The organism is Aeromicrobium choanae, from assembly GCF_900167475.1.
GTDB lineage: Bacteria > Actinomycetota > Actinomycetes > Propionibacteriales > Nocardioidaceae > Aeromicrobium > Aeromicrobium choanae.
In genome coordinates this window covers 904,733-1,129,295 of the sequence record NZ_LT796768.1, presented here as the reverse complement: position 1 = coordinate 1,129,295, position 224,563 = coordinate 904,733, and the positions used below count along the sequence as shown (strand labels likewise).

Below are 224,563 nucleotides of genomic sequence, written 5' to 3'. Positions count from 1 at the left end.
GACAACACGAAGCTCCTCCAGGGCGCGTGAGCCCTCTGGTGCGACGGTGGCGGCGCGGCCCGGGGGGCCGCGCCGCCGTCGTCGCGTCGAGCCCATGACCAGCGCCGCCGAGACCGACTCCGCGACCGTCGCCAACCGGGCGGCGGTCCTCGTGCTGTGCGGTGTCACGGCGGGCATGCTGCTGCTGGACCTGCACAAGGTCACGATCGCGATCCCTTCCATCGAGCGAGCGCTGGACGCCGGTCCCACCGGGATCCAGCTGGTCTCCGCCGCCTACGTCGTGTGCTTCGCCGTCACCCTCGTGCCCGCGGGCCGCATCGGCGACCAGGGCCGGCGGCTCGCGCTGACCTATGCCGGCCTGTGGCTGTCGCTCGTCGCGAGCATCGTGTGCGCCGTCGCCCCGGGCGTGGCGACCCTCGTCGTCGGCCGGGCCGCGCTCGGGGTGGCCGCCGGACTGCTGATGCCGCAGATGATGGGCATCGTCCAGCAGCTCTACGCCCCTCACGAACGCGGCAAGGCGTTCGGGACCTATGGCATCTGCGTGAGCCTGTCGACCGCCTTGGGGCCGAGCGTGGGCGGGCTGCTGATCTCGCTGCCGGTGCTGGGCTGGCGGGGCGTCTTCGTGATGAACCTGCCCGTGACGGTGGCGCTGCTGGTGGCCGCCCACCGTCTGCTGCCCGCCGTGGGCCGCGCGCAGTCCGGCGGCGGGCGCCGGCCCGACGTCGACGTCGTCGGGCTGCTCCTCGGTGCCGCCGCGCTGGTCCTCGTGCTGACGCCCTTCATCCTCACGACCGGCAGGCCCGGGGACGTGGGCGCCCGCTGGTGGGTGCTCCTTCCGGCCGGCCTGGCGGCCTGGGCGTTCGTGCGCCGGAGTCGTGGTCGCGTGGCGGCCGGCCGCTCGAGCGTGATCGACCCGTCCCTGCTGCGCATCACCTCCTTCCGCCACGGAGTGCTGGTCTCGCTGACCTGGTTCGCGAGCGGGCCGGCCGTCAACCTCGGCCTGATCATCTACCTGCAGGAGGCCCGAGGGCTCTCGCCGCTCGTCACGGGCCTGATCCTGCTGCCGTCGTCCGCCACCTCGATCCTGGGCGCCTATCTCGGCGGAAGGCTGGTGGACCGGTGGGGGCGGGTCCTGTCGGGCGTGGGCATGACCCTCGTGCTGGCGACGATCCTGGGCACGCTGGTGCTGCTCCACTCTGCCCCGTCGGATCCGGTGCTCCTCGTCGGCATCGCCCTGCTGCAGCTGGTCTCCGGGCTCGGCGGCGGGCTCGTGGTCTCGCCCAACCACACGATGACGCTCCACGACGTGCCCACCGGGCAGGGCAGTGCGGCCAGCTCGATCGGTCAGCTCGGCCAGCGAGTGGCCAACAGCCTGGGCGTCGCGGCGGCTTCGGTCGCGTACTACTCCTTGATCTACGGTGCGGGGGAGACACTCGCGTCCGCGCCCGCCGCGCTGCACCTGTCGTCGACCGACCGGACGATGGCCGTGGCGGTCTTCTTCCTGCTCCTGGCCCTGGCCGTGGTGGTGGCGGATCGGCGCCGTCAGGTGCGCGAGCTGCTGCCCGTGGGAGCCGGCCGCACGTGATCGGGTTCTGCCCACAGCGAACAGTGGAAGCCCCGCCGGTGGATGACGGTTGAGTTAAGCAACTGGACAGGGCGAGTCGGGTCACCGAGACCCGTCTATGCTGAAAAGACCAGTCCAGCAGAGGGGACCGACATGTTCGAAAGATTCACCGACCGGGCCCGACGAGTCGTGGTGCTTGCGCAGGAGGAAGCGCGCATGCTCAGCCACAACTACATCGGCACCGAACACATCCTGCTGGGCCTCATCCACGAGGGTGAGGGCGTCGCCGCGAAGGCGCTGGAAAGCCTTGACATCTCGCTCGAAGCCGTCCGCGGCCAGGTCGAGGACATCATCGGCCAGGGCCAGCAGGCACCCAGCGGGCACATCCCGTTCACCCCGCGCGCCAAGAAGGTGCTCGAGCTGAGCCTGCGCGAGGCGCTGCAGCTGGGACACACCTACATCGGCACCGAGCACATCCTGCTCGGCCTGATCCGCGAGGGCGAGGGCGTCGCCGCCCAGGTCCTCGTGAAGCTGGGCGCCGATCTCAACCGCGTCCGCCAGCAGGTCATCCAGTTGGTCAGCGGCTTCCAGGGCAAGGAGTCCGAGACCACGGGCGCCGGCACCGAGGCTCCGGCCGCCGCGTCCAGCGCCGTGCTGGACCAGTTCGGCCGCAACCTGACGCAGGCCGCCCGTGAGGGCAAGCTCGACCCGGTCATCGGCCGGGCCGACGAGGCCGAGCGCGTCATGCAGACGCTGAGCCGCCGCACGAAGAACAACCCTGTCCTCGTGGGCGAGCCGGGCGTCGGCAAGACCGCCGTCGTCGAGTCGCTGGCCCAGGACATCGTGCGCGGCGACGTGCCCGAGACGCTCAAGGACAAGCAGATCTACACGCTCGACCTCGGCGCGCTCGTGGCCGGCTCGCGCTACCGCGGCGACTTCGAGGAGCGGCTCAAGAAGGTCCTCAAGGAGATCCGCACGCGCGGCGACATCATCTTGTTCATCGACGAGATCCACACCCTGGTGGGTGCGGGTGCCGCCGAGGGCGCGATCGACGCCGCCAGCATCCTCAAGCCGATGCTGGCCCGCGGCGAGCTGCAGACCATCGGCGCCACGACGCTCGACGAGTACCGCAAGCACTTCGAGAAGGACGCGGCGCTCAACCGTCGCTTCCAGCCGGTGCTCGTCAACGAGCCGTCCGTCGCCGACTCGGTCGAGATCCTCAAGGGGCTCCGCGACCGGTACGAGGCGCACCACCGCGTCTCGATCACCGACGACGCCCTGGTGGCCGCCGCCACGATGGCCGACCGCTACGTCAGCGACCGGTTCCTGCCGGACAAGGCGATCGACCTGATCGACGAGGCCGGTGCGCGCCTGCGCATCCGTCGCGCCGCCGCGCCGCCGGAGTTCAAGGAGTTCGACGAGCAGATCGCCGACGTCCGCCGCCGCAAGGAGGGCGCGATCGACGCCCAGGACTTCGAGCTCGCCGCGAGCCTTCGCGACGAGGAGAAGAAGCTCATCGCCGCCAAGCACGAGCGTGAGCGCGCCTGGAAGGCCGGCGACCTCGACCAGGTCGCGGTCGTCGACGAGCACCTCATCGCCGAGGTCCTGGCCAAGGCGACCGGCATCCCGGTCGGCCAGCTCAGCGAGGAGGAGTCCAGCCGGCTCCTGCACATGGAGGACGAGCTGCACAAGCGCGTCATCGGCCAGGACGAGGCCATCAAGGCGCTGTCCCGGGCGATCCGCCGCGGCCGTGCCGGCCTGAAGGATCCCCGTCGTCCCGGTGGATCGTTCATCTTCGCCGGACCCTCGGGCGTCGGCAAGACGTGGCTGTCCAAGGCGCTGGCGAACTTCCTGTTCGGCGACGACGAGGCGCTGATCCAGCTCGACATGAGCGAGTACAGCGAGAAGCACACCGTCTCGCGCCTGTTCGGCTCGCCTCCGGGCTACGTCGGGTACGAGGAGGGTGGCCAGCTCACCGAGAAGGTGCGGCGCAAGCCGTTCAGCGTGGTCCTGTTCGACGAGATCGAGAAGGCCCACCCGGACATCTTCAACTCGCTCCTGCAGATCCTCGAGGAGGGTCACCTCACCGACGGTCAGGGTCGCGTCGTCAACTTCAAGAACGCCGTGATCATCATGACCACCAACCTCGGTGCGCGTGAGATCTCCAAGGGCGTCAACCTGGGCTTCTCCCAGGCCGGCGACGTCGCGGGGACCTACGAGAAGATGAAGGAGCGCGTCGGGACGGAGCTCAAGCAGCACTTCCGCCCGGAGTTCCTGAACCGCGTCGACGAGATCATCGTGTTCCCGCCGCTGACGCAGGAGGAGATCCTGCGGATGGTCGACATGATGGTTGGCTCCTTGGAGGCCCGCCTGGCCGAGAAGGACATCGACATCGAGCTCACCACCGCGGCGAAGATCAAGCTGTCGGCCGACGGCTTCGATCCCGTGCTCGGTGCGCGGCCGCTGCGTCGCACGGTGCAGCGTGAGGTCGAGGACGTCCTGGCCGAGAAGCTGCTCTACGGCGAGCTCCACGCCGGCCAGATCGTCGTGGTCGACGTCGTGGACGGTGAGTTCACCTTCACCGGCACGTCGAAGGCCGATCTCGAGCTGCCCGAGGTTCCGCCGGCCGTCGAGGCCGGTGCCAGCAGCGACGACTGAGCACCACCACCACGCAGGGCCCGGGTCATCGACCCGGGCCCTTCGTGCGTCCTCGCGACGGCGCTGCCCAGGAAGGCGCCACGCGCCTTGGCCAGACTGAAGCAGAGCTTCAGCTAAGCGGCGAACCTGACGCCGGGAGCCACGCTTCACCGGCTCCTGAGCCCCCGCCACCGACCCAGCCCCGAGCGACAAGGATTCGACCATGATTCGACTGCGGCAAGTGTGCATCGCCTCACCCCAGATCACGGACGCCGACGAGCTCGCCGAGATCTTCGGCGTCGACATCGCCTACCGTGACCCGCTGATCATCGAGTTCGGCCTGGAGAACGCCCTCCTGGGCTTCGGCGGGACCTTCGTCGAGTTCATCGCGCCGCTGAAGGACGGCACCACGGCGACCCGCTTCCTGGCGAAGCACCCCGGTGGCGGCGGCTACATGGTCATCCACGACACCGACGAGTACGAGAAGATCCGCGAGCGGGTCGACGCGCAGGGAGTGCGGGTCGCCTTCGAGAGCACGCCGGAACTGCGTGGGGCCGAGAACAACCAGGCCGACTACGGCCATGACTCGTTCCGGCACATGCAACTCGATCCTCGCTCCGTCGGCGGAACACTCATGGAGTTCAACCAGACCGACGGCAACGAGGACTACTTCGGCGCCTACGCCCCGGCCGGGATCCGCTGGCAGGAGGAGGTGCAGGGCGACGACCTGCCGCAGATCGTCGCGGCGGAGTGCACCAGCACCGATCCGGCCGCGATGGCGACGACGTGGGCGACCCTCATGGACAAGCCGGTCGAGAGCGACAGCGGTGAGGCGGTCATCAAGCTCGATGGCGGGGCCGTCGACCGCTTCGTGGCCGGGTCGACCAACGCCTTCACGCGGGTGTTCATCGAGGCGTCGGAACCGGAGCAGGTCCTCGAGCGTGCGCGCTCCGCCGGCCACGAGGTCACGGACGCGGAGTTCGAGTTCTGCGGCGTGCAGTTCGTGATCGTGCCCCGCGCCGCCACGTCGTCGGCCCGATGACGATCAACGCCTCGGTCGGCTTCGCGGACAGACCCGGGCACCAACGAGCCGTTCGCGGAGGCTCGCGACGCGTTCCCCGAGGGCGAGGGCTGGCTGCGCCACGACCTGCAGCGGGTGCGTACGTCGACTGCGTCCTGTTGGAGGCGTACGCGTCCGAGGAGTCCATCGAGGCCCATGGTGCGAAATCCGGCACTGCGCACGCTCGGGGCGTGCGCTCCACGGGACCGGTGGCGTCGCGAGACCTGGTCGGCCCCGCCTGGGGCCGACGGCCGCCGCTCGACTCGTAGGATATGGGGAGATTTCGCGCGCCAACCTGTGACGGGGAGGTCTCCATGGACGACGACGCCGGCGTCGTTGGGGACGGCTCCGCGGCCACCTTCGACGAGCCGCTGCTCAAGCACCCGTCGGTGGTCAAGGAGGTCCCCACGACCGAGCGTGGTCTCCGGACGCGCGCTTCCCTGATCGCCGCGGCCAAGGTGGTGTTCGCGCGCGACGGGTACATCGGGGCGCGGCTCACCGACATCACCGTCGAGGCCGGCTGCTCGACCGGCACGTTCTACACCTACTTCACCGGCAAGGAGGAGGTCATGGCGGCGGTCGTCAACGACGTCCTCGCCGACATGATGCGCCCGGGCGTCGGCCGGCTGCGGGACGTCGAGACCGACCCGATCAGCACCATCCGCGCCGCTCACCAGGCCTACTTCGAGTCCTACCAGCGCAACGCGGGCCTGATGGTCGCGTTCGAGCAGGCGTCCACGGTCGACCCGGGCTTCGCCGAGATGCGCGTCGTGCGAGGTGACCTCTTCGGCCGGCGCAACGCCCGCCGGATCCGGGAGTTCCAGGAGCGCGGACTCGTGAATCCCGACCTGGACCCGTGGCTCATCGCCCTGGCCCTGAATGCCATGGTCAGCCGGATGGCCCATCGCGCGATCGCCCTGAACTCGGACATCGATCTCGACCAGCTGCTCGACGTCGTCACCGAGCTGTGGGCCAATGCACTGGGTCTTGCTCGCTACAAAGGTCCCGCCTGACCCCGTCGCGCTACGGTCGACGACGTGGACCGCGCCCGCCTGCTGGACCTCACCGCGCCTGCCGTTCCCGAGGGCCTGAGCCCGTGGGTCGAGGGGTTCGGTCCGGGGCGTGACCTGACGATCGCGGAGCCCGACCCGCGATGGGTGGAGGACTTCGAACGGCTGCGGTCGCGGATCGTCGACGCGATCGGTGCAACGGCGCTCCTGGTCGAGCACGTCGGCTCGACCTCCGTGCCCGACCTGCCCGCCAAGCCGATCGTGGACGTCTCCGTGATCGTGCCGGACGCCGACGACGAGGCCGCCTACGTGCCGGCGCTGGAGTCGGCCGGGCTCGTGCTGGCGGTGCGCGAGCCGTGGTGGGAGGGGCACCGGATGCTGCGCTCGGCCGAGCCGCGCGCGAACGTGCACGTGTTCGGGCCCGCGGCACAGGAGCCGGCCCGGCAGCGGATCTTCCGCGACTGGCTCCGGGCGCATCCCGCGGACCGGCGACGCTACGCCGAGGCGAAGCGCGCGGCATCGGCGGCCGGTGGACACGTCATGGAGTACAACGCGCACAAGCAGCAGGTCCTGCGGGAGATCCTCGTCCGCGCGATCGAGGCCTCCGTGCCCTAGCCGGGCAGGGTGACGCGGCCGTCGTCGGTGAGGTCGAGCAGGCCGTCGTCGAGGAGCGAGTCGAGGCAGCGCTCCCGTTGGGCCGTGTCGGACCAGGCCGCGGCGACGAGCTCGGGCGCGACGGGTCCGTCGGCGTCGCGGACCACGGCCATCAGCGCGCCGCGGCACTGGCGGTCGGTGCCGTGCCACGCCTGGCCGCGCCGAGGTGGACCGTCGTGCGGGGGATGGCCGGCCGCGCGCCACCGGCACACGTCGGCGACGGGGCACGCCTCGCAGCGGGGCGCGCGGGCCGTGCAGACCACCGCCCCCAGCTCCATCGTCGCCGCCGCCCAGGCGGCGGCGACCGCGTCGTCCTCGGGCAGCAGGGAGGCCGCCAGGTCGCGCTCGGCCCTCAGCACGCCCTGGGACGGGTACTGCACCCCGGACACGACCCGGGCGAACACCCGCCGCACGTTGGTGTCGAGCACCACCGCCCGCCGCCCGTAGGCGAACGACGCGATGGCGGCGGCGGTGTAGTCGCCGACGCCCGGCAGCGTGAGCAGCTCGTCGTAGGTGCTCGGCACCGCGCCGTCGTGGCTCTCGACGATCGCCGTCGCGGCCGCGTGCAGGCGCAGCGCGCGGCGCGGGTAGCCGAGCCGGCCCCACGCGCGCACGGCCTCACCCGACGGAGCCGCCGCCAGGTCGGCCGGCGTGGGCCACCGCTCGAGCCACGCCTCGAAGACCGGAAGCACCCGCACCACGGGGGTCTGCTGCAGCATGAACTCCGAGACCATCACGCGCCAGGGACCAGGATCCTCGCGCCACGGCAGCGTGCGGCGATGCGTGTCGTACCAGTCGATGACGCGCCGGTGCAGCTCGGCGGGCGGGGGAGTGGTCGCAGGCATGGCGCGTCGATCCTTTCACGCCGCACCGTGCGGATAACGTGGAGCGGTGAGCAACGGGCGGGTCGGACGCGACGTCTACTGGCGGCGGAGGCTGCTCGTCCTCGCCGCGCTCCTGGCCATCGCGTGGGGCGTCGTCCAGGTCGTCGGCGGGACCCGTGGCGACGACGCGAAGGACACCGCCGCCACCGAGCCCACCCCCACCCCGACCGCCAGCACCGCCCCGGCCACGGCCGCACCCACCGACCAGGTGGCGGTGGCGATCGAGACCGACGCGAAGCCCTGCGAGCCCGACAACGTGAGGATCGTCCCCTCGGTTCCCGGCGGCCAGTTCGCCGGCGGCCCGGTCAGGATCGACCTGATGCTGACCGCGCTCGACGGCACCGCGTGCACCTTCCGGCCCAGCGCGAGCGAGCTGCTCGCCGTGGTCGACACCCAGCGCGCGCCGATCTACGACTCGTCGGTGTGCCGGGCCGCCTTCTTCGACGAGGCCGTCGCCGTGCCCGCCGGCTGGAGCACCGTCGCTCCCGTCGAGTGGAACGGTCGCGGATCGGGATCGGGCTGCGGCAGCAGCGAGGGCTTCGCGCCCCCGGGCACCTACACGCTCAAGATCGGCACCTACGGCGGCGAGCCGGGCGAGGCCACGTTCAAGCTCGCCCGCCGCGCACCGGAGACGCCCGAGACGAAGGCCACCGCGGCGCCCGCGAAGAAGCCGACGCCGAAGCCCACGCCGACGCGACCCAAGGCCAGCTCGACCGCCGGGACGGACTGACGTCAGGCGGCAGTCGGCTCAGACGTAGCGCTCGAGGATGCTGGACTCGGCGAGGCGGGACAGGCCGTCGCGCACGCCGCGGGCGCGCAGGTCGCCCACACCTTCGACGGCCTGGAGGTCGTCGAGGCTGGCGCCCAGCAGCCGCTGCAGGGTGCCGAAGTGCGTGATGAGCCGCTCCACCACCGAGCCGGGCAGGCGCGGGATGCGCGCGAGCAGCCGGTAGCCGTGCGGTGAGACGGAGGCGTCGAGCGAGTTGCCGTCGCCGATCTGCAGCGCTGAGGCGACGATGCCCAGGTCGAGCACCTCCTGCGACTCCAGCGCGGCCAGCTCGTCGAGGACCTTGATCACCTGGTCGTCGGCGCCGGCGGGCAGATAGTCGCGCACCACGAGGGTGCGCTCGGAGTCGACGCCGCCGACGAGCTCGTTGAGCTGCAGCGACAGCAGGCGACCGTCGGAGCCGAGCTCGAGGACGTACATCTCGATCTCGTCGGAGATGCGTCGCACCATCTCGAGACGCTGGGCCACGGCGGTGACGTCGCGGACGGTGACGAGGTCCTCGACCTCGAGCGCCGACAGTGCGTCGGACACCTCGTCGAGGCGGGTGCGGTACCGCTCGAGCGTCTGGAGGGCCTGGTTGGCGCGGCTGACGACGACCGTGGGCTCCTCGAGGACGTAGCGCTGGTCGTCCTGGTAGAGCGCGATCGTGTGCATCGACGCCGACACGGAGATCACCGGGACGCCGGTCTGGCGGGCCACGCGCTCGGCGGTGCGGTGGCGGGTGCCGGACTCGGTGGTGGGGATCGACGGGTCGGGCATGAGGTGCACGGCGGCCCGCATGATCCGGGTGGCGGAGGAGTCCAGGATGATCGCGCCGTCCATCTTCGCCAGCTCGCGCACGCCGGTGGCGGTGAAGGGCACGTCGAGGGCGAAGCCGCCCGTGGAGATCGAGTCGACGATCCGGTCCTGGCCGATCACGATCAGGGCGCCGGTGCGCCCGCGCATGATGCGCTCGAGTCCCTCACGCAGCGCCGTTCCGGGCGCGACGGAGGTGAGTGTGGCCCTGAGGTCCGGAACCGGCACGACATCCCCCGCTCTCGGTCATGGACGTGGTCGCCTCATCCTAGGGCAGCGCCCGGAGCGCGGCGGCCAGATCACCGGTTCGCAGCACCTTCAGGCCCACCCGGTCGAGGTTCTCGGTGCCGGTCGGGACGATCGCGTGGGTGAAGCCGATCCGCGCGGCCTCGCGCAGCCGGGCCTCGAGACCGCGCACCGGGCGGACCTCGCCGGCGAGCCCGACCTCGCCGATGGCGACGAGGCCGCCGGGCAGCGGCGATCCACCGGCAGCCGAGATCACGGCGAGCGCGACGGCCAGGTCGACCGACGGCTCGTGCAGGCGGGCGCCGCCGACCGAGGCGGTGTAGACGTCCTGGTTGCCCAGCGAGACGCCGGTCTTGCTCAGCACCGCCAGCAGCATCGCGACCCGGGACGAGTCCAGGCCGCTGGAGGAGCGCCGGGGCGACGGCGTGGTGGCGGCGACGGTGAGGGCCTGGACCTCGGCCAGCAGGGGCCGGCGGCCCTCCATCGTGACCGTGACGCACGTGCCCGGGACGGGCGACTCGTGGCGCGAGACGAACAGCCCCGTGGGGTCGGGCACCTCGACGATGCCGGCGTCGACGAGGTCGAAGCAGCCGATCTCGTCGACCGGACCGAACCGGTTCTTGGTGGCGCGCAGCAGGCGCAGCCGGCTGGTGCGGTCGCCCTCGAACTGGAGCACGACGTCGACGAGGTGCTCCAGGACACGGGGACCGGCGACGGAGCCGTCCTTGGTGACGTGGCCGACCAGGAGGGTGGCGATGCCCTCGGCCTTGGCGCGCCCGATCACCGTGGCGGCGACCTCGCGCACCTGGGTGACGCCGCCGGGGACGCCCTCGATCGAGGCCGAGCCGATGGTCTGGACCGAGTCGACGATCAGCAGGCTGGGCTTGACCGCGTCGATGTGGGTGAGCAGGCCGCCCAGATCGGTCTCGGCGGCGAGGAAGAGCTCGTCGGCGAGGGCACCGGTGCGCTCGGCGCGCAGCCGGACCTGGGCGGCGGACTCCTCGCCCGAGACGTAGAGCGTGCGGCGGCCGGCCCTGGCCCACCGGGCGGCCACCTCGAGCAGCAGCGTGGACTTGCCGACGCCGGGCTCGCCCGCCATCAGCATGACGGCGCCCGAGACCACCCCGCCGCCGAGGACGCGATCGAGCTCGGGGATCCCCGAGCCCACGGACGCCGCCTCGGTGGCGGTGACCTGGGCGATCGGGACGGCGGGGCTGGAGACCGGACCGGCGGCCGTGCGGCCGTTGCGCGAGCTGCCGCCGACGACGTCGACGGTGCCCCAGGCCTGGCACTCGCCGCAGCGGCCGACCCACTTGGCGGTGGTCCAGCCGCACTCGGAGCAGGCGAACGCGGAGGCGGTCTTCGGTGGCATGGAAGGAGCCTAGACGCGAGGTCCGACAGACCGCGGGGTCAGATGCGGACGATCCCGCCGGGCGTCTCGAACTCCGCCGCGAGGATGCCGGGAAGACCGTTCGGGGCGACCCACCGGACCTCGATCTGCTCGAGGGCGCCGACGGCCGGCTCGCCCAGCCAGTCGGCGAGGCGCTCGGGGCTGCCGGCGATCTCCAGCCCGACGAGCGCGATCTCGGACTCGGCCATCTGCGAGGGGTGCTCCTCGGCCGGGATGTCCCAGCAGGTGACGAAGGGCAGCTGCGGATCGGCGCGCATGCCGTGGACGCCGATCTGCTTCCACGTCAGGTTGTAGCCGTCGGGACGATGGCGGTTGCCCGGCACGGCGTGACGGCCGATGCGGTGCTCCACGGGCGCGATGTCGTCGACCGACACGCACCAGCCCATCCAGCCGCCACCGAGCTCGGAGCGCGCTTTGACGGCCTGGCCGAAGGGCGCCTTGTCGGAGGCGGGGTGCTCGAGCGCCTCGACGACCTCGAGGTACTGGCGGTTCTTGAGCGGCAGGATCATGTTGTTGGTGCCGAAGCGGGGGTGGATGCCGCCGGCCTGGAACACGGAGCCGAACTTCTCACTCAGCTCGGTCGTGGTCTCGATGAGACCGGCCGGTCCGACTGCGAACGACAGATGATCGAGGTGCATACGGCATTGTTGCCCGCCATGTGATCGGCGTCGCAGTCAGGGTCACCTTCGGTCCGCGGGGTGCGGCACGGGCCGCCCCGCCGCGACGAAGCGCTCGCAGTGCAGTACGAGCTCGGCGTAGCCCGCCTCGCCCATGAGCGCGGTCAGCTCGGCGCGATTGCCCACGTAGACCGGATCGGCGGCCACGTGGGCCTCGGTGTTCGACGAGCAGTACCAGTCGAGGTCGGCTCCGCCCGGGCCCCAGCCGGCGCGGGTGTACTCACCGATGCTGACCTCGGTGTAGGAGGAGCCGTCGCCCGGGTCGACCTCGCGGAACTGCCGTCGCAGGGGCAGCTGCCAGCACACGTCGGGCTTCGTCGTGTGGGGCTCGAGGCCGGTGGCCAGTGCGTGGGCGTGGAGCGCGCAGCCGTAGCCGCCGGGGAAGTCGCGGGAGTTGTGGAAGATGCAGGCGCCGTCCGCGACGCGCGTCTTGAGCTCGCCGTCCTCGTCGCGCTCGGTCCATCCGTCCCGGTGTCCCAGGTCGTGCAGCTCCCACTCGGTGGGGTCGAGGCGATCCACGAAGCCGGCGACCCGGGCGTGGTCGTCCTCGTCGCTGAAGTGCGCCCCCAGCGTGCAGCAGCCGGAGTCGGGGGCATTCGCGTAGATCCCGGGGCAGCCCGCGCCGAAGATGCAGGTCCACCGCGACGTGAGCCACGTGAGGTCGCAGCGGAAGACCTCGGTGGCGTCGTCAGGGTTCGCGAACTCCACGAAGGAGCGGGGGAATCCCAGGTCGACCTCGGGCACGGTCACACAGTAGGTCACCTGGCGGCGCCACGTAGGGTTGACGAACGTGACGACCGGGGGACGAGCCACCACTGCGTGGTGCACGATCGCGGGCGCCGCCTCGGCGCTGGTCGTGCTCGGCCTGTACTGGCCCGGTCGCCTGCCGGGTGCGGCAGCGGCCACCGAGATCCTGCTGGTCGCAGCCGGCGCCCTGCTGGGGCACGCGCTGCTCGTGGAGCGGCGGCGCCCGCTCGGGCCCGCCCTCGGCGCCGGCCTGCGCCTGCTCGTCCCTCCGTTGCTCGTCCTGGTGGCCACGGGCCTGGCCGTGCAGCGCTGGCTCGACCTCGGCGAGTGGGAGCCGGTGCTGCGCGACATCCGCGAGGCGGCCTTCGCGGCCACCAACATCCGCGGGGTCGACGCCGAGTCGCCCGTCGCCCTCTTCTGGATCGTCGCCCTGCTGGTGCAGTCGGCCGTGCTGGTCCTCGTGCTCCGATGGGTCGCGGGCCGGCTGGCGAGCGGGCTCGGCCTCATCGTGCTGGTCCTGTCGGTCGCCTCCTTCGCCTGGTGGGCCTTCGACCCGGCCGCCCACCTCGGGACGAGGTTCTGGCCGGTCGGACTCGGCGTGCTCGTCTCGCTCGCGATGGCAGGCCCGGCCGAGGCGGTCGAGCGGCGCGATCTCGCCCTCGTCGCCTGGCTCACGACCTTCGCCGTGCCGTGCATCGCCGTCCTCGGCTCGGGCGGGGTCCTGGCCACCGTCACGGGCGCCGTGGTCGGCCTCGTCCTGGTCCTGAGCGGCCCCGCCCCGGGTTCGCCCGCCGTGCTCCTCGGCCCGCGGGTGGCCGCGTGGTTCGGCGCCGTCGCGTGGGCCGGCCTGTGCTGGGCCGGACCCGCGCTGCGCCTCGCGCCTGAGGTGTTGGGCCGCGACCTCGGCCTGCGCGACCGTGGCGCTCTCCTGCTCGTGGTGGGCGCCGCCGCCGTCGCCACGGTGGGTCTGGTCGCCGCCGTCCGCGCCCTCGTCGATCGCGGGGGAGTCTGGGTCGCCGTGGCGGCCGCCTCGGTGCTCGCGGCGTTCCTGGTCACCGTGCCCGGCATCGACCGGGTGGAGGCCATCGAGAGCGACGTCGCGCGGGTCGAGAGCGTGATGACGGCCGACCTGCCCGCCTGCCTCGGCGCGATGACGATGGCCGCCGTGAGCGAGGGTCGCGACTGCGCCAACCCCGAGCTCGACGGCGTCATCCGTCCGCCGTTGAACCGGGCACGGTGGGACTTCGAGTCCTACCTCGACTGCTGGTCCGTCCCGGACGACGCCGACCTCGACGTCTGCCAGCTGGGCGAGGACGCGAGCCCGGATCCCGACGTGCCCCGCGTGCTCGTGCTGGGCGACTCCCACGCCCGCGTGCTGCTGGGGGCGTTCCGCCGGCTCGACGAGCGCGGCGTGGTCGAGGTGGACGCCGCGGCGAAGGCCAGCTGCGGGTGGAGCACCCTGCCGGTCCTGGACCGCAAGGACACCGAGCGCGGACCGAGGTGCGACGTGTGGCGCGCACGGCTGGCGGACTGGCTCGAGGACCATGTCCGTGACTACGACGTCGTCGTCACGACCGCGTACAACGGCCGGATGAAGGGCCCGAAGCCCCGCCAGGTGGCCAGTCACGTGGAGGCCTGGAAGCCGGTGGTCGAGGCGGGCGTGCCGGTCGTGGCCCTGCGCGACAACCCCCGGCTGCGGGAGGACACGCTGGACTGTCTGACCGAGCTCGACTCGCGCGACTGGTCGAAGTGCGACGTCCCGGTCGAGGACCTCGTGCCGGAGTTCGATCCCTTCGAGCCGGCGGCCGAGCAGCTCGAGGGTGCCCACTTCGTCGACACGATGCCCCTGTTCTGCGTGGACGGGCGGTGCCCGGCGGTGATCGGCGGGGTCAACGTCTACCGCGACTACAACCACGTCTCGGCGACGTACTCGGCCACCCTGGCGCCGGTCCTCTACCGCGAGATCGCGCGCACCGGCGTGTTCGAGCCGCGGCGGACCGCTGCGCAGGCCGTCGCCTCGATGTCAGACTGAGACCCATGCGCATCGGCGTCCTCGACATCGGCTCCAACACGGGGCACCTGCTCATCGTCGACGCGTTTCGCGGCGGACCCCCGGTGCCGGCCCACTCCTTCAGCGAGCCGCTGCGGCTCGCGGAGAACCTCGACGCCGAGGGCCACCTCACCGGCGAGGGCATCGACCGGCTCGCCAAGTACGTGGTCGAGGCGGGCTCCCAGGCCGAGGACAAGGGCGCCGAGCGCGTGCTGGCGTTCGCCACCTCCGCGGTGCGCGAGGCGGGCAACGCCGACGAGGTGATCGCCCGCGTCGCCGAGGCCAGCGGCACGCAGCTGCAGATCCTTCCCGGCGACGACGAGGCGCGGCTGACGTTCCTCGCGGTGCGTCGCTGGTTCGGCTGGTCGTCCGGCCGGTTGGGCGTGTTCGACATCGGCGGCGGCTCGCTCGAGCTGGCGGTCGGGTCGGACGAGACGCCCGACACCGCGACGTCGCTGCCGCTCGGCGCCGGCCGGCTGACCCGGGAGTGGCTCGACCAGGGCCTCGACCACGACGCCATGCGTCGCGAGGTGCGGCGCGAGATCGGTGCCGTCGCGGGCCCACTGCTGCGTGGCGGGCCGTTCGATCGCGCCGTCGCGACCAGCAAGACCTTCCGCTCGCTGGCGAGGATGTGCGGGGCGGCGCCGTCGGGCGAGGGACCCTACGTGCGCCGCACGCTCCGGCACCGTGACCTCGTCGACCTGGCCCAGGAGCTGCGGGTCGCGTCCGACGAGCAGATCGCCGCGATGCCGGGCGTCTCCGCCCTGCGTGCGCACCAGATGCGAGCGGGCGCGGTGGTGGCGGAGGCGACCATGGAGCTCTTCGGCCTCGAGGAGCTGCTCATCTGTCCGTGGGCGCTGCGCGAGGGTGTGCTGATCGAGTACTTGGACCACTTGTGACCAGGACCGCTCTAGGCTGGGAGGCGTGAGCATGCGCTCGAGCCAGCCGATGGTCTCGCTGTCCACGTCGTCGGTCTACCCCGAGGGCACGGCAGCCGGCTTCGCGACCGCGGCGCGGCTGGGCTACGACGGGGTCGAGGTGATGGTGGGCCTCGACGACGTCAGCGCCGACACCACCGCCATCAAGGCCCTGGCGTCGTCGCACGCCATCCCCGTGGTCTCGATCCACGCGCCCTGCCTGCTGGTGACCCAGCGCGTGTGGGGCACCGACCCGTGGGGCAAGCTGCACCGCAGCGCCGAGATGGCGCTCGACGTCGGCGCCGACACCGTGGTGGTGCACCCGCCGTTCCGCTGGCAGCGCGAGTACGCGCGCGGGTTCGTCGACGGGATCGCCCGGCTCGAGGACGAGTACGACGTGGCCTTCGCCGTGGAGAACATGTATCCGTGGCGCTCGGGCAAGCGCGAGTTCCAGGCCTACGCGCCGGGGTGGGACCCGGTGCCCTTCGAGTACGAGAACGTCACGGTCGACTTCTCGCACAGCGCCACCTCGCGGATCGACTCGATGCGGCTCATCGACGACCTGGGCGAGCGCCTGACGCACATCCACCTCGCCGACGGGTCGGGGTCGATGAAGGACGAGCACCTCATCCCCGGCCGGGGCACGCAGGGGTGCGACAAGCTGCTGGGCCACCTCGCGGACCGGGGCTTCACCGGTCACGTCGTGGTGGAGGTCAACACCCGCAAGGCCGCCGACCGCGACGCCGACCTGCTGGAGGCGCTGGCCTACGCGCGGCTGCACCTGGCGCCGACGCCCGTCTGAGCCGGATCAGGACCGCTGGGCGACGCAGAACTCGTTGCCGGCCGGATCGGTGAGCGTGACCCACCGGAAGTTCTCGTCGCCGCGCTCGGCGACCAGCCCGGCGCCCGCCTCGCGCAGCCGGGCGACCTCGGCGTCGAGGTCGTCGGTGAGCACGTCGAGGTGCAGGCGGTTCTTGCCCGGCGTGGGGTCCTCCACCTTCTGGAAGGCCAGCGTGGGGCTGTCGGGAACGGAGACGATGACGTACCAGCCGTCGTTCTCCTCGGTGATGGTGCCGCCGGTCTGCTCGGCCCACCAGGTGGCCAACGCCGTGGCGTCGGTCGTGTCGCACGTGATCATCGCTGGAGTGACAGTCATGGATTCACGCTACGACCGTGCCCCGACAGTCTGGTGGCGATGAGCGAGCCGACGATCAGCTGGAGCTGGTGATAGACCATGAGCGGCAGGATCATCAGCGGGAACGTGGTCGCGGAGAACAGCACGCTGGCCATCGGCAGGCCCGCCGCGAGCGACTTGTTCGTCCCGCAGAAGTAGATCGCGATCCGGGCGCCCCGCCCGAAGCGTCGCCCGGCCACCCAGCACAGCACCGACGAGACGGCCAACAGGCCGACGCACACCGCGCCCACGACGGCGCCGTCGCCCCAGTCGAGCACGCTCCACACGTCGGCGTTCGTTCCCCGGCTGAAGCCGGCGTAGACCACGAGCAGCACGGTCGAGCGGTCGAAGCGGCGCAACCCCATCTCGTGGCGCATCAGCCACGGCCGCAGCCACCGGCGCGCGACCTGCCCCGCGAGGAAGGGCACGAGCAGCAGGCCGACGATCCGCAGGACGGACTCCGCGTCCACCGTGACGTCGCCCCCGAGCACGAGCGCGACCAGCAGGGGCGTGAGGAAGACGCCGAGCAGGCTCGACGTCGATGCCGCGACCACGGCGATCGCGCGGTCGCCGCCGGCGATCGACGTGAACGCGACGGACGACTGCACCGTGGAGGGGACGAGGCACACGAACACGAGCGCGGCGAGCAGCTGCTGCGAGATCACCGAGGGCGCCAGCGGGGACAGGGCCAGTCCCATCAGGGGGAAGACCACGAACGTCACCGCCACGATCACGGCGTGCACCCGCCACGCGGTCAGGCCGTGCACCACCTCGGCGGTCGACAGGCGCGCCCCGTAGAGGAAGAACAGCGCGACGATGCCCACCTGCACCAGCACCGACACCACGTCGAGCACGACGCCCTGCGCGGGCAGGACGATCCCGAGGCCGGCCAGGCCCAGGATCATCAGCACGAAGGGATCGATGCGCACCGGGCCACGATAGGCCCGGTCGGCACGCCGTCGCCCGCCGGTTGCCGCCCGGTCACGTGCGGTTCGTCCCACACTGGCACCGTGACTTCCATGAGTGAGACCACCATCGGCGCCGTCTGCGTGTTCTGCGGAGCGCGCGACGGAGCCCGTCCCGAGTACCTCGCCGCGGCCGAGCAGCTCGGTGCCGCGCTGGCCGGCGCCGGCGTCGACCTGGTGTTCGGCGGCGGCGGGATCGGCATCATGGGCGCGGCATCGCGTGCCGCGCGCGAGGGCGGCGGCCGCGTCGTCGGCGTCATCCCCCAGTCGCTGCTCGAGCGCGAGGGCGGCCATCGCGGCGATCCCGACATGCACGTCGTGGAGACGATGCACGAGCGGAAGGCGCTGATGCACCAGCTGTCGGACGCGTTCGTCGTCCTGCCGGGTGGGCTCGGCACGTACGAGGAGTTCTTCGAGATCCTGACGTGGCGCCAGCTGGGCTTCCACGACAAGCCGATCGTCGTGGTCGACACCGAGGGCTACTACGGGCCACTGCGCGAGATCGTCTCGCACGGCGCGGCCGAGGGCTTCATCGGTCCGCGTGACGAGGAGCTGTTCACGATCGTCCGGTCCGTCGAGGAGGCGCTCGCGGTCCTGGGGATCGACGCGTGAGAGACGCGGGTCACGCCTGAGAGCAGGGTCGGGACCGGCGCCGGCCCGGGGGGAACTACCCTCGATCCCATGAGGATCGCGGTCGTCGGTGGCGGGGTCATGGGTGGCACGCTGGCCGAGGCGATGGCCCGCGCGGGCCACGACGACATCGTCGTGATCGAGCGCAGTGCCGAGCGCCGGGCCGAGCTGGAGGGCCAGGGGCATGCCAGCGCCGAGGACGTCGCCGCGGTCGCCGGTGCCGACGTGATCCTGCTCGTCGTGAAGCCCCAGGACGTCGCAACGGTGCTGCCGCAGCTCGCCGCCTCGGTCGACGCCGGTGCCACCGTGGTCTCGCTGGCGGCCGGCGTGCGCAACGCCACGATCGAGGCCGCGCTGCCCGAAACCGTCGGCGTCGTCCGCGCGATGCCGAACACGCCGGCCGTCATCGGGCGCGGGATGTTCGGCGTCTCGCCAGGGAGCCGGGTGCCCGCGGATCGGCTCGAGGCCGTGGTCGACCTGCTCGGCGCCGGCGGCGAGGTCGTCGTGGTCGACGAGTCCCACCAGGACGCGGTCACCGCGGTCTCCGGATCGGGACCGGCCTACCTGTTCCACCTCGCCGAGCACATGATCGCCGCCGGGGTCGAGGGCGGACTCGACCCCCAGGACGCCCGCACGCTGACCGTGCAGACGCTCGTCGGCGCGGCCGAGCTGCTGGCCGGCTCGGACGAGTCGCCCGAGGAGTTGCGCCGCCGGGTGACCTCGCCGAACGGCACCACGCACGCCGCGATCACCACCTTCGACCAGCACGGGGTGGGCGAGGGGATCCGGGCCGGCGTTCTCGCCGCGATCGCCCGTTCGGCGGAACTAGGGTGACGGGCATGGACGATCGCGCCGCGGTGGTGTTCGACGAGCACCTCACCGACTACGACTTCGGGCCCTCGCACCCGATGGCGCCGATCCGGGTCAAGCTGACCATGGCGCTCGCCGAGGAGCTGGGGGTCCTGGAGGACCTCGACGTCGTGGGCGCCCGGCCCGCCACCGAGCGCGAGCTGCTCAGCGTCCACACGCCCGACTACGTCGAGCGCGTGGTCAACCTGAGCAAGCACCCGACGCACACCGACGCCGCCCACGGGCTCGGCACCGAGGACAACCCGGTCTTCCGCGGGATGCACGACGCCAGCGCCCTCATCGCCGGAGCGAGCCTGGAGGCCGCGCGCCTGGTCTGGACGGGCGAGCGCAAGCGGGCGATCAACGTGAGCGGCGGCCTGCACCACGCGATGCCCGGCCGCGCGAGCGGCTTCTGCGTCTACAACGACGTCGCGATGGGCATCCAGTGGATGCTGGACCACGGCGCGCAGAAGATCGTCTACATCGACGTCGACGCCCACCACGGCGACGGGGTGCAGGCGATCTTCTACCACGACCCGCGGGTGCTCACGATCTCGTTGCACGAGTCGCCGCAGACCCTGTTCCCCGGCACGGGCTACTCCACCGAGGTTGGGGCCGAGGGCGCCGAGGGCTCGGCGGTCAACGTCCCGCTGCCGCCCGGTACCTCCGACGCCGGCTGGCTCCGCGCCTTCCATGCCGTGGTCCCGCCGATCGTCCGCGAGTTCGCGCCCGAGGTGATCGTCAGCCAGCACGGCTGCGACTCTCACATGGACGACCCGCTGACCAACCTGATGCTGAGCGTCGACGGCCAGCGCGCGTCCTACCTCGCGGTCCGCGACCTGGCCGAGGAGGTCACCGCGGGCAGGTGGCTCGCCACGGGCGGGGGCGGCTACGCCGTGGTCGACGTCGTGCCGCGCGCGTGGGGCCACCTGCTGTCGATCGTCAGCGGGCACCCGCTTCCCCCCGAGACCGAGACGCCCGAGGCGTGGCGGCGGGCCGTGGAGGAGCTGCGCGGTCAGCCCGCGCCCACGCGGATGACCGACGGCCGGCGAGCGCTCTACCGGCGCTGGGAGGACGGGTACGACCCCGCCTCGTGGCTCGACCGATCGATCCAGGCGACCCGCACCGAGACTTTTCCGCTGATCGGCCTCGACCCCTCGTACTGACCGAAACCCCCGGCGTAACTGCCGGTTTAGGGGTACGGTCGCGGTACACATGGAGCGGGTCGAGCGCGGACGGTACGCCAGACGGCCATGAGTTTCAAATTTTTCGTTCCCAGGTGACCCTTCTGCCACTACGCTTCACACCAAGCACGCGCGCTCACTCTCCGGTGGGGAAGCCGGAGAGCGCGCGTGCCCCTGGGAGGATGGTGTGAGATGTCTGAGGGAACCCGCTTCATGACCGTTGCCGAGGTCGCGGACCAGATCCGTGTCTCGAAGATGACGGTGTACCGGCTCGTGCATTCCGGCGAGCTCGAAGCCGTGCGTGTCGGCCGTTCCTTCCGTGTGCCTGAGCACGCGGTCGAGGAGCTGCTGCAGAAGTCGTTCTACCAAGCCGGCTGATCCGGCCCGAGGTCCGCGGGGGGCGGACCGACGGTCGCTGACGTTCCACTGCCCACCGCTGTGTGCATGCGGGGTGCGATCGCCTAGGGTTGGTCTGTCCTGTGTGAAAGATCAGATCGAGGTGAGTCGTGGGTTCTGTCATCAAGAAGCGCCGCAAGCGGATGTCGAAGAAGAAGCACCGCAAGATGCTGAAGCGCACACGCGTGCAGCGCCGCCGTCTGGGCAAGTGACCAATGACCGGGGTCGTCCTCGTCACGGGCGCGGCCACGCCGGGCGTGGCTCTCGCCGCGAGGCGCATCGCTGAAGCTGGTGATGCCAGGGTCGTCGCAGTCGACACGACCTTGCCCACCGACGATCTCGGGTCAGTCAAATTCGTGCGTGCGGACATCCGCACGCCGGTCATCTCCAAGGTTCTTGCCGTCGAGGACGTCGACACCGTGGTCCACATGGACCTGGCGCCGATGCGATCGCGCGGGGGCGGCAGTGCCACCAAGGAGATCAACGTCATCGGCACGATGCAGGTGCTCGCCGCGTGCCAGCGTTCCGACACCGTCCAGCGCGTCGTGCTCGCCAGCAGTGCTGCCGTGTACGGCGCGTCTCCGCGCGATCCCGCGGTGTTCACCGAGTCCGCCACGGCACGCGGCGGCACGAAGTCCGGCTTCGCCAAGGACATCGTCGAGGTCGAGGGCTACACGCGCGGCTTCGCGCGCCGTCGCCCCGACGTCACGGTCACCACGCTGCGCATGGCGCAGTGGCTCTCGCCGCACTTCCCCACCGTGCTGGGAATGTACTTCTCCAACCCCGTGCTGCCGGTCCCCATGGGCTTCGACGCCCGGTTGCAGCTGCTGCACCCCCAGGACGCACTCGAGGTCGTTGCCATGGCCGCGCTGTCCGACCGGCCGGGCACCTTCAACGTGGCGGGCGACGGCATCCTCATGCTCACCCAGGCGGCCCGGATCATGGGCAAGCCCACGATTCCGCTGCCGCCGCTGGGCTTCGGCTCGGTGCTGCGCCGGATGGTGCACTACATGGGCTCGGACGTGTCGCCGGGCGTCCACCGCCTGCTGACGTACGGCCGGGTGCTGGACACCACCGCCCTGCACGAGATCTTCGGCTACAGTCCCCGGCACACGACGCGCGAGACCTTCGAGTGGTACGCCGAGACGGCGCGCCCGGGCCTGCTGCACTCATGGGGGATCACGGGATGAAGGACGACCTCAAGGGCATCGGCACCTCGGGACGCGCGGGTCGCGGCAACGGCTCCACGTCGCCCTCGCGAGCCGCACGCACGCTCGCCGGGCCCGCCGCCAAGAAGGCCGCGGCGAAGAAGGCGACACCGGCCAGGAAGTCCGCTGCCAAGAAGGCGGGCTCGGGCACCAAGCCCACCTCGGCCGCCCAGGCCGAGGCGGCCACCTCCGCCGCCGCCAAGAGCGCCGCCACCAGCCCCGCCAAGAAGGCGGCGAAGAAGACGACGAAGAAGGCGCCGGCCGCGAAGAAGCCGGCGGATCCGCCGCGGCAGCCCACGGTCGAGCCCGAGGAGACCGCACCGGGTCCCCAGCGCGAGCGCCACCTGCACGCCGTGCCCGAGGACGAGGCTCCCCGTCAGGAGCCGCCCCGCGAGGCCACGGCCGACATCGACCCCGAGGACGTGGCCGCGGCCTTCGCCGAGGGAGCTCGCCGGCTGATGGGCACCGACTGGCAGGTGAAGATCGTCGACATCGTCGGCAACCTGCGCCGCCGGCTCTCGGGCGGCTACGAGGTGGACGAGTTCGGCCTCGACCCCGAGGTGCTCGACCTGCTGACCCACCTCGTCGAGCCGCTGGCCGAGAGCTGGTTCCGCCTCGAGGTGCGCGGTGTCGAGAACATCCCCACCGACGGTGGCGCCCTGCTGGTGGCGAACCACTCAGGCACCGTGCCGGTCGACGGACTGATCACCGGCTACGCCGTGCGCAAGCACACGGGCCGGCCGATCCGTCCGCTCGGCGCCGATCTCGTGTTCCGGCTGCCCTACGTCGGCCAGATCGCGCGCAAGATGGGCGCCACCCTCGCGTGCGCCGAGGACGCCGAGCGGCTGCTGACCTCCGGTGAGCTCGCCGCGGTGTGGCCCGAGGGCTTCAAGGGCGTGGGCAAGCCGTTCAGCGAGCGCTACAAGCTGCAGCGCTTCGGTCGCGGCGGGTTCGTCTCGTCCGCGATGCGCGCGCAGGTGCCGATCATCCCGGTGTCGATCGTCGGTGCCGAGGAGATCTACCCGCTGATCGGCAACATCCCCTCGCTCGCCCGGCTGCTGGGGCTGCCGTACATCCCCATCACGCCGTTCTTCCCGCTGCTCGGCCCGCTCGGGCTGATCCCGCTGCCGAGCAAGTGGATCATCGAGTTCGGTGAGCCGGTGCGCACCGACGCCTACCCACCCGAGTCGGCCGACGACCCGATGCTGCTGTTCAACGTCACCGACCAGGTCCGCGAGACGATCCAGCAGACGCTGTACTCCTTGCTGGTCGAGCGCGGCAATCCCTTCGTCTGACCTGTCCCGTCAGGAGCCCTGATGTCGTACGGACGCCCCGACCTCCGGCTAGACGCACCGACGCTCGAGCCGCCGGACCACCTCGTCCAGCAACTGGCCGAGGCGGCCCGCACGAGCAGCGTCACCGCCGCGGCCTCGCGACGCCGGCACCGCGTCGTCGTGGCTGTCGCGGCGTTCCTGGGCATCAGCGCCGTCTCCGTGGGTGGGGCCTGGGCGGTCGGCGCGATCGAGGTCCCCGGCCTGCCGTCGTCGCCTTTGCGCGAGTCCGTGGTGACGCCTGACCCGCCGGCTCCACGGGGTGAGCAGGGTGGTGCCCCCGCTGGCGACGCCGACGAGGGCGCGGGGTCCGACGGCGGCGCGGTCGAGCCCGCAGCGCCCCTCCGTCGCGAGACCGGCTCACCGGCCCGCGACGACGAGGCGGGTTCCGGTACCGGCTCCCCGGACGCCGACGCGCCCGCGAAGGGCAAGGACCAGGGCCAGGACCAGGCACCCGGCCAGCAGAAGGACCGGGGGCAGGGCGAGACGCGCAGCGAGGACAAGGGCGAGAACGGCCAGCACCTCGGGCAGGAGAAGCAGAAGGAGAAGCAGGACCGCGGCAACGGCGGCTCGTCGCAGGAGCAGGAGCAGGACCGGGAGCGCGGCCAGGGCGCCGAGCGTGCCGAGGGGAAGTCGGCACCCGAGGAGCCGCAGGGCCGGGGAGCGGGGGCCGACGATGACTGACGACGCCCTCGTCTCAGCGGCCAAGCGCGGCGAGCAGGAGGCGTGGCGCGCGCTCTACGTCGAGCACGCGGGCCGGCTGGTCGCGTGGCTGCGCACCCGGCCCACCGGCGACTCCGCGGCCGCGCCCGAGGACGTCGCGGCCGAGGCCTGGTTCGTCGCCGCCAGCAAGGTCGCGGAGTTCGAGGGCACGTCGTCCGACTTCGGCGGTTGGATCTTCGGCATCGCGCGCCGGATCAGCGCCACCTCGCGACGCACGTGGCAGCGTCGCAACACCCGTCCGACCGAGGGGGAGGAGCTGGCGCTCGAGCCGGTTCCCGACCACGGCCCTGACGTCGCCCACCAGGAGTGGCTCCGTGCCGTCCTGGCGGGCCTGCCGCCCCGCGAGCGCGCGGCCGTGGGCCTCGTGGACGGACTCGGCATGGATCCGCGCACGGCCGCGGAGGTGCTGGGCATCAGCGCGGTCGCGCTGCGCGTGGCACGGCACCGCGGCCTGCGCCGGCTCGCAGGAGGTTCGTCGGTGCGGGCCTCCCTCGAGGCGATCCCGGACGTGGCGCCCGGGATCTGAACCCGCACCGACGGATGAACCGGCCCGCCCCGGGGGATTGGGGCGGGCCGGCCTCCCACGCCCGCGCAGCAGATCCGCAGGCGAGTCCGGGGGGACGATCAGGTGGTGGGCTGGCTCGCCAGGCACTTGGCCAGGCGGGCCTTCGCCTTGGCGACGCGCTGCACCTGGGCCTTCTTGATCTTGACGACCTTGGTGCGACGCTCCTTGGCCACCTTCAGCTTCTTCACGGCCTGACGCTTCTCGGCGCGCGTGTCGGCCTGGACGACGGCCTTCTTGGCCTTCTTGACCTTCGCCTGCTTCTTGGCGAACACGGCGTTCACCTTCGCCAGCTGCGCCTCGGCGCGGGCGACCTGGGTGGTCTGGGTCGCGCAAGGCTCCTTGGTCGGAGCGTCGGCCTGCGCGGGAGCCGTGAGGGGGCCCAGCGAGAGGGCGAGGCCCGCGGCGAGCGCGCCGATGCGTGCGCTGTTCTTCATGTGATCTCCTCAGGTGTGGGGCAGTCCGTGGACTGCTGACACCTCTCACATGTCACGGGGGCGCCCCCGTGTTACATGCGCGCCGAGAAAAGTTCGCCCTCCGGCTCAGGAGTCCTTCGCGCCGAGGCGCTTGAGCAGCTGGTCGCCCTCGATGTCCAGGTCGGGGAGCAGGCGGTCGAGCCATGCCGGCAGGCGCCAGGCGCGGTCGCCGAACATCGCCATCAGCGCGGGCACGAGCGTCATGCGCACGAGGAACGCGTCGATCGCGATCGCGACCGCCAGGGCGAAGCCGATCTGCTTGATCATCGGGTCGCCGTTGAAGATGAAGCCGGCGAACACGGCCGTCATGATGACCGCGGCGGCGACGACCACACGGCTGGAGTGGGCGAATCCGTCGATCACCGACTCGCGGCCGCTGTGGCCGTGGACCCACGACTCGCGCATCGACGACACCAGGAACACCTGGTAGTCCATCGCCAGGCCGTAGGCGATGCCCGTGACCAGGATCGGGAGCATCGCCATCACCGGGCCGGTCGAGTCGAGCCCGAAGAGGCCGTTCAGCCAGCCCCACTGGAACACGGCGGTGGTGGCGCCGAGCGTGGCCAGGATCGTCAGCAGGAAGCCCGCCGTGGCCTTGAGCGGCACGATGATCGAGCGGAACACGATCGTCAGGACGATGAGCGACAGCAGCACGACGATGCCCAGGTAGATCGGCATGACCTCGCTCATCTTCTCGGCGATGTCGATGCCCATGGCGGTCTGGCCGGTCACGCCGAGGTCGATGGCGTATGTCGCCTCGAACTCGGTCGACGCGTCGCGCAGGGCGTGCACGAGCGTCTCGGTGGACGGATCGGTCGGGCCCTCACGAGGGATCAGCGAGACGAGCACCGTGCGGCCGTCCTCGCTCATGCCGGCGGCCGACGCCGAGGCGACGTCCTTCACCTGGCCGAGCTCGGCCAGGACGGCGCCCGCGGCCTCCTGGTCGACGGGCTGGTCGTCGCGTGACGACAGCACCACGAGCAGGGGACCGTTGAGTCCCTCGCCGAACGCCTCGCTGACCGTCTCGTAGCTCTCGCGCTGGTCGGTGCCGGAGTTGTAGTTCTCGCTCGAGGGCAGGCCCAGGCGCATGTCGAGCGCGGGGATCGCGATGACGAGGGTCGTCAGGATGACGGCGCCCGAGGCGATGAAGCGGTGCTTGGACAGGAAGGTCGCCCAGCGGCGTGCGGTGGCGTGGTCGACGCCGGCGGCCTCGCGCTCCTCGAACTTCTCGCGCGCCTTGGCCGACACGATCCGCTCGTTGACCAGGCCCAGCAGGGCCGGCAGGGCGGTGAGCGCCACGAGGACGGCCACGGCCACGGTCGCGGTGGCGATGATCGCCATCGTCGTCAGGAGGCTGATGCCGATGACCGTGAGCGCCGCGAGGGCGATGACGACGGTGGTGCCGGCGAAGAACACGGCACTGCCGGCGGTGCCGACCGCGCGACCGGTGGCCTCGTGGGCGCTCAGGCGCTCACGCATGATGAGGCGGCGCTGCCGGTTGACGATGAAGAGGGCGTAGTCGATGCCGACGGCCAGGCCCAGCATGAGACCGAGCACGACGCTCATCGAGCCGAGGTCGTAGAAGTGGCCCAGCGCGTAGGCGCCACCGACGCCCACGCCGACGCCGAGCAGTGCGGTCGCGAGCGGCAGGCCGGCGGCCACGACGGAGCCCAGGACGAGGAAGAGCACGATCGCCGCGACGACGATGCCGACGGCCTCGCCGGCTCCGGCCACTTCGGGCAGCTCCTGCAGCGAGGCCCCGGGCAGGACCTCCACGTCGGTGCCCTCCAGGGGCGCCTCTGCGCGGTCGAGGACCTCCTCGATGGCACCCGCGGGGAGGTCGATCGTCTGCTTGGCGAACTGGAACTGCGCCATGGCGACGGTGCCGTCCGGCGAGATCGTCACACCGGGCACCAGCTCGCCGCCGACGACGAGCGGCACGGGCTGGTCGAGCTCGCGGCCGGCCTGCGCGGCCGCGATGGCCTGCTGGGCGGCCCGGACCTGCCCGGCCATCTGCTCCTGCGCGGCGGCCTGCGCCTGCTCCGAGCCGGCGAGGTCGAGCGGGTTCACGACGTTGTCGTCCTCGTAGATCCCCTGCATCGACTGGGCCAGGGGAGCGGCGGACGCCTCGTCGAAGAAGGTGGTGCCCTCCGGCGCGCGGTAGACGATCTGGCCGGCGCCACCCGCGGCGGCCGGCATCTCGCGCTCGAGCTGCTCCAGCACCTCCTGCGCGGGGACGCCGTTGATGGTCACCTCACTGCTGAGCTTCGGCGCGTTGACCGCGATCGACCCGACGATGACGACGAGCAGCACGAGCCAGGCGCCGAGGAAGCGGAACGGGTGGGCGAAGGCGGACTTGCCCCAGCGGTACAGGAGAGTCGACACAAGCGTTCCTCACGAAGTGATAGATGACTCTCACATCGTAGGATGGGTGGTGCAACGAGGCCAGAGGAGGGGTGGAGACCTGTGTCACGACGTGACTCGCTCGCCAACGCCGAGCGCATCCTCGCCGCGGTCCAGCGCCTCTGGGCCGAGGACGCCGCGCCCTCGATGGAGCAGATCGCGGCCGAGGCGGGTGTCGGCGTCGCCACGGTCTACCGGCACTTCCCGAACCGCGCCGCCCTCGAGAGCGCCGTGTTCGCGCGGATCTTCGCCGAGGAGCTGCTGCCGCTCGTGGACGGTGCCGAGGCGGAGGACGCCGACCTGCTCGACGTGGCCGCCCACTTCGTCGAGGTGATCGGCCGCTACGCGCCCGTGCTGAGCGAGGTGGGCGCCAGCCAGGTCACCGACGAGGCGCTCGAGGTGCTCGCCGAGCCGTTCGTCGACCTGCTGCGACGCGGCCAGCTGAGGGGGGTCCTGCGACGCGACCTGGAGCCGGTCGACCTCTACTGGCTGCTGCGGATGATCGTGCTGGGCCTCAACTCGCCGGTCGCCACCGCGACGGTCCGCCGCCGCTACCTCGCGATGCTGCTGCCCGCGCTGTCGCCCGAGGCCGAGGGCGAGCTGCCGCCGCTCTCGGACGAGGACTACGAGAGCCTCGGCGCCCCGCCCGAACGTCGCCAGCCCCCGCTCGACGCCGACTAGGAGCGCCGCAGGCGCCGAACGAGCAGCCGGCCGAGCAGCCAGACGGTCGTCGCCAGGGCCGCCGCCGCGCCGGCCTTCGCGCTGGCAGCGACCACCTTCCGCCCGGTGCGGTAGTCGCGCACCAGCCAGCCGTTGGCCTTGGCGTGGGAGTGCAGCGCCCCGTCGGGGTTGACCGCGCACGGGTGCCCCACGAGCGACAGCATGGGAATGTCGTTGGAGGAGTCGGAGTAGGCGTAGCAGCGCTCGAGGTCGAGGCCCTCGGACTCGGCCAGGGCGCGGACGGCGATCGCCTTGCCCTCGCCGTGGAGCATGTCGCCGACGAGCCGTCCGGTGTAGACGCCGTCGACGTGCTCGGCCACGGTGCCCAGGCCGCCGGTCAGGCCGAGGCGGCGGGCGATGACCTGCGCGATCTCCACCGGCGCCGCGGTCATCAGCCAGACCCGCTGGCCACGGTCGAGGTGCCACTGGGCCATCGCGCGGGTGCCGGGCCAGATCTTGGCCGCCATGTACTCGTCGAAGACCTCCTCGCCGATCTCCTCCAATTCGCTGACCTCGTGGCCGGCGATGAACTGCAGGGCGGCGTTGCGGGCCTGCTCGATGTGCTGGGGGTCCTCGACGCCGACGTACTTGAAGTAGGCCTGCTGCCAGGCCGCGCGGGCGATGTCGCGGGTCGTGAAGAACTCGCGTCGGTGCAGGCCGCGCGCGAGCAGGAAGATCGAGGCCCCCTGCATGATCGTGTTGTCCACGTCGAAGAACGCGGCGGCGGTGGGGTCGGCGGGCTGCGCGAGTGCCTGCTCCACCTCGGCCGCGGCGGCCGCCGCCTGACCGGCCAGGATCGAGCGCGACTGCAGGTTGAGCGGGGCGTCGTGCGGTCGGCGCGGAGACATGGCGTCACTGTAACGGCGTTGCCGTGCCGCGAGGTGTGGTTGACTCGTCGCCATGACCGTCAACGTGAGTGACGATCTGCGCGAGACCGCGCGTCGTGACCCTGGGGGCATCGCCCTGATCGAGCCCCGGAGCGACCGCCGCGTGACGTGGGCAGAGTTCGACGAGTGGGCCGATCGCGTCGCCCGGACCCTGCTGGGCCGCAACGTCCTCGCCGGACAGCGAGTCGCCCTCGTCATGGCCAACGGCATCGACCTCGCCGTGGCCTACTACGGCGTGTTGCGCGGCGGCCTCGTCGCCGTGCCGATCAACCCGCGCGCCACCCCGCGCGAGATCTCGCGGATGGTCGAGGCCTGCTCTCCCAAGATCGTCGTCGGCGACGCCCAGTCGATCACGCAGGTGCGTCAGGCCGAGACGGGCGACTCGCTCATCGTCGTCCACCGCGCCGCCCCCGAGGCGGGTGAGCTGCGCTTCGGTGCGCTGCTCGAGCACGCAGCCGACCTGGAGCCGATCGCCCCGCGCGACCCCGAGTCGCTCGCGGTCGTCCTCTTCACGTCGGGGGCCACGGGCCTGCCGCGCGGCGTCATGCTCACGCATCGCGCGCTCGCGGCCGACCTCGACCAGCTGCTGCAGGTCGACTCGCCGCGGGTCGTCACGCCCGACGACGTCGTGCTCGGCCTGCTGCCGATGTTCCACATCTACGGGCTGAACTGCGTGCTGTCGCTCTCGGTCCGGGTCGGCGCCACCGCGGTACTGGTGGAGGAGTTCCATCCCGGCGCGCTGCTGGGCGACATCGTCGACCACGGCGTCACGAACCTGCCCGTCGCGCCGCAGGTGATCCAGGCCCTCGTCGGGCTGGAGGGGCTGGCGGAGGCGTTCGCCGGGGTCCGCCTCGTCGTCTCCGGAGCCTCGGCTCTCGACCCCGAGCTGGCCGAGGCGTTCCATGCCCTCTCCGGCCAGCCGGTCGAACAGGGCTACGGCCTCACCGAGACCTCGCCCGTGCTCACGATGACCATCGGCGACGGCCGCGAGCCCGGGCAGCTGCCGCCCGGGGGCTCGGTCGGGCGTCCGCTCCCGGGGGTCGAGATCGCGCTGCGCGACTTCCTGGGCCAGCCGGCCGCGACCGGCGACCCGGCGCAGATCTACGCCCGCGGTGCCAACCTCTTCTCCGGCTACTGGCCCGACGGCTCCGACGGCCCCGACGCCGACGGCTGGTGGGCCACGGGCGACATCGGGCTTCTCGACGACGCGGGCAACCTCGTCCTCGTCGACCGCCTGCGCGAGACCATCAACGTCTCGGGCTTCAACGTCTACCCCTCGGAGATCGAGGAGGCGATCGTCGACGCCCCGGGTGTCGAGTCGGTCGCCGTGATCGGCGTGCCCGACGACCGCACCGGCGAGGCGGTCGTGGCCTTCGTCGTCCCCGACGACCCCGAGGACGACTCGGCCCCGGTGGAGGCCGCGGTCCGTTCCATCGCGGCCGAGCGTCTGGCGCGCTTCAAGGTGCCCTCGCGCGTGATCGTGGTGGCCGCCCTCCCGCACTCGCCCACCGGCAAGGTCGCGAAGGGACGCCTGCGCGCCCTCGCGCGCTCGGAGCCGGCGTGAGCGAGCGCCAGCGAGCGAGCATGAGGATCGCGCACGCCGAGGACGCCCGGGTGGTGGTCTACTCCCGTGAGGGGTGCCACCTGTGCGAGGCCGCCGAGCAGATCGTCGCCCAGCTCGTCGCCGAGACCGGCGACGCCTGGACGCGCGTGGACATCGACACCGATCCCGACCTGCAGCAGCGGTTCACCGACCAGGTGCCCGTGACGTTCGTCGACGGTCGCCAGCACGACTTCTGGCGCGTCGATCCCGCGCGCCTGCGCGCCGCGCTCGCCCGCGGCTGAGCCGCCGGGAGGGCCGCTGCCCGGGGCGCATTCGCGTTCCTTGCCGCAGTCAGGGAAACTTCAAGGCGTGTCAGATCGCATCTACGTCCGCCGTTACGTCGACCCGATGAACCCTCCTTCGATGAAGAGGTTCCGTGTCGGCTGCGGCAAGAACTCCGGCAACCTCATCTTCGCCGCTTCCGCGCAGCGCTCGGTGATGGTGGACGGCGTCGACGTCGAGGCGAACAACCTGAACACCCTCATGGGCAGCGTGGACCGCCTCAACGAGGAGGAGCGCCACGTCGTGATCCCGCTGGCCAACGCCTTCCGCCGCGGCTACCTGCCGCAGCTCGGCGACCTCACGTCGGCGATCGAGCGGCTCACCGTCCCGGTCACGATCCTGGGCGTCGGCGGCCAGTTCCAGCTCGACGGCACGCCCGAGCGCTCCGACGAGGTCGACGCCGCCGCCCAGCGCTTCATGCGCGCGGTCCTGTCGCGTGGCCCGTCGATCGGCGTGCGCGGCGAGCGCACCGCCGCCTACCTCTCCGACCTGGGCTTCTCCGAGGTCGACGTCATCGGCTGCCCGTCGATGTTCCTGCGCGGCCCCGACCTGAGGATCCGCGACACCGCGCCGGCGTTCGACGCGCACACCAAGGTGAGCCTCAACCTCACGCCGCACGTCCCGATCCCCGGCGGCTGGGTCGAGGACGTCTTCTCCCGCCACCCCCGTGCCGAGTACGTCGCGCAGCAGGTCAACGACCTCGACGCGATGCTCGGCGGCCCGTCGGTGAAGGCGACGTCGCCGGGGTACCCCGGCTCGATCCGCCACCACGCGTTCCTGGAGAACAAGGCGGTCTTCCACTGCCACGCCCCCACGTGGATCGAGTCGATGGCCGACCGCGAGTTCACGGTGGGCCACCGCATCCACGGCAACATCGCCTCGCTGCTGTCGGGCACGCCGGCGCACGTCATCGTGCACGACAGCCGCACCCGCGAGCTGTGCGAGTACTTCGAGATCCCGCACACGCAGGTCACGCAGCACCGCCGCGAGGACACGCCCGAGCGCCTCTTCGAGAGGTCGGACTACACCCGCCTCGTGCAGGGTCACCCCGAGCGCCTGGCCCGCTTCGCCGGCTTCCTGGAGAAGCACGGCCTGCGCCACTCGCTGGACCTCCCGGCCGGCGAGGCGCCGTTCGACCTCGCGGTGGCGCAGGTCGAGGTGCGACCCGGCATCGTCGTCCGGCCCCGCTCCACCGAGCCCGAGCTGATGGACCTGCGCGTCTGGAACGCGGCGCGCTCGGCGCACCAGGGCATCGCCAAGGCCGAGGCGCGGGCGAAGAAGCTCGAGGCGCGTGTCGCCGAGCTCGAGTCGGGGAACCAGCGCCGCGGGCTGTTCCGCCGCAGCCGCTGACCTGATGCGTCCCGAGATCCAGGCCCTGCGGGCGGTCGCCGTCCTGGCGGTCGTCGGCTTCCACCTGTGGCCCGGCCGCCTGAGCGGCGGCTACATCGGCGTCGACGTCTTCTTCGTCATCTCCGGCTTCCTCATCACGAGCCACCTCATGCGCGAGGTCGAGCGCAAGGACCGCGTCGACCTCGCCCAGTTCTGGGCACGGCGCGCCCGGCGCCTGCTGCCGGCGGCGTACCTCGTGCTGTTCGTGACGACCATCGGCGTGCTGCTGTGGCTGCCGCCGGCCCAGTGGACGCAGAACTTCCGCGAGATCATCGGCTCGACCCTGTACGTCGAGAACTGGGTCCTGGCGATCGACTCGGTCGACTACCTCGCCGCCGACGGCGTCCCGTCGGCCGTCCAGCACTACTGGACCCTCTCGGTCGAGGAGCAGTTCTACCTCGTCTGGCCGCTGCTGATCATCGCCGCGCTCGCGCTCGCGCGCCGCTTCGGCGGGCTGTCCCGGAAGCGGGCCGTCGTGATCGTGCTGTCGGTCGTGACGCTCGCGAGCTTCCTCTACTCGCTGTGGCTCACCGCGCAGCACCCGCAGCTGGCCTACTTCGCCACACCGGCCCGTGCGTGGCAGTTCGGCGCGGGCGCGGTGTTCGCGGTCGCCCTCGTCGACCGCATCCGGCTGCCGCGCCGCACCGCGATCGCGGCCTCGTGGATCGGCTTCGGCGTGATCGCCGTGTGCTCCTTCGTCTACGACGAGGGCACGCCGTTCCCCGGCACCGCCGCCATCGCGCCGGTGCTGGCCACCCTGCTCGTGATCGCGGCCGGCACGCCCGCCGGGCGCCTCTCGCCCACGCCGCTGGTGGCGTGGCGGCCCGTGCAGACCACGGGCGACCTCTCGTACTCGATGTATCTGTGGCACTGGCCGCCGATCATCCTGCTGCCCGAGATCCTCGACGGCGAGATGGGCCTGTGGCCGCGCGTGGGCATCCTCGTCGCGACCTTCGTCCTGGCCTGGCTCACGATGCGGTTCGTCGAGAACCCGATCCGCTTCGGCACCAGGTTCGGCATGCGACGACCCGTCGTCACCGCGATCGGCTCGCTGACGGCCGCGGCCGTGGTGGTGGGAGTCGCCGCGTTCGGCCTGCAGGCAGGCCGCGCGCAGGAACAGCGCGCCGAGGAGCTCACCGCGCGCGTCAACGCCGACATGCCCGAGTGCTTCGGCGCCGCCTCGATGCCGCCGGCGGGGGAGTGCGAGAACCCCGAGCTCGCCACGATGCGCGTCCCCGCCGGACCCGACGTCGGACGCGACTGGGGCGGTCGCAGCGAGTGCTGGGGCAAGAACGAGCAGGTCGAGCTCAAGTCGTGCGAGTTCGGCGAGCGCTCGGCCGACCGGCCCCACGTCGTGCTCCTGGGCGACTCGCACGCGCGCGCCATGCTGCCGGGCTTCGTGCGCCTGGCCGAGATCGGCGAGCTCTCGCTGACCACCCACCTCAAGGGCGGCTGCGCGTGGTCGACCGACCTTCCGGGCCGCACCGCGGTTCCCGAGGTCCTCGACACGTGCCCCGCGTGGCGCGAGAACGTCGAGGAGTGGCTCGAGCAGAACCGCGACGACATCGACCTGATCGTCACCACCGGCTACGCGCGCAACCTCGCGGGCTCGCGCACGCAGCAGGCGAAGGCGCTCTCGGAGGCGTGGACCCGCGGGACGAAGCTCGGCATCCCGGTGGCCGCCCTCGTCGACAACCCCGACAACGGCACCCCGCCGGCGAAGTGCCTGGACCGCGTCGACTCGTGGGACGAGACCACCTGCTCGGTCCCGCGTGAGGACGCGTTCCCGTACGGCGACCCGTTCGGCGACGCGGCGCGGATGACCGACGGCGCGCACCGGATCGACATGACCGACTTCTACTGCCTCGAGGACGTCTGCCCCGCGATGATCGGCGGCGTGAACGTCTATCGCGACCGCCACCATTTCACCGCGACGTTCACCCGCTCGCTCGCTCCGTTCCTGTGGAACCGCATCACCGAGACCGTCGACGGCCTCCCCACCAGTGACCGCTGAACGGGCCGCGTCGTCGTCGCCGATTTTGTGAAAGGGTTCCCAAACTCTTAGACTGACGGCGCGCCACGGCCCAAAATTCCCGTCATTCCGCGGCGCAGGAGTACCGTGACCATTCTTCGCAGCCCCGCTGGGATCCCCGACGCCACCGTCGCCCGGCTCCCGCTGTACCTGCGTGCTCTCGATGAGCTCGCGGAGCGAGGGACCGACGTCTGCTCGTCCGAGCACCTGGCCACCGCGGCCGGCGTGAACTCCGCGATCGTCCGCAAGGACCTTTCGCACCTGGGCTCCTACGGCACCCGCGGCGTCGGCTACGACGTCCGCTTCCTGGCCGGTCACATCGCCACCGTCGTCGGCCAGACCCAGCCGTGGCCCGTCGTCATCGTCGGTGCCGGCCACCTCGGCACGGCCCTGGCCGCCTACCAGGGCTTCGGCGCCCGGGGCGTCAAGGTGGCCGCGGTCGTCGACGCCGACCCCGAGCTGATCGGCACCGTCGTCGGCGGTCACGAGGTCCTCTCGATCGACGACCTGGCCGCCATCGTCGTGCGCGACGAGGTCTCGCTGGGCATCATCGCCACCCCGCCCGCCGCCGCGCAGAGCGTCGCCGACGCCCTCGTCGCCGCGGGCATCAGCAGCATCCTGAACTTCGCGCCCACCGCGCTGCAGGTCCCCGCCGAGGTCGATATGCGCCAGGTCGACGTCGCCGCCGAGCTGCAGATCCTGGGCTACCACGCCCACCGCCGGCAGGCGGCTCCGAGCGAGGAGGCGGTTCTCTCATGAGCGTGCTCGTCGTCGGACTGTCCCACCGGTCCGCGCCCGTCGACCTGCTCGAGCAGGCCTCCCTCGACACCGATGCGGCCGTGAAGCTGTCGCACCTGGCGCTCGAGGTCCCGGCCGTCACCGAGTCGGCCGTCATCTCCACGTGCAACCGCGTCGAGGTCTACGTCGAGGCCGATCGATTCCACGGCTCGGTCGAGGAGGTCACGCAGCTGCTGGCCGACATGTCGGGCCTGCGGCGCGAGGCCCTGCTGCCGTACGTCTACGTGCACTACGACCAGGCCGCCGTGGCGCACCTGTTCCGCGTGGCCGCCGGCCTGGACTCGATGATCCTGGGCGAGAGCCAGATCCTCGGCCAGGTGCGCTCCACGCTGCACCAGTCCCAGGCCGAGGCCACCGCCGGGACAAGCCTCAACACGCTCTTCCAGCAGGCCCTGCGCATCGGCAAGCGCGGCCACGCCGAGACCGGCATCGACCGCCTGGCGCCGTCGCTGGTCACCGCCGCGCTGGGTGCCGCGGGCGACGCGGTCACCGGACCGCAGGCCCGCTTCCTGGTCGCCGGCGCCGGCACGATGAGCCTGCTCGCGGTGCGCACCCTGATCGAGCGCGGCGTCGATCCGTCGCGGATCTGGGTCGCCAATCGCACGTTCCAGCGCGCCTTCGAGCTGGTGGCCGGCCACGGCGTCAGCGCCGTCCGCTGGGAGTCCCTCGACGTCGAGCTCTCCGCCGCCGACGTGCTCATCACGTGCACCGGCGCCGCGGGCGTCGTCTTCGACACCGAGCGGATCGAGCGCGCCACCAGCGACGGCCGCCCCATGACCGTCATCGACCTGGCCCTGCCGCGCGACGTCTCGCACGAGGTGCGCGACCTGCCGAACGTCGACGTCATCGATATCGAGGTCCTGGCCGCGCACGCCACCGCCGACTCCGTCGCTGAGGACGTCGAGCAGGTCCGCGCGATCGTGCAGTCCGAGGTCGACTCGTTCCTGGCCGGCCGCCAGCAGGCCAAGGTCACGCCCACGGTCGTCGCGCTGCGCAGCATGGCCACCGAGGTCGTCAGCTCCGAGACCGCGCGCCTGCAGAGCCGGCTGTCCGGCCTCGATGACGCCCAGCTCGACGAGGTCCGCCGCGCGATGCGCCGCGTCGCCGAGAAGCTGATCCACCAGCCCACCGTGCGCGTCAAGGAGCTCGTCGAGGGCCCCGAGAACCTCACCTACGCCGACGCGCTGGCCCACCTGTTCCAGCTCGACCCGTCGGCGGTCAGCGCCGTCACCGACCCGGGAGGTGACCCCGCGTGATCCGTCTCGGAACCCGCGCCAGCAAGCTGGCCACCACCCAGTCCGGGTGGGTCGCCGACCGTCTCCGCGAGGCGCACGGCGTCGAGGTCGAGCTCGTCGAGATCTCCACCGAGGGCGACCGCTCCAGTGCTCCGCTGGCGCAGATCGGCGGCACCGGCGTCTTCGTCGCGGCCGTCCGTGAGGCCGTGCTCGACGGCACCGTCGACTTCGCCGTGCACTCGCTCAAGGACCTGCCCACGGCCGCCGCCGAGGGCCTCACGCTGGCCGCCGTGCCGCTGCGCGAGGACCCCCGCGACGTCCTGATCGCCCGCGACGGCCTCACCCTCGGCGAGCTGCCCCGCGGCGCCCGGGTCGGCACGGGCAGCCCTCGTCGGGTCAGCCAGCTGAACGCCCTCGGCCTCGGCATCGAGATCGCCGAGCTGCGCGGCAACGTCGACACCCGGATCGGCAAGGTCGCCGGAGGCCAGCTCGACGCGATCGTGCTCGCCCGCGCCGGCCTGCTGCGCCTGGGTCGTGCCGACGAGGCCACCGAGGTCCTCGACCCCCTCCAGATGCTGCCGGCTCCCGGACAGGGAGCCCTCGCGTGCGAGTGCCGCGCCGATGACGACGCGACCACCGCACTGCTCTCCGTGCTCGACGATCCCGACACCCGGGCCGCCGTCACGGCCGAGCGCACCCTCCTCGCCACCCTCGAGGCCGGGTGCAGCGCTCCCGTCGGAGCCCTCGCCGACGTCGTCTGGGGGGACGACGGGGACGAGCTCTGGCTGCGCGCCGTCGTCGGAGACCTCTCCGGCAACCCCGTCATCCGACGGTCCGCCTCCGGTGCTACCTCGGAAGCCGCCGCCCTCGGGCGTCGTCTCGCCGAGGAGCTGCTGGCCGAGGGCGCCGATCAACTCATGGGATCGGTGACCACCCCATGAGCAGCACTACGTCATGAGCAGCACTACGTCATGAGCAACAACATGCACGAGACTCCGCCACCGATCACAGCAAGGAAGAGCGTGTCCACCACCTCCGCGATGCCCACGTCCCCCGCCACGACCGCGCCGAAAGCTCAGCCTGCCGGCCGGGTGAGCTTCGTCGGTGCCGGTCCCGGCGACGCCAGCCTGTTGACCGTCCGCGCCACCGAGGTGCTCGCGCAGGCCGACGTCGTCATCGTCGAATCGCCTGAGCAGCACGCGCTCGTCACGAACGGCGCCGACGTGATCGACGGCGGCACCAACGCCGCCGGCGAGACCCTGACCCACGCCGCGCGCGGCAAGCTCGTCGTCAAGCACGCCAAGACCGGCGCGCACGTCGTGCGCCTGATGGTCGGCGACCCGTTCACCTACGCCACCGGCCCCGAGGAGGCCCAGGCCTGCGCCAAGGCGGGCATCTCCTTCGAGGTCGTCCCCGGCGTCTCCTCGGTCTCCGCGGTCCCGGCCTACGCCGGCGTTCCGCTGACCGACAAGCAGCACCGCGAGTTCAAGGTCGTCAGCGTCGGCGACTCGAACGTCGACTGGAGCGAGGCCGCGCGTCACGAGACGCTCGTCCTGCTCTCGGCCGTGAACCGGATCGGCGAGGTCGCCGCCGGCCTCGTGGCCGCGGGCCGCTCGCCCGAGACCCCCGTCGCGATGACGCGTCAGGGCACCACCACCGCCCAGGAGACGGTCGTCTCCACGCTGGCGGGCATCGCCGAGGCCGCCGCGGCATCGCACATGACGCCGCCGGCGATCGTGGTCGTGGGCGAGGTCGTCGCCCAGCGCGAGGTCCTGTCGTGGTTCGAGACCAAGCCGCTCTACGGCTGGCGCGTGCTCGTGCCCCGCACCAAGGAGCAGTCGCAGTCCCTCGCCGCCCGCCTGCGCATGTACGGCGCGGTGTCCGAGGAGGTCCCGACCATCTCGGTCGAGCCGCCGCGCAACCCGCAGCAGATGGACAAGGCCGTCCGCGGCCTGGTCGAGGGCCGCTACGAGTGGGTCGCCTTCACCAGCGTCAACGCCGTGAAGGCCGTCCGCGAGAAGTTCGAGGAGTACGGCCTCGACGCCCGCGCCTTCAGCGGCCTGAAGATCGCCGCCGTCGGCGAGAAGACCGCCCAGGCCATCGAGACCTGGGGCATCCGCCCCGACCTCGTGCCGTCGGGTGAGCAGTCCGGTCGCGGCCTGCTCGAGGACTGGCCGCCGTTCGACGAGCTGCTCGACCCGATCAACCGGGTCTTCCTGCCGCGCGCCGACATCGCCACCGAGACCCTCGCGGCCGGCCTGGTCGAGCTGGGCTGGGAGGTCGACGACGTCACCGCCTACCGCACCGTGCGCGCCTCGCCGCCGCCGGCGCCCACGCGTGAGGCGATCAAGTCGGGCAAGTTCGACGCCGTGCTGTTCACGTCGAGCTCGACCGTGCGCAACCTCGTCGGCATCGCCGGCAAGCCGCACGCGACGACGATCATCGCCTGCATCGGTCCGGCCACGGCCAAGACCGCCGAGGAGCACGGCCTGCGGGTCGACGTGATGGCCGAGAAGCCGTCTGCCGAGGATCTGGCCGACGCGCTCGCGCAGTTCGGCGAGCAGCGCCGCCTGCAGTTCATCGAGGCCGGCGACCCGGTCCTGCGCCCCTCGCAGAAGAAGCCGTCCTCGCGCCGCAAGGCCTGAGTCGGGCGAGATCTCGATACGCCCGCTCGTTCCTCGCGGAGCTACTCGATCACCGGGCCCGATCCGGTGATCGAGTGGCGGCGAGCGCAGCGAGACGCCGTATCGAGATCACGGAACGATCCCTCCAGGAGGCAAGCATGATCGAACGCCCACGCCGGCTGCGGTCCACCGCGGCCGTGCGACGCCTCGTGCGCGAGACGCACCTGGTGCCGTCGCAGCTCGTCCTGCCGATGTTCGTGGCCGAGGGACTCACCGAGCCCCGCCCGATCACGAGCATGCCGGGCGTCGTCCAGCACTCGCGCGAGTCCGCGCGCCGGGCGTACGCCGAGGCCGTGAGCCTGGGCCTGGGCGGGGTCATGCTGTTCGGCGTCCCCGAGCACAAGGACGCGCAGGGCTCGGGTGCGCTCGATCCCGAGGGCATCCTGAACCTCGCCATCGCCGACGCCCGGGCGGAGGTCGGCGACGACCTGCTCGTCATGAGCGACCTGTGCCTGGACGAGTTCACCGACCACGGCCACTGCGGCGTGCTCGACGCACAGGGCCGGGTCGACAACGACGCCACCGTCGAGATCTACGGCCGGATGGGCGTGGCGCAGGCTCAGGCGGGCGCCCACGTCGTCGGCCCCAGCGGCATGATGGACGGCCAGATCGACGTGATCCGCCGCGCGCTCGATGCCGCCGGCCACGAGGACGTCGTCGTGCTGGCCTACGCGGCCAAGTACGCCTCGGCCTTCTACGGTCCGTTCCGCGAGGCGGTCGACTCCTCGCTGCAGGGCGACCGCCGCACCTACCAGCAGGACCCCGGCAACCGGCGCGAGTCGCTGCGCGAGACGCTGCTGGACGTCGAGCAGGGCGCCGACATCGTCATGGTGAAGCCCGCGATGTCCTACCTCGACGTCGTGGCCGACGTGCGCGCCATCGTGGACGTGCCGGTCGCGGCCTACCAGGTCTCGGGCGAGTACGCGATGGTCGAGGCCGCCGCCGCCCAGGGCTGGATCGACCGCGACCGCGCGATCGACGAGTCCCTCCTGTCGATCCGGCGCGCCGGCGCCGACATCGTCCTGACCTACTGGGCGGCCGAGGTCGCCCGCCGTCTGCAGCGCTGAGCGTGACGTTCCAGGGGTCGCCACCGGCGTGTCGACCCCGCAAACGTCACCGCCAGCGCTTCCGAGAGGAGCACGCATGAGCACCACCGCATCCGAGGCGCTGTTCGCCCGGGCCCAGCAGGTCTCGCCGGGCGGGGTCAACTCGCCGGTACGGGCCTTCCGTGCCGTGGGCGGCACTCCCCGCTTCATGAAGTCCGGCGCGGGCGCCTGGCTCACCGACGCCGACGACAACCGCTACGTCGACCTCGTCGGCTCGTGGGGCCCGATGCTGCTGGGCCACGCGCACCCGGAGGTCATCGAGGCGGTCACCGCCGCCGCGGCCCGCGGCACCAGCTTCGGCACCCCGGCCGAGCCGGAGGTGCTGCTGGCCGAGGAGATCGTCGCCCGCACGCCCGTCGAGCGCGTCCGCATGGTCTCGTCGGGCACCGAGGCCACCATGTCGGCCATCCGGCTGGCGCGCGGCTTCACCGGCCGCGACCGCATCGTGAAGTTCAGCGGCTGCTACCACGGCCACGTGGACGCTCTGCTGGCCGAGGCCGGATCGGGCGTCGTCACGCTGGGCATCCCGGGCACGCCCGGCGTGCCCGCGCACGTCACGGCCGACACCATCGTGCTGCCGTACAACGACCCGGCCGCCGTCGACGCCGCGTTCGCCGAGTACGGCGATCAGATCGCCTGCGTCATCACCGAGGCCGCCGCCGGCAACATGGGCGTCGTCCCGCCCCACCCGGGCTTCAACGAGCACCTCTCCCGCACCTGCGCCGCGCACGGTGCCCTGTTCATCACCGACGAGGTGATGACCGGCTTCCGCGCAGCGCGCAGCGGCTACTGGGAGATCGACGGCCAGGTCGAGGGGTGGCAGCCCGACCTCATGACGTTCGGCAAGGTCATGGGCGGCGGGTTCCCCGCGGCCGCGTTCGGCGGTCGCGCCGACGTGATGGACCTGCTCGCGCCGGTCGGCCCGGTCTACCAGGCGGGCACGCTGTCGGGCAATCCCGTCGCGACCACCGCGGGCCTCACCACGCTGCGGCTGGCCACGCCCGAGGTCTACGAGCGGCTCTCCGCCACGTCGTCGCAGGTCCAGCACCTCGTCTCCGAGGCGCTCGCCGAGGCCGGCGTCGCGCACACCCTGCAGACCGCCGGGACGATGTTCAGCATCTTCTGGGGCGTCGCCGAGCCGGTGGCCGACTTCGCCGGCGCGCAGGCCCAGGACACCGCCGCCTACACGGCCTTCTTCCACGCCATGCTCGACGCCGGCGTCTACCTGCCGCCGTCGGCCTACGAGGCCTGGTTCCTCTCGGCCGCGCATGACCCCGACGTCGACTCCGAGCCCCTCTCTAGACTGGCCGAAGCCCTCCCCGGCGCGGCCCGCGCGGCAGCCGCTGCGGCCCGCTGACACGAAGGAACCCAGATGAGCACCCGCACGATCGTCCACCTGATGCGCCACGGCGAGGTCCACAACCCCGGCGGGGTCCTGTACGGCCGCCTGGCCGGCTACAACCTCTCTGACCTCGGCAACGAGATGGCCGCCACGGTCGCGGAGTCGTTGAAGACCCACGACATCACGCACTTGGTCGCCTCGCCGCTGGAGCGCGCGCAGCAGACCGCCCGCCCGGTCGCGGACATCCTCAAGCTCGACATCCAGACCGACGAGCGCGTCATCGAGGCCGGCAACAAGTTCGAGGGCCGCACCGTCGGCGTCGGCCCCAAGGCCTTCCTCAACCCGCGCTTCTGGCCGTGGCTGTGGAACCCGTTCCGCCCGTCCTGGGGCGAGGCGTACGCGCACATCGCCGCGCGCATGCTGCTGGCGATCGACGACGCCCGCGAGGCGGCGCGCGGTCACGAGGCGCTCATCGTGTCGCACCAGCTGCCCGTGTGGATCGCGCGCAAGTCCTACGAGAAGGGCCGCTTCGCGCATGACCCGCGGAACCGCCAGTGCTCGCTGGCCAGCCTGACCACGCTGACCTTCGAGGACGACGCCTTCAAGGGCCTCGTCTACAGCGAGCCCGCCGGTCACCTCATCCCCGACGCCCTGCGAGGCAAGTTCGTCGGCGGAGCATGACCCGCGCGCGGTTCGCGCGACTCGTCGTGGTCGCGCTCATGACGCTCGTCCTCTCGGCCTGCATCGAAGGTGTGAAGGACACCGGCGAGGACGGCTTCATCAACGGCAACGGCGAGATCACCGTCGTCGACCCCGGCAAGCGCAAGCCCGCTCCCGAGCTGACGGGCACCGACCTGGACGGCAACGAGCTGAGCAGCGCCGACTTCCAGGGCAAGGTCATGGTCGTCAACCTCTGGGGCTCGTGGTGTGCACCGTGCCGCAAGGAGGCCCCCGCGCTGGCGAAGGCCTCGAGTGAGCTGGCCGACCAGAACGTGCAGTTCCTCGGCCTGCTGACCAAGGACGACCCGGCCAGCGCCAAGGCGTTCAACGAGTCCTTCGACATCACGTACCCGAGCATCGACGACTCATCGGGCCGCAACCAGGCCGCCTTCGCCGACTCGCTGCCGTCCGTGGCGATCCCCACCACGTGGGTCATCGACAAGAACGGGATGGTCGCGGCGCGCGTGATGGGAGAGCTCACCGACGCCACGCTGCGCGGTCTGGTCGACCAGACCAAGAAGAGCACGCAGTGATCCCAGGCGACGTCAGCGATTGGTTCCTCGAGACCGCCGCGTCGGGCAACCTCGTCCTCACGGTCCCCGTCGCCCTGCTCGCCGGCCTCCTCTCGTTCTTCAGTCCCTGCGTCGTCCCGCTGCTGCCGGGCTACCTGTCCTACGTCTCGGGCGTGGCGGTCACGGAGCTGGAGACCGCGCGCCGCGGCCGGGTCGTCACGGGCTCGCTGCTGTTCGTGCTGGGCTTCAGCTCGGTGTTCGTCGCCGGGGGAGCGCTCTTCGGCGCGGCCGGCCAGCAGCTGCTGCCCTACCAGCGCGAGATCTCGATCATCGCGGGCGCGCTGCTGGTGCTCATGGGTGTGGTCTTCATGGGCTGGGTCCCCGTCCTGCAGCGCGACGTGCGCAAGCACGGCGTCCGCCGCGTCGGCCTGCTCGCCGCCCCTCTGCTCGGTGTCGTGTTCGGCGTCGGCTGGACCCCCTGCATCGGCCCCACGCTCACCGCGGTGCTGGCGCTCTCCGCCAACGAGGCCACCGCGGGACGTGGCGCGTTCCTCGCGCTGGTCTACTGTCTCGGGCTCGGCATCCCGTTCGTCCTCGCGGCCCTGTTCCTCACCCGGTTCCTGCGCGTCACCGGCTGGGTGCGGAGCCACCAGCGCGCCGTCTCGGCCATCGGTGCGAGCCTGCTCATCGCCACCGGCGTCCTGCTGATCACCGGCTGGTGGCAGGACATCGTCATCGCCCTGCAGCACTGGATCAGTGGATTCGAGGTTCTCCTGTGAGCCCCCGCGACAAGCGCAATGAGACCGCCTCCGAGCTGCGGCCGGTCGAGTTCGCGCGCTGGGCCTGGCGCCAGCTGACCTCGATGCGCACGGCCCTGCTGCTGCTCCTGCTGCTGGCCGTCGCCGCGGTGCCGGGATCGTTCATCCCGCAGCGCGGGGTCGACGCCCGCGCCGTGCAGGCCTACTACCTCGACCACCCGAAGCTGGCTCCCGTCCTGGAGAAGCTGGGCGGCTTCAGCGTCTTCTCCTCGGTGTGGTTCAGCGCGATCTACCTGCTGCTGATGATCTCGCTGATCGGCTGCATCCTGCCGCGCACCAAGGTCTACGCGCAGGCGCTGAAGGCCCGCCCGCCGAAGGCGCCCCGCAACTTCGCCCGGATGCCCGCCTCGGAGCGGTTCGAGACCGACGCCTCCGTCACCGAGGTGCTCGAGGCCGGTCGCCGCGCCCTCGGGCGCGCGCGCATCGATGTCGTCCAGGAGGGCGACGCCGGCGAGCTGCGCGCCGAGAAGGGCTACCTGCGCGAGGCGGGCAACCTGGTGTTCCACATCTGCGTCGTCGTGGCGCTCGTCGGCGTGGCCGCCGCCGCGCTCTGGGGCTACCGCGGCAACGTGATCGTGGTCGAGGGCGACGGCTTCAGCAACACCCTGTCGCAGTACGACGAGTTCTCCTCCGGCGCGATGTTCGACGCCCAGTCCGACCTCGAGCCGTGGTCGCTGCAGCTCGAGGACGTCCTGACGCGCTTCTACGTCGAGGGCACCCAGCGCGGTGCCCCCAAGCTGTTCCGCGCCACGGGCACCTACCGCGAGGCCCGGGCGGACGACGACGGCGACTTCAAGATCGAGGTCAACCACCCGCTCTCGGTGGGCGGCGAGGACGTCTTCCTCGTCGGCCAGGGCTACGCACCCGTCATCCGGGTCACCGACGCCTCCGGCAAGGTCGCGTTCGACGGACCCGTGCCGTTCCTGCCCGCCGACTCCACCTACACCTCCACCGGTGTCGTGAAGGTGCCCGACGCCGACGGCGACCAGCTGGGCTTCCAGGGCTTCTTCCTGCCGACGGCGTTCTCCTCCAGCCCGGACGAGCCCTCGGTGTCGGTGTTCCCCGGTGCGCTCAACCCGCGGATCGGCATGAACCTGTGGACCGGCGACCTGGGCCTGGACGAGGGCGTCTCGCAGTCGGTCTACTCGCTGGACACCAGCAACATGACCCAGGTGAAGGACGGCGACGGCAACTTCCGCGTCGACATCGGCCCCGGTGAGAGCCAGGAGCTGCCCGGCGGAGGCACGATCGAGTTCGTCGAGCTCAAGCAGTTCGCCCGGTTCCAGATCGGGCACACGCCCGTCCCGTGGCTCCCGCTGTTCGGCGTCGGCCTGGGCATCCTCGGCCTCACCGCCTCCCTGATCGTGCGGCCCCGGCGCACCTGGATCCGGGCCCGCGCCGAGGGATCACGTACCGTGGTGGAGGTGGCAGCGCTCGACCGCGTCCCGCGTGATGACCTGCCCGCAGAACTCGACGACCTGATGTCCCGGCTCCACGCTGAACTGGGTGAGCAGGAGAAGGAAAAGGCATGACACTCGACCAGTGGGCCCAGCTCTCCAACTACCTCACCGGCTCGGCCTTCGCCGTGCTGTGCGTGGCGTTCTTCTGCCACGTGGCCGAGTGGATCACGGCGCGCAGCAAGGCGCCCGTGGCCGTGGCGGCCGGAACCGGCGACGTCCTCGTCTCCGAGGACGGAGCGGACAGCGGAGACGCCGAGGTCGACACGCCCGACCGCCTCGTCGGCGTCGCCGTGTCGCTCACCGTGCTCGGCACGCTGCTGCTGATCGGGGCCTCGGTCACCCGCGGCCTGGCCACCCAGCGCGCCCCCTACGGCAACATGTACGAGTTCGGCGTCACCGGCACGGCGATCGCGCTGTCGGTCTACCTGCTGATGGTGTGGCGCTCGAAGATCCAGTGGATGGGCGGCGTCGTGCTGGCCGTCTGCCTGTTCATCCTCGCGATGTCGATCTCCAGCTACACCCCGGCCGGACCTCTCGTGCCCGCGCTGAACACGTTCTGGAAGTACATCCACGTCACCTCGATCATGACCGCCGCGGCGATGTTCATGGTCGGTGCCGCGGCCAGCGTGCTGTACCTCGTCAAGGCCCGCGCGGAGGAGCGCGGCAGCGTCGGCCCGGTCCTGGAGCGGTTCCCCGCCGCCGCGCGCATCGACCAGGTGGCGTTCCGCGTCAACGCGGTCGGCTTCCCGCTGTGGACCTTCGGTGCCCTCATCTCCGGCCCGATCTGGGCCCACCTCGCGTGGGGCCGCTACTGGGGCTGGGACCCGAAGGAGGTCTGGGCGCTCATCACCTGGATCGTCTACGCGGGCTACCTGCACGCCCGCGTGACCGCCGGCTGGAAGGGCAAGCGCGCCGCCTACCTCGCGCTCGCCGGTTTCGTGACGTTCATCATCAGCTACTACGTCGTGAACCTCTTCGTGTCGGGCCAGCACAGCTACGCCTGAGCGGTTCGCTAGCGTCACCCACATGGGTGCACGCATCGAGGTCGCGGGGCTGACGAAGTCCTACGGCGACCTCACCGCCGTCGACGACCTGACCTTCACGGTCGAACCGGGCGAGTTCTTCGGCCTCCTCGGCCCGAACGGAGCCGGCAAGACCACCGCGCTCGAGATGATCGAGGGACTGCGCCACCCCGACGGGGGATCGGTCTCGATCGACGGCCACGACCCCTGGAAGCGCGATCCCGCCCTGCAGCGGCGTCTCGGCGTGCAGCTGCAGTCCTCCGCGTTCTTCGAGCGGCTCACCGCCCGCGAGCAGCTGGCCACGTTCGGCGCGCTCTACGGCGTCGGGGGCGACCGGGTGGACGCCCTCCTCGAGCAGGTCGGGCTGCAGGACAAGGCCCGCTCGCGGGTGGAGGACCTGTCCGGCGGCCAGGCCCAGCGGCTCTCGATCGCCTGCGCGCTCGTTCACGACCCCGAGGTGGTCTTCCTCGACGAGCCGACCGCCGCCCTCGACCCCCAGGCGCGCCGTAACCTGTGGGACTTCCTCGAGGGACTCAACGACTCGGGTCGCACCGTCGTGCTGACCACGCACTACATGGAGGAGGCCGAGGTGCTCTGCGACCGGGTTGCGATCATCGACCACGGCCGCCTCCTCGAGCTCGACTCGCCGGCGGCCCTCGTGCGCGGGCTCGACGCCCCCACGCGGATCAGCCTCGCCCCCGGGGCCATCGACGAGACTCGCGCTCGGGGGATCGACGGGGTCGAGGCCGTCGAGGTCCACCCGGACCGCACGGTCCTGTCCACGCGCCGCCCCGCCGACGTCCTGACCGCGCTGGCCGGCCTCGACGCCCTCGACGGGCTCAGCGCCTCCGGAGCCTCCCTCGAGGACGTCTTCCTCAGCCTCACCGGACGGAAGTACCGCTCGTGACCGCACTGACCTCGCTCTCGCGCGCCATGCTCCTGGGGTTCGTCCGCGACCGGATGACCCTGTTCTGGGCCGTCCTGTTCCCGCTGATGTTCCTCGTCCTGTTCGGCGGCCTGCTCACCAATGACGGCGCCCCGAAGCTCGAGGTCGCCCAGGTCGGCGACGTCGCCGCACTCGACGACATGGCTCCCGAGGCGCGCGACGCGCTCGAGCAGAGCATCGAGATCACGCCGGCCACCGACGAGGCGAAGGCGTTGCGCGAGGTGCGCGACGGCGACCTCGCCGCCGTGATCACCGAGGAGGGCGACCGGCTCGTCGTGCACTACTCGCAGGCCGACCAGGTCACGGCGGCGCGGGTGCGCGGCACGTTCCAGGGCATCGTCGACTCGGCCAACCTCGCCGCCGCCGGCGGCACGCCCGCGTTCACGCTGGAGACGCAGCAGGTCGAGGACGAGTCGCTCGAGCCGATCCAGTACGTCACGCCCGGCCTGCTCGGCTGGGCGATCGCCATGAGCGCCACCTTCGGCGCCGCGGTCAACCTCGTCGCGTGGCGCCAGTCGGGCCTGCTGCGCCGCCTGCGCCTGGCACCCATCCGCACCTCGTCGGTGGTGCTCGCCCGTGTCGGCGTCAGCGTCCTGGTGGCGCTGGGCCAGACCGCGATCTTCCTGGGCCTGGCGGTCGGCGCGTTCGGTCTGGTGCTCAGCGGGTCGTGGCCGCTCGTGATCCCGCTCGTGCTGGCGGGCACGCTCGCGTTCCTGTCGATCGGGCTGCTGGCCGGCTCGATCAGCAAGACCGAGGAGGGTGCGGTCGGCCTCGCGAACTTCATCGTGCTGCCGATGGCGTTCCTGTCGGGCTCGTTCTTCTCGCTCGAGGGGGCACCCGACTGGCTCCAGGCCATCAGCAGGCTGCTGCCACTGCGCCACCTCAACGAGGCGATGCTCGACGTCATGGTGCGCGGTCAGGGCGTGGAGGCGATCTGGGCGCCGCTGGCGATCCTGCTGGGCTTCGCCGCCGTCTGCTCGCTCATCGCCTCGCGCGTGTTCCGCTGGGACGCCTGACGCGGGACTGGGTCAGAGGCCGCGCAGGAAGTCGGGGTCGTCGTCGGGGCCGAGCGGGCGCGGAGGACGCTTGCGGGGTCCGCCGGTGGAACGGCCCTTGGCGACGCCGAAGATCAGCCACAGCGCGGCGCCGGCGTAGGGCGCCAGGACGATCAGCAGGGCCCAGCCCCACTTGGGCAGGTGCTGCACACGGTCGCGCGGCGTCGCCACGAGGTCGTACAGGCTGTAGACCATGAGAACCACGGCCGCCAGTACGAGGAAGACCTTGCCCATGGCCAGAGCGTACCGACCCCGTTCCAGCGCTGCCCCGGGTTGGCGAGACCTCACCGGCCGTCCCGTGCTCGGCGACGACAACTAGAATCCGAGGCATGAAGGCCTTCTGGACGTACACGCTCGCCCGACTCGGGGTCTTCCTCGTCACGTGGGCGGTGCTGTGGGGGATCTCCCGCCTCGTCTTCGACCCGAGCGCCGTCGTGGACCTGTGGGTCCTGCTGCTCGCGCTCATCGTCTCGTCGATCATCGCGATCATCACCCTGCGAGGCCTGCGCGACCAGGTGGCGGTGAAGTTGCAGGAGCGGTCGAAGGCTCTCAACGACCGCATCGAGGAGTCGCGCCGTGCCGAAGACGTCGACTGAGGACCGCGACTGGCTGGCCGATGCGGTCCGCCGGGTCGAGGCCGACGCGAACCGCAGTGCCGACACCCACCTGCACGCGCTCGACCTGCCGTTCGACGGGGTGCAGATCTACCTCAAGGACGAGTCGGTCCACCCCACCGGCAGCCTGAAGCACCGGCTGGCGCGCTCGCTGTTCCTCTACGCGCTGTGCAACGGCTGGATCCACCGTGGCTCCACGATCGTCGAGGCCTCGAGCGGCTCCACCGCCGTCTCGGAGGCCTACTTCGCGCGACTGCTGGGCCTGCCGTTCGTGGCGGTCATGCCGCGCAGCACGAGCGCCGAGAAGATCTCGCTCATCCAGTGGTACGGCGGCCGCTGCCACTTCGTCGACGACGCCCGGCAGATGTACGCCGAGGCGCAGCGCCTGGCCGACGAGTGCGACGGCCACTACATGGACCAGTTCACCTACGCCGAGCGCGCCACCGACTGGCGCGGGAACAACAACATCGCGGAGTCGATCTTCGCCCAGCTCTCGGCCGAGCCGCACCCGATCCCGGCGTGGATCGTCGTCAGTGCGGGCACGGGCGGCACGTCGGCCACGATCGGCCGCTACGTCCGGTACCGGCGCTTCGACACCCGGCTGCTGGTCGCCGACCCCGAGGGCTCGGCGTTCTTCGAGGGCTGGGACCAGGACCGGTCCGACGTCACGACCGACGTCTCCTCGCGGATCGAGGGCATCGGCCGGCCGCGGGTCGAGCCGTCGTTCGTCGGCGGGGTCGTCGACGAGATGGTGCACGTCCCCGACGCCGCCTCGATCGCGGCGATGCGCTGGACGTCCGACCTCATCGGGCGGCCCGTCGGGGGCTCCACCGGCACGAACATGTGGGCCGCCCTCGGGCTCGCCGCGCAGATGGTGGCCGAGGGCCGGGAGGGCTCGATCGTCACGCTGCTGTGCGACGGGGGAGACCGCTACACGCACACGTACTTCGACGACCGGTGGGTGGCCGAGCACGGCCTCGACCCGACGCCCTACCTCCAGCAGCTGTCGGAGCTGACCAGCCGCGGCACGTTCACACCGGGCCGATGAACAGCCCGACCGTCAGCCCGATCGCGTAGACGAGCTCGGCGATGCCCGTGTCCTTCAGGACCGGGATCAGCGCGGGGCCGCTCGCGCCCGAGCGCACCGCGGCCACCGAGCGGGCGGCCAGCGGGATGCCGAGCCAGGCCAGCAGGACCCACGGGGTGGCGGTGGCGCACCACGCGACCACCAGGACGAAGGCCGTCATCACGAGCGCGGCGTAGAGCCAGCGCGTGCGCCTGTCGCCGAGGACGACCGCGAGCGTGCGCTTGCCGGTCTCGGTGTCGGTGGGGATGTCACGCAGGTTGTTGGCCACGAGGATCGCGCAGGCCAGCGCGCCGACGCCGATCGCGCCCGCCACGCTGACGTCGTTGATCGTGCCGAGCTGGACGTAGGTGGTGCCGAGCACCGCGACCAGGCCGAAGAACAGGAAGACGCTGACCTCGCCCAGCGCGCGGTAGCCGTAGGGCTTGGAGCCGCCCGTGTAGCCCCACGCCGCGAGGATCGCCAGTGCGCCGACGGCGATCAGCCACCAGCCGGACGTCGCGGCCAGCACGAGCCCGAGGGCGGCACCCAGGGCGAGGAACGCGAGCGCCACGGCCTTGACCTTCGCGGGAGCGACGAGCCCGGACCCGACGAGGCGCAGCGGGCCGACGCGGTTCTCGTCGGTGCCCTTGATCCCGTCGGAGTAGTCGTTGGCGTAGTTCACGCCGATCTGCAGCGCCAGCGAGACGCCGAGCGCGACGAAGGCCTTCCACCAGACGACGCCGTCGTCGAACGCGGCGGCACCCGTGCCGACGGCGACGGGGGCGATGGCGGCGGGCAGCGTGCGCAGCCGCGCGCCCTCGATCCACAGTTTCAGGCCGGTCGGGGAGGTCACCCCGAGAGTCTAGGAGGACGCATCCGGGCCGGTCCTACAGTGGTCGGGTGGTCGCCTCCCTGTCTCCCGTCGCCGGCTCCGCCCGCGAGGTGCTCGAGGCGCTGCGGCCGTGGGTCGCCGGTGGCGGGCCGCCGCTGGTGATGCGCACGTCGGGCAGCACGGGCGAGCCGAAGTCGATCCGGCTGTCCCACGCCGCGGTGCTCGCGTCGGCGCACGCCGCGCTGGAGCGACTGGGTGGCCCGGGCCAGTGGCTCTCGGCGCTGCCGCCCACGGGGGTCGGCGGCCTCCAGGTGCTGGTGCGGTCGATCGTGGCGGGCACCGAGCCGGTCTTCCTCGACGAGCACCCCGACGTGGCCGCCGCCGCGGCGGCGATGACGGGCTCGCGGCGCTACGCCTCGCTCGTGCCCACGCAGCTCTTCCGGCTCGTCGAGACCGGACGGGCGGGTGACCTCGCGTCGTTCGACGCCGTGCTGCTGGGCGGTGCCGCCGCTCCCCGGGCGGTGCTCGAGCGGGCGGCCGGGGCGGGCGTGCGGATCGTGCGGACCTACGGCATGACCGAGACCTGCGGCGGCTGCGTCTACGACGGGCTCCCGCTCGACGGGGTGCGGCTGCGCATCGAGGACGACGGTCGCGTGGCCATCGCCGGCCCCGTGCTGGCCGAGGGCCAGGGGGAGTGGCTGGTCACGAACGATCTCGGACGGCTCGATGCCGACGGCCGTCTCCGTGTGCTGGGCCGCGCCGACCAGGTGGCCGTGAGCGGCGGGGTCAACGTCCCGCTGGCCGCGGTCGAGTCGGTGCTGCGCGACGAGCCGGGCGTGCTCGACGTCGTGGTCGTGGCCCAGCCCGACCCCGAGTGGGGCCAGCGCGTCGTGGCGTTCGTGGTCGGTGACCTCGACCGCCCCCGCGCCGCCGCCGCCGTCGAGCGGGCCGGCCACCCGCGCACCTGGACCCCCCGCGCCGTCCACGTCCTCGACGCCCTGCCGCTGCTGCCTGGCGGCAAGCCAGACCGCGTCGCGCTGGCGGGTGGAAGTTTCCCCGGTTAACAGGGGAAACCACCACAGAGCGGGGGAAGTTTCCCCCGCACAGCGGTGGGAAACCCCGCACAGTGGGGAGTTGGCGCTCCGTTCACAGTCCGCGGAGCGCCTCGGCGACGGGGGTGTCGCCGCCGATGACCTCGAACTGTTTGCCGATGGTGCTGTCGTCGGCGAGGGCCGCGGCGATGACGGCGGCGACGTCGGCGCGGGAGATCTCCGCGCGGTCGACGGTCTCGCCCACGGTGACCGAGCCGGTGCCGGGGTCGTCGGTGAGGGCGCCGGGGCGCACGATCGTCCAGTCGAGGCCGCTGTCGCGCAGGGCGGCGTCGGCGTCGCGCTTGGCCTCGACGTAGGCCTTCCAGACGGGCTGGACGTCGGCGCCGAGGTCGTTGTCGACGCCGATCGCCGAGACCTGCACGAAGCGCCGGATGCCGAGCGCCTTGGCAGCCTCGATCGACTTCAGCGAGCCCTCGAGGTCGACGCTCTTCTTGCGCTCGATCTTGCCGTCGGGCCCGCCGCCGGCGGCGAACACGACGGCGTCGCAGTCGGTGAACGCCGTCGCGAAGTCCTCGGCCGTGGCCGCCTCGATGTCGAGCAGTCGGATGGCGGCCCCGGGCAGGTCGGCGGCATGGTCGGGGTTGCGGACGAGGGCGACCGGGAGGTCGCCGCGTTCGGTGAGCAGAGGGACGAGGAGGCGGGCCACCTGGCCGTGGCCTCCCACGATCGCGATGTCGGACATGACTCCACCGTAGGCAGGTCCTCCAGGGTTCGCCCGCCGCGAAGTTCGAGGCGCAGTGGAACCTGAGCGGTTCTCCGTGGATACTCTCGTGGGTGGAGTTCCGTACCTACTCGATCCCGATGCGCACGCGCTTCCGCGGCCTCGAGCACCGACAGGGGATGCTGGCCGAGGGCCCGGCCGGCTGGGCCGAGTTCAGCCCCTTCCCCGAGTACGACCACGTCGCCTCCCTGCCATGGCTCCAGGCCGCCATGGAGGCCGCCTGCAAGCCCTGGCCCGAGCCCGTGCGCGAGTGCGTGCCGATCAATGGAATCGTCCCGGCCGTCGGCGACGGCGCCACCGCCGCCCGTACCGCCGTCGAGAGCGGCTGCCACACGATCAAGATCAAGGTCGCCGAGGCCGGCGAGACCCTCGAGAACGACATCGAGCGCATCGCCGCGATCCGCGACGCGCTGCCCGGCGTGCTCATCCGCATCGACGCCAACGGCGCGTGGCAGGTGAAGGACGCGATCAAGGCCATCAAGAAGCTCGACCACGTCGCGCGCGGCCTCGAGTACGTCGAGCAGCCGTGCGCCACGGTCGAGGAGCTCGCGCAGGTGCGGCGCAAGGTCGACGTGCCGATCGCGGCCGACGAGTCGATCCGCCGGGCCGCCGACCCCTTCCGGGTCCGAGACCTCGATGCCGCCGACATCGCGGTGCTCAAGGTGCAGCCGCTGGGCGGCGTGCGGGCGTGCCTGCGGATCGCCGAGCAGATCGGCATGCCGGTGAGCGTCTCGAGCGCCGTGGAGACGTCGATCGGCCTGGCGGCCAGCATCGCGCTCGCCGCCGCGCTGCCGGACCTGCCCTACGCCTGCGGCATCGGCACCGCCCACCTGCTCACGAGCGACGTCGTCGCCGATTCGCTCGAGCCGGTCGACGGCAGCCTGTGGCCCACCCGGCCGGTGCTCGACGAGGAGGCGTACGCGAAGGTCGCCGCGCCGCCCGAGGTCGACGAGCGCTGGCAGGCCCGCCTGGCCCACGTGCAGGAGACGCTGTGACCGGCGAGAGCGCCGTCGAGACGGCGCGAAGACTCGTGGCGACCCTGCTCGCGCAGGAGGTCTCCGACGCGGTGCTCTCGCCCGGCTCCCGCTCCGGCCCGATCGCGCTGGCCCTGCACGCCGCCGACGACCAGGGCCTCATCCGCCTCCACGTCCGCGTCGACGAGCGCGAGGCCGGCTACCTCGCCCTGGGTCTGGCCAAGGCCTCGGGCCGGCTGACCCCCGTGATCACCACCTCGGGAACCGCCGTGGCCAACCTGCACCCGGCGCTGCTGGAGGCGCTGCACTCGCGGATTCCCGTGCTGGCCGTCACGGCCGACCGCCCGAGCCACCTGCGCGGCACCGGGGCCAACCAGACCACGGTGCAGCCGGGCCTCTTCCCCGGCATCACGTTCACCGATCGCATCACGGGGCTGGCCGGCGCCGTGCGCGGCGGCGGACCCGTGCACCTCAACGTCGAGCTCGACGAGCCGCTCGTCGAGTCGGTCTCGTGGAAGTTCCCGCAGAACTCGTGGTCGATGAACACCCCGGCCGCGGGACGCACCCAGACCCTGGAGACCGGCCCGCGCACACTCCTCGTGGCCGGTGACGGTGCCGACCCCGCGCTCGCCGCGGTCGCGCAGCAGGCCGGCTGGCCGATCCTCGCGGAGCCGTCGTCCGGCCTGCGCGGCGCGCCCACGGCGGTGGCGTGCGGGCGGGTCGTGCTGGGCGGCCGGCTGATCGAGCGCGTCGAGCGGATCGTCAGCGCCGGGCACCCCACGCTGTCGCGACCCGTCACGAACCTGCTGACCCGGACCAACCTGCCCACGGTCCACGTCGGCGACGCGAGCACGTTCCCGGGCGTCCCCGGTGCGAACGTCACCTTCGCCGACCGCATCTCGGTGCGCGGAGGCACGGGGGACGAGTCCTGGCTGCGCAGCTGGATCCAGGCCGGCGACCGGATCCAGAACGCCCTGCTGCAGGCCGAGCAGTTCACGGTGGCCGACGCGGTCTGGAAGGCCGCCACGCGGGGCCTGCTCGTGCTCGGCTCGTCCAACGTGGTCCGCGACGTCGACCTCGTGGCGCCGGTCCGTGCTCCGGGCCCGCGCGTCCTGGCGAACCGCGGCCTCGCGGGCATCGACGGCACCGTCTCCACCGCGATCGGCGCGGCTCTCGCCAGCTACGGCCGGGCGATCGCCCTGATGGGCGACCTCACCTTCCTGCACGGGGCCAACGGCCTGCTGATCGGTCCGATCGAGCCGCGGCCCGACCTGACGATCGTCGTGCTCAACGACGACGGCGGCGGCATCTTCCACACGCTCGAGCAGGGTTCGCCCGACTACTCGCTGGCGTTCGAGCGCGTCTTCGGCACGCCCACGCGCACGAAGATCGACGCGCTGTGCGCCGCGCACGGCGTCAAGCATCGCCTCGTCGAGGCCGGTCAGCTGGCCGCGTACCTCTCGCGGGCGCCGGTCGGGATCGAGGTGCTGGAAGTGCAGGTGACCCGCGCCGGGCGCCGTGCGCTGCAATCGGTTGTCTCGGGTCTCGCCGCCGTCTAGGTTTGTGGCCAGCGTCACACCGGGTTGCGCTGGGCAGGAGTGGACATGGTTGACGAGGCGTTCGACCACATCGTCATCGGTGCGGGAAGTGCCGGGGGTGTGATCGCCGCAAGGCTCACCGAGGATCGCGACCGTTCGGTCCTGCTGCTGGAGGCCGGTCCCGTCGACCAGGACGACATGATCAAGATCCCGGCCGGGTTCAGTCAGCTGTTCAAGACCCGCTGGGACTGGAACTACGAGACCAGCGCGCAGAAGCACCTCGGCGGCCGCCGGGCCTATTGGCCACGGGGCAAGGCACTCGGTGGCAGCTCCACGATCAACGCGATGATCTACATCCGCGGCAACGCCGCCGACTACGACGAGTGGCGCGACGCCTACGGGGCCACGGGGTGGGGCTACGACGACGTCCTGCCGTACTTCGTGAAGTCCGAGGCCAACCAGCGGCTCTCGGGTCCGTACCACGGCACGGAGGGCCCGCTGGTCGTCGAGGACCGCCGGTTCACCCACGAGCTGACCTCGGCGTTCGTCGAGTCGGCCGTGGCGGCCGGGCTCAAGCGGAACGACGACTTCAACGGCGCGCACCAGGAGGGTGCCGGTGTCTACCAGGTCACCCACCGACGCGGCGAGCGCTGGTCCGTCGCCGACGCCTACATCCGTCCGGCGATGGGCCGGCCCAACCTCACGGTGCGCACCGACGCGTTCGTCACGCGCATCCTGATCGAGGACGGACGCGCCACGGGCGTCGCCTACCGCAAGCACGGGGTGGAGCACGTCGTCCGCGCGAACGCCGAGGTTATCCTCAGCGGCGGCGCGATCAACAGCCCGCAGTTGCTGATGCTCTCGGGCGTCGGCCCCGGCGCGCACCTGCGCGAGATGGGCATCGACGTCCTCGTCGACTCCCCCGGGGTGGGGCAGGGTCTGCAGGACCATCCCGTCGCCGGGACCCTGGTCTACACGCGCAACACCACCGACCTGGCCGACGCGATCACGCTGGGCAACATCATGCGGTGGAAGGCCACCAAGACGGGTCCGCTGGTGTCCAACATCGGCGAGGGCGGGGCGTTCTACACCTCCCGCGACGATCTCGACCTGCCCGACATCCAGATCCACGTGGCACCGAGCGGCTTCTACGACAACGGCCTCCACGAGCCCGTCCGCCGGTCGGTCACGGTGGCGCCGACGCTCGTCAACGTGCAGAGCCGCGGCCGGATCCGGCTCCGCTCGGCCGACCCGTCGTGGCACCCCGAGATCGACCCGGCGTACTTCGACGACCCGGCCGATCTCGACGCCATGCTCGGCGGCTACCGACGCATGCTCGAGATGGTCTGGCAGGGCCCCATGGCGCGGATGCTCGACGAGCCGTGGGAGCCGGCCGTGCGCAACCCCACGGACGACCAGATCCTCGACGTCATCGCCCGGTTGGGCCAGACGCTCTACCACCCGACCTCGACGTGCGCGATGGGTACCGTGGAGGGCAGCGTCGTCGATCCCGAGCTGCGCGTGCACGGGGTCGAGGGCCTGCGCGTCGCCGATGCCTCCGTCATGCCGCGTGTCCCGCGCGGCAACACCAACGCACCCACCATCATGATCGGCGAGAAGGTCGCCGATCTCATTCGAGGAGCCTGACATGACCGCCACCATCGAATCCGACGTCGCCGCGGCCGAAGGTCCCCTGCCCACGTTCGACTCGCTCAACCCCGCCACCGGCGATGTCGTCGGCACCCATCCGATCGACGGCAGGGACGAGGTCGACGCCGCCGTCGCCGCCGCGCGCGAGGCCTCCACGTGGTGGCGCGACCTGGGCTTCGACGGCCGCAAGGAGTACCTGCTGCAGTGGCGCAGCGTCCTGACCCGCCGGCTCAACCAGCTCGCCGACCAGGTGCACCGCGAGGGTGGCAAGCCGCACGGCGATGCCCTGCTCGAGGCCGGACTCGCGATCGACCACATCGCGTGGGCGGCCAAGAGCGCGGGCAAGGTGCTCGGCCGCCACAAGGTGAGCACCGGCCTGCTGATGTCGAACCAGACGGCGTACGTCGAGTACAAGCCCCTCGGGGTCGTCGGCGTGATCGGACCGTGGAACTACCCGACGTTCACGCCCATGGGCTCGATCGCCTACGCGCTCGCGGCCGGCAACACCGTGGTCTTCAAGCCCAGCGAGTACACGCCCGGCGTCGGGCGCTTCCTCGTCGACACCTTCACCGAGGTCGTCCACGGCCGCCCCGTGCTGAACCTCGTCACGGGCCTGGGCGAGACCGGCAACCACCTGTGCACGGCCGCGGTCGACAAGATCGCGTTCACCGGGTCGGCCGCCACCGGCAAGAAGGTGATGGCGGCGTGCGCCGAGAACCTCACGCCGGTGGTGATCGAGGCCGGCGGCAAGGACTCGCTCATCGTCGACGAGGACGCCGACCTGCAGGCGGCCGCCGAGGCGGCGCTGTGGGCCGGGATGTCCAACGCGGGCCAGACCTGCATCGGCACCGAGCGCGTCTACGTGCACGAGAAGGTGTTCGACCCGTTCCTGGCCGAGCTGCTGAAGCAGGCCCAGGGCATCCGCCCGGGCTACGACGACGGTGGCGTCTACGGCCCCGCGACGATGCCCAAGCAGCTCGACGTGATCCGCAGCCACATCGACGACGCGCTCGCGCGCGGCGGCCGGGCGGTGCTGGGCGGCGCCGGAGCGGTGGGCGAGAAGTACGTGCAGCCCACGATCCTCACGCACGTCCCCGAGGACTCGCTGGCCGTCACGGAGGAGACGTTCGGCCCCACCCTCGTGGTGAATCCCGTCAAGGACATGGACGAGGCCGTCGAGCTGACCAACGCCACGAAGTACGGCCTGGCCGGTGCGGTGTTCGGCAAGAAGCGCGCGCTCGACGTCGCCTCGCGCATCCGCTCGGGCATGACGTCGGTGAACTCGGTGATCTCCTTCGCCGCCATCCCCGGCCTGCCGTTCGGCGGCGTCGGCGACTCGGGCTTCGGCCGCATCCACGGTCCCGACGGCCTGCGCGAGTTCACCTACCCGAAGGCGATCACGAAGCAGCGGATGAAGCCGTTGCTGATGCTGCAGTCGATGACCCGCGACGAGAAGACCGAGAGCCGCTTCCAGCAGCTCCTCACCGTGATGCACGGCGGATCCAGCACCCTGCCGAAGAAGCGCTGACGCAGCGCTGAGGCACCAGAGCGCCCCGGGCCCCTGAGGGACCCGGGGCGCTCTGCCGGTGGGTGTCCGTCACTTCCTCACGCGGAAGTTCTTCTTGGCCACGGGGCCGAGGCCCTTGCTGTTCTTCGCCTGGACGAAGACCGTGTTGACGCCATTGCGCAGCTTGGACCGCTTGATCACCAGCGCCCGCTTGGAGCCGCTCACGTTGCGCTTGAGCAGCGTCTTGCCGCCCTTCTTCACCACGATCCGGTACGAGGTGATCTTCGCGCCGCCGTTGGACGCCGGAGCCTTCCAGACGACCTTGCGCACCTTCGAGGTCTTCTTGCCACCGACCTTCAGCGACCGGACCTTGCCGGGCTTGGTGGCCGGCTTCGCGAACAGGCTCTTGAACACCAGGTACCGGCCCTGGGTGAAGTTGGCGACGGCGAACGAACCGCCGCTGAGCACCGTGAGGCCTGTCGAGAGGTTCAGGTCGGAAGCGGGTCCGCCCAGCACCTTCAGGGGAGTGTCGTTCCCGTCGGCGTTCGGTGCGAACACGCGAACCGTGGCGGGACTGAACGTGGCCACGTGGATCCGGCCGGCCGAGTCGGCATCGAGACCGTTGATCTCGGTGTTCGGCAGGGCGTTGTTGATCGACTGGATCGGCGTTGCCGCCCCGTCTGCGGTGCGCGAGTACGCCCGCAGCTGGGTGCCGTTGGCCGTCCACACCCGCGGCCCGGAGACCACGATGGAGCGACCCTGGCCGAGGCCGGTCACGGCGCGCTCGGTCGGAGCCGGGTTGCCGGTCGCGGAGGGGGAGTAGACGTTGTACCCGTTGGTCTTGCGGACGTAGACCTCACCGCCGGCGATGTCGATGCCGAAGCCCGAACCGGGGCCGGTGCCGAACGTCTTCACCGGAGCCACGTTCCCCGACGCGTTCGGCGCGAAGACGAGCACCGTGCCGGCGATGTTGACGACGTACAGGAAGCCGTTCGAGTCCAGGGCCACGTCGCGCGGGGTGGCCAGCTGGGTCGCGGCACCGCTGATGCGGCGCAGCGGGGCCGAGGCGCCCGAGGCGTTCTTGCGGTGGACGACGATCGCGTTGTTGCCCTGGGAAGCCACGTAGACGTTCCCGGCTGCGTCGTCCTCGATGCCGATGGGGCCGGACAGCTCTCCGCTGACGGTCTTGGTGGGCGGTACGTCCACGTTCACCGCGGCGGTCGCGGGTGAGGCGGCGATCAGGCCGGCGACGAGCGCGCCGGTGGTGCCGAGCGCGAGCGCCCGGGAGGTGGTCTTGACGAGGGGGGTCATCGAATTCTCCAATCTGGACGGGAAGCGGCGTTCCCATGACGGTGGAGAGCAGCCGTCGCCCGGGTTGAGACGACGCGTAATCTCGGGGGGTGACTTTCGCGCGCTACGTGGCCCTGGGCGACTCCTTCACCGAAGGCGTCGGCGACGACGATCCGAGCCTGCCGAACGGCGTGCGGGGGTGGGCCGACCGGTTCGCCGCGGCGCTCGATCGGGCTCAGGGCGGTGGCCTGTCCTACGCCAACCTCGCGATCCGCGGCCGCAAGCTCGGGCCGATCGCGGCCGAGCAGATCGATCCAGCGCTCGCGCTGCAGCCCGACCTCGTCACCATCTACGCGGGCGGCAACGACATCATGCGGCCGAAGGTCGACCTCGACCGGCTGCTCGCGGAGTACGACCGGATCATCGGGCGACTCGCGGCGTCGGGTGCCCACGTCGTGATGTTCACCCCCGCCGACCCGGGCGGCTCGCGCATCTATGCGCTCGTTCGCGACCGCTTCGTGCGCTACTGCGCCGCCGTGCGCGAGATCGCGGCCCGGCACGGGGCGACGGTCGTGGACTACTGGCACCTCACCGACTACCGGGACCCGCGGCTCTGGGACACCGACCGCATGCACATGTCGCCGGCGGGTCACCAGCGGATGGCGATCGCGGTGCTCGACGCCCTCGACGTGAAGCACGACCTGGAGCCGCTGGTGCTCGCGGACCCCACGCCGTTGAGCCTCGTCGAGCGTGTCAAGGCGCAGGTGCAGTGGGCGGTCGAGTACCTCGGACCCTGGATCAAGCGGCGCGTCACCGGCCGCTCCAGCGGCGACGGGCTCGACCCGCGCTACCGCGAGCTGACGCCGCTCAGCGGCTCAGCCGCGTAGCTCATTCTCCAGCGGGGTCCAGCGGCGGCCGCGGGCCTTGACGACGGTGCCGCCGAGGCGCTGCTCGAGCGCGGCCGCCTCGGCATCGATCGCGGCGGACGCCTCGGCGCCCACGTCGGTGAGCAGGCGGACCGCCACGGTGCCGTCGTCGCGGATCGCCCAGCCGCCCACGATCCGGCCGTCCTTCCAGACGGTCGGTCCGGCGTTGCCGGTGGTGTCGAAGACGTGCTCCGCGTGCGGGCCGAGGTACCAGTCGCGGTGCTTCCAGCCCATCGTCGTGGGGTCGAGCGCCGGCAGCAGCGCCACCCACGGGCCGGGGTCCGGAGTGGGATCGAGGTCCTCGGCCAGCGCGATGCCGGGCGCGCCGTCGAGGGTCACCTCGGCGATGTCGAGCGCCGCCAGCGCGGCCGTGGTGTGGCCCTTCGTCCAGCCGGTCCACCACTGCAGGTCCTCGGCCCGGGCCGGGCCGAAGCGGGCGAGCCAGCGTCGCGCGACGACGGCCCGTGCCTCGGCGGCATCGGGCAGCGGGCCGAGTGCCGGCAGCCACCGGTGCATCGCGGCCCAGCGGAACTGGGTGGACGCCCAGGTGCCCGAGGGGCGGGCGCGCACCACGTGACCCTCGGCCGACATCACCGTGAGCAGTCGGCTGGCGATCGACTGCGAGGTCGCGTACTTCGTGCCGGCGCCGACGTCGATGCGGGCGGCCAGCAGCGGGTCGGCCGCGGCGAGCTCGGCGCTGCTGAACTCCTCCAGCCGGTCGAACGCGGCCAGCGCCGCCGCGTGCGCGGACGCGAGCCACGCGTCGGGCTCGGCGATGCCGGAGTCGGCGATCATGCCGCGCAGCTTGCGGTACTCCGGACCGGCGACCGAGTGCTGGACCGAGGCGAGGTACGCCCCGCAGTCCTGCGTGGGAACGGCGAACACGGTGCGCCGCATCGCCAGCACCCGGACGAGCGACCGGTCGGCGTAGAGCGCGCGCTCGACCTCGGCGACGTCCGGGTGGGCGAGCCGGGCCAGGACCGAGAGCACCATCGAGGCCGGGTCGGTGCTGTGGAGGGCGGCGACCGAGGCCGCGACGTCCTCGGCACGGGTGACCGGTGCCGCGAGGGCGTGCCTGACGCCGAGTCGTCGGCGTCGCTCCGCCGCGTCGATCTGCATGCGGCGACGCTATCGGCCGGGACCGACGGGACGCGGGTGGCCCGGGGCGCTCAGCGCAGGGCGTCGCGAACGGGGATCAGCTTGGCGTCCGCCTCGGCCAGCTCGTCGGCGGGGGAGGAGTCGGCGACGATCCCGCAGCCGGCGAAGAGCCGGGCGCCGCGCCCGTCGGCACGCAGCTGCGCCGAGCGCAGGCCGATGCCCCACTCGCCGTCGCCCGAGGCACCGATCCAGCCCACGGGCCCGGCGTACCGGCCGCGGTCCAGTCGCTCGATCTCGGCGATGACGCGGACGGCGTCGGCGGTCGGCGTGCCACCCACGGCCGCCGAGGGGTGGAGGGAGGCCACGAGCGACAGCACGCCCGCGTCGTCGCGCAGCACGCCAGTGACGTCCGTGGCCAGGTGCATGACGTTGGGCAGGTGCAGCACGAAGGGCGCCTCCGGCACGTTCATGCCGGTGCAGTGCGGGGCCAGGGCATCGGCCACCGATCGCACGGCGTACTCGTGCTCCTCGAGGTCCTTGCTGGAGCGGGCGAGCGATGCGGCCAGGCCGAGGTCGCGCGCGTCGTCGCCGGTGCGCCGGATCGTCCCGGCGAGCACGCGCGACGTGACCAGGCCGCCCTGGAGGCGCACGAGCATCTCGGGCGTGGAGCCGAAGAAGCCGTCGACGTGGAAGGTCCAGCAGCTGGGGTACGTCGAGGCGAGCCGGCCGAGCGGCGAGCGCACGTCGAGGGGCTCGTCGAACTGGGCGTCGACGGAGCGGGCCAGGACCACCTTGTCGAGCTCGTCGGCCTGGATCCGTCGCACCGCCTTCTCGACGGTGGCCGACCACGCCTCGCGGCGGGCGGGGTCGTCGGCGAAGCGGACGCCGGCCGGGTCGCGCGGCGCCGAGCCGGAGAGCTCGGGCACGGGGCCCAGCGAGCGGCCGATGGTGGTGACCCAGCAGCGACCGTCGCGGCGGCCCACGACGACCTCGGGAACGGTGAGCAGCGAGCCGGGGCGGTCGGCGAACGTGAAGCTGCCGAAGGCCACGAGACCACTGCCGGGCAGCTCGACCTCGTCGCGGACGACGGAGGCGTCGACGACCTCGGCCCACCAGTCGTCGGCGGCGTCGAAGCGGTCGTCGCCGTCGGGCGCGAACGACGCCGCGCGGCCCCATCCGACGATGCCGTCGCCGCCGTGCACCCACGCCAGGGCGTCGGGGGAGGAGGGCAGGAGGGCGAGCAGCTCACCCGGGTCGGCGATCTCGCGGGACCGTGCGACGAGCGGTTCGGCCCGTCCGTCGGTCGCCAGCGTGCTCACCCGCTCCACCTTACTAGCGCAGCGGGAAGGCACGTGCTGGACCGGCGGAACGGGCCGGACGTGGGGGCCGTGAGGGCGAGCGTGAGAAGGTGGCGCCATGAGAGCAGGGCTGGACAAGGATCCCCGCGACGTCGCGCGCATGTTCGACACGGTCGCGGCTCGGTACGACCTCACGAACGACGTCCTCTCCTTGGGCCAGGACCGCCGCTGGCGCACCAAGGTGGTCGCCACCGTCGACCCGCAGCGCGGCGAGCGGATCCTCGATCTCGCGGCCGGCACCGGCACGTCCAGCGCGCCGTTCGCCGAGGCGGGCGCCCACGTCGTTCCGTGCGACTTCTCGATCGGCATGCTCGAGGTCGGCAAGCAGCAGTACCCGGGCCTGGACTTCACGGCGGGCGACGGGATGGCGCTGCCCTTCGCCGACGGCGTGTTCGACGCCGTCACGATCTCCTTCGGGCTGCGCAACATCCACGACCCGCTGCAGGGGCTGCGCGAGATGCTCCGCGTGACCCGTCCCGGCGGCCGGATCGTCGTGTGCGAGTTCTCCACGCCCACGTGGAAGCCGTTCGAGACGATCTACTCCAACTACCTCATGAGGGCGCTGCCGACGATCGCCCGCCGCGTCTCGTCGAACCCCGAGTCCTACGTCTACCTCGCCGAGTCGATCCGCTCCTGGCCCGACCAGCGGGGCCTCGCGATCCGCATGTCCGAGGCCGGCTGGGGCCCGGTCACGTGGGAGAACCTGTCCGGCGGGATCGTCGCCGTGCACCGCGCCGAGCGCCCCCTCTGAGACCCGCGCCACACTAAGTGTTACCTAACTCACACGCGTGGTCCTCGCGGTTACTAGAGTGATCCCAGTGAGCCTGTGAAGATCTTCACAAGGCTCGTCCGAGGGTGATCGTCCGAGGGTGATGGAGGTGCCGTGAACGAGTACATCCCGATCTTGGTGCTGGGCGGACTCGCGTTGGCATTCGCGCTGTTCAGCGTCGGCATCGCGCCGTTCACCGGACCTGCCCGGTACAACCGGGCCAAGATGGACCGCTACGAGTCCGGCATCGAGCCGAGCCCGCTGCCCGAGGGCGGCGGCAAGGTCTCCATCAAGTACTTCTTCACGGCGATGATGTTCATCGTCTTCGACATCGAGATCGTGTTCCTCTACCCGTTCGCCGTCGTCTTCGACGAGCTGAGCTGGTTCGCGTTCTTCGCCGTCATGCTCTTCCTGCTCAACATCACGATCGCGTACGTCTATGAATGGCGGCGCGGGGGAATGGACTGGACCTGATGGGCCTCGAGGAAAAACTCCCCAGTGGCGTCCTGCTCTCGACCGTCGAGGGCCTGGCCGGCTACTTCCGCAAGGCGTCCTTCTGGCCGGCCACGTTCGGCCTGGCCTGCTGCGCCATCGAGATGATGACGTTCGGCGCGCCGCGCTACGACTCAGGCCGGTTCGGCATGGAGGTCTTCCGGCCGTCGCCGCGACAGGCCGACCTGATGATCGTCGCCGGTCGCGTCAGCCAGAAGATGGCTCCCGTCCTGCGCCAGATCTACGACCAGATGCCCGGCCCCAAGTGGGTGCTCGCGATGGGCGTCTGCGCCAGCTCGGGCGGCATGTTCAACAACTACGCGATCGTCCAGGGCGTCGACCACGTCGTCCCGGTCGACATGTACCTGCCGGGCTGCCCGCCGCGCCCGGAGATGCTGATCGACGCGATCTTCAAGCTGCGTGACTCGATCCAGCACACGCAGCTGGGCGCCGACCGCACCGCCGAGATCCGCGAGCAGGAGGCCGCCGCCCTGGCCGCCCTGCCCACCTCCGCACAGTCTGGGTTGCTTCGATGAGCGACGAGACGCAGGACGCGTCGCACGAGACGCGCGCGGAGCTGAAGAAGAGCGACGCCACCGAGCTCGAGGTCATCGAGGTCCGCGAGGGCGCCTTCGGCGTCCACGGCACCGGCGACACGAGCGGCTTCGGCGGCCTGCGCCGCCCCGTGGTCATGCCCGGCGCGTCCCTGCCGCCCTACGGCGGCTGGTTCGACGAGGTCGCCGAGCGGCTCGCCGGGGGCGAGGGCCTGGCCGACGCGATCGAGCAGGTCGTCGTCGACCGCGGTGAGATCACCTTCTTCATCCGCCGCGAGAAGCTGCTGCAGGCGGCCCAGCACCTGCGCGACGACGCGGGCCTGCGCTTCGAGCTCTTCAGCGGCGTCAGCGGCGTGCACTACCCGAACGAGACGGGTCGTGAGCTGCACGCGGTCTACCACCTGCTCTCGATGACCCACAATCGCCGGATCCGGCTCGAGGTCGTGTGCCCCGACGAGGACCCGCACGTGCCGAGCGTCGTGGGCGTCTACCCCACGGCCGACTGGCACGAGCGCGAGGTGTGGGACATGTTCGGGCTCCAGTTCGACGGGCACCCGCACCTGACCCGCATCCTCATGCCCGACGACTGGCCGGGCCACCCCCAGCGCAAGGACTACCCGCTGGGCGGCATCGACGTGGAGTTCAAGGGCGGCTTCATCCCGGCGCCTGACAGCCGAAGGAGCTACTCATGAGAGCCGCCCAGCGGGTAGCCCCGGGACGCTCCATGAATGCGCTCGCTCCGCTCGCGGTGCTCGGCGGCATCGACGTGGAGTTCAAGGGCGGCTTCGTCCCCTCCCCGGACAACCGAAGGAGCAACTCCTGATGGTCACCACCGACCCGTACGCGGGCACCTCGGAGTCCACCTCCGGCCAGGTCTTCAACGTCACCGGCGGTGACTGGGACACGATCGAGGCCGACGCGCTCGAGGGCGACCGCCTCGTCATCAACATGGGTCCGCAGCACCCGTCCACGCACGGCGTGCTGCGCCTCATCCTCGAGATCGACGGCGAGCAGGTGCACGACGCCCGCGCCGGCATCGGCTACCTGCACACCGGCATCGAGAAGAACATGGAGTTCCGCACCTGGACCCAGGGCGTGACCTTCTGCACCCGCATGGACTACGTCGCGCCGTTCTCCACCGAGGCCGCGTACGTCGGCGCCGTCGAGCGCCTGCTCGGCGTGGAGGACCAGATCACCGAGCGCGCCCAGGTCATCCGCGTGATGCTGCTCGAGCTGAATCGCATCTCCAGCCACCTCGTGGCGATCGCCACCGGTGGCATGGAGATCGGCGCGCTGACCGTGATGACGTGCGGCTTCCGCGACCGCGAGGAGATCCTCAAGGCGTTCGAGCTCATCACGGGCCTGCGCATGAACCACGCGTACTTCCGTCCAGGCGGCGTGGCCCAGGACCTTCCGGACGGCACCACCGGCGAGCTGCGCGACCTCGTCGCCCTGCTCAAGAAGCGCCTCCCCGAGTACGCGGCGCTCTGCAACGCCAACCCGATCTTCAAGGGCCGGCTCAAGAACGTGGGCCACCTCGACCTCGCCGGCGTGCTGGCCCTCGGCATCACGGGCCCGATCCTGCGCTCCACGGGCCTGGACTGGGACCTGCGTCGCACCCAGCCGTACTGGGGCTACGACTCCTACGAGTTCGACGTGATCACCCGCGACGAGCCCGACGCCTACGGCCGCTTCATGATCCGCCAGCTGGAGATGTGGGAGTCGCTGCGCATCGTCGAGCAGTGCATCGAGCGCCTCGACGCCACCGAGGGCCAGCCCGTCATGATCGCCGACCGCAAGATCGCCTGGCCCGCCCAGCTCTCGGTGGGGGCGGACGGCCAGGGCAACTCGCCCGAGCACATCCGCCACATCATGGGCGAGTCGATGGAGGCGCTGATCCACCACTTCAAGCTCGTCACCGAGGGCTTCCGGGTGCCGGCCGGGCAGGTCTACTTCCCGATCGAGTCGCCGAAGGGCGAGATCGCGTGCCACGCGGTCTCCGACGGTGGCACCCGCCCGTTCCGCGTCCACTTCCGCGAGCCGTCGTTCGTGAACCTGCAGGGCGTCTCCGCGATGAGCGAGGGCGGCATGCTCTCCGACGTCATCGTCGCGGTGGCATCCATCGACCCCGTCATGGGAGGCGTTGATCGATGACCGAGCAGATCTCTGAAGGGCTGTCGGAGACCACGCTCTCCGAGTTGCGCGAGCTCGCCGCCCGGTACCCGCAGGCGCGCAGCGCGCTGCTGCCGATGCTGCACATCGTGCAGTCGGCGCAGGGCCGCGTGACCGCCGAGGGCATCGAGGTGTGCGGGCGGATCCTGGGCCTCACCGAGGCCGAGGTGAGCGCCGTCGCCACCTTTTACACGATGTACAAGCGCCGCCCGATGGGCACGCACCACGTCGGCGTCTGCACCAACACGCTGTGCGCCGTGATGGGCGGCGACGAGATCTTCGAGCGCCTGTGCGGCCACCTCGACGTCGGCAACGACGAGACCACCGAGGACGGCCGGATCACGCTCGAGCGCGTCGAGTGCAACGCGGCCTGCGACTTCGCCCCGGTGATGATGGTCAACTGGGAGTTCTTCGACAACCAGACCCCCGAGTCCGCCATGGATGTGGTCGACAAGCTCCGCTCCGGCGAGACCGTCCAGTCCCCCCGCGGCGCCACGATCACCTCGTGGCGCGAGGCGGAGCGGGTCATCGGCGGCTTCGAGGACGGCCTGGTCGACGAGGGACCCGCCGCCGGACCCGCGTCGCTCGTGGGCCTGGAGATCGCCGACCAGCGTGGCTGGGCCGCCCCGCCGCTGGACGCGTCGGGCACCGAGGCCGCCCCGGAGTCGACCACCGAGGCGGTCGCCGAGGCCGACACGAGCCGCGCCGAGTCCGAGACCGTGGCCGAGCAGACCGACACCGACGTCGAGGGCGGCGCCGACCTGCAGGAGAGCGAGGGCACCGATGACTGACACGCTGACCCCGGTCCTGACCGCCAACTGGGCCGACGACCGCGCCTGGACGCTCGACGCCTACACGGCGCGCGGCGGCTACCGCGGCCTGGAGAAGTCCCTCACGATGGACCCCGACGCCATCATCGAGGAGGTCAAGGACGCTGGCCTGCGCGGTCGCGGCGGCGCCGGCTTCCCCACCGGCATGAAGTGGGGCTTCATCCCGCAGGACAACCCCAACCCGAAGTACCTCGTGGTCAACGCCGACGAGTCCGAGCCGGGCACCTGCAAGGACATCCCGCTCATGATGGCCAACCCCCACGTGCTGATCGAGGGCGTCATCATCGCGTCGCGCGCGATCCGCGCCCACACGGCGTTCATCTACGTCCGCGGCGAGGTACTGCACGTGATTCGCCGCCTGCGCGCCGCCGTACGCGAGGCGTACGACGCCGGCCACCTGGGCCGCGACATCCACGGCAGCGGCTACGACCTCGACCTGATCGTGCACGCCGGCGCCGGTGCCTACATCTGCGGTGAGGAGACGGCGCTGCTCGACTCGCTCGAGGGCCGTCGCGGCCAGCCCCGCCTGCGCCCGCCGTTCCCCGCCGTCGCCGGCCTCTACGCGTCGCCCACGGTGGTCAACAACGTCGAGTCGGTCGCCTCGGTGCCCGGCATCATCGCCGGTGGCGCCGACTGGTTCGCCTCGATGGGCACCGAGAAGTCGAAGGGTCACGGCATCTTCAGCCTCTCGGGCCATGTCGCGAAGCCGGGGCAGTACGAGGCCCCGCTGGGCATCACGCTGCGCGAGCTGCTCGATCTCGGCGGCGGCATGCGTCCGGGCTCGGAGCTGAAGTTCTGGACCCCCGGCGGCTCGTCCACCCCGCTGCTCACGGCCGAGCACCTCGACGTCCCGCTGGACTTCGAGGGCGTCGGCGCCGCGGGCTCGATGCTGGGCACCCGCGCCCTGCAGATCTTCGACCAGACCACCTCGGTGGTGCGGTGCGTGCTCCGCTGGACCGAGTTCTACAAGCACGAGTCCTGCGGCAAGTGCACCCCCTGCCGCGAGGGCACGTGGTGGCTCGTCCAGACCCTGCGCCGCATCGACGAAGGCCAGGGCCAACCGGGCGACATCGAGCTGCTGCTCGACCTGTGCGACAACATCCTCGGCCGCGCGTTCTGCGCCCTGGGCGACGGCGCCACGAGCCCGATCACCTCGGCGATCCAGTACTTCCGCGAGGAGTTCGAGGCCGGCATGACCACGCCGAGCCGCGACCTCTTCCCGCCCGCCGCCTCGACCCTGTTCGCGAAGGAGGCCGTCCGGTGAGCCATCGTCTCCGTGATCTCGATACGCCGTTCGCTGCGCTCACGAGCTACTCGATCACCGGTGGTCGAGTAGCTCCGCGAGGAACGAGCGGGCATATCGAGACCACCAACGTCCCCGTCGGAGGTGTCCACCGATGACCGTCACCGAGCCGAACCCCACCGACACGACGCCCGTCGACCTGGTCACGCTGTCGATCGACGACGTCGACGTCACGGTCCCCAAGGGCACGCTCGTGATCCGTGCCGCCGAGCTGATCGGCACCGAGATCCCGCGCTTCTGCGACCACCCGCTGCTCGCCCCCGCGGGCGCCTGCCGCCAGTGCCTCGTCGAGATCCCCGACGCCGGCAACGGCCGCCCGATGCCGAAGCCCCAGGCCTCGTGCACCCTCGAGGTGGCCCCCGGCATGGTCGTGCGCACGCAGGTCACGTCGCCGGTGGCCGAGAAGGCCCAGGAGGGCATCCTCGAGTTCCTGCTCGCGAACCACCCCCTCGACTGCCCCGTCTGCGACAAGGGCGGCGAGTGCCCGCTGCAGAACCAGGCGCTGTCGCACGGTGCCTCCGAGTCGCGCTTCATCGAGACCAAGCGCCTGTTCCCCAAGCCGCTCCCGCTCTCGAGCAACGTCCTGCTCGACCGCGAGCGCTGTGTCCTGTGCCAGCGCTGCACGCGCTTCCAGTCCGAGATCGCCGGCGACCCGTTCATCGCGCTGCTCGAGCGCGGCGCCCACCAGCAGATCGGCATCGCCGACGACGTCCCGTTCGGCTCGTACTTCAGTGGCAACACGATCCAGATCTGCCCCGTGGGCGCGCTCACCAGCGCCGACTACCGCTTCCGCTCACGCCCGTTCGACCTCATCAGCGTTCCCTCGGTCTCCGAGCACGACGCCTGCGGCGCGGCGATCCGCGTCGACCACCGTCGGGGCAAGGTCATGCGCCGGCTCGCCGGCGACGATCCCGAGGTCAACGAGGAGTGGATCACCGACAAGGACCGCTTCGCGTTCACCTGGTCGCGCCAGGCCGACCGCCTGACGACACCGCTCGTGCGCAACCCGCAGACCGGTGAGCTCGAGCCCACCTCGTGGCCTGGCGCGCTCGCCGTCGCGGCGCGAGGGCTGGCCGCCGCGGCCGGCAAGGCCGTGCTGACCGGCGGGCGCCTCACGGTCGAGGACGCCTACGCCTACGCCAAGTTCGCCCGCGTCGCCCTCGGCACCAACAACATCGACTTCCGCACCCGCGCCACGGCCAAGGAGGAGACCGAGTTCCTCTCGGCCAAGGTCGCCGGCACGCCGGTCGGCGTCCGCTTCGCCGACCTCGAGCGCGCCTCCACGGTGGTGCTCGTGGGCCTCGAGCCCGAGGACGAGGCCGGCACCCTGTTCCTGCGCCTGCGCAAGGCCAGCCGCAACGGCGTGAACGTCGTCGCGCTGGGCACGCACGCCACGCGCGGCCTGACGAAGATGAACGGCACCCTCGTGCCGACGGTGCCCGGGAGCGAGCCCGAGGCACTGGCCGCCCTCGAGCTGCCCGCCGGCAGCGTGATCCTGGCCGGCGAGCGCCTCGCCTCGGTGCCCGGCGGCCTGTCCGCCGTGGCGGCCAAGGCCGACGAGACCGGCGCCCGCTGGGCGTGGGTCCCGCGCCGTGCCGGCGACCGCAGCGCCCTCGACGCGGGCTGCCTGCCCACCCTCCTGCCCGGTGGCCGCCCCGTCGCGTCCGCCGAGGCACGCGCCGACGTGGCCGCGGACTGGGGCGTCGCGAGCCTTCCCGACGCGGCCGGCCTCGACACCGACGCGATCATCGCGGCGGCAGCCGCGGGTGAGCTGGGAGCCCTCGTGGTCGGCGGTGTCGACCTCGACGACCTGGCCGATCCCGCGGCCGCCCGCGAGGCGCTGCGTTCCGTGGGCTTCCTGGTGAGCCTCGAGGTCCGCGAGTCCGCTGTGACGGAGCTGGCCGACGTGATCCTGCCCGTCGCGCCCCCGGTGGAGAAGGCGGGCACGTTCGTGAACTGGGAGGGTCGTCCGCGGCCCTTCGCCAAGGTCCTGATCGACGCGCCCGCCCTGCCCGACGTCCGCGTGCTGGCGGGCATCGCCGAGGAGCTCGGCCGTCCGATCGGCATCCGCACCACCGACGAGGCCGCCGCCGAATGGCGCGAGCTCGGCCCGTGGGACGGCAAGCGCGCCGCGTTCCGCCCGCGCAAGCAGGCCGCGCCGCGGTCGGCCGCGAAGAAGGTCGTCCTCGACACCTGGAAGCTGCTCGTCGACGACGGCCGCCTCCAGGACGGCGCCGACTTCTACCGCCAGACCGCGCGGCAGCCGGTCCTGCGCGCCAGCGAGGCCACGCTGCTCGCCGCGGGCGCTCAGCCCGGTGGCCCGGCCACGCTCACGGGACCCACCGGATCGGCCACTTTCGTCGCCGAGGCGGCCTTCATGCCCGACGGGGTCGTGTGGGCGCCCACCAACTCCGGCGTCCACCTCGGCGCCGCCACCGGAGCCGCCCACGGCGCCCGGGTCGCGCTGTCGGGAGGTGCGGCATGATGGAGCTCTTCGGCAACGATCCCTGGTGGGTCGTCGCGCTCAAGGCGCTGCTGATCTTCGTCTTCCTCGTCGTCTACACGCTCTTCAACATCTGGTTCGAGCGTCGCGTCGTGGCGCGGATGCAGCACCGCATCGGCCCCAACGTCAACGGCCCCTTCGGCCTGCTGCAGAGCCTCGCCGACGGCGTGAAGCTGGGCCTGAAGGAGGAGATCTTCCCGAAGGCCGCCGACAAGGTCGTCTACTACGTCGCGCCGATCATCGCGGTGGTCCCGTCGTTCCTGGCCTGGGCGGTCATCCCGTTCGGCCCGGTGGTCAACTTCTTCGGCCACGAGACGCCCCTGCAGCTGACCGACCTGCCCGTCGCGGTGCTCTACATCCTCGCGGTCACCTCGGTCGGCGTGTACGGCATCGTGCTGGCCGGCTGGTCCTCCGGCTCGATCTACGCCCTGCTGGGCGGCCTGCGCTCCAGCGCCCAGGTGATCAGCTACGAGGTCGCGATGGGCCTGGCCCTGGTCACGGTCTTCATCTACGCCGGCTCGATGTCGACGTCGGAGATCGTCGCGGCGCAGGAGGACGTCTGGTTCTTCATCCCGCTGCTGCCGTCGTTCATCATCTACGTCATCGCGATGGTCGGCGAGACCAACCGCGCTCCGTTCGACCTCCCCGAGGCCGAGGGCGAGCTCGTCGGCGGCTTCCACACCGAGTACTCGTCGTTCAAGTTCGCGATGTTCTTCCTGGCCGAGTACATCAACATGGTCACCGTCGCGGCGTTGGCGACCACGATGTTCCTCGGCGGCTGGCGCGCCCCCTTCGGCATCGCCCAGATCTGGGAGGGCGCCAACGAGGGCTACTGGCCCGTGCTGTGGTTCTTCCTCAAGACGCTCGCCTTCATCTTCATGTACATCTGGCTGCGCGGCACGCTGCCCCGCATGCGCTACGACCAGTTCATGCACTTCGGCTGGAAGTGGCTCATCCCGATCGCGCTCGGCTGGATCGTCGCCCTGGCGTTCATCCGCAAGCTGCAGGTCGAGGACATGCTCGACCAGAACGCGATGCTCGTGGCCGCCGGTGTCGCCGGCGTGCTGCTGCTCGTCACCTTCTTCCTGCCCACGCGGGACGAGGAGGACGAGGAGCTCGAGCCGGAGCCGCAGGAGTTCGACGCCTTCGCCGGCGGCTACCCGGTGCCGCCGCTGCCCTCGCAGCGCGACGCCATGGCCGCCGCACCGACCACCACGCAGCCCACTGATGGGGGAGAAGCGCGATGAGCACACTCAAGGAGACCCTCTGGGACCCGATCGCCGGCTTCGGCGTGACGTTCCGGACGATGTTCAAGAAGCCGGTCACCGAGAAGTACCCGTTCGAGAAGGTGCCCACGGCGCCGCGCTTCCACGGCCGGCACCAGCTGAACCGCTGGCCCGACGGCTTGGAGAAGTGCGTCGGCTGCGAGCTGTGCGCGTGGGCCTGCCCCGCCGACGCGATCTACGTCGAGGGCGCCAGCAACACCGAGGACGAGCGGTTCAGCCCCGGTGAGCGGTACGGCCGGGTCTACCAGATCAACTACCTGCGCTGCATCCTGTGCGGCCTGTGCATCGAGGCGTGCCCCACCCGCGCGCTCACGATGACCAACGAGTACGAGCTGGCCGACGACAACCGCGCCGACCTGATCTACGAGAAGTCCGACCTGCTGGCGCCGCTGCTGCCGGGCATGGTCGAGCCGCCGCACGAGATGCTGATCAGCGACGACCACACGGACTACTACCGCGGCAAGTCGCTGCCGATCGTCGAGACCACGAGCGGGCCGGAGGCCACGGCGTGACCGCGTTCTGGATCCTCGCCCCGGTGATGGTGCTGGCGGCGATGGGTCTCATCTTCGCCCGCAAGGCCGTGCACGCGGCCCTGTGCCTGGCGGTCGTGATGATCTGCCTGGCGATGCTCTACGCGGCGCAGGGCGCCCCGTTCCTGTTCGCGGTGCAGATCATCGTCTACACCGGCGCGATCATGATGCTGTTCCTCTTCGTGCTGATGCTCGTGGGCGTCGAGACGTCCGACTCGGTCGTGGAGACGATCAAGGGCCACCGCGCCGCCGCGGCGATCGTGGGCATCCTGTTCGCGCTCCTGCTGACCACCGCGATCGCCCAGTCGGTGTCCTCCGCGGTCGTGGGCCTCGGCGAGGCCAACGCGAACGGCAACGTCCACGGCCTGGCCTCGCTGCTGTTCACCAAGTACGTGCTGGCGTTCGAGTTCACCGCCGCGCTGATGATCGTCGCGGTGCTCGGCGCCATGGTGCTGGCCCACCGCGAGCGCCTCGTCGACCCGCCCACCCAGGCCGAGCTGCAGGCGCGCCGCATGCGCGACTACGCCGAGACCGGCAAGCACCCGGGCAACGCGCCGACGCCCGGCGTCTTCGCCCGGCACAACGCCGTCGACACGCCCGCCCTGCTGCCCGACGGCACCCCGCTGCCCGAGTCGGTGCCCGGCACGCTCGTGTCCCGCCACCAGTTCGAGGTGCACGACGCCGAGGACGTCACCCGCGTGGTGGGCGAGATCTCGGCCAGCGACATCGATCCCGACGAGCGGCCGCTCACCACCGAGCGCCCCGACGTCGCCGACTCCGCTGCCGATGAGGCCTCCGACGGGGCCACCGACGAGGAGGACCGCGCATGACCGAGTACATCACCCTGTCGATGCTGCTGTTCTCGATCGGCGCGGTCGGCGTCCTGGTGCGCCGCAACGCGATCGTCGTCTTCATGTGCGTCGAGCTCATGCTGAACGCCACGAACCTCGCGTTCGTCTCGTTCGCGCGCCAGCACGGCAACCTCGACGGCCAGGTCGCGGCGTTCTTCGTCATGGTCGTCGCCGCCGCCGAGGTCACCATCGGCCTGGCCATCATCGTGTCCATCTACCGCACGCGTCGGACGACTTCGGTCGACGAGGCGAACCTGCTGAAGGCCTGAGGGAGACGTCGTGCTGGAACTGTCCTGGCTGCTCATCGCCATCCCACTGGCGGGCGCCGCGCTCCTGCTCACGTGGGGCAAGGAGTCCGACCGCTTCGGTCACCTGATCGCCACCGCCTGCTCGGCGGCGTCGTTCGTGCTCGGCCTCATCATGTTCATCCAGCTGGCCGGGCGCGATCCCGAGGACCGCTCGGTCACCGAGACCATCGGCACCTGGATCGACGCCGGGGCGTTCCACGTGGACTTCTCGTTCACGTTCGACACGCTCTCGAGCCTGTTCGTGCTGCTCATCACCGGCGTCGGCACGCTGATCCACGTGTACTCGATCGGGTACATGGCCCACGACCCGCGCCGCCGCCGGTTCTTCGCCTACCTCAACCTGTTCATCGCCGCGATGCTGACGCTCGTCCTCGCGGCCGACTACCTCGTGCTGTTCCTCGGCTGGGAGGGCGTCGGCCTGGCGTCCTACCTGCTGATCGGGTTCTGGCAGCACAAGCCGTCCGCGGCCGCCGCCGCGAAGAAGGCCTTCGTGCTCAACCGCGTCGGCGACCTGGGCATGGCGCTGGCGATCATGACGATGTTCGCCTGGTTCGGCACCACCTCGATCGCCGCGGTCAACGACCAGATCGGCTCGGTCTCGGGCAACGTGGCCACCGCGCTCGGCCTGCTCCTGCTGCTCGGCGCGTGCGGCAAGTCCGCTCAGGTGCCGCTGCAGGCGTGGCTGCTCGACGCGATGGAGGGCCCCACCCCGGTCTCGGCGCTCATCCACGCGGCCACCATGGTCACCGCGGGCGTCTACCTCGTCGTCCGGTCGCACGAGATCTTCGACGCCTCGCCCACGGCCCGCAACTTCGTCATCGCGGTCGGCTTCGTCACGCTGCTGGCCGGCGCCTGGATCGGCTGCACGAAGGACGACATCAAGAAGGCACTCGCCGGCTCCACCATGAGCCAGATCGGCTACATGATGCTCGCCGCCGGCCTCGGCCCGGCCGGGTACGCCTTCGCGATCTTCCACCTGCTGACCCACGGCTTCTTCAAGGCCAACATGTTCCTCGGCGCCGGCTCGGTCATGCACGGCATGAACGACGACGTCGACATGCGCCACTACGGCGGGCTGCGCAAGGCCATGCCGATCACGTTCTACACGTTCGGCATCGGCTACCTGGCGATCCTGGGCTTCCCGGGCACCTCGGGCTTCTTCTCCAAGGACAAGATCATCGAGGCGGCGCTGGGCCACAACATCTGGGTGGGCCTGGCCGCGCTCATCGGCGCGGGCATCACCGCGTTCTACATGACGCGCCTCATGCTGATGACCTTCTTCGGCGAGCGGCGCTGGCGCGAGGACGTGCACCCGCACGAGTCGCCCGCCGTGATGACCGTTCCGCTGATGATCCTGGCGGCGCTCTCGCTGTTCGCCGGCGTGATGGCGCTCGGCGACTGGATCGAGGAGTGGCTCGAGCCGGCCACGGGTCACCCGGTGCACCACGAGCTCGCCGTCCCGATCTGGGTCGTCACGGTGATCGTGCTGATCGTCGTGGCCGCGGGCGTCGCGCTGGCCTGGGTCCTCTACGGCCGCCGCGAGATCGCCGACACGGCCCCCGCGGACTCCGAGGTCTCGGTCTTCACCCGGGCCGGCCGCGCCGAGCTGTACGGCAACAACGTGAACGATGCGCTCGTGGTGCGACCCACGACCCACCTGACCCGCGCCCTGGTGTGGGCCGACGCGAAGGTCATCGACGGCCTCGTGTCCGGGGCGGCCGACCGCATCGGTGAAATCTCCGGCGAGCTGCGCAAGCCGCAGACCGGCTATGTCCGTTCCTATGCACTGATGGTGCTCGGAGGTGCTCTCGTGGTCCTGCTGGGCCTGCTGGCGGTGACGCTCGCATGATGCTGTCCCTGCTGATCGCCGTTCCCCTCCTGGGGTCGATCGTGGTCGCGCTCCTGCCGCGGTCGGCCGACGGCCTGCTGCCGCGGTACGTCGCGTTCGGCGTGTCGATCCTGACCCTCGTCATGTCGCTCGCGCTGCTGAGCCGCTTCGACATCGAGAGCGGCGGCTACCAGCTGACCGAGGACTACGAGTGGATCGGGGCGATCGGGGCCCACTGGGCGCTCGGCGTCAACGGCATCGGCCTCACGATGATCTTCCTGACCACGGTGCTGGTCCCGATCGTCCTGGCCGCGTCGTGGCGCGACAAGGAGCACGACCCCGCGGGGACGAACTCCTACTTCGCGCTGATGCTCGTGCTCGAGGCCCTCGCGATCGGCGTGTTCGCCGCCACCGATGTCTTCACGTTCTACGTCCTGTTCGAGGCCACGCTGATCCCGATCTACTTCCTGATCGGCGGCCACGGCACCGGCCAGCGCAGCTACGCGGCGGTCAAGTTCCTGGTCTACAACCTGGTCGGCGGCCTGCTCATGCTGGCGTCGGTCGTCGGCCTGTACGTGCTGTCCACGCAGCAGGGCGGCCCCTCGTTCCTGCACGCCGACCTGATGAACCTGGAGATGTCGCAGTCCACCGAGCGGCTGCTGTTCCTGGGCTTCTTCATCGCCTTCGCGATCAAGGCACCCCTGTGGCCGCTGCACACGTGGCTCCCCGACGCGGCCGGCTCGGCGACGACCGGGACCTCGGTGCTGATGGTGAGCGTGATCGACAAGATCGGCACGTTCGGCATGATCCGCTGGTGCCTGGAGCTGTTCCCCGGCGCCTCGGAGTGGGCCAGCCCGGTCGTGCTCGTCCTCGCCGTCATCAGCATCCTCTACGGGGCGCTGCTCGCGATCGGCCAGGACGACCTGCGCCGCCTCATCGCGCTGACCTCGGTCTCGCACTTCGGCTTCATCATCATGGGCATCTTCGCCTTCACGACGGTGTCGATGACGGGCTCGGTGCTCTACATGTTCAACCACGGCCTCTCCACGGCCGTGCTGTTCCTCGTCGCGGGCATGATGATCTCGCGCCGCGGCTCGGCCCGCATCAGCGACTTCGGTGGCGTGCAGAAGGTCGCGCCGGTGCTGTCGGGCGTCCTGCTCGTCGGCGGCCTGTCCAGCCTCTCGCTGCCGGGCCTGGCGCCGTTCGTCTCGGAGTTCCTCGTGCTCGCGGGCACGTTCACGCGCTCGATCCCGATCGCCACCGCCGCGACCCTGGGCATCGTCCTGGCCGCCGTCTACATCCTGCTGATGTACCAGCGCACCATGACCGGCCCGCTGAACGAGGGCACCGCCGGGTTCACCGACCTGACGCGTCGTGAGGTCGGCTCGCTGACCCCCGCCCTCGTGCTGATCATCGGGCTCGGCTTCGTGCCGCAGCCGCTGCTGGCGGTGATCGACCCGGCCGTCGAGCCCACCGTGGTCACCGTGGGGGTCGGCGACCCGCCGCAGCGCGCGCCCATCGACCTCGCAGACCAGACGGAAGGAGCCCACGAATGATCGGCGCAGTCTCCTCCGTCCTGGCCACCGCCGGGCCCGACATCCCCGCGGCCGATCTGGACTACGGTCAACTGTCGCCGCTCATCGCGGTCGGCGCGCTCGCGATGATCGGCCTGGTCATCGAGGTCGCCGTGCCCCGGCGCGCGCGATTCATCACGCAGGCCGTCGTGGCGGTCCTCGGCTCGCTGGTCGCCCTCGGCCTCACGGTGTGGGTCTACCTCGGACTCGAGGAGGTCCCCGAGGCCCGCTGGCCCGCCCTCGGCGGCACTGGGGCGGAGGGTGCTGTCGCGGTCGACGGTCCCGGCGTCCTGACGTGGGCGCTCCTGCTGCTGTTCGCGGTCCTGTCGTTCCTCATGTTCGCCGAGCGCTCCCACGAGCGCGGTCTCAGCGACTTCATCGGTCGCGCGGCCGACGCCCCCGGCTCGCCCGGCGAGGCGGAGGCCACGACGGCACGCCTGGAGCACACCGAGGTCTTCCCGCTCGCGGTGTTCGCGCTCGCGGGCATGATGCTCTTCTCGGTCTCCAACGACCTGATCACGATGTTCGTGGCCCTCGAGGTCCTGAGCCTGCCGCTGTACGTGCTGTGCGGCGTGGCCCGTCGCCGTCGCCTGCTCAGCCAGGAAGCGGCCATGAAGTACTTCCTGCTGGGCGCGTTCGCCTCGGCGTTCTTCCTCTACGGAGCCGCGCTGGCCTACGGGTATGCCGGCAGCCTGAACCTCACCGAGATCGACACCGCGATCTCGGCCCGCAGCGACGAGACGCCGATCCTGCTGGCCGCCATCGGCCTGCTGCTGGTGGGCCTGCTGTTCAAGGTCGGCACCGTGCCGTTCCACAGCTGGACCCCCGACGTCTACCAGGGTGCCCCGACGCCGGTCACGGCCTTCATGGCCGCGGCCACCAAGGCGGCCGCGTTCATCGCGATGATGCGCGTGCTGTTCGTGGCCTTCGGCGGTGCCTCCTGGGACTGGCGCCCGGTGCTGTGGGTCGTCGCCGTGCTGACGATGATCGTGGGCTCGGTCGTGGCGATCAGCCAGACCGACGTCAAGCGCATGCTGGCGTACTCCTCGATCGCGCACGCCGGCTTCCTCACCGTCGGCCTCTCGGGCGCGTACATGGGGCAGGAGGAGGGACTGGCGATCACGTCGGTGTCCTCGGTGCTGTTCTACCTGCTCGCCTACGGCGTGGCCACGATCGGCGCGTTCGCGATCGTGACGGTCGTGCGCGACTCGGCCGGCGAGACGACCCACTTGTCGAAGTGGGCGGGCCTGGGCAAGGAGTCGCCGTTCCTGGCAGGCTCCTTCGCGATCTTCATGCTGTCGTTCGCGGGCATCCCGCTCACCGCCGGCTTCATCGGCAAGTGGGCCGTGTTCAGCGCCGCGTGGGGCGGCGGGGCCTGGGTGCTGGTCGTCATCGGCGTCCTCTGCAGCGCGATCGCGGCCTACTTCTACGTCCGTGTCATCGTGCTGATGTTCTTTACCGAACCCGTCGGTGACGGGCCGACCGTGGCCGTCGCGGGCGTGCCGACTACCGTGGTCATTGCCTTGGCCGTGATCACGACGGTCGTGCTCGGTCTCCTGCCGGGCCCGATGCTGGATCTGGCCCAGAACGCCGGCGCATTCGTGCGCTAGCGGGCATGTCGTCGGCGGTCGTGGGAAGGAAGTGGGACGTGGCCAGCGTCGGGTCGTTCGCGGATGATGCGCTCGAGCAGCGTGTCTCCGCGGGGGTGCAGCAGGTTGAGGACCTGCTGATCACGTCCGCCCACAGCCCGGAGCCGCTGGTGGCCGAGGCCTCCTCGCACCTGCTGCAGGCCGGTGGCAAGCGCTTCCGTCCGCTGCTCACGGTGCTGTGCGCCGAGTTCGGTGACCCCACAAGCGAGGACATCGTCCCTGCCGCCGTCGTGGTCGAGCTGACCCACCTGGCCACGCTGTACCACGACGACGTGATGGACGAGGCGTCCATGCGCCGGGGTGCGCCCAGCGCCAACGCGCGCTGGAACAACTCCGTCGCGATCCTCGTCGGTGACTTCCTCTTCGCGCGGGCCTCCTCGCTCGTGGCCGACCTCGGCCCCGACGCCGTGCGCATCCAGGCCGAGACGTTCGCGCGCCTGGTGCACGGCCAGCTGCGCGAGACCCTGGGCCCCGGCCCGGGCGACGACCCGCTCGAGCACTACCTCTCGGTCGTCGCTGACAAGACCGGGTCGCTGATCGCCACTGCCGCGCGCTTCGGCGCCATGATGTCCGGCGCCGGCGAGGACGTCGAGTCCACGCTGCTGGAGTTCGGCGAGCGGATCGGCGTGGCCTTCCAGCTGGCCGACGACATCATCGACATCGCCAGCGATGCCGACGACTCGGGCAAGGTGCCCGGCACCGACCTGCGCGAGGGCGTGCCCACCCTGCCCACGCTGCTGGTGCAGTCGAACCCGGTCCTAGGTGACGAGCGCCTGCGCGGCCTGCTCTCGGGCCCGATCGAGGACGAGGACGACGTCCAGTGGGTCATCCGCGCGCTGCGTGAGCACCCGGCCATGGACGAGGCGCGCGCCTACGTCCGCGCCGAGGCCGACGCGGCCCGCGCCCTGCTCGACAAGCTGCCTGCGGGTGCCGCCCGCGACGCGCTCGACGACATCTGCACCCGCTCCACCCAGCGCCTGGGCTAGCGGCCGCCCGCCCTCGCTCGTGGCCCCGGTTTACGCCACTTGACGAGCGCCGCCGAGGGGCCCTCAGATCGCGGTGGACTCCGCGGCGCACTCGTCGGCGGTGCGCTTGGCGCGGCGCCGGGTGCTCATCGCGTCGTAGGTGAAGATCACGAGCGCGGACCACACCATCACGAAGCCGATCCAGCGCGCCGTGCCCATCTCCTCGCCGAAGATCGTCAGGCCGAAGATGAACTGCAGGATGGGCCCGAGGTACTGCAGGATGCCGATCGTGGTCAGCGTCAGCCGCGTCGCGGCGGCGCCGAACATCAGCAGCGGGATGCCCGTCACCACGCCGGTGCCCATCAGCAGCACCGTGTTGAGGGCACCCTCGTTGCCGAAGGCGAGCGTTCCGGCCGTCCCGAGGAAGACCAGGTAGGCGATCGCGAACGGCGTGAGGATCGTCGTCTCCACCGAGAGCGCCTCGATCGTGCCGAGGTTGGCGCGCTTCTTGAGGAACCCGTAGGTGGCGAAGCTCGTGGCCAGCACGAGAGCGACCCAGGGCGGACGTCCGTAGTCGACCGTCAGCACCACCACGGCGAGCGTGCCGAGACCGACGGCCACCCACTGCAGGCGCCGGAGGTTCTCGCCCAGCAGGAACACGCCCAGCAGCACGGTCATCAGCGGATTGATGAAGTAGCCCAGGCTCGTCTCGATGACGTGCCCGTTCGTGACGCCCCAGATGAAGGCGCCCCAGTTCACGGTGATGACGACCGAGGCCATCGCGAGCGGCACCATGAGCCGCCGCTGTCGGAGGATCGAGCGGTACGCGCCCCACTTGCGGGTGATCGTCAGCAGACCCACGCAGAAGACCAGCGTCCACACGATGCGGTGGGCGAGCACCTCGAGGGGCGAGGCGGGGTCGAGCAGGGGCCAGTAGAGCGGGAAGAAGCCCCAGCAGAGGTAGGCCGCCGAGCCGTAGATCAGCCCGGACTTCGAGTCGGTGTTCGTGGTCGCCACGTGCTTACTCAACACCCTTTCCGCTCCGCGTCATCCCGCTGGGTCGCCCCTAGAGTCGGGGCATGGGGGTGCGAGGACGGTTCCTGCTGCTGCTCGGCCTGCGCTGGCTCGCGACAGGTCTGCTCATGCCGGTCTCGCTGCTGCTGCCGCTGGAGCGTGGACTGACGATCGCCGAGATCGGCATCGCGATGGCGGCACAGGGCATCGTCGTGATCGTCATGGAGGTGCCCAGCGGAGCGCTGGCGGACTCCTGGGGCCGTCGGCCGGTCTTCATCGCGTCGGGAGTGGCCGCGATCGCCGCCTACGCGCTCACCCTCGCTGCGCAGTCGGTGCTGGCGTTCGCGCTCGCGTGGGGGGTCAGCGGGCTGTTCCGCGCCCTCGACAGCGGGGCGTTGGAGTCGTGGTTCGTCGACGCGGAGAACGCGCGCGGCGCCACCTCCGAGGTGCCCTCGGCGCTGGCCACGGCGGGCGGGGTGATCAGCGCGGCGATCGCGATCGGCTCACTGATCTCGGCCGGGCTGCTGTACGTGTCGCCGTGGTCGGCCGGCGACTCCCTCGCGGTGCCCTACGTCCTGGCGATCGCGATCGTCGTGGTGCAGATCGTCGCCGCCCGGTTGCTGATGGAGCCGGTCGCGCGTACCGAGCCGACCACCGCAGCGGCATGGCGGCACACCCTGGCGACCGGCGTCCGTGTGGCCTTCGGCCGCCGTCTTCGCCTGCTGACCGCAGCGATGCTGCTGTGCGGGGTCGCTGTCGCCGGCCTGGAGATGCTGATGCCGGTCCGGCTCGCCGAGTTCTCCACCGACACCTCCGCTGCCGGCAGCGTCCTCGGCGTGGTCTCGTCGATCGCGTGGGGTCTGGCCGCACTCGGGGCCACCGTCGCGTCGCGGGTCCTGCGCGAGGTGGGCCCCGGCGTGGTCGCGCCGGTCCTGGCGGCGGCCGAGGCACTGGGCCTCGCGGTGATGGCGATCGCCGGGGGTCCCGTCGCGCTCGTGGCCGGGTTCTGGCTCTGCTACCTCGTGCACACGTCGTTCGGCGCGGCCTACAACGCGCTCGTGCACGACCGGGTCACCGAGGCGCACCGTGCCACAGCACTGTCCGTGACCTCGATGGCGTTCCTGGGGTCGGCATCGGCCGGGGGAGTGTTGCTGGGGATCGCCGCGGAGGAGCTCAGCGCTGCCTGGGCCCTGGCCGCGTCGTCGGCGGTGCTGCTGCTGGCCGCAGTCCTGGTGGCCGGAGCCGCCCGCCAGCGCGGCGTCACGGTTCAGCGGTAGTTGGTGAACTGCACGGCGAAGTCGAGGTCGGCGCCCTTGACCAGCGCGATGATCTCCTGCAGGTCGTCACGCGACTTGCTGGTGACCCGCAGCTCGTCGCCCTGGATCTGCACCTTGGCGCCCTTGGGCCCTTCGTCGCGGATGAGCTTGCTGACCTTCTTGGCCTGCTCGGTGCTGATGCCCTCGGTGAAGGTGCCGTTGATCTTCACGTCCTTGCCCGACTGGCGCGGGTCGTCGGCCTCGAACGTCTTGAGGCTGATGCCGCGCTTGACGAGCTTCGTCTGGAAGACGTCGAGGATGGCCAGGGCGCGCTCGTCGGCGTTCGCGGTGATCTCGACTCCCCACTCGCCCTTCCACTCGATGGAGGCGTTGGTGTTCTTGAAGTCGTACCGCGTGGCGATCTCCTTGACCGCCTGGTTGAGCGCGTTGTCCGCCTCCTGGCGGTCGATCTTGCTGACGATGTCGAACGAGGAATCGGCCATGACCCCACCCTAGCCGCCCTGATTATGGGCTCCATCAGACGCTGGGGTAATCTTGCAGACTGTCGCGGCAGGTTGCCCGAGCGGCCAAAGGGAGCTGACTGTAAATCAGCCGGCATTGCCTACAGAGGTTCGAATCCTCTACCTGCCACGTGACGCGAGCCCCCGACCGGAGACGGTCGGGGGCTCGTTCGTTCACGCGGCGTGGGCGAATGTCGGTCCGGCCCCCTAGGGTCGGGGCATGAGCCACGCCGACGACCGTCGTCCCGGTGCCGCCTCGACCCTGCACGGGCTCTACGAGCTCGTGCCCGACGCCTACGAGCTCGACCTCCTCGAGGAGGCGCGGCACCAGCGCCACCAGGACCAGGTCGCCGCGCTGATGGCCGACCTCGCCGCTGCCTGGGATGTCGCCGTCGCCGGTCTCGGATACGACGAGCCCGCTGCGGAGTCGCCCGACGAGGTCGCCACCCCGAGTGTCACGCAGGCCCGGTTCATGGTCGAGCGGCTGCTGGGCGGCGTGGTCGTCGACGACGACCGTCGCTGACGCCGCAGGTACGGTGATCGCGTGGCAGACACGTGGTTCGATCGCAGGACCTACCGCTGGGACCAGTGGGACCCCGCTGCACTTCTGGAGGCCAAGCGCGCCGCCGGCGTCCGGGTCAGCGTCGTGATCCCCGCCCTCGACGAGGCCGCCACCGTGGGCGACGTCGCCGGCCGGATCCACGACGCGTTCGTCGGTGACTCGGGGCTCGTCGACGAGCTGCTGGTGATCGACAGCGGCTCCACCGACGACACCGCGCGCCTGGCCGCGCAGGCCGGCGCCACCGTCCAGCACCTCGCCGACATCCGGCCCGACCTCGGCAGTCACCGAGGCAAGGGCGAGGCGATCTGGAAGGCGCAGTTCGTGGCCACGGGCGACGTGCTCGTGTTCGTCGACGCCGACCTCACCGAGTGGGGCACGCACTTCGTCACCGGGCTGCTCGGGCCGCTGCTGACCGATCCCTCGGTGACGCTCGTGAAGGGCTTCTACGAGCGTCCGTACCGTGAGGGCGCCCTCGACGATCCCGACGGCGGAGGCCGGGCCACCGAGCTCGTCGCCCGTCCGGCACTGGCGCTGCTGCGTCCCGAGCTCACGCACGTGGTCCAGCCGCTCGCGGGGGAGTGGGCCGTGCGCCGCGCCGCGCTGGCTGCCCACCGGGTGCCCGTCGGCTACGGCGTCGACCTCGCCGCCCTCGTCGACGTGGCCGACGCCGAGGGGATCGACGCGATCGCCCAGGTCGATCTCGGCCGGCGCGCACACTCCCACCAGCCGCTCCGTGCGCTCGGAGCGATGTCCGTGCAGCTGCTGGCCGCGATGATGTCGCGCGCCGGTCGCGCTCCCGATGCCGACGAGGCCACCCTGCGGCAGTTCCGCTCGTTCGAGGGGGCGTTCGTGGCCCTGCAGCAGGACGTCGACCTCACCGAGCGCCCTCCGTTCGCCGAGGTGGACCGATGACGCTTCGCCTCGGGCGCCACAGCTTCGGCGACGACCGCACGCTGATGATGGCCATCGTCAACCGCACGCCGGACTCGTTCTTCGACCGCGGCGCCACGTGGGCCGAGGACTCGGCGTTCGAACGTGTGCAGCAGGTCGTCGCGGAGGGTGCCGAGATCGTCGACATCGGCGGGATCAAGGCCGCCCCCGGCGCCGAGATCGACGCCGACGAGGAGAAGCGCCGCGTCGTCGGGTTCGTCGAGCGCGTGCGGTCCGCCTTCCCCGACGTGGTGATCAGCGTCGACACGTGGCGCTCCGAGGTGGCCCGCGCCGTCTGCGAGGCCGGCGCCGACCTCCTCAACGACGCCTGGGGCGGCGCCGATCCGGCTCTGGCCGAAGTCGCCGCCGAGTTCGACGTCGCGATGGTCTGCACGCACACCGGCGGCATCACTCCACGCACCCGGCCGCACCGCATCGAGTACGACGACGTGGTCGCCGACGCGATCGCGTCCACCGTGGCCCAGGCCGAGCGCGCCCTCGCGCTGGGAGTGGCGCGCGAGAGCCTCCTGATCGATCCGGCGCACGACTTCGGCAAGAACACCTTCCACTCGCTCGAGGTGACCCGCCGCCTGGGCGAGATGGTCGACACCGGCTGGCCGGTGCTCGTGTCACTGTCCAACAAGGACTTCGTCGGCGAGACCCTCGACCGCCCGGTGGGGGAGCGCCTGCTGGGCACGCTCGCCGCCACGGCCGTGGCCGCCACGGCGGGCGCGCGGGTCTACCGCGTCCACCAGGTTCCCGAGACGCGTCAGGTCGTCGACATGGCCTGGACCATCGCGGGCCGACGCCCGCCCGCCCGCGCGATCCGGGGCCTCGCGTGATCCGCCGCTTCGTGGTCGTGCCGCCCGTCCCTGCGCTCCTGCCGAGGTACGCGAGCCTCGAGGACCCCGTGGCCGACCTGCGGGTCTCCGCCGTGGCCGCGGTGCGCGCGATCGTCACGGGAGCCGAGTCCGTGGCCGTCGTGGGCGACGACCCCTTCGCCGAGTCGGTGGCCCGCGCCCTGCTCGACGCCGCCGGGTTCGCCGGGACCGTCGCCGCCGATGCCGAGGTGCTGCTCGTGATGGCGAACGGCAGCGCGAAGCGCAGCGAGAAGGCCCCGGGCCACTTCGACGAGCGGGCGCTGGACTTCGACGACACCGTCGACCTCGCGCTGCGCTCGGGCGACGGCGCCCGCCTGGCCGCCCTCGACGGCGGGCTCGGTGCCGATCTGTGGGCCTCGGGCATCGAGACCCTGGCCAAGCTGGGGAACGAGCTCGACGGCAGCTGGCAGGTCTCGGTGCCCTACGCCGACGCCCCCCACGGCGTCCTCTGGTGGGTCGCCGCCTGGCTCCGAGCCTGACCGGAGGCGCGACGGAGGCCGTGTCCTAGGCTGGTCGCCGTGGCCTACGACGCGCTCTTCGACTCCGTGTTCGCCCGCATGGATCCCGAGCGCATCCATGAACGCGCCTTCGCCGCGATCCGTCTGGGCCGCCCCGTGTCCCGCCTCGCGTACCGCGTCGACCCGTCGCCGGTCGAGATCATGGGCATCGAGTTCCCGCACCGGTTCGGCCTCGCGGCGGGCTTCGACAAGAACGCCCGCGGAGTGCTGGGCCTGCTCGCCCTCGGCTTCGGTCACGTCGAGATCGGCACGGTCACGGCGCGGCCCCAGCCCGGCAACGACCGTCCACGGCTGTTCCGGCTGGTGGAGGACCACGCGATCGTCAACCGCATGGGCTTCAACAACGACGGTGCCGCCGTGGTGGCCTCCCGCCTGCACCGCCTGCGCGGCACGCCAGCGGGCCGCCGCGCCGTCATCGGCGTGAACATCGGCAAGACCAAGGTCGTCTCCGCCGAGCGCGCGGCCGAGGACTACGTCGAGAGCGCCCGCCTGCTCACGCCGTACGCGGACTACCTCGTCGTCAACGTGTCGAGCCCCAACACCCCGGGCCTGCGCGACCTGCAGGCGGTGGAGTCCCTCGAGCCGATCCTCGCGGCGGTCAAGGGGGTCGCCGACGGCAACCACGGCCGCCGCGTCCCGCTCGTGGTCAAGATCGCCCCCGACCTCGCCGACGAGGACGTCGACCAGGTCACCGACCTCGTCCTCGAGCTGGGCCTCGACGGGATCAGCGCCACCAACACGACGATCGCCCGGCCCGCCGAGCTGCGCACGCCTCGCGACGTCGTCGACGCCGCCGGGGCCGGCGGACTGTCCGGTCCGATCCTGGCCGGCCGCGCCGTCGAGGTGCTGCGCCGCATCCGCGCCCGCGCCGGCGCGGGGCTCACCCTGATCGGCGTCGGCGGGGTCACCGATGAGGCCGACGTGAGGGCTCGGATCGAGGCCGGGGCAGACCTCGTCCAGGGCTACACCGGCTTCATCTACGAGGGCCCGAAGTGGCCCTCGCGGCTCGCCGCCGCCGCGCGATGAAGACTGCGATACCAAGGTGGATCGATGTCGCGCCCACCCCGATTTGGGAACCCGGCACCTGACCCGGTATCTTTACTTGTCGGCTTGCCCCTTTAGCTCAGTCGGCAGAGCGTTTCCATGGTAAGGAAAAGGTCTACGGTTCGATTCCGTAAAGGGGCTCTGAGGAGCGAGGTGACTCGCAACTCCGTGGCTGGGTAGCTCAGTTGGTCAGAGCGCACGACTCATAATCGTGAGGTCGCGGGTTCGAGCCCCGCCCCAGCTACCAGACCGGCAAGTCAGCAGCAAACCTCCCGCCCGGCAACGGGTGGGGCACCGACCAGAAGAGGCACACCGTGGCCAGCAAGAGCTCCGACGTTCGTCCCAAGATCACCTTGGCCTGCACCGAGTGCAAGGAACGCAACTACATCACCAAGAAGAACCGTCGCAACGACCCCGATCGCCTCGAGGTCAAGAAGTACTGCGCGCGCTGCAACGCCCACCAGGCGCACCGCGAAACGCGCTGAACCCGTCTTGCGACGACCCCCGTGCCGACCGGCGCGGGGGTCGTCGGCGTTCTGTGGAGGTCCCGATCGTGCCTGCTAGCGTCACCGGCATGCTCCTGTCCGAGGTCACCACGCTCCGCCTGGGTGGCCCCGCCCGCTCGGTCGTCGAGGCGACCACCGAGGACGAGCTGATCGCCGCCGTGCGCGCCGCCGACGAGGCCGGCGAGCCCCTCCTGCTGGTCGGGGGTGGCAGCAACCTCGTGGTCCCCGACGCCGGCTTCGACGGCACCGTCGTGCTCGTCCGCACGCGCGGCATCGAGGTCTCGGCCGACGCCTGCAGCGGCGCCATGGTCACCGTGGCGGCCGGCGAGGGCTGGGACGAGTTCGTCGCCCACGCCGTCGCCCAGGACTGGGAGGGCGTCGAGGCGCTCGCCGGCATCCCCGGCTCGGTCGGCGCCACCCCGATCCAGAACGTCGGCGCCTACGGCCAGGAGGTCGCCGACACGATCGTCAGCGTCCGCACGTGGGACCGCGCCGAGAAGCGGGTCCGCACGCTGATGTTCACCGACCTCGGGTTCGGCTACCGCCACAGCCGCTTCAAGGACGAGCAGGATCGCTTCGTGGTCCTCACGGTGGCGTTTCAGCTGCGCTTCGCCGGGGCGCTGAGCGCGCCCGTGCGCTACGCCGAGCTCGCCCGGCACCTGGGCGTGGAGGTCGGCGCCCGCGCCCGCCTGGCGCAGGTGCGCGAGACGGTGCTGGCGCTGCGGCGCGGCAAGGGCATGGTCCTGGACCCGCAGGACCACGACACGTGGAGCGCGGGATCGTTCTTCACCAATCCGGTCCTCGCACCGGACGAGGCGGCGAAGCTGCCGGCCGAGGCGCCCAGGTTCGAGCAGGCCGACGGCTCGGTCAAGACGAGCGCGGCGTGGCTGATCGACCACGCGGGCTTCGCGAAGGGCTTCGGCCGGGGGCCCGTGGCCCTCTCCGGCAAGCACGTGCTCGCGCTCACGAACCGCGGCGGTGCCACCACGGCCGACCTGCTGGCACTGGCCCGCGAGGTCCGCGACGGCGTCGAGCGGGAGTTCGGGATCCGCCTCGTCAACGAGCCGGTGCTCGTCGGCGGCGACCAGCTCTAGGGCCGCCGCCGACGGCGCTCAGGCGAACAGCGAGATGAGCGACAGCTCGGAGTAGTCCGAGCTCGTGTCCGAGGACGCGACGCCCGCGATGACCAGCACGATGAAGAACGCGAACGCCACGATGCCCAGGATCAGCAGCACCGTGCCGATGATGCCCAGGATGCGGCCGGCCTGCGCCTCGCCGCGACCGTCGTAGACGCCCGGGTTGGCATCGATCTCCGCCACGGCGCGGTTGCCCATGACCCACGCGAAGGGGGCGAGGACGCTGCAGACGATGAGACCGAGGATGCCCAGGATCAGCACGAGGGTGGCCTTCGGGTGCTTCGGCGGGGGAGCGCCCCACTGCTGCTGGCCGGCGTAGGGCTGGCCGGGGCCCGGAGGCTGCGCGCCGTAGGGCTGCTGACCCGGGTACGGCTGCTGCTGACCGGGGTACGGCTGCTGCTGACCGGGGTACGGCTGCTGCTGCGCCGGAGGGGTGGGCTGCTCGGGACCCTGCGGCGGGTCGTTCGGCTGCTGGCCGGAGGGGTCGCCCGGGTACGACGGCGGCTGGTTCTCGCTCATGGGGCCATCGTTCCACGTTCTTCGGCCAGCCAGGCCTCGACACCCGCCAGCGCCGCCGTCCGCAGGTCGTCGGGCGCCTGCGAGGCGCGCAGCGAGCGTCTCGCCAGCTCCGCCAGCTCCTCGTCGGTGAAGTTCTGGGCCGCGCGCAGCAGGGCGTACTGCCCGGCGAGGCGGGTGCCGAACAGCAGCGGGTCGTCGGCCCCGAGGGCGACCTCGACCCCGGCCGCCATCAACTCGCGCACCGGCACCTCGTCGATCGTGGCGTAGACGCCGAGGGACACGTTCGAGGCCGGGCAGACCTCGAGCCCGATGCCCGCGTTCGCGATCGTCTCGAGCAGGCGGGGGTCCTCCGCGGCGCGCACGCCGTGGCCCAGACGATGCGGCGCGAGGTGGGTGAGGCACTGGCGCACGTGGTCGGGACCTCGCAGCTCGCCGCCGTGCGGCGCCAGCACCAGGCCGGCCCGGTCGGCGATGCGGAACGCCGGGCCGAAGGCGGCGGTGTCGCCGCGCCGCTCGTCGTTCGACAGTCCGAAGCCGTGGACGCCGCGCCCCGCGTACTGGCCGGCGAGCCGGGCGAGCGTGCGGGCGTCGAGGGGGTGGCGCGTCCGGTTCGCCGCGATGATCACGCTCATGCCCAGCCCGGTGGAGGCCGAGGCGTCGCGGACCGCGTCGATGACCAGGTCGGTGAACGCGGTGACCCCGCCGAACTTCGCGGCGTACCCCGAGGGATCGACCTGGATCTCGGTCCAGACGCAGCCGTCGGCGAGATCGTCCTCGGCGGCCTCCCGTACGAGGCGGCGCACGTCGCCCTCGGTGCGCAGGACGGAGCGGGCCACGTCGTAGAGCCGCTGGAAGCGGAACCAGCCCTTCTCGTCGGCTGCGGAGAGCTGCGGCGGCCACTCCTCGACGAGGGCCGAGGGCAGGTGCACGCCGTCGCGCTCGGCCAGTTCGATCAACGTGCCGTGGCGCATCGAGCCGGTGAAGTGGAGGTGCAGATGGGCCTTGGGGAGAGTCGTCAGCGGCCGCACGCGGCCATCGTGCCACGCCGTCCGGACGGGGGCTCGGGCAGCGTCCGGGGCGCCCGGTTTCGCATTCGTGGGCGAGATGCGTACACTTGACGAAACCGGCGAAACTACCCTGTTTCGTCATGCCCGGAATCGGGCGGAGGGCACTGGCGCAACTGGTAGCGCATCGGTCTCCAAAACCGAAGGTTGGGGGTTCAAGTCCCTCGTGCCCTGCAAGGTCGGCCCCGAGCCGGCACCGTTCGACGAAGGAGCACCGTGAGCGAGAATCACGAACTGGCAGGGACGCGTACCAAGCGCACGTCCCCGCTCACGTTCTACCGCCAGGTGGTCGCCGAGCTGCGCAAGGTGGTGTGGCCGACCCGTCCGCAGGTCGTCAACTACTTCTTCGTCGTGCTCGTCTTCGTGCTGATCATGATGGCGTTCGTCGCCGCGCTGGACTACGCGTTCGGCAAGGCCGCCTTCGCCATCTTCGCCTAGACCAAGGACTGAAACCTCTGTGACCTCCGAATTCGACGAGACCGACGCGCCCGTGGACCAGACGTCCACCGAGGAGGCGTCGGTCGACGAGACCCCCGCCGCCGACGGCGTGGATGAGGTCGCTGACGTCGACACCGACGCCACCGACTCCGACGACGCCCCGGCCGACGAGACCGAGGACGACGGCACCGCCGAGGCCCCCGCGGCCGAGGACGAGCCCGCCGCCGATCCGCTGCAGGAGTTCCGCGACCGCCTCTGGAGCCAGCCCGGCGACTGGTACGTGATCCACACGTACGCCGGCATGGAGAAGCGCGTCCAGCAGAACCTGGAGAACCGCAAGGTCGCCCTCAACGCCGAGGACTTCATCCACGAGATCGTCGTCCCCACCGAAGAGGTCGCCGAGATCAAGAACGGCCAGCGCAAGCTGGTGCGCCGCACCGTGCTCCCGGGCTACGTGCTCGTGCGCATGGACCTCACCGACGACTCGTGGGGCGTCGTGCGCCACACCCCGTCGGTCACCGGCTTCGTCGGCAACGCCCACCAGCCGGTGCCGCTGAGCCTCAGCGAGGTCGAGAAGATGCTGGCCCCCGCGGTCGAGGCCGAGGTTGCCGCCGAGGCCACCGAGAGCGCCGAGAAGACCCAGCAGGCCGCGGCCGCCAAGGTCGAGTTCAGCGACTTCGCCGCGGGCGACTCGGTGCTCGTCATCGACGGCCCGTTCGCCACGCTGCACGCCACGATCACCGAGATCAACATCGACGGCCAGAAGGTCAAGGGCCTCGTCGAGATCTTCGGGCGCGAGACCTCGGTCGAGCTCCCGTTCGACTACATCCAGAAGGTTTGATCGCCCCGCGATCAAAGGTCAGGTCACCGCGCTGAACGAGCGGTGACGGACTCAGAACGAACAACCAGTTAGAAGGACCCGAAATGCCTCCCAAGAAGAAGGTCGCGGCTGTCGTCAAGGTGCAGCTGCAGGCCGGCAAGGCCAACCCGGCGCCGCCCGTCGGCACCGCGCTCGGCCCGCACGGCGTCAACATCATGGACTTCTGCAAGGCGTACAACGCCCAGACCGAGTCCATGGCCGGCAACGTCATCCCCGTCGAGATCACGATCTACGAAGATCGCTCGTTCACGTTCGTCACGAAGACGCCTCCGGCTGCCGAGCTGATCAAGAAGGCCGCCGGCCTCACCAAGGGCTCGTCCGTGCCGAACACCGACAAGGTCGGCAAGCTGACCAAGGACCAGGTGCGCGAGATCGCCCAGACCAAGATGCCCGACATCAACGCCAACGACATCGATGGCGCCATGAAGATCGTCGAGGGAACCGCCCGCTCCATGGGCGTCACCGTCGAGAAGTGATCACCCTCGGTGGTCCTCCGACCGCCGATCCCCGTGGGAGGGCCAGCTGGGCCCGCACCACATCTGGTAGCAACAGACAGCAATGTCTTGAGAATGAAGGAAACCAGTCATGACACAGCACAGCAAGGCGTACCGCGCCGTCGCCGAGAAGATCGATCGCGACCACCTGTACACGCCCCTGCAGGCCACCACCCTGGCCAAGGAGTCCGGCTCCAAGAAGTACGACTCGACCGTCGACGCCGTCGTGCGTCTCGGCGTCGATCCCCGCAAGGCCGACCAGATGGTGCGCGGCACCGTCAACCTGCCGCACGGGACCGGCAAGACCGCCCGGGTCCTGGTCTTCGCCACCGGCGCCAACGCCGATGCCGCTCGTGAGGCCGGAGCCGACTTCGTCGGTGCCGACGAGCTCGTCGACAAGATCAACGAGGGCTGGCTCGACTTCGACGCCGTCGTCGCGACGCCCGACATGATGGGCAAGGTCGGCCGTCTGGGCCGCGTCCTCGGTCCGCGCAACCTGATGCCGAACCCGAAGACCGGCACCGTCACCACCGACGTCGCCAAGGCCGTCGGCGACATCAAGGGCGGCAAGATCGAGTTCCGCGTCGATCGTCACGCCAACGTCCACTTCGTGGTGGGCAAGGCGTCGTTCACCGCCGAGCAGCTCGCCGAGAACTACGGCACTGCGATCGAGGAGATCCTGCGTCTCAAGCCGGCCAGCTCGAAGGGCCGCTACATCAAGCGGGCCACCATCTCCACCACGAACGGCCCCGGCGTCCCGGTCGATCCGACGCGCTCGCGCAACTTCGCGTCCGACGACGAGGCCTGAGCCAGCAGTTCAGCCGACGACGCCGCCCTCCGCACGGAGGGCGGCGTCGCGTCCTTCTCGGAGCCGGACCTGCGGCCGGGCATGATGGGGCGATGACCGACCGACGTCCCCGCTGGGTCTACGAGGCCGGCGACGAGCCCGACCCGCGCTTCAGCCTGGCCAACGAGCGCACCTTCCTGGCCTGGGTCCGGACGTCGATCGCGATCATGGCCGGCGCTGTCGCGCTGCACAGCCTCGAGCTGCCCGGGCCCGAAGGGCCGCGCGCGGTGGTGCTCGTGCTCCTGCTGTCCCTCGCGGCCGGGTGCGCGGTGATGTCCTGGCTGCGCTGGGCGAGGGTCGAGCGCGCCATGCGCCGGCGCGAGCCCCTGCCGGCCTTCACGTCCGCGCCCGTGGTCGCGCTGGCGCTCGTGCTCATGGCCGTCGTCCTGGCGTTCGTGGTCGTCGCCTGAGCGACCGAGGCCGTGCGGCCGAACGGCCTCTCCGTGAGGAAACGGCGAGTACTGTCGCAGGCATGAGGAAGTCGCTCAAGGTCTCGCTCGCCGCCACGATCCTGGCGCTCACCTCCGCCTGCGGCGCAGGGGGCGCCGATCTCACCTCCGCCGACGGCTCGTCCAGCCCGGCCAAGGCGGCAGCGACTGCGGCCGCGGCCGATCCGCTGACGCAGGAGAACTTCGTCGAGCGGCTCACGACGGCGCAGCTCGCGGCGGGCAGCGCGCACGTGGAGATGGACGGCGGCGTCGACATGCGCGGCGACGTCCGTCTGGCCGAGGACCTCGAGAGCACCGAGGCGCGGGTCACCATGGGCGCCGGGCCGATGCTGGTGGACCTGCGGATCGTCGACGGCATCGTGTACCTCAAGCTGGGCGAGCTGAGCGGCGGCAAGTTCATCCGGGTGGACCTCAGCGATCCGAAGGATCCGATCGGTCAGCACTTCGGGTCGATGGCCGGCCAGGTCGACCTCACCGAGCAGTTGCGGGTGTTCCGCGACGCGCTCGTCGAGTTCGACGACCAGGGCTCCGGTGGCGAGATCGACGGCGTCGAGACGACGAAGCTGCGGCTCGTGATCGACACCGCCAAGGCGCTCGAGGGCCAGCAGGCCGGTGGACCCGGCTCGGGCGCGAAGGCCCCGAAGCAGCTCGAGTACACCCTCTACGTCGGCCCGGACGACCTGCTGCGCCGGCTGACGATGGACGTCGCGGGCTCGACGAGCTCGATGGACTGGACGCAGTGGGGCGAGCCGGTCGAGGTGAAGACCCCGCCGGCGGACCAGGTCACCGACAGCAGCCAGCTGGGCGACCTGGCGGGCCTCATGAAGGGCTCCGGGAGGAGCTGATCCGGGCCCGATTTGGAGGAACGGCGGGCCGACGCCTAGACTGGCAGAACCGAAGACCGCCGGTGGTGTCTCCCACGAGTCACCCGAAGTGCCCGTCAGGGCGACCCGCGCAGGTGCAGATCAGGGTTCGTCCCTGCGTTCACATGAGCGTCCTGTGCCCACGCACGGGGCGCTTTTCTCGTGCAAGGCGTTCTTCGCATGACAGTGAAGGAGACCCATGGCACGCCCGGACAAGGCAGCAGCCGTCGCCGATCTCGCGGACAGCTTCCGCGAGTCCAACGGCGCGGTGCTCACCGAGTACCGCGGCCTCAACGTCAAGCAGCTGCAGGATCTGCGGCGCGCGCTTGGCGATGCCGCGAGCTATGCCGTCGCCAAGAACACGCTGACCAAGATCGCCGCCAGGGACGCCGGAATCGAGCTCGACGAGTCGCTGCTCACCGGCCCCACCGCGATCGCCTTCATCACGGGCGACGCGGTCGAAGCGGCGAAGGGTCTGCGCGACTTCGCGAAGGCTAACCCCTCTCTCGTCGTCAAGGGAGGCTTCCTCGATGGGAAGCAGCTCGACGCCGAGGAGATCACGAAGCTGGCCGACCTCGAGTCGCGCGAGGTCCTCCTCGCCAAGCTCGCGGGTGGCTTGAAGGCCAACCTGGCCAAGGCCGCGGGGCTGTTCAACGCCCCGCTGTCGCAGGCAGCACGCACCTTCGCGGCGCTGCAGGCGAAGGCCGAAGCCGATCCGTCGGTCCTGGCTGCGGGAGCTCCCGCCGCCGTGGCCGCCGAGCAGGCACCTGCCGACGAGGCCCCCGCGGCCGAGTCGGCCACCGAGAACGTCGAGTCCGACGTCACCGAGGGCTGAACCGCCCGATTCCCATCGGGACCCCCTCGGGGTCTCATTGCAGAAAGGACGCCAAAAATGGCGAAGCTGAGCACCGACGAACTGTTGGACGCCTTCAAGGAGATGACGCTGATCGAGCTCTCTGAGTTCGTGAAGCAGTTCGAGGACACCTTCGAGGTCACCGCTGCTGCCCCGGTCGCCGTGGCCGCCGCGGGCGCGCCCGCCGCTGGTGGCGACGCCGCCGCCGCCGAGGAGAAGGACGAGTTCGACGTCGTCCTCGAGGCTGCCGGCGACAAGAAGATCCAGGTCATCAAGGAGGTCCGTGGCCTCACGAGCCTGGGCCTCAAGGAGGCCAAGGACCTCGTCGAGGGCGCCCCCAAGGCCGTCCTGGAGGGTGTCAACAAGGAAGCTGCCGAGAAGGCCAAGGAGGCCCTCGAGGCCGCCGGCGCCACGATCACCCTCAAGTGATCCACGGCTGACTGCTCGCGCGAGAGCGCTCGTTCCCCTCGGGGGACGGGCGCTTTCGCCGTTTCCGGGGGAGTGCTGAATTCGCCGGGAGCAAAGGGCAAACGAAAGATCGTTCCCGATCATCGCGACGATGTCAAGACCCGGGCTTGATTTCGGTGTGTCGTCGCGATAGCATGAAGGTTCGCGCCCACTTTGTCATGCCCTTCGACGGTCCTGCCCGCTGTATGCAGGACTTGACGGGGTCCCCGAAGCATGCGCGCGCACGGCACCTGTCGTGCGGGTTGGGCGGCGTGAGCCGCGCAACAACAACTGAAGAGTACAGAACCGCCACGTTCATCGCATGCGAGTTCCTTCGGAAGGACTTCTCTTGGCCGCCTCGCGTACCGCCGCACCCACGAACAACACCTCGCGCATCTCGTTCGCGAAGATCGCAGAACCGCTCGAGGTTCCCGAACTTCTCTCCCTGCAGACCGACAGCTTCGACTGGCTGATCGGCAGCGACGCCTGGCGCGAGCGCGTCGAGGCCGATCTGGCCGCCGGACGCAACGACGTCTCGGCCAAGTCCGGCCTGGAGGAGATCTTCGAGGAGATCAGCCCCATCGAGGACTTCTCCGAGACGATGAGCCTGTCCTTCCGCGACCACCGGTTCGAGCCGGCGAAGTACTCGGTCGAGGACTGCAAGGACCGCGACGTCACGTACGCCGCCCCGCTGTTCGTCACCGCCGAGTTCATGAACAACGAGACCGGCGAGATCAAGAGCCAGACCGTCTTCATGGGCGAGTTCCCGCTCATGACCGACAAGGGCACCTTCATCATCAACGGCACCGAGCGTGTCGTCGTCTCCCAGCTCGTCCGCTCGCCGGGCGTGTACTTCGAGCGCACCCCCGACAAGACGTCCGACAAGGACATCTTCACGGCGCGCGTCATCCCGTCGCGCGGTGCGTGGCTGGAGTTCGAGATCGACAAGCGCGACATCGTCGGCGTCCGTCTCGACCGCAAGCGCAAGCAGTCCGTCACGATGCTGCTCAAGGCGCTGGGCTTCACCGAGGACGCGATCCTCGAGCAGTTCGGCCAGTACGAGTCCATCCGCATCACGATGGAGAAGGACTCGGTCCGCAGCGAGATCGTGCGCGAGGAGCTCGAGAAGAAGGCTCGCGACGCCGCCGTCACCACCGAGATGGTCGACGCCGAGGTCACGCGTCGCTCGCTCATCGACATCTACCGCAAGCTGCGTCCGGGCGAGCCGCCGTCGGTCGAGGCCGCGCAGACCCTGCTCGAGAACTACTACTTCAACCCGAAGCGGTACGACACGGCCAAGGTCGGTCGCCACAAGATCAACAAGAAGCTCGGCACCGACGCCGCGTTCGACCAGCAGACGCTGACGCTCGACGACGTCGTGGCCACGATCCGCTACGTCGTGGCCCTGCACGACGGCGCCGCCGAGCTCGAGACCCCGGCCGGCACCGTCCCGGTCGAGGCCGACGACATCGACCACTTCGGCAACCGCCGCATGCGCACGGTCGGCGAGCTGATCCAGAACCAGCTCCGCACCGGCCTCGCCCGCATGGAGCGCGTCGTGCGCGAGCGGATGACGACCCAGGACGTCGAGGCCATCACGCCGCAGACCCTGATCAACATCCGTCCGATCACGGCCGCGCTGAAGGAGTTCTTCGGCACCAGCCAGCTGTCGCAGTTCATGGACCAGAACAACCCGCTCGCGGGCCTGACGCACAAGCGTCGTCTGTCGGCCCTCGGCCCGGGTGGTCTGTCGCGTGAGCGCGCCGGCTACGAGGTCCGCGACGTCCACCCGTCGCACTACGGCCGCATGTGCCCCATCGAGACCCCGGAAGGCCCGAACATCGGCCTGATCGGCTCGCTCGCGTCGTTCGGACGGATCAACCCGTTCGGCTTCGTCGAGACGCCGTACCGCCGCGTCATCGACGGCAAGGTCAGCACGCAGATCGACTACCTCACCGCCACCGACGAGGACCGCTACATCGTCGCCCAGGCGAACTCGATCCTCAACGAGGACGGCTCGTTCGCCGAGGACGCCGTGCTGGTGCGCCAGCGTGGCGGCGAGGCCGAGCTCCGCCCGGCCGAAGAGGTCGACTACATGGACGTCTCGCCGCGCCAGATGGTGTCGGTCGCGACCGCCCTGATCCCGTTCCTCGAGCACGACGATGCGAACCGCGCGCTCATGGGCGCCAACATGCAGCGTCAGGCCGTCCCGCTGATCCGCAACGACGCGCCCCTCGTCGGCACCGGCATGGAGTTCCGTGCCGCCGTCGACGCCGGTGACGTCACCGTCGCCAAGAAGGCCGGCGTCGTCAAGGAGGTCTCGGCGGACTCCGTCGAGATCATGGAGGACGAGGGCACGTACACCACGTACCGCCTGGCGAAGTTCCGTCGCTCGAACCAGGGCACCTGCACGAATCAGCGCCCGCTGGTCCGTGAGGGGCAGCGGGTCGAGGTCGGCACGCCGCTGGCCGACGGTCCCTGCACCGACGAGGGCGAGATGGCGCTGGGCACCAACCTGCTCGTCGCCTTCATGCCCTGGCAGGGCCACAACTACGAGGACGCGATCATCCTGTCCCAGCGTGTCGTCCAGGACGACCTGCTGACCTCGATCCACATCGAGGAGCACGAGGTCGACGCCCGCGACACCAAGCTGGGCCCGGAGGAGATCACGCGCGACGTCCCGAACGTCAGCGAGGAGACCCTCGCCAACCTCGACGAGCGCGGCATCATCCGCATCGGCGCCGAGGTCGGCAACGGCGACATCCTCGTCGGCAAGGTCACGCCCAAGGGCGAGACCGAGCTGACCCCCGAGGAGCGCCTGCTGCGCGCGATCTTCGGCGAGAAGGCGCGCGAGGTGCGCGACACCTCGCTCAAGGTCCCGCACGGTGAGTCCGGCACCGTCATCGGCGTGCGCGTCTTCGACGCGTCCGAGGGTGACGAGCTCAGCCCCGGTGTGAACCAGCTGGTGCGTGTCTACGTGGCCCAGAAGCGCAAGATCAGCCACGGTGACAAGCTCGCCGGCCGTCACGGCAACAAGGGCGTCATCGCGAAGATCCTGCCCGTCGAGGACATGCCGTTCCTCGAGGACGGCACCGCGGTCGACATCGTGCTCAACCCGCTGGGTGTGCCCGGTCGTATGAACGTGGGCCAGGTCCTGGAGAACCACCTCGGGTGGATCGCCAAGGCGGGCTGGGAAGTCCCGGCCGAGAACAAGGAGGAGTGGGCCGAGCGCCTGCGCAAGATCGGTGCCGACACGGCCCCCGCGAACACGAACATCGCCACCCCGGTGTTCGACGGTGCGCGCGAGGACGAGATCTCCGGTCTGCTCTCCAACACGCGTCCGAACCGCGACGGCGACCGCATGGTCGGCCCGGACGGCAAGGCGCGCCTGTTCGACGGTCGCACCGGCGAGCGGTTCCCCGATCCGATCAGCGTCGGCTACATGTACATGCTGAAGCTGCACCACCTGGTCGACGACAAGATCCACGCGCGCTCGACCGGCCCGTACTCGATGATCACCCAGCAGCCGCTTGGCGGTAAGGCCCAGTTCGGTGGCCAGCGCTTCGGTGAGATGGAGGTCTGGGCCCTCGAGGCCTACGGCGCCGCGTACGCGCTGCAGGAGCTGCTGACGATCAAGTCCGACGACATCGTCGGTCGCGTCAAGGTGTACGAAGCCATCGTGAAGGGCGAGAACGTCCCCGAACCGGGTATCCCCGAGTCGTTCAAGGTTCTCGTCAAGGAGATGCAGTCACTGTGTCTCAACGTCGAAGTGCTCTCCGCCGACGGCACCGCCGTCGAGATGAAGGACTCCGAGGAGGAGTTCTTCCGCGCTGCCGAAGAGCTCGGTATCGACCTGTCCCGCCGCGAGCCGTCGTCCGTCGACGAGCTCTGAGCACCACCGATACCCACCACTTCGACTCTGCTCCATCTTTGAAAGGGAAAGAAGACACCGTGCTCGACGTGAACTTCTTCGATCAGCTCAAGATCGGTCTCGCGACCGCCGACGACATCCGCAACTGGTCGTTCGGCGAGGTCAAGAAGCCGGAGACGATCAACTACCGCACGCTCAAGCCCGAGCGTGACGGACTCTTCTGCGAGAAGATCTTCGGTCCCACCCGGGACTGGGAGTGCTACTGCGGCAAGTACAAGCGCGTGCGCTTCAAGGGCATCATCTGTGAGCGCTGCGGCGTCGAGGTGACCCGCTCCAAGGTGCGCCGTGAGCGGATGGGCCACATCGAGCTCGCCGCCCCGGTCACGCACATCTGGTACTTCAAGGGCGTGCCGAGCCGGCTGGGCTACCTGCTGGACCTGGCGCCGAAGGACCTGGAGAAGGTCATCTACTTCGCGGCCTACATGATCACCTCGGTCGACGACGACGCGCGTCATCGTGACCTCGACAGCCTCGAGGCCAAGATCCGCCAGGAGATCGACCAGATCGAGAACCGCAAGAACACCGCGATCAACACCCGGGCCGTCAAGCTCGAGGAGGACGTCGCGGCGCTCGAGGCCGAGGAGGCCAAGGCGGCCGAGCTGCGCAAGGTCCGCGATGCGGCCGAGCGTGAGATGGGCCAGCTGCGTGATCGTCACGACCGTGAGATCGCGCGCATCCAGGAGGTCTGGGACCGGTTCAAGAACCTCAAGGTCCAGGACCTCGAGGGTGACGAGCTGCTGTTCCGCGAGATGCAGTACCGCTTCGGCAAGTACTTCGCGGGCTACATGGGCGCCGCGGCGATCCAGAAGCGGCTGCAGGACTTCGACCTCGACGCCGAGGCCGAGCTGCTGCGCGAGATCATCGCCACGGGCAAGGGTCAGCGCAAGACCCGCGCCCTCAAGCGCCTCAAGGTCGTCTCGGCCTTCATGGGCAGCGAGAACAACCCGGCGGGCATGGTCCTGGACGCCGTCCCGGTGATCCCGCCGGAGCTGCGCCCGATGGTCCAGCTCGACGGTGGCCGTTTCGCGACGTCCGACCTGAACGACCTGTACCGCCGCGTCATCAACCGCAACAACCGCCTCAAGCGACTGCTCGACCTCGGCGCGCCCGAGATCATCGTCAACAACGAGAAGCGGATGCTGCAGGAGGCCGTGGACTCGCTGTTCGACAACGGCCGTCGTGGTCGTCCCGTCACGGGTCCGGGCAACCGCCCGCTGAAGTCGATCTCCGACATGCTCAAGGGCAAGCAGGGTCGCTTCCGTCAGAACCTGCTCGGCAAGCGCGTCGACTACTCGGGCCGTTCGGTCATCGTCGTCGGCCCGCAGCTCAAGCTGCACCAGTGCGGTCTGCCCAAGCAGATGGCGCTCGAGCTGTTCAAGCCGTTCGTGATGAAGCGCCTGGTCGACCTGAACCACGCGCAGAACATCAAGAGCGCCAAGCGCATGGTCGAGCGTGCTCGCCCGGTCGTGTGGGACGTGCTCGAAGAGGTCATCACCGAGCACCCCGTGCTGCTGAACCGCGCGCCCACCCTGCACCGTCTGGGCATCCAGGCGTTCGAGCCGCAGCTCATCGAGGGCAAGGCCATCCAGATCCACCCGCTCGTGTGCTCGGCCTTCAACGCCGACTTCGATGGTGACCAGATGGCCGTGCACCTGCCGCTGTCGGCCGAGGCGCAGGCCGAGGCCCGCGTCCTGATGCTCTCGACGAACAACATCCTGAAGCCGTCGGACGGCCGACCGGTCACCATGCCCACCCAGGACATGATCATCGGTCTGTACTTCCTCACCCTCGACCGTGACGGTCACGTGGGCGAGGGCCGTGCGTTCAGCTCGCCCTCCGAGGCGACGATGGCGTTCGAGCGGGGCGAGATCACGCTGCAGAGCAAGGTCAAGATCCGCATCGACGGCGAGATCCGCACCACGACCCTCGGTCGGGCGATCTTCAACGACACGCTGCCGGACGACTACCCGTTCGTGAACTTCCAGGTCGGCAAGAAGGAGCTCGGCGTCATCGTCAACGACCTCGCCGAGCGCTACAGCAAGGTCGACGTGGCGGTCGCGCTGGACAACCTGAAGGACGCCGGCTTCCACTGGGCGACCCGCTCGGGCGTGACGATCTCGATGGACGACGTCGTCAGCCCGCAGGAGAAGGGCAAGATCCTCGAGAAGTACGAGGGTCAGGCCGCCAAGGTGCAGCAGCAGTTCGACCGCGGTCTCATCACCGAGGACGAGCGTCGCCAGGAGCTCATCGAGATCTGGACCCAGGCCACGGCCGAGGTCGCGGGCACGATGGAGGAGATGTTCAAGGCCAGCGGCGACAACCCGATCTGGATGATGGTCAACTCCGGTGCTCGAGGCAACATGATGCAGCTGCGTCAGATCGCCGCCATGCGAGGCCTGGTCGCCAACCCGAAGGGCGAGATCATCCCTCGCCCGATCAAGGCGAACTACCGCGAGGGCCTGTCGGTCGTCGAGTACTTCATCGCGACCCACGGCGCTCGTAAGGGCCTGGCCGACACCGCGCTGCGTACGGCCGACTCGGGTTACCTGACCCGTCGTCTGGTCGACGTCAGCCAGGACGTCATCATCCGCGAGGAGGACTGCGGCACCGAGCGTGGTCTGCCCAAGGTGATCGCGACGCGCCTCGACGACGGCACCCTCGTGGCCGCCGAGAACGTCGAGACCTCGGCCTACGCCCGCAACGCCGCGGTGGACATCGTCCACCCGGAGTCGGGCGAGGTGCTGGTCGGTGCGGGCGAGGACCTCGGCGACGTCGAGATCCACCACCTCATCGCCGCCGGCGTCGAGTCGATCAAGGTGCGCACGGTCCTGACCTGCGACGCCAAGACCGGCACGTGCGCGAAGTGCTACGGCCGTTCGCTGGCCACCGGCAAGCTCGTCGACATCGGCGAGGCCGTCGGTACCATCGCGGCCCAGTCGATCGGTGAGCCCGGCACCCAGCTGACGATGCGTACCTTCCACACCGGTGGTGTGGCCGGTGACGACATCACGCACGGTCTGCCGCGCGTCGTCGAGCTCTTCGAGGCCCGTCAGCCCAAGGGCAAGGCGCCGATCACCGAGGCCGCCGGTCGCGTCACGATCGACGACTCCGACAAGGGTCGCAAGATCGTGGTCACGCCCGACGACGGTGCCGAGCCGATGGAGTACCCCGTCACGAAGCGTGCGCGCCTGCAGGTGCAGGACGGCGACTCGGTCGAGGTCGGCGATCAGCTCACGCACGGTACGCCCGATCCGCAGGAGGTCCTGCGCATCCTGGGTGTCCGCAAGGCGCAGGAGCACCTCGTGGACGAGGTCCAGGAGGTCTACCGCAGCCAGGGCGTGGCGATCCACGACAAGCACATCGAGATCATCGTGCGCCAGATGCTCCGTCGCGTGACGGTCATCGAGCAGGGTGACGCGAAGCTGATCCCCGGAGATCTCGCGGACCGCGCGATCTTCGAGGAGGAGAACCGTCGCGTCGTCGCCGAGGGTGGCACCCCCGCCTCCGGCCGTCCGGTGCTGATGGGCATCACGAAGGCCTCGCTGGCCGTCGAGTCCTGGCTGTCGGCCGCCTCCTTCCAGGAGACGACCCGCGTCCTCACCGAGGCCGCGATCCAGGGCAAGTCGGACTCGCTGCGCGGTCTGAAGGAGAACATCATCATCGGCAAGCTGATCCCGGCCGGCACCGGCCTGGAGCGGTACCGGAACATCCGGGTCGAGCCGACCGAGGAGGCGCGTCAGAACGCCTACGCGGTCACCGGCTACGACAGCTTCGACTACCAGTTCGGGTCCTCGGACGCGGCGCCGGTGGCGTTGGACGACTACGACTTCAGCTTCGACAACTGAGTCACTGAGTCGAGCGAAGGGGCCCTGCCGATCCGGCAGGGCCCCTTCGTCGTGCCCGGGCGACCGGGCGCTGTCAGCGCAGGTGGTGCCCCAGCGGGCGGTGGTGGTGCGACGGGTAGGCCGGCTCGAGGCCGCGGTCCCACACGTCGGGGTGCTCGCCCTGGAGGTGGTCGGTGTCTTCGCTGGGGTCGCGGAACATCCAGGTCAGGCGCGGCTCGAAGATCGGCCGGAACACGGTGGCGACGGGCTTGGTCATGAGCGCGTTCGCCACGATCAGGGCCGTCACGATGCAGCCGAGCACGGCCGTCGCCCCATAGGGCTCGATCCGGGCCCACAGGTCGTAGTGGCGGTCCAGCCACAGGATCACGAAGCCGTGCAGCAGGTAGCAGTAGAAGGTGCGGCCACCGAGCGTCGTGGTCCACGACCGACCGCGCGGGATGAGCGACAGCGCCGCGAGCGTCAGCACGAGCGCGATGACCATCAGCAGGGCGCGGATGGCGATGCCCTCGAGTGGTGCCGCGTCGAGCTCGTCGTAGCGGGCCTTCCACAGCAGCCAGGTCGTGGTGGGCCAGCGGTCGGCCCACGACTGGGCGAAGAGCTGGCAGGCCACGAACGCACCGACCAGCAGCGCCACCGACGCGACGCGGATCCGGGTGCGCCCGAGCCGCATGAACATGTCGCGGTCGAAGTGCAGGCCGATCACGTAGAACGGCAGCAGACCCAGCACCTTCGGTAGGGCCAGGACGTTGGGGATCTCGATCAGACCGGCGAGCAGGGAGATCAGCACCGCGGTGGTGATCGGATACTTCAGCGCCCGCCAGATCGGGGTGGTGAGTCGCCAGATGAACAGGGCGGCGAGGAACCAGCCGAGCCACTGCGGCGACAGGATCATCAGGTACTCGGGCTCGCCGTCGTAGTGGCGGGTGATCAGCTGCAGGCCGGTCTCGACGATCAGGTACGGCACGATCAACGTGGAGACGATGCGGCGGATCTGGCGGAAGTCGCCGACGTAGTGCCGCGCGGTGTAGCCCGAGATCAGCACGAAGAACGGCATGTGGAACGAGTAGATCCACGTGTACACGCCGCGGGCCGAGTCCATCACCACCAGCTCGGTGAGCGAGTGCCCGATCACGACCAGGAGCATGACCCAGTACCGCGCGTTGTCGAGGTAGGCGACACGTTCCTTCGGCGCGGAGGTACTGACCGGCAGCGGATCGAGGCGGCTCATCGCCTCGACTCTAGTGGGTCACGGCCGCGCCGCAGCCCGTGCGGGAGTCCGCCGCGAGCTCAGGCCGGAGGCGTCAGGAACAGCGACAGGTAGTTGCCTCGGGCGGAGAGGGTGTGCACCGTGCGCACGCCGGTGCCGTCGGCTCTCGTGCCCCACGTCGTGATGATGACCTCGTTCAGGTCGGCCACGACGTCGCGTTCCAGGGCTCCCTCGACGCGCTCGCTGGTGAAGGTCTCCGCGACCTCGGTGGCGATGGAGGCGCGCAGCGTGGTCATCGTGGCGAACGGGGGACGCTGGCCCGACAGCAGGACGGTGGCGCTCGACGGCGGCAGGTAGCCGTCGATGACGGGCTCGGTGGCCGGCGCGTCCTCGTCCATCTTCGGCCAGATCCACCCGGTCTTCTCGGTGGTGTCCTCGACCTCGTCGGGGTCTTCGAGCTCCTCGGGGGTGCGGTCCTCCTGGCCGGTGCGCGGATCGCCGACGTAGGAGAGGTCGAGGCGCATCACGGGACGCTCGAGCGAGGCGAAGTTGCCGGTGCGGGTGGAGACGCGGCCGGGGTCGACGGTCAGGTGCACGCGCAGGTCGCGCCCGCCCGGGGTCGTGCCGGTGAGGTCGAGGTCGCAGCCCGTGACGCGGCGGTCCTTCGCCTGGCAGAACGAGGACAGGTCGTCGGTGACGATGCCGGCCTCGGGCAGCAGGACGTCGAGCTCCGCGAGCATTCGGCGCACGACGAGCGTGGGGTTGCCGTCGACGCGCATCAGCGAGACGAACGTGTCGGGCTTCGGCGGATCGTCGAGGTCCTCGAAGAGGTCGCCCTCGGGGCGGGTGTCGATCGTGGGGGTCGGCGTGGGGGTGGGCGTGGTGTCGGTGCCCTCTTCCTCGGCCTCCTCGGCCTCCTCCAGCGCCTGCTCCGCGCGCACGGCGTCGAGCTCGGGCTTGAAGGCGTCGATCAGGCGCTCACTGCGGTAGCGCACCAAGGGGCCGAGCTGGGTGGCGCCCGCGGGAACGCTCAGGCCGTAGGCGATCGGGCTCGCCGGACCGGACTCGTGCGAGTCGATCTCGGGCGGGACGGTCGTGCGGTCGGCGCTGGGCACGCCCCCGTTGGACGTGCAGCCGGTCAAGGTCAGGAGCGCCGTGGTCGCGGCGATGGCGGCAGTCAGACGGCGCATCGAATCCCTTGGTAGATGTGGACCACCCAAGGTTACAAGGTGGCGCCGTATGGTTCTGTCCATGATCGCCCCGAGGCCTGCGCCGACGGCCGTGCCCAGCCCGGCGGTGCGATCGTGAGCACACGGACGACTGCCACCGACCGGGTCTTCGCGCTGCTGCGCGAGCAGATCGTCGGCGGCGAGCTCGCGGCGGGATCGCAGCACTCCATCTACCGCCTGTCCGAGCAGCTCGACGTGTCCCGCACCCCGGTGCGCGAGGCGGTGCTGCGGCTGGCCGACCTGGGGCTGGTCGAGATCGAGCGCAACCGGGGGGTGCGCATCCGGGGCGTGACCGTGGCCGACGTCCGCGAGGTCTTCGAGCTCCGGCTGCTGCTGGAGGTGCCGGCCGCCGCCGCTGCGGCTCGCCTCGCCGATCGCGTCCTGCTGGACGAGCTGGCCGCGAACGTGGCCGCGACCCGCGCTCACGCCGAGGCCGGTCGCCAGGCCGACTTCACCCGGGTCGACCGCGACTTCCACTCGCTCGTGGCGTCCGCCGTGCGGAACCCGAGGCTGGAGGCCGAGGTCACCCGCCTGCGCGACTCGATCCAGGCGCGGGGCGTCTCCACCTTCGGGCGCTCGCGGCCGCTGGACGAGGTGGCCGCCGAGCACGCGCCCGTCGCGGAGGCGGTCGCGGCGCGCGAGCCCGAGGCCGCCGCCGCGCGGATGGCGGCGCACCTGGAGCGCACGGGGACGTTGCTGATGCGCCAGGTCGCAGGGCCGGGGGAGACCGTCGACCCCGGGTGGGCGGCCGACGTCCGCGCGGCCACCGGGGCGGCAGGCAGTAGCATGCTACTGACGGAATCCCCGGACGAAGGACACCGATGACCACCCCTCCCCTCGAGCGCACGCACACCGCCGGCGACGTCCTGTCGGCGCTGGGCCGGGCCGGGCTGCGTGACGTCGACTCCTCGTCGCTGGCGCGGGCGCTCTACAGCTCCGACGCCTCGCTCTACCGTGTCGAGCCCACCGTGGTCGTCCGTCCGCACGACATCGACGAGGTCCACGCCGTCGTCGAGGCCTGCCGCACCACCGGGACGCCGCTCACCTCCCGCGGCGCCGGCACCTCGATCGCCGGCAACGCGATCGGCACGGGCGTGGTGCTCGACTTCTCGCGCCACATGTCCGGAATCCACGCGATCGACGAGGCCACGCGCACGGCACAGGTCCAGCCGGGAGTCGTGCACGCCACGCTCCAGCGCGCGGCCGCGCCGGCGGGCCTGCGCTACGGCCCCGACCCGTCGACCCACACGCGCTGCACGGTCGGCGGGATGATCGGCAACAACGCCTGCGGCAACCGCGCGCTGGGCTACGGGCGCAGCGCCGACAACGTGGCCGCCCTCGACCTGCTGACGATGTCGGGGGAGCGGTTCCAGGTGGGCCGCGACGTGACGGTGGCGTCCGACCGGCTCGAGCGGCTGCGGTCGCTCGTGGGTGCCAACCTCTCCACCGTCCGCACCGAGTTCGGCCGCTTCGGCCGCCAGGTGTCGGGTTACAGCCTCGAGCACCTGCTGCCCGAGCGGGGCTTCGACGTCGCCTCCTTCATGGCCGGCACCGAGGGCACGCTCGCGGTGATGCTGGGCGCCACGGTCGACCTCGTCGCCGACGCCCCGGTCCGCCACCTCGTCGTGCTGTCCTTCCCCTCGATGGCCGAGGCCGCCGACCACGTCCCGGCGATCCTGCCGTTCGAGCCGATCGCGTGCGAGGGGCTCGGTGGTCGCATCGTCGAGGTCTACCGTGCGGCGAACGGCGTCTCGTCCGTACCGGAGCTGCCCGAGGGCGAAGGCTTCCTCTACGTCGAGCTGGCGGGGGACGACGCGGCCGAGCTGCGCGCCCGGGCCGAGCGGGTCGTCCGCGCCTCGGGTGCCCTCGGCCACCGTCACGTCACGTCCCCGATCGAGCAGTCGGTGCTGTGGAGGATCCGCGAGGAGGGCGCCGGCCTGGCGTCGCGTGCCTGGGACCGCCCGGCGCTCGCCGGCTGGGAGGACGCCGCCGTCCCGCCCGAGCGGCTGGGGGAGTACCTCCGCGGCTTCGAGGCCCTGCTCGACCAGCACGGGCTCCACGGCACCCTGTTCGGCCACTTCGGCGACGGCTGCGTGCACGTGCGCATCGACTTCCCGCTCGACGCGCCTGACGGCCGGCGGGGGTTCCGGTCCTTCCTCACCGACGCCGCCACGCTGACCGCCTCGTACGGCGGCTCCTTCTCCGGCGAGCACGGGGACGGCCGCGCCCGGTCCGAGCTGCTGCCCCTCATGTACTCACCGGAGGCCGTCTCCCTGTTCGAGCAGGTCAAGGCGGTCTTCGATCCCGACGACCTGATGAACCCCGGCGTCCTCGTGCGTCCCCGTCCGCTCGACGCCGACCTGCGCGGCATGGGCGCCGGCTGGCCCGCCGGGCTGCCCGAGCCGCGACGCGGGCTCAAGCTGCTGCACGACGACGGCGACTTCGGTGCCGCGGTGCACCGGTGCACCGGGGTGGGCAAGTGCCTCGCGGCCCCGGGCGCCGGCGTCATGTGCCCCTCGTTCCAGGCCACCCGCCAGGAGAAGGACTCCACGCGCGGCCGCGCCCGCGTGCTGCAGGAGATGATCGACGGGCGCCTCGTCGACGGCGGCTGGAGCAGCCCGGAGGTCCACGAGGCACTCGACCTGTGCCTCTCGTGCAAGGGGTGTCTCGGCGACTGCCCCACCGGCGTCGACATGGCCAGCTACAAGTCCGAGGTGCTGCACCAGACCTACCGGGGCAAGGTGCGGCCCCGCAGTCACTACGTCCTGGGCAGGCTGCCGCTGTGGGCGCGGCTCACCGCCCCGGTCGCACGCCTGGCGAACCTGGCTCTGCGCACGCCGGGCGTCGCGCACCTCGCACGCTGGGTGGCCGGTGTCGACCAGCGCCGCAGCCTGCCCGCCTTCGCGACCCGCACCTTCTCTAAGGTCATCGCGCGCGAGCAGCGTGCCACCGGTGGCGATCCGGTGCTGCTGTGGGCCGACTCCTTCACCGAGTACTTCTCCACCGACGCGGGCCGCGCCGCCGTGCGCCTGCTCGAGTCGGCCGGGTATGAGATCCGGCTGCTCGAGCGCCAGCAGTGCTGCGGGCTGACCTGGATCTCCACCGGTCAGCTCGACCAGGCCGCCGAGCTCGCCGGCGCGGCCGTCGAGCAGCTGCATCCCTATGTCGAGGCCGGGATCCCGGTGGTCGGCCTCGAGCCCTCCTGCCTGGCGGTGCTGCGCACCGATGCCGTCGAGCTCGTCGACGACCCGCGCGCGGCCGAGGTCGCGAAGGGCGTGTTCACCCTGGCCGAGCTGCTCGCCGACCGCGAGGAGCTCGAGGTGCCCGATCTGTCCGGGCGCACCCTCGTGGTCCAGCCGCACTGCCACCAGTCGTCGGTCATGGGCTTCGAGGCCGACCTGCGCCTGCTGTCGCGGACCGGCGCGAGTGTGGTCCGCGTGGGCGGGTGCTGTGGTCTCGCCGGCAACTTCGGCGTCGAGCAGGGGCACTACGAGGTCTCGGTGGCCGTGGCCGAGCAGCAGCTGCTCCCCGCCGTGCGCGAGGCCGGCCCTGATGCGATCGTCGTCGCGGACGGCTTCAGCTGCCGCACCCAGCTCGACGACCTGGCCGACGTGCAGGCCGTCCACCTGGCCCAGCTGCTCCTCGGCGACCGCTGACCGTCACCCCGGGAGCAACTTTTGTGACGCCATTCGGTCCGATCGGGCCCGACGGGCCGAACCGCGTCACAGAAGTGGGGTGAGGCGCGGGAGGATGGGCGCCATGGAAGATCCGCTGATCCTGCTCGGCCGCGAGATGGCCGGCGTCGCCGCCCTCGTCGGGGACATCGAGGGCGACGAGCCCGTTCCTGCCTGCCCCGGGTGGACCTCGGCCGACCTCGTCCGTCACCTGGGCTCGATCCACCGGTGGGCGGCGGCGATCGTGCTGTCGGGCCAGCGCATCCCCGACGAGCCGGCCGCGCGCGCGAGCGAGCCGCTGGACGAGTGGTACGCCGGCACGGCGACGGCCCTCATCGCGGCGCTGCAGGCGGTGGACCCCGACGAGCCGGTGCCGAACTTCGCCCGCATCGACGAGGTCGCCGCGTTCTGGCCGCGGCGGCAGTTGCACGAGACCTGCGTCCACCGCGTCGACCTCCTCCAGGCGTGCGGACGCCCGGACCTCACGTGGGACGTCGATCCCGAGGTGGCCGGCGACGGGATCGCCGAGGTCATCCGCGTCTTCGGCCGCCGCATGACCGAGCGTGGGGAGCGGCCCCACGTGCACGCGCCCATCCGTCTCGTCGCGACCGACCTGGAGCGAAGCTGGATCGTCGCCCCGGACGACGACGACCCCGAGGGGCCGCCGCGGCTCGTCCAGCGCGAGGTCGATGTCGAGGGCGAGGCCGTGGGCACGGCGACCGACCTGTACCTCGCCCTGTGGGGGAGGGCCCCGGCGTCCGCGGTCGCCCCGTCGGGCGCCGCCGTCGCGTGGTTCGACGGGCCGCGCGTCCCCTGATCCCGGACCGGTGCCGGCGCGCCGAGGCGATTTGTCCCGACGAGGCGGGCTCAGGTAGTATGGGGAGCCGTGCCCGATGTGAGTCGGTGCGACGTTCGAACGGACAAGGGCCCCTGGCCCGATGATCCGTGACCACGGTGGTCGGATGCCGCCGTGGTGGAGATCGAGGAAGATCCGCGAGGCGGTATGCGCGCCCGCGATTGCACGGGAGAATTCCCAGGAAGAGGCATAGTGCCCACCATCAACCAGCTTGTCCGCAAGGGCCGCCAGAGCAAGGTCGTCAAGACCAACACCCCGGCCCTGAAGGGTTCGCCCCAGCGGCGCGGCGTGTGCACCCGTGTGTACACCACCACCCCCAAGAAGCCGAACTCGGCGCTGCGGAAGGTCGCTCGTGTCCGCCTCTCCAGCGGCACCGAGGTGACCGCCTACATCCCCGGTGAGGGCCACAACCTCCAGGAGCACTCGATCGTGCTCGTTCGCGGTGGTCGTGTGAAGGACCTCCCGGGTGTCCGCTACAAGATCATTCGCGGCTCCCTCGACACGCAGGGTGTCAAGGGCCGCAAGCAGGCTCGCAGCCGTTACGGCGCGAAGAAGGAGAAGAGCTGATGCCTCGCAAGGGTCCCGCTCCGAAGCGTGCCATCGAGACCGATCCGGTCTACGGCAGTCAGCTGGTCACCCAGCTGATCAACAAGGTGCTGTTCGACGGCAAGAAGCAGGTCGCACAGCGCATCGTCTACAGCGCCCTCGAGGGCACGCGTGAGAAGTCCGGCACCGATCCGGTCATCACCCTCAAGCGCGCGCTCGACAACGTCAAGCCCGCCCTGGAGGTCAAGAGCCGCCGCGTCGGTGGCGCCACCTACCAGGTCCCGGTCGACGTCCGTCCGGGCCGTCAGACCACCCTCGCGCTGCGCTGGCTCGTCAAGTACAGCTCCGAGCGTCGCGAGAAGACCATGGCCGAGCGTCTCCAGAACGAGCTGCTCGACGCCAGCAACGGCCTGGGTGCCAGCGTGAAGAAGCGCGAGGACACCCACAAGATGGCCGAAGCCAACAAGGCGTTCGCCCACTACCGCTGGTGACCGTGAGCGCGGTGACCCCGCGCTCGCCCACCCACCCCCATCTCTGCGAAGGCTGATCCTCACGTGGCAACCGACATCACCACCGACCTGACCAAGGTCCGCAACATCGGCATCATGGCGCACATCGATGCCGGCAAGACCACCACCACCGAGCGCATCCTGTTCTACACCGGCATCACGTACAAGATCGGTGAGGTCCACGACGGTGGCGCCACGATGGACTGGATGGAGCAGGAGCAGGAGCGCGGCATCACGATCACGTCGGCCGCGACGACCTGCTGGTGGAAGAACCACCAGATCAACATCATCGACACCCCCGGTCACGTCGACTTCACCGTCGAGGTCGAGCGCTCGCTGCGCGTCCTCGACGGTGCGGTCGCGGTGTTCGACGGCGTCGCCGGTGTCGAGCCCCAGTCCGAGACCGTGTGGCGTCAGGCCGACAAGTACGGCGTGCCGCGCATGTGCTTCGTCAACAAGCTCGACCGCACGGGCGCCTCGTTCGACTTCTGCGTCAAGACCATCCGCGAGCGCCTCGGCGCGACCGCGCTCGTCCTGCAGCTGCCGATCGGTGCCGAGTCGGACTTCCTGGGCGTCGTCGACCTCATCGGCATGCGTGCCCTGACGTGGCGCGGTGAGACGACGATCGGCGAGGACTACACGGTCGAGGAGATCCCGGCCGACCTGGCCGACGCCGCTGCCCAGGGTCGCGAGAACCTTCTCGAGACGCTGGCCGACGTCGACGACGAGATCGCCATGGCGTACCTCGAGGGCGAGGAGATCTCGGTCGAGGTCCTCAAGGCCGCGATCCGTCGCGCCACCCTCGCCGCGAAGCTCAACCCGGTCCTGTGCGGCACGGCGTTCAAGAACAAGGGCGTCCAGCCCCTGCTCGACGCAGTCGTCGACTTCCTGCCCAGCCCGATCGACGTCGGTGACATCGTCGGCCTCGATCCGAAGGACGAGTCGAAGAACGACACGCGTCCGCCGTCCGACGACGCGCCGTTCTCCGGTCTGGCCTTCAAGATCGCCACGGACCCGCACCTGGGCAAGCTGACCTTCGTGCGCGTCTACTCCGGTCGCCTCGAGGCGGGCACCCAGGTGCTCAACGTCACGAAGGGCCGCAAGGAGCGGATCGGCAAGGTCTACCAGATGCACGCCAACAAGCGTGAGGAGATCGCGTCGGTCGGTGCCGGCCAGATCGTGGCCGTCATGGGCCTCAAGGACACCACCACGGGCGAGACGCTGGCCGACTCGGCCAAGCCGATCGTGCTCGAGTCGATGACCTTCCCGGACCCGGTGATCCAGGTCGCGATCGAGCCCAAGACCAAGAGTGACCAGGAGAAGCTGGGCGTCGCGATCCAGAAGCTCGCCGAGGAGGACCCGACGTTCCAGGTCCACACGGACGAGGAGACGGGCCAGACGATCATCGCCGGCATGGGCGAGCTCCACCTGGACATCCTGGTCGACCGCATGAAGCGGGAGTTCAAGGTCGAGGCGAACGTCGGCAAGCCGCAGGTCGCCTACCGCGAGACCATCCGCAAGGTCGTGACGGGTCACAGCTACACGCACAAGAAGCAGACCGGTGGTTCGGGTCAGTTCGCCAAGGTCGTCATCGGCCTTGCGCCCAACGGTCCCGAGGCCGGTGGCGAGGGCGGCTACGAGTTCGTCAACGAGGTCTCGGGTGGCCGCGTCCCGCGCGAGTACATCCCCTCGGTCGACGCCGGTGGCCAGGCCGCCATGGAGTTCGGCGTGCTCGCCGGCTACCCGATGGTCGACGTCAAGTTCACCCTCGAGGACGGCGCCTACCACGACGTCGACTCCAGCGAGCTCGCCTTCAAGCTGGCCGGCAACATGGCCTTCAAGGAAGCGGCACGCAAGGCCAACCCGGTTCTCCTCGAGCCGATGTTCGCCGTCGAGGTCACGACGCCCGAGGACTACATGGGCGAAGTGATCGGCGACCTCAACTCTCGCCGTGGACAGGTTCAGTCCATGGAGGAGGGCTACGGTGGCGCCAAGATGATCAAGGCGCTCGTGCCGTTGTCCGAGATGTTCGGGTACGTGGGTGACCTGCGGTCGAAGACCTCAGGCCGCGCGTCGTACTCGATGCAGTTCGACTCCTACGCCGAGGTCCCCAAGGCCGTGGCCGAGGAGATCGTCAAGAAGGCCCGGGGCGAGTGAGCTTCGGCCCCATCGCATAGGGTTGCCGCAGGTTCGCTCCGACGCGTTCCACACGGCTTTTCAGTCAAACAAGATCTAGAGAAACCAAACCAGGAGGGCCCCAGTGGCTAAGGCGAAGTTCGAGCGGACCAAGCCGCACATGAACATCGGCACCATCGGTCACATCGACCATGGCAAGACGACGCTGACCGCGGCGATCACCAAGGTGCTGCACGACAAGTACCCCGACCTGAACGAGGCCTCGGCCTTCGATCAGATCGACAAGGCTCCCGAGGAGCGCCAGCGCGGCATCACGATCTCCATCTCGCACGTCGAGTACCAGACCGAGAACCGTCACTACGCGCACGTCGACTGCCCGGGTCACGCCGACTACGTCAAGAACATGATCACCGGCGCGGCTCAGATGGACGGCGCGATCCTCGTGGTCGCCGCCACCGACGGCCCCATGCCCCAGACGCGTGAGCACGTGCTGCTCGCCCGCCAGGTCGGCGTGCCGGCCATGGTCGTCGCGCTCAACAAGTGCGACATGGTCGACGACGAGGAGATCCTCGAGCTCGTCGAGCTCGAGGTCCGTGAGCTGCTCAACGAGCAGGACTTCGACGGCGACAACGTCCCCGTCGTCAAGGTTGCGGCCCACCCGGCCCTGACCGGCGACGCCAAGTGGGGTGAGTCGATCCTCGAGCTGATGAACGCGGTCGACGAGTACATCCCGCTGCCCCCGCGTGAGACGGACAAGCCGTTCCTCATGCCGGTCGAGGACGTCTTCACGATCACCGGTCGTGGCACCGTCATCACGGGTCGTATCGAGCGTGGCATCGTCAAGGTCAACGACACCGTCGACATCGTGGGCATCCGTGAGGACAAGCAGACCACGACCGTCACGGGCATCGAGATGTTCCGCAAGCTGCTCGACACGGGCGAGGCGGGCGAGAACGTCGGCCTGCTGCTGCGTGGCACGAAGCGTGAGGACGTCGAGCGCGGCATGGTCGTGATCGCGCCCGGTTCGACGACTCCCCACACGGAGTTCGACGGCCAGGTGTACATCCTGTCGAAGGAGGAGGGTGGCCGTCACACGCCGTTCTTCAACAACTACCGCCCGCAGTTCTACTTCCGCACCACGGACGTCACCGGCGTCGTCACGCTGCCCGAGGGCACCGAGATGGTCATGCCCGGCGACAACACCGAGATGTCGGTCGTGCTGATCCAGCCGATCGCCATGGAGGAGGGCCTGCGCTTCGCCATCCGCGAGGGCGGCCGCACCGTCGGCGCCGGCCGTGTCACCAAGATCAGCAAGTGATCTGACCTGACACGCACTGCGTGAGAACCCCCGGGGCTTCGGCCCCGGGGGTTCTGTCATGTCCGGGTGCCGGCCGGGGGAGCGGCCTGCCGTACCCTCGCGGTGTGGGACACGATCACGCGCACGGCGCCGGGGTCCAGCACCGCGGACGGCTGCTCACCGTGCTGGGACTGACACTCGGGGTCCTGGTCGTGCAGGTCGTCGTGGGCCTGATGACCGGGTCGCTGGCCCTGCTCGCCGACGCGGGCCACATGCTCAGCGACTCGCTCGGTCTCGTGCTCGCCCTGGCGGCGATCGCCGTGGCCCAGCGGCCGGGCGGTCCGCGCAGCACCTACGGCTGGCATCGCACCGAGGTCCTCGCCGCCGGCGCCAACGGGCTGATCCTGCTGGGCATCTGCATCGTCATCGCCGTGAACGCCGTCGCTCGGCTGGGCGATCCGCCCAGCATCGAGGGCGGCTGGGTGCTGGCCGCCGGCGTGGTCGGACTGGCGGTCAACATCGTCGGTCTCGTCATCTTGCGGGCCGGCTCGAAGGAGAGCCTGAACGTCCGTGGCGCCTACCTCGAGGTGCTCGGCGACGCCCTCGGCTCCGTCGCGGTGATCGCGTCCGCGGTCGTCATCCTCCTCACGGGTTGGCACGAGGCCGACCCGATCGCCTCGTTGGTGATCGCGGCCCTGGTGATCCCCCGCGCGGTCTCGCTGCTGCGCGACGTGGCCGAGGTCCTGCTGGAGACCAGCCCGCGCGACGTCGATCTCGACGAGGTGCGAGGCCACATCCTCGGCGTGCAGGGCGTGGTCGACGTGCACGACCTCCACGTCTGGACGATCACCAGCGGGATGCCCGTGATGAGCGCGCACGTCGTCGTCGACGACTCGGTCGTGGACATGGCCGACGCGCACCACGTGCTCGACCACCTGTGCACGTGCCTGAGCCATCACTTCGACGTGGCCCACTCGACCTTCCAGCTCGAGCCCTCCGGACACCTGGAGTCGGAGCGCCACGGACACGATTGAGGCCGGTGTCGCAGCCCATAGTCACGCGTCATCGACCCGATTTGTGTTACGCGGTCGGAGTCTGTCAGAATGGTCAGGTTGCCCCGGCATGTTCGCGGTGGCGCCTGCGGTTGGGAACTCACGCCCAGCTCAACGTCGGTGCCGAACCCGAGACCATGTTGTCCGGCCAGCCGCACCGCATCGGCGGGGCGGAGCCGGTCCAACCACCTAACTCGAGAAGTGTGTGTTCCTTTGTGCGCGTCAGCGCCGCGACACGCCCGACCTCGGGGAACGGAGACGGGGGCCTGCCTACCCCGAACCCGGGGGCTGGCGAAGACGAACGTAAAGGACGAGCGAGAGCATGGCGGGACAGAAGATCCGTATCCGGCTCAAGGCCTACGACCACGAGGTCATCGATTCCTCGGCGAAGAAGATCGTCGACACCGTGACCCGCACCGGCGCCAAGGTTGCCGGCCCCGTGCCGCTGCCGACGGAGAAGAACGTGTACTGCGTCATCCGTTCGCCGCACAAGTACAAGGACAGCCGCGAGCACTTCGAGATGCGCACCCACAAGCGGCTCATCGACATCATCGACCCGACGCCCAAGACCGTCGACTCGCTCATGCGACTCGACCTGCCGGCCGGCGTCGACATCGAGATCAAGCTCTGAGGGAGGGACGCACACCATGAGCAGCAGCACACTCACCGCGCGCGGCCTCCTCGGTCGCAAGCTCGGGATGACGCAGGTCTGGGACGAGAACAACCGGGTCATCCCGGTCACCGTCCTCGAGGCCTCGACCAACATCGTCACCCAGATCCGCACTCGCGAGACCGACGGCTACAGCGCCATCCAGCTGGGCTACGGCGAGATCGACGGCCGCAAGCTGAACAAGCCGCAGGCCGGCCACTTCGCGAAGGCCGGCGTCACGCCGCGCCGCCACGTCGTGGAGATCCGCACCGAGGCCGTCGCCGACTACACCCTGGGCCAGGAGATCTCCCCGGAGATCTTCGCCGGCGGTGACAAGGTCGACGTGACCGCCACCAGCAAGGGCAAGGGCTTCGCCGGCGTCATGAAGCGTCACGGCTTCGCCGGTGTCTCCGCCTCGCACGGCGCGCACCGCAACCACCGCAAGCCCGGCTCCATCGGTGGCTGCGCCACCCCCGGCCGGGTCTTCAAGGGCCTGCGCATGGCGGGCCACATGGGCACGGACACCGTGACCACCCAGAACCTCACCGTCCACGCGGTCGACACCGAGCGGGGCCTGATCCTGGTCAAGGGCGCAGTGCCCGGGGCCAAGGGCGCTCTCGTCGTCATCCGCTCCGCTGCGAAGGGGGCCTGACCGACATGGCAAAGACCATCGACGTCGACCTGCCCGTCGACATCTTCGACGCCCGCGTCAGCATTCCGCTGATGCACCAGGTCGTCACCGCACAGCTCGCGGCCGCCCGTCAGGGCACGCACAGCGTCAAGACGCGCGCTGAGGTCCGCGGCGGCGGCAAGAAGCCGTACCGCCAGAAGGGCACCGGCCGCGCTCGTCAGGGCTCGATCCGCGCTCCCCAGTACGCCGGTGGTGGCGTCGTGCACGGCCCCACGCCGCGCTCGTACGACCAGCGCACGCCCAAGAAGATGAAGGCCGCCGCCCTGCGTGGCGCCCTCACCGACCGGGCCCGCAGCGGTCGCCTGCACGTCATCGACTCGCTCGTCTCCGGTGACGCGCCGTCCACCCGGACCGCGCTCGCCGCGGTGCGTGGCCTCTCCAACCGTGCTCGCGTGCTCGTGGTCGTCGACCGCGATGACGCGCTGACGGTCAAGAGCCTGCGCAACGCCGAGTTCATCGCCACGCTCACCTTCGACCAGCTCAACACGTACGACGTGCTGCTGGCCGACGACGTGATCTTCACGAAGGCCGCGTTCGACGCCTTCGTGGCGGCGCGCTCGACCGAGGGTGCCGAGACGGTCAAGCTCAGCCAGGCGGTCGTCGAGGCTGACGCCCCCGCGGCCAAGCCCGCCAAGAAGGCCGCCCCGAAGAAGGCTGCCCCGAAGACCGAGGCCAAGGCCGAGGTCGTCGAGGCTCCCGCCGAGGACGACGCGAAGTCCGGTGCCACCAAGACCCAGCCGTACGGCCCGGGTTCGAAGGCGCCGCTGGCCAGCGGCAACGCGCCCAAGGGTCACGAGATCAAGGGCAACGAGAACTCGAAGAAGTACCACGTGCCCGACAGCCAGTGGTACGACCAGACGGTCGCCGAGGTCTGGTTCGACTCGGTCGAGTCCGCCGAGGCCGCGGGATTCGTCCCGGCCGGTGGCGCTGAGGCCCAGGAGGAGAACTGATGACCAACCACGGAACCTTCGCGCGGGACGTCCTGATCGCCCCCGTGGTCAGCGAGAAGAGCTACGGCCTGCTCGACGACAACAAGTACACGTTCCTGGTCCACCCGGACGCCAACAAGACCCAGATCAAGATCGCCGTCGAGGAGATCTTCGGGGTCAAGGTCACCGGTGTGAACACGATCAACCGCAAGGGCAAGACCCGTCGCACCCGCAACGGCGAAGGCAAGCGCAAGGACACCAAGCGCGCCGTCGTCAGCGTGGCCGCGGGCCAGAGCATCGACATCTTCTCGAGCCCGAGCTGAAGGACTGACTGACACATGGCTATTCGCAAGTACAAGCCCACCACGCCGGGCCGTCGCGGCTCGAGCGTGGCGGACTTCGCCGAGATCACGCGTACGACGCCCGAGAAGTCGCTGGTCGAGCCGCTGCCCAAGAAGGGCGGCCGCAACAACCAGGGCCGGATCACCACCCGTCACCAGGGTGGTGGCCACAAGCGCGCCTACCGCGTCATCGACTTCAAGCGCTATGACAAGGACGGCGTGCCGGCCAAGGTCGCTCACATCGAGTACGACCCCAACCGCACCGCCCGCATCGCGCTGCTGCACTACGCCGACGGCGAGAAGCGCTACATCATCGCGCCCGAGGGCCTGAAGCAGGGCATGACGGTCGAGGCCGGTACCGGCGCCGACATCAAGCCCGGCAACAACCTGCCGCTGCGCAACATCCCGGTCGGCACCACGATCCACGCGATCGAGCTCCGTCCCGGTGGCGGCGCCAAGATGGGCCGCTCCGCCGGTGCCAAGGTGCAGCTCGTCGCCAAGGAGGGCTCGAAGGCGCAGCTGCGCCTGCCCTCCGGCGAGATGCGCTACGTCGACGTCCGCTGCCGCGCCTCCATCGGTGAGGTCGGCAACTCGGAGCAGTCGAACATCAACTGGGGCAAGGCCGGCCGCAACCGCTGGAAGGGCAAGCGCCCGACCGTCCGCGGTGTCGCCATGAACCCGATCGACCACCCGCACGGTGGCGGTGAGGGCAAGACCTCCGGTGGCCGTCACCCGGTCAGCCCGTGGGGCAAGCCCGAGGGCCGTACGCGCAAGCGCAAGGCCAGCGACCAGATGATCGTCCGCCGCCGCAAGAGCGGTCGCTGAGAGAGGACCTGGAGAAAAAGATGCCTCGTAGTTTGAAGAAGGGTCCCTTCGTTGACGGCCACCTCGAGAAGAAGGTGGACGCTCAGAACGCGGCCGAGACCCACAACGTGATCAAGACCTGGTCCCGTCGCTCGATGATTCTGCCGTCCTTCATCGGACACACGATCGCCGTGCACGACGGCCGCAAGCACGTTCCCGTGTTCATCACCGACTCGATGGTCGGCCACAAGCTGGGTGAGTTCGCTCCCACCCGCACGTTCAAGGGCCACGAGAAGGACGACCGGAAGGCGAAGCGCCGATGAGTGCCACCACCCGTGACAACGTGAGCGAGCGCCGCGCGCGCCTGCTCGGTGACCGACCCGGCTCCTTCGCCGTGTCGCGGTACGTCCGCGTCACCGCGCAGAAGTCGCGCCGTGTCGCCGACCTGATCCGTGGATCGCGCGTCGAGGACGCCCTGACCATGCTGAAGTTCCAGCCGCAGGCCGTGGCCGAGAACTTCTACAAGCTGGTCGACTCGGCTGCCTCGAACGCCGAGACCACCGAAGGACTGGATCGTTCGACCCTGGTCATCACCACCGTGCTGGTCGACGAGGGCCCGACGATGAAGCGCTGGCGCCCGCGCGCCAAGGGTGCGGCGAACCGCATCCTCAAGCGCACGAGCCACCTGACGGTGGTCGTCGAACCCGCAACCGACGAGAAGAAGGGTGGCAACTGACATGGGTCAGAAGATCAACCCGCACGGTTTCCGCCTGGGCATCTCCACGGATCACAAGAGCCGCTGGTACGCCGACAAGCTGTACTCCAGCTACGTCGGCGAGGACGTCAAGATCCGCCGCCTGCTCACCAAGGGCATGGATCGCGCCGGCATCAGCCGCGTCGAGATCGAGCGCACCCGTGACCGCGTCCGTGTGGACATCCACACCGCGCGTCCGGGCATCGTGATCGGTCGCCGTGGCGCCGAGGCCGACCGCATCCGCGGCGACCTGGAGAAGCTGACCGGCAAGCAGGTCCAGCTGAACATCCTCGAGGTCAAGCAGCCCGAGATGGACGCCCAGCTCGTCGCGCAGGGCGTGGCCGAGCAGCTGTCCGGTCGTGTGCAGTTCCGTCGTGCCATGCGCAAGGCGATGCAGACCACGATGCGTTCGGGCGCCAAGGGCATCCGGATCCAGTGCTCGGGTCGTCTCGGCGGCGCCGAGATGAGCCGCTCGGAGTTCTACCGCGAGGGTCGCGTCCCGCTGCACACGCTGCGCGCCGACGTCGACTACGGCTTCTACGAGGCCAAGACGACCTTCGGCCGCATCGGCGTGAAGGTCTGGATCTACAAGGGTGAGGTCGCCGGTACCCGGGCCGAGCGCGAGGCCGAGGCGGCCCGTCGCGCGGCTGCTCCGGGCAGCCGTCGTCCCGGCCGTGGTGAGCGTGGCGGCGCCCGTCGTCCCGCTCGTGACGCCGCTCCCGCCGCTGCTCCGGCCGCCACCGAGGCGGCTCCCGCAGCTGCTCCGGCGGCCACCGAAGGAGTTGAGTCCTGATGTTGATGCCTCGTCGCGTCAAGTACCGCAAGCAGCACCACCCCAAGCGGCGTGGCGTTGCCAAGGGTGGCACCGAGCTGGCCTTCGGCGAGTTCGGCATCCAGGCGGTCGAGGGTCACTACGTGACCAACCGACAGATCGAGTCCGCTCGTATCGCCATGACCCGTCACATCAAGCGTGGCGGCAAGGTCTGGATCAACATCTACCCGGACCGTCCGCTGACCAAGAAGCCCGCCGAGACCCGCATGGGCTCCGGCAAGGGCTCGCCCGAGTGGTGGGTGGCGAACGTCAAGCCCGGCCGTGTCATGTTCGAGCTCTCCGGTGTCACCGAAGAGGTCGCCCGTGAGGCGATGCGCCGCGCGATCCACAAGCTGCCCATGAAGGCACGCTTCATCACCCGCGAGACAGGAGACCTGTGATGGCAAGCAACACCGCAGAGCTCCGCGACCTCACTGCCGATGACCTGGCCGCGAAGCTGAAGGAGGCCAAGGAGGAGCTGTTCAACCTGCGCTTCCAGAACGCCACCGGTCAGCTCGACAACACCGCGCGTCTGCGCACGGTGCGCAAGGACATCGCGCGCATCTACACGGTCATCCGTGAGCGCGAGCTCGGCATCATCGAGGAGGTTCAGGCATGAGCACGAAGGACACTGAAGTGAGCAACGAACGTTCCTCGCGCAAGATCCGTGAGGGTCTGGTCGTCAGCGACAAGATGGACAAGACCGTCGTCGTCAGCATCGAGGAGCGCTTCAAGCACCCGCTGTACGGCAAGGTGCTGCGCCGCAACATCAAGCTGAAGGCCCACGACGAGGCCAACGCGGCCGGCATCGGCGACCGTGTGCTCCTGTCGGAGACGCGTCCGCTCTCGGCCACCAAGCGTTGGCGGGTCGTGGAGATCCTCGAGAAGGCGAAGTGAGAGACAGATGATTCAGCAGGAGTCGCGACTCAAGGTCGCCGACAACACGGGTGCCAAGGAGATCCTCTGCATCCGCGTTCTCGGTGGCTCCGGTCGTCGCTACGCCGGTATCGGCGACACGATCGTCGCCACCGTCAAGGACGCGATCCCCGGAGGCAACGTCAAGAAGGGCGATGTCGTCAAGGCGGTCATCGTGCGCACCACGAAGGAGCGCCGCCGTCCGGACGGTTCGTACATCAAGTTCGACGAGAACGCTGCCGTGATCCTCAAGACCGACGGCGATCCGCGTGGAACCCGCATCTTCGGCCCCGTGGGCCGCGAGCTGCGTGACAAGAAGTTCATGCGCATCATCTCGCTCGCTCCGGAGGTGCTCTGAGATGGCTGGAATTCGCAAGGGTGACCAGGTCAAGGTCATCGCCGGCAAGGACAAGGGCGTCGAGGGCAAGATCATCGGTGTCCTGGAGAACGACCGCGTCGTCGTCGAGGGTGTGAACCGCGTCCAGAAGCACACGCGCGCGGGCCAGACCGGGACCGAGGGCGGCATCATCACCGCCGAGGCCCCGATCCACGTCTCGAACGTCATGCTCGTGGTCGACGCCGACGGCGCCAAGACCACCACCAAGATCGGCTCGGGCGTCGTCGACGGCAAGAAGACGCGCATCAGCCGCAAGACCGGAAAGGAGATCTGAGATGGCAACCACCACCGCGCCTCGCCTGAAGGCGAAGTACCGCGAGGAGATCGTGGCCGCGCTGCGGGAGCAGTTCGACTACGACAACGTCATGCAGGTCCCCGGCCTGACCAAGATCGTCGTCAACATGGGCGTCGGTGAGGCTGCCCGCGACGGCAAGCTCATCGAGGGTGCCATCAAGGACCTCACGGCCATCACCGGCCAGAAGCCCCAGGTCACCAAGGCCCGCAAGTCCATCGCGCAGTTCAAGCTGCGTGAGGGCATGCCGATCGGCGCGCACGTCACGCTGCGCGGCGACCGCATGTGGGAGTTCCTCGATCGCCTGCTGACCCTCGCGCTGCCGCGCATCCGCGACTTCCGCGGACTGTCGCCCAAGCAGTTCGACGGCCGGGGCAACTACACGTTCGGCCTGACCGAGCAGGTCATGTTCCACGAGATCGACCAGGACAAGATCGATCGCAGCCGGGGCATGGACATCACGGTCGTCACCACGGCCGCCAACGACGAAGAGGGCCGCGCTCTGCTCAAGCTGCTCGGCTTCCCGTACAAGGAGAACTGACATGGCGAAGACCGGTCTGAAGGTCAAGCAGTCCCGTACGCCGAAGTTCGGCGTCCGTGGCTACACGCGCTGCCAGCGCTGCGGCCGTCCCCGCTCCGTCTACCGCAAGTTCGGCCTGTGCCGCATCTGCCTGCGGGAGATGGCGCACCGGGGCGAGCTGCCCGGCGTGACCAAGAGCTCCTGGTAAGAAACCACTTCACACCGCAGCAGGTCCCCTCCCACGGCCCACGGCCGGACGAGACGGAAACCGCAGCGAGAAACGGAACACACTGAAATGACGATGACCGATCCGATCGCGGACATGCTCACGCGTGTCCGCAACGGCAACCAGGCGTACCACGACGCCGTCACGATGCCGCACTCCAAGCTCAAGGAGGGCGTCGCCGCCATCCTCAAGCAGGAGGGCTACATCACCGGCTACGCCGTGGCCGAGCCGACCGAGGGCGAGGTCGGCAAGTCGCTGACGATCACCCTCAAGTACGGCCCGCACCGCGAGCGCTCGATCGCCGGCATCCGCCGCATCAGCAAGCCCGGACTGCGCGTCTACGCCAAGTCCAACAACCTTCCGAAGGTCCTCGGCGGCCTGGGCGTGGCGATCATCTCCACGAGCCAGGGTCTGCAGACCGACCGTCAGGCCAACAACAACGGAGTGGGTGGGGAAGTCCTCGCCTACGTCTGGTGACGAGAGAGGACTGAACATGTCGCGCATCGGCAAGCTCCCCGTCGCCGTCCCCTCCGGAGTCGACGTCAACATCGACGGCCAGACCGTCACTGTCAAGGGTCCCAAGGGCCAGCTCTCGCACACCGTCGCGGAGCCCATCACCGTCCGCAAGGACGATGACGGCGCACTGGCGGTCGAGCGTCCCAACGACGAGCGTCGCAGCAAGGCCCTTCACGGCCTGTCCCGCACGCTGGTCAACAACATGGTCATCGGTGTCACCGAGGGCTACGAGAAGAAGCTCGAGATCGTCGGCGTCGGTTACCGCGTGCTCCCCAAGGGCCCGTCGGAGATCGAGCTGAACCTCGGCTTCAGCCACCCGGTGCCGTTCACGGCGCCCGAGGGCATCACGTTCACCGTCGAGGGTCCGACCAAGCTGACCGTCTCGGGCATCGACAAGCAGGTCGTGGGCGAGGTCGCCGCCAACATCCGCAAGATCCGCAAGCCGGAGCCGTACAAGGGCAAGGGCGTGCGTTACGCGGGAGAGCGCATCCTGCGCAAGGCCGGAAAGGCTGGTAAGTAAGCCATGGCAATCTCGATCAAGCACGCCAAGCACACTGCGGGTCGGATCGCGTCGCGCCAGCGCCGCCAGATCCGTGGCCGCAAGAAGATCCAGGGTTCGGCCGAGCGTCCTCGCCTGGTCGTCACCCGCTCGAGCAAGCACATCGTCGCGCAGGTCGTCAACGACCTCGAGGGACACACGCTCGCGTCGGCTTCCACCATGGAGGCGGACCTGCGCACGTTCGAGGGCGACAAGACGGCCAAGGCCAAGAAGGTCGGCGAGCTGCTCGCCGATCGCGCCAAGGCCGCCGGTGTCGGCTCGGTGGTCTTCGACCGCGCGGGCAACAAGTACGCCGGTCGCGTTGCTGCGCTGGCCGACGGCGCCCGCGAGGGCGGACTGGAGTTCTGATGACCATCACGACGAACAAGGGGAGTGCCGCATGAGCACGCGCCGACAGGGTGGCGAGCGTCGCGGAGGCCGCGGCGACCGCAACGCCGAGAAGTCCAACTACATCGAGAAGGTCGTCACGATCAACCGTGTGGCCAAGGTCGTCAAGGGCGGCCGGCGCTTCAGCTTCACCGCGCTGGTCATCGTCGGTGACGGCGACGGCCAGGTCGGTGTCGGCTACGGCAAGGCCAAGGAAGTTCCCACGGCCATCGCCAAGGGTGTCGAGGAGGCGAAGAAGTCCTTCTTCCGCGTCCCCCGCATCCAGGGCACCATCCCGCACCCGGTGCAGGGTGAGAAGGCGGCCGGTGTCGTCTTCCTGCGCCCGGCGTCGCCCGGTACCGGCGTCATCGCCGGTGGCCCGGTTCGCGCCGTGCTGGAGGCCGCTGGCATCCACGACGTCCTGAGCAAGTCGCTCGGCTCCTCGAACGCGATCAACATCGTCCACGCGACGGTCGAGGCGCTGCGCTCGCTGGAGTCTCCGCAGGACGTGGCCACGCGCCGCGGCCTGACGGTCGAGGAGGTCGCTCCCGCCGCCCTGATCAAGGCCGGCAAGCTGAAGCACGGAGAGACCGCGGAGGTGACCGTCTGATGGGCAAGCTCGAAGTCACCCAGGTCCGATCGGGCATCGGTCGCGAGCAGAACCAGCGCAACACGCTGCGTTCGCTCGGGCTCAAGCGCATCGGCGACGTCAAGGTCGTCGAGGACCGTCCCGAAATCCGCGGCATGGTCAACACCATTCCGCACCTCGTCACCTTTAAGGAGGTGGACTGATCATGGCGATCAAGTTGCACCACCTGCGTCCCGCCCCGGGCGCCAAGACCGCCAAGACCCGCGTGGGTCGCGGTGAGGGCTCCAAGGGCAAGACCGCCGGTCGTGGCACCAAGGGCACCAAGGCCCGCTACCAGGTGTCGGCCGGCTTCGAAGGCGGCCAGGTCCCGCTCCACATGCGCCTGCCGAAGCTCAAGGGCTTCACGAACCCGTTCCGGGTCGAGTACCAGGTCGTCAACGTGGGCCGGATCTCCGAGCTCTTCGCCGAGGGCGGCACGGTCGACGTGGCCACCCTCGTCGAGAAGGGTGCGGTCCGCAAGGGCCGTCCCGTCAAGGTGCTCGGTGGCGGCGACATCGACGTCGCGGTCCAGGTGACCGTCGACAAGGTGTCCGCGTCGGCCCAGGCCAAGATCGAGGCCGCCGGCGGTTCCGTCAGCGCGTCCTGACGCCAACTGCAGGATCCGAAGCGATCGTCGGGCGGGTTCTCCCCATGAGGAGAGCCCGCCCGTTTCGCTCACTGTTACAGTCAGACGGCGTCATGCCGTGAAGCGGGAGGAAGTTCGTGCTCAAAGTCTTCGTGAACGCGTTCAGGACACCTGAACTGCGTCGCAAGATCCTCTTCGTCCTGGGGATCGTCGTGCTCTTCAGGATGGGCTCGATGCTGCCCGCGCCCGGCGTCAACGTGGCGAACGTGCGCGAGTGTGTCGACCTCGCGGCAGGCGGCGAGAACGCCGGCCTGTTCGCCCTCATCAACGTCTTCTCCGGCGGCGCGCTCCTGCAGCTGACCGTCTTCGCGCTCGGCATCATGCCGTACATCACCGCGAGCATCATCCTGCAGCTGCTCGTCGTGGTGATCCCGCGGCTGGAGGCCCTCAAGAAGGAGGGCCAGTCCGGCCAGGCGAAGATCACGCAGTACACCCGCTACCTCACCGTGGGCCTGGCGATCCTGCAGGCCGCGGGCATCGTGGCGCTGGCCCGCAGCGGCGACCTGTTCCAGGGCGCCTGCAACCTGCCCCTGCTCTACAGCCCCGACAGCATGGCCTCCTACCTGCTCATCGTCACGGTGATGGTGGCCGGCACCACGGTGATCATGTGGTTCGGCGAGCTCATCACCGACCGCGGCGTCGGCAACGGCATGTCGATCCTGATCTTCACGCAGGTCGTCGCCACGTTCCCCGGCGCGATGTGGAACATCCGCCAGACGAACGGCTGGACCACCTTCGCCATCGTCGTGGCCGTCGGCCTGGCCGTGGTCGCGCTGGTCATCTACATCGAGCAGGCCCAGCGCCGGATCCCGGTGCAGTACGCCAAGCGCATGGTCGGCCGCCGCATGTTCGGTGGCTCCTCCACCTACATCCCGCTCAAGGTGAACCAGGCCGGCATCATCCCGGTCATCTTCGCCTCCAGCCTGATGTACCTGCCGGTGCTGTGGGTCAACTTCAACTCCGACTCCGGTGCCGCCACCTGGATCCAGGACCACTTCGTCACGGGCGACCACCCGTACTACATGGTCACGTTCTTCGCGCTGATCGTGTTCTTCACGTACTTCTACGTGTCGATCACCTTCAACCCCGAGGAGGTCGCCGACAACATGAAGAAGTACGGCGGCTTCATCCCGGGCATCCGCGCCGGCAAGCCCACGCAGGACTACCTGGGCTACGTCCTGTCGCGCATCACCGCGCCGGGCGCGCTCTACCTCGGCCTGATCGCCTTGATCCCGATGCTGGCGATCGCCCTGGTGGGGGCCAACCAGAACTTCCCGTTCGGTGGCACCACGATCCTCATCATCGTGGGCGTCGGCCTCGACACGGTGAAGCAGATCGAAAGCCAGTTGCAGCAGCGCAACTACGAAGGGTTCCTGAAGTGACGCGACTCCTCATCATGGGTCCGCCCGGCGCGGGCAAGGGCACGCAGGCCGTGGCGCTCGCCGAGCGCATCAACGGTGCGCACGTCTCCACCGGCGACATCTTCCGCGCGAACGTGGCGCAGGAGACCGAGCTGGGCCAGGCCGCCAAGCGCTACATGGACGCCGGCGAGTACGTTCCGGACGAGGTCACCAACGCGATGGTGGCCGACCGGCTCGCCCAGGACGACGCCCGCGAGGCGTTCCTGCTCGACGGCTACCCGCGCACCCTCGACCAGGTCGCCAAGCTCGACCAGATCCTGGCCGACCTCGACTCGGGCCTCGACGGCGTCATCGCACTGACGGTCGTCGAGGACGAGCTCATCGGCCGCCTGCTCGAGCGGGCCAAGGTGAGCGGTCGCTCCGACGACACCGAAGAGGTCATCCGGCACCGCCAGGAGGTCTACCGGAACGAGACCGAGCCCCTGCTGGCCGTGTACCGCGACCGTGGCCTGCTGATCGAGGTCGACGGCATGGGCAGTCCGGAAGAGGTCGGCGCGCGGATCGCCGAGGCCCTCTCCACGCGCGCCTGAGTGGCGGACCCCCATGTTCGGTGAGTCGATCGAGCTGAAGACCCCCGAGCAGCTCGCCACCATGCGGCAGGCGGGCCTGGTGGTGGGACGCACCCTCGAGGTGCTGCGCGGCGCCGTCGCCCCCGGAGTGAGCACGGGCGACCTCGACGCGCTGGCGCGCGAGCGCCTCGCCGCCGAGGGCGCCACGTCCAACTTCCTGGGCTACCACGGCTTCACGGGCGTCATCTGCGCCTCGGTGAACGACGAGATCGTCCACGGCATCCCCGGTGACCGCGTGCTCGCCGAGGGCGACCTGATCTCGATCGACTTCGGCGCGGTCGTCGACGGCTGGCACGGCGACGCCGCGATCAGCGTCGCGGTCGGCGAGGTCACTCCCGAGGTCGCCGAGCTCAACCGGGTCACCGAGGAGTCGCTGTGGCGTGGCATCGCCGCGGCCCGCATCGGCGGCCGGGTCGGGGACATCTCGCACGCCATCGAGTCCTACGTCCGCAGCCAGGGCCGCTACGGCATCACCGACGGCTTCACGGGCCACGGCATCGGTTCCGAGATGCACCAGGCCCCCGACGTGCCCAACAGCGGCCGGCGGGGCAAGGGTCCGAAGCTCGCGCTGGGGATGGCTCTGGCGATCGAGCCGATGATCACGCTGGGTACCTCCCGCGCCGCGATCCTCGAGGACGACTGGACCGCCGTCACCACCGACGGCACCTGGGCCGCGCACCACGAGCACTCCATCACGGTGACCACCGAGGGCGTCTGGGTGCTCACCGCGCTCGACGGTGGCGCCGCGCGCCTCGCCGAGCTCGGCGTGCCCTGCGCCGAACCTGCCTGAGCCGCCCTCGGCCACCCGGCGTGGTTTCGAGGGTGGCGGTAGCGGGCGGCAACGGGTGGAGCGCCCGCGGCGCGGTTGGCTCGCGGGGGAGACTGTGGGCATGAGCCTTCGGTCGGTCGTCCCGCTCCTCTTGGCCGTGATCCTGCTCGCCGGGTGCGGCCAGAGGGAGTCGTCGGGAGACGGCGCCGGGCCGAGCCCCAGCGCCTCGGCCGACGGCGCGGAGCAGCAGGAGGCCGCCGAGGCCGTCCTGCGACGCCACCTCCTCGCCGCCGACGCGGGGGACTGCGACGTCGTGAAGGAGACGGTCCTGGTGCCCGAGCAGGTCGAGTGCGGCGACGTTCGCGAGCAGCAGGGCCGGTGGAGCGCCGACGGCACCGACCTCGAGGAGGTGCCGATGGGCGTCGAGATCTTCGACGACAGCGCCACGGTGACGGTGCGGTGGCCGAAGGGCCCGGAGGACACCTGGGATCTCCAGCTCGCCGAGGGCGGGTGGCTCGTCCTCTCGGCCGACAGCGGCGACGACGTCTGACCGCCGGGGGCCGGGTCAGGCGCGCGGCTCGGCCGCGAACTCTCCGGGCGTCAGGCCGGTGACGGCACGGAAGTCGCGTCCGAAGTGGGCCTGGTCGGCATAGCCGAGGTCGGCCGCCACGCGCGCCAGATCGGGACGGGCCTCCTCACGCAGGCGCTCGGCCGCCTCGTGGAGCCGTCGGCGCTGGACGAGCCACTTCGGCGAGAGGCCGATGCGCCGCGCGGTGAGCCGCTGCAGTGTGCGCTCGGTCAGGGCGAACTTCTCGCACACCTGGCCCACGCGCTGGACCTCGGGATCACCCTCCACGTACTCGACGATCGCGTTGACGAGCAGGCCCTCCTCGTCCACCGGCAGGAGCCCGGCCAGCGACTCCTCGACCACCGCGACGGCGGCCCGCTGACGCTGCGGATCCAGCGGGTCCTCACCGATCGCCGAGCGGATGCCGGCGACCAGGTCGGTGTCGGCGAGGGGCACGGTCGCGTCGGTCAGCCGGTCCACCGGCCCGCCGGCGAGCGCCAGCCCGGCCGCAGGCTGGAGCATCGTGCCGAGCGCCCAGCCGGAGCCGTGGAGCTCGGTGGTGGACAGTCCGCTGCTCGGTCCCACGAGGAGGGCGTACTCGTGGGAGACGACCAGGAGGCAGACGGGGTACTGCAGCACGCGTTGCACCGACACCTTCCCCTCGGGGAGAGCCCAGACCGGCATCCAGTACCGCCGGACCACCGACGCCAGTTCGGGGGAGGGGGCGAACCGGTGGATCGGCGGCGTGTAGCCCGACGCGTCGAGCAGGTGGGCTCGCTCGGTCGGATCGATGCGCCGCACCTCGTGGTCGCCGGACATGTGTCGGATTCTTTCAAGAGTCGAGGTCGTCCCGCGACCATGCTGGAGGCATGACCTTCTACCTCGACGCTGCTGACCGCTTCTCCGCCACCGTGGACGCCACGACGGACTGGTCCGCCACCTCCCCGTGCGCGGACTGGACCGCCGCCGACGTGGTCGCGCACGTGATCGACTCGGAGCGCGACTTCTTCGCGCGGCACGACCTCGACCTCGGGGAGCGTCCGGCGGGCGCCCCCGCGCAGGCCTGGGCCGCCCACCTCGACGCCGTCCGCCCTTACGCCTGCGACGCGGCCGTGGCCTCGCGTGAGTTCGACGGCTTCTTCGGCAGGACCACCATCGGCGCCACGCTGGACTCCTTCTACGGCTTCGACCTCGTGGTGCACGGCTGGGACCTGGGCGCCTCCAATGGACGTCCCACGACGTTCTCCGACGGGGACATGGACGCGATGGACGCCGCGTTCGCGGGCTTCGGCGACCATGCCTACGACGACGGAGTGTTCGGCCGGCCGGTCGACGTCCCCGACGAAGCGGACCGGCAGACGAAGCTGCTGGCCCGGATGGGCCGCCGCCCGCGGGTCGCCGCCTGACGTCGGCTCAGCGGTGCAGCTCGGCGGTGCAGCACTTCACGCTGCCACCGCCCTTGACGAACTCGGAGAGCTCGACCGGCACCGGGTGGTAGCCACGGTCCTGCAGGGTCCTCGCGAGCTCCGGCGACTCGGTCGGGAGCACGACGTTCGCGCCGTCGCTGACGAGGTTCAGCCCGAACGCGAGCGCCTCGGCCTCGGAGCACTCCAGCGACGCGGGGAAGAGGCGTCGCAGCGTGCGGCGCGCGGCCGGGCTGAACGCACCGGGGAACCAGGCGATGTCGGCGGGCGCGTCGCCCCAGCCGTCGTCGAGCACGCCGAGCGCGACGTCGAGGTGGTAGAACCGCGGATCGACCAGCTCGAGCGAGACGACCGGCCGACCGAGGGCCGCCTCGGCCTCGCGGTGGGCGTCGGGGGAGGTGCGGAAGCCGTGGCCGGCGAGCACGACGTCGCGCAGGACGAGGAAGTCGCCCTCGCCCTCGTTGGTGTGGGTCGGCCGCTGGACCTCACGGCCGGCGGCGCGGAGGAAGTCGACGTGAGCGTGCGCCTCGGCCTGGCGCTGCGGGAAGGCGAAGGCCGCGCCGTACGTGCGGTCCGCCACGGACACGGCGCCGTTCGCGGCGAACACCATGTCGGGAAGGCCCGGGACCGCGCCCAGCAGGTCGACGCGGTGGCCGAGGGCCCGGTACACGTCCTGGAGACCCTGCCACTGTGCCTGCGCGAGCCCGGTGTCCACCGCGTTGGTGAGGTCCATCCACGGGTTGATCGAGTAGACGACCTCGAACGCGGTGGGTGGGCACATCACGTAGTGGCGCGTGCGCGTGCTGCGGGCCGGAGCGGCCCGCGGCGTGGTCAGGATCTGCGTCATGGAGCTCCTCGGGCGGGGGATGATACGAGCGTAGGGACTGGGGACGGGCAGAACCAGCCGTTTATCCCTCGCGTGACCTTCGCTTTCTTGTGCATTCTGGCCCTCTAGGTTTGATACGTTGCGCCCATGAGCCTGGACCAGATCGATCGTTCCCTGCTGGACGCCCTGACCGAGGACGGCCGCGCGAGCTATGCCGCGCTCGGCTCGCGGGTGGGGCTGTCCGCGCCGGCGGTCAAGCGCCGGGTGGACCGACTCGTGGAGTCCGGGGTGATCAGCGGGTTCACCGTGGTCGTCGACCCGCACCACCGCGGCTGGACCACCGAGGCCTACGTCGAGGTGCACTGCCAGGGCACGATCTCGCCGCGCGTGCTGCGGGAGGCGTTCCTGCAGGTGCCCCAGGTCCACGCGGCGGCCACCGTCTCCGGCGCCGCCGACGCGATCCTGCACCTGGTGGCCGAGGACGTGCGCGACCTCGAGTCCGCGCTGGAGCAGATCCGCGTCGGCGCCGCCAGCGTGAGCCAGACCGAGACCTCGATCGTGCTGTCGCGGCTCATCCACGACCGGCACGGGGTCGCGGGGGACTGACTCGCGATCCGTGGGCCGGGCCCGGCCGAGGGGTCTAGCCTGTGGCGCATGGGACGACATCGCGCTGCCTCCGTCGGGGCCGGACTCGTGGGCGCGCTCGTCTTCGTGGAGTTCGTCAGCGGATTCCTGCAGGGCTACTACACGCCGCTGGCCACCGACATCGCCCGCCACCTCGACATCAACGACGCCGACGTCAACTGGTTCGAGGCGGCGCAGCTGCTGCTCTCGGCGCTGTGCGTGCCGCCGCTGTCCAAGCTCGGTGACCTCATCGGCCACCAGCGGGTGCTGGTGTGGGCGGCCGTCCTCACGGCGGTCGCCACGTGCGGCATCGCCTTCGCGACCTCGTTCGAGACCTATCTCGTGTTCTGGGCGCTGCAGGGCGTCTTCACCGTGTGGCTGCCGCTGGAGGTGGCGCTGATCTACCGCCGCAGCGCGGGGCTGCCCCAGCGGGCGGCCGCCACGCGGCGGGCGACCGGAGTCATCGTCGCGGCGTTGCAGGCCGGTGCGATCGCCGGAGCGCTCTCGGCCGGTGCGACCTCGGCGCTGTTCGGCTCGCTGTGGATGGTGCTGGCCGTGCCCGGCGTCCTGACCGTGGTGGTCGTGTTCGTGATCGTCGGCTTCGTTCCCGACGCGCACGAGCGCCAGCCCGGCAGCCTGGACGGCCCCGGGCTCCTGCTCCTCAGCGCCAGCCTGCTGCTGGTGACCGGCGGCCTCTCGCTCGTGCGGGTCGTCGGCGTCGCGTCCCCGTGGCCCTGGCTCGCGATCGTCGTGGGTGCGCTCGTGCTGGTGCCGTTCGTCCGGTACGAGCTGCGAGTGCCTGATCCGATCATCGACCTGCGCGTCATGCGCCAGGCATCGATGTGGCCCGTGCAGTTCACCGCGCTGCTGTTCGGCGTCAGCGTGCTCGGCGCACAGATCCCGCTCTCGACGTTCGCCCAGACCGACCCCGACGTCCACGGCTACGGGCTCGGCCTGAACGCGACCTCTGTGGCCCCCGTGATCGGCGGCTACGTGCTCTCGATGCTCGTCGGTGCGCTCGTGTTCGCGCGACTGAGCCAGCGCTTCACGCCACGCGCCTGCCTCATCGCGGCGGCGGGCCTGGTGGGCGTGGGCTACGCGGCGCTGGTGCCCCTGCACTTCTCGGTGGCCCAGATGGCCGCGTGCATGGTGGTGGCGGGTCTGGGCTCGGGCGCGCTCGTCGCCGCCCTGCCCGCCGCCGCCGCAGCCGCCGCGCCCGAGGGCCGGACCGCCGTGGCCACCGGCCTGACCAACACCACCAAGACCATCGGCGGCTCCTTCGCCTCGTGCATCTTCGGGGTGGCCCTGGCCGCCGGCGCGACCCACGCGGCCGCCGCGTCGATGTCGGGCTACTACACGGTCTGGATCGTGTGCTCGGCCACGGCGTTCGTGGCCGCCGTGGGACTGACCTTCGTGCCGCGGCTGGCGTTCGCCGACCCGGCCGGGATCGAGGAGGAGATTGGACGATGAACGCCGCCGCACGCCTGGCCGAGCTGATCGGCTGCCGTACCGTGTCGGCCCCGGACGAACGCGACGAGGCCGAGTTCGTGGCCTTCCGCGAGACGTTCGCCCGGCTGTACCCGAGCCTGCACGCCGCCCTGGAGCTCACCGAGTTCCCGGGCGGCACCCTGCTCTTCCGGTGGCCGGGCCGCAGCCCCGAGCGGCCCCTGGTGCTGATGGCCCACTACGACGTGGTGCCCGCACCGGCCGAGCAGTGGGACCGCGACCCGTTCGCGGGGGTGATCGAGGACGGCTTCGTCCACGGCCGCGGCGCCCTCGACGACAAGGGGCCGCTGGTGTGCATCGCCGAGGCGGTGGAGTCGCTGCTGGCCGAGGGCTTCGAGCCGGCCCGCGACGTCTACCTCTCGTTCGGGTCCGACGAGGAGGTGTTCGGGCACGGCGCGGCCGAGGTGGTCGACCACCTCGACTCGATGGGCGTGCGCCCGTGGCTCGTCTCGGACGAGGGCGGCGCGATCGTCGACGACGGGCTGCCGGGGGTGTCGGCGACCACCGCGATGGTCGCGATCGTCGAGAAGGGCACGGTCGACGTCGGCCTGCTCGCCCGCGGGGGAGGCGGCCACGCCTCCACGCCGGCGAAGAACGGCGCCACCGCGCGCCTGGCCCGCGCCATCGTGCGGATCGACCGGCATCCCGCGACGCCGCACCTGTCCGACCCGGTCCTGCAGATGCTCGACGCGCTGTCGGGACTGGTGCCGAAGCCGCTCGCGCCGGTGCTCCAGCACGCCGGACGAGCCAACCGTCCGGTCGCCGAGCTGCTGGCGCGGCTGGGCAAGGAGACCGGCGCCATGGTCCGCACGACGATGGCGGTCACCCAGGTCAGCGGCAGCCCGGCCCGCAACGTGCTCGCCACCGAGGCGCGCGCGAACGTCAACGTCCGGCTCGCGGTCGGTGACACCCGTGAGCGGCTGCGCGGCCGGCTCGAGCGGCTGTTCCGCGGGCTCGGCATCGAGATCGAGCGGATGGACGGCGAGGACCCGCCCCCGGTCTCGCGCACCGACAACGACGCGTGGCGCGCCCTGGGGGAGGCCGTCGCGGCGCTCGGTCCGGGGATCGCGGTCGTGCCGTACGTGCAGACCGGCGGCACCGACTCGCGGCACTTCACGCGGATCAGCGACTCGGTCTACCGGTTCGCGCCGCTGCACATGACCCGCGCCCAGCGCGACTCGATCCATGCGCCGAACGAGAAGGTCGCGATCGACACGCTCGAGCGGGGCAGCGCGTTCCATCGCGCGCTCATCACCGGCCTGGGCTGAACCCGGCTAGGGTCGGGCCATGCCTGTCGATCCCACTGGTGCCGACCTCAAGCGGTTCCTCGCCGAGGACCCCGGCGGTCCCGTCGTGATGCTGAACCTGCTGCAGTTCCGCGAGGACGGCGCGTCGTCCTACCGCGAGTACTCCGAGCGCATCGGCCCGTTCCTGGCGAAGGTCGGCGGCGAGGTCGTTCACGCCGGCGACCTGGCCACGGCGCTGGTCGCCCCCGACGGCTGGTCGTGGGACGCGATCCTGCTCGTGAGGTACCCCTCGCGCGAGGCGTTCAGCGCGATGGTGGCCGACCCGGAGTACCAGCAGATCACCGGGCTGCGCACCGCCGCGCTCGACGCGGCCGTCCTGCAGGCCGGCGTCCCCTGGCCGATTTGAGTCCAGCACCCCTTTCGGCGTAGACTTGTGTGTCGGCCTTGTCGGGCCGTATCCCCATGCCCTCCGGCAGACCTTTCGAGGTGGGGACACGTGCGTGTCAGGTCGATCAGTCGATACGAAGAAGTTGAGGTGTATGGCGAAAAAAGAAGGCGTCATCGAGATGGAGGGTGCGGTCGTCGAGGCCCTGCCCAACGCGATGTTCCGGGTCGAGCTGGCCAATGGCCACAAGGTCCTGGCGCACATCAGCGGCAAGATGCGCCAGCACTACATCCGGATCCTCCCCGAGGACCGGGTCGTGGTGGAACTCTCGCCGTACGACCTCAGCCGCGGACGCATCGTCTACCGCTACAAGTGACAACTAAAAATCCCCCACGTTCAGTTCGTACCGAAGAGAGAGCTTCTCGATGAAGGTCAACCCGAGCGTGAAGAAGATCTGTGACAAGTGCAAGGTGATTCGTCGCCACGGCCGCGTCATGGTGATCTGCGAGAACCCGCGCCACAAGCAGCGCCAGGGCTGAGCAGAGAACCTCTTCTTCAACGCAGCACCCTGAACATCTGACGGCTCATCCGGGCCCCGCCACCAGGCGGAGTCCCGGGTGTCACCTCCGGCGCAGAGGCCGGAGCTCGATCGAGGCGATCGAGGTGCCCCAGGTGACGACACCTCTGCCGAACCGAAAGGAACTGCCAGCACATGGCACGCCTCGTCGGAGTGGATCTGCCGCGCGAAAAGCGCGTGGTGATCGGACTCACGTACATCTTCGGTGTCGGTCGCACTCGTGCGATCGAGACCCTCGCCGCCACCGGCATCGACCCCAACACCCGCGTTCACGAGTTGAACGACGACCAGCTCGTCGCACTTCGTGACCACATCGAGGCGAACTACCAGGTCGAGGGCGACCTGCGCCGCGAGGTCACCGCGGACATCCGCCGCAAGATGGAGATCGGCTCGTACCAGGGCCGCCGTCACCGTGCGCACCTGCCCGTTCGCGGCCAGCGCACCAAGACCAACGCGCGCACCCGCAAGGGCCCGAAGCGCACCGTCGCCGGAAAGAAGAAGTGAGGTAGCCGATGCCCCCGAAGAACTCCGGCGCCAAGAAGGTGCGCCGCAAGGAAAAGAAGAACGTCGTTCAGGGCGAAGCCCACATCAAGAGCACGTTCAACAACACGCACGTGACGATCACCGACCCCAGCGGTGCGGTGATCGCGTGGGCCTCCGGCGGAACCGTCGGCTTCAAGGGCTCGCGCAAGTCGACTCCGTACGCCGCCGGCATGGCCGCCGAGGCCGCCGGACGTCAGGCGATGGACCACGGCATGAAGAAGGTCGACGTCTTCGTCAAGGGCCCCGGCTCCGGACGTGAGACCGCGATCCGGTCGCTCAGCGGCGTCGGCCTCGAGGTCGGCACCATCTCTGACGTGACCCCCAGCCCGCACAACGGCTGCCGTCCGCCCAAGCACCGTCGTCTCTGACGCGTCGTCGACTTTTCCTCAAGGAGTAATCAACCATGGCCCGTTACACCGGACCTCTCACCAAGAAGTCGCGCCGTTACGGCGTCGACCTCGTTGGTGGGGACAAGGCCTTCGAGCGCCGTCCGTACGCGCCCGGCCAGCACGGCCGCACCCGCGTCAAGGAGTCGGAGTACCGCACCCAGCTGCAGGAGAAGCAGAAGGCGCGTTACACCTACGGCGTCCTCGAGAAGCAGTTCCGCAAGTACTACGAGCTGGCCTCGCGCCGTCCCGGCAAGACCGGTGACAACCTGCTGAGCCTGCTCGAGAGCCGCCTGGACAACGTCGTCTACCGTGCCGGCCTGGCCCGCACGCGTCGTCACGCCCGCCAGCTGGTGACCCACGGTCACTTCCTGGTCAACGGTGTGAAGACGAACATCCCGTCGTTCCAGGTCAGCAAGCACGACATCATCGACGTCAAGGCCAAGAGCCTGGAGACCACGCCGTTCATCGTCGCGCGTGAGACCCACGACGCCGACGTCGTGCCCGGCTGGCTCGACGTCTCGCCCGATCGCGGTCGCATCCTGGTGCACCAGCGCCCGGTTCGCGAGCAGATCACCGTGCCGATCCAGGAACAGCTCATCGTCGAGTTCTACTCGAAGATCTGATCCACCCCATCTGTCCACTTAACCGGCCCTCAAATAGCGGTGGGTCCGGAAAGGAAGAACCATGCTGATCGCCCAGCGCCCCGTCCTGTCCGAAGAGGTCGTCGACGAGTTCCGTTCGCGGTTCGTCATCGAGCCCCTGGAGCCCGGATTCGGCTACACCCTCGGCAACTCGCTGCGTCGTACGCTGCTGTCGTCGATCCCGGGTGCGGCCGTCACCTCGATCAAGATCGACGGTGTCCTCCACGAGTTCTCGACCGTCGAGGGCGTGACCGAGGACGTCACCGAGATCATCCTCAACCTGAAGAACCTCGTGGTCTCCTCGACCATCGACGAGCCCGTCGTGATGTACCTGCGCGCCGACGAGGCCGGTGACGTCACCGCCGCCGCGATCACGCCGCCGGCCGGTGTGGAGGTCCACAACCCGGACCTGCACGTCGCCACGCTGAACGGCAAGGGCCGCCTCGAGATCGAGCTGGTCGTCGAGCGTGGCCGCGGCTACGTCTCGGCCGTCCAGAACAAGACGGGCGACGAGGAGATCGGCCGCATGCCGGTCGACTCGATCTACAGCCCCGTGCTGAAGGTCACCTACAAGGTCGAGGCCACCCGAGTCGAGCAGCGCACCGACTTCGACAAGCTGATCATCGACGTCGAGACCAAGGCCTCGATCCTGCCGCGCGACGCGATCGCGTCGGCCGGGTCCACCCTGGTCGAGCTGTTCGGTCTGGCGCGCGAGCTGAACGTCGAGGCCGAGGGCATCGACATCGGCCCGTCGCCGGTCGACGAGCAGCTGGCTGCCGACCTCGCCCTGGCGATCGAGGACCTGGACTTCACCGTCCGTTCCTACAACTGCCTCAAGCGCGAGGGCATCCACACGGTGGGTGAGCTGATCACGCGCAGCGAGCAGGACCTGCTGGACATCCGCAACTTCGGCTCGAAGTCGATCGATGAGGTCAAGGCCAAGCTCGCCGAGCTCGGTCTGGCCCTCAAGGACAGCCCGTCGGGATTCGACCCGTCCGCCGTCATCGACAACTTCGACGAGGACGCCAGCTTCGCCGAGGACGAGCAGTACTGAACTGCTCTGACACCACTGATTCAGGAGTAACGACATGCCCACCCCCACCAAGGGTCCTCGCCTCGGCGGCAGCCCCTCGCACCAGCGGCTGATCCTGGCGAACCTGGCCCAGAGCCTGTTCGAGCACGGCCGCATCACGACGACCGAGGCGAAGGCCAAGCGCCTGCGCCCGTACGCCGAGCACCTCATCACGAAGGCCAAGACCGACACGGTGGCCAACCGCCGCCACGTCGTGAAGGTCATCCGTGACAAGGGCGTCCTGCACACCCTCTTCACGGAGATCGGCCCGTCCATGGCCACCCGTCCGGGCGGCTACACGCGCATCACGAAGATCGGTCCGCGCAAGGGCGACAACGCCCCCATGGCCGTCATCGAGATCGTCGAGGCCAAGGAGTTCGAGCCCCAGTCGCAGAAGAAGGCGACGAAGGCCGAGACCGCTCCGGTCGTCGAGGAGGCCCCGGTCGAGGAGACCGTGACCGACGAGACCGCCGAGGAGACCGCTGAGGTCACCGAGGCGCCTGCCGACGAGGCCGTCGCCGAGGAGGCCCCCGCGGCCACCGAGGACGAGACCAAGTAACACCTCCGCACGCAGCGCCCACCCCGCACGGGGTGGGCGCTGCGTCGTTCCCGGATACCGCGGCGATCGAGTCGGGGAATCAGGCGCTTTCGGGATATGATCTGCGGGGCCCCTCAGCGGTGAGGCGCCTGTTGACTCGGGGAAGGCCCACCACATGACGCAGCGCCTGCGCCGTCCACTCACTCTCGTCGTCCCGCTCGTGACGTCGCTCGCCCTCGCCGGCGGCGCGATGGCCGCGGTGGCCCAGACCGAGCCGATCGAGCCGTCGCTGCTGAACACGACCGAGGTGCCGCAGCCCGCGCGCGGCATCATCGTGAAGCTCGCTGACGACACCGACGCCGAGGTCGCCGACCTCGCCGACGACGTGGCCGCCGAGCTGCCCGACGGCGTCGGCGTCGCCGACTCCACCTCGGGCACCCAGGACCTCGGCGTGCTCGACCTCTCCGAGCAGGTGGACGCCACCGACCTCGACGACGCGATCGAGCAGCTCAACGAGGACCCCGCGGTCGAGTGGGCCGTGCCCAACGGCGTGCGCCTGCCGTCAGCCACCGCCAACGACCCGTACTTCACCAACAACTCGCTGTGGAACCTCACCGGCGCGTGGGGCGTGCAGGCGAACCGCGCCTGGGACATCACCACCGGCTCGCCGAACGTGCGGGTCGCCGTGCTCGACACCGGCGCGATCCTGGGCCACCCCGACCTGGCCGGCCAGTTCGTGGCGGGCCGCGACTTCGTCGACGACGAGTACGACTGCATGAATCGTTCGTGCTCGCGCATCGCCTACCGTCGCTCCTACATCAGCGCGAACGACCGCAGCAGCTGGGACGCCAACGCCGCCGACCCGGGCGACGGGCGCGAGAGCAGCGGCATGTGCCCGTACCTGTCCGGCGGTCGGAGCAGCTGGCACGGCACCCACGTGGCGGGCACGATCGCCGCGAAGCGCAACAACAGCACCGGCGTGGTCGGCATCGCCCCCACCGTGAAGGTGCAGCCCGTGCGCGTCCTGGGCCGCTGCGGCGGCACCGACTGGGACATCGCGATGGGCATCCTGTGGGCGTCCGGCGCGAACGTGACCGCCTACGACGGCCGCCGTCACGGCTCGATCCCGGTGAACCGCACGCCTTCGAAGGTCATCAACCTCTCGCTGGGCGGGTACACGCCCGACCGGGGGTACGTCCGTGAGATGTGCCAGTTCTACGGCCAGATCTCCTCGATCGCACGCCAGCGCGGCTCGACGATCGTCGCGGCTGCCGGCAACAACGGTGGCAACCACGTCTACAACGTCCCGTCGTCGTGCCCGGGCTTCATCTCCGTGGCCGCCACGGACAGGAACGGCAACCGCGCGTCGTTCTCGAACCACGGTGCCGGGGTCGACGTCGCGGCTCCGGGCGTCGGCATCCCGTCGACCTACAACGGTGGTCAGTACGCGCCGGGGGCGAACACGTACGCGGCGATGGACGGCACCAGCATGGCTGCCCCCGCGGTCGCGGCGACGGCCGCGCTGGCGTACTCGGTCGGCATCACGAGCCCCGACGTCGTGGAGCGGGTCCTGAAGGCCACCGCCCGCCGCGCGGCGAGCTGCTCCGCATCCTCCTGCGGGGCAGGTGTCGTGAACGCCCACGGCGTGCTGACCGCGAAGGCGCCCCTCACGGCGCCGGGCCTCAGGGGTGCGGCGCGTCCCGGACGCACGCTCGTGGCGAGCCCGGGTCGCTGGCGCAACGGCGCGACGGTCCGCCTCACCTGGTACCGCGGCTCGAAGGCCGTGCGGACCGGCAGCACCTACCGCGTGACGAAGGCCGACCTCGGCAAGCGGGTCACCGTGCGGGCCACGGCCACCAACGGCTCGGGCGGCATCTTCCACCAGCGCTCGGTCGTGGTGAAGTCCAAGCCGCGCCTGAAGTTCGCGCTGCCGTCGAAGTTCAGCAAGTCCAAGCGCGCGAAGCTGACCGTCAAGGTGACGGCACCGTACGTCCGGGCCACCGGAACGATCCGCGTGTACGACGGCAAGAAGCGGATCGCGACCAAGAAGATCTACTCGAAGAACAAGGGCAAGGTCACGATCAAGCTGCCCAAGATCAAGAAGAAGGGCAAGCACCGGATCCGCGTCATCTACTCCGGCAGCGCCAAGGTCAGCAGCGCGAAGAAGAGCAAGGTGGTCCGCGTCCGCTGAGCTGAGGGCGGTGGGGCTTCTGGGACACGTGGGATTTGCCCTATCCTGCTGCTGTCGTTCCCGTCGGGGGAGCCACCTCGAGTCAGGACCACCGTGCGCCGCAGCCTCGCCCTCTCCGCCCTGCCCTTTCTCCTCGTCGCCTCGGCGCTGGTGTCCACGGGCGCGTCCGCGGCTCCGTCGCCGGAGCCCGCGGGGGCGCAGTCGCCCGCGGCGAAGCAGGCGCCACGCGTCGCCCGCGGCCTGATCGTGAAGGCCAGGACCGCATCCGTGGCGCGGCGCACGTCGCTGGCGCGCAGTGCCGACGCGGAGCTGCCGGTCGCCGTCGACGTCGCCACGACCCAGTCCGGGCCCCAGGGCCTGTCGATGCTGCGGCTGGAGCGACCCGTCGCGGTGGAGGACCTCGACCCGGCCATCGAGGCGATCAAGGACCGGGCGGACGTGGAGTGGGTCGTACCGGACACCCTGCGCACCGTGTCGAGCGCGCCCCCGGTCAGCGTCAACGACCCGGAATTCACCGCCCAGGGCAACCTGTGGGACACGCGCGACGAGATCGAGGGCGTGGCGACGAGCGGCGGCTACACGACGAAGGCCCCCGCTCTTTGGCGTGCCACCAGGGGCAGCGGCTCCGTGGTCGTCGCCGTGGTCGACTCCGGCATCACGAGCCACCCTGACCTGGCCGGCCAGACCGTCGCCGGCTACGACTTCGTCGATGACGAGTGCACCGTCTCCGGCGAGGACTGCTTCTACGACGAGAGCTACATCAGCGCCGGCGACGGCGATGGCTGGGACGCAGATCCCTCCGACCCCGGCGATTGGGTGTCCGAGGACCTTGCGGTCAAGTGCGGCCTGCCCGAGGGCGAGGACCCCGCGGACTACGTCTCGGACAGCTCCTGGCACGGCACGCACGTTGCCGGCACGGTGGCGGCGAAGTCGAACAACGGGATCGGCGTCGCGGGCGTGGCGCCGGGCGTCAAGGTGCAGCCGGTACGCGTGACCGGCCACTGCGGCGGCTGGGACTCCGACATCGCCGCGGGCATCCTGTGGTCCTCCGGGTACGACCTGCGCGAGTACGGCGTGCCCCTGAACCGGACGCCGGCCCAGGTCATCAACCTGTCGCTCGGCGGCGAGTCGGACGACCCCGACGAGGTGGCGGCCGCGTGTGAGTACTACGGCGAAGTCGCCGAGGTGGCGCGGGCCAACGGGGCCACCCTGGTCGCCTCGGCGGGGAACGCGTCCGCCTCCACGATCTTCCCGCTCGCAGGCAGCGTGCCGGCGTCGTGCGACGGCTACGTCAGCGTGACCGCGACGAGCGACACGGGCCACCGCGCGTGGTATTCCACGGCGGGCGACGGGGCCGACATCGCGGCGCCGGGCGGCGACCAGAACATCCAGCCCTCGAGCGAGACCCGCGGCATCCTCTCCACGGTCAACCAGGGCTTGGAGGGACCGACCGAGCCCGGGTACGGCTGGTACCAGGGCACCAGCATGGCCGCGCCGGCCGTGGCGGCGGGAGCGGCGCTGCTGTACTCCCTCGGGGTCACGAGCCCGGCCGCCGTCGAGTCGAGGCTCAAGGCCGCCGTGCAGCCGTTCTCCCCGGTGATCAAGGGCTCCGGGACGATCCTGCTAGGGGGCGTGGAGCGCACCACAGACACGATCGACTGCACGTCGTCGGGACGCACGTCCTGCGGAACGGGCATCCTCGACCTGTCGAAGGTCACGGCACCGCTGGGAGCACCCGCGATCTCGGGCACGGTCAAGCCCGGGGGAGTGGTTCGCGCGACCTCGCGCGGGCTGACCAACAAGGGCGGCACGTCGGCGATCACCTGGTGGCGTGGAGCGACGCGCATCGGCTCGGGATCGAGCTACCGAATCACCGGCGCCGACCTCGGTCGCACCCTCACGGCTCGCGACACGGTCGTCTCGGGGAGCTTCGCCGGTGTCTACCGCGCCGGCACGGTCTCCGTGCCGAGGACGAAGGCCAGGGCCCGGGTGTCGATGTCGATGCCGTCGAGCCTCAAGCGCACGAAGCGGGCGCGACTGGTCGTGCGGGTCTCCGCGCCGCTCGTCCGCCCGACCGGAACGATCCGCGTGTACGACGGGTCGAAGCGCATCGCCACGAAGCGCCTGTACGTGAAGAACGGCGGCAAGGTGGCGATCCTGCTGCCGAAGGTCACGAAGAAGGGCAAGCACCGGATCCGCGTGGTCTACTCCGGCGACGGGGTCACCACGTCGGCGAAGTCGAGCAAGGTCGTGCGCGTCCGCTGACGGTCAGGCGAAGCGGTCGCCGCGTCCGATCCGGACCGGCCCCTTCGCCGTCGTCGCGGTGACGGTCTCGCCGCGCTGGGTGACGACGACGGCTCCGGTCCCGGCGAGGGCGTCGGCGACCTCGCGCACCGCGTCCATGTGGCGCCGCCAGTGGTCGCCGCCCACGACCCGAGCGACGTCGCTGGGGCAGATCGTGGTGCCGTCGCGGTGGCGCAGCAGGGCGCGGACGGCCGCCTCGGAGCGCGTGGCGAGCGAGTGGTCGGTGGGCTCCTCCCACCACGGCCGGCCGCGCTCACCGAGGGCGACCTTCGCGTCGCCGACCCGATCGCGGGCGTCCGGCTCTCCGGCCTTCACCGCGCGGCGGGCGCTCATCAACTCGTCGACGAGCTCCTGGCGCAGCGGACCGGGGATCGCGGGGTCACTCGCGCGCCACCGCCGTCCGCCGATCACCAGGAAGTGACCGTCGGGGGTTCGCTCGGGCTCGTTCGTGTCCGGCATCGCCCCTCCTGTCCGACGACTCGACGCTAGCCGAGCACGAACGCAGGCGCAGGGCGCGACGGGCTCAGCGGACGCCGAGGGGTCCGGCCAGCGGAAGCCCCCACGGCAGGGCGGCATGCTCGTCGCGCAGGGCCTCCAGGGGCGCGACGAGGTGCTGCGGCATGGCCGTGGTGCGGCGGGTGGTGAGGTCGACGTGCAGCTCGAGGAACTCCAGCGTGTTGGCCACGGTCCCGCGGGAGCGGTTCACCAAGATGGTCTGCGCGTGCAGCGCCTTCGCGCTCACGCCCAGCAGGCGCAGGTGCACCGAGAGCTCGTCGCCGACGAGCGACTCGTCGAGGAACTTGATGTGGTGCTCGACGCTGAAGACACTGTGGCCGGTGCGGTCTCGGTACTCCTCGTCGAATCCCAGGCGCTGGAACGCCGCGTCGCCGGCCTCCATGTGGAGCCGGTAGTAGTGGCCGACGTTGACGTGACCGTTCCCGTCCTCGAACTCGGGAAGGGCGACCAGCGAGAGCGCGGTGCCGAGGGCGTCGATCTGGTCCATGGTGGGCCGGGCAACGGTGTGCATGGGCGCCACCCTACCCAGAGTTGAATCCGCCCTCATGTGGCGGTGGAGTCGTCCGGGGTGGTCAGGCGGGGGCCCGCGGGATACGATATTAAAATTGAACCCAAGTTCATCTTGTGATGCAGCCCCATGAGGCGCGTCACACCGAGGCTGATCGAAGGACGACGCATGGTCAACATCGTTTCGCGGGTCTGGGCCCACGCCGACGGCGAGCCGGACCGGGTGGCCATCCGCTCGCCCCGGACGATCACGTTCCGTGAGCTGCGCGAGACGAACCAGCGCGTGGCCGGCGCGGTGCGTGCCGCCGGGCTGTCGCCGCTCGACCGCGTGCTGTTCATCGCCCCGACGATCCCCGAGTTCCCCGAGGTCTACTACGGCCTGCATGCCGCGGGCGTGACCGTGACGACCATGAACGTGATGTCCACGGCGCCGGAGATCGGCTACGTGCTCGACGACTCGGGCGCCTCGCTCGTCATCGCCTGGCACGAGTGCGCCGAAGCGGCCCGCGCCGCGGCCGCCGACCGCGGGATCGAGCTCTGGGAGCTCCGTCCCGGCCTCGAGCTCCCCGGTGAGCCGCTGCTGGAGGCCCACGACCATGCGCCGGACGACACGGCGATCATCCTCTACACCTCCGGCACCACGGGGCGGCCGAAGGGTGCCGAGCTCACCGCCGCGAACCTCGACCGGACGGTCGACTCGTTCCTGCCCGTGCTGGAGCTGACGGGGGAGGACCGCTTCGGCACGGCGCTGCCGCTGTTCCACGTCTTCGGCCAGGCCGTGTGCATGAACACGGCCCTCGCGATCGGCGCGTCCTTCTCGCTGCTGTCGCCGTTCGACCCGGCGAAGATGCTCGACATGGTCAAGCAGGACCGGCTGACCACGGTGTCGGGCGTCCCCACGATGTGGAACGCGATGCTGCACGCCGAGGGCGACTGGCAGAGCGAGGACTTCGCCTCGCTGCGGATGGCCACCTCGGGCGGCGCGTCGCTGCCCGTCGAGATCATCCGCGCGTTCACCGACCGGTTCGGCTGCACGATCCTCGAGGGCTACGGCCTGACCGAGACCACCGGCGCCGCGACCTTCAACGACATCCACCGCGAGCAGCGCACGGGCACCACCGGCCCGACGCTGCCCGGCGCCGAGGTCGAGATCCGCGACGCGAGCGGTCAGGTGCTCGCGCCGGGTGAGGTCGGCGAGGTCTTCATCAAGGGGCCGACGGTGATGAAGGGCTACTGGAACCGCCCCGAGGCCAACGCCGCCGAGCTGAAGGACGGCTGGCTCAAGTCGGGCGACCTCGGCTCGGTCGACGCCGACGGCTACCTCACGATCGTGGACCGCGTGAAGGACCTCGTGATCCGCGGCGGGTACAACGTCTACCCGCGTGAGGTGGAGGAGGTCTTCTACGAGCACCCCGACATCGTCGAGGTCGCCGTGGTCGGGATCCCCGACGACCACTACGGCGAGGAGATCGCCGCGGTGATCGCCGCGGCGCCCGGCGCGCAGCTGACCGGCGAGGACCTCCGTGCCTGGGCGAAGGAGCGGCTCTCCGCCTACAAGGTGCCGCGCATCTACTCGTTCGTCGACGCGCTGCCCAAGGGCGCCACCGGCAAGATCCTCAAGCGCTCGATCGACAAGGACCAGCTGCGCGAGCTCGCGCACGCCGCGTCCCGGGCGCGGGTCCGGTGACGGCCACCGCCGCGGACGTCGTCGCCTCCGCCGAGCCGCCCCGCGCGGTGCTGTTCGACTTCGGGGGAGTGCTCACCGGCAGCGTCTTCGCCTCGTTCGAGCGCTTCAGCCGCGAGGAGTGCGGCGATCCGGACGCCCTCGTGCGTGCGCTGACCGACGACGAGGAGGCCCGTGCCGCCCTCGTCGACCACGAGTGCGGCCGCATCGAGGACGAGGCCTTCGAGGAGGCGGTCGCGCGGGCGCTCGCGGCACGCGGGACCACCGTGGAGTCGCAGGGCCTCATCGCCCGCATGCAACGCGACCTGCACCCGGACCACGCGATGACAGGGCTCGTGCGGCGACTGAAGGACGAGGGGATCGCGGTGGCGCTGGTCTCGAACTCGCTCGGCCGCGACTGCTACACGGGGCACGGCCTCGACGAGCTGTTCGACGTTCAGGCGATCTCGGGCCGTGAGGGGGTTCGCAAGCCCTCGCGTGCGCTTTACGAGATCGCGTGCGAGCGACTGGGCGTCAGGCCCTCCGAGGCGATCATGATCGACGACCTCGCGATGAACATCCGTGCGGCCGCGGCGCTGGGCCTGGGCGGGATCGTGCACCGCGACGCGGCGGAGACGATCCCCGCGCTCACGGAGCTGCTCGGGCTGGCGCCCGGGACGCTGGACGCGGACTCGTCCGTCCCGACGACTTGAACTTGAGTCCGACTTCAGATTATGATGACGGTGCACTGTGAACCACGTCACGCGACTCGGAGGAACAGCATGGACATCAACGGCAAGGTCGCCGTCGTCACCGGAGCCGGTGGCGGCATCGGCGCCGCCCTGGCCGACGCGCTGGTCGCAGGCGGCGCGCGCGTCGTCCTCGCGGACCTGAAGGCCGACGGCGTCGAGTCCGTGGCCGCCCGCCTCAACGAGGCCACGCCCGGCTCGGCCGTGGCGATCGCCGGCGACGTGTCCCGCACCGACCAGATCGAGAAGCTCATCGCGGCCGCCGAGGAGTCCTTCGGCCCGGTCGACGTCTACTTCGCCAACGCCGGAGTCGGCGGGGGAGTGGACCTGGAGGCCTCCGAGGAGGACTGGGACCTCGCCCATCAGGTCAACGTCATGGCGCACGTGCGCGCCGCCCGCCTGCTCGTCCCCGGCTGGGTCGAGCGCGGCCAGGGCTACTTCGTCTCGACCGCCTCGGCGGCCGGGCTGCTCACGCAGATCGGCTCGGCGACCTACTCGGTCTCCAAGCACGGCGCGGTGGCCTTCGCCGAGTGGCTCTCGATCACCTACGGCGACCAGGGTGTCGCCGTCAGCTGCCTGTGCCCCATGGGCGTCAACACCGACATGCTCACCGGCGGCGCGCCCATCACCAACGAGACGCAGCGCCGTGCCGCGCAGGCCGTCACCGACGCCGGTGGCGTGCTCGAGGCCGACGAGGTGGCCGCGATCGTGCTCCGGGCCATGGAGGCCGAGGAGTTCCTCATCCTGCCGCACCCCGAGGTGAAGGTGTTCCAGTCGCGCAAGTCCGGCGACATCGACCGCTGGCTCGCCGGCATGCGCCGCTACCAAGCCTCCCTCGCCTGATCCCCTCACCCGCCTGATTCCACCTCGTCGACACCGACGCGACCAGCAAGGAGCTGACCCATGCATTTCGAACTCTCCGACACCGCCAAGGAGTACCAGGAGCGGTTACTCGCCTTCATGGACGAGCACGTCTACCCGGCCGAGGCCGTGTACCACCAGCAGATGGCCGAGTCGGGCAACCCGAACTTCCACCCGCCGGTGCTGGAGGACCTGAAGAAGACGGCGCGTTCGCTGGGTCTGTGGAACCTGTTCCACCCGCACAAGAACGAGGAGTGGGGCTCGCCCGGCCTCAGCAACCTCGAGTACGCGCCGTTGGCGGAGATCACGGGTCGTAGCCCGTACCTGGCTCCGGAGGCGATCAACTGCAACGCTCCGGACACCGGGAACATGGAGGTGCTGCAGCTGTTCGGCACCGCCGAGCACAAGGAGAAGTACCTCAAGCCGCTGCTCGCCGGTGAGATGGCGTCGGCGTTCTGCATGACCGAGCCGGCCGTGGCGAGCTCGGACGCGACGAATGTCGAGCTGCGGATGGTTCCCGACGGCGACGAGTACGTCCTCAACGGCCGCAAGTGGTTCGCGTCGAACGCGCTGCACGCGAACTGCAAGGTCCTGATCGTGATGGGCAAGACCAACCTCGAGGCCGAGACGCACCGTCAGCAGTCGATGATGGTCGTCCCGATCGACACCCCGGGCGTGACCGTGGTGCGGGGTCTGCCGGTGTTCGGCTACCTGGACCGTGAGGGCCACGCGGAGATCCTGTTCGAGGACGTCCGGGTTCCCAAGACGGCGCTGCTGGCCGGTGAGGGCGATGGCTTCATGATCAGCCAGGCCCGTCTGGGTCCGGGCCGGATCCATCACTGCATGCGCTCGATCGGCATGGCCGAGCGGGCGTTGGACCTGATGATCGACCGCGCTCAGTCGCGGACCACGTTCGGTCAGCCGGTCGCGGACCGGTCGAACATCCAGGACTGGATCGCCGAGGCCCGCATCGAGATCGAGGCGACCCGCCTGCTGGTGCTCAAGACGGCGTGGCTGATGGACACCGTCGGCAACCAGAAGGCCCGGGTGGAGATCGCCGCGATCAAGGTCAAGGCGCCCGAGATCGCGCTGAAGATCATCGACCGGGCGATCCAGGTCCACGGCGGCGGTGGCGTCACCGACGACTTCCCGCTCGCCTCGTTCTACGCCCACCAGCGCACCCTGCGGATCGCCGACGGCCCCGACGAGGTCCACAAGCGCACCCTCGCCCGCGTCGAGCTGCGCCGCCGCACGAACGAGCGGGACGCTCGCGCCTGAACCGGCAACGGGTGGCTGGGGACGCTTTCCCTGTTCCCAGCCACCTGGCGCCAGCCGCCGGGGCGGTACCTACACCCCGTGAACTGAACTTGGTTTCAACTATGAATTAGGGTGTGACGGACGGCATAGGCCTGCCCGCGCAACCCGTTCGCACCCCCAGAACCCCCCCCGAACCCTCCCAGGAGATCGACCAATGCTGATGGAGACGATGTGACATGAAATGGCGTCGGTTCCTGGTGTCCCGGCTCGTCCGGCTCGCCTTCGTGCTGGTGGCGATCACCACCCTCACGTTCCTGATGATGCACCTGGCCCCGGGCGATCCCGCCCGGCTCGTGGCCGGCATGGACGCGGACGAGCAGGCCGTGCAGGTCGCTCGTGAGCGCCTCGGCCTCGACCAGCCCATGTACCAGCAGTTCCTCGACTACGTCGGCGGGCTCCTCCGCGGTGACATGGGCACGTCCTTCGCGACGAGCCAGCCGGTCACCGACGAGATCGCCCAGAAGATCGGGCCCACCGCCCAGCTGGCCGTCTTCGGCATGGCGATCATCCTGCTGGTCGGCCTGCCGATGGGCATCATCGGCGCCGTGATGACCCGCAACGGTCACCGCGCGTTCGAGGTCATCTTCAGTGGCTCGACCGGTGCGATGGCCTCGATCCCGCAGTACCTGATCGCGACGTTCCTGGCGTTCTTCTTCGCCGTGACGTGGCAGATCTTCCCGGTCGCGGGCTCCGGGTCGCTCAACGCGGCCGTGCTGCCGGCGATCGCCATCGCGATCCGGCCGGCGGCCTCGATCGCCCGACTCGTCCGCGTCCGCACGCTGGAGGTGCTGGAGTCGCCGTACGTCCGCACCGCACGCAGCAAGCGGCTGCCGACGCGCAAGCTCTACCTCGCGCACGTGTTCCCCAACTCGATCACCACGATGCTGGCGATGGGCGGCGTGACGTTCGCCAGCCTGCTCGGTGGCGCGGTCATCGTCGAGCAGGTCTTCGCCCGGCTGGGCCTGGGCACCACCCTCGTCCACAGCGTCCTCGTCGGCGACTACCCGGTCGTGCAGGGCATCGTCCTGGTGCTCGGCTTCGCGGTGGTCGTGGTCAACGCGCTGGTGGACATCATCCTCGGGATCGTCGATCCCCGGACCATGGAGGCGGGCCGATGAAGCAGCACAAGCGCGAGAGCAGCGCCAAGCAGATGTTCAAGGCGTTCCTCGCGACGCCGACCGGCATCATCTCCGGCCTCATCCTGCTCGGCCTGACGGTCCTGGTGATCATGGGCCCGAACGGCTTCGGCGAGCAGGCCGTCGTCAGCGACATGGCCCGCTCGAGCGAGGGACCGTCCGCGGAGTTCCGCTTCGGCACCGACGCCCTGGGCCGCGACATCTTCACCCGCACGCTGGCCGCGACCCGGCTCTCGATCCTCTACGCGTCGGCCGCCGTGCTGTTCGCGATGGTGGTCGGCGGGCTCATCGGCGGTCTGATCGCCGCCGGCGGGCCTCGTGTCCGCAGGGTCGGCGCCACCGTCATCGACACGATGATGGGCTTCGGCGACATCCTGCTGGCCGTCGTGGTCGTCGCGATCGTCGGCGTCGGCGCCAAGGGTGCCGTGCTGGCCATCGGCGTGGCGTTCACGCCGCACTTCGCCCGCTTCACCTACAGCCTCGTCGACTCGGTCATGGTGCGCGACTACATGTCCGCCGCCCAGGTCGTGGGCGTCAGCCGGTCGGGCATCGGCACCCGGTACGTCGGGCGCAACGTGGCCGACAGCCTCGTGATCGTGACCTTCACGACCGTCGCCGAGGGGATCATGGCGATGTCCTCGCTGAGCTTCCTGGGACTGGGCATCCAGTCGCCGCAGTTCGACTGGGGCCAGATGCTCACCGACGGCGTCAAGAACTTCTACCTCAACCCGTACGCGGCGCTCGTGCCCGCGGTGCTGATCCTCATCACCGGCCTCGCGGTCAACCTCTTCGGTGACGCCTTGGCCCGCGCGGTCAACCCCGTGCTGTGGAACGAGCGGCCCAGCCTGTTCCGCTCGAAGTTCCGGCGCTCCGGCGCGGCGTCAGCCGCGATCGAGCCCGAGATCACCCTCGACCCCGGCATGGAGACCGAGACCAGGAAGGGACGCCCATGAACGACGACACCTTGCTCGACGTGCGCAATCTCTCGATCACCATCGAGGGCCGCGACGACGTCCCGCCGCTGGTGCGCAACGTCTCCTTCTCGCTCAAGCGCGGCGAGATCGTCGGCATCGTGGGGGAGTCCGGAAGCGGCAAGACCCTCACCTCGCTGGCCGTGTCGCGGCTGCTGCCCAAGGGCCTGAGCATGACCGCGGACCGGGTCGACTACGACGGCCATGACCTCGTGAACGGCTCGGACCGCGAGCTGCGGACCGTGCTCGGCACGGACCTGGCCATGGTCTTCCAGGACCCCATGTCCTCGCTCAACCCCGCCCGCAAGATCGGGGCGCAGATGATCGAGACCGTGCGCGAGCACAAGGGCCTGTCGAAGAAGGAGGCCCGCGACCTGGCCATCCGCAGCCTCGAGGACGTGCACATCACCGAGCCCGCCAAGCGGCTCAAGCAGTACCCGCACGAGCTCTCCGGCGGCATGCGCCAGCGCACGATGATCGCGATGGGCCTGATGGGCGAGCCGAGCCTGATCCTGGCCGACGAGCCGACCACCGCACTCGACGTGACGGTGCAGGCCCAGGTCATGCAGCTGCTGTGCGACCTCAACGACCGCAAGGGCAGCGCCGTGCTGCTGATCTCGCACAACATCTCCCTGCTGTCGGAGGTGTGCGACCGGATCATCGTGATGTTCCGCGGCGAGATCGTGGAGGACCTCACCACGGCGAAGCTGCTCTCGGGGCCCGACCACCCCTACACGCAGGGACTGATTCGCGCGGTCCCGGACCTCAACACCGACCGCACCGAGGACCTCGTGACGATCGAGGACGGGCAGTTCGACGTCGAACGGGAGATGAACCATGCTTGAGCTGGAGAACGTCGAAGTCACCTACCCGGGCCCGCCCCCGTTCACGGCGGTCAAGGGCATCAACCTGACCGTCCCCACGGGCTCGACCGTGGGCCTGGTCGGCGAGTCCGGCTCGGGCAAGTCGTCCATCGCGCGCGCCGCGATCGGCCTGACGCCGGTGACCAAGGGCCGGATCCTGCTCGACGGCGCCGACGTGACCAACCCGAAGGGCAAGGCGCTGCGCCTCCTGCGCGGCAAGGCCCAGCTGGTGTTCCAGGACCCGCACGCCTCGCTCAACCCGCGCATGGAGATCGCCATGGCCGTGCAGGAGGCCGTCAGCGTCGCCACCGGCAAGCGGATCACCTCGCAGTCGTGCGCCGTGACGGCACTGGACCTGCTGGACAAGGTGGGCGTGCCGAAGGCCGCCATGCGCCGCTACCCCCACCAGCTCTCGGGTGGTCAGCTGCAGCGCGTGTCGATCGCCCGTGCCCTGGCCCTCGAGCCGTCGCTGATGATCCTCGACGAGGTCACCGCGTCGCTCGACGTCTCGGTGCAGGCACGCATCCTCAACCTGCTGCGCCAGCTGCAGCGTGAGCTCGACGTCTCGATGCTCTACATCTCGCACGACCTGTCGGTGATCCGCTACCTGGCCGATCACGTCTACGTGATGCGGCACGGCGAGATGGTCGAGGCGGGCACGGCCGATGCCGTGTTCGATTCGCCGCAGCAGGAGTACACGAAGGCGTTGCTGTCGGCCGTGCCGACGCTGGGCGGGAGCCGCTGGCGTGCACGCCACGAGCCCGTCGCCGCGCACTGATCCCTCCACCCCGTCGATCGCTCCTGCCGGAGCGAGAGGAGCCATGACATGAACGCCGTCGATCGCCTGTGGGACCACGCCCGGAACGCTCCGGACAGCATCGCGCTGCGCGTGGGCGACCAGTCCTGGACCTACGCGCAGGTGCGCGACCTCGCGACCGCCTGGGCCGACCGCCTGGTGCGCGCCGAGGTGCAGCCCGGTGACCGGGTGCTGCTCGTGGCGCCGACCTCCCAGGAGTTCGCCGTCGTCCACCAGGCGATCCTCGCCGTGGGTGCGGTCGGCGTGACGGTGAACTCCGCGTCGACCGCCGTCGAGCTGGAGTACTTCCTCACCGACGCCGAGTGCTCGCTCGCGATCGCGTGGCACGAGACGGCCGAGGTCGCCCGGCGGGCCGCCGAGGCCACCGGCGTCGAGCTGTGGACCTTGGAGGCCGGTGACATCGAAATGGGGCCGGGCGCCGACCTGGACCTGCCCCGCGCGAGGGAGACGGACGACACCGCCGTCCTGCTCTACACGTCGGGCACCACGGGCAAGCCCAAGGGTGCCGAGCTCACGCACGGCAACCTCGCGGCCTGTGCCGAGATCGTCTCGGGCACGCTCGGCAGCGACAGCTCGGACCGGGTCGGGACGGCGCTGCCGCTCTTCCACGTCTTCGGGCAGGTCTGCGTGATGATGGCGACGTTCCACGTCGGCGCGAGCCTGTCGCTGCTGCGTCCCTTCAGCGGCGAGGCGCTGCTGAGGATGGCCGCCGCGCACCAGCTGACGGTGCTGGCGGGCGTCCCGACGATGTGGAACGCGATGCTCCACGCTGACGTCGAGCTCTCGCGCGACGACCTCGCGAGCCTGACTCACGCCCTCTCCGGAGGCGCCGCGCTCCCGCTGGCCGTCGCCGACGCGTTCCGCGAGCGCTTCGGCTGCCGCGTGCTGGACGGCTACGGCCTCAGCGAGACCACGGGCGCCGGCACGTCGGCCAAGCTCAGCGTCCGCCGCAAGGAGGGCTCGGTCGGACCGGCTCTCTCGCAGATGAAGGCGTGCGTCGTCGATCCCGAGGGCAACCCCGTGGCGCCGGGCGAGCGGGGCGAGGTCGCGCTCGCGGGCCCCGTCATCATGAAGGGCTACTGGCGCCGGCCCGAGGCCACGGCCGAGGTCATGCGCGGCGAGTGGTTCCTCACCGGCGACATCGGCAAGCAGGACGAGGACGGCGACATCTGGATCCTCGACCGGAAGAAGGACCTGGTCATCCGCGGCGGCTACAACGTCTACCCGCGCGAGATCGAAGAGGTCCTCTACACGCACCCCGACCTGCGGGAGGTCGCCGTGATCGGCGTGCCCGACGACCGGCTGGGGGAGGAGGTCGCGGCCGTCTTCGCGACGCATCCCGGCCGTGAGGTCGACACCGCGCAGCTGCGCGCCTGGCTGGAGGAGCGCCTCGCCGGCTACAAGGTGCCGCGCATCTACCAGGAGGTCCGCGAGCTGCCGAAGGGCTCGACGGGCAAGATCCTCAAGCGCCAGCTGGACCGCGGCACCGTCCTGGATCAGGGCGTGAAGGTCACCCGGGAGAGGAGCGTCTCGTGACGCAGCTGATCGCGACCGAGCCCATCTCCCGGTGGATCGAGACCCTCGGCATCGAGGCCGAGGGCCCGCTGGACTTCGAGCGCGTGGGCGCCGGGCAGTCGAACCTGACGTTCCTGGTGACCGACGCCGCCGACCACCGCTGGATCATGCGCCGTCCGCCGCTGGGCAAGCTGCTCGCGTCGGCCCACGACGTGGAACGGGAGCACCGGATCATGTCCGGGCTCCAGGGCACGGGCGTGCCGGTGCCGACGATCCACGGCTTCACGAAGGATCCCGCGGTCACCGACGCGCCGCTCATGCTGATGGACTTCGTCGACGGGCGGGTGCTCGACACGATCGAGGCGGTGGAGTCCGTTCCCGAGGGGACGCGCCGCGACATCGGCCTGTCCCTCGCGTCCACGCTGGGCGAGGTGCACGCCGTCGACCTGGAGAAGGCCGGACTGGTCGACCTCGCGAGCCACTCGCCCTACGCGGAGCGACAGCTGCGCCGCTGGCACCGCCAGTGGGAGCAGTCGCGCACGCGTGACCTGCCCATCGTGGACGACCTGGCCGCGCGGCTCACGGCCAACGTCCCGAAGGATCAAGGGCTGGCCCTGGTGCACGGGGACTTCCACCTGATGAACGTCATCACCGACCCCCGGGCGGGGCGCGTGACCGCGGTGCTGGACTGGGAGCTGTCGACCCTGGGCGACCCGCTGGCCGACCTGGGCGGCCTGCTGGCGTACTGGCCGCAGGCCGACGACGAGATCGTCACCGGCTTCCAGGGTCCGACCCTGCCGGGATTCCCGACCCGTGCCGAGCTCGTGGACGAGTACGCGCGGGCCACCGGTCGCGACGTGTCGGCCATCGGCTTCTGGTACGTGCTGGGGCTGTGGAAGATCGCGATCATCGCCGAGGGCGTGCTGCGCCGCTCGATCGACGACCCGCGCAACACCGCGGTGACCGGGAAGATCTCGCCCGAGCTGATCGACGCCCTGATGCAGCGGGCCGACCTCGAGGCGCGGGCCGCGGGCCTGTGACCTGAGCCACCCCCCTGAAGTAAACATGAAACCAAGTTCATATACGATGGTCAGGTGCCGTGCCCCCCGCCGGCATCCCCTGAGTATGTGAGAGGTCGAGCATGAAGTTGAACCACCGAAGCCGCGCGGATCGTCGGTCCGCGCTGCGTCGCGGCCTGGGGTCGGCAGCCGTCGTCGCCCTGGCCGTCTCCGTCCTGACCGCGTGTGGCAGCGACTCGTCGTCGTCCGCCGGCACCTCCGGCGAGGCGCCCGACGAGGCGACGCTGGTGCTGCGCAACGACGTCGACACCTTCGATCCGATGCTGACCGCCGCCGAGCAGGGCGCGGTCCAGATGTACGAGGCGCTCTACGACACGCTCGTGCGCCGCAACTGGAAGACGGGCGAGTACGAGCCCGCGATGGCCACGAAGTGGGAGGCCACCCCCACGAAGATCGACTTCGAGCTCAAGACGGGCCTGAAGTGCAGCGACGGGACGGACCTCAAGCCGACCGACATCGCCAACTCGCTCAAGCGCCTGGCCGACCCGAAGACGGGCTCGATCTACACGGGCCGCTTCTTCGGCGCCGGCGGCGTGAAGGAGATCGTCGGCGACGATGCCGCCAACACCGTCTCGGTCGAGGTCAACGAGCCGCACTCGGACCTGATCGACAGCATGGCCACGGCCTTCATCGTGTGCCCGAAGGGCCTGGAGGACACCGAGGCGCTCGCCACGGCCCCGCAGGGCTCGGGCCCCTACAAGGTCACCTCGATGAAGCGTGGCGACACGTACGAGCTCGAGGACTGGGGCTCGCCCGCCCTCGAGGACCCGAAGAGCGTGCCGGCGAAGCTCACCTACCGCGTCGTGACGTCCGACTCCACCCGCGCGAACCTCGTCGACACCGACGGCGCCGACATCGTGAGCGTGGTGGGGCGTGACTCCAAGCGCCTCGAGGCGACCGTGGAGCCCGTCCAGGGCAAGGCGTTCCAGTCCGACTCGGTCGTGTTCAACCAGCGCGACGGTGCGCCGTTCGCCGACGAGACCCTGCGTCGCGTCGTGGCGCAGGCGCTCGACGCCGAGTCCTACACGAAGGCCGCGTCGTTCGACGTCGGCGAGGCGATCGACACGCTCGCCACGCCCAACATGGACTGCTACGTCGAGAGCAACGGCGACCTGAAGCCCAAGTTCGACAAGGACCAGGCCAAGGCCGACCTCGAGGCCGCGGGCTACGGAGCCGGCGGCAAGGAGCTCACGGTGCGCCTGCTGGGCTACGACCTGCAGAACTCCGGCCCGGAGTACGTCGCCGACGCGCTGCGCGAGATCGGCATGAAGGTCGAGATCACCAACGGCACGCTGGCCCAGGCCGCGGGCATCGTCTACGGCGACTCGGGGGAGTGGGACCTGCTGGTCTTCCCGATGAACGCCCCGGCGCCGCACCTGTACCCGGCCGTGACGAAGATGAGCTCGAACCTCGGCGAGGGCGGCTCGTACAACTTCGGTCGCATCAAGAACGCCGAGTTCGACAAGTACGCCGCGCTGGCACCCGCGACCACCGGTGACGAGCGGTGCGAGAACTGGAGCAAGGCCGAGGCGGCCCTGCTCGAGCGTGCCGACGTCGTGCCGATGATGTGGCCGATCGCCAACTACTTCTCGAAGGACCTGACCTTCGAGACGGGCTACCGCACCACCGATCTGCGGACGATCCGCGTGAAGGGCTGAGCCTCCACGCCGCGAGCGGCCGGTCCTCCTGGGTTCCCTCACCCGGCGGGGCCGGCCTTCGGTGTAAATGAAACTGAGTTCAGTATTGATATTTGTCGTGACCTCGGTCACACTCGTCTCAAGAAACTGAATTCGGATTCAGGCCCCTCGACGAAGGATGACCGATGAACTCTCCCCGAACCCGTCCGTGGCGCCGCACGGTCGGCCTCGCCGGCGCGCTCGCGCTGGCGACCTCGATCCTCGCTGCCTGCGGAGGCTCCGACGAGGGCGGCGACCGTGTCGCGGGACAGGCGCCCGACAGCGTCGTGATGGACCTGCGCAACGACGTGGACACCTTCGACCCGTTCCTCACCGCCGCCGACCAGGGCTCGGTGCAGATGTACGAGGCGCTCTACGACACCCCCGTCCGCCGCGACATGAAGACGGGCGAGTACGTCCCCGCCATGGCCACGGACTGGGAGGTCACCACGACGAAGATCGACATGACCTTCCGTGAGGGCCTGAAGTGCAGCGACGGCACGGACCTCACTGCCACCGACATCGCGAACTCGATGAAGCGCCTCGCCGATCCGAAGACGGGCTCCATCTACACGGGCCGCCTCTTCGGTGCCGGCGGCGTGAAGGAGATCGTCGCGGACGACGCCGCACGGACCGTCTCGGTCGAGGTCAACGACCCCCACTCGGACCTGCTCGACAGCATGTCGACCGCCTTCGTGATCTGCCCGAAGGGCCTGGAGGACACCGAGGCGCTCGCCACGGCCCCGCAGGGCTCGGGCCCCTACAAGGTCACCTCGCTCAAGCGCGGCGACACCTACGAGCTCGAGGCGTGGGGATCGCCCGCGCTCGAGGACCCCAAGAGCGTCCCGGCGAAGATCACGTTCCGCGTCATCACGAACGACGCGACGCGCGCCAACCTCTTCGAGACCGGCGAGACCGACATCGCGGGCATCCTGGGCCGCGACTCGGAGCGACTCGAGGGCAACCACGAGCTCATCCAGGGCAAGGCCTTCGAGGCCGACTCGCTGACGTTCAACCAGCGTCCCGAGGCGCCCATGTCCGACGAGCGCCTGCGCCGGGTCGTCGCCCAGGCGATCGACGCGGCCGCGTACACGAAGGCCGCGTCCTTCGGCGTCGGCGAGCCGGTGAACACGGTCATCACCCCGAACATGGACTGCTACACCGAAGCCAACGGCGACATCGGCCTGAAGTTCGACGAGGACCAGGCCAAGGCCGACCTCGAGGCCGCGGGCTACGGTCCCGGCGGCAAGAAGCTGACGGTGCGCCTGCTCGGCTACGACGTGCAGAACTCCGGCCCGGACTACGTCGCGGACGCCCTACGCAAGGTCGGCATCGACGTCAAGGTCACGAACGGCACGCAGGCCCAGGCCGGCGCCATCGTCTACGGCGACGAGGGCGACTGGGACGTCATCGTGTTCCCGTACCTGAGCGCGGCGCCCCACCCGTACCCGCTCGTGACGAAGATGAGCTCGAACCTCGGTGAGGGCGGCTCGTACAACTTCGGCCGGACCCGCAACGACGACTTCGACAAGTACTCGGCGCTCGCCACCGGCTCGCTGGGCGATGAGCGCTGCGAGAACTGGGGCAAGGCCGAGGCCGCGCTGCTCGAGCAGACGAACCTCGTGCCGCTGCTGTGGCCCATCGCCAACTACTTCGCCGACGGACTCACGTTCAACGCGACGTACCGCACCGTCGACCTGCGGAGCATCCGCGCGGTCGAGTGAGATCGGTGGGCGCCCGCGCAGCACGGGGCGCCCACCTCCTCACATTCCGATCCACCGCCGGTGCCACCGGCGACCAGCACAAGGAGATTCATGTCAGTCGTACTCAGCGAGAAGGTCCTGGACGGCCGGGCCCTGCTGATCACCCTGAACCGTCCCGACGCCCGCAACGCGGTCAACGGACAGGTGGCCCGCGAGATGGCGGCGGTGCTCGACGAGCTCGACGCCGATCCGGCGCTGGTGGTCGGCATCATTCGCGGCGAGGGCCGTGGCTTCAGCGCCGGCATGGACCTCAAGGCCTTCCTCGAGGGTGACTTCCCGGCATTCGAGGACCGCGGCTTCGGCGGGTTCGCCACGCGCGGTCCCAAGACCCCGCTCATCGCCGCGATCGAGGGCTTCGCCGTCGCCGGCGGCCTGGAGATGGCGCTGGCGTGCGACCTGATCGTGGCCGCTTCCGACGCCAAGCTCGGCCTGCCCGAGGTCAAGCGCTCCCTCATCGCCGCCGGTGGCGGTCTGCTGCGCCTCGCGCAGCGGATCCCGTACCACGTGGCCGCGGAGATCGCGCTGACCGGAGACCACCTCCCGGTCGAGCGGCTGTACCAGGTCGGCCTGGTCAACCGCGTCGCCGAGCCCGGTCAGGCCCTCGACGTGGCCCTCGAGCTGGCGAAGCAGCTGGTCGACAACGCCCCGCTGGCCCTCGAGGGCTCCAAGTACGTCCTCGAGAACGCGGCCGACTGGGGCATGGCCGAGGGCTGGAAGCAGCAGGAGCCCATCGCCATGCGCGTCAGCACCTCCGAGGACGCCCGCGAGGGCGCCACCGCGTTCGCCGAGCGCCGCGCGCCCGTCTGGCGCGGACGCTGACCCCCGATTTCCCACCCCAACCCACGAAGGACAGAACTTTGACCGACATCACGCAACTGCCCGTCCGCCCCCAGAACGTCGCCGACCTCGAGGCCCTCGTCGGCAAGACGATCGGCCCGACCGACTGGCACGAGGTCACGCAGGAGAGCGTCAACGCCTTCGCCGACGTGACGGGCGACCACCAGTGGATCCACGTCGATCCCGACCGCGCCGCGCAGAGCCCGCTCGGCACGACCATCGCGCACGGCCTCTACAGCCTGTCGCTCGGACCGGCGTTCTCCTACTCGCTCATCTCGTTCGAGGCGTTCGCCCACAGCCTCAACTACGGCTACGAGAAGGTGCGGTTCCCCGCGCCGCTGCCGATCGGCTCGCGCGTGCGCATGACGACCGAGGTCATCTCGATCGATCACGTGCCCGGCGGTGTCCAGCTGCGCGCGCGGCAGGTCTTCGAGCGCGAGGGCTCGGAGAAGCCGGTCGCGGTGGCCGAGTCCCTCGGGCGGCTCGTGGAAGCGGAGTAGAACCTTCGTGACCAAGCAGTAACAAAGCCGAACTCGACCTCAGATTCCTCTAGGATGACGGAATGAGCAGCTCCGCAGAGAGTACGACGCGCCATCGGCGCTCCGCCGGTTTCTCCGGCGAGGCGCCGTCGCGCGAGCTGCCCACGACCCCTCGTGGGCTGCGCACGCGCGCCAACCTCATCGACGCCGCGCGCGTCGTGTTCGAGCGCGACGGGTTCCTCGACGCACGGCTCGTGGACATCACGACGGAGGCGGGCATCTCGGCCGGCTCCTTCTACACGTACTTCGACAGCAAGGAGGAGATCTTCTCCGCCGTGCAGGCCGAGGTCGAGAAGGAGATGCTGCACCCCGACGTCCGGGCGGTCACCGGGGGGGACGATCCCGTCGCTCTCATCCGCGAGGCCAACCGCGCCTACCTCGAGTCCTACCAGCGCTACGCGCCGTTCATGCGGCTCATGGAGCAGGTCGCGAACATCGACGACAACTTCCGCGACCTGCGCCGCAAGCGCGGTGAGGCGTTCGTCGAGCGCAACGCCAAGAGCATCAAGCAGCTGCAGGACCAGGGCATCGCCACCAAGGACGTCGATCCGGTGCTGGCGTCGTTCTTCCTGTCCGGCATGGTCGCCCGCGCGGCGTACTCGCGGTTCGTGCTCGGCGAGGACTGGACGATCGAGGAGATGGTCGACTCGCTCACGCAGCTGTGGGCCAACGCGCTGAAGATCTCGGCGCCCTCCACCTGAGGTTGCACGCGAAGGGCCCCTGACGACACGTCGTCAGGGGCCCTTCGTCGTGTGGCTCAGGGCGTCAGGTCGCGAGCGGCGTCGTCCCGCGCCGGCTCCGACGCGCGGGGCCCGGCCACCTCGCGACGGGGGATGCCGACGAGGGTGATGACGATGCTGAGCACCATGGTCACGGCGCCGATCGCGAACACGATGGCGAACACCGACTCGGCGGGGTGGTCGTCGGGCATCAGGTGGCTCGCGATCAGGGCGACGACGAGCGCACTGCCCAGCGCGCTGCCGCCCGACCTCATGATCGAGGCCATCGCGTTGGCCAGGGCGGTCTCCTCGGGGCGCACGACCGAGGTGACGACGGCCGGGACGGCGGCGAAGCCCATGCTGAAGGCGAAGTTCGTGATGACACCGCCGAGGATGACCTGCCACGCCTGGTCGTGGAACGCGAACAGCTGGAGGTAGCCGATCAGGCCCACGGCCGAGGCGACGAGCAGGGTGGCGCGGCCTCCGAAGCGGGTCACCCACATGCCGCCGAGGGGTGAGGCGACGATGCCGATGCTGGCGGCGGGCAGCAGGTACACCAGGCTCGTCTCCAGGACGGACGCCGAGAATCCGTGCCCGTGGCTCTCCGGGACCTGCACGAGCGCCGTGAGGCTCAGGAAGATCAGGAACATCCCGAAGCCGATGAAGAAGCCGATGGCGTTGGCCGACGCCAGGGTGCGGTCGCGCAGCATCGCCACCGGGACGAGCGGCTCGGCCACGCGGTTCTCGACCGCGAGCCACACGACGAAGGTCACCACCGAGCCCGCGAGCGTCGCCGTGGTGGCGACGCTGGTCCAGCCCCAATCGTTGCCCTGCGTCATGGCCAGCAGCACCAGCACGAGGGCGACGCCGAGGAGGAAGCCGCCGAGCCAGTCCACGCGTCCGGCGCCGTGCGGGCGGTCCTTGGGGATGACGACCACCGACGTGACGAACAGGACCAGCGCGACCGTCATCGTGAACCAGAAGATGTTGCGATAGTCGCGGTCCCCATGGGTGAGGACGCCCGTGAGCACGAGGCCGGCGCCGGCGCCGACGCTGATCGCGCCGGTCAGGAACGAGAGCCCGAGGGGCAGGCGGCGCATCGGGAGGTGCTCACGCAGGAGGCCGACCGACAGGGGGAACAGGCAGAACGACGCGCCCTGCATCGCGCGGGCCACGAGCAGGATCCAGTACGACGACGTCACGGCGGCGAGCAGCGATCCGACAGCGACCGCGCCCACGACGACGAGCACGAGGCGACGCCGGCCGTGCAGGTCGCCGGACTTGCTCAGGACCGGGGTCAGCACGGCCGCGGCCAGCAGGTTGATGGTGACGACCCAGCCGATCGCGGTGGTGGAGACCTCGAGGTCGCGGCTCATCTTGCCCAGGACCGGCACGGCCATCGTCTGCAGCAGCGCGGTCACGGTGGACAACAGGGAGAGGACGAGGACCAGCGTCGCGCCTGATCGACGCGCGGTGTTCCGTGCCATCGGTGTCCGTCCACTTTCCTGCGGGGCACGTTGTTGACATCGGGGGGACAACGAGCCAAAGTTGAAACTGAAGTAAGATTCATATTACCTGTTCCGCGCCGCCGGCGCGAGGACTCTCGACCATCGACTTTCGGATCAGAAGGAACGCTCATGAGAGAGGCAGTTGTCGTCTCGACCGCCCGCACCCCCATCGGCAAGGCCTATCGCGGTGCCTTCAACAACACGCAGGCACAGGAGCTGGCGGGCCACGCCATCGCCGAGGCCGTCAAGCGTGCCGGCATCGAAGGCTCGGAGGTCGACGACGTCGTCTTCGGCGCCGCCATGCAGCAGGGCAGCAGCGGCTTCAACGTCGCACGCCAGGCGGCGCTGCGCGCGGGCCTGCCCACATCGGTCGCCGGCATGTCGGTGGACCGCCAGTGCGCCTCGGGCCTGATGGCCATCGCCACGGCCGCCAAGCAGATCGTCGCGGACGGCATGGACATCACGATCGGCGGTGGCGTCGAGTCGATCTCGCTCGTGCAGAACGAGCACATGAACGGCCACCGCGCCAACGATCCGTGGCTCGAGCAGCACCGCCCCGACCTCTACATGCCGATGCTGCAGACCGCCGAGATCGTGGCCGAGCGCTACAACGTCAGCCGCGACGCCCAGGACGAGTTCGCCCTGCTCTCGCAGCAGCGCACCGCCGCCGCCCAGGAGGCCGGCCGCTTCGACGACGAGATCGTGCCGTTCGAGTCGGTCCAGCTGGTCCAGGACCGCGAGACGAAGCAGATCAGCGAGCAGCGCGTCGCCCTGGCCAAGGACGAGGGCAACCGCCCCTCCACCACCCGCGAGTCGCTCTCGGGCCTGTCCGCCGTCCTGCCCGACGGCCAGGTGACGAAGGTGTCCAGCGTGACCGCCGGCAACGCCTCGCAGCTCTCCGACGGCGCGTCCGCCTCGGTGCTCATGGAGGCCAAGGTCGCCGAGCAGCGTGGTGCGAACGTCCTCGGCGTCTACCGCGGCATGGCCGTCGCCGGCTGCGATCCCGACGAGATGGGCATCGGCCCGGTCTTCGCGATCCCGAAGCTGCTCAAGCACCACGGCCTGACGGTCGACGACATCGGTCTGTGGGAGCTCAACGAGGCCTTCGCGTCGCAGGCGCTCTACTGCCGCGAGGCCCTCGAGATCGACCCCGAGCGCTACAACGTCAACGGCGGCGCGATCTCGGTCGGCCACCCGTACGGCATGACCGGCGCCCGCCTCGTGGGCCACTCGCTGATCGAGGGCAAGCGCCGCGGCGTGCGCTACGTCGTGATCTCCATGTGCATCGGCGGCGGCATGGGCGCTGCCGGCCTCTTCGAGGTCGCGTGATGTCGCAGCTCATCAACGGCACGAGCACCGACGACGACGTCTACGGCGAGGTCGCGGACGGGATCGGCACCATCACGCTGAACCGTCCCGACCGCCGCAACGCCCTGTCCGACGCGATGGTCGCCGGCCTGGAGACCCTGCTCGACGCGATGCAGGACTCCGAGGACGTCGGCGTCATCGTCATCACCGGTGCCGGCAAGGCGTTCTGCTCCGGCGGCGACGTCCAGGACTTCGACGCCAAGGGCGGTGAGGGCGGCGGCAGCTCCGAGGTCGACGCCGAGGCCGTCGAGGCGCAGCGCCAGGCGCAGCGCGCGACGGTGGGCAAGATCTACCGCAGCCGCAAGCCCGTGATCGCGGCGATCCCCGGCGCCGCCGCCGGCGCCGGGCTGGGCCTCGCGCTGGCCGCGGACTTCCGGATCGGCAGCGAGCGCGCCGTCTTCGCGACGGCCTTCGGCGCGGTCGGCCTCTCGGGCGACTTCGGCGTGGCGTGGCTGCTCAACGACATCGTCGGCCCGGTGAAGGCGCGTGAGCTCATGCTGCTGAACCCCCGGGTTCGCGCCGAGGAGGCCCGCAGCCTGGGCCTGCTCAACGAGGTCGTGCCCGAGGACGAGTTCGACGCGCGGGTGCGAGCCCTCGCCGAGCAGCTCGCCAACGGTCCCGCCCAGGCCTACGAGTACATGCTGGACAACCTCGACCGCGCCCCCCGCGTGAGCCTCGAGGAGAGCATGGACGCCGAGGTGCCCCTGCACAAGGCGACCGGGCTGACCGAGGACCACATCGGCGCCGTCCGCGCCTTCGTGGAGAAGCGCACCCCCGTGTTCGGCACGCGTGCCACGTCCGCTGGAGGAGACCGATGATCAACGTGACCGCCGCCGTCACCGTCCGCGAGGACCGCACGGCCGAGTTCGAGCAGGCCGTCGCGGCTGCTCGCCCCGCCATGCTGGTCGACGAGGGCTGCACCCGGTGGGACCTGCAGCGCGTGAGCGGCAGCCAGGTGGACTACGTGCTGCTCGAGGAGTACGCCGACGGTGACGCGCTGCGTCGTCACGGCTCGTCGGCCGAGTTCAACGCCTTCGGCGAGGTGCTGAAGGATCTCGTCGCGGGCCCGCCCGTCATCTCGGTGCTCAGGCCTGTCGGTGAGCAGAGCCAGTAGTCCCGACGGTCATGCCCCCGGGTCGTTGGTCGACGAGAGCAGCCTGCGCTCGTTGCCCGTGACGGCCCGGGGTCAGCGGACCCGTGAGGCACTCGTGTCGGCGGCGCGACGCGTGTTCGAGCGCGACGGGTTCATCAACTCCCGGCTGACGGACATCGCGCGCGAGGCGAACACGTCGATCGGCACCTTCTACACCTACTTCGACAGCAAGGACGAGATCTTCACGGCCGTCCTGCAGGTCGCGCAGGACGACATGCTGCACCCGGGCCTGCCGCGTGTCGAGGAGGATCCGCAGAACATCGCGGCCGTCCTCGAGGCCAGCAATCGCGCGTACTTCGAGGCCTACCGGCGCAACGCCAAGCTCATGGTGCTGCTCGAGCAGGTCGCCACGATCAACCCCGACTTCCGCGCGCTGCGCGTGCAGCGCTCGACGCTGTTCACCGACCGGGTGGCGCGGTGGGTGGAGTCCGCCCAGGAGTCCGGCCTGGCCGACCCGGCGCTCGATCCGTTGATGACCTCGCGCGCCCTGTCCAGCATGGTGAGCCGACTGGCCTACTACTCCTTCGCGCTGGGGGAGGGCTACGACCTGGACGCGATGGTCGAGACGTCGACGAAGCTGTGGTTCAACGCGCTGGGGATGACGTTCCCGGTGCGCGCCTCGGCCTGAGCCGGACCGACCATTGCCATCGGCGGGGCGACGCGCTAGCCTGAGTTGAATCTGAATTCACCTTTGGGAGACCCCCGTGGAATTTGCTTACGACGCCACCACCAACGACCTGATCGAGCGCCTGACCTCGTTCATGGACGAGTTCATCTACCCCGCCGAGGCGACGTTCTGGGAGCAGCTCGAAGCCGCTCCCGACGTGTGGTCGCCCCCGCCGGTGATCGAGGGGCTGAAGGCCGAGGCGAAGAAGCGGGGCCTGTGGAACCTCTTCCACCCGGGCGCCGAGGGCGCCGGGCTGACGAACCTCCAGTACGCGCCGCTGTGCGAGATCATGGGCCGCAGCCTGCACCTGGCTCCCACCGCCACGAACTGCGCGGCGCCCGACACGGGCAACATGGAGGTGCTGAGCATGTTCGGCACCGACGATCAGAAGAAGCAGTGGCTCGAGCCCTTGCTGGCGGGTGAGATCCGCTCCGCCTTCGCGATGACCGAGCCGGCCGTGGCCAGCTCCGACGCGACCAACATCGAGACCTCGATCGTGCGCGACGGCGACGAGTACGTCATCAACGGCCGCAAGTGGTTCATCTCGGGCGCGATGAACCCGAACGCCAAGATCATGATCGTCATGGGCAAGACCGACCCCAACGCGTCGCGTCACCGCCAGCAGTCGCAGATCCTCGTGCCGCGGGACACCCCCGGCATCGAGATCAAGCGCGGCATGCGCGTCTTCGGCTACGACGACCGCGACCACGGCGGCCACGCCGAGGTGATCTTCACCGACGTGCGGGTGCCCGTCACGAACCTCATCTCCGGTGAGGGCGAGGGCTTCGCGATCGCCCAGGCGCGCCTCGGGCCCGGCCGCATCCACCACTGCATGCGCCTCATCGGCATCGCCGAGCGCAGCCTCGAGCTGATGGTCGCGCGAGCCAACGACCGCGTGGCGTTCGGCAAGCCGCTCAGCGAGCAGGGCGTCGTCCGCGACTGGATCGCCGAGTCGCGCGTGAAGATCGAGCAGATCCGCCTGCTGACCCTGAAGGCCGCGTGGCTCATGGACACCGTCGGCAACAAGGGCGCCCACACCGAGATCCAGGCCATCAAGATCGCCGCGCCCCGCACGGTGGAGTGGATCGTCGACAAGGCGATCCAGGTCCACGGTGGCGGTGGCCTCAGCCAGGACTTCCCGATCGCCGAGTGGTTCGCCCAGGTGCGCACGCTGCGCTTCGCCGACGGGCCGGACGAGGTGCACAAGAACGCCCTCGCGCGTCACGAGCTGCGCAAGGCGGGGACGCGTGACTGACGTCCGCGCCGAGGTGGCGGCACTGCTCGAGCGGTTCGACGTCGCGACGGTCGACCCGGTGGAGTTCCTCGGTGCCCGGTTCGACGCCGGGCTGGCGTGGGTCCACTTCCCGGTGGGCCGCGGCGGCCTGGACCGCCCGCGCGACGAGCAGCAGGTGGTCGAGCAGCTGCTCGCCGAGGCGGGTGCCCCGGCGCCCGACCTCGGCCTGAACAGCATCGGCCTGGGCATGGCGGCGCCGACGCTCATCGCGTTCGGCACCCCGGAGCAGCAGGAGCGCTACCTGCGGCCCCTCTTCACGTGCGAGGAGGTCTGGTGCCAGCTCTTCAGCGAGCCCGGTGCCGGATCCGACCTCGCGGGCGTGGCCACGAAGGCCGTCCTCGACGGCGACACCTGGATCGTGAACGGCCAGAAGGTGTGGACCTCGGGGGCGCAGAACGCCCAGCGCGCGATCCTCGTCGCCCGCACCGATCCGACCGTGGTCAAGCACGCCGGCCTGTCGTACTTCGTCGTCGACATGGCCGATCCGGGCGTCGACGTGCGCCCGCTGCGCCAGATCACCGGTGAGGCCGAGTTCAACGAGGTCTTCCTGAATGACGTACGCGTGCCGGACGCCGACCGGGTCGGCGACGTGGGCCAGGGCTGGCGCGTCGCCACCACGACGCTCAACAACGAGCGTGTGGCGATCGGCAGCGGCGCCGACCGCGAGGCCGGCCAGATCGGCATCGTCACCGAGCGCTGGCGTACCGACCCGTCGGTCCGCTCCGCCGCCGAGCACGACCGGCTCATGTCGTGGTGGGTCGAGACCGAGGTGACCCGCCTCGCGGGCGAGCGCCTGCGCCAGCAGCTGGCCGTGGGCCAGCCCGGGCCCGAGAGCTCGGCGATGAAGCTCGCGTTCGCGAAGCAGGCGCAGCAGGTGTCCGGCTTCGCCCTCGAGCTCGATCCCGACGCGGGACTGCAGTACGACGACTGGACGATGGTGCGCACCGCGTCCGCGAGCTTCCTGGGCCGCGGTCCGGGCTTCCGCTACCTGCGCGCCAAGGGCAACTCGATCGAGGGCGGCACGTCCGAGATCATGCGCAACGTCGTGTCCGAGCGCGTGCTGGGCCTGCCCGCCGACCACCGCCCCGACAAGGGCGTCCCCTTCAACGAGGTGCCCCGATGAGCGAGCGTCAGCGAGTGAACCAATCAGAGCTTCGAGTCGGGCCATCGTCCTACCGTTGCTTCTCCGAGGCGGTGGCCCGATGAGCGAGTTGTTGTATTCCGACGTCGAGGAGTCGCTGCGCTCGAGCGTGCGCGGTGCGCTGAGGCGCACCGTCGATCCTGCGACCGTGGCGGCGCTCTACGACGCCCCGGACACCGACGTCTCCGCCGCCTGGTCCGCCCTCGCGGGCGACCTCGGGCTGGCCGGCCTGCTGGTCCCCGAGCAGTGGGGCGGCGCGGGCGCGAGCGCACGCGAGGCCTCCGTGGTGCTCGAGGAGTTGGGCCGCACCGTGGCACCCGTCCCGTTCCTGGAGAGCGCGGTCATCGCGACCACCGCCCTGCTGGCCGTCGAGGCCGAGGACGTCCTCCCGCTGGTGGCCTCGGGTGACCGCCGGATCGTCCTCGTCCTGCCGTGGTCGGCTCGTGCCGGCGCCTGGTCGGCGGGGGAGGGCCCGACCGCTCCGGTCGCGGGTGCGATCGGCGCCGACCTCTTCCTCGTGCCCACCTCCGAGGGCGGCACCGTGCGGCTCGTGCTGCACGAGACCGCCGACGTCACGCCGATCACGTCGCTCGACATGAGCCGGCCCCTGGCGTCCGTCACCCCGACGGGCGAGGGAACGGTGCTCGCCGAGGGCGACGCCGCGATCGCCGCGATCGACGCGGCCCTGGCCGCGGGCGCCGCGCTGCTGGCCTCCGAGCAGCTGGGCCTGGCCCAGTGGTGCTTGGAGACCACCGTGGAGTACGCGAAGACGCGCGTCCAGTTCGCCCGGCCGATCGGCTCGTTCCAGGCGATCAAGCACCGACTCGCCGACCTGTACCTCGAGGTCACGCAGGCGCAGGCTGCCGCGCGGTACGCGGCCGACACGCTCGCCACGAGCGATCCGGACGCCCCGGTCGCGCAGGCCGTGGCCCAGTCGTACTGCTCCGACGTCGCGCTGCACGCGGCCGAGGAGGCGCTGCAGCTCCACGGCGGCATCGGCATGACGTGGGAGCATGCGATCCACCTGTACCTGAAGCGGGCCAAGTCCGACCAGCTCGCGCTCGGCACGCCCGCGGCGCACCGTTCCGACCTGGCCGGCCTCGTCGACCTGCCGCAGTCCTGACCCCCCGACCCACCTCACCATCCACCTGGAGGATCCACATGGACACTACGTCACTTTTCTCGCTCGAAGGCCGCACCGCTCTCATCACCGGAGGGTCCCGCGGGATCGGCCGGATGATCGCCGAGGGCTACCTCAAGCAGGGCGCGCGGGTCTACATCTCGGCCCGCAAGGCCGAGGCGTGCGACGCGACCGCCGCCGAGCTCTCGGAGTTCGGGACGTGCGTGTCGCTGCCGGCCGACGTCTCGACGCTGGAGGGCATCAACGACCTCGTCGCGCGCTACCGCGAGCACGAGTCGAGCCTGGACATCCTGGTCAACAACGCCGGTGCCGCCTGGGGCGCGCCGTTCGACGAGTTCCCCGAGTCCGGCTGGGACAAGGTGATGGACCTCAACGTGAAGTCGCTGTTCTTCCTGACGCAGGCGCTGAAGTCGGACCTGGTCGCCGCGACGGGCGACCACCTCGCCAAGGTCATCAACATCGCCTCGATCGACGGCATCAGCCTGAACCCTCAGGAGACGTACTCGTACCACGCCAGCAAGGCCGGCGTCATCCAGCTGACGCGCCGCATGGCGATCCGCCTGATCGAGGACGACATCGCCGTCAGCGGCATCGCGCCGGGGGCGTTCGCCTCGAACATGAACAAGGATGCCCGCGACCACGCCGAGGAGATCAAGTCCTCGATCCCGTCGGGCCGCATCGGCACGTCCGAGGACATGGCCGCCGCCGCGATCTACCTCGCGGCACGGTCGGGCGACTACGTCGTGGGCTCGACCATCACGGTCGACGGTGGCGTCACGCACGCTCGCTGAAAGACGTTCACGGAAGGGCCGCGCGGTGATCCGCGCGGCCCTTTCGCATGAGTTGAAACCAATTTCAGTTAAACATGAGTTCAACATTGACTTTGCCGGTCGACCCCATCAGGATGGGCGGAACATGTGAGGACGATCACATGTCCATCGGAGGGAAAGGCTGGTCATGTCGAGACGAGTTCAGGCATTGGCACTGGTGACGATCGCGGCGCTCACGCTCGCCGCGTGCGGCGGGGAGTCCGGGGGAGCGCAGGGCCCGGCGGGGGAGGTTCCCGAGAGCCTCGTGATGGATCTGCGCAACGACGTGGACACCTTCGACCCGGCGATCTCCGCCTCCGACCAGGGCGCGATGCAGCTGTTCGAGGCCGTCTACGACACGCCGGTCCGCCAGGACCACAAGACCGGAGGGGTGGCGCCGGCGATGGCCTCCAAGTGGGAGGTCACGCCGACCAAGGTCGTGTTCACCCTGCGGCCGGACCTCAAGTGCAGCGACGGCTCCGACCTGCTGCCGTCGGACATCGCCAAGAACATGGAGCGCCTCGCCGACCCGGAGTCGGGCTCGCCCTTCCGCGGCCGGCTGTTCGGCTCCGGTGGCGCCAAGTCGATCGTCGGTGACGACAGTGCCGACACCCTCACGATCGAGGTCAACGAGCCCCACACGGACATGCTCGAGTCGATGACGAACGCGTTCATCGTCTGCCCGAAGGGTCTGGCGGACATCGAGGGACTCGCCACCGCACCTCAGGGGTCGGGCCCGTACAAGGTCACCTCGCTCAAGCGTGGCGAGGAGTACGTGCTGGAGGCGTGGGACTCCCCGGGTCTGGCCGAGGACGAGGAGATCCCGCAGAAGATCACCATGCGCGTGGTCACGGCGGACTCGACGCGGGCCAACCTGTTCGAGACGGGCGCCACCGACATCGCGGCGATCCTGGGCCGGGACTCCGAGCGCCTCGAGCGCGAGCACGAGCCCATCCAGGGCAAGGCGTTCGGCGCCGACTCGGTGTCGTTCAACGAGCGTGAGGGCCGCCCGTTCGCGGACGAGCGCCTCCGCCGCGTGGTCGCGCACGCGCTCGACCCGGCCGGCTACGCCAAGGCGGCGTCGTTCGGGGTCGCCGAGCCCGCCGAGACGGTGATCACCGACAACATGAACTGCTACACGCCGGAGAACGAGAAGTTCGTGCCGGAGAACGACATGGCCAAGGCCAAGGCCGAGCTCGCCGCGGCCGGTTACGGCCCGGGCGGCAAGGAGCTGACGATCGAGCTGCTCGGCTACGACGTGCAGAACTCCGGCCCTGACTACATCGCCGACGCCCTGCGCCAGCTGGGCATCAAGGTCGAGATCACGAACGGCACCCTCGCGCAGGGAGCGGGCATCATCTACGGCGACGGCACCGGCTGGGACATCTTCGTGTACCCGTACCAGACGGCGATCCGCACGCCCTACCCGATGGCGACCAAGATGAGCTCGGTCTTCGGCGAGGGCGGCGCGATGAACTGGGGCCGCGTGGACAACGAGGTCTTCGACGACCTGATCGAGAACAGCGTGTCGAGCCTCGAGGGCGACGAGCGCTGCCAGCGCTGGGGCGAGGCCGAGGCCGCGCTGCTGGAGCGTGCGGACTTCGTGCCGCTGATGGTCCCGGTGGCCAACTACTTCACGAAGGGGCTGACCTTCCAGGCCGGCTACCGCGTCGTGAACCTGCGCAGCATCCGCAACGCGGACTGACGCCCACGAGCCAGCAGCCCCGCCGGATTCCTCCCCGGCGGGGCTGCTGTCTGTTCGCAGTGACCCAAGGGCTCGTGGGCCGGTGATCGAGTAGGCGGCGAGCGAAGCGAGACGCCGTATCGAGATCATGCCTCCGATGACGAAGGCCCCAAGGCTCCTCCCTTTGAGCTTCCTCGCGAATCGGCGGCCTCGCGACGAACCGCGCGGTACGGTCGGCGGATGACGGGGATAGAGCTCGGCGCGAGCGGTGCCACCAAAGGCGTAGAGGTGTTGGGTAAGGCGCTCAACGGAAGCGAAGCGGAAAGGGCTGTCATTCGGGAGATTGCGAAGCAATCTCCGGGTGCTCAGGTTGCTGCCGCGGCGATGGGCGATCGGATGGCTGCGAAGCAGCTGACCATAAACAAGCTTCTCGCCCCACTTTTCTGGTTCGCGGGCTACCGGAGGGATTACTTCGAGTCTGGCGCCTTCGCAGAGGACATGGCGGAAAAGATGGCCTCCGTACCTCACGAAGAGCTCGTTAGCCCTGCACCCAACGTCGCTGCGCAGGCGATGGAAGGGCTCTCTTACTCTCTCGATGAACCAGATCTCAAGGAGATGTATCTCAATCTCTTGGCGACAGCGTCTGACCGCCGGAACGCCGCGGGCGCACACCCCTCATATGCTTCGGTGATCCGGCAATTGTCTGCCGAGGAAGCTTCGTTGTTGCCGCGGTTTCTCGCCAACCGGGCCGGGGAACCGATGGCCGAGATCCGCATGAAGCTCAATGAACCAAAGCGTGGGTTCCACACGTTGACGCGCCACGTTGTTGATCTTCGATCTCCGGAGACCAGCCAGCCTATTGTTCTCGCCGACTGGCCCATATACGTCGACAACTGGGTCAGGTTGGGACTAGTCGAAGCGGACTACCTAACGCATCGGGTCGCTGAGGACGCTTATGACTTCGTACGCGAGCGCGACGAGTTCACGCGACTTGAGGTGTCTGCGGACGAATCTTACGAACTCGCGGTGGAAAAGGGCCTTCTCAAACCAACGGACTTCGGAACGCGCTTCAGGCTCGCGGTGCTACCGCCCACCGAGGTTGGCGTTGAACCGCCCCCGTCTGTGTAGGCCCCGGCAGCTACCGGTCTCCTGCTCGGTGGATGGACGTAGCAAGAATGTGGCCTGCGTGATCCATCTCCAGTTCGGGAAGCGCTCGGTCTGCCACGCGAGTATCTCGTCGGTGATCCCGTCGAGCATCTTTTCGCGCCAAGGTAGTGAACGATCACGAGCACGGACCCGGGCCCGATAAAGTTCGGTTCACTGAACTCGAAGAATGGAGCGAAGAGTGTCGGCTGAAGGCTCCTCGAACGACATGGGTTCCTCGGCGACCCTTTTGCGTCTACCAACTCTGAGAATGAAGACAGCCTCGCGGACTACTTCGTACCGCCGCCCTATTTTGAGAGCGTGCTCGGATCCCCCAAGTCGCCGAAGTCGACGATTGTGTTCGCGCCGCGTGGAAGTGGTAAGACCGCGCAGCGGAGGATGATCGAGATCGCTTCAGGCCAGGGTGCCGACTTCGCCTGCGTGACGTATACGAACTTCTCGGAGACAGACCCGAGGAACGCAACTCTCGCGGATCACCTGCGAATTGTCTGCAGGCTTCTGACCGTTGCGGCGCTTAGCCACCTCGCGCACGATCCCGCTCGCGCCAAGACGCTCAGTGAGCACAACAAGCAGGTGCTGAAGTACTCATCTAGTGAGCTGCTCAGCAATCTGAATCAACAAGAACTGGAGGTAGCCATCTCGTCGGTCAAGTCATTGGGCGACAAAGCCTCGGACGCTTGGCACACGTACGGCGGCTTCATCTCTGCCGGGATTGCGGCGCTGATGAGTAAGTTCGGTCTCGATGGCGTAAAAGTTCCGTCGGAACTTGCGGAGAGCGCAACCCGTGAAGCTGCGACGCTTTCGTACCTCTTCCCCAAACTGGTCGACGTGTTCAAGGCACTTGGGTTCGACGCTGTCTACATTCTTGTCGACAAACTGGACGAGACTAGTAAGACAGGGAACAACCCAGATCTTGCGTTCAAACTCATTAGTCCGCTGCTGCTCGACCTCACTACGGTCGAACAGCCGGGCGTAGCGTTCAAGTTCTTCTTATGGGATCTGCTAAATGATCCCTTCATTGAGGAGGGAGGGCGAGGCGACCGTCTCGGTGTCTCCAACCTGCACTGGACCGTCCCCGAGTTGACAGAGATGCTCAGTCGACGCTTGGCTGCCTTCTCCGAGGGGCGAGTCACGAGTTTCAATGAGCTGGTTGATCCGGCATTCCCCGTCAATGTTCACCGGCTGCTCGCCCATCTCAGTCCGGACTCTCCTCGTGACATGATCCGGATGTGCGAGCGGATCGTCGCCGAGCACACACGTCAGCCCAGCTACCCGGCGAAGATCGCTGAGAGAACGATCTATAAAGGGATCTATGAGTTTTCGAAGACCCGAAGTCAGGAACTATTTGGCAAGTACATGAAGGACCTCAATCGGCTGCCTGAGCCTTCATTTACCAACACGCGCCTAGCAAGCGACGTGTTCAAGATCTCGACTACAGCGGTTCGAAATAAGATCGTCAGTTGGATCGAGGCGGGTGCCGTCGAGAAGATCGGCGAGCAGAGCCGCGGGGCTAAGCCGCTTCACATGTATGCGCTGAAGGATCCCAGACTTGCCATCGCCACCGCGGCGTCAAGCGGCGTTGGCAGGCTGCTGAGCTCCGACATCTTCATCTGCCCGTCTTGCTCGATAACCCTGATCACCTCTACTCCATCGGAGCCCTGCAAAGAGTGTGGAGCGGAGGCCGATGTGGCAGAGGTCAAGAGTCTGCTTGCCACATGCTCGCGAACTGAGGGCGGGTAAGTTGCGAGCTTCGCGCTCCGGCCGATTTAGACGTCAGTGGTGATCGTGGGACCAACACTCTCGCGTGCTGGGAGCATCTTCCGTAGAGTTTCGATCGTGTCGGCCTCGTGCGGCGCCTTGTCGTCGCGGTAGCGGACGACGCGCGCGAAGCGCAGGGCGAGGCCGCCGGGGTAGCGGGTGGAGCGCTGGAGTCCGTCGAAGGCGATCTCGACGACCTGCTCGGGACGCACGTGGACGACGTGACCCTCGCGGTGCGTCTCCAGGGCGAGGAAGCGCTCGGTCTGCCACGCGAGCATCGCGTCGGTCATCCCCTTGAACGTCTTGCCGAGCATCACGAAGCCGGTCGGGGACGACTCGTCGCGCGCGCCGAGGTGGATGTTGGACAGCCAGCCCTGTCGGCGGCCGGAGCCCCACTCGACGGCGAGGACCACCAGGTCGAGGGTGTGGACCGGCTTGACCTTGACCCAGGCCGAGCCGCGCCGGCCCGCGGCGTAGGGAGCGGAGAGGTCCTTGAGGACGACGCCCTCATGGCCCGCCGCGACGGTCTCGGCGGCGAAGGCGTCGGCGGCCGCCACGTCGGAGGTGACGAGGCGACTGACGCGGTGGGCCTCGGGCACGAGCGCGTCGAGCGCGGCGAGGCGCTCGTGGCCGGGGGCGTCGAGCAGGTCACGGCCGTCGACGTGGAGCACGTCGAAGAAGTGCGGCGTGATCGCGACACCCGCGGCCTGGGCGGTGCGGCTGGCGGTGTCCTGGAAGGCCAGCGGACGGCCGTCGTCGGACAGCGCGAGCGCCTCGCCATCGAGCACGAATCGCGTGGCGGGAAGCGAGCGGGCGATCTCGACCACCTCGGGCAGCCGCTCGGTGATGTCGTCGAGGCTGCGGGTGACCACGAGCACGGCGTCGCCGTCGCGGTGGACCTGGATGCGAATCCCGTCGAGCTTGGCGTCGACGGCGACCTCGGCGCTGCCGTCGGGGGAGAGGCTGGCCATCGCGGTGGCCACGTCGGGGGCGCTCGAGGCCAGCATCGGCATCACCGGCCGGCCGACCTCGAGGCCGATCGCGGCCAGCGACTCCTCGCCCTCGAAGGCGGCACCCGCCGCTGCGACCGTGCTGCCGGTGAGCATCGCCGCCCGGCGGACCGCCGCCGCCGGGACCCCGGCGACCTGCGCCACCGCCTCCTGCGTGACGGCGTCGAGCGCGCCCTGGCGGAGGTTGCCGGTGACGATCGCGCGCAGCCACGCCTGCTCGACTTCGGTGGCGCGCCCGAACAGCTCGGCGACGGCCTCCTGCCGGGCGCGCTGCGAGCCGGACCCGGACAGCCTCGAGATCGCCTCGAACGCCGCGTCGACCTCGAGCACGCTGAGCGACGGCTCGTCGGCCGGTGGCGTCGGTGCGCTCACGCCCCGCCAGCCCAGGCCCGTGCGCCGCTGGCGCAGCGCGCCACCGAGGTAGGACACGACGACCTCGAGCTCATCGGGCTCGACCCGGCCGAGCAGCTCGGCGAGCAGCGCGACCTTCGCCTTCCGGGAGCGTGTGGCGGCGACCTCGGCGGAGGTGGCGACGAGCTCGGCGAGCAGCATGAGCCCATCCTGCCGCTCGCCACCGACAGCCGCTGGCCCTGAGCGGGCAGGATGGACTCGTGAAGTCGGGTCGGATCAGGGAGCGCTTCGCCGGCCGGATCGCCGGGGTCGGCAGCACGAGCGGGATCCGCGTGGTCGTCGGGCGCTGGGACGCCTCGCCGTGGGGCGCGTTCGCGGACGTGATGCTCGAGGACGCGGCCGGCCACCGCGTGCTGCTCGCCCCGTCCGATCGGGTGCGGGACTTCGTCGCGGCGACCTACACGTTCGACGAGCACGTCATCGAGCCCGTGTCCGTGACGGACACCGCCGACGGGTGGCAGGTCCAGGCGCCATCGCTGTCGCTGCGGCTGGTGGTCGGAGGTCGGACGCCGCTCGGCGTGCTGCTCGGCCTCGTGCCTTCGCGGGTGGCCACCGCGCCCGCGTGGTGCGGTGCGATCGACCCGGTGGCGCGGGTCGTCATGCGGGGCGTGCGGACGCGCGGGACGGCCGGGAACGACCGCCGTGAGTGGTACGGCGCGACCGGGGTCACCGCGGTGACCGCGATCGCCGGGACGTGGCGGGGGACCGACCTCGGGGACCTCGCCCCGGTCGACCCGCCGTGCCGCTTCGGGTTCTCGAGCACGCCGGCGAGGCCGTCGGTGACGAGCGTCGTGACGACGATCGAGCGGTCAGTGCCAACGTGATCTCGATACGCCTGCTCGTGCCTTGCGTGCCACCATCGCTTTACAGATAACCACCGGAAGAGGCAATATTCTGTTGTGGCATTCCGTGGCGACTTCCTGACTACCCAAGAGGCATCTGACCTCCTGGGCGTCGAGGCCCGCCAAGTGCGCGTTCTCGCCGAGGCGGGGGACATCGTCCGTGTTGCCCGCGGCATCTTCGACCGCACCTCGGTGGAGCGCTACCGCGCCGAACGTGGCACGGGCCGGACTCGGACGTGGGCGGAGCACACCGCCTGGGGAGCTGTCGCACTGCTGTCGGGCGCGGCCCCGTTGGACCTCGGTGACACACAGAGGTACCGGTTGCGCGCCACTCTGCTCGACATCACCGACCCGAGCGAGCTGGCCATCAGGTTGCGCGATCGTGCAACCGTCACCACCTGGTCCGGCCACCGCTCGGTCAACGAACGCGTCCGAGAGGAGCTCGTCATCCCCGGCCGCCAGCGTCTCGGACTCGTCGAGGACGCCGCCATCGTCGACGGCTATGTCCACACCAGTCGGATCGCGGACCTCGTGCGCCGCTGCCGGTTGCGCGAGGACACCACGGGATCCATCACTTTGCGCCACACCTCCATGGACATCGAGTTCATCAACTACTTGGCAACGCTCAACAGGACGCTCGCCGCTGTCGACGCCGCCACGTCCCTCGACCCGCGCGAACGCGGTGTGGGACAGCAGGCTTTGATTCAACGATTGGAGCTGTTCCGCGAAAATGCCCGACGGTGAGAATCTGGGCGAGCGCCCCACCATCGACATCGCCGCCGCCACTGGCGGCTGGCCGGACCCGTGGCCGAACGTCGCCGAAATCGCCGCAGTGCTGCCGACCGACAGGTGGACTCTGGTCGGTGGCCTCATGGCCCAGTTGCATTCCATCCACCACGGCCTGGGCATCGTGCGCCCGACCAACGACGTCGACATCGTGCTGCACATCGAGACCTCCCGCGGCGTTGCCACCCAGACCGCGGCCGCCCTGCGCTCTCTCGGCTACGAGCTTCGCCCAGCCGTCGATCCCCGCGACAACACGGCTCACCGCTTCTTTCGAGGCGCCAGCAAGATTGACCTGGTCGCCAGCCTACTCGACGAGGACGCCGAAGACGTGGTGGACGTCCTGCTCGCCGACCACCACGCTCCGAGGGTCACCGAACGGCTCGCCGGACGCGACATGGTCCGCATCGAGGGCGGCACACAGGCGCTGCGCCGCACCATCAACGCGCGTCTGGAGGTCGACCCCGGAACCATCACCACGGTCTCGGTGCCGAACGTGTTCGGGGCACTCATCTTGAAGGCCGCCGCCTACAAGACCGACTCCCGCGACCCCGAGCGCCACCTGCGCGACGCGGTGGCGCTGCTGGCCTGCATCGACGACCCGTTCGCTGAGCGGGAGCGCTTCACCGGCTCGGACCGATCCCGACTCCTGACGTTGCGAGCCCGGCTCGCTCCCGAGGACGTCGCTTGGACTGTGGTAGCCGGCCAGCGCCGTATCGACGCCGAGACGGCGCTGGAGATCCTGACGGAAGAAGACTGACCGCAGCGGATCAGGCTCACCAGGTGTCGACGTAGCGGTGCGATCCCTCGCCCTCCCAGTCGCCGAGGGTGGCCACGATCCAGCGGCGGGTGTCGGCGGGGTCGATGACCTCGTCGAGCTCGAGCTTCATCGCGCCGTTGATCGCCTTGCCGGCCTCGTAGTGCTGGGCGACGAGCTCCTCGTAGCGCTCGGCCCGGGCCTGCTCGTCCTCGATGGCGGCCAGCTCCTTGGAGAAGCCGAGCCGCACGGCGCCCTCGAGACCCATGCCGCCGATCTCGCCGGTGGGCCACGAGACCGTCGCGGTGGTCTGGGCGAAGCCGCCGGCCGCCATCGCCTGAGCGCCCAGCCCGTAGGCCTTGCGCAGGACGATCGTGGTCATCGGCACCTTCAGGTGCGCGGCGATCACGAACAGCCGGCTGAAGTGGCGCACCGTGGCGGTCTGCTCGCTCTCCGGACCGACCATGAAGCCGGGGGTGTCGCACAGCGACACGACGGGCAGGCCGTGCGCGTCGCACAGCTGCAGGAACCGGGCCATCTTGTCGGCCGCGTCAGCATCGATCGCGCCGCCGAGGTGGGCGGGGTTGTTCGCGACGAGTCCGTACGCCCGGCCCTCGATCCGCACCAGTGCGGTGATCGCGCCGGTGCCGAACTCGCGGCGCAGCTCCAGCACGCTGTCGGTGTCGACGAGCGCGTCGATGACCGTGCGGATGTCGTAGACCTGCTTGCGGTTCTCGCCGATGACGTGGCGCAGCCGGCGCTGGTCGGCGGCTTCCCACGCGGTGCGTCCGCCCTGGAAGTACGAGAGGTAGCGCTGGGCCACGCTGATCGCCTCGGCGTCGTCGCCGACGACGATGTCGACCACCCCGTTCGGGGCCTGCACCGACATCGGGCCGATCTGCTCGGGGGTGAAGACGCCGAGCCCGCCGCCCTCGATCATCGCCGGGCCGGCCATGCCGAGGTTGGCGTCCTCGGTGCCGATGATGACGTCGCAGCAGCCGAGCAGGGCCGCGTTGCCGGCGAAGCAGCGGCCCGTGAGGATGCCGACCGTCGGCACGACGCCGCTCAGTGAGCCCATCGTGGCGAAGGTGCGCACGTTCAGCCCGGCGGCCAGCAGGTCGGCCGTGTCGGTGTCGCCGGGTCGACCGCCGCCGCCCTCGGCGAACAGGACGACCGGCAGCTTCCGGTCGCGCGCCAGCTCCAGCAGGCGGTCGGTCTTCTTGTGGTTGAAGTAGCCCTGCGTGCCGGCGAGCACCGTGTAGTCGTAGGCCAGGACGGCGCAGCGACGCGAGGCACCGGCGTCGTCGCCGTTGATCGTGCCGAGGCCGGTGATGATGCCGTCGGCGGGCGTGTTGTCCATGAGGTCGTCGAGGGTGCGGCGCTGCCGCTGGGCCGCGACGGTCAGCGCGCCGTACTCGGTGAAGGTGCCCTCGTCCACGAGCAGGTCGACCCACTCGCGCGCGGTGAGGTGGCCTCGGGCGTGCCGCTTGGCGACGGCCTCGGTCCGGGAGGCGTCGCGGGTGCGGGCGATCCGGTCGTGGAGCTCCGCGAGGTCGGGGCGGATGTGGTCGAGGTCGACGTCCGCGTCCTCGGCGTGCTGGTGGTCGACGGTGTCGTCGGGTGCGACGACGGCGATCGGCTGGCCGGCCGCCACCTGCTCGCCGGCCCCGACGAGGACCTCGGTGACGGTGCCGGCGAACCCGGCCGTGACGGGGTGCTCCATCTTCATCGACTCGAGGGTCGCGAGCGGCGACTTCGGTCCCACGGTGTCGCCGGGCTTCACCGACACCGCCAGCACCGTGCCGTTCATGACCGAGGTCACGGTGCCGGACTCGTCGGTGGTGCGCTCGGTGTCGGCGCGATCGGCCAGCAGGCGGTCGAGCCACGCGGTGGTGACCTCGCCGCTGCGGACGGCGTCGTGCGCCAGCAGCTCGCGCAGCAGCGGGACGTTGGTCCGCACGCCGTCGATCCGCAGGGCGGCGACCGCCGCGTCGGCGTCGGCGCACGCGGTGGCGTGGTCGCCCTCGGTGACGGTGACGACCTTCGCGAGGAGGGAGTCGAACGTGCCGTCGACGACGGTGCCCGCGGCGATGCCCGTGTCGACGCGGACGCCGTCGGGGGCGGAGAAGGCGGTGACGGTGCCAGTGGTGGAGACGACCGTGCCACCGACGACCTCCTCGGCGTTCACGCGCGACTGGATCGCGACGACGCCGGGGCGGGGCTGCACGTCGGTCGGCACGCCTGCCTCGTCGAGACGGTGGCCGGCCGCCACGAGCAGCTGGGCCCGCACGAGGTCGGTGCCGGTGACCTCCTCGGTGACCGTGTGCTCCACCTGGAGCCGCGGGTTGACCTCGATGAACACGGCGTCGAGCGGGCCCCCGCGGCGCAGCAGGTCGGCGTTGACGAGGAACTCGACCGTGGCCAGGCCGCGGTAGCCCAGGGGGTCGGTGAGGTCCTTCGCCCACGTGGTCAGTCGCTCGCGGTGGGCGTCGGTCAGCGACGGGCTCGGCGCGACCTCGATGACCTTCTGGTGGCGGCGCTGCACCGAGCACTCGCGCTCGCCGAGCGTGACGACGCCCGTGCCATCGCCCAGCACCTGCACCTCGATGTGCTTGGCGGTGGCGAGCAGCCGCTCGGCGTAGACGGACGCGTTGCCGAAGGCGCGCTCGGCCTCGGAGCGGCAGCGGTCGTAGGCCTCGGCGAGGTCGGCGGCGTCGGTGACGGGGCGCATGCCGCGTCCGCCGCCACCGGAGACGGCCTTGATCATGATCCCGGCGGGGTGACGCTCGAGCAGGGCAGCGACCTCGGCGAGGGAGGCGTCGCGGCCGGTCGCGTCGAGGACCGGCACGCCGTGGGCCAGCGCGTGCTCCCGGGCACTGCCCTTGTCGCCGAACAGCTCGAGGGTGGTCGGCTCCGGGCCGACGAAGACGAGCCCCGAGGCCTCGCACGCCCGCGCGAGCTCCGCGCTCTCGCTGAGGAATCCGTAGCCCGGGTGCACCAGGTCCGATCCGGTCAGCACCGCGGCGGCCACGATGGCCTCGACGTCGAGGTACCCGGCCACGCCGGCCTTCGGGAGCAGGTAGCTCTCGGGGTCCGCGCTGCCCGCCTCCTCGGCGGTGTGCACGTGCTGGGGCGTCCAGTCGAGCGCACGGACCGCGCGCTCGATCCGGTGGGCGATCTCGCCGCGGTTGGCGATCAGGACCTTCATCGTCGACTCCTGGTGTTGACGTAAGTGTCAACAGCCATCCTCGCGACTGTTGACACTTGTGTCAATGGGCAGGCTAGGGTAAGGCCATGACTCAGGGCTGGGCGATCCGCGAGGACCACGACCGGGCGGACGCGCAACGGCACGGCGAGCTGCTCACCGCGGCTCGCGCGGCGTTCGAGGAGCTCGGCTACGGCGCCACCACGATCGCCGAGATCACGCGCCGGGCCGGCGTCAGCCGCGCCACGTTCTACGTCTACTTCGCGTCGAAGGAGCAGGTCTTCGCCGTCCTCGCCGAGCAGGTGCGCGACCGCTTCCTGCGCGCCCAGGACCTGTCCGGGATCGATCGCGACGCCGTCGACGAGGTGCTGCACCGCACGATCGCGACCACGCTCGAGGCGACGGTCGAGAACCTCGCGCTGATGACCGTCCTCAACCACCAGGCGGTCGCCGACGAGGAGATGCGCCGCCTCTGGCGCGAGATCCAGGGCGAGGCCGTGCACCGCACGGCCACGTACGTCAGCCAGCAGGCCCGCGCCGGCCGGGTCGAGCCGGTGGCCGATCCCGAGGCGCTGGGCATGATGGGCGCCGGGATGAACGACCGCTACGCGCCCCTCGTGGTGGCCGGCGAGACCACCGTGGACGAGGCCGTCGAGGAGATGCACCGCATCTGGATGGCCTGTCTCGGCCACTGAGCCGCGGAAGGACTCACTCGGTCGGGCGCGTGGTGCCGAGGCGATGACTCGGCGGCAGCGACCACGGCAGCGCGGCGTGCTGCTCGAGGAGCTCGTCGATGCGCTCGGCCACGTCCGGCGCGAACGGTGCCGTGCGGCGGGTCGTCAGGTCCACGTAGGCCTCGACGAACTCCAGGGTGCTGGCGATCTCGCCGGTGGTGCGGTTGGCCACGATCGTGACGGCGTGGACCGTCTTGGGTCCGCGGGCCAGGATCCTCAGGTGCGTCGAGACCTCATGGCCCACGAGGATCTCCCGGTGGAACTGCACGTGGTGCGTGAGGCTGAACGAGCTCTGCCCGGTGCGGTCGAGGAAGGCCTGGTCGAGGCCCACCTGACGCTCCCAGGACTCCTCGGCGGCGTCCATGTGCAGGTCGTAGTGCCCGCGCACGTTCACGTGGCCGTTGAGGTCCTGGTACCGCTCGGGCACCGTCCGGGTGAAGAGCGCGCCGAGCGGCTCGAGCTCCTCGAGCGTGGGCAGGGCGGTCACGACGAGACCTTGGAGTTGAGCGCGGCCGCGTCGTCGGCCAGTTCGTTCTTGCGCACCTTGCCGGTGGCGGTCATCGGCAGGGAGCCGAGCACCGAGACGAGCGGCACCTTGTAGGTGGCCATGTTCGCGCGCGACCACGTCACGAGCTCCTCGGCGGTGACGTCCGAGCCGGCCTTGGGGACGACGAACGCCACGGGGCGCTGGCCGGTGTCGGGGTCGTCGGTGGGGACGACCGCGACCGAGTCCACGGCGGGGTGTTGGGCCAGCAGCATCTCGACGTCCGCGGGGAACACGCTCATGCCCCTGACCTTGATCATCTCCTTGCGGCGACCGAGGTAGTGCAGGAAGCCCTGCTCGTCGATGCGGCCGTTGTCGCCGGTGTGGATCCACCCGTCGACCAGCTGCTCGCGGGTGGCCTCCTCGTTGCGCCAGTAGCCGTCGGTGACCGAGGGGCTGCGCACGATGATCTCGCCGACCTCGCCCAGCGGGACGGGGTTCTGGGTGCCCAGCTCGACGATGGCGATGTCGGTGCCGGGCACCGGGATCCCGCAGAAGACGGGCTCGGCGAGCAGATCCTGGTCGTTCTCGGCGAAGCCGTAGGGCACGGCGTCGATCGTGTGGGTCTCGGTCATGCCGTAGGCCGACTCGCGCAGCACCGAGCCGGGCACGAGCTCGGCCCAGCGGTGCCGGACCTCCGGGGTCATCTTGCGGACGAACGAGACGGCCTGCGGGTCCAGCAGCGAGCTCAGGTCGCGCGACGCCAGATCCTGGGTGTCCATCAGCTCGAGGTAGTTCTCGACCGTGCCCGTCATGAGGGTGACGTGCTCGCGCTCGACGGTGTCGACCACCTCGGCGGCGCTCCAGCGCGCCATCAGGATGCTGGAGCCGCCGAGCACGAGGGGGATCAGGATGCCGAGGTCCTCGCCCGCGATCCAGAAGATCGGCAGGTAGCACAGCGAGACGTAGCTGCCGTCGGACGGCATCGCGGTGGCCGCGGCTGCGCTGGCCACGGTGTAGAGCATGTGGCGCTGCGAGTGCTGGCAGCCCTTCGGCATGCCGGTCGTCCCGCCCGTGTAGTTCAGCGCGGCGAGCGACTCGAGGTCGCCGTCGTCGCCCGCGTACGGGGCCGCGCTCACGGCCGACTCCCAGCCGAGCTCGCCGGTGCCGTCGGTCAGCAGGACGGGGATCGCGGGGACGCGGTCGGCGCACGCCTCGAGCGTCGCCGACAGCGCCGTGTTCGTCACGACGAGCACGGGCTCGCTGTCGAGCAGCTCGTACGCGAGCTCGGCCGGCTGGAACATCGGGTTCACCGGCACGTGGACGGCGCCGAGGCGCAGCAGGGCCAGGAAGGCGATGACGAACTCGGTGGAGTTGCCGAGGTAGACCGCGACGCGATCGCCGCGGCCCACGCCGTGCTCGGACATCCACGTGGCCACGCGGCGGTGCGCGTCGTCGAGCTCGGCGTAGGTGTACCGGGTGTCGCCGAGGGCGAGCGCGAGGTGGTCGGGCCGCTCGGCCGCCCAGTGCGACACGTGGGCCGGGATCGTGATCTCACCGGCCGGGTACGTGACCTCGTTCGGGATCCCGGCGGGACGCAGGGCGTCCTGCAGCCGGCGGACTTCGGCCAGGTACGAGTCGAGGGTCTGCGGGGTCGTCATGGGACGGCTGCCTCCGGGGGGTCGGGGGAGACCGGGCACGGAAGGTGACGACGGTCTCATTGACGTCAGTGTCAACGAGTGAAGCCGACTTTGACGGTCGTGTCAACAGGCGGGCGCGGACTCGCCCGAGGAGCCTTCAGTGCGACAGGTGGCGGGCGCCGGCGAGGGTCATCGCCAGGTCGGCGTACTGGAAGCCGATCGCGGTGGGCGTACGCGCGGACCCGTGCCGGTACCAGCGCGCGACGTCGATGCAGGTCGACAGGATCGTGATCTTGGCCCACTCCAGGTCGGCGAGCCGGAAGGTGCCCTCGGCCACGCCGGCCTCGAGGATCTCGAGGACGTGTTCGTCGACAGCGCGTCGCAGCGCCCACACGTCGGCGAACTCCGGTCCGCGTTGCAGCCGGATCTCGTACTCGATCGAGCGCGACAGCAGGTTCATCTCGGCGTTCCACGTGGCGAACGACGCCACCCCCAGTCTGAGCTGGCCCACCGGGTCGGCGGCCTGCCGCGCGGGCTGGCTGAAGGCGCCCGTGGAGGCCCGGTGTCCCTCGAGCGCGATGCGGTGGAACAGCTCCTGCTTGGACTCGAAGTGGATGTAGACCGCCGCCGAGCTCATGCCCGATCGCGTGGCGATCTCGCGGGTGGACGCACCGTGGTAGCCGAGGTCGGCGAACGCGAGGGTCGCGCCGCGCAGGATCTTGCGCGAGGCGCCCGTGGCCCGTTCGTCCCAGAACTGCTCGATCCGTCGCTCGGCGTGCTCGCGGTCGATCAGGACCCGCGGGGGGATCGCCGCCTGCGGCGGGCTGGTCTCGGCCATCGTCGTCACTCCATTTCAGCCTCTGCACACCCCTGAGTGGCGCTGCAGGCTCCCCATCATCTCATCATAAGCGTATGCTTAGGTTTCCTCCAGCATGACGAAGCAATGAAAGGTCACGACATGTCCGACGTGCGATCCGAGCTGACAGCCTCCGTGTTCAAGATCGAGGTTGCCGTCGGCGACCAGGTGGAGGAGGGCCAGCCCCTGCTCATCCTGGAATCGATGAAGATGGAGATCCCGGTCGTGGCTCCCCGGGCCGGCGTGGTGCAGGAAATCCTGCCATCCGAGGGAGATGTGGTGGAGGAAGGCGCCATTGTGGCGCGCTTCAGCGACTGAGCCGCCGGATGTTCCTCGTGGCCGAGCCGGATTTCACCGGCTCGGCCGCTGTCATTCCAAGTACATGAAAATAACTTCAAGTTCAGGCTTGACCCTGTGATGGGGATCACTTAACGTGGATCTTCGCGGACCTAAGCGAATGCTTAGGTCAGGTGACAACGAGGCGGTCCGGCCGCCTTCTCCGATCAAAGGGGCAGCAGTGAGCCACGTGTGGTCCGACGAGATCGACGAGATCTCCCGCCGACAGCGTTTCGCCGAGTTGCTCGGCGGCGAGGACAAGATCCGCCGCCAGCACGAGAACGGTCGCAGCACCGTCCGCGAGCGCATCGTCGACCTGCTCGACGACGGCAGCTTCGAGGAGGTCGGCGCCCTCGCGGGCTTCGCCACCCGCGCCGACGACGGCAGCACCGTCAGCGTCATGCCGGCCAACTTCGTGTTCGGCCTCGGCGAGATCGACGGCCGCCGCGTCGCCCTCGGTGCCGACGACTTCACGATCCGCGGCGGTGCGGCCGATGCGTCGATCATGGCCAAGCAGGTCGACTCCGAGCGGATGGCCGGCGCCCTGCGTGCACCCCTGGTGCGGCTGGTCGAGGGAACCGGTGGCGGCGGCAGCGTCCGGATGATCGAGGACGCCGGCTACACCTACGTGCCCGCCAACCCCGGCTGGGACGCGCTCGTGGAGAACCTCTCGCTCGTCCCCGTCGTCGCCGCCTGCATGGGCCCCGTGGCCGGACTCGGCGCGGGCCGCGTGGCGATGAGCCACTTCAGTGTCCTGATCGAGGGCATCTCGCAGATGTTCGTCGCGGGCCCGCCCGTCGTGAAGCACGCCACGGGGGAGACCCTCGACAAGGAGCAGCTCGGCGGCGCCGAGGTGCACCGCCGCAGCGGAGCGATCGACCGGATCGTCCCCGACGAGAAGGCGGCCCTGCAGGCCGTCCGCGACTTCCTGTCGTACCTGCCGTCGAGCGTCCACGACGTGCCGCCGGTCATCGCGGGGATCGAGCCGACCACCTCGTCCGAGGGCCTGGCCGACGTCGTGCCGCGCAACCGTCGTCAGCCGTACCGGCTGCGCACGATCCTCGACGCGATCTTCGACGGCGGCTCGAACTTCGAGTACGCCGGATTCGGAGCCTCGGTCTACACCGGCCTGGCTCGCCTCGACGGCCACCCGGTCGGCGTGATCGCCACCGATCCGTACAAGGGCGCGACGATGACGCCCAACGGCGCCGACGCCATGACGCGCCTCATCGACCTGTGCGAGACGTTCCACCTGCCGATCGTGAGCCTGACCGACCAGTCGGGGATGCAGATCGGCCTCGCGGCCGAGAAGTCGGCCTCGATCCGTCGCGGCGCCCGCGCCGTGGTCGCGGCCTACCAGGCCCGCGTGCCGATGGCCGAGATCATCGTGCGCCGCGTCTTCGGTGTGGGCGGGGCCGGGCAGGTCAACCGCCACCGCTTCAACCGCCAGTGGGCCTGGCCCTCCGGCGACTGGGGCTCGCTGCCCGTCGAGGGTGGCGTCGAGGCGGCCTACCGTGCCGACCTCGAGGCGTCGGACGATCCCGAGGCGATGATGAAGGAGATCCACGATCGGCTCGAGGTCTCCCGCTCGCCGTTCCGCACGGCCGAGCGCTACGGCGTGCAGGACCTCATCGACCCGCGCCGCAGCCGCGAGCTGCTGACCCGCTGGGTGCGCGACGCCTACCGGGTCGTCCCCGAGCAGGTCGGCCCCCCGTCGTTCGGGACGAGGCCCTGACATGGGTGACACCGTGACCGCCGCCGAGCTCGAGGAGCTGCTGGAGTGCGACTTCGCCACCGCGGTCGACGCGCTCGACCACCACGTGGCCGCCACCGGCGACCGCCGGGCGATCGTCTACGGCGAGACCGGCGAGACCCTGACCTACGCGGAGCTGGGCCGCACCACCGACCACGTCGCCGGGAACCTGGTCGCCCTCGGCGTGGAGCCCGGCTCGCGGGTCAGCATCCTGACCACGCACCCGCTCGTCTCGACCCTCGCCATGTACGGGCTGTGGAAGGCCGGTGCCGTCTACGCCCCGGTCAACTTCCAGTACGCGGGCGACCTGCTGGCGTACCAGCTCAACGACACCCGGCCCACCGCGCTGCTGGTCGACCGTGCCATGCACCAGCGGATCCTCGACATCGAGGACCGGCTCGAGTGCTCGCCGCAGGTGATCGTCATCGACGGCCTGCACGAGGGCGAGTTCGGCAAGCTCGTTCAGCCGGCCGAGCGCCCTGACGTGCGGGTCGAGTTCGACGATCCGGCCAACGTCATCTACACCTCCGGCACGACGGGCCCGTCGAAGGGCGTCGTCCAGTCGCACCGGTGGGTCAACGGCTACACGTGGGTCGCGCGCACCATGATGACCCCGGAGGACGTGGTCTACAACGACCTGCCGATGTACCACGTCGGCGGAGCGCACTTCAACGTCGTGCGTGCCCTCTGGACCGGCGCCTCGGTCAGCCTGTGGGACCGGTTCAGCCCCAACGACTTCTGGCGGCGGATCACCGAGACCGGCTGCACCACCGCCGTCCTGCTGGACGTCATGACGCCGTGGCTGCTCAACGCCGAGCCGCGGGAGGAGGACCGCCGCAACCCCCTGAACAAGGTGCACCTGCAGCCGCTGCCGGCGAACCACCACGAGTTCGCCGAGCGGTTCGGCATCGACTTCGTGACGTCGGGGTTCGGGCAGTCCGAGTCCGGCAACCCGCTCGTCACCCTGACCGAGCAGACCGAGCCCGGGGAGGGCACCCCGGCCGACCTGTACCGCGGGCTCCCGCACGATCGGCTGCGCGAGATCTTCGAGGAGCACGGGCTGCTCGTCCTGCGGGGCACGGACCCGATGCCGAAGGGGATCATGGGCAAGCCCACGCCCTTCCTCGAGGTGGCGATCCTCGACGACCGCGACCGCGTCTGCCCCGACGGTGTCGTCGGCCAGCTGGCGATGCGCCCGCGCGTCCCCTCGCTGATCCACGAGGAGTACCTCGCCAAGCCCGAGGCCACGGTGAAGGCCTGGCGGAACCTCTGGTTCCACACCGGCGACGCCGCCGTCCGCGACGAGGACGGGGTCTTCGCCTACATCGACCGGATGGGGGACCGGATCCGCGTCCGGGGCGAGAACATCTCGGGATTCCACATCGAGGAGATGCTGCTCAAGCATCCGTCCCTCGCGCTGGCCGCGGTGATCGCGGTGCCCAGCGCGGACGGCGACGAGGACGACGTCATCGCCTTCGTGGAGGTGGCCGACGGCCACACGTTCGATCGCGCCGCGATCGAACAGCACTGTCTCGACACGATGCCGAAGTTCATGCGGCCCCGTGACGTGATCCCGGTGGGCCAGATCCCCCGGACCCCGACCAACAAGATCGAGAAGTACAAGCTGCGTCAGCAGTGGAACGAAGGGCAGGCATCATGAAGATTCGATTCCGTGGAGGCGCGATCGCCGCGGCGCTCCTCCTCTCCGTCGTGGCCGCCTGTGGCGGCGGCGGGGGCGAGTCAGGCGACTCCGACCGCGCACTGCGCGTGGCGGCCGTCTCCGACGCGTCCTCGCTCGATCCGATCCGCGGCAACGCGGGCACGGACCACGTCCTGATCTACCCGCTGTACGACACGCTGATCTCCTACGACAAGGGCCTCGAGGCCCAGCCGGGACTGGCCGAGTCGTGGGAGCAGAAGTCGCCGACCGAGCTGACGCTGAAGCTGCGTGAGGGCGTGAAGTTCCACGACGGCGAGCCTTTCAACGCCGAGGCGGTCGTCTACAACTTCGAGCGCGCCAAGGGCGAGGGCTCGAACATCCAGGCCGACCTCGCGTCGGTCGACTCGGTCACGGCCGACGACGAGTACACGGTGACCTACAAGCTCAACGGTCCCGACGCCTCGCTGCTGCTCGTGCTCGCCGACCGCGCCGGCATGATGGTCTCGCCCAAGGCGGCCGAGGCGGCCGGTGGCGACCTCAGCACCAAGCCCGTGGGCGCCGGCGGCTGGGAGTTCGTCGAGTGGAAGCGCGGCTCGGTCATCAAGGTGAAGCGCTACGCCGACTACTGGGACAAGGACGCCGAGCGCGTCTCCGCGATCAACTTCAACATCATCCCCGACCCGAAGACCCGCGTGACCTCGTTGCGCTCGGGCCAGCAGGACGTGGTGATGGACGTGTCGCCGTCGGACGCCGACGGCCTCGAGAAGGCCTCGAACGTCGCGGTCAGCGACACCCCGCGCGTGAACGTCAACCAAGTGTACCTGAACCGCGACTCCGAGGAGCTCGGTGATCCGCAGGTGCGCAAGGCCCTGAGCCTGGCCATCGACCGCGAGGCGCTGCTCAAGAGCGCCTACTTCGGTCGCGGCTCGGTCGCGAACGGCGCCCTGCCGAGCGACTACTGGGCCGCTCCGCCGGAGTCGGTCAAGTCGGAGTTCAACCCCGACGAGGCCAAGAAGCTGCTCTCCGCGGCGGGCGAGTCCGACCTGACGTTCGACATGATCGTCAACGCCGACTCCGCCACCGTGCGCGTGGCCGAGATCCTCAAGGAGCAGTGGTCCGACGTCGGTGTGACGGTCAACATCAAGCCGCTCGAGATCGTGCAGGGCACGAGCGACTACTTCAACGACCGCAAGTCGCCGGCGTACCTGTCGCAGTGGACCGGTCGCCCGGATCCGGCGATGACGTACCGCCTGCTGTTCTCGGCCGACGGCTACTTCAACACGTCGGACCAGTGGACGCCCGGCCTGGAGAAGGCGCTGGAGAAGGCCGACGTGTCGACCGAGCCGGCCGAGCGCAAGCCCGGGCTGGACGAGGCCGCCGAGGCGGTCTTCGCCGACACGTCCTTCTTCCCGCTCGTGTTCGGCAACTCGATCGTCGGCCTCTCCGAGGACGTCGATGGCTTCGAGGGCAACCTCCTCGGCAAGCCGAAGTTCATCGGAGTCACCCTCGGCTGAGCCGAGGTCAAGAGGAGGTGACGGTCATGTCATTGCTCACGGTCGAAGGACTCCAGGTCCACTTCGGTCACGAGGGGAGCCAGGTTCAAGCCCTGTACGACGTCGATCTGACGATCGAGCCGGGGGAGATCGTGGGACTCGTCGGCGAGAGCGGAAGTGGCAAGACCGTCACCTCCCTGGCCCTGATGGGACTCCTCGATCCGCGCAGCTCGCGGATCGAGGGGCGGGCCGTCCTCGACGGCAAGCCGCTGTGGAGGGGCAAGGGCGAGAAGCGGACCCCGCGCCGCGAGCTGCCCATGGCGATGATCTTCCAGGAGCCGATGACGGCGCTGGACCCGGTCTTCACGGTCGGGTCGCAGCTCGTCGAGACGCTCCGGATCCGCCGCGGGATGGGCAAGGCCGAGGCCAGGACCGAGTCGCTCTCGTTGCTCGAGGCGGTCGGGATCTCCGACCCCAAGGCCCGCATGAAGGCGTACCCGCACGAGCTCTCGGGCGGCATGCGCCAGCGCGTCATGATCGCGATCGCGCTGGCCTGCGACCCCAAGCTGCTCATCGCCGACGAGCCGACGACGGCCGTCGACGTCACGATCCAGGCGCAGCTGCTCGACCTCATCAAGGACCTCGCGAAGGAGCGCGGCATGGCCGTGCTGTTCGTGACGCACGACCTGGGCGTCGTGTCCGAGACGTGCGACCGGATGATCACGATGTACGCCGGCCGCATCGTCGAGCGCGGACCGGTGGCCGAGGTGCTGGCCTCCCCGGGGCATCCGTACACCGCGGGACTGCTGGCCGCGCTGCCCTCGCCGGAGTCGCGCGGCGGACGCCTCGCGACGATCCCCGGACGCGTGCCGCCGCCCGGCCTGACCATCCCCGGCTGCGTGTTCGAGTCGCGGTGCCCCTACGCCCAGCCGGAGTGCTCCGTGCCGCAGGAGCTGCTGCCCCTGACGCCCACGCGTGAGGTGCGCTGCATCCGCTCGAACGAGCTCGACTTCGAAGGAGTTGCCCCATGACCGGCCCCTTGCTCTCCCTGGAGAACGTGTCCGTGCGGTTCCCGATCGGTCGCCGGCGTCACGTGACGGCGGTCGACGGCGTCACCCTCGAGCTGCGCGAGGGCGAGACCCTCGGCCTGATCGGCGAGAGCGGATCGGGCAAGTCCACCGTGGCGCGCGCCGCGATGGGCCTGGTCCCGATCGCCGACGGCACCGTCCGGTGGCGTGGCGAGGACGTCGCGGGCTTCGGCGCGAAGCAGCGCCGCTCCTTCTCCGAGTCCGTCCAGATGGTGTTCCAGGACCCGCACAGCGCCCTCGACCCGCGCCGCACGATCCTGCAGAGCGTGCGCGAGCCGCTCGACGTCATGGGTCGCGGCGACAAGAAGGACCGCGAGGCCGTGGCGGCCAAGGCGCTCGAGGACGTCGGCCTGCCCCTGCAGATGCTGAAGCGCTACCCGCACCAGCTCAGCGGCGGCCAGAAGCAGCGCGCCAACATCGCGCGCGCCCTGGTCACCGACCCCAAGGTGCTGGTGTGCGACGAGTCGGTCGCGGCCCTCGACGTCGCGCTGCAGGCGGAGATCCTCAACCTGCTGCAGGACCTGAAGAAGGCCTACGAGCTGACGATCCTGTTCATCAGCCACGACCTCTCGGTGGTCAGCTATCTCGCCGACCGCATCAGCGTCATGTACCTGGGCAACATCGTCGAGAACGCGACCACCGAGTCCCTCGTGAAGCAGAGCCTGCACCCGTACAGCGAGGCCCTGCTGTCGGCCCAGCCGCTCGTGCACGACTCCTCGGCCGAGCGCCGGATCGTGCTGAAGGGCGACATCCCCAGCCCCGTCTCGCCCCCGCCCGGCTGCCGCTTCAACACGCGGTGCCAGTTCGCGCAGGAGCAGTGCCGCCAGGAGAAGCCCCCGCTGCTGGAGATCCTGCCGAACCACTCCTCGGCGTGCCTGCGGGTCGACGAGCTGTACGGCGAGCGCATCGGAAGGACGGTGGCGTCATGAGGATCCTGCGCGTGGTGGGGACCTGCCTGGTCTCGGCGATCCCCACCCTCATCCTGGCGACGTTCATCGTCTTCATGCTGCAGCGGCTGATCCCCGGCGATCCGGCCGTCGCGATCGCCGGCGAGTACGCCACCCCTGAGAACCTGGCACGGATCCGTGAGGACCTGGGCCTGAACCAGCCGCTGTGGTCGCAGTACCTGACGTGGATCGGGAACGCCTTCACCGGTGACCTCGGGACGTCCTTCCAGACCGGGGAGTCGATCTCCGCCCTGGTGATGCAGCGGCTGCCGCTGACCCTGATCCTGACCACGATGGCCCTCTTCGTGGCGGTCGCGGTCGGCCTGCCGACCGGTGTCATCGCCGCGCAGAAGGTGGACACGAGCTTCGACCGGTTCCTCACGACGGGTGCCACGTTCGGCATCGCGATCCCCAACTTCTGGCTCGGCATGATGCTGATCATCGTGTTCGCGCTGAACCTCGGGTGGTTCCCCGGGCCGGGAGGCGTCAGCCTCCAGGACGACCCCGCCCAGGCGCTCAAGGGACTGGTGCTGCCGGCGCTGGCTCTCGGGCTCGTGGGAGGCGCCGAGATCTGTCGCCAGGTGCGCAGCGCGATGGTCGAGAGCCTCTCGACCGACTACGTCCGCACGCACCGCGCCAAGGGCCTGTCGAACCGCAGCATCGTGTGGAAGCACGCGCTGAAGAACTCCAGCCTGCCGTTCGCCACGATCATCGGCCTGCAGGTGTCGCGCCTCATCGGCGGCGCCGTCGTGGTCGAGGCCGTGTTCGGCCTCTCCGGCATCGGCTCGCTGGCCGTCGAGGCGACCAACCAGCGTGACTACGGCGTGATCCAGGCGGTGGTGTTCGTCGCCGCGGTGATCGTCCTGTTGACGAACCTCATCGTCGACGTCTCGTACCGCCTGCTCGATCCGAGGATCTCCTGATGACCGCTGTCGACACCGCCAACCTGGCCTCCACGACCGACACACCGACGCGCCGCGCACGCAAGGCCGGCCGCCTCTCGGTGGGCGTGAGCTACGCGATCTTGCTGATCGTGCTGATCGTCGTGCTCTTCGCCGGGTTCCTGGCGCCCTACGACCCCAACAAGCAGGACCTCAACGCGATCCTGCTGCCGATGAGCGGCGACCACTGGCTCGGCACCGACGATCTCGGGCGCGACGTCTTCAGCCGCATGCTCTACGGCACCCGCGTGTCCGTCCTGGCCGCGCTGCTCGCGGTGGGCATCTCCGTCGTGATCGGCCTGCCCCTGGGCATCGCCGCCGGATGGCTCAGCGGCTCGACCGACCTCATCGTCATGCGCGTCGTCGACGCGGTCATGTCGTTCCCGGCGATCGTGCTGGCGATCGGCATCACGGCGACGATGGGGCCGGACATCACCACGGCGATGATCTCGGTCGGCATCGTGATGTCACCGGCGATCCTGAGGCTGGCTCGAGCCCAGACGATGGCGATCCGGTCCGAGACGTACATCGAGGCGGCGAAGTCGTTCGGCGCGCGCGGGCTGCGGCGGATGGTCGTGCCGCACGTGCTGCCGAACATCATCCAGCCCGTCCTCGTGCAGGTGGCGGTGCTGATGGGCTTCGCCCTGATCGCCGAGGCGAGCCTGAGCTTCCTGCAGCTGGGCGTCCAGCCGCCGACCGCCTCCTGGGGCGCCGTGCTCTCACGGGCCTACACGTTCCTGGACCAGGCGCCGATGCAGATCTTCATCCCCGGCATCGCGATCGCGGCCACCGTCTTCGCGTTCAACATCATCGGCGACGAGATCCAGCGTCTCCTCGACCCGAAGCGGAAGTGAGCCCATGAGCGAGCGACAGCGTGTCGTCTTCATCGCCAACCGCGGCGAGATCGCCGCACGCGTCCTGCGCACGGTCAGGGAGCTCGGGCACCGGGGCGCCGTGGCGTTCCCGGCCGTCGACGCCGACCTGCCGTACGTCATGGCCGCCGACCTCACGGTCGAGCTGTCGGGCCCGCGCGACTTCGGCGACGTCGAGGCGATGGTCGCCGCGGCGCGCTCGGCCGGTGCCGACCTCGTCCATCCCGGGTACGGCTTCCTGTCGGAGAACGCCGCGTTCGCCCGCGCCGTCGAGGCGGCCGGGATGGCGTTCGTCGGCCCGTCGCCCGACGTGATCGAGCTGATGGGCGACAAGGCCAGTGCCCGCACCGCGGCCGTTCGCGCCGGCCTCGCCGTGGCCCCCGGCTCCGACGGCGCCGTCGAGACCGTAGACGAGGCGCGCCGGGTCGCCCTCGAGGCTGGGTACCCGGTGATGCTCAAGGCCGTCGCCGGCGGAGGCGGGATCGGCATGGCCGTCGTGCCCGACGCCGCGTCGTTCGACCGGGCCTTCGAGTCCGTCACGAGCCGGGCCGCGTCGGTCTTCGGCGACAGCCGTGTGATCGTCGAGCGCTACATCGAGCGCTCGCGGCACATCGAGGTCCAGGTCATGGGCCTGCCGGGTGGCCGAGCCGTTGCCCTGTCCGAGCGTGACTGCTCGGTCCAGCGCCGCCACCAGAAGGTGGTCGAGGAGAGTCCCTCCCCGGCCCTCGACCCCGAGTCCCGGGCGAGCCTGCTGCGGCGCGCGGCCGCGCTCACCGAGTCCGTGGGCTACGTCGGCGCGGGCACGATCGAGTTCATCCACGACCTCGACTCCGGCGAGTCCTTCTTCCTCGAGATGAACACGCGCCTGCAGGTCGAGCACCCCGTCACCGAGGCGGTGCACGGCGTCGATCTCGTCGCCTGGCAGCTGAGCATCGCCACCGGCGACCCGACGGTCCCGGAGCTCAGCGTCGAGCCGCAGGGCCACGCCATCGAGCTGCGGCTGTACGCGGAGGACTCCGAGCGGTTCCTCCCGCGTCCCGGGGCGATCGAGACGTGGCGGATGCCCGACGGCGAGGGGGTTCGCGTCGACGCCGGCTATGCCGACGGCACGGTCGTCACGCCGTTCTTCGACCCGTTGCTGGCGAAGGTGATCGTGTGGGCGCCGTCCCGCGCCGAGGCGATCGAGCGTGCCCGTGCGGCCCTCGAGCGGACGGAGATCGTGGGACCCGGCTCCAACCTCGGGTTCCTGGCCCGCGTCCTGACCGAGCCCGAGTTCGTCGACGCCACGCACGACACCGGGATCGTCGGCAGGATGACCGCGACGCCCGTGCGCTAGCGGACCGAGAGGACGCGGAAGCCCTTGCTGCTGGCCACGCGCTCGGCGGGGTGGCCGTGGTCGGTGAGCCACCGCTGGAGCGAGTCGGCCCCGAGGTTCCTGCCGACGACGAGGCGCGCCTCCCCGCCGGGGCGCAGCCGGGGCAGCCACGTGAGCAACAGCTCGTGCAGGGCCTCCTTGCCGATCCGGATCGGGGGGTTGGACCAGATCGCGTCGAACCGCAGGTCGGCCGGGACGTCGTCCGGCAGCGCGGTGTGCACGTCGAGCCCGCGTGCGTTCTGCGCCGTGAGCTCGAGCGCGCGCTCGTTGACGTCGACCGCCCACACGGTGCTGCCGTGCGCGGCCAGCGAGCAGGCGATCGGTCCCCAGCCGCAGCCGAGGTCGAGGACGGTGGAGCCTGCCGGGGGAGCGGTGCTCTCGGCCAGCAGGAGCGCGGTGGCCTTGTCGATCCGGTCGCCGGAGAAGACGCCGGTGGAGGTGACGAACTCGCGCCGCTCGCCCCAGACCTCCACCGAGATCGTGCGGCGCTCGTCCTCGGTGCTGGGCGCGCGGTCGAAGTAGTGGCTCACCCGCCGTCACCGTGCTCGGCGAGCCAGGCCTTGCGGACCGTCGGCTTCGCGGTGACGAGCCACGCGTCGGTGAGCATCTCGCGCAGCTCGTCGGGATCGACGTCCTCGGGACGCACGAGCACCGCGTTCGAGTCGAACTTCCGGAAGTGCTCGATCGTGAAGTACGGGGTGGAGGAGTCCTCGACCAGTCCGTCGAGCTCGGCACGGTCGACCTTGAAGGCGACGCAGCCGGGGGAGTCGTCCTGGTCGCGCCACCACGCCACCAGCCGGCCGCCGGTCTTCACGCCGGGCATGCCCCACGACGTGCTGGCCTCGGTGTCGGGGAAGCCGAGCAGGAAGGCCTCGATCTCGCTCCACGTCATCGCCGTGCCCATGGCGTCAGTCTGGCACGGCAGGCAGACGTTCCAGGAACACCGCCTGCGCCGCGACGACGGCCTCGGCGGCCTCCTCGAGTCCGAACCAGGCGACTCGGTCGAGCTCGGGGAAGGCCTGCAGCGTGCCGGAGCCGGGCGGCCACTCGAGGTCGAAGGTGCCCGGCACGACCACCGTGGGATCCAGGTCGGCCTCGACGGCCCACACCACGACGTCCTTGCGCGACTGGCGCACCGAGCCGAGGTCCACCCACGGGCCGTCGGGAACCGGGACGCCGAGCTCCTCGAGGAACTCGCGCCGCGCCGCGTCAGCGGGCTGCTCGCCCGCCTCGACCACGCCCTTCGGGATCGACCACGCGCGCTCGTCGCGCTTCGCCCAGAACGGTCCGCCGAGGTGCCCGAGCAGCACCTCGCGGCGTCCGTCGCGCACGCGGTGCAGCAGGATCCCGGCGCTGAGCAGGCGGGCCATCACTCGTCCCGGCGCCGGCGTGACTCCTCGACGCGTGCGGCGAGCTGGTCGTCGGCGGGATAGACGACCTCCTCGAGCACGAGGCCGTGGGCCGGCATCACCTTCACGCGCGGATCGCGGGTCTCGGCGGCGAGGATCTCGGCCGCGAACCGCGGCTCGTACCGGCGCTCGCCCACCGCGACGAGGCAGCCCATCAGCGACCGCACCATCGAGTGGCAGAAGGCGTCGGCGCGGACCGTGGTGGCGATCGTCTCGCCACCGCGCACGGTCCGGAGCGTGAGCAGGTTCCGGATCGTCGTGGCGCCCTCGCGCTGCTTGCAGAACGACGCGAAGTCGTGCTCGCCGAGCAGGTGCTGGGCGGCCTCGTTCATGAGGTCGACGTCGAGCGGGCGTGGGACCGCCGCGACCATGCGGCGCTGCATCGGATCGGGTCCGGCGGGGTGGTCGGTCATGCGGTAGACGTACCGGCGCTCCACGGCGGCGAAGCGGGCGTCGAAGTGCTCAGGCGCCTGGGTGACCCGAAGGATGCGGATGTCCTGCGGCAGGATCCGGCGCAGCCGCCGCTCCAGCACGCCGGGGTGGGTGTCGACGTCGACGTGGGCGACCTGGCCGCGCGCGTGGACGCCCGCGTCGGTGCGGCCCGCGACCGTGAGGCGCGGCGGCTCCGGCAGGCGCAGCACGGTGCCGAGCGCGGCCTCGATCTCGCCCTGCACGGTCCGCAGGCCCGGTTGGGTGGCCCAGCCCCTGAACTCGGTCCCGTCGTAGGCCAGGTCGATCCGCATGCGCACGGGTCCACGGTACGCGCCGGCGGCTCTGGCCCGGATGACGGATCGGACGGAGCGACCTACCGTGGAGAGGTGCGCACCGTGCCCGTGCTGGTCGCGGCGGCACTGGCCACCTCAGTGCTGCCGGCGATCCCCCCTGCGGCGGCGGCCGGCCCGGGCATCCACCGGATCCTCCTCACGCCCACCGCGAGGCCCGACCGCTCGCAGTACGTGTCCTGGAGCCGGAGCGCCTCCTCCTCCGGCCAGCGCGTCGTGGCGGTGGCGCCGAACGGGCTCACCCTGACCGCACCCGCCCGCCGCAAGCTGGGCACGACACCGGGCACGGCCGGGAGCCGGCAGTACCGCTACGTCGCCAGCCTGGCCGGTCTCGTGCCGTCGACCCGGTACCGCTACCGGATCGTGGGCCGCGGCGTGACCACGCGGTGGCGCGCCTTCACCACCGCCGGCCCGGCGAACCGGTCCTTCCGTCTCCTGCAGTTCGGAGACACGCAGAACGACAACGACGGCGTCCCGGACCGCATCATCACGGCGGCGACCGAGCGTTTCCCCGACGCCAGGCTGCTCCTGCAGGCGGGCGACGTCGTGAACAAGCCGTGGGTGGGGCGCGAGTGGGCGCAGCTCCACGAGGCCCTCTCGCCGGCCGGGCAGTGGCGCAACTGGATCTCGTCGATCGGCAACCACGAGCAGTGTGAGCTGAAGTCGCCGTGCCGCTCGGGCGCGGGGCGAGGGTTCCGCTCCTCCTTCCAGTTCCCGTCGAACGGCTTCCCCGACCAGCGACGGACCTGGTTCTTCGTCGACCAGGGCCCGGCCCGGGTCATCGTGCTCGACTCGTTCGCCTCCGACCTGCGCCGGCAGCGGTCGTTCCTGGCCCACGCCCTGCGGACGAACCGGCGGCCCTGGTCGATCGTGCTGATGCACAGCGGGCCCTTCGCCTCCGTCGGCAACCGGACGAACACCGAGGTGCGGCAGTGGTTCCTGCCGACGCTGCAGAGGTACGACGCCGATCTCGTGCTCTCGGGCCACGATCACTCCTACGCCCGGGGCCGCAAGGCGGGCGTCACCTACCTGACGTCGGTCAGCGGACCGAAGTACTACGACTCGTCGAGCCGGGACTGGAGGGCGGGCGGGGCCACCCGGGTGAAGGCCGCGTACCGCACGTCGACCTACCAGGTGATCACCGTGACCCCGACGACCCTGAAGGTGCGTGCGGTCGTGGGGCACCGCGGCCAGGGCGCGAGGCCCGCGACCAAGGTGGGTCAGACGTTCGACGGGTTCACGCTCACCCGCTGACGGTCCGCCCCGGCTCAGGTCGTGACGAACTTCAGCGCGAGATCGGCGTACTGCAGGCCGATCGCCGAGGGTGAGCGCGGGCCGCCCTCGACGTACCAGCGGCTGACGTCGATGCAGACGGACATCAGCAGGCGTCGCGTCCCGGGCAGGTCGGCCACGGAGAACTGCCCGCTCTCGACTCCCGCCGCGAGGATCTCTTCGAGCAGCGCCATCGTCGCCCGCCTGACCTCGACGACCTCCGCGAAGTGCTCGTCGGTGAGCACCTGCATGTCGTTGTGGACGGGCCGGGCGATGAGGCTCCACTCCGCGTGCCACGCGGCGTACGTGGCGACGAAGTGCCGCAGGCGCTCCGAGGGGTCGGTGCTGAACCGCAACGCCTGGACCAGCGCTTCACGGGAGGCCGAGTGGCCGTGCATGACGATGCGGAAGAACAGCTCCTCCTTGGAGGAGAAGTGAATGTAGATCGCCGCCGGGCTCATCTGCGCGCGCTGGGCGATCATCCGGGTCGAGGCGCCGTGGTAGCCGACCTCGTTGAACACCAGATTGGCGCCGACGAGGATCTTGCGGGCGGCGCCCTCGGCCCGCGGCTGCCAGAAGGTGGCGACCCGCAGCGCGTCGTGGGCGGGGTCGCCGCTGGCTCGCGTGCTCAATCATCTCTCCGTCTCGCCCGCGTCACGGGGGTCGAGGACGCGTGGTGCGAATGCTAGGCGGCCGCTCGCGCGGGTGACAAGGCAGGCGCGGCCGCCCGCAGCCGGGCCGGCTCAGGCCGGGGGACGCCGGTCCCGCAGGGCGGCTCGGATCGGCCCGAGCACCTCCTCGTCGTGCTCCCCGATCGCCGGGACCCGGAGCCGGCGCGGCCCGTCGGCCAGGCCGACGGAGGTCATCGGCCCCGGCGCGGCGACGGTGCGCCCGGCGGGGGACGTCACGCGGACCACGCTCTCGTCGCCTCGCGCGTCGAGGTGCCGCACCGCCTCGTCCAGCTCGCGGACGGGGCCGGACGGGACCGCCAGCTCGCGCATGAGGGCGAGGATGTCGTCGCACGCGCGGTCGCGGCACCACTGCGCCAGGTACTCGTCGACCTCGTCACGGCCGGTCAGCACGGCCTCGTCGTACGGCAGCTGCTCGGCCCAGTCGTCGCGGCCGACGGCGCGGCAGAACCGCTCCCACTTGACGGGGCCGACGGGGGCCAGGTGCACGAAGCCGTCGCGGGCGGCGTACGTGTTCGCGATCGACACGGGCACACGGTTGCCCTCACGCATGTAGGGGCGCCCGTCGAGCGACTCGTGGATGTCGTGGGCGAGCAGGCCCATGTAGGAGGTGAGCATGTTGACGTCGACGAACTGGGCCTCCGGCGAGGCTTCCCGGACGCGCAGCGCCATCATCACCGACATCGTCGCGCGGTAGGCCGTGATGTGGTCGGCGACGAAGGTGCCGATGAACATCGGGTCTCCGTCGGGCATCCCGGTCATCTGGGGGATGCCGCTCATGCCCTGGATGATGCCGTCGAACGCGAGCATCGCGCGGTCGGGGCTGGTGGAGCCGAAGCCGGTGATGTGGACCATGATGATCGACGGGTTCACGGCCTTCAGGGCCTCGAACCCCCAGCCGAGCCGCTCGGGCACCTCGACGCTGTAGTTCGTCACCACGACGTCCGAGTCCTCGACCAGGCGCAGCAGGGCCGCCAGGTCGTCGGGCTCCTTGAGGTTCAGCACGACGCTGCGCTTGCCGCGGTTCTGCGCCGCGAAGTAGATGCTGTCCTCGTCGGCCAGGGGCATCGCCCCGCGGGCGAGCTCGCCCCCGGGCGGCTCGACCTTGATGACGTCGGCCCCGTGGTCGGCCAGGATCTGCCCGGTGTGCGGCCCCGCGATCGCGTGGGTCAGCTCGAGGACCCGGATTCCCTCGAGGGCGGGTGTGGTCGCCATGGGCGCTCCCCCCGAGCTCACCGGGGAGCGATCGACGAGGCCAGCTTCTCCAGCCCGACCTTCGACACCTTGCCGGTCGGCGCCAGCGGCATCTCGTCGATGATCTCGACGCGCGGGATCTTGTAGGTGGCCATGTGGTCGCGGCACCACGCCAGCAGGTCGTCCGCCGTCACCTCGGACCCCGCCCCGGGCTCGAGCTGCACGTAGGCGACGGGCACCTGCCCCTTCTTCGGGTCCGCGATGCCGATCACGCCGCAGGCGGCGATCCGGGGGTGCCGGCTGAAGAGGTGCTCCAGCTCGGAGGGGAAGACGCTCATGCCGTTGACCTTCAGCATCTCCTTGGTGCGGCCGAGGTAGTGCAGGGCGCCGGTCTCGTCGACCATGCCGATGTCGCCGGTGTGGAGCCATCCGTCGCGCAGCGTCTCGGCCGTCGCATCGGGCCGGTTGTGGTAGCCGCGCATCATGCTGATGGAGCGCACGATGATCTGGCCCTCCTCGCCCACCGGGAGCAGCTCGCCGGACTGGAAGTCGACGATCGCCACGTCGGTGCCGGGGATCGGGATGCCGGTGAAGCCCGGCCGGCCCTTCAGATCGGCGTCGTCCTGCTGCAGCCCGAGGGTGAAGGTGTCGAGGGTGTGGTCCTCGGTCATGCCGTAGGAGCTCTCGCGGATGACGCCCGGGGCGCCCGTCTCGCGTGCCCACCGCTCGCGGATCTCGACCGTCAGCTTGGTGACGAAGGACATCGTGACCGGGGCCTTCATGGAGGCCAGGGACAGGCCCGAGCCCTTCGCCGTGTCGAGGAGCTCGAGGTAGCTGTCGACCGTGCCGGCCATCGCGGTGACGCCGTGCGCGTCGATGGACCGCAGGACCTCCTCGGCGTCCCAGCGGTAGTGGAGCACGCACGTGCCGCCCGTCATCACGGACACGAGGAAGGCGTCCTCGCCGGCGATCCAGAAGACCGGGACGAACACGAGACTCACCGTGTCCGGGCCGCCGCCGAAGCCGAACTGCCCACCGCTCACGGCGGTGTAGAGCATGTCGGCCTGCGTGTGCTCGCAACCCTTGGGCATCCCGGTCGTGCCGCCGGTGTAGTTCAGCGCGGCGAGCGCGTGGGGGTCGTCGGGGTCGGTCGGCACGGGCAGGTCGTCCCGGTCGACGAGCGACAGGAAGCGTGTCGTGTCCGGGGTGACCGGCGCGTCGGCCACCATGCCACGGGGGAGGTCGGCGCCGTCCGGCAGGAAGTCGGTGTTGGCCGAGGCGATGACCTCCGCGACGTCGGTTCCCTCACTGCCGGCCCGGAACTCCGTGGCGACCTCGTCGAGGATGAACGCGAAGGTGGCCGCGGAGTCGAGGAGCTCGTAGTTGATCTCCTCGCGGCGGAACATCGGGTTCACCGGGACGTGAACGCCACCGGCCTTGAGGATGCCGAAGAACGCGATGATGAACTGCGGGCAGTTCGGCATCATCACGGCGGCCCGGTCGCCGGGGGCGAAGCCTCGGTGCACCAGGTACGCGGCGACGCGGTCGCTCGCGCGGTCCAGCTCGGCGTAGGAGACGGTCCGCCCGTGGTAGACGATCGCGGCGTGGTCGGGGCGCTCGGCCGCCCACGACCGGAGGTAGTGCGTGACCGTGGACTCCCCGAACGGGTAGTCGACGGTGCGCCCGACCGCCTCGGGCCAGGCGCGCCGGCGGAGGTCCGCCAGGTTCGCCAGGTACTGATCGATCTCGCGGTGGAACTGCTCGGACATCCTCACAGGGCACGCACCTCTCGGCCTTCGATCTCACTTGAACTTGAAGCAAGTTTCAGTTTGAACACTATGACCTACCTCACGTCCGGTCAACGCCGCATTCGCGCGGGCCGGTCGGGGAATTCGCGCTGAACGATCGTTCACCGTTGTGCCGCAGCAGGTTGCGGCTCGTCTGCCGTCGATCCAGATTTGCCCTTGCCTGATGTGATTTTCGTCTCTATCGTCATCGACACGAGAGCCTAAGCAGTCGCTTAGACCACTCGAGCGTGACCACCTGCGAAAGGAACCAGCTCATGATCAGGTCCCGTATCGGCGTCGCCGTCGCGGCCGCCATGCTCGTCGCGGTCAGTGCCTGTGGAGGAGGGGGGTCCGACGAGGGATCGGGCAGCGGCACGCTCCGCGTGGCGACCCAGGCCGACATCTCCTCGATGGATCCCATCCGGGGCAACTCCGGTGGCGACCACCAGATGCTCTACCCGCTCTACGACACCCTCGTGTCGTTCGACAAGGACCTGAAGCCCCAGCCCGGCCTGGCCGAGTCGTGGGAGTACAAGTCGTCGACCGAGCTCGTGCTGAAGCTGCGCGAGGGCGTCACCTTCCACGACGGCGAGCCGTTCGACGCCGAGGCGGTCAAGTACAACCTCGAGCGCGCGGCTGCCGAGGGCTCGAACATCGTCGCCGACGTCGAGTCGATCGAGTCCGTCGAGGTCGTCGACGACCTCACCGTCCAGCTGAACCTCGCCCAGCCGAACTCCGCTCTCGTCATGACCCTGGCCGACCGTGCCGGGATGATGGTGTCTCCCAAGGCGGCCGAGGCCGCGGGCGGTGACCTGAGCACGAAGCCCGTGGGTGCCGGTGGCTGGAAGTTCGTCGAGTGGAAGCGCGGCGCCTCCATGACGTACGAGAAGTTCGACGACTACTGGGACAAGGACGTCGAGCGGATGGACAAGGTCGTCATCAGCGTCATGCCGGAGCCGAAGACGCGAGCCACGTCGCTGCGCTCGGGTCAGCAGGACATCGCCTGGGACATCGTGCCGTCCGACGCCGAGTCGATCCAGAAGGACGACTCCCTCACGCTCGACGAGCAGCCCCGCATGTGGACGTGGATGATCTACACGAACCGCGCGTCGGAGGAGCTCGGGGACCCGCGGGTCCGCCGGGCGCTGAGCCTGGCCATGGATCGCGACCTGCTCCTCAAGAGCGCGTACTTCGGCCTGGGGGCGAAGCCGCGCGGCTTCCTCCCCGACGGCTACTGGGCCGAGCCCGCGGACGACGTCCAGCTGGACTACGACCTCGACGAGGCCAGGAAGCTGATCGCCGACGCCGGCGCGGAGGGCCTGACCTTCGACATGCTGCTCTACGCCGACGCCACGTCGACCCGGGTCGGGGAGATCCTCAAGGAGCAGTGGTCCGAGATCGGGGTGACCGTCAACCTGATGCCCCGTGAGGTCAACCAGGCCAACGGCGACTACTTCAACGACATCAAGACGCCGGCGTTCTTCGCGGCGTGGACCGGCCGGCCGGACCCGGCGCTGACCTACCGGCTGATGTTCACGAAGGAGGCGTACTTCAACACCTCGAAGCAGTCGACTCCCGGCATCGACGAAGCACTCGCCGAGGACGCCGGGCTGACCGAGCCGGAGGAGCGCAAGGCGGCCCTGGACAAGGCGTCGCGGGCCGTCGTCGACGACATGCCGATCATCCCCATCGTGTTCCAGCACTCCCTGACGGGGCTGGGGGAGAAGGTCGAGGGCTTCGAGAACAACCTGCTCGGCAAGCCGAAGCTGACGGGCGTCACGCTGAAGGAGTGACCCGACCGGGCGCCCCGGACCGTCGTCGAGGACGGTCCGGGGCTCACGTCGTCTCGTCGAGGGCGGACAGGTCGATGCTGGTTCCGCGCAGGTCCTCGCCGCAGTGGTCGCACGCCAGGACGCCGTGGAACTCCGCGCCGCACGAGCGGTGCGTCTGCACCAGCGCCGGGCCGTCGCCGGTGTCGAACCAGCGCTCGGCCCAGCCGATCGTCATGGCGATGACCGGGAAGAACGCCAGGCCCTTCTCGGTCAGCCGGTACTCGGGCCGCTCGGCGGACGACTCGCCCGTGACCTGGTCGAGGATCCCGTGCTCGCGCAGCGTGCTGAGCCGGCTCGAGAGCAACGACGGCGGCAGGCCGAGGGCGGACTCGAACTCGCTGAAGCGGCGCACGCCCAGCAGGGCCGCGCCCATCAGCGCCCACGACCAGCGGTTGCCGAAGATGGCCATCGTGTCGGGGTAGAAGGTGTGGCCCACTGCGGTGCCACGGGTCGAGGAGCGTCGCCGCGTGGTCACCTCGGGGACCGAGCTGCGCCAGCCGCCCGAGGGCCCCCAGGCCGTGTCCAGGTCCTGCACGCCGACCGGCTGGTGGCACTCGCGGCACACGAGCACGGGCGTGATCTCGTTGCCGCACGTGACGTGGCGCATGGGCGGCGTCTCGTAGGAGTGCTCGTCGACCCACGTGCGCTCCCAGCCCCAGATCGCGGCGAGGATCGGCCACGTGGCGCGGCCCGAGTCGGTCAGCAGGTACTCGGCGCGCGGGGGGCGCTGCTGGTACTCGTGCCGCTCCATGAGCCCCGCCTTGACCAGGGCCTCGAGACGGCCGCTGAGCACGGCGTGCGAGATCGGCATGCGGCTGGAGAACTCGGTGTACCGGCGGCACCCGAGCAGCGCGAAGCGCAGCAGGAACAGGGTCCACTCGTCGCCGAGCACGCCGAAGCCCCGGGACAGGGCGTTGGCGGTGCCCGTCCATGCCGGCTCGGCGGGGGAGTAGCCGCGAATGCTCACCCGGGCATCCTAGGGGCGCCCGGGCGCGTCGGCTGGCATTCAGTCCTTGAGTCACTCTGTTTAATGCAGTAACGTGCCCAGCGTGCTCGCGCTGGGCGGCACGGCAGTGACGGGTGGGTGCGATGACCGAGGCGTTCGTCTACGAGGCGGTGAGGACGCCGCGCGGACGCGTGCGTCGCGACGGCGGGACGCTGGCCGACGTGCCGGCGTACGAGCTGCTCGCCCAGCTGCTGCGCGATCTTGAGAAGCGTGACCTCCCGGTGGACGCCGTGCAGGACGTCGTCATCGGCGTCAGCTCGCCCTACGGGGAGCAGGCCGCCGACCTGGCGCGCGTCGCCGTGATGGCCGCCGACTGGCCCGACACGACGCCCGCGGGCGTCGTGTCGCGCATGTGCTGCTCGGGCCTCGACGCGATCGCGAGCGCCTCGGCGCAGGTGCGCTCGGGGATGCTCGACGTGGTCGTCGCCGGTGGCGCGGAGTCGATGTCGCGGGTGCCCATGATGAGCGACAGGCCGGCCTTCGCGTTCGATGCCGAGCTCGGCGCCACCACGGGCTTCGTGACGATCGGGGTGTCGGCCGACCTGACGGCCGCGAAGCACGGCTTCACGCGCGAGGAGCTCGATGCGTGGGCGGTCCGATCGCACCAGCGATCGGCCACGGCCACGTGGGACTCCGTCGTGCCGGTCACCCGTGACGGTCGGACCCTGCTGGCGCACGACGAGGGCGCCCGCGCCGACACCTCGGCCGAGTCCCTGGCGGGTCTGGCGCCGCTGTTCGGCGACGACCCGCTCTGGTCGCGGGTCGAGGACCGGATCCCCGGCTTCACCCGTCCTGCCGAGGGCCTGCACACCGTCGCCACCGCGCCCCAGCTGTGCGACGGCGCGTCGGCGGCGGTCATCGGCTCGGCGGCCGCGCGCGACGTCCTCGGCCGCGCCCCGCGCGCCCGGATCGCCGGGTGGGCCCACACCGCCGTCCGCTCGCCGGGGCTCGACGGCACCGTGGCCGCAGCGCGCCTGGCGCTCGAGCGGGCCGGCATCGGGGTCGCCGACGTGGCGGTGGCGGAGTTCAACGAGTCGTTCTCGGTCACCCCGCTGCTGCTGACTCGCGAGCTGGGCATCGACCCCGAGCGCGTCAACGCCCAGGGCGGAGCCGTCTCGGTCGGTCATCCCCTGGCCGCGAGCGGCGGCATCATCCTGGCCAACGCGCTCGACCTGCTGGAGCGGCGCGGCGGCGGCTACGCCCTGCTCGTCATTCCCGCCGCACTGGGGGTCTCGATGGCCCTCGTCGTGGAAGGCCTGGCGCGATGACCCACCGCGTGGTGCAGTGGGCGACCGGTGCCATGGGCACCGCGATCCTGCGGACGATGCTGGACCACCCGGGCATCGAGGTCGTGGGCACCTACGTCTACGGCGAGAGGAAGGCCGGCCGCGACGTGGGCGACCTCGCCCGGCGCGATGCCACCGGCGTGCTGGCCACGTCGGACGTCGATGAGATCCTCGCCCTCGACGCGGACGTCGTGGTCCACGCGGGACGGATCGGTCCGTACGGCGCGCACGACGACGAGATCGTCGCGCTGCTCGAGTCGGGCAAGAACGTGCTGAGCATCAACGGCTACACCGATCCGTTCGTGCACCCGGGGGAGCGCCTCGACCGGCTGCGGGCCGCCGCGGAGCGAGGCGGCGTGACCCTGATGGGCGTCGGCCTCAACCCCGGATTCATCGGCGAGCAGGTCGCGGTGCTGGCCACGGGCGTGTGCGCGTCCGTCGATCACATCGAGGTCGTCGAGATGGCCGACGCGCGACTCGTGCAGGACCCCGACTACCTCTTCGGCTCGCTCGGCTTCGGCGCCCCGTTGGACGCGCACGATCCGAACGACCCCTCGTGGGGGCCGGTCGGCGCCCTGAACGGCATGTACGAGGAGGTCCTCGGCGCGATGGCGCACCACCTCGGCATGACGGTGGACGAGGTCGTCAGCGACCACGTGTGCCACCCGGCCGGGTCCGACCTGGAGGTGAGCGCCGGGGTGATCCGCGAGGGCACGGTCGGTCACACCAACTGGCGCTGGCACGCGATGGTCGGCGGCCGCCGGCGACTGACGATGTCGATCCACTGGTTCGTCGAGACCGCCCACCTGCCCGAGCCCGAGCCGCCGCTGTGGCGCGTCAACATCACGGGCCACCCGGGAGTGCGGATCGCGATGGAGCTGGAGAAGCACCCGGACGACCGCAGCCGGATGGGCGCGGAGCAGTACGCCGTCGCCGGACAGGTGATCAACGCCGTGCCGCACGTCGTGGCGGCGCCGCCGGGACTGGCGATCCGCCCGGTCGCCACGCCGGCGCGCGACGACTTCGTTTCGTTCACCCCGCGCTGAGCCGGGGCGGAGACCGAGGTCGCCTTCTCTTCCCTAGCAACTCTGATAAGTGTAGTATGACGAGCATCGCGCGAGCGCGCGTGGAGAGAGGTGGATCATGACCAAGTCGCCGAACGTCTGGGTGCTCGGTGGGTACCAGAGCGATTTCGCCCGGAACCTGACCCGCGAGGGCAAGGACTTCGCCGATCTGGCGACCGAGGTCGTCGACGGCACGCTGGCCGCCTCCGGGCTCGACGCCGAGGAGATCGGCGTCGTCCACGTGGGCAACGCCTTCGGCCAGCTGTTCGCCCATCAGGGCCAGCTCGGCGCCATGCCGGCCACGGTGAACCCCGGCCTGTGGGGCACCCCCTCCTCGCGCCACGAGGCCGCGTGCGCCTCGGGCAGCATCGCCGTGCTGGCCGCGATGGCCGACCTGCGCGCCGGCAACTACGACAGCGCCCTCGTCGTGGGCATCGAGCTGGAGAAGACCGTCAGCGGCGACCAGGCCGCACACCACCTCGGCGCCGCCGCCTGGACCGGCCACGAGGGCGAGGACGCCACGTTCATGTGGCCCCACATGTTCAGCAAGGTCGCCGACGAGTACGACCGCCGCTACGGCATCGACCAGGCCCACCTGACCCGCATCGCCGAGATCAACTTCGCCAACGCGAAGCTCAACCCCAACGCGCAGACGCGCGGCTGGGACGTCCCGGACCTCGGCCCGGCCGGCGACCCCGCGCTGAACCCGCCGGTGGACGGGCGCGTCCGCCGCTTCGACTGCAGCCAGATCACCGACGGCGGCTCGGGCATCGTGCTCGTCTCGGACGCGTTCCTCGTCCGGCACCCCGACCTGCGTCCGCTCGCGCGCATCGCCGGCTGGGGCCACCAGACCGTGGGTCTGGGCCTGCAGCAGAAGCTGGACCGTGCCGCCGACCAGACCTACGTCATGCCGCACCTGCGCCGCGCCGTGCTGGACGCCTTCGACCGTGCCCAGGTCGGGATCGACGACCTGGACGCGCTCGAGACGCACGACTGCTTCACGCCGAGCGAGTACATCGCGATCGACCACATCGGCCTGACCGATCCGGGCGAGTCCTGGAAGGCGATCGAGAACGGCGACATCGAGATCGGCGGCCGGCTGCCGATCAACCCCAGTGGCGGCCTGATCGGCGGCGGGCACCCCGTGGGCGCCTCCGGCATCCGGATGGTCCTCGACGCCACCAAGCAGGTGGCCGGGACGGCCGGCGACTACCAGGTCGACGGCGCCGAGACCGTCGGCACGCTCAACTTCGGTGGCAGCACCGCCACCACCGTCAGCTTCGTCGTGACGGCCCACTGACCGTCGCGAGGCGAGAGGAACTTCCATGGATCTTGAACTGGTGGGCAAGCTGCTGTCGACGCTGCCCGACGACGACGACCACCCGTACCGCACGGGCCCGTGGCGTCCGCAGACGAACGAGTGGGTCGCCGACGACCTGGAGGTCGTCGAGGGCGCGATCCCCGCGGACCTCGACGGCGTCTACCTGCGCAACACCGAGAACCCGGTGCACGCGTCGCTGAAGAACTACCACCCGTTCGACGGCGACGGCATGGTCCACGTCGTGGGCTTCCGTGACGGCAAGGCGTTCTACCGCAACCGGATGATTCGCACCGACGGCTATCTCGCCGAGCAGGAGGCCGGGCACGCGCTGTGGGCCGGCCTGGCCGAGCGGCCGCAGATCGCGCTGCGCGAGGACGGCTGGGGCGCCCGCCGCCAGATGAAGGACGCGTCCAGCACCGACGTGGTCGTGCACCGCGGCGTCGCCCTGACCAGCTTCTACCAGTGCGGCGACCTCTACCGGGTGGACCCGTTCTCGGCCCAGACGCTGGGCAAGGAGAGCTGGAACGGTCACTTCCCGTTCGACTGGGGCGTCTCCGCGCACCCGAAGGTCGACGACCGCACCGGCGAGATGATGTTCTTCAACTACAGCAAGGAGGCGCCGTACATGAAGTACGGCGTCGTCGACGAGAGCAACGACCTCGTCCACTACGTCGACATCCCGCTGCCGGGCCCGCGTCTGCCGCACGACATGGCGTTCACCGAGAACTACGCGATCCTCAATGACATGCCGCTGTTCTGGGACCCCGAGGCGCTCAAGCAGAACGCGCACGTCGCCCGGTGGCACCGCGACATGCCCGCGCGCTTCGCGATCATCCCGCGGCGCGGACAGACCTCGGACATCAAGTGGTTCGAGGCCGAGTCCACGTACGTCCTGCACTTCACGAACGCGTACGAGGAGGGTGACGAGGTCGTCCTGGAGGGCTACTTCCAGACCGATCCCGAGCCCGCCGACAACGGCACCGGCACGCAGTGGGAGCGCGCCTTCCGCTTCCTCGCGCAGGACCGCATGGAGACGCGCCTGCACCGCTGGCGCTTCAACCTCGTGACCGGTCAGACGAAGGAGGAGCGGCTCACCGACACCGTCTCCGAGTTCGGCATGATCAACGGCTCGTTCGGCGGCGTGAAGCACCGCTACTCCTACTCGGCCACGAACAAGCCCGGCTGGTTCCTCTTCAACGGGCTGGTCAAGCACGATTCGTGGACCGGCGCGGAGGAGACGTTCGCCTTCGGCGACGGCGTCTACGGCAGCGAGACCGCGATGGCGCCCCGCGTGGGCTCGACCTCGGAGGACGACGGCTACCTCGTCACGCTGATCTCGGACATGAACGACGACGCGTCGTACGCCGTGGTCTTCGACGCGGCGCGACTGTCCGACGGCCCCGTCTGCAAGCTCAAGCTGCCCGAGCGGATCTCCAGCGGCACGCACTCCACCTGGTGCGCCGGCGACGAGCTGCGCCGCTGGCAGACCGAGGAGTCCGCGGCCGCCGCCGTGGGCCTCTGAGCCAGACTGGACGAAGAAGCCCGCCACCTTGCGAGAGGGTGGCGGGCTTCGCTGTTGTCCGGAGCGTGGTCTCGATACGCGTCTCGCTGCGCTCGCCTGCTACTCGACCACCGGTGATCGAGTAGCTCGGCGAGGAACGAGCCGGCGTATCGAGATCAGGCCAGGGGTGAGGTGAGGGCGAGGCGGCCGAAGCGGTCGGCGGCGGCGCGGTACTCGGCCTCGAGGCGGTCGACGACCGTGGCGGTGGGCTCGATCGCGTGGATCGTCTGCAGGCCCTGGCCGGCGGCCCAGAGGTCCTTCCAGCGCGCGCCGGCCCCGGCCGTGGAGTCGTAGTCGCGCTGGGCGGGACCGACCATGGCGTCGGGGTCGTAGCCGTTCGCGACCAGGCTCGGGCGCAGCCACGAGGCGGGGGTGCCGGTGACGCCGGAGCTGACGACGAGGTCGTCCGGGCCGTGGTCGACGACCATCTGCTTGTACTCCTCCTGCGCCATGCTCTCGGTGGTGGCCAGGAAGCGGGTGCCCATGTAGACCAGGTCCGCGCCGGCGGCGACCGCTCCGGCCACGCCGGCGCCGTCGGTGACGCCACCGCCCACGGTGACGATCCCGTCGAAGATCTCGCGGACGGCCGAGATGAAGGCGAACGGGGAGAGGTGGCCCGTGTGGCCGCCCGCGCCGGCGGACACGCACGCCAGGCCGTCGACCCCGGCGGCGATCGCCTTGGCGGCCAGCTTGAGGTTGACCACGTCGGCGATGACGATGCCGCCGTACGACTTCACGACCTCCATCACCGGCAGGGGGGACCCGAGGGCGGTGATGACGATGTCGGGCTGGTGCTCGGCCACGAGTCGCAGGTCCTCGGGCAGCCGCGCGTTGCTGCGGTGGGTGACCAGGTTGAGCGCCCACGGTGCGGCGTCGGGCGAGCCCGCGAGCCGGTCGCGGATCGTCCCCATCCACGTGTCGAGCTCCTCCGCCGTGCGGCAGTTCGGGCTGGGGAAGGAGCCCACGACCCCGGACTCGCAGGCCGCGACCACGAGGTCGGGTCCGGAGATCAGGAACATGGGCGCCGCCACCACGGGGAGGCGGAGGCGGTCGAGCACGGTGTCGGACATGAGGGTCACTCTTCTCGCGTAGCGGGGAACCAGTCCCGGGACAGAGGGGGGAATCGTGGGGGCCGGCGCTCGAGGAAGCTCGCCAGGCCCTCGCGGAAGTCGGCCGAGGACAGCACGTCGTCGAGCGTCGCGTCGACCGACTCGGACGCCTCGCGCACCCGGTCGACCCACGGCGCGACGAGATGCCGCTTGATGGTGGCCAGGGCGGAGGGGGCACACGTCGCGGCCGTCTCCTCGGCCAGGTCGAGTGCTCGGCGGACGGGATCGTCGGCGGTCTCGTGCACGACGCCGAGGCGGTGCGCCTCGAGACCGTCGAAGGTGCGGGCCGTGAGCAGCAGGTCGGCGGCGGTCGACTCGCCGGCGGCGCGGGCCAGCAGCGGTCCCATGCCGTGCATCGGCGGGAGGGCGCGCTTGGCGAACGCGGTGGTGAAGCGGGTGTCGGGGGCCGTGACGCGCAGGTCGCACTGCAGGGCCTGGGCCAGCCCGACCCCCGCGCACATGCCGGAGATCGCGGCGATCACGGGCTTCGGCACCAGCAGCGGGAACCACTCGGGCTGCTCGATCGAGGCCATCTCCGGGTTCGTCGTGCCGGTGTCGCCGTAGACCTGCAGGGCGTCGGTGTCGGCGCCCGGGCAGAACGTGCCCCCGGCGCCGGTCACCACGATCACCCTCACGTCGGCGTCGGCGGCCAACTCGGAGAGCGCGTGAAAGTACTCCCGTTGCAGCGGAACGCTCCAGGCGTTGCGACGCTCCGGGCGGTTCAGGGTCACCGTGGCGGTGCCGGGCCGGTCGCGCGTCACCACGACGATGTCGGGTCCGTCCGTCATCGATCCTCCTCCGGTGGTGGCTGTCCTAAACGGACCTTACATGCATTTGACCTTTGAAAGTCCAGTGGAAGAGGGAAATCTCGTAACTTCCTATCTAGTAGTTTTGCAAATCCTCGTCTAGGATCGCGGCCATGGAACTGTTCGACGAGGAACAGCGGCGCGCCTTCGTGGCCGACGGCTGGTGGACCGGCCGGACGTGGTCCGGGCTGCTGGACCAGGCCGCGCGCACCCGGCCCGACGCGACCGCCCTGGTCGACCCGCCCAACCGGGCCGCCGTCATGTCGGGGGAGCCCCGGTCGCTCACCTGGGCCGAGGCCTCCGAGGAGGTCCGGCGGATCGGCGCCGCGCTCCACGCCCTGGGCGTCCGCCGCGGCGACGTGGTCGGGGTGCAGCTGCCGAACGTGGTGGAGCTGCCGCTCACCCTCCTGGCCGTCGCCCGTCTCGGTGCGATCGCGTGCCCCTTCCCGATCCAGTACCGCAGCCACGAGCTGGTGCGGATGAGCGAGCTCGCGGGTCTCGGGGTCTTCGTCACCACCACCGCGGCGCTCGGCCGCGACCTCGCCGGCGAGGCCGCCGACTTCAGCACGGCCGTCCCCGGGCTTCGCGCGGTCGCGGCGTTCGGCGATCCGGCGTCCGATCCGCGACTGGTCCCGCTCGAGGCCGACGAGCCGGCGATCGCCGCGGCCGACGCGTACGCCGCCGGCCTCGACCTCGGCTCGGCCGATCCGGCCACGATCGTGTGGACCTCGGGCACGGAAGGCTTCCCCAAGGGGGTGCCCCGGGCCTACGGCGACTGGGAGGTGCTCGGCACCGCCTGCGTGCAGTCGCCGCGACTGACCTCCGACGACGTCCTGCTCAACCCGTTCCCGATGGTGAACGGTGGCGGGCTGGCCGGCATGTTCGTCCCGTGGCTGCTCACCGGTTGCACCCTCGTGCAGCACCACCCCTTCGACCTGGACCTGTTCTGCGAGCAGATCGAGGCGCACGAGGTGACCTACACCTGCGCGCCGCCGCCGGTGCTCAACGCGGTCGTGTCGGGCGACGGGCCCGACCGCGACCTGTCGTCCCTGCGCGCGGTCTCCTCGGGCTCGGCCCCGCTGGCCGGATGGATGATCGACGCCTGGGAGAGCGGTCGCGGCGTCGAGGTGCTCAACCTCTTCGGCTCGAACGAGGGCGGCATGCTGTTCGCCGAGCCCGAGACGGTGCCCGATCCGGCCCAGCGCGGACGTCTCTTCCCGCGCTACGGCCGGCCCGGCCTGGCCTACCGCACCCGCGTGGCGTCGGCGATGTCCGCCCGCCTCGTCGACCTGGCCGACGGCACCGAGATCGACGAGCCCGGCCGCCCCGGCGAGCTGCGACTGAAGGGCCCCGCGATCTTCTCGGGCTACCTGGGCCGGGGCCGTGAGGGCTTCGACGAGGACGGCTGGTTCTGCACCGGCGACGTCTTCGAGATCAGCCACGAGAACGAGGACCTGCTGGTGCACGTCGACCGGGCCAAGGACCTGATCATCCGCGGCGGCTACAAGATCTCGGCGGCCGAGATCGAGGCGATCGTCACGGCCGATCCGCGCGTCGCCGAGGCGGCTGCGGTCGCCCTGCCCGACCCCGACCTCGGCGAGCGGCTGTGCCTGTTCGTGGTCCCCTCGGGTGACGAGCCCGTACGGCTCGACGATGTGCTGCAGATCGTCCGCGCCGCGGACGTCGCGAAGTTCAAGTGGCCCGAGCGGCTGGAGATCGTGGAAGCCCTGCCCCGCAATCCGGTGGGCAAGGTCCTCAAGCGCGAGCTGCGCGACCAGCTGCGCACGACGACGGGAGTCAACTGATGGAATCACCGCGCACCGAGACCCTGCGCCTGCGCCAGATCGTCCTCATCACCGACGATCTGCCCGCGGCCACCGAGCAGGCGATCGCCGCCTTCGGTTTCCCCGGCACGGTCCGGGACGAGGAGGGGATGGCGAAGCTCGGCTTCGTCCACGAGGTGTTCAGCTTCGGCGACACCTTCCTCGAGATCGTGGCTCCGGCGTCCACGGACTCCGCGCACGGGCGCCTGGTGGCCAAGAACGGGCCGGGCGGCTTCATGGCCGTCGCCCAGGTGACCGACCTCGACGCCGTGGTCGAGCGGGCCGCCACCCGTGAGCTGGCCCCGCTCCTGCACGAGGAGTACGACGGGCACGTGATCTCGCAGTGGCACCCCAAGGCGCTCGGCACGCTCGCCGAGATCGACCAGGTCGAGCCGTTCGACACGTGGCACTTCGCGCCGGGGATCTTCGACCAGCGCGCGACCGGAGCTGCCCGCGACATCGTCGGCGCCACCCTCGCGGTCGGCGACCCGGCGGCCGTCGCGGCGAACTGGGCGGCGCTGACCGGCGCTCCCGTCGACGCCGACCACACGGTCAGGCTCGGCCCTGAGTCGCTTGCGCTGGTGGAGTCCGGTGACGGACGACGCGGCCTGGTCGCCGTCGACGTCGCCGCAGCCGACCCGCGGGACGTGGGGCGGGTCGTCGACCTGTGCGGCGTGCCCTTCCGCTTCGTCCCGCCCACCACCGAGGAGCCGTCATGACCAGCCCGCATGTCCACTACGAGGTCGCGGACGGCGTCGCGACGATCACGATCGACCGTCCGGAGAAGCGCAATGCGCTGAACTACGCGATGTACGACGCGATCCGCGACCACACGGCCGAGGCCGATGCCGATCCGGCCGTGCGGGCGATCATCCTCACGGGCGTCCCGGGTCAGTTCTGCGCGGGCACCGACCTGACCGAGCTGCGCGACGTCGAGCCGGGCACGAAGGCCGAGGACCGCGAGGGGCACACCGACGGCCGGCACTGGTACCTCTGGGAGTCGTCGACGCCGGTCATCGTGGCCGTCGACGGTCCCGCGGCTGGCCTGGGCGTCGAGCTGTCGACGCAGGCCGACTTCCGCATCGCCTCGACGCGGGCGAGGTTCTCGTGGATCTTCGTCCAGCGCGGCCTGATCCCCGACACCGGCGCCGGCACCTTCCTGCTGCCCGACCTCGTCGGGCCGCAGCAGGCCAAGCGGCTGGTGTTCTCGGGCGAGTTCATCGACGCCGAGGAGGCGAAGCGGATCGGCTTCGTGATGGACGTCGTCGAGCCGGAGGACCTCCTTCCCGCCGCCCGTGAGCTGGCGGCCAGGATCTCGACCGGCTCGCCGTTCGCGATCTCCCGCGCGAAGTCGCTGCTCAACTGGTCGTCGTCGCGCACTCGCGACGAGCACCTGGCCCGGCACATCGAGGCGCTCACCGAGTGCCAGCTGTCGAAGGACCACCAGGAGGGCGTGGCCGCGTTCCTCGAGCGGCGGTCCGCGGTCTTCACGGGTCGCTGAGTCACCGGCCACGAGGGCCGGTCGCCGGGTCACAGCTCGGCGATCGGCCCCTCGAACCGGATGTTGGTGCGCGTCAGCACGCCGTTGCACGCGTTGCAGGTGAACTGCGCCACGAGGTCGTCGTCGCACGGGATGTGCACGAGGTTGAGCCCCGAGCGGCCGTCCTCCGTGAGCCAGCGCTGGGCCCAGCCGTTGATCGTCGTCGTGACGTCGAAGAAGTCCAGCGCCTTGGAGGTGAGCCGGTACTCCTGCCGCTTGCCGCCGGCGACGTCCTCGCGTGACATGAGGCCCGCCTCCACGAAGAGGTGCAGCCGCTGGGTGAGGGTCACCGGGGAGATGCCGAGGTTCTCCTGGAAGTCGTTGAACCGCCGGGTGCCGGTGAACGCGTCGGACAGCAGGAAGGTGGACCACCGGTCGCCGAGGACGCCCGAGGCGTCGATCGGGGTGGTCATCGTGGGGGACCGGCGCGAGCGGCGCTGGACGCTGTCGAGCAGGAGCCGGTCGTCGACCGAGCCGCGCACGTCCCGGGCGCCCACGCCGATGGCGCCGCAGGCTCCGCACCCGAAGACCGGACGGGTGAGGTGCGTGCAGTCGAGGTGGCGCAGCTTGGTCTGCGCGTCACGGTGCAGGTGTCCCGCCCAGCGGCGGTCCCACACCCACATCGCCACGAGGACCTGCCACAGGTCGAGGCCCGCCTCGGTGAGGACGTACTCGCGCCGCGGCGGGTTGGTCTGGTACTCACGCGCCTCGAGGATGCCCTCGTCGACGAGGGAGTTCAGCCGGCGCGACAGGACGGGGTCGGAGATGGCCAGGGCGTTGCGCAGGTCCTGGAACCGTCGCTTGCCGTTGAACACCCACATGACGATCCGCAGCGTCCACATGTCGCCGAGCAGGATCAGGGACCGGCCGAGGGGTGAGGCGCCGTTCTCGTCCGTGGCCGCCGCCGTCATGTGGTGCCTTTCGTTGTCGTAGTCGTGCGGTGACAACAGTGGTTCCTGCGCGGAACATAGTCAAGCATCTCCACCCGTTTCGGGTCGCCGCGATTGACATGTAACTATGTTAGATGTAGTAACGGAGCAACCGAGCCCGGAGGAACCATGGAACTTCACCCGCCCGAACGCGTTGCCGAGTACGAGGCCCTGGGGGTCTGGGGCGTCCCGGTCTGGCCCGAGCGCGTGAGCGGCCACGTCGCCCGCGCGTCGGACCGCACGGCCGTGGTCGACGCCCCGAACCTGCACCAGCTGATGGGCCTGCCGCCGCAGCGCCTCACCTGGGCTGGGGTGCAGGAGCGCGCCCGCGACCTCGCGGCCGTCCTGCTCGCGTCGGGCGTCGCCCCGGGCGACGTCGTCGGGCTCCAGCTGCCGAACTGCGCCGACCTGGCCGTCTCCTACGTGGCGCTCTCCACGATCGGCGCGGTCGCGACGCCCTTCCCGATGCAGTACCGCGAGTACGAGCTGACGCAGATGCTCGAGCTCGCCGGCGCGAAGGCCTTCGTCGGCACGGCCGAGTTCCAGGGGACGCCGCTCGGCGAGCGTCTCGCCGCCCTGGCGGCGGTCGGCTCGGTCGCCACCGTGCTCACCTTCGGGCCGCGGGCCGTCGACGGTCACGTCGACCTCACCGCCGCACTGGCCGGGCCCGTCGACCGAGGGCCCCTCGACCGCCTCGTGGTCGACCTCGATCCCAACGACGCCGTGACGATCTGCTGGACGTCGGGCACCGAGGCGACGCCGAAGGGAGTGCCACGCTGCGCGAACGACTGGGAGCCGATGGGGCTGACGAGCGTCGACGCGATGGGACTGACGGCCGACGACGTGATCCTCAACCCGTTCCCGCTGGTGAACATGGCCGGGATCGGCGGGATGCTCGTGCCGTGGCTGCTGACCGGGGCCACCCTCGTCCTGCACCATCCCTTCGACGCACCGGTCTTCTTCGACCAGATCCGCACCGAGCAGGTCACCTACACGGTCGTGCCGCCGGCCCTGCTGGTCCGTGCGCTCGACCTGCCGTTCATGACTCCCGAGGGGATGAGCAGCCTGCGCCACATCGGCTCGGGCTCGGCGCCGCTGCCGCCCGCGATGATCCGGGCGTACAAGGAGCGGCTGGGCATCGACATCGTGAACTGCTTCGGCTCGAACGAGGGGCTCAACCTCGTGGGCGACCCCGCGACGGTGCCCGACCCCGAGCTGCGCTCGCGGCTGTTCGCCCGCTTCGGCTCACCCGACCACGCGTGGTCGAACCGCGGCCCGCGCGGCTACCGGACCAAGCTGATCGACCCGTCGAGCGGCGCCGAGATCACCGAGGAGGGGGTGCCGGGCGAGCTGCTGGTGCGCGGCCCGGGCGTGATCGCCGGCTACCTGGCCGGCACCACCACCTCGGACCCCTTCACCGAGGACGGCTTCTACCGCAGCGGCGACCTGTTCATGTACGTCGCCGACGCGGACGGCGACCTGCGCTACCTGCAGTACGTCGACCGCGCGAAGGACATGATCGTGCGCGGCGGGATGAACATCTCGCCGGCCGAGCTCGAGGAGCTGGTCGGCGCCCACGAGGACGTCGCCGAGGTGGCGGTCGTCGGGGTGCCCGATCCGCAGCTGGGGGAGCGGACCCGCGCGGTGGTCGTGCCTCGCGAGGGAGCGACCGTCACCCTCGAGTCCCTCGTGGACTTCCTGCGCGAGCGGCACATCGCCAGCTACAAGCTCCCGGAGAGCCTGCTGGTCGTGGACGAGCTGCCGCGCAACCCCGTCGGCAAGGTGCTCAAGCGCAGCCTGCGGCGGGCCGACGCGACCTGATCCACGCCTCCTCCACGAGCGGCGCGCCGGCCTCCGGCGCGCCGCTTTCGCTTGTCCTCAGGCGTACGCGACGCATCAATGAGAAAAGGCACTTCAAAACACAGAGTTTCTCTTGACCTGCGCCGTTTCGGACCGTTATAAAGACACAGGGATGCCAACCGAGTGACTCCGATCACAACCCAACGGCTACTGTGTCCCTCACGTACTTCGCTAGTGAAAGGCTCCTGATGCTTCAGGTTTCGGACGTTGTTCTCCGCTTCGGTGGGGTGACCGCGCTCGATCGGGTGGGGTTCGAGGTCGCCGAGGGCGAGATCTGCGGACTCATCGGCCCGAACGGCGCCGGCAAGACGTCGCTCTTCAACTGCGTCACCCGCGTCTACCAGCCCGACGAGGGCACGATCCGCTACGGCGAGGTCGACCTGCTCGGCCTGCGCCGCCACCAGGTGATCCGCTCCGGCATCGCCCGCACGTTCCAGAACCTGGCGCTGTGGCCCGAGCTGACCGTCCTGCAGAACACGATTCTCGGGGCCCACGGCACGCAGACCCCCCACCTGCTGCCGTCGCTCGTCGGCTGGCCCGGATCACGTCGCGCGACGAAGCAGGTCGAGGGCCAGGCCTGGGCGCTGCTCGAGCGCCTCGACCTCGTGGACGTGGCCTACCTGCCGGCCGCGGGCCTGCCCTTCGGCACCCTCAAGCGCGTCGAGCTCGCCCGGGCCCTGATCAGTCGTCCCTCCCTGCTGCTGCTCGACGAGCCCGCGGGTGGCCTGACCCACTCCGAGGTCGGCGAGCTGGGCGACCTGATCCGCTCCCTGCGCGACGAGTTCGGCTTCAGCGTGCTGCTGGTCGAGCACCACATGGGCCTGGTCATGGGCGTGTGCGACCACGTCGTCGCGATGGACTTCGGCCGCACGATCGCCGACGGCCTGCCCGCCGACGTGCAGCGCCACCCCGAAGTCATCGCCGCCTACCTCGGGAGGTCCGCATGACCGCGCTGCTCGAGGCCTCGAACCTCACCGCCGGCTACGGCGCCGCCACCGTCCTGCGGGACGTCTCGGTGCACGTCGACGAGCACGAGGTCGTCGTCGTGCTGGGCGCCAACGGCGCCGGCAAGTCCACGCTGCTGAGCGTGCTCTCCGGCCAGCTGCCGTTCCGGGGCGACCTGCGCGTCGACGGGAAGCCGCTCGACAACGTCCGTCCCGACGTCATGCTGCTCAACGGCGTCAGCCTCGTGCCCCAGGGCCGCGGCACGCTGACCTCCATGTCCGTCCTGGACAACCTGCGCGTCGGTGCCGTCACCCGTCGCGACAAGGCCGGGGTGGAGGAGGACCTCGACCGGTGGTTCGGCGTCTTCCCGCGCCTGGCCGAGCGCCGTGACCAGGTCGCCGGCACGCTCTCGGGCGGCGAGCAGCAGATGCTGGCCGTCGCGCGCGCGCTCATGAGCCGCCCCCGCCTGCTGCTGTGCGACGAGGTCAGCCTCGGCCTGGCCCCGGTCATCGTGCAGGGCCTGTTCGACACGCTGCGCGACATCAACCGCGAGTCCGGCACGGCGATGCTGCTCGTCGAGCAGAACGCCGAGCTGGCGATGGACATCGCGTCGCGCGTCTACCTGCTCGAGGTCGGGGAGGTCAGCGCCACCGGCTCCGCCGAGGCGTTCCGGGCCGACGACAGCATCCGCGCCGCCTACCTGGGCTACTGAGGAGCATCCATGGACATCCTGCTTTCCCGCGTCTTCGCCGGCGCCACGAGCGGCTCGATCTACATCCTGATCGCGCTGTGCCTCGTGATCGTCTTCCGCAGCTCCTCGACGATCAACTTCGCCCAGGGCGAGTTCGCCCTCTTCACGACCTACATCACGTGGTGGCTCACGACGCACGGGCTGAACCCGTGGGTGGCCATCCTGCCCGCGATCGCCATCGGCTTCGCGATGGGCGCGCTCGTCGAGCGCTGGCTGATCCGGCCGGTGGCCAAACGGGACGAGACGGCGGTGCTGATCGTGGCACTGGCCCTGTTCACCGGCCTCAACGGCCTGGACGGCTGGATCTGGGGGTCCGACGACAAGGTCTTCCCGCGCATGCTGCCCAGCGGTGAGAACGACTTCGTGACGATCGCCGGGGCCCGCCTGTACTACGACTCGATCAGCATCTGGCTGATCACCGCCGCGATCGTGTTCGCGCTATACCTGTTCTTCAGGTACACGAGCATGGGTCTGCAGATGCGGGCCGTCGCGACGAACCCGAAGTCCGCCGCGCTCTCGGGCGTCAAGGTGGGGCGCGTCCTGACCCTGTCGTGGGGCCTGTCGAGCGCCATCGGCGCCTTCGCCGGCGCCCTGCTCATCCCGCTGGTCCCGCCGGGCCAGCTCGGCCTGCACGGCATGTTCAACGTGCTGATCTTCGCCACGGCCGCCGCCCTGCTGGGCGGGCTGGACAGCATCAAGGGCGCCGTCGTCGGCGGCCTGGGCCTGGGCATCGGCCTGGCCCTGGTGAACGGGTACGCGACGTTCCTCGGCGGCTCGATGTCGCTGACCGTCGCCCTCGTCGTGATCGTGGTCATCCTGCTGGTTCGCCCCACCGGTCTGTTCGGGGCCCGACGTCTGGAGCGCGTGTGAACTCCCCTCGTGTCATCGAACGCGGAACGCCCGTCCACCGGGCCCTGATCGGCGTCGGGGCGGTCCTCACCGTCGCCGCGGTGCTGTGGCTCGGCGGGCTCGCACCGTTCGAGATCGGCCAGGTCACCCGGGTGATGATCTTCGCGATCGCCATCGCGGGCCTCAACCTCGCGACCGGCTACGTGGGCCTGCTGTCGGTGGGCCACTCGGCCTTCTTCGGCATCGGCGCCTACACCACCGGCATCCTCATGGTGAAGGCCGAGTGGGAGGGGTGGGCGACGATCCCCGTCGCGTTCGCGATCAGCCTCGTGGTCGGCCTGCTGGTCGGACTGCCGGCGCTGCGGATCCGCGGGCTCTACCTCGCGATGGTCACGTTGGCGTTCGCCGTCGCGTTCCCCGAGCTGGTCGCGCGCTTCGACGGGCTGACCGGGGGCGCGAGCGGCATGACCATCCCGCGCACCGCGATGCGGCCGCCGGAGTGGACCGGCCTCGGCCTGGGCGAGAAGTACGTCTGGCTGTTCTGGCTCTCCATCGTGGTCATGGCGATCACCTTCTACGTCTGCTGGTGCCTCTCGCGCAGCCGCTACGGCATGGCGATGTCGGCCGTCCGGCAGAACGAGATCGCCGCGTCGGCCTCCGGCGTGAACATCGCGATCGTCAAGGTCGGCAGCTTCGGGCTGTCGGGGGCGATCACCGGCGTCGCGGGCTCGCTGTTCGCGCTCTACATGGGCAGCCTCTACGCGGAGGGATCGTTCACCCTGCTGGCCGGCATCACCCTGCTGATCGGCCTGGTCATCGGCGGCGAGCGGACCGTGCTCGGCCCGATCGCCGGTGCTCTCGCCGTGGTCTACGTGCCGTACTACACGGCCGACATCGGCAGCGGCCAGTCGTCCGCCGTGCTGTTCGCGCTCGTCCTGCTGTTCGTCATCTTCGTGGCACCGGCCGGCATCGTCGGCTCGCTCGCCCACCTGCTTCGGCGCCACGTCGTCGTCCGTGACCCCCGTCCGGACGTCGCCACCGGTGTGACGCCGGTTGCGCCAGATCCGGCGCCCCACCCCGAGCACCCGCTCGACAGCACCATCACCCCCATTGAAAGGTCCCGATCATGACCGCATCCACCACTCTGCGCCGGTTCCGGCGTGCGGCGGTGCTCCCGGCCGCTGTGCTGGCGAGCTTCACCCTCGTCGCCTGTGGCTCGAGCAGCGACGACGACGGCTCCGCGAGCTCGTCCGGCGGCTTCGAGCTGAACCTGGACGACTGCGAGGATCCCGACGCGGCCACCAAGGAGATCACCGACAAGATCACCGTCGGCTACAGCGCCCCGCTCTCCGGCCCCATCGCCGGCGCGGCCGAGCTCGCCATCGCGGGCTACGACGCGCGCATCAAGCAGGCGAACGCCGACGACGAGCTCGGTGGCATCGAGCTCGAGGTCAGCTACAAGGACGACGCCTTCGGCCCGGACAAGGCGAAGGCGAACGCCACCGAGTTCCTGCAGAAGGACAAGGTCGACCTCATCACGACCTTCGGCGCCGGCCAGGTGGCGGCGATCGCCGACGACCAGAACGCGGCCTGCGTCCCGATGCTGTACCCCAGCTCGAGCGACATCCGCTTCACCGACATCGAGGCGTACCCGTGGACGCTGCAGTTCCTGCCGTCGGCTGACGTCGAGACCAAGTTCCTCGTCGACTACATCAAGTCGAAGGTCGACGACGTGAAGCTGGGCGTCGCCGAGAACGCCACCGCCAGTGGCGCGGCCATGGCCGCGGCGTTCGAGGACTCGGCCGAGGCCGGCGGCCTCGAGATCCTGGAGCAGACCGAGGACACGGATCCGACGGCGGCGGCCACGAAGCTGAAGGCTGCCGGCGTCAACGTCCTCTACCACGGTGGCGTCACCGGCACCTGTGGCGTGCTGGACCAGGCCATGGCCCGCGTCGACTTCAAGCCCGAGCTGCTCGTGAAGGCCAGCAACTGCGCGAACGCCGCGGAGTACATCGCCGCCGGCGCGGCGGCCGACGGCGCCGTCGTGCCGAAGTACCTCAAGGAGCCCGGTGACCCGGAGTCGGCGGACGACGCCGGTGTGAAGGAGTACCTGTCGCAGGTGTCCGACGTGTCCGACGTGGCCGACCCGAACAACACCATCACGGTGAGCGGCTGGATGGCCGCCGACCTGCTCGTCAACACGCTGAAGCAGGCGGCGGACTCCGACGCCGGCCTCACCCGCGAGAGCATCATGCTCGCGTCGCGCGACCAGGACTACGCGTCCCCGGTCCTGCTCGACGGCGTGACGTGGAAGAGCAGCGCGGAGCGCTCGGGCGGCGTCAGCGGCTTCGGCCCCTTCGCCTGGTCCCACAAGGACCAGCGCTTCGTCCCCGCGGGAGACGTCATCACCGTCGACTGATCCACACGGCGGTACGGCGGGCCCGGTCCTCGACCGGGCCCGTCGTCGTGTCCGTGCGCGGCTATGTTCCTAGCATCTACCGCGTCACAGATCCCTGAAAAATGCGGTATTCACGGGCACAGAGTGACTGTTACTATGAAAGCATGAATGACGCAGACCGCATCGATGCCGACGTCGCCGCAGACGACACCATCAGCTTCAGCCGCCTCGGCTACGAGCGACGCCGCCCGACCTGGGACGACTCCGACCTGGCCGACGTGAGCGGGAAGACGGTCATCGTCTCCGGCGGCACCGCCGGCGTCGGCCTGGGGGCCTCGCGGAGCCTGGCGGCTCTCGGCGCCCACGTCGTGATGCTCGGCCGCAGCGCCGAGCGGGGGAAGGCGGCCGTGCAGGAGATCACCGCCGCCACCGGGGCGAAGGTCGAGTGGATCCACCTGGACCTGGCCTCACTGGAGTCGGTCCGAGCCACTGCCGCCGAGCTGCTCGAGCGATACGGCCGCATCGACGTGCTGATCAACAACGCCGGCGGGATGT

General features: G+C 70.4%; 224 protein-coding genes, 4 tRNA genes and 1 pseudogene (2 of these 229 cut by a window edge). 186 read left to right on the top strand and 43 right to left on the bottom strand.

The genetic code is table 11. From position 1 onward, the window contains the following. The 6 genes from B5D60_RS05560 to B5D60_RS05535 form a co-directional block, all read left to right on the top strand. Positions 1–30 carry the 3' end of an ABC transporter substrate-binding protein gene (locus tag B5D60_RS05560; RefSeq protein ID WP_078699226.1) on the top strand. 867 nt of this gene lie to the left of the window's left edge, so 30 of the gene's 897 nt are visible here — the last part of the coding sequence; the start codon falls outside the window, past its left edge; it ends in the stop codon at positions 28–30. A 64-nt stretch (positions 31–94) separates the two neighbouring features. Next, entirely contained in the window at positions 95–1,585 is a 1,491-nt protein-coding gene (locus tag B5D60_RS05555) for an MFS transporter (protein WP_078699225.1), read from the top strand. Positions 1,586–1,717: 132 nt separating this feature from the next. Further along, entirely contained in the window at positions 1,718–4,222 is a 2,505-nt protein-coding gene (locus B5D60_RS05550) for an ATP-dependent Clp protease ATP-binding subunit (RefSeq protein ID WP_078699224.1), read from the top strand. Positions 4,223–4,424: 202 nt separating this feature from the next. Beyond that, positions 4,425–5,243: a VOC family protein gene (locus tag B5D60_RS05545; RefSeq protein ID WP_153302882.1), complete on the top strand. Its 819-nt coding sequence runs from the start codon at positions 4,425–4,427 to the stop codon at positions 5,241–5,243. Positions 5,244–5,575: 332 nt separating this feature from the next. Next, positions 5,576–6,274, top strand: a complete 699-nt coding sequence (locus B5D60_RS05540) for a TetR/AcrR family transcriptional regulator (protein ID WP_078699222.1) — start codon at positions 5,576–5,578, stop codon at positions 6,272–6,274. A 24-nt stretch (positions 6,275–6,298) separates the two neighbouring features. After that, positions 6,299–6,886: a GrpB family protein gene (locus tag B5D60_RS05535; RefSeq protein WP_078699221.1), complete on the top strand. Its 588-nt coding sequence runs from the start codon at positions 6,299–6,301 to the stop codon at positions 6,884–6,886. Here B5D60_RS05535 and B5D60_RS05530 read toward each other — a convergent pair. After that, entirely contained in the window at positions 6,883–7,770 is an 888-nt protein-coding gene (locus B5D60_RS05530) for an HhH-GPD family protein (protein WP_078699220.1), read from the bottom strand. The genes B5D60_RS05535 and B5D60_RS05530 overlap by 4 nt on opposite strands. A 46-nt stretch (positions 7,771–7,816) precedes the next feature. On the opposite strand from B5D60_RS05530, the gene B5D60_RS05525 reads away from it, so the two are divergent. Continuing rightward, complete coding sequence (locus tag B5D60_RS05525; protein ID WP_153302881.1) at positions 7,817–8,539, top strand: hypothetical protein; 723 nt, start codon at positions 7,817–7,819, stop codon at positions 8,537–8,539. A gap of 18 nt (positions 8,540–8,557) precedes the next feature. Here the strand turns inward: B5D60_RS05525 and disA are convergent, their stop codons facing one another. From disA to B5D60_RS05505, 4 genes are read right to left on the bottom strand one after another with little or no spacing between them, the layout of a single operon-like run. Beyond that, positions 8,558–9,619 (bottom strand): DNA integrity scanning diadenylate cyclase DisA, encoded by a 1,062-nt coding sequence (gene disA, locus B5D60_RS05520; protein ID WP_078699218.1) that lies wholly within the window; start codon positions 9,617–9,619, stop codon positions 8,558–8,560. 40 nt (positions 9,620–9,659) lie between these two features. Next, the gene (gene radA / locus B5D60_RS05515; RefSeq protein ID WP_078699217.1) at positions 9,660–11,009 is read right to left on the bottom strand and encodes a DNA repair protein RadA; all 1,350 of its coding nucleotides are present in this window, start codon (positions 11,007–11,009) and stop codon (positions 9,660–9,662) included. 38 nt (positions 11,010–11,047) lie between these two features. After that, on the bottom strand, positions 11,048–11,686 hold the full coding sequence (locus B5D60_RS05510) for a VOC family protein (protein ID WP_078699216.1): 639 nt from the start codon (positions 11,684–11,686) through the stop codon (positions 11,048–11,050). Between the two features lie 42 nt (positions 11,687–11,728). Continuing rightward, a complete protein-coding gene (locus B5D60_RS05505) occupies positions 11,729–12,469 on the bottom strand; it encodes a hypothetical protein (protein ID WP_078701298.1) in 741 nt (246 codons plus the stop codon). 46 nt (positions 12,470–12,515) lie between these two features. Between B5D60_RS05505 and B5D60_RS05500 the strand changes: the two genes are divergently transcribed. The 3 genes from B5D60_RS05500 to B5D60_RS05490 are packed head-to-tail and all read left to right on the top strand — an operon-like array spanning position 12,516 to position 16,241. Then, positions 12,516–14,504: an SGNH hydrolase domain-containing protein gene (locus B5D60_RS05500; protein ID WP_078699215.1), complete on the top strand. Its 1,989-nt coding sequence runs from the start codon at positions 12,516–12,518 to the stop codon at positions 14,502–14,504. Between the two features lie 5 nt (positions 14,505–14,509). Further along, the gene (locus B5D60_RS05495; protein ID WP_078699214.1) at positions 14,510–15,421 is read left to right on the top strand and encodes a Ppx/GppA phosphatase family protein; all 912 of its coding nucleotides are present in this window, start codon (positions 14,510–14,512) and stop codon (positions 15,419–15,421) included. Positions 15,422–15,452: 31 nt separating this feature from the next. After that, positions 15,453–16,241: a sugar phosphate isomerase/epimerase family protein gene (locus tag B5D60_RS05490; protein WP_078699213.1), complete on the top strand. Its 789-nt coding sequence runs from the start codon at positions 15,453–15,455 to the stop codon at positions 16,239–16,241. A gap of 6 nt (positions 16,242–16,247) precedes the next feature. On the opposite strand, the gene B5D60_RS05485 is transcribed toward B5D60_RS05490, so the two are convergent. Beyond that, positions 16,248–16,595, bottom strand: a complete 348-nt coding sequence (locus B5D60_RS05485; protein ID WP_078699212.1) for a VOC family protein — start codon at positions 16,593–16,595, stop codon at positions 16,248–16,250. Then, positions 16,592–17,542 carry a bile acid:sodium symporter family protein gene (locus B5D60_RS05480; RefSeq protein WP_231948978.1) on the bottom strand — a complete coding sequence of 317 codons (951 nt, stop codon included), beginning with the start codon at positions 17,540–17,542 and terminating at the stop codon, positions 16,592–16,594. Before B5D60_RS05480 ends, B5D60_RS05485 begins: the two co-directional genes overlap by 4 nt. A gap of 90 nt (positions 17,543–17,632) precedes the next feature. Here B5D60_RS05480 and B5D60_RS05475 point away from each other — a divergent pair, with 90 nt between their 5' ends. The 9 genes from B5D60_RS05475 to B5D60_RS05435 all read left to right on the top strand — a co-directional run bounded on the left by B5D60_RS05475 (position 17,633) and on the right by B5D60_RS05435 (position 24,425). Continuing rightward, positions 17,633–18,190 (top strand): LOG family protein, encoded by a 558-nt coding sequence (locus B5D60_RS05475; protein WP_078699211.1) that lies wholly within the window; start codon positions 17,633–17,635, stop codon positions 18,188–18,190. A 69-nt stretch (positions 18,191–18,259) separates the two neighbouring features. Then, positions 18,260–19,042 carry a pyrroline-5-carboxylate reductase gene (gene proC, locus B5D60_RS05470; protein WP_078699210.1) on the top strand — a complete coding sequence of 261 codons (783 nt, stop codon included), beginning with the start codon at positions 18,260–18,262 and terminating at the stop codon, positions 19,040–19,042. A 5-nt stretch (positions 19,043–19,047) separates the two neighbouring features. Beyond that, positions 19,048–20,223, top strand: coding sequence for an acetoin utilization protein AcuC (locus B5D60_RS05465; RefSeq protein WP_078701296.1), 1,176 nt, complete (start codon positions 19,048–19,050; stop codon positions 20,221–20,223). A 210-nt stretch (positions 20,224–20,433) separates the two neighbouring features. After that, positions 20,434–20,619, top strand: coding sequence for a helix-turn-helix domain-containing protein (locus tag B5D60_RS05460; protein WP_078699209.1), 186 nt, complete (start codon positions 20,434–20,436; stop codon positions 20,617–20,619). Positions 20,620–20,747: 128 nt separating this feature from the next. Continuing rightward, positions 20,748–20,849 (top strand): 30S ribosomal protein bS22, encoded by a 102-nt coding sequence (locus tag B5D60_RS05455; RefSeq protein WP_019143756.1) that lies wholly within the window; start codon positions 20,748–20,750, stop codon positions 20,847–20,849. 3 nt (positions 20,850–20,852) lie between these two features. After that, positions 20,853–21,827 (top strand): NAD-dependent epimerase/dehydratase family protein, encoded by a 975-nt coding sequence (locus B5D60_RS05450; RefSeq protein ID WP_078699208.1) that lies wholly within the window; start codon positions 20,853–20,855, stop codon positions 21,825–21,827. Beyond that, on the top strand, positions 21,824–23,140 hold the full coding sequence (locus tag B5D60_RS05445) for a lysophospholipid acyltransferase family protein (RefSeq protein ID WP_153302880.1): 1,317 nt from the start codon (positions 21,824–21,826) through the stop codon (positions 23,138–23,140). The genes B5D60_RS05450 and B5D60_RS05445 overlap by 4 nt, the downstream gene beginning before the upstream one ends. 21 nt (positions 23,141–23,161) lie before the next feature. Beyond that, complete coding sequence (locus tag B5D60_RS05440) at positions 23,162–23,860, top strand: hypothetical protein (protein WP_078699207.1); 699 nt, start codon at positions 23,162–23,164, stop codon at positions 23,858–23,860. After that, positions 23,853–24,425, top strand: coding sequence for an RNA polymerase sigma factor (locus tag B5D60_RS05435; RefSeq protein ID WP_078699206.1), 573 nt, complete (start codon positions 23,853–23,855; stop codon positions 24,423–24,425). Before B5D60_RS05440 ends, B5D60_RS05435 begins: the two co-directional genes overlap by 8 nt. Before the next feature lie 98 nt (positions 24,426–24,523). Here the strand turns inward: B5D60_RS05435 and B5D60_RS05430 are convergent, their stop codons facing one another. Continuing rightward, entirely contained in the window at positions 24,524–24,898 is a 375-nt protein-coding gene (locus tag B5D60_RS05430; protein ID WP_078699205.1) for a hypothetical protein, read from the bottom strand. A gap of 105 nt (positions 24,899–25,003) precedes the next feature. After that, positions 25,004–27,322 carry an MMPL family transporter gene (locus B5D60_RS05425; RefSeq protein WP_078699204.1) on the bottom strand — a complete coding sequence of 773 codons (2,319 nt, stop codon included), beginning with the start codon at positions 27,320–27,322 and terminating at the stop codon, positions 25,004–25,006. An 81-nt stretch (positions 27,323–27,403) separates the two neighbouring features. Here B5D60_RS05425 and B5D60_RS05420 point away from each other — a divergent pair, with 81 nt between their 5' ends. Then, the gene (locus B5D60_RS05420; RefSeq protein WP_172806259.1) at positions 27,404–28,021 is read left to right on the top strand and encodes a TetR/AcrR family transcriptional regulator; all 618 of its coding nucleotides are present in this window, start codon (positions 27,404–27,406) and stop codon (positions 28,019–28,021) included. Here the strand turns inward: B5D60_RS05420 and B5D60_RS05415 are convergent. Further along, positions 28,018–28,908, bottom strand: coding sequence for an HAD family hydrolase (locus B5D60_RS05415; RefSeq protein ID WP_153302879.1), 891 nt, complete (start codon positions 28,906–28,908; stop codon positions 28,018–28,020). The genes B5D60_RS05420 and B5D60_RS05415 overlap by 4 nt on opposite strands. A 52-nt stretch (positions 28,909–28,960) precedes the next feature. Between B5D60_RS05415 and B5D60_RS05410 the strand changes: the two genes are divergently transcribed. From B5D60_RS05410 to B5D60_RS05330, 17 genes are all read left to right on the top strand, one after another. Next, positions 28,961–30,511: a class I adenylate-forming enzyme family protein gene (locus tag B5D60_RS05410; RefSeq protein ID WP_078699201.1), complete on the top strand. Its 1,551-nt coding sequence runs from the start codon at positions 28,961–28,963 to the stop codon at positions 30,509–30,511. 20 nt (positions 30,512–30,531) lie between these two features. Next, on the top strand, positions 30,532–30,792 hold the full coding sequence (locus tag B5D60_RS05405) for a glutaredoxin family protein (protein WP_078699200.1): 261 nt from the start codon (positions 30,532–30,534) through the stop codon (positions 30,790–30,792). A 121-nt stretch (positions 30,793–30,913) separates the two neighbouring features. Continuing rightward, positions 30,914–32,182 carry a polysaccharide pyruvyl transferase family protein gene (locus B5D60_RS05400; RefSeq protein ID WP_172806258.1) on the top strand — a complete coding sequence of 423 codons (1,269 nt, stop codon included), beginning with the start codon at positions 30,914–30,916 and terminating at the stop codon, positions 32,180–32,182. A 4-nt stretch (positions 32,183–32,186) separates the two neighbouring features. Next, complete coding sequence (locus B5D60_RS05395) at positions 32,187–34,235, top strand: acyltransferase family protein (protein ID WP_078699198.1); 2,049 nt, start codon at positions 32,187–32,189, stop codon at positions 34,233–34,235. A 105-nt stretch (positions 34,236–34,340) separates the two neighbouring features. Then, entirely contained in the window at positions 34,341–35,012 is a 672-nt protein-coding gene (locus B5D60_RS05390) for a redox-sensing transcriptional repressor Rex (protein WP_078699197.1), read from the top strand. Next, a complete protein-coding gene (locus tag B5D60_RS05385) occupies positions 35,009–36,307 on the top strand; it encodes a glutamyl-tRNA reductase (protein ID WP_078699196.1) in 1,299 nt (432 codons plus the stop codon). Before B5D60_RS05390 ends, B5D60_RS05385 begins: the two co-directional genes overlap by 4 nt. After that, positions 36,304–37,227: a hydroxymethylbilane synthase gene (hemC, locus tag B5D60_RS05380; protein ID WP_078699195.1), complete on the top strand. Its 924-nt coding sequence runs from the start codon at positions 36,304–36,306 to the stop codon at positions 37,225–37,227. Before B5D60_RS05385 ends, hemC begins: the two co-directional genes overlap by 4 nt. 99 nt (positions 37,228–37,326) lie before the next feature. Continuing rightward, positions 37,327–38,931 carry a uroporphyrinogen-III C-methyltransferase gene (cobA, locus tag B5D60_RS05375; RefSeq protein WP_153303101.1) on the top strand — a complete coding sequence of 535 codons (1,605 nt, stop codon included), beginning with the start codon at positions 37,327–37,329 and terminating at the stop codon, positions 38,929–38,931. Positions 38,932–39,068: 137 nt separating this feature from the next. Further along, positions 39,069–40,037: a porphobilinogen synthase gene (gene hemB / locus B5D60_RS05370; protein ID WP_078699194.1), complete on the top strand. Its 969-nt coding sequence runs from the start codon at positions 39,069–39,071 to the stop codon at positions 40,035–40,037. Between the two features lie 76 nt (positions 40,038–40,113). Further along, on the top strand, positions 40,114–41,433 hold the full coding sequence (gene hemL / locus B5D60_RS05365; RefSeq protein ID WP_078699193.1) for a glutamate-1-semialdehyde 2,1-aminomutase: 1,320 nt from the start codon (positions 40,114–40,116) through the stop codon (positions 41,431–41,433). A gap of 15 nt (positions 41,434–41,448) precedes the next feature. Further along, a complete protein-coding gene (locus B5D60_RS05360; protein ID WP_078699192.1) occupies positions 41,449–42,099 on the top strand; it encodes a histidine phosphatase family protein in 651 nt (216 codons plus the stop codon). Next, positions 42,096–42,671: a TlpA family protein disulfide reductase gene (locus tag B5D60_RS05355; RefSeq protein ID WP_078699191.1), complete on the top strand. Its 576-nt coding sequence runs from the start codon at positions 42,096–42,098 to the stop codon at positions 42,669–42,671. Before B5D60_RS05360 ends, B5D60_RS05355 begins: the two co-directional genes overlap by 4 nt. Beyond that, positions 42,668–43,429, top strand: coding sequence for a cytochrome c biogenesis CcdA family protein (locus B5D60_RS05350; protein ID WP_197684408.1), 762 nt, complete (start codon positions 42,668–42,670; stop codon positions 43,427–43,429). Before B5D60_RS05355 ends, B5D60_RS05350 begins: the two co-directional genes overlap by 4 nt. Then, entirely contained in the window at positions 43,426–45,000 is a 1,575-nt protein-coding gene (gene resB, locus B5D60_RS05345; RefSeq protein WP_153302878.1) for a cytochrome c biogenesis protein ResB, read from the top strand. The genes B5D60_RS05350 and resB overlap by 4 nt, the downstream gene beginning before the upstream one ends. Beyond that, positions 44,997–45,932, top strand: coding sequence for a c-type cytochrome biogenesis protein CcsB (ccsB, locus tag B5D60_RS05340; protein ID WP_078699190.1), 936 nt, complete (start codon positions 44,997–44,999; stop codon positions 45,930–45,932). Before resB ends, ccsB begins: the two co-directional genes overlap by 4 nt. A gap of 22 nt (positions 45,933–45,954) precedes the next feature. Next, entirely contained in the window at positions 45,955–46,857 is a 903-nt protein-coding gene (locus B5D60_RS05335; RefSeq protein WP_078699189.1) for an ABC transporter ATP-binding protein, read from the top strand. Continuing rightward, positions 46,854–47,912 (top strand): ABC transporter permease, encoded by a 1,059-nt coding sequence (locus B5D60_RS05330; protein ID WP_197684407.1) that lies wholly within the window; start codon positions 46,854–46,856, stop codon positions 47,910–47,912. Before B5D60_RS05335 ends, B5D60_RS05330 begins: the two co-directional genes overlap by 4 nt. A 12-nt stretch (positions 47,913–47,924) precedes the next feature. On the opposite strand, the gene B5D60_RS05325 is transcribed toward B5D60_RS05330, so the two are convergent. Continuing rightward, positions 47,925–48,185: a PLD nuclease N-terminal domain-containing protein gene (locus B5D60_RS05325; RefSeq protein WP_078699188.1), complete on the bottom strand. Its 261-nt coding sequence runs from the start codon at positions 48,183–48,185 to the stop codon at positions 47,925–47,927. A 95-nt stretch (positions 48,186–48,280) separates the two neighbouring features. Here B5D60_RS05325 and B5D60_RS05320 point away from each other — a divergent pair, with 95 nt between their 5' ends. Both B5D60_RS05320 and cds1 read left to right on the top strand, forming a co-directional pair. Next, positions 48,281–48,547: a DUF4229 domain-containing protein gene (locus B5D60_RS05320; protein WP_078699187.1), complete on the top strand. Its 267-nt coding sequence runs from the start codon at positions 48,281–48,283 to the stop codon at positions 48,545–48,547. Continuing rightward, entirely contained in the window at positions 48,528–49,613 is a 1,086-nt protein-coding gene (gene cds1 / locus B5D60_RS05315; protein WP_078699186.1) for an L-cysteine desulfhydrase Cds1, read from the top strand. Before B5D60_RS05320 ends, cds1 begins: the two co-directional genes overlap by 20 nt. Here the strand turns inward: cds1 and B5D60_RS05310 are convergent. Beyond that, positions 49,597–50,484 carry a 1,4-dihydroxy-2-naphthoate polyprenyltransferase gene (locus tag B5D60_RS05310; RefSeq protein ID WP_197684406.1) on the bottom strand — a complete coding sequence of 296 codons (888 nt, stop codon included), beginning with the start codon at positions 50,482–50,484 and terminating at the stop codon, positions 49,597–49,599. The genes cds1 and B5D60_RS05310 overlap by 17 nt on opposite strands. 47 nt (positions 50,485–50,531) lie before the next feature. Between B5D60_RS05310 and B5D60_RS05305 the strand changes: the two genes are divergently transcribed. After that, positions 50,532–51,527: an AMP-binding protein gene (locus B5D60_RS05305; protein WP_078699185.1), complete on the top strand. Its 996-nt coding sequence runs from the start codon at positions 50,532–50,534 to the stop codon at positions 51,525–51,527. An 82-nt stretch (positions 51,528–51,609) separates the two neighbouring features. Here B5D60_RS05305 and B5D60_RS05300 read toward each other — a convergent pair whose 3' ends face one another. Continuing rightward, complete coding sequence (locus B5D60_RS05300; RefSeq protein ID WP_078699184.1) at positions 51,610–52,257, bottom strand: NAD(P)-binding oxidoreductase; 648 nt, start codon at positions 52,255–52,257, stop codon at positions 51,610–51,612. A 92-nt stretch (positions 52,258–52,349) separates the two neighbouring features. Between B5D60_RS05300 and B5D60_RS05295 the strand changes: the two genes are divergently transcribed. From B5D60_RS05295 to B5D60_RS05280, 4 genes are read left to right on the top strand one after another with little or no spacing between them, the layout of a single operon-like run. Then, positions 52,350–53,291: an o-succinylbenzoate synthase gene (locus B5D60_RS05295; RefSeq protein ID WP_078699183.1), complete on the top strand. Its 942-nt coding sequence runs from the start codon at positions 52,350–52,352 to the stop codon at positions 53,289–53,291. Further along, positions 53,288–54,829, top strand: a complete 1,542-nt coding sequence (gene menD / locus B5D60_RS05290; protein WP_078699182.1) for a 2-succinyl-5-enolpyruvyl-6-hydroxy-3-cyclohexene-1-carboxylate synthase — start codon at positions 53,288–53,290, stop codon at positions 54,827–54,829. Before B5D60_RS05295 ends, menD begins: the two co-directional genes overlap by 4 nt. 45 nt (positions 54,830–54,874) lie before the next feature. Then, entirely contained in the window at positions 54,875–56,455 is a 1,581-nt protein-coding gene (locus tag B5D60_RS05285; protein ID WP_078699181.1) for a GMC family oxidoreductase, read from the top strand. A gap of 1 nt (position 56,456) precedes the next feature. Continuing rightward, the gene (locus B5D60_RS05280; RefSeq protein WP_078699180.1) at positions 56,457–57,986 is read left to right on the top strand and encodes an aldehyde dehydrogenase family protein; all 1,530 of its coding nucleotides are present in this window, start codon (positions 56,457–56,459) and stop codon (positions 57,984–57,986) included. A 69-nt stretch (positions 57,987–58,055) separates the two neighbouring features. Here the strand turns inward: B5D60_RS05280 and B5D60_RS05275 are convergent, their stop codons facing one another. Next, positions 58,056–59,276 carry an NHL repeat-containing protein gene (locus B5D60_RS05275; protein WP_078699179.1) on the bottom strand — a complete coding sequence of 407 codons (1,221 nt, stop codon included), beginning with the start codon at positions 59,274–59,276 and terminating at the stop codon, positions 58,056–58,058. A gap of 89 nt (positions 59,277–59,365) precedes the next feature. Here B5D60_RS05275 and B5D60_RS05270 point away from each other — a divergent pair, with 89 nt between their 5' ends. Then, complete coding sequence (locus B5D60_RS05270; RefSeq protein WP_078699178.1) at positions 59,366–60,142, top strand: SGNH/GDSL hydrolase family protein; 777 nt, start codon at positions 59,366–59,368, stop codon at positions 60,140–60,142. On the opposite strand, the gene B5D60_RS05265 is transcribed toward B5D60_RS05270, so the two are convergent. Further along, positions 60,131–61,300, bottom strand: a complete 1,170-nt coding sequence (locus tag B5D60_RS05265) for a winged helix DNA-binding domain-containing protein (RefSeq protein ID WP_078699177.1) — start codon at positions 61,298–61,300, stop codon at positions 60,131–60,133. The genes B5D60_RS05270 and B5D60_RS05265 overlap by 12 nt on opposite strands. Positions 61,301–61,350: 50 nt before the next feature. Then, positions 61,351–62,598 (bottom strand): isochorismate synthase, encoded by a 1,248-nt coding sequence (locus B5D60_RS05260; protein WP_231948977.1) that lies wholly within the window; start codon positions 62,596–62,598, stop codon positions 61,351–61,353. Positions 62,599–62,695: 97 nt separating this feature from the next. Between B5D60_RS05260 and B5D60_RS05255 the strand changes: the two genes are divergently transcribed. From B5D60_RS05255 to B5D60_RS05180, 17 genes are all read left to right on the top strand, one after another. Further along, positions 62,696–63,388, top strand: a complete 693-nt coding sequence (locus B5D60_RS05255; protein WP_078699175.1) for a demethylmenaquinone methyltransferase — start codon at positions 62,696–62,698, stop codon at positions 63,386–63,388. A 132-nt stretch (positions 63,389–63,520) separates the two neighbouring features. Continuing rightward, positions 63,521–63,880, top strand: coding sequence for an NADH-quinone oxidoreductase subunit A (locus tag B5D60_RS05250; protein ID WP_078699174.1), 360 nt, complete (start codon positions 63,521–63,523; stop codon positions 63,878–63,880). Continuing rightward, positions 63,880–64,434 carry a NuoB/complex I 20 kDa subunit family protein gene (locus tag B5D60_RS05245; RefSeq protein WP_078699173.1) on the top strand — a complete coding sequence of 185 codons (555 nt, stop codon included), beginning with the start codon at positions 63,880–63,882 and terminating at the stop codon, positions 64,432–64,434. The genes B5D60_RS05250 and B5D60_RS05245 overlap by 1 nt, the downstream gene beginning before the upstream one ends. Beyond that, positions 64,431–65,144: an NADH-quinone oxidoreductase subunit C gene (locus B5D60_RS05240; protein ID WP_078699172.1), complete on the top strand. Its 714-nt coding sequence runs from the start codon at positions 64,431–64,433 to the stop codon at positions 65,142–65,144. The genes B5D60_RS05245 and B5D60_RS05240 overlap by 4 nt, the downstream gene beginning before the upstream one ends. Further along, positions 65,141–65,275: a hypothetical protein gene (locus B5D60_RS17285; RefSeq protein ID WP_269456872.1), complete on the top strand. Its 135-nt coding sequence runs from the start codon at positions 65,141–65,143 to the stop codon at positions 65,273–65,275. Before B5D60_RS05240 ends, B5D60_RS17285 begins: the two co-directional genes overlap by 4 nt. Beyond that, positions 65,275–66,606 (top strand): NADH-quinone oxidoreductase subunit D, encoded by a 1,332-nt coding sequence (locus B5D60_RS05235; protein ID WP_078699171.1) that lies wholly within the window; start codon positions 65,275–65,277, stop codon positions 66,604–66,606. Before B5D60_RS17285 ends, B5D60_RS05235 begins: the two co-directional genes overlap by 1 nt. Beyond that, the gene (nuoE, locus tag B5D60_RS05230; protein WP_078699170.1) at positions 66,603–67,415 is read left to right on the top strand and encodes an NADH-quinone oxidoreductase subunit NuoE; all 813 of its coding nucleotides are present in this window, start codon (positions 66,603–66,605) and stop codon (positions 67,413–67,415) included. Before B5D60_RS05235 ends, nuoE begins: the two co-directional genes overlap by 4 nt. Further along, positions 67,408–68,718 carry an NADH-quinone oxidoreductase subunit NuoF gene (gene nuoF, locus B5D60_RS05225; RefSeq protein WP_078699169.1) on the top strand — a complete coding sequence of 437 codons (1,311 nt, stop codon included), beginning with the start codon at positions 67,408–67,410 and terminating at the stop codon, positions 68,716–68,718. Before nuoE ends, nuoF begins: the two co-directional genes overlap by 8 nt. A 133-nt stretch (positions 68,719–68,851) precedes the next feature. After that, the gene (locus B5D60_RS05220; protein ID WP_078699168.1) at positions 68,852–71,242 is read left to right on the top strand and encodes an NADH-quinone oxidoreductase subunit G; all 2,391 of its coding nucleotides are present in this window, start codon (positions 68,852–68,854) and stop codon (positions 71,240–71,242) included. After that, complete coding sequence (nuoH, locus tag B5D60_RS05215; RefSeq protein ID WP_078699167.1) at positions 71,239–72,507, top strand: NADH-quinone oxidoreductase subunit NuoH; 1,269 nt, start codon at positions 71,239–71,241, stop codon at positions 72,505–72,507. The genes B5D60_RS05220 and nuoH overlap by 4 nt, the downstream gene beginning before the upstream one ends. Further along, complete coding sequence (gene nuoI / locus B5D60_RS05210) at positions 72,504–73,058, top strand: NADH-quinone oxidoreductase subunit NuoI (RefSeq protein ID WP_078699166.1); 555 nt, start codon at positions 72,504–72,506, stop codon at positions 73,056–73,058. The genes nuoH and nuoI overlap by 4 nt, the downstream gene beginning before the upstream one ends. Continuing rightward, positions 73,055–73,906, top strand: a complete 852-nt coding sequence (locus B5D60_RS05205; protein WP_078699165.1) for an NADH-quinone oxidoreductase subunit J — start codon at positions 73,055–73,057, stop codon at positions 73,904–73,906. Before nuoI ends, B5D60_RS05205 begins: the two co-directional genes overlap by 4 nt. Next, a complete protein-coding gene (gene nuoK / locus B5D60_RS05200) occupies positions 73,903–74,196 on the top strand; it encodes an NADH-quinone oxidoreductase subunit NuoK (protein WP_078699164.1) in 294 nt (97 codons plus the stop codon). The genes B5D60_RS05205 and nuoK overlap by 4 nt, the downstream gene beginning before the upstream one ends. A 10-nt stretch (positions 74,197–74,206) precedes the next feature. Beyond that, positions 74,207–76,084 (top strand): NADH-quinone oxidoreductase subunit L, encoded by a 1,878-nt coding sequence (gene nuoL, locus B5D60_RS05195; protein ID WP_078699163.1) that lies wholly within the window; start codon positions 74,207–74,209, stop codon positions 76,082–76,084. Next, positions 76,084–77,619 carry an NADH-quinone oxidoreductase subunit M gene (locus tag B5D60_RS05190; RefSeq protein ID WP_331712497.1) on the top strand — a complete coding sequence of 512 codons (1,536 nt, stop codon included), beginning with the start codon at positions 76,084–76,086 and terminating at the stop codon, positions 77,617–77,619. The genes nuoL and B5D60_RS05190 overlap by 1 nt, the downstream gene beginning before the upstream one ends. Beyond that, positions 77,616–79,247, top strand: coding sequence for an NADH-quinone oxidoreductase subunit NuoN (gene nuoN / locus B5D60_RS05185; RefSeq protein WP_078699161.1), 1,632 nt, complete (start codon positions 77,616–77,618; stop codon positions 79,245–79,247). The genes B5D60_RS05190 and nuoN overlap by 4 nt, the downstream gene beginning before the upstream one ends. Positions 79,248–79,285: 38 nt before the next feature. Then, complete coding sequence (locus tag B5D60_RS05180; protein WP_231948976.1) at positions 79,286–80,272, top strand: polyprenyl synthetase family protein; 987 nt, start codon at positions 79,286–79,288, stop codon at positions 80,270–80,272. Positions 80,273–80,335: 63 nt separating this feature from the next. Here B5D60_RS05180 and rarD read toward each other — a convergent pair whose 3' ends face one another. Beyond that, positions 80,336–81,268, bottom strand: coding sequence for an EamA family transporter RarD (gene rarD / locus B5D60_RS05175; RefSeq protein ID WP_231948975.1), 933 nt, complete (start codon positions 81,266–81,268; stop codon positions 80,336–80,338). A gap of 62 nt (positions 81,269–81,330) precedes the next feature. Here rarD and B5D60_RS05170 point away from each other — a divergent pair, with 62 nt between their 5' ends. Beyond that, complete coding sequence (locus B5D60_RS05170; protein WP_078699159.1) at positions 81,331–82,542, top strand: MFS transporter; 1,212 nt, start codon at positions 81,331–81,333, stop codon at positions 82,540–82,542. Here B5D60_RS05170 and B5D60_RS05165 read toward each other — a convergent pair. After that, on the bottom strand, positions 82,533–83,024 hold the full coding sequence (locus B5D60_RS05165; protein WP_078699158.1) for a YajQ family cyclic di-GMP-binding protein: 492 nt from the start codon (positions 83,022–83,024) through the stop codon (positions 82,533–82,535). The two genes, B5D60_RS05170 and B5D60_RS05165, sit on opposite strands and share 10 nt — an antisense overlap. A gap of 66 nt (positions 83,025–83,090) precedes the next feature. On the opposite strand from B5D60_RS05165, the gene B5D60_RS05160 reads away from it, so the two are divergent. The 10 genes from B5D60_RS05160 (at position 83,091) to B5D60_RS05115 (ending at position 88,577) form a co-directional block, all read left to right on the top strand. Then, positions 83,091–83,172, top strand: a tRNA-Tyr gene (locus B5D60_RS05160). 90 nt (positions 83,173–83,262) lie between these two features. Further along, entirely contained in the window at positions 83,263–83,565 is a 303-nt protein-coding gene (locus tag B5D60_RS05155) for a hypothetical protein (RefSeq protein ID WP_078699157.1), read from the top strand. A 21-nt stretch (positions 83,566–83,586) separates the two neighbouring features. Further along, positions 83,587–84,516 (top strand): glucosyl-3-phosphoglycerate synthase, encoded by a 930-nt coding sequence (locus tag B5D60_RS05150; RefSeq protein WP_078699156.1) that lies wholly within the window; start codon positions 83,587–83,589, stop codon positions 84,514–84,516. After that, complete coding sequence (gene folP / locus B5D60_RS05145; RefSeq protein WP_078699155.1) at positions 84,513–85,376, top strand: dihydropteroate synthase; 864 nt, start codon at positions 84,513–84,515, stop codon at positions 85,374–85,376. The genes B5D60_RS05150 and folP overlap by 4 nt, the downstream gene beginning before the upstream one ends. Next, entirely contained in the window at positions 85,373–85,894 is a 522-nt protein-coding gene (locus tag B5D60_RS05140) for a class III extradiol ring-cleavage dioxygenase family protein (RefSeq protein ID WP_231948974.1), read from the top strand. Before folP ends, B5D60_RS05140 begins: the two co-directional genes overlap by 4 nt. A gap of 39 nt (positions 85,895–85,933) precedes the next feature. Next, complete coding sequence (locus tag B5D60_RS05135) at positions 85,934–86,959, top strand: quinone-dependent dihydroorotate dehydrogenase (protein WP_078699154.1); 1,026 nt, start codon at positions 85,934–85,936, stop codon at positions 86,957–86,959. An 86-nt stretch (positions 86,960–87,045) separates the two neighbouring features. Continuing rightward, positions 87,046–87,118: transfer RNA gene (locus B5D60_RS05130), tRNA-Thr, on the top strand. A 29-nt stretch (positions 87,119–87,147) separates the two neighbouring features. After that, a tRNA-Met gene (locus B5D60_RS05125) sits at positions 87,148–87,224 on the top strand. 67 nt (positions 87,225–87,291) lie between these two features. Beyond that, positions 87,292–87,462 (top strand): 50S ribosomal protein L33, encoded by a 171-nt coding sequence (gene rpmG / locus B5D60_RS05120; RefSeq protein WP_078699153.1) that lies wholly within the window; start codon positions 87,292–87,294, stop codon positions 87,460–87,462. An 89-nt stretch (positions 87,463–87,551) separates the two neighbouring features. Continuing rightward, on the top strand, positions 87,552–88,577 hold the full coding sequence (locus B5D60_RS05115; protein ID WP_078699152.1) for a UDP-N-acetylmuramate dehydrogenase: 1,026 nt from the start codon (positions 87,552–87,554) through the stop codon (positions 88,575–88,577). A gap of 18 nt (positions 88,578–88,595) precedes the next feature. Here the strand turns inward: B5D60_RS05115 and B5D60_RS05110 are convergent, their stop codons facing one another. Then, entirely contained in the window at positions 88,596–89,138 is a 543-nt protein-coding gene (locus tag B5D60_RS05110) for a DUF4190 domain-containing protein (protein WP_197684405.1), read from the bottom strand. After that, the gene (locus B5D60_RS05105; protein WP_078699151.1) at positions 89,135–90,166 is read right to left on the bottom strand and encodes an adenosine deaminase; all 1,032 of its coding nucleotides are present in this window, start codon (positions 90,164–90,166) and stop codon (positions 89,135–89,137) included. Before B5D60_RS05105 ends, B5D60_RS05110 begins: the two co-directional genes overlap by 4 nt. Positions 90,167–90,303: 137 nt before the next feature. On the opposite strand from B5D60_RS05105, the gene B5D60_RS05100 reads away from it, so the two are divergent. The 11 genes from B5D60_RS05100 (at position 90,304) to B5D60_RS05050 (ending at position 103,249) form a co-directional block, all read left to right on the top strand. Then, positions 90,304–90,376, top strand: a tRNA-Trp gene (locus B5D60_RS05100). Between the two features lie 42 nt (positions 90,377–90,418). Further along, positions 90,419–90,640, top strand: a complete 222-nt coding sequence (secE, locus tag B5D60_RS05095) for a preprotein translocase subunit SecE (protein ID WP_078699150.1) — start codon at positions 90,419–90,421, stop codon at positions 90,638–90,640. Positions 90,641–90,659: 19 nt separating this feature from the next. Next, entirely contained in the window at positions 90,660–91,481 is an 822-nt protein-coding gene (gene nusG, locus B5D60_RS05090; protein ID WP_078699149.1) for a transcription termination/antitermination protein NusG, read from the top strand. An 83-nt stretch (positions 91,482–91,564) separates the two neighbouring features. Next, a complete protein-coding gene (rplK, locus tag B5D60_RS05085) occupies positions 91,565–91,996 on the top strand; it encodes a 50S ribosomal protein L11 (protein ID WP_078699148.1) in 432 nt (143 codons plus the stop codon). 109 nt (positions 91,997–92,105) lie between these two features. Then, positions 92,106–92,822: a 50S ribosomal protein L1 gene (gene rplA / locus B5D60_RS05080; RefSeq protein ID WP_078699147.1), complete on the top strand. Its 717-nt coding sequence runs from the start codon at positions 92,106–92,108 to the stop codon at positions 92,820–92,822. Between the two features lie 92 nt (positions 92,823–92,914). Then, positions 92,915–93,271, top strand: a complete 357-nt coding sequence (locus B5D60_RS05075) for a YidH family protein (protein ID WP_078699146.1) — start codon at positions 92,915–92,917, stop codon at positions 93,269–93,271. Between the two features lie 62 nt (positions 93,272–93,333). Beyond that, complete coding sequence (locus B5D60_RS05070; protein ID WP_078699145.1) at positions 93,334–94,155, top strand: hypothetical protein; 822 nt, start codon at positions 93,334–93,336, stop codon at positions 94,153–94,155. A 217-nt stretch (positions 94,156–94,372) separates the two neighbouring features. After that, entirely contained in the window at positions 94,373–95,008 is a 636-nt protein-coding gene (gene rplJ / locus B5D60_RS05065; RefSeq protein WP_078699144.1) for a 50S ribosomal protein L10, read from the top strand. Between the two features lie 57 nt (positions 95,009–95,065). Continuing rightward, the gene (gene rplL / locus B5D60_RS05060) at positions 95,066–95,455 is read left to right on the top strand and encodes a 50S ribosomal protein L7/L12 (RefSeq protein ID WP_078699143.1); all 390 of its coding nucleotides are present in this window, start codon (positions 95,066–95,068) and stop codon (positions 95,453–95,455) included. 367 nt (positions 95,456–95,822) lie between these two features. After that, entirely contained in the window at positions 95,823–99,365 is a 3,543-nt protein-coding gene (gene rpoB, locus B5D60_RS05055; RefSeq protein WP_197684404.1) for a DNA-directed RNA polymerase subunit beta, read from the top strand. 59 nt (positions 99,366–99,424) lie between these two features. Then, entirely contained in the window at positions 99,425–103,249 is a 3,825-nt protein-coding gene (locus tag B5D60_RS05050) for a DNA-directed RNA polymerase subunit beta' (protein ID WP_078699141.1), read from the top strand. A gap of 73 nt (positions 103,250–103,322) precedes the next feature. Here the strand turns inward: B5D60_RS05050 and B5D60_RS05045 are convergent, their stop codons facing one another. Both B5D60_RS05045 and B5D60_RS05040 read right to left on the bottom strand, forming a co-directional pair. Continuing rightward, positions 103,323–104,477 carry an acyltransferase family protein gene (locus B5D60_RS05045; protein ID WP_078699140.1) on the bottom strand — a complete coding sequence of 385 codons (1,155 nt, stop codon included), beginning with the start codon at positions 104,475–104,477 and terminating at the stop codon, positions 103,323–103,325. 59 nt (positions 104,478–104,536) lie between these two features. After that, the gene (locus tag B5D60_RS05040) at positions 104,537–105,646 is read right to left on the bottom strand and encodes a hypothetical protein (RefSeq protein WP_078699139.1); all 1,110 of its coding nucleotides are present in this window, start codon (positions 105,644–105,646) and stop codon (positions 104,537–104,539) included. Between the two features lie 114 nt (positions 105,647–105,760). Between B5D60_RS05040 and B5D60_RS05035 the strand changes: the two genes are divergently transcribed. From B5D60_RS05035 to B5D60_RS04875, 33 genes are all read left to right on the top strand, one after another. Continuing rightward, positions 105,761–106,510, top strand: coding sequence for a GntR family transcriptional regulator (locus tag B5D60_RS05035; RefSeq protein ID WP_172806257.1), 750 nt, complete (start codon positions 105,761–105,763; stop codon positions 106,508–106,510). Then, entirely contained in the window at positions 106,507–109,341 is a 2,835-nt protein-coding gene (locus B5D60_RS05030) for an FAD-binding and (Fe-S)-binding domain-containing protein (protein WP_078699137.1), read from the top strand. The genes B5D60_RS05035 and B5D60_RS05030 overlap by 4 nt, the downstream gene beginning before the upstream one ends. 103 nt (positions 109,342–109,444) lie before the next feature. Next, a complete protein-coding gene (locus B5D60_RS05025) occupies positions 109,445–110,176 on the top strand; it encodes a maleylpyruvate isomerase family mycothiol-dependent enzyme (protein WP_172806256.1) in 732 nt (243 codons plus the stop codon). A gap of 231 nt (positions 110,177–110,407) precedes the next feature. Then, positions 110,408–110,782, top strand: coding sequence for a 30S ribosomal protein S12 (gene rpsL / locus B5D60_RS05020; RefSeq protein ID WP_019143662.1), 375 nt, complete (start codon positions 110,408–110,410; stop codon positions 110,780–110,782). Continuing rightward, positions 110,782–111,252 carry a 30S ribosomal protein S7 gene (rpsG, locus tag B5D60_RS05015; RefSeq protein ID WP_078699135.1) on the top strand — a complete coding sequence of 157 codons (471 nt, stop codon included), beginning with the start codon at positions 110,782–110,784 and terminating at the stop codon, positions 111,250–111,252. The genes rpsL and rpsG overlap by 1 nt, the downstream gene beginning before the upstream one ends. Before the next feature lie 63 nt (positions 111,253–111,315). Further along, positions 111,316–113,427, top strand: coding sequence for an elongation factor G (fusA, locus tag B5D60_RS05010; RefSeq protein ID WP_078699134.1), 2,112 nt, complete (start codon positions 111,316–111,318; stop codon positions 113,425–113,427). 103 nt (positions 113,428–113,530) lie between these two features. Then, positions 113,531–114,724 (top strand): elongation factor Tu, encoded by a 1,194-nt coding sequence (gene tuf, locus B5D60_RS05005; protein WP_078699133.1) that lies wholly within the window; start codon positions 113,531–113,533, stop codon positions 114,722–114,724. 104 nt (positions 114,725–114,828) lie between these two features. Next, the gene (locus tag B5D60_RS05000; protein WP_078699132.1) at positions 114,829–115,737 is read left to right on the top strand and encodes a cation diffusion facilitator family transporter; all 909 of its coding nucleotides are present in this window, start codon (positions 114,829–114,831) and stop codon (positions 115,735–115,737) included. Between the two features lie 340 nt (positions 115,738–116,077). Further along, positions 116,078–116,386, top strand: coding sequence for a 30S ribosomal protein S10 (gene rpsJ / locus B5D60_RS04995; protein WP_078699131.1), 309 nt, complete (start codon positions 116,078–116,080; stop codon positions 116,384–116,386). Positions 116,387–116,402: 16 nt separating this feature from the next. Further along, positions 116,403–117,056, top strand: a complete 654-nt coding sequence (gene rplC, locus B5D60_RS04990) for a 50S ribosomal protein L3 (RefSeq protein WP_078699130.1) — start codon at positions 116,403–116,405, stop codon at positions 117,054–117,056. Positions 117,057–117,061: 5 nt separating this feature from the next. Continuing rightward, positions 117,062–118,045 (top strand): 50S ribosomal protein L4, sunset domain variant, encoded by a 984-nt coding sequence (rplD, locus tag B5D60_RS04985; protein ID WP_078699129.1) that lies wholly within the window; start codon positions 117,062–117,064, stop codon positions 118,043–118,045. Next, the gene (rplW, locus tag B5D60_RS04980; protein ID WP_078699128.1) at positions 118,045–118,347 is read left to right on the top strand and encodes a 50S ribosomal protein L23; all 303 of its coding nucleotides are present in this window, start codon (positions 118,045–118,047) and stop codon (positions 118,345–118,347) included. The genes rplD and rplW overlap by 1 nt, the downstream gene beginning before the upstream one ends. Before the next feature lie 15 nt (positions 118,348–118,362). Beyond that, positions 118,363–119,190: a 50S ribosomal protein L2 gene (gene rplB, locus B5D60_RS04975; RefSeq protein WP_078699127.1), complete on the top strand. Its 828-nt coding sequence runs from the start codon at positions 118,363–118,365 to the stop codon at positions 119,188–119,190. Positions 119,191–119,210: 20 nt separating this feature from the next. Continuing rightward, positions 119,211–119,492 (top strand): 30S ribosomal protein S19, encoded by a 282-nt coding sequence (gene rpsS, locus B5D60_RS04970; protein ID WP_078699126.1) that lies wholly within the window; start codon positions 119,211–119,213, stop codon positions 119,490–119,492. Next, positions 119,489–119,905 carry a 50S ribosomal protein L22 gene (gene rplV, locus B5D60_RS04965; RefSeq protein WP_078699125.1) on the top strand — a complete coding sequence of 139 codons (417 nt, stop codon included), beginning with the start codon at positions 119,489–119,491 and terminating at the stop codon, positions 119,903–119,905. Before rpsS ends, rplV begins: the two co-directional genes overlap by 4 nt. 1 nt (position 119,906) lies before the next feature. Beyond that, positions 119,907–120,716: a 30S ribosomal protein S3 gene (gene rpsC / locus B5D60_RS04960; protein WP_078699124.1), complete on the top strand. Its 810-nt coding sequence runs from the start codon at positions 119,907–119,909 to the stop codon at positions 120,714–120,716. Beyond that, on the top strand, positions 120,716–121,135 hold the full coding sequence (gene rplP, locus B5D60_RS04955; protein ID WP_078699123.1) for a 50S ribosomal protein L16: 420 nt from the start codon (positions 120,716–120,718) through the stop codon (positions 121,133–121,135). Before rpsC ends, rplP begins: the two co-directional genes overlap by 1 nt. Further along, positions 121,135–121,353: a 50S ribosomal protein L29 gene (gene rpmC, locus B5D60_RS04950; protein ID WP_078699122.1), complete on the top strand. Its 219-nt coding sequence runs from the start codon at positions 121,135–121,137 to the stop codon at positions 121,351–121,353. Before rplP ends, rpmC begins: the two co-directional genes overlap by 1 nt. After that, positions 121,350–121,631 carry a 30S ribosomal protein S17 gene (gene rpsQ / locus B5D60_RS04945; protein WP_078699121.1) on the top strand — a complete coding sequence of 94 codons (282 nt, stop codon included), beginning with the start codon at positions 121,350–121,352 and terminating at the stop codon, positions 121,629–121,631. Before rpmC ends, rpsQ begins: the two co-directional genes overlap by 4 nt. A 7-nt stretch (positions 121,632–121,638) precedes the next feature. Continuing rightward, positions 121,639–122,007, top strand: a complete 369-nt coding sequence (rplN, locus tag B5D60_RS04940) for a 50S ribosomal protein L14 (protein ID WP_078699120.1) — start codon at positions 121,639–121,641, stop codon at positions 122,005–122,007. Position 122,008: 1 nt separating this feature from the next. Further along, positions 122,009–122,320, top strand: a complete 312-nt coding sequence (gene rplX, locus B5D60_RS04935; protein WP_078699119.1) for a 50S ribosomal protein L24 — start codon at positions 122,009–122,011, stop codon at positions 122,318–122,320. Between the two features lies 1 nt (position 122,321). Further along, complete coding sequence (rplE, locus tag B5D60_RS04930; RefSeq protein ID WP_078699118.1) at positions 122,322–122,879, top strand: 50S ribosomal protein L5; 558 nt, start codon at positions 122,322–122,324, stop codon at positions 122,877–122,879. Position 122,880: 1 nt separating this feature from the next. Continuing rightward, complete coding sequence (locus tag B5D60_RS04925) at positions 122,881–123,066, top strand: type Z 30S ribosomal protein S14 (protein ID WP_078699117.1); 186 nt, start codon at positions 122,881–122,883, stop codon at positions 123,064–123,066. Positions 123,067–123,153: 87 nt separating this feature from the next. Next, a complete protein-coding gene (gene rpsH / locus B5D60_RS04920; protein WP_078699116.1) occupies positions 123,154–123,561 on the top strand; it encodes a 30S ribosomal protein S8 in 408 nt (135 codons plus the stop codon). Positions 123,562–123,577: 16 nt separating this feature from the next. Next, positions 123,578–124,120, top strand: a complete 543-nt coding sequence (rplF, locus tag B5D60_RS04915; protein ID WP_078699115.1) for a 50S ribosomal protein L6 — start codon at positions 123,578–123,580, stop codon at positions 124,118–124,120. A gap of 3 nt (positions 124,121–124,123) precedes the next feature. Beyond that, positions 124,124–124,507, top strand: coding sequence for a 50S ribosomal protein L18 (rplR, locus tag B5D60_RS04910; protein WP_078699114.1), 384 nt, complete (start codon positions 124,124–124,126; stop codon positions 124,505–124,507). Positions 124,508–124,538: 31 nt separating this feature from the next. Continuing rightward, positions 124,539–125,135 (top strand): 30S ribosomal protein S5, encoded by a 597-nt coding sequence (rpsE, locus tag B5D60_RS04905; RefSeq protein ID WP_078699113.1) that lies wholly within the window; start codon positions 124,539–124,541, stop codon positions 125,133–125,135. Beyond that, entirely contained in the window at positions 125,135–125,317 is a 183-nt protein-coding gene (gene rpmD, locus B5D60_RS04900) for a 50S ribosomal protein L30 (protein ID WP_078699112.1), read from the top strand. Before rpsE ends, rpmD begins: the two co-directional genes overlap by 1 nt. 2 nt (positions 125,318–125,319) lie before the next feature. After that, positions 125,320–125,760: a 50S ribosomal protein L15 gene (rplO, locus tag B5D60_RS04895; RefSeq protein ID WP_078699111.1), complete on the top strand. Its 441-nt coding sequence runs from the start codon at positions 125,320–125,322 to the stop codon at positions 125,758–125,760. A gap of 116 nt (positions 125,761–125,876) precedes the next feature. After that, positions 125,877–127,181 carry a preprotein translocase subunit SecY gene (secY, locus tag B5D60_RS04890; RefSeq protein WP_078699110.1) on the top strand — a complete coding sequence of 435 codons (1,305 nt, stop codon included), beginning with the start codon at positions 125,877–125,879 and terminating at the stop codon, positions 127,179–127,181. Then, the gene (locus B5D60_RS04885) at positions 127,178–127,750 is read left to right on the top strand and encodes an adenylate kinase (RefSeq protein WP_269456871.1); all 573 of its coding nucleotides are present in this window, start codon (positions 127,178–127,180) and stop codon (positions 127,748–127,750) included. The genes secY and B5D60_RS04885 overlap by 4 nt, the downstream gene beginning before the upstream one ends. Positions 127,751–127,763: 13 nt before the next feature. Continuing rightward, positions 127,764–128,579, top strand: a complete 816-nt coding sequence (gene map / locus B5D60_RS04880; RefSeq protein ID WP_078699109.1) for a type I methionyl aminopeptidase — start codon at positions 127,764–127,766, stop codon at positions 128,577–128,579. Positions 128,580–128,679: 100 nt separating this feature from the next. Further along, complete coding sequence (locus B5D60_RS04875) at positions 128,680–129,108, top strand: hypothetical protein (RefSeq protein ID WP_153302876.1); 429 nt, start codon at positions 128,680–128,682, stop codon at positions 129,106–129,108. Between the two features lie 15 nt (positions 129,109–129,123). On the opposite strand, the gene B5D60_RS04870 is transcribed toward B5D60_RS04875, so the two are convergent. Further along, a complete protein-coding gene (locus B5D60_RS04870; RefSeq protein WP_078699107.1) occupies positions 129,124–129,945 on the bottom strand; it encodes a helix-turn-helix domain-containing protein in 822 nt (273 codons plus the stop codon). Positions 129,946–129,995: 50 nt separating this feature from the next. Here B5D60_RS04870 and B5D60_RS04865 point away from each other — a divergent pair, with 50 nt between their 5' ends. Further along, positions 129,996–130,532: a maleylpyruvate isomerase N-terminal domain-containing protein gene (locus B5D60_RS04865; RefSeq protein WP_078699106.1), complete on the top strand. Its 537-nt coding sequence runs from the start codon at positions 129,996–129,998 to the stop codon at positions 130,530–130,532. A 7-nt stretch (positions 130,533–130,539) separates the two neighbouring features. On the opposite strand, the gene ddaH is transcribed toward B5D60_RS04865, so the two are convergent. Continuing rightward, on the bottom strand, positions 130,540–131,397 hold the full coding sequence (gene ddaH, locus B5D60_RS04860; protein ID WP_078699105.1) for a dimethylargininase: 858 nt from the start codon (positions 131,395–131,397) through the stop codon (positions 130,540–130,542). 126 nt (positions 131,398–131,523) lie between these two features. Between ddaH and B5D60_RS04855 the strand changes: the two genes are divergently transcribed. The 13 genes from B5D60_RS04855 (at position 131,524) to B5D60_RS04795 (ending at position 143,354) form a co-directional block, all read left to right on the top strand. Next, positions 131,524–131,982, top strand: a complete 459-nt coding sequence (locus B5D60_RS04855; protein WP_078699104.1) for an Lrp/AsnC family transcriptional regulator — start codon at positions 131,524–131,526, stop codon at positions 131,980–131,982. 48 nt (positions 131,983–132,030) lie between these two features. Continuing rightward, positions 132,031–133,470: an MFS transporter gene (locus B5D60_RS04850; protein ID WP_078699103.1), complete on the top strand. Its 1,440-nt coding sequence runs from the start codon at positions 132,031–132,033 to the stop codon at positions 133,468–133,470. Then, entirely contained in the window at positions 133,467–134,774 is a 1,308-nt protein-coding gene (locus tag B5D60_RS04845) for a M20/M25/M40 family metallo-hydrolase (protein WP_078699102.1), read from the top strand. Before B5D60_RS04850 ends, B5D60_RS04845 begins: the two co-directional genes overlap by 4 nt. 19 nt (positions 134,775–134,793) lie before the next feature. Further along, positions 134,794–135,159: a DUF1330 domain-containing protein gene (locus B5D60_RS04840; RefSeq protein WP_078699101.1), complete on the top strand. Its 366-nt coding sequence runs from the start codon at positions 134,794–134,796 to the stop codon at positions 135,157–135,159. Positions 135,160–135,292: 133 nt separating this feature from the next. Continuing rightward, positions 135,293–135,514 (top strand): translation initiation factor IF-1, encoded by a 222-nt coding sequence (gene infA / locus B5D60_RS04835; protein WP_007078610.1) that lies wholly within the window; start codon positions 135,293–135,295, stop codon positions 135,512–135,514. Positions 135,515–135,563: 49 nt separating this feature from the next. Next, positions 135,564–135,677 carry a 50S ribosomal protein L36 gene (rpmJ, locus tag B5D60_RS04830; protein WP_008361054.1) on the top strand — a complete coding sequence of 38 codons (114 nt, stop codon included), beginning with the start codon at positions 135,564–135,566 and terminating at the stop codon, positions 135,675–135,677. 173 nt (positions 135,678–135,850) lie between these two features. Next, positions 135,851–136,219 carry a 30S ribosomal protein S13 gene (rpsM, locus tag B5D60_RS04825; protein ID WP_078699100.1) on the top strand — a complete coding sequence of 123 codons (369 nt, stop codon included), beginning with the start codon at positions 135,851–135,853 and terminating at the stop codon, positions 136,217–136,219. An 8-nt stretch (positions 136,220–136,227) separates the two neighbouring features. Further along, a complete protein-coding gene (rpsK, locus tag B5D60_RS04820; protein WP_078699099.1) occupies positions 136,228–136,626 on the top strand; it encodes a 30S ribosomal protein S11 in 399 nt (132 codons plus the stop codon). A 35-nt stretch (positions 136,627–136,661) separates the two neighbouring features. Beyond that, entirely contained in the window at positions 136,662–137,270 is a 609-nt protein-coding gene (gene rpsD / locus B5D60_RS04815) for a 30S ribosomal protein S4 (RefSeq protein WP_078699098.1), read from the top strand. Positions 137,271–137,331: 61 nt separating this feature from the next. Further along, the gene (locus B5D60_RS04810; RefSeq protein ID WP_078699097.1) at positions 137,332–138,342 is read left to right on the top strand and encodes a DNA-directed RNA polymerase subunit alpha; all 1,011 of its coding nucleotides are present in this window, start codon (positions 137,332–137,334) and stop codon (positions 138,340–138,342) included. A 34-nt stretch (positions 138,343–138,376) separates the two neighbouring features. Continuing rightward, on the top strand, positions 138,377–138,919 hold the full coding sequence (rplQ, locus tag B5D60_RS04805) for a 50S ribosomal protein L17 (RefSeq protein ID WP_078699096.1): 543 nt from the start codon (positions 138,377–138,379) through the stop codon (positions 138,917–138,919). Positions 138,920–139,073: 154 nt separating this feature from the next. Next, the gene (locus B5D60_RS04800) at positions 139,074–141,089 is read left to right on the top strand and encodes a S8 family serine peptidase (RefSeq protein WP_078699095.1); all 2,016 of its coding nucleotides are present in this window, start codon (positions 139,074–139,076) and stop codon (positions 141,087–141,089) included. A 93-nt stretch (positions 141,090–141,182) separates the two neighbouring features. Further along, positions 141,183–143,354 carry a S8 family serine peptidase gene (locus B5D60_RS04795; protein ID WP_078699094.1) on the top strand — a complete coding sequence of 724 codons (2,172 nt, stop codon included), beginning with the start codon at positions 141,183–141,185 and terminating at the stop codon, positions 143,352–143,354. Positions 143,355–143,357: 3 nt separating this feature from the next. Here B5D60_RS04795 and B5D60_RS04790 read toward each other — a convergent pair whose 3' ends face one another. Next, on the bottom strand, positions 143,358–143,852 hold the full coding sequence (locus tag B5D60_RS04790; protein WP_153302875.1) for a DUF3253 domain-containing protein: 495 nt from the start codon (positions 143,850–143,852) through the stop codon (positions 143,358–143,360). A gap of 64 nt (positions 143,853–143,916) precedes the next feature. Beyond that, positions 143,917–144,420 carry a thioesterase family protein gene (locus B5D60_RS04785; RefSeq protein ID WP_172806255.1) on the bottom strand — a complete coding sequence of 168 codons (504 nt, stop codon included), beginning with the start codon at positions 144,418–144,420 and terminating at the stop codon, positions 143,917–143,919. A 165-nt stretch (positions 144,421–144,585) separates the two neighbouring features. On the opposite strand from B5D60_RS04785, the gene B5D60_RS04780 reads away from it, so the two are divergent. From B5D60_RS04780 to B5D60_RS04710, 15 genes are all read left to right on the top strand, one after another. Next, positions 144,586–146,103 (top strand): AMP-binding protein, encoded by a 1,518-nt coding sequence (locus B5D60_RS04780; protein WP_078699091.1) that lies wholly within the window; start codon positions 144,586–144,588, stop codon positions 146,101–146,103. After that, positions 146,100–146,792 carry an HAD family hydrolase gene (locus B5D60_RS04775; RefSeq protein WP_078699090.1) on the top strand — a complete coding sequence of 231 codons (693 nt, stop codon included), beginning with the start codon at positions 146,100–146,102 and terminating at the stop codon, positions 146,790–146,792. The genes B5D60_RS04780 and B5D60_RS04775 overlap by 4 nt, the downstream gene beginning before the upstream one ends. A gap of 69 nt (positions 146,793–146,861) precedes the next feature. Continuing rightward, positions 146,862–147,671: an SDR family oxidoreductase gene (locus tag B5D60_RS04770; RefSeq protein WP_078699089.1), complete on the top strand. Its 810-nt coding sequence runs from the start codon at positions 146,862–146,864 to the stop codon at positions 147,669–147,671. Between the two features lie 60 nt (positions 147,672–147,731). Next, on the top strand, positions 147,732–148,967 hold the full coding sequence (locus B5D60_RS04765) for an acyl-CoA dehydrogenase family protein (protein WP_078699088.1): 1,236 nt from the start codon (positions 147,732–147,734) through the stop codon (positions 148,965–148,967). A 215-nt stretch (positions 148,968–149,182) separates the two neighbouring features. Beyond that, positions 149,183–150,124 carry an ABC transporter permease gene (locus B5D60_RS04760; protein ID WP_078699087.1) on the top strand — a complete coding sequence of 314 codons (942 nt, stop codon included), beginning with the start codon at positions 149,183–149,185 and terminating at the stop codon, positions 150,122–150,124. Then, the gene (locus B5D60_RS04755; protein ID WP_078699086.1) at positions 150,121–151,095 is read left to right on the top strand and encodes an ABC transporter permease; all 975 of its coding nucleotides are present in this window, start codon (positions 150,121–150,123) and stop codon (positions 151,093–151,095) included. The genes B5D60_RS04760 and B5D60_RS04755 overlap by 4 nt, the downstream gene beginning before the upstream one ends. Further along, positions 151,092–151,958, top strand: coding sequence for an ABC transporter ATP-binding protein (locus B5D60_RS04750; protein WP_078699085.1), 867 nt, complete (start codon positions 151,092–151,094; stop codon positions 151,956–151,958). The genes B5D60_RS04755 and B5D60_RS04750 overlap by 4 nt, the downstream gene beginning before the upstream one ends. After that, a complete protein-coding gene (locus B5D60_RS04745) occupies positions 151,951–152,754 on the top strand; it encodes an ABC transporter ATP-binding protein (protein ID WP_078699084.1) in 804 nt (267 codons plus the stop codon). Before B5D60_RS04750 ends, B5D60_RS04745 begins: the two co-directional genes overlap by 8 nt. Before the next feature lie 48 nt (positions 152,755–152,802). Further along, positions 152,803–154,329: a class I adenylate-forming enzyme family protein gene (locus B5D60_RS04740; RefSeq protein WP_078699083.1), complete on the top strand. Its 1,527-nt coding sequence runs from the start codon at positions 152,803–152,805 to the stop codon at positions 154,327–154,329. Then, complete coding sequence (locus B5D60_RS04735) at positions 154,326–155,348, top strand: phosphotransferase family protein (RefSeq protein ID WP_078699082.1); 1,023 nt, start codon at positions 154,326–154,328, stop codon at positions 155,346–155,348. The genes B5D60_RS04740 and B5D60_RS04735 overlap by 4 nt, the downstream gene beginning before the upstream one ends. A 101-nt stretch (positions 155,349–155,449) precedes the next feature. Then, the gene (locus tag B5D60_RS04730; protein WP_078699081.1) at positions 155,450–157,045 is read left to right on the top strand and encodes an ABC transporter substrate-binding protein; all 1,596 of its coding nucleotides are present in this window, start codon (positions 155,450–155,452) and stop codon (positions 157,043–157,045) included. Positions 157,046–157,209: 164 nt separating this feature from the next. Continuing rightward, positions 157,210–158,787 carry an ABC transporter substrate-binding protein gene (locus B5D60_RS04725; protein ID WP_078699080.1) on the top strand — a complete coding sequence of 526 codons (1,578 nt, stop codon included), beginning with the start codon at positions 157,210–157,212 and terminating at the stop codon, positions 158,785–158,787. Between the two features lie 90 nt (positions 158,788–158,877). Continuing rightward, a complete protein-coding gene (locus B5D60_RS04720; RefSeq protein ID WP_078699079.1) occupies positions 158,878–159,645 on the top strand; it encodes a crotonase/enoyl-CoA hydratase family protein in 768 nt (255 codons plus the stop codon). A gap of 38 nt (positions 159,646–159,683) precedes the next feature. Then, positions 159,684–160,163: a MaoC family dehydratase gene (locus B5D60_RS04715; protein ID WP_078699078.1), complete on the top strand. Its 480-nt coding sequence runs from the start codon at positions 159,684–159,686 to the stop codon at positions 160,161–160,163. Between the two features lie 62 nt (positions 160,164–160,225). Further along, positions 160,226–160,903 carry a TetR/AcrR family transcriptional regulator gene (locus tag B5D60_RS04710; protein ID WP_078699077.1) on the top strand — a complete coding sequence of 226 codons (678 nt, stop codon included), beginning with the start codon at positions 160,226–160,228 and terminating at the stop codon, positions 160,901–160,903. Between the two features lie 56 nt (positions 160,904–160,959). Here the strand turns inward: B5D60_RS04710 and B5D60_RS04705 are convergent, their stop codons facing one another. Next, on the bottom strand, positions 160,960–162,408 hold the full coding sequence (locus B5D60_RS04705) for an MFS transporter (protein ID WP_078699076.1): 1,449 nt from the start codon (positions 162,406–162,408) through the stop codon (positions 160,960–160,962). Positions 162,409–162,558: 150 nt separating this feature from the next. Here B5D60_RS04705 and B5D60_RS04700 point away from each other — a divergent pair, with 150 nt between their 5' ends. The 11 genes and pseudogenes from B5D60_RS04700 to B5D60_RS04650 all read left to right on the top strand — a co-directional run. Continuing rightward, on the top strand, positions 162,559–163,758 hold the full coding sequence (locus B5D60_RS04700) for an acetyl-CoA C-acyltransferase (protein WP_078699075.1): 1,200 nt from the start codon (positions 162,559–162,561) through the stop codon (positions 163,756–163,758). Then, entirely contained in the window at positions 163,758–164,615 is an 858-nt protein-coding gene (locus B5D60_RS04695) for an enoyl-CoA hydratase-related protein (protein ID WP_078699074.1), read from the top strand. Before B5D60_RS04700 ends, B5D60_RS04695 begins: the two co-directional genes overlap by 1 nt. After that, positions 164,612–164,911 (top strand): putative quinol monooxygenase, encoded by a 300-nt coding sequence (locus B5D60_RS04690; RefSeq protein ID WP_078699073.1) that lies wholly within the window; start codon positions 164,612–164,614, stop codon positions 164,909–164,911. Before B5D60_RS04695 ends, B5D60_RS04690 begins: the two co-directional genes overlap by 4 nt. A 58-nt stretch (positions 164,912–164,969) precedes the next feature. Beyond that, positions 164,970–165,578 carry a TetR/AcrR family transcriptional regulator gene (locus B5D60_RS04685; RefSeq protein WP_231949013.1) on the top strand — a complete coding sequence of 203 codons (609 nt, stop codon included), beginning with the start codon at positions 164,970–164,972 and terminating at the stop codon, positions 165,576–165,578. A 76-nt stretch (positions 165,579–165,654) separates the two neighbouring features. Continuing rightward, on the top strand, positions 165,655–166,872 hold the full coding sequence (locus tag B5D60_RS04680) for an acyl-CoA dehydrogenase family protein (RefSeq protein WP_078699071.1): 1,218 nt from the start codon (positions 165,655–165,657) through the stop codon (positions 166,870–166,872). After that, entirely contained in the window at positions 166,865–168,034 is a 1,170-nt protein-coding gene (locus tag B5D60_RS04675) for an acyl-CoA dehydrogenase family protein (RefSeq protein ID WP_078699070.1), read from the top strand. The genes B5D60_RS04680 and B5D60_RS04675 overlap by 8 nt, the downstream gene beginning before the upstream one ends. 79 nt (positions 168,035–168,113) lie before the next feature. Continuing rightward, on the top strand, positions 168,114–169,175 hold the full coding sequence (locus B5D60_RS04670) for an acyl-CoA dehydrogenase family protein (RefSeq protein ID WP_078699069.1): 1,062 nt from the start codon (positions 168,114–168,116) through the stop codon (positions 169,173–169,175). Positions 169,176–169,213: 38 nt separating this feature from the next. After that, positions 169,214–169,984: an SDR family oxidoreductase gene (locus B5D60_RS04665; RefSeq protein ID WP_078699068.1), complete on the top strand. Its 771-nt coding sequence runs from the start codon at positions 169,214–169,216 to the stop codon at positions 169,982–169,984. A gap of 166 nt (positions 169,985–170,150) precedes the next feature. Then, the gene (locus B5D60_RS04660; RefSeq protein WP_078699067.1) at positions 170,151–171,707 is read left to right on the top strand and encodes an ABC transporter substrate-binding protein; all 1,557 of its coding nucleotides are present in this window, start codon (positions 170,151–170,153) and stop codon (positions 171,705–171,707) included. 219 nt (positions 171,708–171,926) lie between these two features. Continuing rightward, entirely contained in the window at positions 171,927–172,814 is an 888-nt protein-coding gene (locus tag B5D60_RS04655; RefSeq protein ID WP_078699066.1) for a DUF4393 domain-containing protein, read from the top strand. A gap of 273 nt (positions 172,815–173,087) precedes the next feature. Continuing rightward, positions 173,088–174,590, top strand: a pseudogene (locus B5D60_RS04650) (P-loop ATPase, Sll1717 family); the annotation flags it as partial. A 26-nt stretch (positions 174,591–174,616) separates the two neighbouring features. Here the strand turns inward: B5D60_RS04650 and B5D60_RS04645 are convergent. After that, positions 174,617–176,170, bottom strand: a complete 1,554-nt coding sequence (locus tag B5D60_RS04645; protein WP_078699064.1) for an ATP-dependent DNA ligase — start codon at positions 176,168–176,170, stop codon at positions 174,617–174,619. A gap of 59 nt (positions 176,171–176,229) precedes the next feature. Here B5D60_RS04645 and B5D60_RS04640 point away from each other — a divergent pair, with 59 nt between their 5' ends. From B5D60_RS04640 to B5D60_RS04630, 3 genes are all read left to right on the top strand, one after another. Continuing rightward, complete coding sequence (locus B5D60_RS04640; protein ID WP_231948973.1) at positions 176,230–176,853, top strand: hypothetical protein; 624 nt, start codon at positions 176,230–176,232, stop codon at positions 176,851–176,853. A gap of 75 nt (positions 176,854–176,928) precedes the next feature. Next, complete coding sequence (locus tag B5D60_RS04635; RefSeq protein WP_078699063.1) at positions 176,929–177,615, top strand: type IV toxin-antitoxin system AbiEi family antitoxin domain-containing protein; 687 nt, start codon at positions 176,929–176,931, stop codon at positions 177,613–177,615. Beyond that, positions 177,602–178,414, top strand: a complete 813-nt coding sequence (locus B5D60_RS04630) for a hypothetical protein (protein WP_078699062.1) — start codon at positions 177,602–177,604, stop codon at positions 178,412–178,414. Before B5D60_RS04635 ends, B5D60_RS04630 begins: the two co-directional genes overlap by 14 nt. A gap of 16 nt (positions 178,415–178,430) precedes the next feature. Here the strand turns inward: B5D60_RS04630 and B5D60_RS04625 are convergent, their stop codons facing one another. Then, positions 178,431–181,619, bottom strand: a complete 3,189-nt coding sequence (locus B5D60_RS04625; RefSeq protein ID WP_078699061.1) for an acetyl-CoA carboxylase family protein — start codon at positions 181,617–181,619, stop codon at positions 178,431–178,433. Between the two features lie 86 nt (positions 181,620–181,705). Between B5D60_RS04625 and B5D60_RS04620 the strand changes: the two genes are divergently transcribed. Beyond that, the gene (locus B5D60_RS04620; protein ID WP_078699060.1) at positions 181,706–182,311 is read left to right on the top strand and encodes a TetR/AcrR family transcriptional regulator; all 606 of its coding nucleotides are present in this window, start codon (positions 181,706–181,708) and stop codon (positions 182,309–182,311) included. A gap of 13 nt (positions 182,312–182,324) precedes the next feature. Here the strand turns inward: B5D60_RS04620 and B5D60_RS04615 are convergent, their stop codons facing one another. From B5D60_RS04615 to B5D60_RS04605, 3 genes are all read right to left on the bottom strand, one after another. Continuing rightward, entirely contained in the window at positions 182,325–182,837 is a 513-nt protein-coding gene (locus tag B5D60_RS04615) for a thioesterase family protein (protein WP_078699059.1), read from the bottom strand. Beyond that, positions 182,834–184,495, bottom strand: coding sequence for an AMP-binding protein (locus B5D60_RS04610; RefSeq protein ID WP_078699058.1), 1,662 nt, complete (start codon positions 184,493–184,495; stop codon positions 182,834–182,836). Before B5D60_RS04610 ends, B5D60_RS04615 begins: the two co-directional genes overlap by 4 nt. 136 nt (positions 184,496–184,631) lie before the next feature. Then, positions 184,632–185,312, bottom strand: coding sequence for a TetR/AcrR family transcriptional regulator (locus tag B5D60_RS04605; RefSeq protein WP_078699057.1), 681 nt, complete (start codon positions 185,310–185,312; stop codon positions 184,632–184,634). A 120-nt stretch (positions 185,313–185,432) separates the two neighbouring features. Between B5D60_RS04605 and B5D60_RS04600 the strand changes: the two genes are divergently transcribed. The 9 genes from B5D60_RS04600 (at position 185,433) to B5D60_RS04560 (ending at position 195,756) form a co-directional block, all read left to right on the top strand. After that, a complete protein-coding gene (locus tag B5D60_RS04600) occupies positions 185,433–185,648 on the top strand; it encodes a biotin/lipoyl-binding carrier protein (protein ID WP_078701286.1) in 216 nt (71 codons plus the stop codon). Between the two features lie 199 nt (positions 185,649–185,847). Continuing rightward, positions 185,848–187,401 carry an acyl-CoA carboxylase subunit beta gene (locus B5D60_RS04595; protein WP_231948972.1) on the top strand — a complete coding sequence of 518 codons (1,554 nt, stop codon included), beginning with the start codon at positions 185,848–185,850 and terminating at the stop codon, positions 187,399–187,401. A 1-nt stretch (position 187,402) separates the two neighbouring features. Further along, the gene (locus tag B5D60_RS04590; protein WP_078699055.1) at positions 187,403–189,079 is read left to right on the top strand and encodes a class I adenylate-forming enzyme family protein; all 1,677 of its coding nucleotides are present in this window, start codon (positions 187,403–187,405) and stop codon (positions 189,077–189,079) included. Then, entirely contained in the window at positions 189,076–190,593 is a 1,518-nt protein-coding gene (locus B5D60_RS04585) for an ABC transporter substrate-binding protein (protein WP_078699054.1), read from the top strand. The genes B5D60_RS04590 and B5D60_RS04585 overlap by 4 nt, the downstream gene beginning before the upstream one ends. A gap of 26 nt (positions 190,594–190,619) precedes the next feature. Next, the gene (locus B5D60_RS04580; RefSeq protein ID WP_078699053.1) at positions 190,620–191,603 is read left to right on the top strand and encodes an ABC transporter ATP-binding protein; all 984 of its coding nucleotides are present in this window, start codon (positions 190,620–190,622) and stop codon (positions 191,601–191,603) included. Beyond that, positions 191,600–192,589 (top strand): ABC transporter ATP-binding protein, encoded by a 990-nt coding sequence (locus B5D60_RS04575; RefSeq protein ID WP_078699052.1) that lies wholly within the window; start codon positions 191,600–191,602, stop codon positions 192,587–192,589. Before B5D60_RS04580 ends, B5D60_RS04575 begins: the two co-directional genes overlap by 4 nt. After that, the gene (locus B5D60_RS04570) at positions 192,586–193,530 is read left to right on the top strand and encodes an ABC transporter permease (protein ID WP_078699051.1); all 945 of its coding nucleotides are present in this window, start codon (positions 192,586–192,588) and stop codon (positions 193,528–193,530) included. The genes B5D60_RS04575 and B5D60_RS04570 overlap by 4 nt, the downstream gene beginning before the upstream one ends. Next, positions 193,530–194,402: an ABC transporter permease gene (locus B5D60_RS04565; RefSeq protein ID WP_078699050.1), complete on the top strand. Its 873-nt coding sequence runs from the start codon at positions 193,530–193,532 to the stop codon at positions 194,400–194,402. Before B5D60_RS04570 ends, B5D60_RS04565 begins: the two co-directional genes overlap by 1 nt. A gap of 4 nt (positions 194,403–194,406) precedes the next feature. Beyond that, positions 194,407–195,756 carry an acetyl-CoA carboxylase biotin carboxylase subunit gene (locus B5D60_RS04560; RefSeq protein ID WP_078699049.1) on the top strand — a complete coding sequence of 450 codons (1,350 nt, stop codon included), beginning with the start codon at positions 194,407–194,409 and terminating at the stop codon, positions 195,754–195,756. Here B5D60_RS04560 and B5D60_RS04555 read toward each other — a convergent pair. Genes B5D60_RS04555 through truA form a run of 4 tightly spaced genes read right to left on the bottom strand, consistent with a single transcriptional unit; the run spans position 195,753 to position 197,947 of the window. Further along, positions 195,753–196,325 (bottom strand): class I SAM-dependent methyltransferase, encoded by a 573-nt coding sequence (locus B5D60_RS04555; protein ID WP_078699048.1) that lies wholly within the window; start codon positions 196,323–196,325, stop codon positions 195,753–195,755. The two genes, B5D60_RS04560 and B5D60_RS04555, sit on opposite strands and share 4 nt — an antisense overlap. Then, on the bottom strand, positions 196,322–196,699 hold the full coding sequence (locus B5D60_RS04550) for an MmcQ/YjbR family DNA-binding protein (protein WP_078699047.1): 378 nt from the start codon (positions 196,697–196,699) through the stop codon (positions 196,322–196,324). Before B5D60_RS04550 ends, B5D60_RS04555 begins: the two co-directional genes overlap by 4 nt. 4 nt (positions 196,700–196,703) lie before the next feature. Then, on the bottom strand, positions 196,704–197,165 hold the full coding sequence (locus B5D60_RS04545; RefSeq protein ID WP_078699046.1) for an NUDIX domain-containing protein: 462 nt from the start codon (positions 197,163–197,165) through the stop codon (positions 196,704–196,706). After that, complete coding sequence (gene truA / locus B5D60_RS04540) at positions 197,165–197,947, bottom strand: tRNA pseudouridine(38-40) synthase TruA (protein WP_172806406.1); 783 nt, start codon at positions 197,945–197,947, stop codon at positions 197,165–197,167. The genes B5D60_RS04545 and truA overlap by 1 nt, the downstream gene beginning before the upstream one ends. Positions 197,948–198,022: 75 nt before the next feature. Here truA and B5D60_RS16690 point away from each other — a divergent pair, with 75 nt between their 5' ends. Further along, complete coding sequence (locus tag B5D60_RS16690) at positions 198,023–199,240, top strand: purple acid phosphatase family protein (protein ID WP_172806254.1); 1,218 nt, start codon at positions 198,023–198,025, stop codon at positions 199,238–199,240. Between the two features lie 14 nt (positions 199,241–199,254). Here B5D60_RS16690 and B5D60_RS04525 read toward each other — a convergent pair whose 3' ends face one another. The 3 genes from B5D60_RS04525 to B5D60_RS04515 form a co-directional block, all read right to left on the bottom strand. Beyond that, positions 199,255–199,890, bottom strand: coding sequence for a TetR/AcrR family transcriptional regulator (locus tag B5D60_RS04525; RefSeq protein ID WP_078699043.1), 636 nt, complete (start codon positions 199,888–199,890; stop codon positions 199,255–199,257). Positions 199,891–200,001: 111 nt separating this feature from the next. After that, positions 200,002–201,162, bottom strand: coding sequence for a CaiB/BaiF CoA transferase family protein (locus B5D60_RS04520; RefSeq protein ID WP_078699042.1), 1,161 nt, complete (start codon positions 201,160–201,162; stop codon positions 200,002–200,004). A gap of 17 nt (positions 201,163–201,179) precedes the next feature. Continuing rightward, complete coding sequence (locus B5D60_RS04515) at positions 201,180–202,910, bottom strand: AMP-binding protein (protein WP_078699041.1); 1,731 nt, start codon at positions 202,908–202,910, stop codon at positions 201,180–201,182. A 293-nt stretch (positions 202,911–203,203) separates the two neighbouring features. Here B5D60_RS04515 and B5D60_RS04510 point away from each other — a divergent pair, with 293 nt between their 5' ends. Continuing rightward, entirely contained in the window at positions 203,204–204,721 is a 1,518-nt protein-coding gene (locus B5D60_RS04510; protein WP_078699040.1) for an ABC transporter substrate-binding protein, read from the top strand. Positions 204,722–204,764: 43 nt separating this feature from the next. On the opposite strand, the gene B5D60_RS04505 is transcribed toward B5D60_RS04510, so the two are convergent. Next, positions 204,765–205,727, bottom strand: coding sequence for a winged helix-turn-helix transcriptional regulator (locus B5D60_RS04505; RefSeq protein WP_197684402.1), 963 nt, complete (start codon positions 205,725–205,727; stop codon positions 204,765–204,767). A 122-nt stretch (positions 205,728–205,849) separates the two neighbouring features. Between B5D60_RS04505 and B5D60_RS04500 the strand changes: the two genes are divergently transcribed. From B5D60_RS04500 to B5D60_RS04485, 4 genes are all read left to right on the top strand, one after another. Next, complete coding sequence (locus B5D60_RS04500) at positions 205,850–207,034, top strand: thiolase family protein (protein ID WP_078699039.1); 1,185 nt, start codon at positions 205,850–205,852, stop codon at positions 207,032–207,034. Then, positions 207,031–208,098 carry an NAD(P)H-dependent amine dehydrogenase family protein gene (locus B5D60_RS04495; RefSeq protein ID WP_078699038.1) on the top strand — a complete coding sequence of 356 codons (1,068 nt, stop codon included), beginning with the start codon at positions 207,031–207,033 and terminating at the stop codon, positions 208,096–208,098. The genes B5D60_RS04500 and B5D60_RS04495 overlap by 4 nt, the downstream gene beginning before the upstream one ends. A gap of 97 nt (positions 208,099–208,195) precedes the next feature. Next, on the top strand, positions 208,196–209,416 hold the full coding sequence (locus B5D60_RS04490) for an acetyl-CoA acetyltransferase (protein ID WP_078699037.1): 1,221 nt from the start codon (positions 208,196–208,198) through the stop codon (positions 209,414–209,416). A 25-nt stretch (positions 209,417–209,441) separates the two neighbouring features. Further along, positions 209,442–210,959 (top strand): carotenoid oxygenase family protein, encoded by a 1,518-nt coding sequence (locus tag B5D60_RS04485; RefSeq protein WP_078699036.1) that lies wholly within the window; start codon positions 209,442–209,444, stop codon positions 210,957–210,959. Positions 210,960–211,114: 155 nt separating this feature from the next. On the opposite strand, the gene B5D60_RS04480 is transcribed toward B5D60_RS04485, so the two are convergent. Next, a complete protein-coding gene (locus B5D60_RS04480; RefSeq protein WP_078701283.1) occupies positions 211,115–212,068 on the bottom strand; it encodes an NAD(P)H-dependent flavin oxidoreductase in 954 nt (317 codons plus the stop codon). Between the two features lie 5 nt (positions 212,069–212,073). Then, positions 212,074–212,895, bottom strand: a complete 822-nt coding sequence (locus tag B5D60_RS04475) for an enoyl-CoA hydratase-related protein (protein ID WP_078699035.1) — start codon at positions 212,893–212,895, stop codon at positions 212,074–212,076. Between the two features lie 131 nt (positions 212,896–213,026). Between B5D60_RS04475 and B5D60_RS04470 the strand changes: the two genes are divergently transcribed. From B5D60_RS04470 to B5D60_RS04460, 3 genes are read left to right on the top strand one after another with little or no spacing between them, the layout of a single operon-like run. Next, entirely contained in the window at positions 213,027–214,718 is a 1,692-nt protein-coding gene (locus B5D60_RS04470) for a class I adenylate-forming enzyme family protein (protein ID WP_078699034.1), read from the top strand. Next, the gene (locus B5D60_RS04465) at positions 214,718–215,455 is read left to right on the top strand and encodes a VOC family protein (RefSeq protein ID WP_078699033.1); all 738 of its coding nucleotides are present in this window, start codon (positions 214,718–214,720) and stop codon (positions 215,453–215,455) included. The genes B5D60_RS04470 and B5D60_RS04465 overlap by 1 nt, the downstream gene beginning before the upstream one ends. Beyond that, positions 215,452–216,237 carry an enoyl-CoA hydratase/isomerase family protein gene (locus B5D60_RS04460; RefSeq protein ID WP_078699032.1) on the top strand — a complete coding sequence of 262 codons (786 nt, stop codon included), beginning with the start codon at positions 215,452–215,454 and terminating at the stop codon, positions 216,235–216,237. The genes B5D60_RS04465 and B5D60_RS04460 overlap by 4 nt, the downstream gene beginning before the upstream one ends. Positions 216,238–216,266: 29 nt before the next feature. Here the strand turns inward: B5D60_RS04460 and B5D60_RS04455 are convergent, their stop codons facing one another. Continuing rightward, positions 216,267–217,187: a winged helix-turn-helix transcriptional regulator gene (locus B5D60_RS04455; protein ID WP_078699031.1), complete on the bottom strand. Its 921-nt coding sequence runs from the start codon at positions 217,185–217,187 to the stop codon at positions 216,267–216,269. Between the two features lie 147 nt (positions 217,188–217,334). Between B5D60_RS04455 and B5D60_RS04450 the strand changes: the two genes are divergently transcribed. The 7 genes from B5D60_RS04450 to B5D60_RS04420 form a co-directional block, all read left to right on the top strand. Further along, complete coding sequence (locus B5D60_RS04450) at positions 217,335–219,026, top strand: class I adenylate-forming enzyme family protein (RefSeq protein WP_078699030.1); 1,692 nt, start codon at positions 217,335–217,337, stop codon at positions 219,024–219,026. Positions 219,027–219,292: 266 nt separating this feature from the next. Continuing rightward, positions 219,293–220,012, top strand: coding sequence for an ABC transporter ATP-binding protein (locus B5D60_RS04445; RefSeq protein ID WP_231948971.1), 720 nt, complete (start codon positions 219,293–219,295; stop codon positions 220,010–220,012). Further along, the gene (locus B5D60_RS04440) at positions 220,009–220,722 is read left to right on the top strand and encodes an ABC transporter ATP-binding protein (protein ID WP_078699028.1); all 714 of its coding nucleotides are present in this window, start codon (positions 220,009–220,011) and stop codon (positions 220,720–220,722) included. The genes B5D60_RS04445 and B5D60_RS04440 overlap by 4 nt, the downstream gene beginning before the upstream one ends. Before the next feature lie 9 nt (positions 220,723–220,731). After that, entirely contained in the window at positions 220,732–221,631 is a 900-nt protein-coding gene (locus tag B5D60_RS04435; RefSeq protein ID WP_078699027.1) for a branched-chain amino acid ABC transporter permease, read from the top strand. Further along, positions 221,628–222,740: a branched-chain amino acid ABC transporter permease gene (locus tag B5D60_RS04430; protein ID WP_078699026.1), complete on the top strand. Its 1,113-nt coding sequence runs from the start codon at positions 221,628–221,630 to the stop codon at positions 222,738–222,740. The genes B5D60_RS04435 and B5D60_RS04430 overlap by 4 nt, the downstream gene beginning before the upstream one ends. Next, the gene (locus B5D60_RS04425; protein WP_078699025.1) at positions 222,737–224,029 is read left to right on the top strand and encodes an ABC transporter substrate-binding protein; all 1,293 of its coding nucleotides are present in this window, start codon (positions 222,737–222,739) and stop codon (positions 224,027–224,029) included. The genes B5D60_RS04430 and B5D60_RS04425 overlap by 4 nt, the downstream gene beginning before the upstream one ends. A 143-nt stretch (positions 224,030–224,172) precedes the next feature. Further along, a protein-coding gene (locus B5D60_RS04420; protein WP_172806253.1) for an SDR family NAD(P)-dependent oxidoreductase crosses the window boundary here: on the top strand, positions 224,173–224,563 show its start. It continues 572 nt past the right edge of the window; the window shows 391 of its 963 coding nt (coding positions 1–391); its start codon is at positions 224,173–224,175; its stop codon lies beyond the right edge, outside the window.

Excerpts from the sequence above, each read along its gene's own strand:
- B5D60_RS05435 (WP_078699206.1), top strand. The coding sequence starts at position 23,853 with ATGACTGACGACGCCCTCGTCTCAGCGGCCAAGCGCGGCGAGCAGGAG.
- B5D60_RS04845 (WP_078699102.1), top strand. The coding sequence starts at position 133,467 with ATGAACGCCGCCGCACGCCTGGCCGAGCTGATCGGCTGCCGTACCGTG.
- B5D60_RS05075 (WP_078699146.1), top strand. The coding sequence starts at position 92,915 with ATGACCGACCGACGTCCCCGCTGGGTCTACGAGGCCGGCGACGAGCCC.
- rplX (WP_078699119.1), top strand. The coding sequence starts at position 122,009 with ATGGCTGGAATTCGCAAGGGTGACCAGGTCAAGGTCATCGCCGGCAAG.
- B5D60_RS04745 (WP_078699084.1), top strand. The coding sequence starts at position 151,951 with ATGCTTGAGCTGGAGAACGTCGAAGTCACCTACCCGGGCCCGCCCCCG.
- nuoN (WP_078699161.1), top strand. The coding sequence starts at position 77,616 with ATGATCGGCGCAGTCTCCTCCGTCCTGGCCACCGCCGGGCCCGACATC.
- B5D60_RS04440 (WP_078699028.1), top strand. The coding sequence starts at position 220,009 with ATGACCGCGCTGCTCGAGGCCTCGAACCTCACCGCCGGCTACGGCGCC.
- rplW (WP_078699128.1), top strand. The coding sequence starts at position 118,045 with ATGACCAACCACGGAACCTTCGCGCGGGACGTCCTGATCGCCCCCGTG.
- rplF (WP_078699115.1), top strand. The coding sequence starts at position 123,578 with ATGTCGCGCATCGGCAAGCTCCCCGTCGCCGTCCCCTCCGGAGTCGAC.
- rpsM (WP_078699100.1), top strand. The coding sequence starts at position 135,851 with ATGGCACGCCTCGTCGGAGTGGATCTGCCGCGCGAAAAGCGCGTGGTG.
- B5D60_RS05440 (WP_078699207.1), top strand. The coding sequence starts at position 23,162 with ATGTCGTACGGACGCCCCGACCTCCGGCTAGACGCACCGACGCTCGAG.
- B5D60_RS04865 (WP_078699106.1), top strand. The coding sequence starts at position 129,996 with ATGACCTTCTACCTCGACGCTGCTGACCGCTTCTCCGCCACCGTGGAC.
- B5D60_RS04810 (WP_078699097.1), top strand. The coding sequence starts at position 137,332 with ATGCTGATCGCCCAGCGCCCCGTCCTGTCCGAAGAGGTCGTCGACGAG.
- rpsH (WP_078699116.1), top strand. The coding sequence starts at position 123,154 with ATGACGATGACCGATCCGATCGCGGACATGCTCACGCGTGTCCGCAAC.
- B5D60_RS04485 (WP_078699036.1), top strand. The coding sequence starts at position 209,442 with ATGGATCTTGAACTGGTGGGCAAGCTGCTGTCGACGCTGCCCGACGAC.
- B5D60_RS04435 (WP_078699027.1), top strand. The coding sequence starts at position 220,732 with ATGGACATCCTGCTTTCCCGCGTCTTCGCCGGCGCCACGAGCGGCTCG.
- rplD (WP_078699129.1), top strand. The coding sequence starts at position 117,062 with ATGGCAAAGACCATCGACGTCGACCTGCCCGTCGACATCTTCGACGCC.
- B5D60_RS05240 (WP_078699172.1), top strand. The coding sequence starts at position 64,431 with ATGAGCGACGAGACGCAGGACGCGTCGCACGAGACGCGCGCGGAGCTG.
- B5D60_RS04560 (WP_078699049.1), top strand. The coding sequence starts at position 194,407 with ATGAGCGAGCGACAGCGTGTCGTCTTCATCGCCAACCGCGGCGAGATC.
- B5D60_RS05405 (WP_078699200.1), top strand. The coding sequence starts at position 30,532 with ATGAGGATCGCGCACGCCGAGGACGCCCGGGTGGTGGTCTACTCCCGT.
- B5D60_RS05530 (WP_078699220.1), bottom strand. The coding sequence starts at position 7,770 with ATGCCTGCGACCACTCCCCCGCCCGCCGAGCTGCACCGGCGCGTCATC.
- B5D60_RS04700 (WP_078699075.1), top strand. The coding sequence starts at position 162,559 with ATGAGAGAGGCAGTTGTCGTCTCGACCGCCCGCACCCCCATCGGCAAG.
- B5D60_RS05355 (WP_078699191.1), top strand. The coding sequence starts at position 42,096 with ATGACCCGCGCGCGGTTCGCGCGACTCGTCGTGGTCGCGCTCATGACG.
- B5D60_RS04520 (WP_078699042.1), bottom strand. The coding sequence starts at position 201,162 with ATGGCGACCACACCCGCCCTCGAGGGAATCCGGGTCCTCGAGCTGACC.
- B5D60_RS04720 (WP_078699079.1), top strand. The coding sequence starts at position 158,878 with ATGTCAGTCGTACTCAGCGAGAAGGTCCTGGACGGCCGGGCCCTGCTG.
- B5D60_RS04620 (WP_078699060.1), top strand. The coding sequence starts at position 181,706 with ATGACTCAGGGCTGGGCGATCCGCGAGGACCACGACCGGGCGGACGCG.
- B5D60_RS04575 (WP_078699052.1), top strand. The coding sequence starts at position 191,600 with ATGACCGGCCCCTTGCTCTCCCTGGAGAACGTGTCCGTGCGGTTCCCG.
- B5D60_RS04625 (WP_078699061.1), bottom strand. The coding sequence starts at position 181,619 with ATGAAGGTCCTGATCGCCAACCGCGGCGAGATCGCCCACCGGATCGAG.
- B5D60_RS04510 (WP_078699040.1), top strand. The coding sequence starts at position 203,204 with ATGATCAGGTCCCGTATCGGCGTCGCCGTCGCGGCCGCCATGCTCGTC.
- rplB (WP_078699127.1), top strand. The coding sequence starts at position 118,363 with ATGGCTATTCGCAAGTACAAGCCCACCACGCCGGGCCGTCGCGGCTCG.
- B5D60_RS05110 (WP_197684405.1), bottom strand. The coding sequence starts at position 89,138 with ATGAGCGAGAACCAGCCGCCGTCGTACCCGGGCGACCCCTCCGGCCAG.
- B5D60_RS04590 (WP_078699055.1), top strand. The coding sequence starts at position 187,403 with ATGGGTGACACCGTGACCGCCGCCGAGCTCGAGGAGCTGCTGGAGTGC.
- B5D60_RS04750 (WP_078699085.1), top strand. The coding sequence starts at position 151,092 with ATGAACGACGACACCTTGCTCGACGTGCGCAATCTCTCGATCACCATC.
- B5D60_RS05280 (WP_078699180.1), top strand. The coding sequence starts at position 56,457 with ATGACCGCCACCATCGAATCCGACGTCGCCGCGGCCGAAGGTCCCCTG.
- B5D60_RS04710 (WP_078699077.1), top strand. The coding sequence starts at position 160,226 with ATGAGCAGCTCCGCAGAGAGTACGACGCGCCATCGGCGCTCCGCCGGT.
- B5D60_RS04565 (WP_078699050.1), top strand. The coding sequence starts at position 193,530 with ATGACCGCTGTCGACACCGCCAACCTGGCCTCCACGACCGACACACCG.
- B5D60_RS04690 (WP_078699073.1), top strand. The coding sequence starts at position 164,612 with ATGATCAACGTGACCGCCGCCGTCACCGTCCGCGAGGACCGCACGGCC.
- B5D60_RS04785 (WP_172806255.1), bottom strand. The coding sequence starts at position 144,420 with ATGCACACCGTTGCCCGGCCCACCATGGACCAGATCGACGCCCTCGGC.
- B5D60_RS04605 (WP_078699057.1), bottom strand. The coding sequence starts at position 185,312 with ATGGCCGAGACCAGCCCGCCGCAGGCGGCGATCCCCCCGCGGGTCCTG.
- B5D60_RS05030 (WP_078699137.1), top strand. The coding sequence starts at position 106,507 with ATGACCACCCCTCCCCTCGAGCGCACGCACACCGCCGGCGACGTCCTG.
- B5D60_RS04695 (WP_078699074.1), top strand. The coding sequence starts at position 163,758 with ATGTCGCAGCTCATCAACGGCACGAGCACCGACGACGACGTCTACGGC.
- B5D60_RS04500 (WP_078699039.1), top strand. The coding sequence starts at position 205,850 with ATGACCGAGGCGTTCGTCTACGAGGCGGTGAGGACGCCGCGCGGACGC.
- B5D60_RS05510 (WP_078699216.1), bottom strand. The coding sequence starts at position 11,686 with ATGCACCTCGATCATCTGTCGTTCGCAGTCGGACCGGCCGGTCTCATC.
- B5D60_RS05115 (WP_078699152.1), top strand. The coding sequence starts at position 87,552 with ATGCTCCTGTCCGAGGTCACCACGCTCCGCCTGGGTGGCCCCGCCCGC.
- B5D60_RS04585 (WP_078699054.1), top strand. The coding sequence starts at position 189,076 with ATGAAGATTCGATTCCGTGGAGGCGCGATCGCCGCGGCGCTCCTCCTC.
- B5D60_RS05450 (WP_078699208.1), top strand. The coding sequence starts at position 20,853 with ATGACCGGGGTCGTCCTCGTCACGGGCGCGGCCACGCCGGGCGTGGCT.
- B5D60_RS05415 (WP_153302879.1), bottom strand. The coding sequence starts at position 28,908 with ATGTCTCCGCGCCGACCGCACGACGCCCCGCTCAACCTGCAGTCGCGC.
- B5D60_RS04655 (WP_078699066.1), top strand. The coding sequence starts at position 171,927 with ATGACGGGGATAGAGCTCGGCGCGAGCGGTGCCACCAAAGGCGTAGAG.
- B5D60_RS04475 (WP_078699035.1), bottom strand. The coding sequence starts at position 212,895 with ATGACGGACGGACCCGACATCGTCGTGGTGACGCGCGACCGGCCCGGC.
- B5D60_RS05245 (WP_078699173.1), top strand. The coding sequence starts at position 63,880 with ATGGGCCTCGAGGAAAAACTCCCCAGTGGCGTCCTGCTCTCGACCGTC.
- rpsC (WP_078699124.1), top strand. The coding sequence starts at position 119,907 with ATGGGTCAGAAGATCAACCCGCACGGTTTCCGCCTGGGCATCTCCACG.
- B5D60_RS05155 (WP_078699157.1), top strand. The coding sequence starts at position 83,263 with ATGAGCCACGCCGACGACCGTCGTCCCGGTGCCGCCTCGACCCTGCAC.
- B5D60_RS05360 (WP_078699192.1), top strand. The coding sequence starts at position 41,449 with ATGAGCACCCGCACGATCGTCCACCTGATGCGCCACGGCGAGGTCCAC.
- ccsB (WP_078699190.1), top strand. The coding sequence starts at position 44,997 with ATGACACTCGACCAGTGGGCCCAGCTCTCCAACTACCTCACCGGCTCG.
- B5D60_RS05445 (WP_153302880.1), top strand. The coding sequence starts at position 21,824 with ATGAAGGACGACCTCAAGGGCATCGGCACCTCGGGACGCGCGGGTCGC.
- B5D60_RS05025 (WP_172806256.1), top strand. The coding sequence starts at position 109,445 with ATGGAAGATCCGCTGATCCTGCTCGGCCGCGAGATGGCCGGCGTCGCC.
- rpsK (WP_078699099.1), top strand. The coding sequence starts at position 136,228 with ATGCCCCCGAAGAACTCCGGCGCCAAGAAGGTGCGCCGCAAGGAAAAG.
- rplL (WP_078699143.1), top strand. The coding sequence starts at position 95,066 with ATGGCGAAGCTGAGCACCGACGAACTGTTGGACGCCTTCAAGGAGATG.
- B5D60_RS04765 (WP_078699088.1), top strand. The coding sequence starts at position 147,732 with ATGCATTTCGAACTCTCCGACACCGCCAAGGAGTACCAGGAGCGGTTA.
- rpsS (WP_078699126.1), top strand. The coding sequence starts at position 119,211 with ATGCCTCGTAGTTTGAAGAAGGGTCCCTTCGTTGACGGCCACCTCGAG.
- B5D60_RS05475 (WP_078699211.1), top strand. The coding sequence starts at position 17,633 with ATGAGTGAGACCACCATCGGCGCCGTCTGCGTGTTCTGCGGAGCGCGC.
- B5D60_RS04665 (WP_078699068.1), top strand. The coding sequence starts at position 169,214 with ATGGACACTACGTCACTTTTCTCGCTCGAAGGCCGCACCGCTCTCATC.
- B5D60_RS05430 (WP_078699205.1), bottom strand. The coding sequence starts at position 24,898 with ATGAAGAACAGCGCACGCATCGGCGCGCTCGCCGCGGGCCTCGCCCTC.
- rplK (WP_078699148.1), top strand. The coding sequence starts at position 91,565 with ATGCCTCCCAAGAAGAAGGTCGCGGCTGTCGTCAAGGTGCAGCTGCAG.
- rplP (WP_078699123.1), top strand. The coding sequence starts at position 120,716 with ATGTTGATGCCTCGTCGCGTCAAGTACCGCAAGCAGCACCACCCCAAG.
- B5D60_RS04730 (WP_078699081.1), top strand. The coding sequence starts at position 155,450 with ATGAAGTTGAACCACCGAAGCCGCGCGGATCGTCGGTCCGCGCTGCGT.
- B5D60_RS05495 (WP_078699214.1), top strand. The coding sequence starts at position 14,510 with ATGCGCATCGGCGTCCTCGACATCGGCTCCAACACGGGGCACCTGCTC.
- B5D60_RS05550 (WP_078699224.1), top strand. The coding sequence starts at position 1,718 with ATGTTCGAAAGATTCACCGACCGGGCCCGACGAGTCGTGGTGCTTGCG.
- rpmC (WP_078699122.1), top strand. The coding sequence starts at position 121,135 with ATGGCAAGCAACACCGCAGAGCTCCGCGACCTCACTGCCGATGACCTG.
- B5D60_RS05235 (WP_078699171.1), top strand. The coding sequence starts at position 65,275 with ATGGTCACCACCGACCCGTACGCGGGCACCTCGGAGTCCACCTCCGGC.
- ddaH (WP_078699105.1), bottom strand. The coding sequence starts at position 131,397 with ATGACGCAGATCCTGACCACGCCGCGGGCCGCTCCGGCCCGCAGCACG.
- B5D60_RS05460 (WP_078699209.1), top strand. The coding sequence starts at position 20,434 with ATGTCTGAGGGAACCCGCTTCATGACCGTTGCCGAGGTCGCGGACCAG.
- nuoE (WP_078699170.1), top strand. The coding sequence starts at position 66,603 with ATGACCGAGCAGATCTCTGAAGGGCTGTCGGAGACCACGCTCTCCGAG.
- B5D60_RS05220 (WP_078699168.1), top strand. The coding sequence starts at position 68,852 with ATGACCGTCACCGAGCCGAACCCCACCGACACGACGCCCGTCGACCTG.
- B5D60_RS05045 (WP_078699140.1), bottom strand. The coding sequence starts at position 104,477 with ATGAGCCGCCTCGATCCGCTGCCGGTCAGTACCTCCGCGCCGAAGGAA.
- B5D60_RS05170 (WP_078699159.1), top strand. The coding sequence starts at position 81,331 with ATGGGGGTGCGAGGACGGTTCCTGCTGCTGCTCGGCCTGCGCTGGCTC.
- rplE (WP_078699118.1), top strand. The coding sequence starts at position 122,322 with ATGGCAACCACCACCGCGCCTCGCCTGAAGGCGAAGTACCGCGAGGAG.
- B5D60_RS05300 (WP_078699184.1), bottom strand. The coding sequence starts at position 52,257 with ATGTCCGACATCGCGATCGTGGGAGGCCACGGCCAGGTGGCCCGCCTC.
- B5D60_RS04660 (WP_078699067.1), top strand. The coding sequence starts at position 170,151 with ATGTCGAGACGAGTTCAGGCATTGGCACTGGTGACGATCGCGGCGCTC.
- map (WP_078699109.1), top strand. The coding sequence starts at position 127,764 with ATGTTCGGTGAGTCGATCGAGCTGAAGACCCCCGAGCAGCTCGCCACC.
- B5D60_RS05545 (WP_153302882.1), top strand. The coding sequence starts at position 4,425 with ATGATTCGACTGCGGCAAGTGTGCATCGCCTCACCCCAGATCACGGAC.
- B5D60_RS04495 (WP_078699038.1), top strand. The coding sequence starts at position 207,031 with ATGACCCACCGCGTGGTGCAGTGGGCGACCGGTGCCATGGGCACCGCG.
- B5D60_RS05555 (WP_078699225.1), top strand. The coding sequence starts at position 95 with ATGACCAGCGCCGCCGAGACCGACTCCGCGACCGTCGCCAACCGGGCG.
- B5D60_RS05410 (WP_078699201.1), top strand. The coding sequence starts at position 28,961 with ATGACCGTCAACGTGAGTGACGATCTGCGCGAGACCGCGCGTCGTGAC.
- B5D60_RS05255 (WP_078699175.1), top strand. The coding sequence starts at position 62,696 with ATGAGAGCAGGGCTGGACAAGGATCCCCGCGACGTCGCGCGCATGTTC.
- infA (WP_007078610.1), top strand. The coding sequence starts at position 135,293 with ATGGCGAAAAAAGAAGGCGTCATCGAGATGGAGGGTGCGGTCGTCGAG.
- B5D60_RS04450 (WP_078699030.1), top strand. The coding sequence starts at position 217,335 with ATGGAACTTCACCCGCCCGAACGCGTTGCCGAGTACGAGGCCCTGGGG.
- B5D60_RS04670 (WP_078699069.1), top strand. The coding sequence starts at position 168,114 with ATGAGCGAGTTGTTGTATTCCGACGTCGAGGAGTCGCTGCGCTCGAGC.
- B5D60_RS04455 (WP_078699031.1), bottom strand. The coding sequence starts at position 217,187 with ATGACGGCGGCGGCCACGGACGAGAACGGCGCCTCACCCCTCGGCCGG.
- B5D60_RS04480 (WP_078701283.1), bottom strand. The coding sequence starts at position 212,068 with ATGTCCGACACCGTGCTCGACCGCCTCCGCCTCCCCGTGGTGGCGGCG.
- B5D60_RS04800 (WP_078699095.1), top strand. The coding sequence starts at position 139,074 with ATGACGCAGCGCCTGCGCCGTCCACTCACTCTCGTCGTCCCGCTCGTG.
- rpsQ (WP_078699121.1), top strand. The coding sequence starts at position 121,350 with ATGAGCACGAAGGACACTGAAGTGAGCAACGAACGTTCCTCGCGCAAG.
- B5D60_RS04600 (WP_078701286.1), top strand. The coding sequence starts at position 185,433 with ATGTCCGACGTGCGATCCGAGCTGACAGCCTCCGTGTTCAAGATCGAG.
- rplN (WP_078699120.1), top strand. The coding sequence starts at position 121,639 with ATGATTCAGCAGGAGTCGCGACTCAAGGTCGCCGACAACACGGGTGCC.
- B5D60_RS04460 (WP_078699032.1), top strand. The coding sequence starts at position 215,452 with ATGACCAGCCCGCATGTCCACTACGAGGTCGCGGACGGCGTCGCGACG.
- folP (WP_078699155.1), top strand. The coding sequence starts at position 84,513 with ATGACGCTTCGCCTCGGGCGCCACAGCTTCGGCGACGACCGCACGCTG.
- rpsJ (WP_078699131.1), top strand. The coding sequence starts at position 116,078 with ATGGCGGGACAGAAGATCCGTATCCGGCTCAAGGCCTACGACCACGAG.
- B5D60_RS04545 (WP_078699046.1), bottom strand. The coding sequence starts at position 197,165 with ATGGCCCGCCTGCTCAGCGCCGGGATCCTGCTGCACCGCGTGCGCGAC.
- B5D60_RS04925 (WP_078699117.1), top strand. The coding sequence starts at position 122,881 with ATGGCGAAGACCGGTCTGAAGGTCAAGCAGTCCCGTACGCCGAAGTTC.
- B5D60_RS05490 (WP_078699213.1), top strand. The coding sequence starts at position 15,453 with ATGCGCTCGAGCCAGCCGATGGTCTCGCTGTCCACGTCGTCGGTCTAC.
- B5D60_RS04755 (WP_078699086.1), top strand. The coding sequence starts at position 150,121 with ATGAAGCAGCACAAGCGCGAGAGCAGCGCCAAGCAGATGTTCAAGGCG.
- B5D60_RS05385 (WP_078699196.1), top strand. The coding sequence starts at position 35,009 with ATGAGCGTGCTCGTCGTCGGACTGTCCCACCGGTCCGCGCCCGTCGAC.
- B5D60_RS05265 (WP_078699177.1), bottom strand. The coding sequence starts at position 61,300 with ATGCAGATCGACGCGGCGGAGCGACGCCGACGACTCGGCGTCAGGCAC.
- B5D60_RS04630 (WP_078699062.1), top strand. The coding sequence starts at position 177,602 with ATGCCCGACGGTGAGAATCTGGGCGAGCGCCCCACCATCGACATCGCC.
- cobA (WP_153303101.1), top strand. The coding sequence starts at position 37,327 with ATGCCCACGTCCCCCGCCACGACCGCGCCGAAAGCTCAGCCTGCCGGC.
- rplO (WP_078699111.1), top strand. The coding sequence starts at position 125,320 with ATGGCGATCAAGTTGCACCACCTGCGTCCCGCCCCGGGCGCCAAGACC.
- nuoH (WP_078699167.1), top strand. The coding sequence starts at position 71,239 with ATGATGGAGCTCTTCGGCAACGATCCCTGGTGGGTCGTCGCGCTCAAG.
- B5D60_RS04515 (WP_078699041.1), bottom strand. The coding sequence starts at position 202,910 with ATGTCCGAGCAGTTCCACCGCGAGATCGATCAGTACCTGGCGAACCTG.
- proC (WP_078699210.1), top strand. The coding sequence starts at position 18,260 with ATGAGGATCGCGGTCGTCGGTGGCGGGGTCATGGGTGGCACGCTGGCC.
- B5D60_RS05040 (WP_078699139.1), bottom strand. The coding sequence starts at position 105,646 with ATGCGCCGTCTGACTGCCGCCATCGCCGCGACCACGGCGCTCCTGACC.
- B5D60_RS04780 (WP_078699091.1), top strand. The coding sequence starts at position 144,586 with ATGGTCAACATCGTTTCGCGGGTCTGGGCCCACGCCGACGGCGAGCCG.
- B5D60_RS04550 (WP_078699047.1), bottom strand. The coding sequence starts at position 196,699 with ATGGGCACGGCGATGACGTGGAGCGAGATCGAGGCCTTCCTGCTCGGC.
- rpsG (WP_078699135.1), top strand. The coding sequence starts at position 110,782 with ATGCCTCGCAAGGGTCCCGCTCCGAAGCGTGCCATCGAGACCGATCCG.
- rpmD (WP_078699112.1), top strand. The coding sequence starts at position 125,135 with ATGGGCAAGCTCGAAGTCACCCAGGTCCGATCGGGCATCGGTCGCGAG.
- B5D60_RS05275 (WP_078699179.1), bottom strand. The coding sequence starts at position 59,276 with ATGACCCCCCTCGTCAAGACCACCTCCCGGGCGCTCGCGCTCGGCACC.
- B5D60_RS04705 (WP_078699076.1), bottom strand. The coding sequence starts at position 162,408 with ATGGCACGGAACACCGCGCGTCGATCAGGCGCGACGCTGGTCCTCGTC.
- B5D60_RS04850 (WP_078699103.1), top strand. The coding sequence starts at position 132,031 with ATGGGACGACATCGCGCTGCCTCCGTCGGGGCCGGACTCGTGGGCGCG.
- rplQ (WP_078699096.1), top strand. The coding sequence starts at position 138,377 with ATGCCCACCCCCACCAAGGGTCCTCGCCTCGGCGGCAGCCCCTCGCAC.
- B5D60_RS04790 (WP_153302875.1), bottom strand. The coding sequence starts at position 143,852 with ATGCCGGACACGAACGAGCCCGAGCGAACCCCCGACGGTCACTTCCTG.
- nuoF (WP_078699169.1), top strand. The coding sequence starts at position 67,408 with ATGACTGACACGCTGACCCCGGTCCTGACCGCCAACTGGGCCGACGAC.
- B5D60_RS05190 (WP_331712497.1), top strand. The coding sequence starts at position 76,084 with ATGCTGTCCCTGCTGATCGCCGTTCCCCTCCTGGGGTCGATCGTGGTC.
- B5D60_RS04870 (WP_078699107.1), bottom strand. The coding sequence starts at position 129,945 with ATGTCCGGCGACCACGAGGTGCGGCGCATCGATCCGACCGAGCGAGCC.
- radA (WP_078699217.1), bottom strand. The coding sequence starts at position 11,009 with ATGCCACCGAAGACCGCCTCCGCGTTCGCCTGCTCCGAGTGCGGCTGG.
- rplA (WP_078699147.1), top strand. The coding sequence starts at position 92,106 with ATGACACAGCACAGCAAGGCGTACCGCGCCGTCGCCGAGAAGATCGAT.
- B5D60_RS17285 (WP_269456872.1), top strand. The coding sequence starts at position 65,141 with ATGAGAGCCGCCCAGCGGGTAGCCCCGGGACGCTCCATGAATGCGCTC.
- B5D60_RS05540 (WP_078699222.1), top strand. The coding sequence starts at position 5,576 with ATGGACGACGACGCCGGCGTCGTTGGGGACGGCTCCGCGGCCACCTTC.
- B5D60_RS05485 (WP_078699212.1), bottom strand. The coding sequence starts at position 16,595 with ATGACTGTCACTCCAGCGATGATCACGTGCGACACGACCGACGCCACG.
- B5D60_RS04570 (WP_078699051.1), top strand. The coding sequence starts at position 192,586 with ATGAGGATCCTGCGCGTGGTGGGGACCTGCCTGGTCTCGGCGATCCCC.
- B5D60_RS04875 (WP_153302876.1), top strand. The coding sequence starts at position 128,680 with ATGAGCCTTCGGTCGGTCGTCCCGCTCCTCTTGGCCGTGATCCTGCTC.
- B5D60_RS04855 (WP_078699104.1), top strand. The coding sequence starts at position 131,524 with ATGAGCCTGGACCAGATCGATCGTTCCCTGCTGGACGCCCTGACCGAG.
- truA (WP_172806406.1), bottom strand. The coding sequence starts at position 197,947 with ATGCGGATCGACCTGGCCTACGACGGGACCGAGTTCAGGGGCTGGGCC.
- B5D60_RS04470 (WP_078699034.1), top strand. The coding sequence starts at position 213,027 with ATGGAACTGTTCGACGAGGAACAGCGGCGCGCCTTCGTGGCCGACGGC.
- rplC (WP_078699130.1), top strand. The coding sequence starts at position 116,403 with ATGAGCAGCAGCACACTCACCGCGCGCGGCCTCCTCGGTCGCAAGCTC.
- rplV (WP_078699125.1), top strand. The coding sequence starts at position 119,489 with ATGAGTGCCACCACCCGTGACAACGTGAGCGAGCGCCGCGCGCGCCTG.
- B5D60_RS05400 (WP_172806258.1), top strand. The coding sequence starts at position 30,914 with ATGAAGAGGTTCCGTGTCGGCTGCGGCAAGAACTCCGGCAACCTCATC.
- B5D60_RS05070 (WP_078699145.1), top strand. The coding sequence starts at position 93,334 with ATGAGGAAGTCGCTCAAGGTCTCGCTCGCCGCCACGATCCTGGCGCTC.
- rpsE (WP_078699113.1), top strand. The coding sequence starts at position 124,539 with ATGAGCACGCGCCGACAGGGTGGCGAGCGTCGCGGAGGCCGCGGCGAC.
- nuoI (WP_078699166.1), top strand. The coding sequence starts at position 72,504 with ATGAGCACACTCAAGGAGACCCTCTGGGACCCGATCGCCGGCTTCGGC.
- B5D60_RS05325 (WP_078699188.1), bottom strand. The coding sequence starts at position 48,185 with ATGGGCAAGGTCTTCCTCGTACTGGCGGCCGTGGTTCTCATGGTCTAC.
- B5D60_RS04760 (WP_078699087.1), top strand. The coding sequence starts at position 149,183 with ATGAAATGGCGTCGGTTCCTGGTGTCCCGGCTCGTCCGGCTCGCCTTC.
- B5D60_RS05465 (WP_078701296.1), top strand. The coding sequence starts at position 19,048 with ATGGACGATCGCGCCGCGGTGGTGTTCGACGAGCACCTCACCGACTAC.
- hemB (WP_078699194.1), top strand. The coding sequence starts at position 39,069 with ATGATCGAACGCCCACGCCGGCTGCGGTCCACCGCGGCCGTGCGACGC.
- B5D60_RS04580 (WP_078699053.1), top strand. The coding sequence starts at position 190,620 with ATGTCATTGCTCACGGTCGAAGGACTCCAGGTCCACTTCGGTCACGAG.
- rpsD (WP_078699098.1), top strand. The coding sequence starts at position 136,662 with ATGGCCCGTTACACCGGACCTCTCACCAAGAAGTCGCGCCGTTACGGC.
- B5D60_RS04645 (WP_078699064.1), bottom strand. The coding sequence starts at position 176,170 with ATGCTGCTCGCCGAGCTCGTCGCCACCTCCGCCGAGGTCGCCGCCACA.
- B5D60_RS04425 (WP_078699025.1), top strand. The coding sequence starts at position 222,737 with ATGACCGCATCCACCACTCTGCGCCGGTTCCGGCGTGCGGCGGTGCTC.
- B5D60_RS04740 (WP_078699083.1), top strand. The coding sequence starts at position 152,803 with ATGAACGCCGTCGATCGCCTGTGGGACCACGCCCGGAACGCTCCGGAC.
- B5D60_RS05320 (WP_078699187.1), top strand. The coding sequence starts at position 48,281 with ATGAAGGCCTTCTGGACGTACACGCTCGCCCGACTCGGGGTCTTCCTC.
- B5D60_RS04465 (WP_078699033.1), top strand. The coding sequence starts at position 214,718 with ATGGAATCACCGCGCACCGAGACCCTGCGCCTGCGCCAGATCGTCCTC.
- B5D60_RS04725 (WP_078699080.1), top strand. The coding sequence starts at position 157,210 with ATGAACTCTCCCCGAACCCGTCCGTGGCGCCGCACGGTCGGCCTCGCC.
- B5D60_RS04840 (WP_078699101.1), top strand. The coding sequence starts at position 134,794 with ATGCCTGTCGATCCCACTGGTGCCGACCTCAAGCGGTTCCTCGCCGAG.
- nuoK (WP_078699164.1), top strand. The coding sequence starts at position 73,903 with ATGACCGAGTACATCACCCTGTCGATGCTGCTGTTCTCGATCGGCGCG.
- B5D60_RS04770 (WP_078699089.1), top strand. The coding sequence starts at position 146,862 with ATGGACATCAACGGCAAGGTCGCCGTCGTCACCGGAGCCGGTGGCGGC.
- B5D60_RS05285 (WP_078699181.1), top strand. The coding sequence starts at position 54,875 with ATGGTTGACGAGGCGTTCGACCACATCGTCATCGGTGCGGGAAGTGCC.
- B5D60_RS05395 (WP_078699198.1), top strand. The coding sequence starts at position 32,187 with ATGCGTCCCGAGATCCAGGCCCTGCGGGCGGTCGCCGTCCTGGCGGTC.
- rplR (WP_078699114.1), top strand. The coding sequence starts at position 124,124 with ATGGCAATCTCGATCAAGCACGCCAAGCACACTGCGGGTCGGATCGCG.
- rplJ (WP_078699144.1), top strand. The coding sequence starts at position 94,373 with ATGGCACGCCCGGACAAGGCAGCAGCCGTCGCCGATCTCGCGGACAGC.
- B5D60_RS04610 (WP_078699058.1), bottom strand. The coding sequence starts at position 184,495 with ATGACGACCCCGCAGACCCTCGACTCGTACCTGGCCGAAGTCCGCCGG.
- B5D60_RS05335 (WP_078699189.1), top strand. The coding sequence starts at position 45,955 with ATGGGTGCACGCATCGAGGTCGCGGGGCTGACGAAGTCCTACGGCGAC.
- B5D60_RS05165 (WP_078699158.1), bottom strand. The coding sequence starts at position 83,024 with ATGGCCGATTCCTCGTTCGACATCGTCAGCAAGATCGACCGCCAGGAG.
- rpmJ (WP_008361054.1), top strand. The coding sequence starts at position 135,564 with ATGAAGGTCAACCCGAGCGTGAAGAAGATCTGTGACAAGTGCAAGGTG.
- B5D60_RS04490 (WP_078699037.1), top strand. The coding sequence starts at position 208,196 with ATGACCAAGTCGCCGAACGTCTGGGTGCTCGGTGGGTACCAGAGCGAT.
- hemL (WP_078699193.1), top strand. The coding sequence starts at position 40,114 with ATGAGCACCACCGCATCCGAGGCGCTGTTCGCCCGGGCCCAGCAGGTC.